The sequence below is a fragment of the Hyphomicrobiales bacterium genome, from assembly GCA_039989895.1.
Taxonomy (GTDB): domain Bacteria; phylum Pseudomonadota; class Alphaproteobacteria; order Rhizobiales; family JACESI01; genus JACESI01.
In genome coordinates this window covers 980,417-1,195,933 of record JBDXGY010000006.1, presented here as the reverse complement: position 1 = coordinate 1,195,933, position 215,517 = coordinate 980,417, and the positions used below count along the sequence as shown (strand labels likewise).

Below are 215,517 nucleotides of genomic sequence, written 5' to 3'. Positions count from 1 at the left end.
ACAGCGTCGCTGCCTCCTGTGCCTGTGACATCAAAAGTTACATTTGTTGTACCGTCATTAATTGTAACGGAGGTAGTGCCGGCAGCAAAAGTGAGGTCACCGAATTCCAATGAAGCATCAGTGCCACCAGTTCCAGCACCTGCTTGAGTGTTAAGACCAAGGCTTGCTGCAGCATCACTAAAATCAACGCCTTCAACTGTTAGGCTTGAATCACCACTTTCGTTGAAGATAACTTGAAGACTGTCACCTTCGAGAAGGTTTGTACCGTTAAATGATGCATCGCCAGCCAAGTCTTCGATCTGACCAACAATTTCATCAAAAGCAGCAGCGGCTTCTGCACGTGCTGTAGGATCTTCAGATTGAAGAGCGGCGGTTGCCTGTGCACGTGCACTGTCAACAAGATCTTCAATAGCTGAAATACCTTGGTCAGCGGCTTCAACTGTACGAATAGCCTGCTGCTGAGCATCGAGAAGAGTTCCCAAGTCAGAAGCGCGGTTGTTCAATGCAGACGCTGTAAAGAAAGCTGTTGGATCATCAAGAGCAGAATTTACGCGGTTACCCGTCGCAAGACGTTCTTGAGTTGATGAAAGTAGGTCAGCTGTACCTTGCAGTGAGCTCAGTGATGAACGAACTGCGGATGAGAGATTAATTTCAGACATTATGTCTTCCTTTTCTAGGTTAAAAATTGTCGCCATTCTTGGCAACAGCCGCATCATGGCCGGAAGCATTAAATTGGACCTTAAAAAACTTGATTAACAGATTGATAATGCGTCTTTTTTTGGGATTTATTTATGCTTTGGTTAATGGCTGGTTTCTTGAATTGGTAAACGGATTATTGATAGCGCGATGAGCTCGCATTCTGGCTATGGCGAATTTTTTTCTGGAGACTTTGATGAAACCCACTGCCAACTCATAGCCATCTCATAGAATGCCTTATGGCTTTCTCTATGGTTCTGACCGGTCGCTTAAGGCTGTAGTCGTTGAGAGCTATATTATCTGAGAACTTTATCAATATAGGCGCTTAGATTCAGGCGCGATTCTCCAGGGTATTGGCGCACAACATCACCTGTTGTGATATCAATAGCGCGAAAGATCAATGCAGAGGTTTCGCGGTCAACTTCGATCTCTTTGCGTACTTCTCTATCTCTAAGAGTTTCACCTTGTTGCTGTGCGGCTGTGTCTTCTGTAGTGCGCACAGGCTCTTTTGCAGCATTATTATTTGCGTTATTTGCAAGGGGAACTTCGCGAAATGTAAGCGGGATAGATTCCGACCGTCCTGTCTGCGGTACCGTTTGGTACTGAGGCAGTATCGTTTGCACCGCTTGCACATTGTTACCAACAGTTTCGTTGGTCGTTGCACCGGGTGCGATAGCCGGAGTTCTTCCGATTTCCATCTCACCAATCTCACTGTTATGATACGTTCTGAATTTTGGACGCATCTATGATTTATGGCTTTGATACTAGCGCACAAACCTTAAATAGAGATTTTCAGAGATGGTTAAATTTTGATGGGAAGAGTGTTTAAAGTCACTCGTAATGTATCAATAAAGCATAAGCCTTGCTGATTGGTTAATCGCCGTTTTAATCTGATGATTAAGTGCCTTAAAATGACTTATCAGTTGTCAAACCAGGCATTGCCTTTGGCGTCATGTTATTCATGGTTCCTTGTGCGCCGTAGGTGGTTGGGATTTGTTGCTGGTTCATTTGGTTGGCAACACCTGTGATTAAACCTTGGGTGACACTGCGTGCTGTTGATAGCGTTGACATGTTGAATTTGAGAAGTGATTTGAACTCGTCATGGCGCAGGCGCAGTTTTTCAGTACTGTCTGGAAGCATCGTTTTAATCGTCTGCTCTTGTGCAACAGCGCTTGCCATGATTTCTACATAGGCCTTTGCATATTCAGTTTTTTTGTTTTCAAGCTCTGCCGCCGCAAAAAGTTTGCCCTCGCGCACCAATTTGGTTTCCGCCTCAATCAGTTCAATTAAACCTTCCATTGATGCCTCAAGCCGCGCAAGCAAGACGCGTGCGTCATCTTGGTTGTCTACCGGTAAGGGTGTTTTGATCGCTGGTGAGGCGTATGTCATTTGTACTACTCCGCTTTGAACGTATTGGTCGTGTCAGTCGTATTGGCGTTTGATGTGCCAGTGGTGCTTGGGTTTTCTTGTAATTTCACAAGCTGCTCATAAACTTGATCTGCAATGCCAAGGTTCGCATTGCCAGCAATGCCTTTGGCGTACTCTTGAGTAAGGAGTCCGGTAAATGCCTCTTCACCAAAGCCACCACCAAAGGTTCGGTCTTTGGCGAGACCTTCAAAAACAGGCTGTAAGAGGGAAGCAAGGAACGTTGCCTCGAATTCATTTGCTTGTGCACGCGCTGCTTCATTTGAAACTGAGCCAGAGTCTGTCGCGGTTGATCGTTGCGCGTTAAGACTATTGCTGTTTTGAAGATTTGAAAGTGGCGGGAAAGCCGCTGTCAGGCGCGTGTCTGTCATTACAAGACCTCTATCTCTGCTTGCAGCGCTCCAGCTGCTTTGATTGATTGTAAAATCGTAATCATGTCGCGTGGACCAATGCCCAGCGCGTTTAATCCGTCAACCAGATCTTTAAGTGTGACGCCTTCATTAATGATACCAAGTTTTGCATCTGATGAATCGTCTACTTGAATTTCTGTGCGCGGTACAACAACTGTTTCACCTTCGGCTAATGCATTAGGCTGGCTGACCAGCGGGGCTTCGGTGACCAGAAGAGTCAAATTACCTTGTGCAACGGCGACTTGTGAAACTTTAACATTGCGGCCCATGACTATGGTACCTGTCTGTTCATCAATAACTACCCGCGCGATTTGATCTGGTTCTACGATCAACTGCTCAATATCGGTTAGTAGATCGACAATATTGCCATCAAACCCACTGGTTAGACGGATCATGATGGTTGCAGGATCAAGGGGTTCTGCCGTACCGCGACCGATGAAGGCGTTGATGGTTTTTGCAACACGGCGTGATGTTGTGAGATCAGGATTGCGCAGGGCGAGGCGGAGTTGACGCAGGCTAGCCAGTTGAAACGGTATCTCGCGCTCAACAATGGCACCATTGGTTATGCGGCCTGATGTTGGAACACCTTGTACGATACTGGCTGCCTCGCCTTGGGCTGCAAAGCCTGCGATGGCAACAGGGCCTTGGGCGAGGGCAAAAACATCACCGCCAGCACCCAGAAGTTGAGTTACTAAAAGCGTGCCGCCACGAAGGCTGCTTGCATCACCTAATGCGCTGACGTTGATATCAATGCGAGAGCCTGCTGTTGAAAAAGGCGGCAGATTAGCCGTCACCATTACTGCAGCAACATTGGCTGTGCTGAAATCAGCGTCACCAACACCGGCGCCAAGCCGATTGAGCATCACCCGTAGGCTTTGTTCGGTAAAGGGGGCGTTGTTCAGGCTGTCGCCTGTGCCATTAAGGCCAACCACTAAGCCATAACCGACGAGCTGGTTTTCTCTGATGCCTTCGAAGTCGGCAATATCTTTGATTCTGGATTTAGCAAAGGCTGGTGAGAGCATCAATGCCATAAGAGCAAGAATGCTCGCCAATAAAATGAACGTTCGAACGAAATATGAAAACGAATCACTGGTTGTTTTCGCGGTATCTACGACGACTGAAAAGGCAATATTTTTGAACATGGACTAAACTACGCACTCTGGTGTTATTATCATCATGTATGAATATGCAGTTGTCGTGCCATTTTTCACGAATCTGTGATATTTCATAAGTCTATGAAAGTATTGATCTTTATGCGTTTTTAAAGACGTTAACTTGTTCATAATGATTAGAGTAGATGGAAAAACTTACCCAGTTGTTAACCGCTGATTAACTCTGTGGGCAAAACCTACCAAAATTAAACGAACTCAAGGTCATTATAATGCGCATTGAAAATACAAGTTCAGCGGCACAAGTTCGCGGCAATAAAAAAGCAGGAAAATCGTCTGGTTCTTCAGCAACATTCAGTCTTTCAGATGATGCTGCTGAAACAGCGGAGGTGAATACATCTGCGCCTGTATCGAATGTTGCGCATTTGGACGTGCTTTTGGCTTTGCAGGGGGTTGAAGATTCAACATCTGGTAAAAAGCGCACGGCTGAACAGGGTTTTGATTTGCTTGATCGATTAGAGGAAATGCAGCTAGGTCTGCTGACCGGGCGTCTATCTGCGACTCAAGTGACACGGATATCTCAGAAGATCTCAAACCTTGGGCGAACCGGTGATGAAAAACTTGATTCTATCCTCTCAGATATCGATATGCGAGCCCGTGTGGAGCTTGCCAAACTTGGTGTTTTTGACTTTTAGGCGGTTCTTAATCGAAATTGTTTTGATTAAACTTAATTAAAACAATAGGTTACTATAATTTTTTCTATGAAATAAAAACATAACGAATTTGTCACACTTACCGCATTGTTTGTCAGTGGAACTGCGATTATATTCGGCTCAAATTTGTGACCTACGATTTTGTTATTCACGGAGTTGCTATGAGTTCGGATGTACTAGATGACTACAAGCCAAATGACGATGAGGAGTTTATGAATCCTCGTCATGTGAGCTATTTTCGGAATAAGCTGATTGCTTGGAAAGAAGAACTGCTGGCTGAGTCTCGTGAGACAATTGTCAATCTGCAAAAAGACAGCCAAAACCATCCAGATGTTGCCGATCGTGCTTCTTCGGAAACGGATCGCTCAGTGGAACTTAAAGCGCGGGACCGTCAACGCAAATTGATCGCGAAAATTGAATCAGCTCTTTTGCGCATTCAAGAAGGTTCTTATGGCTATTGTGAAGAGACAGGCGAGCCTATTGGCGTTGGTCGTCTTGAAGCCCGGCCTATTGCAACTCTTTCTGTTGAAGCGCAAGAACGCCATGAAAAGCGCGAAAAAGTTTATCGCGACTAATAATCCTCGCTTAGTTTCTGTGTCACTTCAGGATATTTTTGAAAATTTAGTGATTTGGAAAAGGAAAACGACACCTGCATTTATGGATACAGGTGCCGTTTCACGATCGAGGGTGCCGAGTTTGGGAACATGGCATTCCTCTTTTGCCGTTCAATGGGGAGCGAACGGCTGGGGAGCTGTAAAACTTTGGAATTTACTATTACGTGACTAACAAGTGCTCCGTTTTAATTTGATTATCTGATTGATTTAGAATGGGGCTACAGCGTCAATGAATTGCTGGCCAACACCTGCTTGTTGAACATCAGTAATTTGACCGCGGCCACCATATGAAATTCTGGCCTGTGCAATTTTGGATGAATCAATCGTGTTGTCTGGCTGAATGTCATCTGGTCGAATGATGCCTGCTACGATGAGTTCGCGAACTTCGAAGTTCACACGCACTTCCTGTTTTCCTTCAATCACAAGGTTACCGTTTGGCAATTGTTGTACGATGATGGCGGCAATGTTTGTTGTCAGTTCTTCTGAGCGTTCGATAGAGCCATCGCCGTTTGTGTTTGTATTGGCATTTAAGCTAAGAACTGCGTTGGTATCTCCGATGCCGGGGACTAGATTGAACAAGGAGCCAAGCAAACCGGTGCCCACACCAAGTCCGCGTCCTGCTGTGCGTGTGCGGTCGGTTGTATTTTCAAATTCTGCTTCATCGTCAATCGTCACATTGATGGTCAAAATATCACCAACACGACGTGCACGGCCATCACGGAAGAATGATTGGTCATTGGAGCGCCAAAGAGAATTGGCGGTGAAAACGGCAGGCTCCGGTTCTGGCTCAGGCAGGCGAACAGGCTGGTATCCCGGTTGTGCTGTTGGGTCTTCAATTGATGACAGCGTAGGGGGTTTGTTAATCGCTTTGATTTTATCTGTTGTCCCACAACCAGCAAGCGCCAAACATGCGGTAATAATGAAGCCGATTGTCATCTTGTTTAATTGGCGTAAGATTTTGTTTTCATTAAATATACTGTGCATTACTGGACCCCTTGGTCGGCGATTGGATTTGTTTGAGCAAAGAGTGGTTTTCTAATATCGACAATGACTTCGCCCTTGTCTGTTATGCGGCCACGGATTGTGCGGTTTGATTGAAGGTTTCGAACTGAAATCACGGCGCCTTTTGGTCCGGAATCAAGGGCTCTGCCTTGAGACGTTAACAAAAGGCCTGGAATGGCATAGGTGATTGATACAAGGTCATTAGATCGCACAATGAGTGGTTCAATCACGTCTTGTTCGCGCAATGTGGCGCCTGCTTGTAAATTGCGGGTAAGCGCCTTACCAACCAAGCCTGCCAGCGACCTAATTGTGCCAGCGCGCATCCGCGATTTCAAAATTCGTTCGTTGACAACATCGCCAGGGAGAAGCACTTCGTCGCGGGCAATTTCACGGGTAAGAACAACGACGGTTGCCATTTCGACAACGGCGCCCCGTACAGGCAGATTTTTGGCGCCGCCATAGGTCTGGTACTCGAGTGTTGCCTGAAATCTCTTGCCATTTTCCAACAGTAGAAAATCTTCGATTGTCATACTCATCTCAGCCCGTGGGTCAGCATGGATGATCTGCGGTATATTGGTTGTTACGATCTCGAAATCAATGCCGTTGTTAAGTGCTTTGCCAACCGCCTCTTTTAATTCAAGCTCAGCATCTTGGCGGGTCACTTTGCGGCTTGGTCGTCGTACTGTGACCGTATCAATGCCATTCAATCGAATGTCATATAGGCCAATGTCATGTGCTTCAGAGGCGATGCGATGGGCGCTGATCTTGCCTGAACTACCAATATCTGGAGCAAGAAATAGTGGTTCATTCGCATATTCGCCTGCGTCATCGAAAAGATCCTTGGCGGTCACAACGTTGGAATAGACAGTGACGTCACTTTTTAATGTGGCGGCATGGACTACCCCTGAAAGAAACGTAGCAATCAAGACTGCCAAGAGTATCACTTTATGGTTTGCATATTTCATCGTCATGGCCTCCTAAAGATCACGGGTTTGGGTTAGGTGAAAATTATCTCAAAATCTGACCGGCAGACTGCATCATTTCATCAGCAGCAGAGATCACACGTGAGTTAAGTTCATAAGCGCGCTGTGCGGAAATCAGATCGGAAATCTCGCGCACGGCCTCAACGTTCGAACCCTCGAGAAAGCCTTGCAGTAGATTGCCAACACCATCTTCACCAGGGGTGCCTGTTTGTGGGTCGCCACTGGCAGCGGTTTCAACAAATAAATTGTCACCGATAGCCTCAAGGCCGCCTGGATTGATGAAGGTAATAACATCGATTTGCCCAACGTTGCTTGGGTTTGCATCATCGCCGTTGACGACTTCGACTTGCCCGTCGGTGCTGATGTTTATGGATCGTGCATCCTGCGGAATAGTGATGCCGCTGCCCACTTGATAGCCATCAAGGGTAACAATCTCGCCATCTTGGTTGCGTTCAAACGAGCCGTCTCGTGTATAGGCGGTTCGCCCGTCCGGCAGTTCCACTTCAAAGTAACCGTCGCCTCTGATGGCCAGATTCAATGGTTGTTGTGTTTCTTCAAGTGAACCTTGCGTCATAATGCGGCTTGTTGCGGCAAATTTGACACCGGAACCAATTTGAATGCCAGTTGGCACAACGGTGCCGCTGCTAGATGAGGTTGAACCAACACGGCGCAGGTCCGTATAGAGGAGATCCTGAAATTCGGCGTTTTGTTTTTTGTAGCCAGTGGTTCGGATGTTGGCGATGTTATTCGCGACTGTTTGAACGTTGAGTTCTTGAGCGCGCATCCCTGTTGCTGCTGTGTGGAGTGCTTGCATTGTCTATCTCCTTACGCGTTTACTTGGACGCGGCCGAGCCGCTGGATTGCTGTTTCACGCAAGTCATTTTGCTCGCGCATGATATTGGCAAGTTCGTCGTAAGCGCGTTGCACTTCGATCATTTGTGAAATTTGCGAAATAGCATCGACATTCGCGTTTTCAAGGGTGAACTGGACAACCTTTGTGTTCCCGGCTGCGATTTGCTGGGCGTCTTCGGCGCTGAATAAAGTGCTGCCTACGCGGTTTAATTGTTGTGGGTCTTCAAAGTTGACAACACGCAGTCGTCCGATCTCGCCATTGGCGCCTGTGATTGTGCCATCACTGGCTATGGTGACTTGTGTGTCGGCTGCGTCGAATAAAATCGGGCCGCCTTCACCCAAAACCGGATTGCCGTCATGTGTTGTAAGTTGGCCTGTTGAATCGAGAGTAAAGGAGCCGGCGCGGGTGTAGCGCTCGCCTGCAGGCGTTTGTACGGCGAAGAAGCCATCGCCTTGGATCGCAACGTCAAGCTGGCTGCCTGTTGTCTCTAAAGTGCCGGTTGCAAAATTGCCAACAGTGCGATCATCAAGCACGAAGCTTAGGTCACGATCGCCTGTTTTAAAAGCTTCGGCGCTACCTTCAGGGCTGATATATTCTTCAAAGAGCAGATTTTCGCTCTTGTAGCCTGTGGTATTCACATTGGCCACATTATTGGCCACTATGTTCATTTGCCTGTTCAGCGCTGTAGCGCGTGACAGGGTAATCAGCTGTGCGTTCTCCATAACGAACCACCTCTATATATTTCCCAATGTAACTGAACTCCCCAGTCCAGCCATGTCCAACACTCCCCAGTGCGGAACATGCCAACTTACTTGCACAAGCCATGCCAAACAATTAAGCCATTGATTTTAAATGTTATTTTATTTTTTTGATGTAACTTTAGCTAGGTAAGAACTACCACTAGGCAGGCTTGGGCGGCATTTTTTGCCGGCTTGATTAGGTTTTGTTAACTAATTGCAAGATTTCATTAACCATTAAGGGAATAAGGTTGGTCAGTGAAAAGAATCTGTGATTTGCACAGGGTTAAACAATCAATAGATTGATGCTCTGCCGGCAAGCCAGACTTGTGATAATGGGTGATGATATGTCCGACCAAGCTGTTGGTGCAGATGAAGCGATAGACGACGAAGACGCACCAAAGTCAGGTAAAAAGAAGATCATTATGATCGCGCTGGCGGCCTTGCTTCTTATTGGAGGAGGGGGCGGTGCTTACTTCTTTTTATCGGGGCCTGATGAGGCGGCTGTAGAGAGCGTTGAAGATGCGCCTGCTGCGCCTGAAAAAGTGGTTTTCTTTCCAATGCCCGAGATTACGGTCAATCTGGAAAATGTGGCAGGTCGCCAACAGTATTTGAAATTAAAGGCGACACTAGAATTGAGTAGCGATGAGGATGTTGCCGCGATCGAGCCTTTTATGCCGCGCGTGCTAGATGCCTTTCAAGTGTATTTGAGAGAACTACGGACCACTGACCTTGAGGGATCAGCCGGGATGTTTCGTTTGAAGGAAGAACTTCAGCGACGCATCAACACGGCGGTTTATCCGGTTGAGGTGCGTAAAGTTCTTTTTGAAGAAATCCTCATTCAATAGGCTGAGATTATGGCTGAAGAAGAAGAATTTGAAGAAGAAGACTTAGCTGCCGCCTGGGGCGAAGCTATGGAAGAGCAGGGTGTGGAGGATGCCGGGACCCTGACGGCTCAGTGGGCCAACATGATGGATGCTGGCGATGAAGAGTCTAGTCAGCAAAATTCTGACCGGCTTATGTCGCAAGCTGAAATTGATAGTTTGATGGGCTTTAAGCCTGACGAAATATTGTCTTCTGATCAAAGTGGCGTGCGCGCTCTTATAAACTCGGCTCTTGTGTCTTATGAGCGTCTTCCGATGTTGGAGGTTGTGTTCAACCGTCTCGTACGGCTATCTACAACTTCGCTGCGCAACATGACATCTGATAATGTCGAGATATCGCTTGATTCAATTTCTTCTGTGCGGTTTGGGGACTATCTTAACTCAATACCATTGCCTGCTATTTTGTCCGTGTTTCGGGCAGAGGAGTGGGATAATTTTGGTCTGGTTACGATTGATTCCCCACTCATCTATACAATTGTTGATGTTCTTCTTGGTGGTGGACGAGGAATGAGCGCTGCGCGTGTTGAAGGGCGCCCTTATACGGCAATTGAATTGAGCTTGGTTCAACAGTTAGTCGAGCGTCTTTTAGGTGATGCTGAGCAAGCATTTGAGGCGGTTTCACCCGTTCATTTTAAGCTTGATCGTATGGAGACAAACCCCAGATTTGCTACACTTATCAGGCCGTCTAATGCTGCTATTTTAATTCGCCTTCGTATTGATATGGAAGACCGAGGGGGGGATGTTGAGTTTCTTTTGCCCTATGAAACTATTGAGCCGATCAGACATTTGTTGTTGCAGATGTTTGTTGGTGACAAGTTTGGTCGTGACATTGAATGGGAACAACATCTCGCCACGCAGACTAATGCAACAGAGGTCATGCTCGATGCTGTGTTGTTTGAACAAGATATTCCACTTGAAGAGGTTATGGATTTTTCAGTTGGTCAGACTTTACTTTTGCGCAAAAAAACAAGCGACCCGATTGAGCTACGTGTAGGCGATGTGACACTGAGCGAGGGGCAGATTGGACATATTAATGATCGCATTTCGGTTCAGGTGACCACTGACCTCAAGAAACAAAAAATGACCATGGATGGTTATGAAAAAGCAATTACAGACATGGAGGCCGACAAAACATGACCCCAGGCTTATTAATTGAAGGGCTTGTGATTGTTCTCTTGATTGCAACAATTTCTTATTGTGCACTTTTAAGTGGCCGATTGAAGCGCCTTAAATCTGAAGAATCGGCTCTTCGTTCAACCATTGCTGAATTGCTAACCGCGACTGAATTGGCGGAACGAGCGATACGCGGGTTAAAGGTGACTGCAACGGAGCATCAAAAAACACTGGGATTGCGCGTGCGCGATGGTGAACGTGTGAATGTTGAGCTGCACGAAAAACTTGAGCAGGGTGAGGAGCTTGTCAAGCGCCTGACGGCGATCACAAATGCAGGTGCACCGTTGCCGCCGATGCGTCGTTCTACGAAGCGTCCAACGGCATCAAATCCTCGAACTGTAAGTGAAATGGCAATACAAGCAACAGAACGCATTAATGCTATTCGGAACGGCGGAGCGTAGCATGAGGCTTTTCCAACTTGTTGCTCTTGCTTCACTTGCACTCGTTATTTTTAAGCTTATTGGTCTTGCTGCCGATGGGGCTTTTGAAGGACTTGGTGCTCAACAGGCGATTGCGCAAGAGCAAGAAAACAAACAAGCGACAGACGATAAAGATAAGGCCAGCGATGAAAAGGCCGTCCGAGAACTTCCTACATCTAACGATAGTCAAATTGGTGAACCTGGCAATGCGCGCGAAAGTATATTGAATCGTCTCGGTGACCGGCGTGACGCGCTTGATAAGCGGGAAGAGGATTTGAAGCTACGTGAGGAACTATTGAAGGCTGCTGAAAAGCGTCTCAAAGCGAAACTTGCAAAAATTCAAAAAAATGAAAAGGATGGTAACGGTTCGTCTGGTGGTAAAAAAGGCGAGGAACGCCTCAAAGACTTGGTTGTTATTTATGAATCAATGAAGCCTAAAGATGCGGCGCGAATCTTTAATTCATTATCTCTTAACATCATGTATCAATTGGCGTCTTCGATTAACCCTCGCAAGATGTCAGGCATTTTAGCCGAGATGGAAGTCAAGGCTGCTGAACGACTAACCGTTGAAATTGCCGCAAGAGCACTTGGAAAATCAAGTGACAAGAAAAAACGCGCATTATCTAAAATTGGCGGGTAATCGACCATTAATACTAGGCTGTTACTCTGTGACTCTTAGTATTGAAATATGGCGTCATTATAGTGTGTTTTCAGTTTAATAAAAACGTGATCAAAAGCATTAGTGCAGGCATGAGTATGGCATGGATGGCCATCGCTATTTTTATGCTTTCTATTGTGTTTTCCCCAATCTCGGCCTCGGCGCAAGAGGTTGTGGCAGCCGACATTAAGACAGAAGTAAAGCGTGGCTTTGGGCGTTTTTCTATTACGTTGCCTAAGCGTACCCGCTTTATTGATTATGACGTCTCCACTGAAGATAATATAATCGTTCTTCGCTTGTCAAAAGCGATTACCGTTGATTTGAATCGCGCGGTTCTTCCTCTTTCTGATTATGTGTTGATCGCGCGAAAAGACCCTGAGGGCAGCGTTTTGAGGTTTGCGTTGGCGCCAGGTGTACGGGTTAATACTCAGGCTGCAGGTGAGCACTTGTATCTCGATTTCTTGCCTGGCAACTGGCGTGGTGAACACCCTGGAATCCCGGAAAAAGTCGTTCGTAAACTTGAAAGAAGAGCCGAAGCGGCACTGGCTTTAGCAGAACAGAAACTGCTGTTAAGCAATGAAATTGCTGAAAAAGCTAAAATGGATGTTCGAGTTGGCCGCCATCCGACTTTTACAAGGTTTGTGTTCTCTTGGAATGTGCCTTACTCCACATCATTCAAACGAGAAGATAATACTGCTATTTTGGTGTTTGATAAACTGAGCGCGTTTGATTTCTCCTCTATTAATGCGGACTTGCCGCAGCTTGTTAGCCGTGTTGAACATGAACTTGGGGCAGATACAACCACGGTCACTTTGGGGCTAGAAGAAGCCGCCGAACTGCGTTCCTATGTGGATGGTAATGAATATATCGTTGATGTTACGAATAACAAACTCCGCAAGGATGCTGAAGACCAAAACAGCCAAATTGAGGTGCCGTTTGTTCTTGGTGGACTGCCTCAATTGCCGAAAACCGCAAAAAATGTTTCCCAAATAGTATTTCCAGAAAATAATGAGCGCACAGTTGCAGAGCTTCCAACCGCGCCTATCAAAATTGAGGAAAAACTGGTTGAGCCAAGTGGTGCAGATGTTGATAAAGAAAAAACGGAACAGTCACAAAAGAAACCCTTGGATGTAAAGCGTGACGATAAACCAGCCAATGATGCTGGCCAAAAAAATGAGAACGGAACGGGTGACGTAACACGGTCTAATCCTGAGCGTGTTGACGAAATAATAAAAAAAGTGAATGGCTTGAGCGTTGTAGAGGCCAGCGTTAATGAAAGTCAGGATGCATTACGTCTTGTTTTTCCATTTGATAAAGTTACTGGATCATCAGTATTTAGGCGTGGCAAATCCATTTGGATGGTGTTTAAGACGGATGATGTGATCGATGTCTCTGCCATTGATGCCTTGCGCGGCGAATTTGTTCGTAGTGTCGATATTATAGAAAATGGTGAATATAAAGCGGTGAAGATAAACTTGCCGAGTGCACAACTCGCATCCGCTGCCATTGATAACCACAATTGGACTGTGTCTATAGGTAATGCGGTAATTCGTCCTACAAAGCCTCTGACAGCGAGCCGCCGACTGGCTGATAAAGGGATTTTCTTGAGTGTTCCGCTCGAGGGTGCTGTTGGCAATGTTTTGTTTGAAGACCCTGATGTTGGCGATCATATCCATGTTGTCGTGGCTGAGGCCCCAGCGCGAGGGCTTATCCGGCAGCAACAGTTTGTAATGGTAACGATTTTACCTTCGACGCATGCGCTTGCGTTTATTCCTAAGAATGATTCGATCAAGGTGCATATCGAAGAGGATGGGGTTGCTATCGTGAGTGAGAAATCTCTCAACCTGTCTGCCATTGAAGGATTGCGGGCATCAGCCAGTGGTAAACTGATAACCGATGAATGGTTTGATAAAGCTCTAGAGATTAAGGATAGGGATGTTGCGCCTGATGGTCAATTCGGTAAATGGGAAAGCCGTCTGATTAAAGATATTGTTGATGCTAAAGAGACAGAGCGCCCCCAGTATCACGTCAAACTTGCTGAATTTTATACTGCAAACGGCTATGGCCCGGAAGCTCTTGCGAGTTTGGGGCGTGCGCTTCACGCTCAGCCTCTATTACAAAATAAACGTGCTTATATTTTGCCGAAGGCTGCAGCTGAATTGACGATGGCACGGTATAAAGATGCATTAAAGACATTATCGAATGAGAGCTATCAAAAAGACCCTGATGCAGCCATTTGGCGCACGATTGCCGCGGCTGGCGATGGGAAATGGAAACTGGCACTCAAGAATGCTACTTTGGGCCGCACACGGCTTTCTTCCTATGATACCAAGACGCAGCAAGATTTTTTCCTTTCGGCTGCCGATGCTGCTTTGCAGGTAAAAGATCTCGATAATGCTAAAGGCTTTTTAGGTGCTCTTATTCTTCGCAATGCAAGCCAATATCACTTGGGCCGTTATGAAATTTTGCAAGGGATACTTGCAATCGAAGAAGGGCGGACAGAGGATGCTAGGTTCTTTTATGAGCGTGCTCTCAATATTGATGATAGACGTATCCAAGCTAGAGCTAAGTTACATTTAATTGGATTGGATTACGATACTAAAGCCGTTGATAATGCCGCGACAATTGAGGCATACGAGAAGTTTGTTGCTGTTTGGCGCAATGATGACCTCGAACTAAAAGGCCTTCGCGGGCTTGGCAAAGCTTTGGCTGATGAAGAGGAATACCGGCGTGCTTTTCAATTGGTGCAGACGGCGGTTATCTCCGATAATGATTCACTAATTACACATGCATTGCAAGATGACATGAAAGAGGTTTTTGTTAGGTTGTTTCACGGTGGCAAAGCTGATGATCTCCCACCCGTTGAGGTGCTTAGCCTTTATTATGATTTTAAACATTTAACACCAATAGGCCGCGTTGGTGATGAAATTGTTCGTTATCTTTCTCGTCGATTGATTGATATTGATTTATTGCCGCAGGCGTCTGAGCTGTTGACCCATCAGGTTGATAAGCGCTTGAAAGGTCCAGCGCGTGCGCGTGTGGCTGCTGATCTGGCAGTTGTTGAATTGCTTGATAATAAACCCCATCGCGCGATCACAACCTTACATAAATCGCGCACAGCTGGCTTGTCAGTTTCGCTTGAGCGCCAGCGCCGCCTTGTGGAGGCTTATGCTCATTCAGAAGTGGGTAAATATGATATAGCCTTGGAGCTTCTTGATAGTTTGGACGGTGAGGATGTTGATCGCTTGAAAGCCAATATAAACTGGGATGCGAGGCGCTGGAGCGCTGCTGGTGAATTGCTTGAGAAAACCCATAGTGGCCGTTGGTCAGATTTGGAACCGTTGAGTGCGCATGTGCGCCTTGATATCATGCGTGCCGCAATCGCCTTTTCTCTCGGCCAAGATGATTTCGCTTTGAACCGACTTAATCGGAAATTTGGACAGAAAATGTCTGAAAGTGCAGATGCTGGGGTGTTTCAGGTGCTTACCCAACCACTCAATGAGCAAAGTTTTGATCGTGATGTTGCCGTTGATAGTATTTTGAATATCAGTACGGCTGACTCATTTCTGCGCGATTATAGGCATCGCTATTTGAGCGATGGTGTTCGTTCTTCAAACACCTAATGCCCTTGTCTCAAGGTAGTGTTTGAGCATGTCTTATCTATCTGAGTAATAGAGTGTCTAACTGCCACCAAAACTTCGGACAAGACTACCAGCCACCATATGCCAGCCATCCACGAGCACAAAGAAAATCAGCTTGAAGGGCAGTGATATAACAATTGGTGGTAGCATCATCATACCCATGGACATCAGGATCGATGCGATTACAAGGTCGATGATGACAAAAGGCAGATAGAGCAGGAAGCCAATTTCAAAGGCGCGTCTTAATTCGCTAATCATGAAGGCTGGTACGAGAACACGCATTTCAAGTTTTTCGGGCGTGTCGGGTAAGGCTGTACCGCTTAACTCTTGAAAAAGCGATAGATCCTTTTCTCGGACATGGGAACGCATGAAGGTGTGGAAAGGTTTTGAGGTTCTATCAAAGGCTTCGGATAGCTCGATCTCTTCTTTGATAAGAGGGTCAATGCCGGTGTCATAGGCTACCTGTAAGGTGGGCATCATGATGAAGGTGGTGAGGAAGAGCGCCAGACCAATCATCACTGAATTTGGTGGTGCGGTTTGCAGACCAATGGCTGAGCGCAAAAGTGATAGAACAACCACGATACGAGTGAAGGATGTGACCATCACCAAAATGGAGGGCGCAAGGCTGAGAACCGTTACAAGGGCGACCAGTTGTATCGCGCGTTCTGTGACGGAAGTGCCTTCGGCAAAATCAATGGAAATGCCCTGTGCAAGAGCTGCTACTGGCAAGAGGGCGAGGACACCAGCTAAGGCCACTGCTTGTGCTTTTCGATAACGAAAAAATACAGTGGAAAAACAAAAAAGCAACGACTGGTAAGTGGTCAGTCGCTTATTTAAATTCTCTTTTGACTGGGGCCACCGCGTGTTTTCACACTGCGGTGTGGGCATTATGTCTTAATCTCCAGCTAATTGACCAAGTAATTGTTCCATTTCTTTGATCTTAGCTGAGTCGTTAGGTTTTGGGGGGCTTTGGACGGGCTTTGCAGAACTATCTGCCGGTTTAGCTGTCGCTGCGGCTTGTACTGGTGCTTTGGTAGCTGCGCTGGCTTGGGCCGTTGGTTGAGGAGCGGGCTTGGGCGCAGTTTGAGGCTGTAATGCTGGTTGCTGAGCCGCTGGTTGTTGGGCTGCTGGTTGCTGCATAGGCTTAGGGGGGCTTTGGGGTGGTATAGTTTTTTGTTGTTCAGGCTTTGGCGTGTTTTGTGGCACCGTCGTTTTTTGTGCTGCTGGTGACGCCGTCTTTGTGGCTCTTGCCATAGCTGCTGATTGTGCAGCTTGTCTTTGAATGCCTTGTTCAATAACAAGGTCATTCTCGCCACCGATTAGCAATAAATGCTCAACATTGTCACGGCGTACGATGACAAGGCGGCGTTTCCCCTCAAGGGCCATTCCCTCGATAATGCCCAAGCGGTTTTGGTGGACTTTCCCGAATTTTCCACTAGTGAAAGCTTTTAAAATACGAAATAAAATTGCAATCAAAATCAAAACTATAATCAGTGCAATGGCGAAGGTTACATAGGGTACAACCGCTTCTCCAACAATTCCATTAAGCCATTCTGTCATTTTGTCGCCGCCCTTTATTTCGGTATTCTGTTGTTCATAAAGCAAATTACCGTGATTGATCATCTTACTAATCAGAAAGCCCATATTCGCGCAATAGTTGTCTTGTTGATGAATGTGTTTCTACTTAGAGGTGTTGCTTATATGTCGAGTTGTGAGCTCTGAAGCCTGGTTTTATCCTCGGTTTTAAGGGTTTATTAACCATAAGGAGGCAAAAATTGCCTAGTTGGTGGTGTGTCATTGGAGCTTGATACGCAGAACCAAATACCGAAGCGAATTGCTGGGGAGCATCGCCGATGGACTTTATGGGATTGCCGGTTTTCACGGCATTGAAAAACAAAATGCAATGGCACCAAGCGCGCCAGGGTGTTTTGGCGCAAAATATAGCCAATGCTACAACGCCTGGCTATACGGCCATGGATATGAAAGCGCCGAACGCGGGTGAATTGAAGCCTTTGAAAATGGCATCAACGTCAAGCTTTGCTGCCATGGTGACCAACTCCAAACACATTGCGGCTGCGATTGCGCCCAGTGGGATTGGTGGTGGAGCTCGGCCTAGTAGCACATTTGAAATTACGCCGGATGGAAATTCCGTGGTGTTGGAAGATCAAATGTCAAAAATTGCCAGCAATCAAATGGATTATGAGGCAGCAACATCACTTTACACCTCAAACCTAGGCCTTTTGCGAACTGCAATGGGTAATGGACAATAGCGATAGATAGGAACTCGATATGGATTTTATGAAATCACTATTTGTCGCGGCGTCTGGCTTAAAAGCTCAGTCGGGACGTATGCGTGTGATCGCTGAGAATATTGCAAATGCCGATTCGACAGCAAGAACACCGAATGCAGACCCATACCGACGTAAGATACCTACATTTGAAGCTATTTACGACAGTAAAATGCAGGCAAACCGTGTGGAAATTGGACGGATCGAGACAGATCGCTCTGAATTCAATTTGCGGTTTAATCCATCGCATCCAGCCGCCAATGCGGATGGCTTTGTGAAAATGCCAAATGTAGACCGTCTCGTGGAGGCAGTGGATATGCGTGAAGCGCAGCGCAGTTATGAAGCCAATCTCAATGTGATTTCCTCAACCCGCACAATGCTCGCGCGGACGCTTGAGATTCTTCGGGCTTAAAAGCCTATTTTTCAGCTCAAAGCTGTAAATACCTAAAGGAATAAACCCATGACCGTGCCGACATCTGCTGCAACTTCCGCTTATCAGGCAACTTCTCAACTAATAGACTCTATCGCACAGGGCGGGAATCAGTCACCATCTGGTTCGGTCGCTGAGGCTGGCAATAGCTTTAAGGAACTTTTGGGTCAGGCTGTTGGTAGTGTCAGTGAAGCTGGCAGCAATGTAGAAGCGCAAACCATGGCTGCGGTTCAAGGTAAAGGTGATATGATCGATGTTGTAACGGCTGTTGCAGAAACCGAAGTGGCGCTTCAGTCTATGGTTTCGATGCGTGATCGTGTCATCTCATCTTATGAAGAAATCATGCGGATGCCAATCTAGGCAATTAGAGTCTAACTGTATTCGCTTAAGTTGAGGATTAAAACGATGAGCGGTGCAGAGGTTCTTGATATAGCGCGTGATAGCATCTGGACGCTTTTGTATGCTGGCCTACCGGTTATGCTTACTGGTCTGTTTGTCGGTCTGATTGTAGCCCTATTGCAGGCTTTGACGCAGGTTCAGGAATTGACGCTGGTTTTCATTCCTAAAATTATTGCTATGTTCCTTGCTGGTCTTTTTACGCTCCCTTTTGTTGGGAGTGTGTTGGGCGCTTTCGCGGAACGTATTTTCGAAAAGATAGTTTCGGGTGGCTGACGGCCTATGACCCTTGATTTTTTGCCACAGCTTGCCTTTGTCTTCATGTTGATTTTTGCACGTGTTGCGATGATTATCACCTTGATGCCTGGCGTCGGTGCACAAAGTATTCCGCAGCGCATCCGGCTGTCAGTCGCACTTTTGCTGACAGTCATCTTGGTGCCAGTGGTTGGTGATATTTTACCTCAAATGCCTACAGGTATTTTTGCCTTGGTCTTTCTCATAATCTCAGAAATTATCGTCGGTCTTTTTATTGGTATGACAGGCAGTATTCTTACATCTGCTTTGCAGACTGCTGGTGCATCAATTGCTTTTCAAACAAGTTTGTCTTCTGCGCAAAATACGGACCTTTCAACGGCAGTGCAGGGTACCCTTATTGCGAGTTTTTTGTCGATCATCAGCCTAACTTTGATCTTTACCATGAATATCCATCATCTCGTGATCGCGGCTATCCACGATAGCTACCAACTCTTCAAACCGGGAGAGCTTATGCCGGTGGGGGATGTGGTTGAGGCGGCGATTGGTGTTTTTTCTAAGGCGTTTGTGATTGGTGTTCAGCTTTCGTCCCCCTTCATTGTTATCGGGTTTGTGTTCAACGTTGGCGTTGGCATTCTGTCACGCTTGATGCCGCAGTTTCAGGTGTTTTTGGTGCTGCTTCCAGCCAATATTATGCTTGGCTTCTTCTTTATGTTCGCGCTCATTGGCACGATGATGATGTGGTATATTGAGCATCTTCGGGCCGGTATTTCCGTCTTCTTGGTACAATAGGAGTGATGCATGGCGCAAGAAGATGAAGATGGCACGGAGAAAACCGAAGACCCCACCGAAAAGAAGCTGCGCGACGCGCAAGAGAAGGGTGATGTTGCCAAAAGTCAGGAAGTGAACACTTGGTTCATTATGGCGGCCTCGCTCGTTGTTATCATCGGCTTTTCAGGCAGTACGGCCGAGCACTTGATGGTCTCTTTTGCTGGAATAGTGGAACATTCCTATTCTTTGCCTGTTGATGATGGGGGCTTGAAAAAGCTTTGGTATTTGATTGGTCAAATGTTGATTATGCCCTTGCTACTTCCGCTGGGCGTTTTGGCGATTGCGGGATTGGTTGGAAATATCATTCAGCATGCTCCGGTTTTATCACTAGAACCGTTGACGCCTAAGCTGTCGAAGATTTCGCCTGTTGCAGGTTTGGGGCGGTTGTTTTCGAGCCAAAGTCTTTTGAACTTTGGCAAGGGGCTCGTGAAAATTACGATGGTTACTCTGTTGCTAGTTGCTGTCATCTGGCCAGAGCGCGATAGCCTTGATCTGCTGGTGAGCACAGATATTTCTCAAGTGCTACCGGTTGTGCTGTCGCTTACAATCAAACTGGTAGGGGCGACCTTCGCGCTTTTCACGGTTATTGCTATTGTCGATTATGCCTATGAAAAATGGAAATGGATGGAAAAGCAGAAAATGACCTTGAAAGAGGTCAAGGACGAGCACAAGGCACAAGAAGGCGACCCGCAGATTAAAGGTCGCATTCGTCAGATCCGTCAAGAGCGTGCTCGTAAACGCATGATGGCAGCTGTGCCTGAAGCGAGCGTTATTGTTACCAACCCGACGCACTATTCCATTGCGCTGAAATATGAAAAAGGCATGAATGCACCTTTGCTTCTCGCTAAAGGTATTGATGATGTGGCCTTCAGAATTCGTGATGTAGCGAAGGAGCACGATATACCAATTGTCGAAAGTCCACCGCTTGCTCGCGCGCTTTATGCAACCGTTGAGATTGATGAAGAAGTGCCAAGCGAACATTATCGCGCTGTTGCAGATGTTATCGGCTATGTCATGAAGTTGAATGCAAGACGTGGTTGGCGTTCAAAAAGCCCTTAGAACCTGATCAAAAATGAATTGGTTACCATCAAGCAAGCATATTGTAGATGAGTTTTGAAATAATAATGGTGCCAACAATAATCAAAAGGATGGCTACAATCAAACGTAATGTTGGACGCGGCAAACGATGCGCAAAGTTGCTTCCTCCCCACGCTCCAAGAGAAATGCCAACTCCTAGTGCGCAACCCAAGACAATATCAAGCGTACCCGCATATGCATTTCCTGCCGTGGCCAATATGGCGATAGGAAGTTGTATGGCCTGAGCTAAACCTATCGCCATTAGAACCGGTAATTGGATCCACATTAAAATCGGAATAAGGACCAGCGGACCGCCCGTCCCGGTGAGGGCGGATAAAAATCCTGTAGTGGCTCCTATGCTGACAAGCTTCTTTTTACCGAGAGCAACGTCAATAGTTTCATTGTTCGCTACTTTGGTAATCAGCGTTTGGATGCCAGAAGCGATGGCTAATATACCGATACATGCTTCCAAAAAAACGCCGGGTGATATGTTAACAGTGAATGCTCCAGCCAGTGCCGCAGGCATAGCTCCAACGGACATCCAGATCACCAAATCCCAACGGATTGACTTATGACGCGCGTAGATAATCGTGCCTACCGTCCCAGAAATTAAATAAGCAAACATCGCTGCTGCAATGGCGGTGCGAATATCAATTCCGCCAAGATAGGTAAGCAGCGGTATTAAAATAACACCACCAATACCCACGCACCCGATAAGCAGGCCTGCAATCAGACTGTATAGGATAAACGGTAAAAATTCTGAAAGGATCATTAGATACGCACGATTCTAATTTGGATCAGCATACTTATATGTAAGTTATTAGGAGTGCTGGTGTCGATGGTAAAATTTAATTTTGCGAAAGCCTATGTTTCTCAAACACTTAAGGCTTTGAAATATATCTTTTAAAAACATGTAATTATTTGGCGTTGTGTTTTTTATAGAGGTTTTTGCAAAGGTTAACAGATTAACCTTTATAAATTGCTAAACTAATATAGTGCAGGTCTTTTTTATCTATATATTTCAATGAGTATTTCATTTTAACCTTCTGTATTTACTGTGAAAAGTACTTTCAATTGCATTAAGATATATTAATTTCGTATAAATACTCATGGATGGTGGTGTTCCAATTTATCGTGAGGCTAAGATGCGGAAATTAGTGAATACAAATTTTAAAAAATTTAAAAGTGACCTAAAAGGCAGCTTTGCAATTATGACAGCTATCGTTGGTGCTGTTACGGTTTTCGCTGTTGGATCAGCGGTAGATTATACCAACTTTTTGACGGCTCAGCGTGTGGTAAGAAGCGCCATTGATTCTGCAAGTATTGCAGCGGCTATTGAGCTTGATGAAGGCGGAAGCTTTTCAGGTTCGAATGGTGCTGAAGAACAAGCACAACAAATATTTGCAATTAATGTTCAAGATTCTGGTTTGATTGATGTTAGCGCTGTAACTGGCAGCTTGCGCGTGGTGCAAGCACCTGGCACTCGTGAGGTCGTTGCAACTGCTGATCTCGTGGTTCCAACGTATTTCGCAGGCATTTTTGGTTTTGACCAACTAAGCACAACGGTTTCATCGACAGCAGGTTTTGAAGAAGAAATAACCGAATTTGTCTTTGTTCTGGATAATACAGGTTCTATGAGCAGAAGCATCAATGGTAGCGCCAACAATAATGAGCGGATCAGTGCTTTAAGGACGGCGATGCTTGATACGATTGATCTGGTATTACCGGCATCAGGCGTGAATGATGATCTAGTGCGTGTCGGTATTGTTCCTTATGCTACATCGGTTAATTTGGGTAGTTTTTATGAAGCAGCGGTCAGCCCGTTTAGTGATAGTTTTAGCGATTCTATTCATACGTGTGTGACAGAGCGTGAAGGCTCTAATCAACGTGAAGATGTTCAGCCTATTTTGAATGTACAAAGTCAGCAAACTTTTAATCAGCAATCTGTCCGCGAAACATATTATGAGACGGATGTGCGCATTCGCACGACTGACGTTACCCAATTTCTCAATAATGATGGTGACTTAGTTGACACTAGTGAAGATTCTTGTCCCGATACTGCGGTCCGTCCTTTGACAAATGATCGTCAGGCTTTGATCGATGATATCAATAGTTTTAATCCGAGCGGCTTTACCTCTGGTCATATAGGTGTTGAGTGGGGGCTTAATCTTTTGTCAGAAAATTGGCAGGGATTTTGGTCTAGTGTAGATGCTGATTCTAGTCCAGCCGATTACAACACACCAAATGTTCGCAAGGTTTTGGTTGTGATGACGGATGGTGAATTCAATACGCAATATTTGGATAACCCTGCAAGAAATCCTTCTCAAGGCCGGATTCAGTCGGAGGCTGCGACCCGTGCATTTTGTGATTTAGGAAAATCGGCTCAACGTGGAATTGAGATTTATGCGATTTCTCTAGGCCGTCAAGTTGAGGCTAACAACCCAGATACGCCTGCTAATATTTTACTGCAAGATTGTGCTTCTGATGATGCGCCTGGTGATCTGGTCAGTCATTTTCAAACAGCGGGTAGTCTGAATGATTTAAGAAATGCCTTTACGTCTATTGTTGAGCAGAGCGTGAGTCCGCGCCTGACACAATAAACACCGAATAGAACAGAAAAGACCGTACCGATAAAATCATCGGTACGGTCTTTTTGTGTTTATTTTAAACGTCGCCTGTATATTCGCCGCGTGCGGGATAATTGTTTGGGATCGCAAAATCAAGCGCACCAACAAGTTCAGAGAAGTGAGGACGCACAAACGGCATAGTTTGTGTTGAGCCGTAATAAAGCGTTTGTTGTGCGGTGACCATAAACAAGCCAGGCTCGGAGAAGAGGGCCGGTTCGTCAATGCCGATGGAGGTTTTGCCGCGTGATGTCGAAATATAAAGGCCCCATTCTTTTGCTTTTGAAAGGCTAAGATCATATCCAAACCGCAGAGCTTTTGCCTCTATCTTGTCAGCCATGGCGCGGGTGCGTTCTTCCCCATCTGAACTGACGGCAATGCATGAAACACCGCGTTCAGCAAAATCAGCAACACGTTTTTCAAGTTCCGTTAGATAGTTAGCGCAGATCGGGCAATGTAGTCCGCGGTAAAAACATACAATGGTGCCACGCTCCTGGCTGTCTGTTGTAAGATCAAATGCACCGTGGTCGAGCGTTTGCAGTTTTAGGTCAGGGGTTTTTTGACGAGGAATTAACATGATAACTTTCTAACGTTGTTGGGAGGAGTATCAAAAGCATAATTCTATTTTTTGGTAGTGAGAATTATTGGATCAGTTGATTTTTAACATAGTGGCTCTGTAATTTAACGCGACTTAAGTATTTTTAATCGATAAGTTGCGCATAGTGAATTTTGATTCGAGCAGATGCTCATTATCCTAATTATAACGCGAAGGACGGGCTGTTGTGAGCTCAGCTGATGATAGTAAAAAAAATGCTGATAAGCGCGCATCGCGTGATCTAGGCAGTGTGGCCCGCCAGTCGGTTTCTGAGACAGGGTATATTTTCAATCAAGGGCAAACATCTGCCCCAGGTAAGTTCGCGCGTTATGGTGTCGGTTTGCTGGTTTTGATTGGCTTGATTGTCGCCGGCCTTATCGGCACATTTCTTTATCTTGGTGAAGAGGCAGCTGAACCGTTTCTTTTGTTTTTATTGGGTGCGCTTGCTGTTGTTGGGATTTTTACACTTTTTGCAGCAGCTGTTGGTCTTTTGAGCTTTGGGACTGGTGGGAATAGTTCTCCGGTAGATTATAACGCCCTGGAAGCGCTTGATGATGCGCATGTGCTGAGCGGGCGTGACGGTCGCATTTTATTTGCTGATGCGACCTACGCCAAGCTAATTGGAGCGGTGAGCGCCCATGATATCCGTTCGGTTGAACGCGTGTTCGGTGTTGAAGAAGGCTTGAACGAACCTTTGTTTCGATTGTCTGTTGCCGCAGCCGAACGTCGCGTTTTGAGCGAAGAAATTAGACTTGAAAAGCCTCTTGGAATTAAGGGTGATAAGCCAAACGGTCCGTTTTGGTATCGACTTTCTACATATCCAGTTGCTGATAAGAACGAAGAACAACAAACAACACTTTGGCGCGTTGCTGACATTACGCGGGAACGCACTGAACAGGAATTTGCTTTTCAAGAACTTCAAAATGTCATCAACTATCTTGATCATGCACCGGTTGGGTTTTTCTCAGCTGAGGCGGACGGCAAGATTTCCTATATCAATGCAACTCTGGCAGGTTGGTTGGGTCTTGATCTGACCGAGTTTGAGGTGGGTCGTATACATCTTTATGAGGTTGTGCGCGGCGATGGCGCGGCACTACTCAACACAACCAAGGGTGAGGCCGGTACGACACACACTGAGGTCATTGATATTGATTTTGTAAAGGACAATGGACAAAGCTTGCCTGTTCGATTGTTGCATTTGACACCCTTTATGGACAACGGTGTTCCTGGCCCCACACGTACGGTTGTTCTCAACCGTTCAGGTGGTGATGCTGATGATGTCGACGCCATGGATAGCAATGCTCAATTCTCTCGTTTCTTCAATTCGGCACCGATTGCGATCGCAACCCTTAATGATAAGGGTGAGCTGGCTCGCGCTAACGCATCCTTCGTGAGTTTGTTTAAAACAGGTAAAACGGATACGTGTGATATTGCTCTGTTTGATTTGATCTCAGACAATGACCGTGAAAAATTGCTTCAAGGCATCAAAGCTGCGCGCGATGGGCAAAGCGAAATTTTGCCCGTTGATGTTGCCCTTAAGGGTGAACTTGAATCATGCGCTAGATTGTTTATTAGCACTGTTGAGTCATCAGACACTGAGAGCGAGGATGGCGAAGGTGCGGAGCAGGAGATAGCAGTGCTTTATGCTATCGATACCACCCAGCAGCGCGTTCTTGAATTGCAGTTTGCCCAAAGTCAAAAAATGCAGGGGATCGGGCAGCTTGCAGGCGGCATTGCGCATGATTTCAATAATATGCTGACGGCGATACTCGGATTTTCTGATTTACTTCTGCAAAAGCATAGTCAGACGGATCCTTCCTTCCAAGATATTATGAACATCAAGAATAGCGCGAGCAAGGCTGCTGGCCTTGTTCGACAACTGCTAGCCTTTTCACGGCGTCAAACCTTGCGACCGACGATCATTGACCTTCGCGATGTGATCGAAGACAGCGTTAATCTGCTTGAACGTCTGCTGGAAGATAAGGTCAAGCTCGAGGTTACTCATAGTCGTGACTTATGGCCGGTGAAGGCGGATGTGAACCAGCTTGAGCAGGTGATCATGAATCTTACGGTCAATGCGCGTGATGCTATGTCGAAGGGCGGTAAGCTCACGATCGAGACCTCTAATCTCGCCAGCGACCAATGCGATACGGAATCGATGAAAGGCCTTGTACCGGCTGAATATGTTTTGATTAAAGTTGCTGACAACGGTACCGGCATGTCACCAGAAACCATGGAGAAAATTTTTGAGCCGTTCTTCTCGACCAAAGATGTGGGTGAGGGTACCGGACTTGGGCTTGCGACGGTCTATGGCATTATCAAACAGACGGGTGGTTATATTTATCCGGTCAGCGAAGTGGGCATAGGAACCACGTTCAATATCCTGCTGCCGCGCCATATTGTTATTGAGGGCGAAGAAGCCAAAACTAAAACCCTTGAGAAGCCGGTTGATCTGTCAGGTGAGGGCAACATTCTACTTGTGGAAGATGAAGAGGCAGTGCGTGCGTTTTCTTCTCGTGCGCTACAGGCCAGAGGCTACACTGTCCATGAGGCATCCAGCGGCATTGATGCGCTTGAGAAGATGAAAGAGGTCGGCCATGAGATTGACTTGGTGGTGTCTGATGTTGTGATGCCTGAAATGGATGGCCCAACGCTTCTGGGCGAGCTACGCAAAGACTATCCGAACCTGAAATTCATTTTCGTCTCGGGCTATGCGGAAGAGGCTTTTGAAAAGCATCTGACCGAGGGCGTTAAATTTGCCTTCCTGCCTAAACCTTTCTCACTTAAACAGCTGAGCACAAAGGTGAAAGAGGTGATGGGGATGGACGCAGAGCAAGATGGGGAGTAATTCTCAACTATCATTGATATCGATGAGAACGTTGAATGTGATTTCCAACTCTTCATTCTGGCGAGGGCCGCGTAGCGTTTGTTTTAAGTTCCCACGACCATCGAACAAGAGCAAAGTGACATGCGGCACACCGTAGCGGGAAGCAAAACGGCGACCTTCTTGTGTGCGTATATTAGCAACGCGATAATTAAGGGCGCTGTCATCCACCGCTTTTAGCGCTTGGCGCACTTCTTTTTGAAGCGCCGTACAAAGCGAGCAACCGGGATCATGAATTTGCACCACCATCGGCGTTCCGTTTCCAAGTTCTGTGAGATCCTGCTCTAGGCGTGATGCGAGAACTGAGCGATACATATAAGCACCTGCTCCCCCCAAGAGGAGGACGCCTATCACGGTGTTTCTAAGTGTCTTTAGGGTCTTACGCTTTTTTAAATCCCGCGCTTGCGTCGCATCCAGCGGAGCAGCACTCTTTTTTCCTCGTTTATTATTAGGCTTTTGCGATTTACGCTTCTTGCTCATTTTAATCCTTGATAATTTGCTCTCATAAATTGGATGGATAGAATAGGTGTGTCTTCTTGATGTTCAGTTTTCGTATTTAACATTTTATTCAAACCAGTTACAAAGAATTGTGCGGCTTGTTCTTTTGCTGCTAATTTTCGGTCGTGCTCTCCTACTCGTGCAATCTGTTTAGAGATTGAATTTACCGTTCACAGTGTACCTCGCTATCCCATCTTTAAATTATGCTTCTTCACTATTGTGGATCAGTTGATAAATTGAACTAGTCTAATTAGCTATTTATTCTTTATATGAGTGCGAGATAAGGAAATTTAGAAAAATGAAATTACGACGCCGCATTTACATGCAGTTAGATCCAAAAGTTTGGACTGAAGAAGGAATGTCACCACTCAATGTGGGCATACTTATTGCTGTTTTAGTGAGTATTATCGTTGTGATATTACAGTCAGAGCCAGAAATTTTTTCGGCTTATCCATCAGTTTTTATTAGTTTAAATTGGGTTTTTGGGGTTTTTTGTTCTATCGAATATATCGTGCGTCTATGGGCGATGGGTGAAGCGCATGAATATAGCGGTTTCAAAGGGCGGTTACGTTATGCGGGTACTTTCGCCAGTGTGCTGGATCTCGTAGCAACTATATCAATATGGATCGATTTACTCTTCGGGATACCTGGTGTTTATGGCTTGATCTGTAGAATGGCTCGGGCATTACGCGTTTTGACGTTATCTAGAAACAGCAAAGCGGGGGTCGCCTTACGGTTGCTCTTAGTCGCTGTTGTCGATCGATCAACTGAATTAATGTTAAGTTTTATGCTGACACTTACAGTGATGCTTGTTACCGCGACAGCCTTATTTATTATCGAGGGACAAGCTCAACCCGATGCTTTTGGTTCTATTCCGAGATCGATGTGGTGGGCATTAGCAACTTTGACCACAGTTGGTTATGGGGACACCTATCCGATTACAGCTGCGGGCAAGGTATTTGCTGGTATTGCCACTCTTACCTCTATTGCTATCGTTGCAATGCCAACAGGAATTTTAGCAGCAGCATTTTCTGACGCGTTTCAGAAACTACGCAAACCATGATTACTATTCATGGCTTTGTTATCTATTTACACTTACGAAGTCACTATCTGAATGGCCGCTTTCCGTAACATTAGATAACACAGATTGCAGGGTAATAAATGGCGCCCACCCCTAATAAAAAACGCCGAAAAACCATAAAACTCTTCCGCTCGCGGGGTTGCTCAACTCACAAAGCCAGTGGGATGCATCTGAGTTTCTTGTTTCAGTCACCTATTGAAGCGGCAAGCCTTTGGCGATCCAACCGGGGCCCTCTTTCGATCCCAGCATACCCTCTTTCACATTATAGACGTTTGAATAGCCATTTTTTTCCAGAATGCGGATCATGTGAGTTGAACGAATTCCATGCGCACAAATGAGTGCCACGGGAGCCGTTTTGTTACCCTTTGTATGTCGTGCGATATGATCAAGAAAGCCTTTTTGATGCATAGAGATTTTTGCTGCGTTTTTCGCAACACCTGTTTGCTTCCATTCAGACGGTCGACGGATATCGACAAGAAGAAGGTTGCCCGATTTTGATTGCTGATTAGCCTTTGTGACGGACATGAATTCAGCGGCAAAAACACTGCTTATGGAGCTTGTAGATATGATAAAAATCGTGAGTAGATTCAATAATAACTTCATGGACTTTCCTTAAACATCTTTCATCCATTGTCCATCCAGCGGAGTAACGCGTTTCTTGGGCATATCAATGCTCCACTAGCTTTGTTCCTGATTATCAAAAATGGAGAGTTGGTAGCTTACTCCAAAATCGCTGGGAATTCAAAGGGATGGGGTCTTTGCGATGCCTTACCTCTTGTCTGCTTACTGTCGTGCACTTAGTGACTAATCTTCGATGATTTATGGCCAGCTAGAGTCATGCTGTTAACGAACTTACTTTAATCTTGTGAGTATCTCGCAGGGAATTTTTAGAAATGTATCGATTATTGCATCGTTACACAGGCATATATTTAGTTTAAATTAGGGTAATTATTATGAAGTCATCTAAGAGCAGTTTATTTGAAAATTTAAAAATTCGCACACTCGCACTTTTAGTCATCAGTCTTGTGTTGGTTACAGGTGTGATTTTCGTTGGTAGTTCCGTTGTGAACTCATTTAATATCCGCGAAGCCCAGCATGTCTGGAACAAATACAAAACTGATACTTCTCCAAAATCACAGGCCCTTAACTCTATTGTCCAGCATCTTGGTTATGGTGGTATGATCCACCACTTCAAAAATTATGTTCTTCGTAAAGACACACCACGAATTGCAAAGTTTCAGGTCTCTGCGGGGGCTGCTATGGCGGCACTCGATCAATATGGAAATACAGACCCAAGCGCTGAAGAAGCGGCAGCACTCGATGCACTTCGCAACACTGTTGCTGATTATAGCCAGAAAATATTGGCCGTAAGCAGTCTGGCAGCAGAAGGCAAGACCGCACGAGAAATAGATCAAACAGTCAAAGTCTCTGATAAAGCAGCGCTTGATGGATTGGCAGTGCTGAATAAAGTAGTTCAAAGTGCGCACGCCGGTGGTGAAGGCAATACTAAGACAGAACTGGTCGGAAGCATGCGCGCTGGATTTGGTTACGGCGGTATGATTCATCAGTTCAAAAACTATGTCATAAGGCAGGATGCACCTCGCATTGAAAAAGTGCAAAAGACGATGAGTAATGTCCTCGTCGTGATTGAGAAATATCGCGCTTTGAAAATCAACGACCAGGAGAAACAGGCTCTCGCAGATATCACAGGTGTTATTGAGACCTACAAAGCAGGTTTAGTAAAGGCGACAAAGCTCGCCAGTTCTGGCCAAACACCCGAGCAGATAGATAAACAGGTAAAAGTGAGCGATGGACCAGCCATCAAAGGTCTAGCAACTTTAGTGAACTTAGCTGGACGCGAAATGGCGGCTGATGGTGCATTGCTGTCGAAGGATCTAGCAGTAACGACAATGATTACCAATCTGGTCCAGATCATTGCACTCGTATCTTCGCTTTTGCTTGTCGCCCTTGTTTATGTGGTTCTTTTTCAAAGAATTTTGCATCCCGTCAACGGGATTACCAAAGCGATGACCTCGCTTGCTAATGGTGATGATGGAGCAGACGTCTCCAAGTTTAGTCAGAATAATGAGATCGGTGAGATGGCGAGCGCTGTTCAGATTTTCAAAGATCATGCGATTGACCGAGCCCGCCTTGAAGAGAAGGCATCCGGAGATGATGTAGCCCGGGAAAAACGGCAACAAGCTGTCGATAATCTAATTGTTGAATTTCGCACGGCTGTCGATAAAAGCCTTTCTGCTGTTACCGCTAATGCGGAGACGATGACGTCAACCGCAAAGGCATTAACGGAGACGGCCGTAGCCACAGGTGAGCGGGCATCTAATTCAGTTGAAGCATCTTCCAATGCCCTTTCTAATGTTCAGACTGTTTCTGCTGCAGCTGAGGAACTTTCTGTTTCAATCAGTGAAATTTCCCAACAGGTTGTTGAAACTGAAGAGATGGTTAGTAATGCGACAAGCACTTCGCAAGATGCCAATTCAAAGGTGGCGGGTCTTGCAGATGCTGCTGTAAAAATAGGAGATGTCGTATCGCTCATTTCCGATATTGCAGAACAAACCAATCTTCTGGCATTGAATGCAACAATTGAGGCTGCGCGTGCCGGGGATGCTGGTAAAGGTTTCGCCGTGGTTGCCTCAGAAGTTAAGGCACTTGCAAGCCAAACGGCAAAAGCCACAGAAGAAATTTCACAGCAGATAAGCACCATTCAAGGGTCAACGAATGATACTGTTGGTGCGATCAATGCGATTTCAAAGAAGATGGACGATGTTAATGAGAGTATCGGATCGATTTCGTCTTCTGTAGGACAACAAGGTCTTGCTACTGGAGAAATTAGCCAGAACGTTAGTCAAGCAACCGATGGTACAAGCCAGGTCGTTAAGAATATCGAAGGTGTGAACACAGCGGTAGACAACATCACGGATTCAGCCACTCAAGTAACCTCTGCAGCCATTAAGGTTGATGAAGAGGCCCAATATTTGAACAAAATAGTAGGTAACTTCCTCAAGGAAGTCGCTGCGGCCTGATGCTCGGTCCATTTATCGAGAATTGAATAAGTCCTGTGACGATATAATATCTTATCGTCACAGGGATGTAGCCTTTAGAGGTGAATGACTATTATCTGAAAGTTGCTGGGTAACAAGTTGTGCTGAACCAATAGTCCGCCTACTTTTTAGTGAGCTTTCAAATAGCACCGTGGCAAATATCTTCTTGCGCACCAAAAAAGCATTCCAAACATCTTAAACGCCAGCAGCTTTAAAACTTTTCAGCTCGCGGGCTTCTTCGTCCCATAAGGCGAGCGGGATGCATTTGAAGCTTTCAAAAAATGTGAGGCGGTTTACGTCGCGCAGGGCCGGGTAGTCTTTCATGACCTTTGGCAGCTGGTAATAAGGTATGCGGCTGGAGAGGTGGTGGATGTGGTGTAGGCCGATATTGGCTGTGAACCAGCGGAACGGCTGGGGAATGTCATAATGCGAGCTGCCGTAAAGCGCCGCCTCATGCCAGTTCCATTCGTCGTCATGGTCCCAGCTCATATCTTCAAACTGGTGTTGAACGAAGAACAGCCATATGCCGATCGTGGGAGCTATGACCGCGATGGGAATATGGATCATCAGAAAGATTTTCCAGCCCACAAGCCAGATGAGCCCCGCAAACAAAAGAGCAAGTGATAGATTGGTGCCCATGGTGCTAACCCAAGGACGAAGGCCGTTGCGGGTTTGGCCGAGCGGCAATCTTTGATCAAACAAAAAGATGAACCACGGTCCAATGCCAAACATCACATAGGGGTTTCGGTACATGCGGTAGCAAAACTTTTTCCACGGCGTGGAGGCATTGTATTCGTTGACTGTCAGCGTGCTGATGTCACCAAAGCCACGGCGTGCTAAATTGCCAGCGCCAGCGTGGTGTATGTTGTGAGCGTATTTCCAGAAGAAATAGGGTGTAAAGGTGAGAACACCGATTAAGCGTCCCGTCCAATCATTTGCCGTTCTGCTGTTGAAGAACGCGCCGTGACCACAGTCATGCTGGATCAGGAAGAGGCGGAGGAGAAAACCGGCTGTTGGTATGATCAGTAAAAGACCTGCCCAATAGCCTAAGTGCAGTGCATAGGCTGTTGCGGCCCAAAAACCGAAAAACGGCAACACTGTAATAAATATTTCAATTAGCGCTCTTTTATCATTAGGTGCGCCATAAGGCGCTAGCAACTTAGCCCAGTCACGTGCCGTTGGCTCGTTTGGCGTAGAGGTACTTGATTCGGCGCTAATGTCTGTAATGACGTTCAATTTTTTACACTTTTGATTTTGCGAGGAAACTATATCGTCGCTCAAAAGCTAGATTGAACGTCATCTTGTAAAACTGCTATGCAGCTTCAATTTTGTCCACAGAAGTCTTGCCGCTGCGCTGATCGATGGCTGTGTCAAAAAGAACAACTTGGCCTTCGCTCAATGGTGACATTCCAGAACGCTCTAGAGCAGTTGCATGGACGAATACGTCCTTTGAACCATCTTCAGGTTGGATAAAACCAAAACCTTTTTGATCGTTATAGAATTTCACTGTACCTTTAATCATAAAAACGTCCTTCATATGCCGCGAGTTTCACGGCGTTTTTTTTAAAATGTCGATTTTGAAAAAAACTGATAAGGGCGCTTTCCGTCGGTAACGGTGCTACTTAGGCAGTGATCGGCAAATATCGATGGGTTACCCTTACCGATCAAATGCGTTAATTTCAAGCTCGATTACGCAGAACTAAAAAAAATTAATGTTGGCTGGTTTTACTTATTCATCTAGTCGTCATTTTTGACGCTACAGGCTCCGCCACCTAAAACGCAGAATTTTGAGCAAAAGGGATGATTGAGCTGAACCCGCTTTGCGCTCTCAGCCAGTGTTGAATCAAATTCGAATTCATCCTCATAAGGCAGCAGAGTACAGGCTATGACTGCCGGTTTTTCTGCGCCTTTACGCTTCACCACCATGCGCGAAGAGGCGCACATCATATCATTGGGATTAACGCTCAAAATATCCCAGCACTCGTTGGTGATTTCAGGCACGCTGGTCTCTGGCGCCATCTCGGGGAAAAGAACCAGTTGTTTATGGCTCGAGGCATCTACAGCAATGTTGTTTTCAACAAAAAACTTGGCATAGCCTTCGCGCAGTTTTCCTTCATTCTCGCCCCAGCGGGTGCGTCCGGCAATGTCGAGGGTGAAGGCGTGATCAGAAAGCCATTTTAGGCCCTCAAGCATGGGCTGCCACGTGCGGGGCCCGCGTTCTTCTTCATGAAACATTTTGGAATAATGATCGATGGAGACACGCAGCGTCAGTTGACTGTTATAGCGTTCATTCAGAGCCAGTAATTCTTTCTTGAAGCGCATCATAGGACGCATGGCATTTGTGAGCACGATCAGCTGAAAGCCACGGCTCAAGCATTCTTCCATGATGGCTATAATTTCGCGATTCATGAAAGGCTCACCGCCTGTGATGCCAATTTCACGGGTGCCCATGGCCTCATGCTTAATCTCATCAAGATAAGCGATAACCTCATCGTGGGTGATATATACAAGGCGGTCGTTTTTTGGAGATGATTCGATATAGCAATTGGTGCATTCTATATTGCACAAGGTGCCAGTGTTGATCCAAAGCGTCTCTAACTTCACCAAATCCACATAGCCCCGCACCTCGCCATTGGCGGTTGTTATCGGGTCATTAAATTTTGGGGCGGTTTTGGGTTCGTTCTTGTCTGGCGCTTGTGTTTTGTCTCGCGAAAGATCATGCGAAGAGCGCGTCAGGTTTTCCATTAAAGTCTCACTTGCGACGTATTATTGAATTTGGCGATAATCTCGCAGGTAATTGATTTTTTTTCAATCTACAAATGAAGTCCTAGCAAAAACGTGAAGCAATATGCACGGCTCGCTCTCCTTGCTCTATGACGAGAACTCCTGATTCGTCTTTGGTGTGTTTTGTGGTGTTTTGAGTGGCGCAGGTTTTGTTTTGTCCTATATCAACTCAGCGTTGCTCGTTATCACGGCTGATTTAGCTGGAAGCGCTTTAAATGGAATGAGTTAGAATATAAAAAGAACACTCTACTGATTTCTTATTATATTCAATTAGTTATAGGGGTCTTGCATTATGAGAACAAATAGGGTACATTAGGGATAGATGGGCATAGCTCAAATTTTATTCGCGTTGAACTTGCGCAGACAACAAAGGGGATTATCGTGGCTCAAAATGGATTACGTTTGGTAGAAGGTTCTAGCATGGATAAAACGAAGGCGCTTGATGCGGCCTTAAGTCAGATTGAACGGTCTTTTGGTAAAGGCTCGATAATGAAACTCGGTACGACCAGTACGGCACTAGACATTGAAACGGTGTCTACTGGTTCAATCGGGTTGGATATTGCGCTTGGTATTGGTGGCCTGCCGCGTGGTCGTATTGTTGAGGTATATGGTCCTGAATCATCAGGTAAAACCACGCTTGCGCTTCATACGGTTGCTGAGGCTCAAAAAACCGGCGGTATTTGTGCCTTTGTCGATGCCGAACATGCGCTTGATCCCATTTATGCCCGCAAGCTTGGTGTTAATCTGGATGAACTTTTGATTTCTCAACCGGATACGGGCGAACAGGCCCTTGAAATTACCGATACATTGGTACGCTCTGGTGCGGTGGATGTTCTGGTGATCGATTCGGTTGCAGCGCTCACACCGCGTGCGGAGATCGAAGGCGAGATGGGTGATTCATTGCCTGGTCTTCAGGCTCGTTTGATGAGTCAGGCTTTGCGGAAACTGACAGCATCGATTTCGCGCTCGCGCACGATGGTGATTTTCATCAATCAAATTCGTATGAAAATCGGCGTGATGTTCGGTAGCCCAGAAACCACTACGGGTGGTAACGCGCTAAAATTCTATTCCTCGGTACGCCTTGATATTCGCCGCATTGGCGCCATCAAAGAGCGTGATGAGGTGACGGGTAATCAGACCCGGGTCAAAGTTGTTAAAAATAAAGTGGCGCCGCCTTTCAAACAAGTCGAATTTGACATCATGTATGGGCAGGGTGTTTCTAAGACTGGAGAAATTCTTGATCTTGGCGTGAAGGCCGGTCTTGTTGAAAAATCAGGCTCTTGGTTTTCCTATGATAGCGAGAGGTTGGGGCAGGGGCGTGAGAACTCTAAACAGTTCCTCGCGGACCATCCCGAAATCGCTGATAAAATAGAACTGTCTATCCGACAAAACGCAGGCCTTATTGGAGAAAAACTTCTGGAAGAAGGGGAGCCTGAACCGGAAGTTACAAGCCCTGATGAATAGATGGGCAGATAGATTAAGTCGAATGAATATTCGCGGTTGACAGCGAGTAAATGATAGACTGAATAGAATATTATAAAGGTGCTCAGTTTTCTGGGCACCTTTTGTGTTTTATGTGAATGGTTTTATGATTGAATCAAGGCTTGACGTGGACAAGGCTTTCCCCGATCACTAAGAAGAAATCACGATCTATATTGGGCATACAAAATGCGTGATATAGAAAATGCCTACGCCTTGTTGATTGGAACCTATGTATGAGCAGTGTCAACGATATTAGAAAAGCTTTTCTTAGCTATTTTGGTGATGAAGAGCATGAAATTGTGACATCCGGTCCGCTTGTCCCGCGTAATGACCCAACATTGATGTTTACCAATGCTGGAATGGTGCCTTTTAAAAACTATTTCACAGGTCTTGAAAAGCCACCTTATCCGCGTGCTGTGACCTCACAAAAATGCGTGCGTGCAGGTGGTAAGCATAATGATCTCGATAATGTCGGTTATACGGCTCGACATCATACGTTTTTTGAAATGTTGGGTAACTTTTCATTTGGTGATTATTTCAAAGAGCAAGCGATAGAACATGCATGGACTTTGATCACCCGCGATTTTGAAATTAACAAAGACCGTTTACTGGTGACCATTTATTCGGAAGATGAGGAAGCTGGTGAGTTATGGAAAAAAATTGCGGGTCTCCCCGAAGACCGCATTATAAAAATATCAACATCAGATAATTTTTGGTCAATGGGCGACACGGGACCTTGTGGGCCTTGCTCAGAAATATTCTATGATCATGGCGACCATATTTGGGGCGGACCTCCCGGCAGTGCAGATGAAGATGGTGACAGATTTATTGAAATTTGGAATCTTGTTTTCATGCAGTATGAGCAGCTCTCAAAAGAAGAGCGGATTGATCTGCCAAAGCCGTCCATTGATACAGGTATGGGATTGGAGCGCATTGCGGCACTCCTCCAAGGTCAGCATGATAATTATGAAATCGACCTGTTTAAATCTTTGATCGCGGCTTCGGTAGATGCAACCGGTGTCAAGGCAGAAGGCGATAACCGCGCAAGCCATCGTGTCATTGCCGACCATTTGCGTGCGACCAGTTTTCTCATCGCGGATGGTGTTTTGCCATCGAATGAAGGTCGGGGATATGTGTTGCGTCGTATTATGCGCCGCGCCATGCGTCATGCTCATCTTTTGGGTGCTAAAGATCCGCTGATTTGTCGCCTTGTGCCAACTCTTATTACCGAAATGGGACAGGCATTCCCAGAGCTTGTTCGTGGCGAAGGCTTAATCACAGAGACATTGCGCTTGGAAGAAGAACGTTTCCATAAAACATTAGATCGTGGTTTGAGTATTCTTGATGATGCAACGAGGAGCTTCAAAGAAGGCGATGTGCTCGATGGTGAGACAGCATTTAAACTGTATGACACTTATGGGTTTCCACTTGATCTGACGCAAGATGCATTACGTCCCCGTAAAATTGAGGTGGGTGTTGATGATTTCAAAGCTGCAATGGAGCGACAAAAAGCCGAGGCCCGTGCCTCATGGTCGGGTTCAGGGGATGCCGCAGATGATACGATTTGGCTGACTTTGCGTGAGCGTGTAGGTGTTAGTGAGTTTCTTGGTTATGAGATGGAACAAGCTGAGGCTGTCATCGTGGCACTTGTGAAAGAGGGAGCGGAAACGACCACGCTTCAAAGTGGCGACAAAGGCGCTATTATCTGTAACCAGACTCCCTTTTACGGTGAATCAGGTGGTCAGGTTGGTGACAAGGGCACCATCCGTTTAGGGGATGCGACATTTCAGGTCACTGATACGAAAAAGAAAGCCGACGGTTTGTTTGTCCATCATGGGGTTGTCAAAAAGGGCAGCTTTAATGTGAATGATGCGATTGAACTTAATGTCGATGGTGAGCGCCGCTCCGCTATTCGTGCCAATCATTCCGCGACACATTTGATCCATGAGGCCTTGCGCGAAGTGCTTGGCTCCCATGTTGCACAAAAGGGATCGCTGGTTTCTGATGAACGTCTTCGATTTGATTTTTCACATACAAAGCCGATTGACGACGATGAACTGACACGTATTGAAAATATTGCTAATGCGATTGTGCTTCAAAATGCTGATGTTTCTACACGTGTGATGGCGGTGGATGATGCAATTGAAGCCGGCGCTATGGCGCTTTTTGGTGAAAAATATGGCGATGAAGTGCGTGTTGTTTCAATGGGTGTCGCAATTGAGGGTGAGAAGGTGGGTGAAACCTATTCACTTGAATTATGTGGTGGCACGCATGTGAAGCGCACTGGCGATATTGGATTTATTAAACTGGTTCAAGAATCAGCAAGTGCGGCAGGTGTGCGACGGATTGAAGCTTTAACAGCAGATAAGGCGCGCCAAGCTTTTGACGCGCAAGATAAACAAATGCGGGCTTTGGCTGGACTTTTGAAAGTTGGTGTGGGCGATGTCACTGGACGAGTTGAAACACTGGTCGATGAGCGTCGTCGTCTTGAAAAAGAACTCAATGAAGCCAAAAAGCAACTTGCACTTTCTGGCGGCGGGCAAAGTGAAGACAAGCCAGTTGATGTGAACGGCACTCAATATCTTGGCCGTATTGTAAATGGGATTGCGCCAAAAGAACTTAAAGGCATCGTGGATGATGCAAAGCAATCACTTGGTTCGGGTGTGGTCGCGCTTATTGGCATCAGTGACGATGGCAAAGCTGGTATCGTTGTTGGTGTGACCAGTGATTTGACGGATAAAATCAGCGCTGTTGATCTTGTGCGCGTCGGCTCAGCAGCGCTGGGTGGCAAAGGTGGCGGCGGGCGCCCCGATATGGCGCAAGCTGGCGGTCCAGATGCAGAGCAAGCGGAAAAAGCGCTGGCTGGCATTAAAGATATGCTTGGTTCTGTTTCTTAAGGTATCATTTAATCAAAAAAAGGCCCGGATACTTCCGGGCCTTTTTGTTTATCCAACAGCTTTTTGAAGGTTTTCATCAACCTTATCAAGGAAGCCGATTGTTGAGAGCCATGGTTGATCTGGCCCAATGAGCAGCGCCAAGTCTTTTGTCATAAACCCTGTTTCAACAGTGTCGATGCAGACCTGCTCGAGCTTGGTGGCAAAGTCTGCGAGCTTTTTATTGTCATCCAGTTTCGCACGGTGTGCGAGGCCGCGGGTCCATGCGAAAATTGAGGCGATTGAGTTGGTTGACGTTTGTTCGCCTTTTTGGTGTTGGCGATAGTGACGGGTCACTGTGCCGTGGGCGGCTTCTGATTCAACGGTTTTGCCATCTGGTGTCATAAGAACAGATGTCATCAGACCAAGCGAGCCGAACCCTTGGGCCACAATGTCGGACTGCACATCGCCATCGTAGTTTTTACAAGCCCATACATATCCGCCGGACCATTTTAGGGCTGAGGCAACCATATCATCGATTAGACGGTGTTCGTACCAAATTTTAGCTTCTTCAAATTGCTCTTTGAATTCAGTTTCAAAGATTTCTTCAAAAATATCTTTGAAGCGACCATCGTAGACTTTCAAAATGGTGTTTTTGGTTGAAAGATAAACCGGTACTTTACGTTGCAGGCCATAGTTGAGAGAAGCGCGGGCAAAATCACGGATTGAATCGTCACGGTTATACATGCCCATGGCAACACCAGCAGAAGGTGCATCATAGATTTCATGTTCAATCTCGGTGCCATCCTCACCGACAAATTTCATTGAAATTGTGCCTTTGCCGGGGAATTTAAAATCTGTGGCGCGGTATTGGTCACCAAAAGCATGACGGCCAACGATGATCGGCTGGGTCCAGCCTGGGACGAGACGCGGTACGTTTTTACAGATAATTGGTTCGCGGAAAATCACGCCACCCAAAATATTGCGGATCGTGCCATTTGGTGAGCGCCACATTTTTTTGAGGTTAAACTCTTCAACGCGACCCTCATCAGGCGTGATCGTTGCGCATTTGATGCCAACACCATGCTTTTTGATGGCTTCAGCCGAATCAATTGTGATTTGATCGTCTGTGCGATCGCGCTCTTCAACACCTAGATCATAGTAATGTAAATCAACATCTAAGTAAGGGTGGATAAGCTTATCTTTGATAAAGGCCCAGATGATCCGTGTCATCTCATCGCCATCGAGCTCAACAACTGGGTTTGCGACTTTAATTTTGTCCATAATAATCCTCATGCCTAATTGCACGCATGGCGCGCGCGTTTTTCTTTATCAGGTCTATACCAAAGGGTTGGGCGGGCTGAAAGGGGCCTTTTGACTAATTTTTGGTTGGTGATGTCATTGTGATTTGTTAAACGGGCATATTAATCATGAAAGATGAGAAAAATGTCGGGTACGGACAAGAGTCGCACGCTTATTACGGGAGGACCGGTTGTGATTCTTGTGGAGCCGCAGCTGGGCGAAAATATCGGCACGGCTGCACGTGCTATGGCGAATTTTGGCCTGTCTGAATTGAGACTTGTTAATCCGCGAGATGGCTGGCCATCTGAACCTGCGCGGGCAGCTTCTAGCGGTGCGGATCATGTGATCGATGGTGTGGCAGTATTTGATACATTGGAAGAGGCAATCGCTGATCTGCATTTTGTCTATGCCACCACGGCTAGAGAACGAGATATGAATAAGCCTGTAGCAGAGCCTATCGAGGCCATGGGTTCGTTGTTTGCCAAAGAAAAAGCAGGTGAACGCACGGGAGTACTGTTTGGCCGAGAGCGCTGGGGGTTGAAAAACTGGGAAGTTGGTCTTGCCAATGAGATCGTGACTTTTCCGGTTAATCCGGCCTTTTCATCGCTGAACATTGCTCAAGCTGTGTTATTGATCGCCTATGAATGGATGAATGCTATGCAGCGTGGCCATGGATTGGTGGTCGAGACGGGCTTTGAGGCGCCAGAATTTCCACCAGCCACGCGAGCTGATATTGTCGGGGTGGTCGATCATCTCGTGGAAGCGCTCGATAAGGTGGACTATTTTTATCCTGAAGGGCGGCGTGAGCACCTTATCCAAAATCTGCGCCTTACCATGTCAAACGCGAATTTTACACAGTTGGAAGCGCGAAATTTTCGCGGTGTGATTGCAGCTCTTGATCGGCGTAAAACCCGTGGACAACTCGCTGACCTTGCAGCCATGCGTGATGATGATGAATGAGATGATGCGACCAGTTTTGACATTTGATTCAGGGCTTGGTGGCCTGTCCGTGTTTCGTCATCTGGTTGCAGCTGCGCCCAAGCTTGATCATATTTATGTTGCGGATGATTTGAGTTTTCCCGTTGGTGATTGGGAAGAAGGTGCTTTGATTGAGCATTGTATTAAAACTATTGGTGGGCTTATTTCTCAATATAATCCGTGCCTTGTGGTGATTGCTTGCAATACTGAATCAACTCTTATTATGGCTGCGTTGAGGGAAAATTTTGATATTCCCTTTGTTGGAACTGTACCGGCTGTGAAGCCTGCAGCCTCACAGACACAAACGGGCCTTGTGAGTGTTTTGGCAACGCCGGGCACTGTGAAACGTGATTATACACGCGCTTTGATGGATGCTTATGCCAGCCATTGCCGTGTGACCCTTGTGGGTGCAGGTCAGCTTGCCATGCTGGCGGAGGCTTACATGATTGAGGGATTTATTGACGAGAATGCTGTCTTAGCAGAAATCGAGCCTTGTTTTGTGGAGGATGGCGATAAAAAAACGGATGTTGTGGTTTTGGCTTGCACCCATTATCCGCTTCTTTTGCCGGTCTTTGAAAAACTTGCCCCGTGGCCTGTTCTATGGCTCGATCCAGCACCCGCAATTGCGCGGCAAGCTTTAGTGGTTTTAGATAGCAATATTGAAGGCGGAGGGCAGCGCCATTATCTTATGACATCGGGAGCCGCATTTCCAATGTCAGCGGTTGATCAATGCCTGCTGTGATCTATGCGATTTTCTAAGGTTAGACCTTAGGATCTGGTTGACATCAAGGGCTATGTGCCATACATCTCCGCCACCTATTCAAAAGAGTGAATTGGTACACCCGTGAAAACGCGGCGTCGCACGCTAAGTTTTCTGTCGTTCAAGGTTTCATATCTTGGAAAAGGAGGGCGTGTTTTCAAAAATAAAACAAGGAAACCACGATGGCAAAGCGTGAACAAGCTAAGTATAAAATTGATCGCCGTATGGGCGAAAATATCTGGGGCCGCCCTAAAAGTCCTGTTAATAGACGTGATTATGGCCCAGGCCAACATGGTCAGCGTCGTGCTAGCAAACTCTCAGATTTCGGTATCCAGCTGCGCGCAAAGCAAAAGCTAAAAGGGTACTATGGCAATATCTCTGAAAAACAGTTCCGCCGTATTTATGGTGAAGCTGTACGCCTGAAAGGCGATACATCAGAGAACCTTATTGGTCTTCTTGAGCGCCGTCTTGATGCGCTTGTTTATCGAGCGAAATTTGTGCCGACTGTTTTTGCGGCTCGTCAGTTCGTGAACCACGGCCATGTTAAAGTAAACGGCAAACGTGTGAACATTCCTTCCTACCGTTGCAAAATTGGCGATGTGGTTGAAGTGAAAGAAAGCTCAAAGCAGCTCATCATGGTGATTGAGGCTACTGGTTTGGCAGAACGCGATGTTCCTGAATATGTAGAAGTAGACCATAATAAATTGTCTGCCTCATTGGTGCGCATTCCAACATTAAGTGATGTGCCTTATCCAGTAATCATGGAACCAAACCTCGTCGTCGAGTTTTACTCACGCTAAACGAGAGTTCATAGAATTCAAAAAGCCGCCTTTATGGCGGCTTTTTTATTGCTTGCTCTCAGGCCTTTGTCATAAAAAGTCATAAAAAAAGCCATCCTGGAGTGGATGGCTTTTCTCAGTCTTAATTAAGAACGCTACTGAGCGTTATTTAATTTTTGCTGTACCCAGAATTACAGTGAATTTTTCACAATAGATGTAAACTTCATTGTATTTATCTGTGTCGATACCGGCTGGTACTGGGAATGTTGCTGCGCCTTTTTTGTGCGATAGCTTGTTGTGAATTTTTGTACCTTTGGCGTATTTTCCGCCATTACCGAAACCGATTTTGATGTCAGGCGGGGTACCCTTGAATAGGAAATCATCGCCTAGGACTACTGATGTCTTGCCACCATCTTTTTTGATTTTGACGGTGCCTTTTGCTGTGTAGCCTTTGTGTCCGGTAAATGTGCCTTTACGCGCACTGCCGGCTGACGCTGTTGACGTACCCATTGCTGCAACTGCTGCTGCAGAAAGAGCAAGAGTGGCGAATTGACGACGTGATATAGACATGGTGTTTCCCCTTTATTATCTATTGATATCTAATACATAGGCAATAAAGGGCACTGAAATAAGGCACGTATTTTGACATTCGCTCACGTTCTCTTGAGTTTTGTGTGAACAATGCACTGATTAGGTAGATATCTTGACCTTGTTGGCTGTGCCTGACACAACGCTTTTATGAGCATTAAATTAGATACCATAGAGCATGATAACGCTACTGTTTCGCAGGATAGTTGCCATCCTTTGTTTCTTGATGCGCCGTCCAGTGTTTCCTTTAAAAAGATCCGTAAGCGCCTGTTACGCCAAATGCGCGAAGCAATGGATGATTTTTCTATGATTGAGCCGGGGCAAAAGTGGCTCGTGTGCCTTTCGGGGGGAAAAGATTCCTATGCCCTCTTGTCATTGCTGCTTGATTTGAAGTGGCGCGGGGTTTTGCCGGTGGAGCTTTTGGCTTGCAATCTGGATCAGGCGCAACCGGGGTTTCCAGCTCATATTTTACCTGAATTTTTTGAGAAATACAGTATCCCTAATCGTATTGAGCGCAAAGACACCTATTCAATCGTCACCGATAAAGTACCGGAAGGCGCAACTTATTGTGCGCTTTGCTCGCGGTTGAGGCGTGGCAATCTTTATCGCATTGCGCGCGAAGAGGGATGCTCAGCGGTCATTCTCGGCCATCACCGTGATGATATTTTAGAGACATTTTTTCTGAATTTCTTTCATGCAGGACGGTTGGCTTCCATGCCACCGAAGCTTCTTAATGATGAGGGCGATCTCATGCTGATGCGTCCGCTTGCGTATTGCGGTGAAGAGGACATCGAGAAGTTTTCTAATGCTATGGAATTCCCAATTATTCCATGTGACTTATGCGGATCGCAAGACGGGCTTCAGCGCAATGTTATGAAACAGATGTTGAATGATATTGAGAGCAAAATGCCAGGCCGTAAGGATGTAATGTTGCGTGCACTCACCAATGTTCGACCGTCGCATCTATTGGACCGAGAACTCTTTGATTTTGCTGGGTTGATGCAAAATCAAGATACAAAAAAGCCCCTGATATAACTATAGATGATATAACCATAGATAACTGGGGCTTTTGAAATATTATAGTTGTGAATCCTTAGGCCGTTGCCTGACCGTTCATTGGAACGCCTTTTTCTTCCAGATATGTTTGAAGCTCACCGGCTTGAAACATTTCGCGGATGATATCGCAGCCACCAACAAATTCACCTTTGACATATAGTTGCGGCACGGTTGGCCAGTTTGAATAATCTTTCACGCCCTGACGAAGGTCATCATCTTCTAAAACATTGATGCCCTTAAAGTCTGTGCCGAGATAGTTCAAAATTTGAATGACTTGCCCCGAAAACCCGCACTGCGGAAAATTAGGTGTGCCTTTCATGAATAGCACCATGTCGGAGTCTTTCACTTGGCTGTCTATAAAGTCTTTCATATCGCTCATTATATTCTCCTTAAACCAGCGGGTTTTCCCGTCAGTTCAATTGGGGTTCGCTCTGATATCTTATTTGGGTGCACTTGTCTGTAATGCAAGGGCGTGCAAGACGCCACCCATATTTCCTTTCAACGCATCATAGACGAGTTGATGCTGCTGCACGCGGGTTTTGCCGCGAAAGGTTTCTGAAATAACATTGGCGCGATAATGGTCACCGTCACCGGCAAGATCCTCAATGACGATCTCGGCATCGGGCAGGGCTTCTTTGATCATGCTTTCAATCTCAGCCGCTGTCATAGGCATGGATGTTTCTCCGTTTCATCTTAATCTTCAAGCCATATAGGCTGGGAACCAATCTTCATATGCTTTGGTAAGGCTTTCAAGTGATATCTTTGCGCCTATATCCAATACAGTGCCACCGGTTTTGCCAATTGTTTCAACTTCAACGCCAGCTTTTTGGGCGGCGGATAAGATGTGTTCGCGATCGGCTGATTTGCAGCTTACCACATAACGCGCCTGATCTTCTGCAAAAAGCGCAGTGGCGGCATTCACGGGCAGAGTGAGGCTTGCGCCGATTTTTCCTTTGATGGCCATTTCAGCCAAGGCAATTGCTAAGCCGCCTGATGAAATATCATGACAAGCGGTGACAGCGCTGTCGCGGATAAGGCTGCGAACAAAGTCGCCGTTTTTCTTTTCTAATGCTAGATCAACGGGCGGTGGCGGGCCATAATCACCACCAGTGATAGCGTTAAGCGCCAACGTTTGCCCCATATGCGCACCAAAGCCGCCGATGAGAATGATATGCTCGCCCACGTCTTTAAAAGCAATCGTCGCCATCTTGTCGATATCGGGCAAAAGACCTACACCGGCCATGGTGGGGGTTGGCAAAATGCCGACACCATTGGTCTCGTTATAAAGCGATACATTGCCAGAGACGATAGGGAAGGCGAGAGCTTCACAGGCGGCACCAATACCTTTGATGGCCTGTACGAGCTGACCCATGATTTCAGGGCGCTCTGGATTGCCGAAATTGAGATTATCACTTGCGGCAAGAGGTTCTGCACCAACGGCGGTCAAATTGCGCCAAAGCTCGGCCACCGCTTGTTTGCCACCCTCAAAAGGATCGGCTTCGCAATAGGTAGGATTGACGTCAGATGAAAAGGCGAGGCCTTTTTTGGTGTCTTCGCCGCTTGAAGAGGGCACCCGCACAACACCCGCATCGCCACCGGGGCGTTGTGCAGAGTTACCCTGAATATAGGTGTCATATTGCTCATAAACCCAGCGTTTTGAGGCAGCATTGGGTGAGCCGATCAGGCTTAATAGGAGATCGCCGATTGCTTCACCCTCGGGCAATGTATGCGCGGGGATAGGGGCAGGCGCTGCTGGTTTTACCCATGGTCGGTCATATTCGGGAGCTTCGTCGCCTAATTCCTTGATGGGAAGATTGGCGACCTCGGTGCCTTGAAACATAACGCGGAATCTCTGGTCATCGGTTGTGACGCCCACAATCGCGAAATCGAGGCCCCATTTTTCGAATATTTTCGCGGCAACCTCTTCTTTTGATGGTTCTAACACCATCAACATGCGTTCCTGACTTTCAGAGAGCATCATTTCATAAGCGCTCATGTGGGTTTCACGAATGGGCACCTTGTCGAGGTCAAGCTCAACACCAAGATTGCCCTTGGCACCCATTTCAACGGCAGAACAGGTCAGGCCAGCGGCTCCCATGTCTTGGATTGCGATCACAGCGCCGGTTTTCATCAGCTCTAAACAGGCTTCAAGTAGGCATTTTTCGGTGAAAGGGTCACCTACTTGGACGGTTGGGCGTTTTTCCTCAATATCGTCGTCGAATTCAGCTGAAGCCATGGTGGCTCCACCAACGCCGTCGCGTCCGGTTTTAGCACCCAGATAAACAACGGGCAGGCCAACGCCTTTGGCTTCTGAGAGAAAAATTTTGTCAGCATCTGCGAGGCCAGCTGCAAAGGCATTGACCAAAATATTGCCGTTATAGCGAGCGTTAAACTCCACTTCACCACCAACAGTTGGCACGCCAAAGGAGTTGCCATAGCCACCAACGCCGGCCACAACGCCGGACACGAGGTGTTTTGTCTTTGGATGGTCGGGTTCGCCGAACCGAAGCGCGTTCATGGCAGCAACTGGTCGCGCACCCATGGTAAAGACATCACGCAATATGCCACCGACACCCGTAGCGGCCCCTTGATAGGGCTCAATATAAGAGGGGTGATTGTGGCTTTCCATTTTGAAAACAACAACTTGTCCGTCATCAATATCAACAACACCAGCGTTTTCACCCGGGCCTTGCAGCACGCGAGGGCCTTTTGTAGGCAAGGTTTTTAGCCATAATTTTGAGGACTTATAAGAGCAATGCTCATTCCACATGGCAGAAAATATGCCAAGTTCGGTGATGGTCGGCTCACGGCCAATCAGGTCTAAAATACGCTGATATTCATCAGGCTTTAGGCCGTGATTTGCAATCAGTTCATCTGTAATCGGGGTGTCGTTTGCAATCATTAGGCAACTTTACTTAAAGCGCTTTCAAACAGGCCGCGACCATCGTCGCCGCCATGGAAAGCTTCAATCAGGTTTTCAGGATGTGGCATCATGCCCAAAACATTGCCGCGCTCATTTGAAATGCCGGCGATGTCATTGAGTGAACCGTTCGGATTTGTGCCCTCAGCATAGCGGAAGACCACACGGTTTTCAGCTTCAAGAGCGTTTAATGTTGCGTTGTCTGCAAAATAATTGCCGTCATGATGGGCCACAGGACAGCGTAGAATTTGGTCTTGTTTATAGTGATGAGAAAACATGGTGTCGGCATTGGTGACTTGCAGTTTGACTTCACGGCTGACAAAACGCAGCGATGCATTGCGCATAAGCGCACCGGGCAGGAGAGCCGCTTCGCATAGGGTTTGAAAGCCATTGCAAACGCCGAGCACTTTTACGCCTTGGTTGGCTGCTTTGCGCACCGCACCCATGATGGGGGAACGCGCAGCGATGGCGCCGGAACGCAGATAATCACCATAAGAAAAGCCGCCGGGGATGACGATGAGATCACAAGCTGGGATTTCAGTTTCTGTGTGCCAGATTTTAGCGGGTTCTAGGCCAGAAACTTTGGTGAGCGCCGCAATCATATCGCGGTCGCGGTTTGAACCGGGAAACAGGATGACAGCTGACTTCATGCTTGAACCCAATCAAATTCATAGTCCTCAATTACCATATTCGCTAGCAGTGCCTCACACATGGCTTTCATCTGAGTGGTTGCATCAGCCTCATTGGCCGCATCCACTTCAATATCGAAAACCTTGCCTTGGCGCACTTCATTGACGCCGGAAAAATTGAGGGAAGCGAGGGCGCCTTCAATAGCTTTGCCCTGCGGGTCCAGAACACCGTTTTTCAAGGTTACGGTTACGCGCGCTTTCATATTTTTCTCTTCTAAATCAATTATCTATATTTGGTTTATCAAGGGCAAAATTTCTACCCTTGATTTATTTGAGTAATCTATTTCACCAATCTGGGGCCTGTGCCTTTGATGGGTTCATTCTCAATCAAAATTCCAAGCCTTTGGGCGACATCGCGGTAGGCCTCCAATAAGCCACCAAGGTCACGCCGGAAGCGGTCTTTATCGAGTTTTTCTTTTGTCTCGACGTCCCACAGACGACAGCTATCGGGTGAAATTTCATCAGCGATGATAATACGCATTACATCGTTATCCCAATGACGACCACATTCTATCTTGAAGTCGATAAGTTGGATGCCAACGCCCAAAAACATGCCGGTGAGGAAATCGTTGACGCGGATGGCAAGCGCCATCATGTCGTCTATTTCTTGTGGGGTTGCCCAACCAAATGCAGTGATGTGCTCTTCTGACACCAGCGGGTCGTTCAAATCATCGTTTTTATAATAAAACTCGATAATAGAACGGGGGAGAACGGTGCCTTCCTCGATGCCAAGATGTTTTGCTAGCGACCCTGCCGCCACATTTCTAACGACGACTTCCAGCGGCACGATTTCAACTTCTTTAATCAGCTGCTCACGCATGTTCAGCCGTTTAATGAAGTGGGTTGGGATACCGATATTATTCAAATGACCGTATATGAATTCGGAAATTCGATTGTTCAGCACACCTTTGCCATCAATGATTTCGTGTTTCTTATTATTAAAGGCGGTAGCATCGTCTTTGAAGAATTGGACCAGTGTTCCTGGTTCAGGTCCTTCATAGAGAATTTTTGCCTTGCCTTCGTAAATGCGCCGGCGGCTTTTCATTAGATTATCACCCTCGTGGATGTTGCGGTTTGGAGTCCTTGATTTATCACAAGAGTTACTGCATGTGCTGCGCCGTTACAATCATGAAAAGAGGGCGCAGTAGCATTTGATGCGATTTGTGGTCAGTTTTTTAACGTTGAATTGTGTTTAACTCTTAAACTTCCTTCTAATGGACGCTTTGTGTGCCTATATATAGGGTGAATTTTAATGATACTGACGGGATTTTTAAGCAAATGAGTGGTTTTGATGATCGCGGAGACGCATTTGAGAATAAGTTTGCCCATGATGAGCAATTGCAATTTAAGGCGATGGCACGGCGCAACAAGTTACTTGGGTTATGGGTGGCTGAAAAACTCAGCCTGAGTGGTGATGAGGCGAGTGAATATGCAAAAGCTGTGGTGCGCTCGGATTTTGAAGAAGCGGGTGACGAAGATGTCTATCGCAAAATCAAAGCTGATGTTGATGAAGCAGGGATTGACCTGTCAGAAGCTGATATTCGCAAAGCGATGAGTGATATTCTGATCACGGCGCAGGAGCAAATCCTTAGCGAGTGATAGGCTTTATCGTTTTAAATTTGAGACAATAAAAAACCCGGCTCTTAAGCCGGGTTCTTTTTTAAATTCCTACTTCCAGCTTCTTGCCGGTTAATCTTTCGATGATACCGGTTCCAGGAGGAATGTCAGGATCTGTTAGGACTAAAGGATCTTCTTCTACAACTTGCAGACTAGCGCATGCTGATAAAAACAGAAGCCCAATTAATGACAGCGCTCTAAAGAGCGCTGTCAAATTATTATTCTTCGTGAATATCACGATAGATTTCTCCACTTAAGTGAGATTAGAACTTGATACGACCACCAACAGTGATTGTGTTGACATCGTCAAAACCTTGTCCCTCAATGTCGTCAAGGCTAAAGTTGCGGTATGCAACGAATGCTTCCAAAGCCAAGGCATCAATTTGCTGAACATATGCAACGCCCAATACAGTTGCTTCAGATTCGAAAGCTTGGTCGATCAAGAAATCGACATTCCCGCCAGGCTGAATACCATCTGTGTCCGGATCCGTATCCGTGATAGCAGCACTAGTTGCATCGTCGGCTAGGATTGCTTCAGCATTGGCTGCATTTTGATTTTCAAAGAAACCAGCTTCAAATACGAAGTTTGAGCTACCCAGTGATGTTAGCTTCTTCTTCCAACCAAGTTTACCATAGTAAGCTGTGTTGTCTTGATTATCATCACCGTATGAGAATGTTGCATTCAAACCAGTTGCATTATGTACAGCTGAGGCAGAACCACTTACCAAATCGCGAGTTGAGTTACCAAAGTTAGTGTAAGCAATGTTAGCTGCAACTGAGAAGCCAGCTAGATCTTTGCTTCTGTAACCCAAGTCAAAGGCATATTCATCACCATTTGTGAATGAAGCTTTACCTTTGAAGCCACCGAATGATGCTGTGTCATAACGAATAACATCATCACGTGAACCACCATCAAAACCAGCACCTGTTGTAACATCAGAAATGTTGATTGTTGTAAGGTTGTTGTCACCATCATCAAGGCGGAATACTGTGCCGCCACCGATTAGGTGAACTTCAGAGTAACCTGAGATAAATGTACCTGAAAGGTCATTGTGGAAACTGAAGTCAGACGCTGTTTGGAACTGACCGATAAGCAATTGACCTAATGTTTTGTGCTTTACGAAAAGAGCCGCACGACGAACGTCAAGTAGTGAGTCGCCAGAAAGTGCATTTGGATTTGCTACTTGGTCTTGTAACGTTTGAAGAGAGTTTTCTGCAGTGACCTCAATTTCAAAGTTTGTACCAGCTGACCAATTGTCATCTAGTTTTGCAGCACCGAGTAGGCGGAAGCGTGTACTTGATGTTGTGTTGTCAGCATTGCGAACTTCAAAGCTATCGCCATCGCCGAAGCCAACTGCCAAGCGGTTTACTTGACCACTGAGTGTAAGGCGAACTTTGTCGTTGCCGTTGCGAACTGCATTGTTTTCACCTGGGCCAATGATTTTTTCGAGGCGCTCAATGCGTTTTAGCAGATCATCATCTGAAAGATTGTCGAGGTCAGCTGCATTTGCCATGCCTGCTGTGCCTAACAATGCAAAAGATACTGCAGTACCTAGCAGTGCTTTTGTTGTTGCTTTAATTGTCATAAGTTTGTCTCCGGACAAATTAATTATTAAGACTGAATTATCTCGTATGGAACGCAAGTGCTTTCCTCACACTCGCAATTCGCCATATTTATTGCGCCGTGTAAACCACCTGAAACAGCTTCAATGGAAAGTGTGACAACTATGCATCAGCATATTGAGGGACGACTTTCGTCTAAGTTGACGCGGAAAAGTCGATAGAAAAGGCATTTTGTGAGCTTTTTCGACGGAAATAGGCTGTTTATTGGCCTGAATTCAGGCGCTATCAGTCATATTCTCAACTATTGAGACTCTTAATTGCATCTCTTTTACTAATAATTTTTTTTCATTTTCTGATATTTTCTAGCCTTGTGTTGCAAAAACAACACGCAATTTTGTGGGCAATTCTAGCAAGAATCGAAAAAAGGCATCAGTGGATACGTTTTTAAATATCAGTTTAGGCAATTTGGAAGACATGATTCTATATTTTTGTGTGTTTTGATATGCATCTAGAGTCGCGCCATAAAGGTGGCGAAACTCATCAAACCTTCTGGCCACGGTCCTTGGCCACTATCAGCATTGATATGGCCGCTGTCGCCTGCGTTCTCAAACTTTGATCCCCACGCAAAAGACATGTCCTCTGCTTTTTTAAATGCGCAATAGGGGTCATTGCTGCTGGCGACGAGTATGGAGGGGAAGCTGAGAGGGGCTGTTGGAACGTCGCTAAAGGGTTTGATCACAGGCATCTGCGCCGTGATGGCATCAATATCTGGCGGGGCGACAAAATAGCCGCCGGTTACTTTTTGGTGCGGAAAGCGCGCGGCTGCGTGAACGGCCGCAACTACACCAAGAGAGTGGGCAATAAGCACAACTGGTTGAGTTGCTTGTTCAACGGCTGCGACTATGCGGTTTTGCCAGTCGTCAAAGTCTGGGTCGTTCCAGCTCTTTTGTTCCACACGTTTGGATGTGCGCAGTTTTTGTCCCCAGCGTTCATACCAATAACCTGGCCCGCCGCCGCCAAGACCAGGTAATATTAGTATGTCTGCTTGAGATGTCTTCATGAATTAGCCAAAGACACGATTGAAAATCGTATCAACATGTTTGGTGTGATAGGCGAGATCGAATTTCTCTTCGATTTCTTCTTGGCTCAAGGCAGCGCGCACTTCTTCGTCGGCGAGCAGTTCTTCAAGAAAATCCTTGCCTTGCTCCCAAACCTTCATGGCGTTGCGTTGCACGAGGCGATAAGAATCTTCGCGACTAACACCTGCTTGGGTGAGAGCTAGTAAAACGCGCTGTGAATGGATCAAACCTTTGAATTTGTTCATATTATCCATCATGTTCTCAGGATAAACGAGTAGTTTATCAATCACACCTGTGAGACGAACAAGCGCAAAATCGAGCGTCACCGTCGCATCTGGGCCGATCATGCGCTCAACCGATGAATGCGAAATATCACGTTCGTGCCAAAGGGCGACATTTTCCATGGCGGGCAGAGCCATACCGCGCACAAGACGGGCAAGGCCAGTGAGGTTTTCAGTCAAAATAGGATTGCGTTTGTGCGGCATTGCCGATGAACCCTTTTGACCTTTGGAAAAGAATTCTTCGGCTTCAAGCACTTCTGTACGTTGCAAATGGCGTACTTCGGTGGCCAGACGCTCGATTGATGAGGCGACAACACCCAAAGCTGCAAAAAACATAGCGTGGCGGTCGCGCGGGATCACTTGTGTTGAGATCGGCTCGGCTTCAAGACCCATTGCTTGGGCGACATGTTCCTCAATCGCTGGATCAATATTGGCGAATGTGCCCACAGCGCCAGAAATGGCACAGGTTGCGATTTCCTTGCGGGCTACTTTCAAGCGCTCAAGATTGCGATCAAACTCAGCATAGGCTTGCGCCATTTTCAGGCCAAAGGTCACCGGCTCGGCGTGGATGCCATGCGAGCGGCCAATGGTGACTGTATCTTTATGTTCATAGGCTCGGCGCTTTAGGGCTTCGAGAAGTTTTTCGACATCTGCGATTAAAAGATCGGCCGCGCGGGTGAGTTGCACATTAAAGCAAGTGTCCAAGACATCAGATGATGTCATGCCTTGGTGCACAAAACGGGCGTCATCGCCGACGATTTCTGCCAGATGCGTGAGAAAGGCAATCACATCATGTTTTGTTTCACGCTCAATCGCATCAATACGGTCGATGTCAAAGGTAGCATTGCCGCCTTTATCCCAGATGGTTTTGGCGGCACTTTCAGGAATAACACCAGCTTTGGCCAAAGCATCACAAGCGTGCGCTTCAATTTCAAACCAGATGCGAAATTTGGTTTCAGGTGTCCAAATAGACACCATTTCGTCACGCGAATAGCGTGGGATCATGAGCTTATTCCTTATTTAAAGGGTATAGGGCCACACGTGGGTGGCTGTTTGATTTGTTGGAAGGGACTTAGCAAAGCTCCGTACAAGGTTCAATACTGCTTACAAACTCTCTTCGGATGATTGACATAAAATACAATAGAAAATGCAGGCCAAGATAAGAGAGAAGAAGCCGAGAGGCAAAAACAGGCGTGCGGTGGAAACGGCAAATGAATATCCGTGGCTTAAAAAGAAATATAGAAGGTCTTCAAGTCCGGCCAAACTTGTTATTGGGTTCATGTTGTCGATAAAGAAGGCAATCGTATAAAGCGCACTGCACAGATAGGTGGCGCCAATTGTGCCTACGGCCAACAAAATGAACATGGTGGAAAAGCGTGCCGTTGCCGGTCTTTTTCGGGTTATCATCTGCTCTAGATACCATGCGATATAAGCTGTTATCATCGACGCGATGGTGCCAAAGCTGATTAAAAGCACTTGCCGTTCATCCAGCACCTTGTTCCATAATAGAGCATCGACCAGCAGAGAGATGGAAGTCAGAATTGTCCAGAATAGGCAAAATGTTAGTATATAACTTGTTTTTCTGGTTTTACTGGTTTTGCTTTTGTTATGATCATAATATGCGACTGTGGTCATTGTTTTGAGCCTATCTGGGTTTTAAACCTATCTTGAGACTGTGGCTTGTTCTGCCGCTTCTCGTATGGCTTTTATATTGGCCGCATAGGCTTGTTTGTTATCCCCTTTAAAAATGGCCGACCCTGCAACAAGCACATTGGCTCCCGCTTTGGCACAAATTGGGGCCGTTTCCACAGTGATACCACCGTCAACCTCAAGATCAATGTGGCGGTCACCTATCATTTCTCGCAGTTTAGCGATTTTTGGTGCCATTGAGTGAATGAATTTTTGTCCACCAAAGCCAGGGTTCACGGTCATGACAAGGATGATATCGATATCATCCAGCATGTCATCTACCACATGGGCTGGTGTGCCAGGATTTAAAACAATGCCGGCCTTTTTACCTAGACCCTTGATGGCTTGAATACTGCGATGGATATGAGGGCCGGCTTCTGCGTGTACTGTGATGGTATCAGCGCCAGCTTTGGCAAAGCCTTCAAGATAAAGATCAACCGGTGAAATCATCAGATGAACATCCATCAGTTTATCTGTGACTGGACGAATGGCGTTTAAGACGACAGGACCGAAAGAAATATTGGGCACAAAATGCCCGTCCATGACATCGACATGAATCCAATCTGCACCGCCCTCAGCAACGGCGCGCACTTCATCGCCGAGTTTCGCAAAATCGGCTGCGAGAATGGATGGAGCGATAAGAATTGGTGATGGCATGGTTTAATCCCTCATCTTTTGATGATGTCGCTATAGCCTTAACGGGATTGTGGGGGAAGAGGGAAGTTGCGGTTTGAACAGAATTGGTTTGATTAAATGAACTGAGCGATGAAAAACACTCACTCACTCCGTGAAGAGGGTGGGTGTTTTGCTGTTTTAAGAAATCGAGGGCTAAGGCAGCGCTATTCAACGAGTGTGAGTGTATCCCAGTGGGCCTGCGCTTTTTTAATCATGCTGTCAGGGTCTTTGTCGAAAAAAACACCACCACGGGCGGCAAAAAAGACATGTAAATTACCATTGTGTATGCGCCATACTTGGGGATCGCCGGGTACTTCTTTCTTGAGCGACATTGCGCGGGTGCAATAACCACCAAATTGTGGGGCGTAGGCCGATGGATTAGCTTTAAACAGGTCGGCGTCTTTTGCCTCAGCAAATCGCCACGTTGCGCCTTTCCATTTAACAATGGTTGCGTCATTTCCTTTTGTAGGTTTGCCTGCTTTGAAATAGGCGGTGGTATCATATCCTTTCAAAGCCATGCCGCTTTTACCTGTGAGGCTGAAACGGCTTATTGTTTTTGCAAAAGCTGAAAGTGGAAATGTTGATAAAAGGGCAAGAGTGATGCCTGCTTTGTAGAAATTACGACGGCTTAGTGTTCTATTGTTCATCGCTCTTCATCCTTTTTCCTAATGTTTGGATGCTTTAATTCACAGCATCAATAGTATTATCCCGCCATTGATGTATCACATAATCTACCAGATCGGCGTCACCTTTGTCGTTGAAGGTAATTGTGCCGATGGGGGTTTGAAATGATTGTTCGTTCAAAACCTTATTCAAACTTTCAAAATCACTTGTTGTCGCACGGCTGATTGCTGCCTCAAGAATTTTCATAGCTGAATAACCGCGAAGGGCAAGGCCTGCTGGGTTTTGTTCGCCCGCTTTGAAGCGTTCTATTGCTGTTTTTGCTGAGGGTAGTTTTCGCGGGTCAAGCGGGAAGCTAGAGAAAATATTATCGAGATTGTCACGGTTTGTATTGTCTTCCAGCACCAGTTTTGGAAAATCTGTATGGACAAGACCATCGCCGCCAATAACAGTGATTTTATCGGATAGTCTGTCGATGTCACGGATGAGAGTTGCAGCATCGAGATGAACGCCGCCGATGAAGAGGAGCGTTGCGCCCGAATCCACAATGCGGCCCGATAGTCTACGATAGCGCTCTTCACCACTTTCAAAATTAGCCGAAAAGACCGGCGTGATTCCTTCGGACTTTAAACCTTCAATAATCGCATCGGCCAATCCTTTGCCATAGACTGAACCATCGTTGACGATAGCGATATTTTTGCTCGTGCTGTGTTTCACCATAAAGGTCGTCAATGCTTCGCTCTGTTGTGTATTTCGTGCGGCGAGGCGGTATGTGCCCCCGTTTGACAGTGGCCGATTTTCTGTGAAAGCCGGATTTTGGCTTGTGGGCGATAGTTGGACAATCTTGTTTGCGCTATAGACGGGGGAAGCCTCTATGGATGGGCGGTCACATAGATGGCCGATAACCGCGATAACGCCTTTGCCGACGAATTGATTGGCAATGCCTTGGGCGGCTTCTGGCTCGCATTTGTCGTCGACTGTCTCAATCGTGATGAGCTCGCCTTTAATGCCGCCACTCTTGTTGATTTCATCGACCGCGAATTTGACGCCAGTGATAATTTGTCCGCTAAGGCCCGCGTAAATGCCCGTGAGTGGAGCCGCGATGCCAATTTTGATCTCGGCGCTGGCTGTGGCGACAGACAAAGCAAGGGTACATAAAGCAAGGGCGGTACGTTTCATCATACGATACATGGTCTTGTCTCTATTCACTTCTAGGCTCAGTGTGTGTTGATTTTTTTGACGATTGCTCATGCAGCTGTTTTTTTATTGTCAGCAAATCCTGCCATGCTCGTCGTTTCTGGCTAGGTTGGCTTAAAATGTAGTCTGGGTGGAGTGTTGGTATGGCGATAATTTCACGATTTTTCAAACTATAAGGCTTAATTCGGCCTCGTAGCTTCATAATGCCGTCAGTTGTGTTCAAAAGTTGGCGTGCGGTTGCGGCGCCGAGAGGAACCAAGACATCTGGGTTGATCAGCTCTATCTGTCTCTCGACGAAGGGACGGCAAAGTTCGGCTTCTTGGAGGGTGGGATTGCGGCTTCCCGGCGGCCGCCATGGTACGATATTGGCAATATAAACATCGTCTTCGCGGTTTAAATCAATCGCGGCCATCATTTTATTTAACAGTTCACCAGCGCGCCCGACAAAAGGAATGCCGTTGATATCTTCATCTCGACCGGGTGCTTCACCGACAAACATCACCCGAGCATTTGGGTTGCCATCACCAAAAACCAAATTTTTTGCGGTGCGCTTTAAGTTGCAACCATCAAAAGTTTCAAGGATAGCGCGAAGCGCCTCAAGACTGTCGGCTTTGCCTGCTACTTCGCGGGCATTTCCAAGCACTACAGCGTCAGGTACGGTCTGTATTGCTGGTGGTGCAACGATTGGTTGATGTGGCTTGGTGCCTTGTAAATGTTGGTTTTTTTGATCTTGTGGCATTGTTTGAACGGATGCGTTGGGAGCTTGGCTCGTTGCGCGATTCATGCGTTCTGCGCGTGCTGCTTCCATCTCTGAAAAACGGTCATGCGGCGTCTCATCTAGTGCGCAATCGACACCGTTTGACGCATAAAACTCTAAAAGAGCTTCGAGTTCTTTCACATTTTCCATCTTTGTATTCACACAGACCATAGGTATCGTTCAGCAGATGCTATGTATATGTTGTAATAGCAAGCACCACATTTGATTTGTTATTAGGCTATACGTTAAATAAAGCACTAGCAAAAGATGTCTCTGTTACAAGTATCAATAACTTGGGCAGATTTAAGCAGGAGATGCCGATATGGCTGACGATACTATGAGTGATATGCCTGAACGCGAAAGCATGGATTTTGATGTTGTGATTGTTGGTGCAGGGCCGGCGGGCTTGGCGGCTGCTATTCGATTAAAACAACTCGATGCTGATTTATCTGTTGTTGTGCTTGAAAAAGGCTCTGAGGTGGGCGCGCATATTTTATCTGGTGCGGTGGTTGATCCAATCGCGATTGACCAGCTTTTGCCTAAATGGCGCGATGAGAGCGATACGCCTTTTAAGACACCAGTGAAAACCGACAAGTTTCTTTTCCTCAGTGAGAAGGGCGGCATTCGCTTACCTAATTTCATGATGCCACGGTTGATGAACAATCATGGCAATTATGTCGTCTCACTCGGCAATGTTTGCCGCTGGTTGGCTGAAAAAGCCGAAGCGCTTGGGGTTGAAGTCTTCCCTGGCTTTGCGGCTGCAGAAGTCTTGTTCGATGACAATAATAATGTTGTGGGCGTTGCCACGGGTGACATGGGTATTGGCCGCGATGGTAAGCCAAAGCCGGGCTTTGAGCGCGGTATGGAACTGCGTGGCAAATATACATTCTTTGGCGAAGGTGTGCGCGGATCGCTTTCCAAACAATTGATTGCCAAATATGGTCTTGATGAAGACCGTGAGCCGGGGAAATATGGCATTGGCATTAAAGAACTTTGGGAAGTCTCTCCTGAAAAACATCAACCCGGTCTTGTGCAACACTCCTTTGGCTGGCCGCTTGGTAAAAATGCTGGTGGTGGTTCTTTCCTTTATCACCTTGAAAATAATCAGGTGGCTGTCGGCTTTGTCACACACCTTAATTATGAAAATCCGTGGTTGTCGCCGTTTGAAGAATTCCAACGCTTCAAAACGCACCCCTCAATCCGCGATGTATTTGAGGACGGCAAGCGCATTTCTTATGGCGCGCGGGCGATTACGGAGGGCGGATATCAATCTGTCCCCAAACTCGTCTTTCCGGGGGGCGCTTTGATTGGTTGTTCTGCGGGCTTCGTTAATGTGCCGCGCATCAAAGGCTCTCATAACGCTATGTTATCTGGCATGATGGCAGCTGAAAAAGCGGTTGATGCAATCAAGGCTGGGCGCGCGCAAGATGCGCTTGATGGCTATGAGAATGAATGGCGCGAGAGCGACATTGGCAAAGACCTTTATAAAGTGCGCAACGCCAAGCCGCTTTGGACCAAATATGGCCTGCTTGGTGGCATCGCTCTTGGTGGCCTTGATATGTGGACGAATGAACTGTTCGGCTTTTCGTTCTTCGGCACGATGAAGCACGGCAAGGCGGACCATGAGAGCTTGAAGCCGGCTGCAGAGTGCAGCGAGATTACATATCCAAAACCGGATAACAAAATCTCGTTCGATCGTCTATCCTCTGTTTTCGTGTCATCGACCAACCATGAGGAAGACCAGCCGATCCACTTGAAACTCAAGGATGAAGACGTTCAGTTTAATTCTGAGTGGAAGACTTTTCAGGGACCATCAAACCGTTATTGCCCAGCCGGTGTTTATGAGTGGGTGATGCCAGATGCTGGCGGTGATCCGAGTTTTGTCATCAATGCGCAAAACTGTGTTCATTGTAAAACCTGTGACATCAAAGACCCGAACCAGAACATCAACTGGACGACACCTGAAGGGGCAGGCGGACCAAATTATCCAAATATGTAGGGTGCGTTTAAAGCTGTCGCGGCCCTTACCACAGCCCTTAAAAATAAAAACCCTGCATTGGTATTTCACCAACACAGGGTTTCGATGTTTCGTTATAAATAATGAGATATCAGGCAGCAGCAACTTTTGTGAGGAACTGCCCGACAATGTTATTGAGATGTTGAGCTTCTTCGTCGACCATGGTTGCTGCGGATGTGACTTGAGTGGCTGAATTTGTGATGTCATCCACGGCCGAATTAACACCTCCGATGTTTTTAACCACCTTGCTAGTGCCGCCTGCTGCTTGATTGACACTCTGGCTAATTTCTCCAGTCGCAAGCCCCTGTTGTTCTACAGAAGATGAAATTGAGCTGATACTAAGATTTACATCTGCCATCTTCTTAGCAATGACGTTGATTGCACCAACCGTATCATTCGTGGACCCTTGAATGGTGTTGATCTGTTGTGAAATTTCTTCTGTCGCGTTCGCTGTTTGACTTGCTAGTGCCTTAACTTCTGATGCAACGACAGCGAAACCTTTGCCAGCATCTCCAGCCCGCGCTGCTTCAATTGTTGCATTCAATGCCAGAAGATTGGTTTGTTCTGCAATATCGGATATGAGCGATACCACATCTCCTATTTTTAAAGCGGAATCTGAGAGATCTGCTACTTTTACAGTTGTATCTTGTGAGGCGTTTGTTGCCTCATTCACCATCTTTTCAGTTTCAACAACCTGTCGGGAAATCTCGCTGATTGAAACAGAAAGTTGCTCTGCTGCGGCAGAAACTGTTTGGACATTGGAAAGGGATTCGTTCGATGATTCAACAGCACTCGATGCTCTCTCACCCGTGTCTATGGCAGTATCGGTCAATGCTTTTGCAGTTGACGTCATCGTCTGAGTATTGGCCGTTACAGATGAAAGGCTTTTATCGACGGCAGTGCGGAATTCAACAATTAAATTGTCGACGGTTTGCTGCCGTTGTTCGCGACCTGCAACATCTCCTGATGCTTGAATTTCAAGACGGACCCGTTCAATTGCATTATCTTTAAAAATCTGAACAGCACTTGCCATTTTACCGACTTCGTCGCTTTGTCCGATAGCTGGCACTTCAATCTCAGTATTGCCATTAGCCAGTGTTTGCATAGCTTTTGTCAATTTGGTGATAGGGTTGGTAATGCTCTTTCCGATAATCAAAGCGAGAGCTATGGCAACAATAAGAGTGAGAATGCCGGATACTAAAAATAGTGTTCTCGTGTTCTTTTTAGCTTGAGTTAAGCTCGTTTTGGCATTGCTCAGTTCAGTTTGTGCTGTTTCAGAAATTGCTAAGAAATCAGGCAGCATTTCAGCGAAAATTGAGCTCAATTTTTTGGTCTCAGGCTTAAGCAGTAAAGCCGTCTCCGCAAAGGCCTTGAACTTTGTTTGGTAACTATCCATCAAAGTGCCAAGCTCTACTTGTGTTTGATTAGGCAGAGCAAATTCTTTAAGCAGTAAATTGAATTCCTCCCGGCGCTCATCAATGCGGCCTATATATTTGTCTTGTCCTCTCAGCATGAAGTCTTTCTCATGGCGGCGCATCATCAGCATCTTCACCATTAAGGAATCAAGCTTTTGCTCTTTGAGTTTGCTCTCCACTCCATGGACCGCTTGCCTGAGCTCGCCTTGAAGTCCTGATTTTTCATCCAATCCGAGTGTTTGATGCAATTGTACTACTTTATGAAACTGTTTGTTGTGCAATTCAGCGCCAGCTCTAAGGCGTTTCACATTGTTCTCAACGGATTCTGTGGTTGCAATCTTGGCTATTTGTGACAATGCAGAATCGACAGATTGGATCGCTGTATTATATTTTTTAATGTATTTCTCATCACGCCGCAGAAGGAAATCTTTTTCGCTCCTGCGCATTTGTAGTGTTCCAATTTCCATTTTTTGGACCAAATGAGAGACTTCTGTATTTTGAGATTGACTTGAAAGGGCGCGGTTCGTTTTCTGTTCGCCAATAAAATAAACGACACTAAGAAATGCTACGGCAGCTATAGTGACAAACAACATCAGGTTGATGCGCATACCAATTCGCAATTTAGATAAGGTAGAGCCACTAGATGTGACTGTGTCGATAGATTTTAATTTTTGGGAGATATGCATTAAGGCCACCTTTGACGAAACCCGTTGGTCATTGAATGACCAAGAGTCAAAGGAGACAGATGTGGCCATTTTAAAGAACAAGTATTGATAAAATATTTTGCATATTGTGATGTTTTAGGTGAATAAATGCTTAATGTTCTGAGGAAATGTACAGAAACAATTATGAGCGGCCAAACGGTCCACTAGGACATTACATTCGATCTGGAGTTTAAGGTTTGGTGGTATTTTAAATAAACCGCAGAGCCTTCAAACTCGTGTGTCCCTCTTTGCCAATGATGATGTGATCGTGAACGGCAATGCCAAGCGGTTTGGCGACCTCGATTATTTTTTGGGTCATCAAAATATCGGCTTGTGACGGGGTTGGATCGCCTGAGGGATGGTTGTGGAGAAGAATGACAGCGGTGGCCGAGAGTTCAAGCGCGCGTTTAACCACTTCGCGGGGGTAGACAGGCGTATGATCTACGGTTCCAACCTGCTGTATTTCATCTGCGATCAATTGATTTTTCTTATCAAGAAACAAAATACGGAATTGCTCTTTGGTCTCATAGGCCATGGCGGTGTGGCAATAGGCGAGCAGTTCTGACCATGAGGAGAGGATGGTTTTTGTTTTGATTGAATCTTTCGCGAGTTGCTGGCCGGCTGCTTGTATTATTTTGAGATCCAAAGCGACCGAGCGACCAATGCCGTCGATTTCTGTGATGCGTTCAACTGGAGCAGAGAGGGCTTCAGCGACAGTGCCAAAGCGTGCCAGAAGTGCTTTGGCTATCGGTTTTGTATCGCGTCTTGGAATAGAGCGGAACAAGATGAGTTCTAAGAGTTCATAGTCAGCCAGTGCTTTTGCACCGTTTTCCGCGAAGCGCGCGCGCAGCCTGTCGCGGTGTCCTGCATAATGGGGTTTTGCAGTGGATGTCTGCGGTCTTGCTTCTTCAAAACCGGGCAAAGATTTGTCAGGATCATCATCACCCATTCACGTGCACGCCTTAAAGATCAAATGGTGGCTTGTGATAGCCTTTGGGGGACTCAGTAAAAATACGGCATCCATCGCTTGTTACACCGATGGAATGTTCGAATTGGGCGGATAGGGAGCGGTCACGGGTAACGGCCGTCCAGCCATCCGGTAATACCTTCACATGGGGGCGCCCGATGTTAATCATTGGCTCGATGGTGAAGATCATGCCTTCGCGCAGCTCAATGCCTTCGCCCGCCTTGCCATAATGTAGGATATTGGGCGTGTCATGAAAAAGCCGCCCAAGCCCGTGGCCGCAAAAATCACGCACAACGCTGCATCTTTGGCTTTCAGCATATTCTTGTATTACAGCGCCAATGTCGCCGGTGGTGGCACCAGGTTTGACGATGGCAATACTGCGCATTAGACATTCATACGTGATGTCAATCAGTCGTTCTGCTGCGCGTTTTAATTTGCCCACAGCATACATGCGACTTGAATCGCCATGCCAGCCATTCAGCACATAGGTGATGTCCACATTGATGATGTCTCCCTCACGCAGGGCTTTCTCGTTTGGAATGCCGTGGCAGACAACGTGATTGATGGATGTACAAGATGATTTGGTGTAGCCGCGATAATTGAGGGTTGCGGGCGCGGCGTTATTGTCGAGGCCAAATTGGAAGACGAAATCGTCAATTTCCTTCGTTGTAACACCCGGTTTCACCATTTCTGCTACATGATCGAGCGCACGGGCTGCCAGTTGTCCCGCTTCATGCATCGCGTCAAAGTCGTCGGAATGATAAAGACGCACTTGGCCTGTGTTGTGCAAAGGGGCAGTTGCTGCATCAATATAAGTGACCATGGTATTTAGCTTTGTGAGAATATTAGTGTTTGTTTATATTTATACTCACACAGCCAGCTATGCCAGCCAAATTTAAGAGAAATTAGCTCGATGAATCAGGAAAAAGGATAGGAACGCTTTTTGTGACGGTAATTTCATCAAGGGTGATGTGGCATTCATAGGCGATGGCTTCAACGCCGCGTGCTTTTGCTTCAACAAAGGTTTTTGCATAAGTAGGGTCTAAATCTTGCGCAAGAGCGAAGGCGTCTCCGTCCTCGCGCTGGATGAGATAAACCATCACCGCGCGATGGCCTTTATCCACCATATCACCTAATTCCACGAGATGCTTGGCGCCGCGTGTTGTGACACTGTCAGGAAATTCCATAAGGCCGGATTTGCGCGATAAATGGACGTTTTTGACTTCCACGTAGCAGTCAGGTTTTGCTTCATCTGTGAGAAGCATATCAATGCGGCTGTTGACCCCGTATTTCACTTCCCGCTTTAAATTTGCATAGCCTGATAGTTCAGTGATGGTGTCGGCTAGGATCGCTTCTTCAACGAGTTTGTTTGGGTTGTTGGTGTTGATTGCGACCAGAGTATTGTCAGCCTCAATGATTTGAAAATCATATTTCAGCTTGCGTTTTGGATTATTCGCCTCTGACAGCCAGACGGTTGAGCCGGGCTCTTTCAAGCCCAGCATTGAGCCAGGATTAGCGCAATGAGCGGTAACTGCTGTGCCATCATCAAGGACGACATCAGCAAGAAACCGCTTATAGCGCTGCACCAGTTTTCCGCGTTTTAAAGGTGTCGGAAACTTCATGAAAAATCACAATGTTCACAACAACAGTGTTCACGACATAAGAACGCCAATTGCTTGAGCCTTGTTATTGGCCGATTTTTATCAGCTCAATATCAAATTTCAATGTTGCATCAGGACCAATGTCTTCACCTGCGCCATTCGGGCCATAAGCGAGATTTGAAGGGATAGAGACTTCCCACTTGTCACCAACACTCATCAATTGAACCACTTCAGTCCAGCCGGGAATGACGCCAGAGAGTGGGAAAGTTGCAGGCTCACCCCTTGCGTAGGAGCTGTCAAACTCTTTGCCATTAATAAGCGTGCCTTTGTAATGCACGGTCACCGTGTCGGTTGCTTTTGGTTTTGGGCCATCTTTACCAGCTGTGATAACTTTATATTGCAAGCCGCTGTCCAAAGTGGTCACGCCTTCTTTGGCACCATTTTCTTTTAGATAAGCTTCGCCTTCTTTTTTATTGGCAGCGGAGATGCCTGCTTGAGCGGCAGCCTGTTCAGCGGCGACTTTCTTTTGCAGTTCGGCGATTGTTGCTTGAACTTCTTCAGGGCTTAAACGGCTTTCCGTACCGGATTGAACATCTTCAATCGCAAGCAAAAAGGTTTTTGGATCGATCTCGATACCATCTCTTTTAAGTTGCTCAGCGGTGTTTCGACCAATGATGTAGCTGATTTTTTCTTCAGGTGTTTCCAATTTACCGGCAGTGCTTTCTTGTGCGTGCGTGCTTCCGCCTGTGTATCCAGTAAAGAGGATGGCTGCAGCAGCAACAGTTGTGATAAGTCCAAACTTCATGAATTGAATTCCTTTGTTGAGCATCATGTGTGCTAAGGTCAAGCCCCTAGTCTTCTTACGCTAGTGTTATTCTACTTTTAAAAAAAAATCTATTTCCTCACCAAGGATTTATCTGTCTTTCACGTCTAACTTTTATAATGCATATGAAATCGAGCGATGAAATACTGGTAGAACGAGCAAAAGCGGGGGATCGCACCGCTTTTGGCGAGCTTGTTGCGACCCATTACGATTTGATTTTCAGATTGTCATTTCGCCTGCTTGGGAGCCAAGCTGAGGCCGAAGATTTGGCGCAAGATGTCTGTATTGAACTTCCCGTTAAATTACAAAGCTTTAGAGGGGAATCAAAATTCACCACATGGCTCCATCGTGTGGTGATTAATAAAGGGCGTGATGTGATGCGGCGCAAGGCCACACATGCTCGCGCGGCAGTCGGATGGGGTGATGTTGAAGTGTTGCGCCATGCGGCGGATGCCGAAACAAAGGCGGATATACACTGGCTTCAAGAGGCAATAGGGCACTTGCCGCAAGAATTACAGGAAACACTTGCTTTGGTTTTAGGGGAAGAAATGACCCATGCCGAGGCAGGCGCGTGTCTTTCTGTCAGTGAAGGCACAATAAGTTGGCGCATGAGTGAAGTGCGCAAAGCATTAAAAAAACAAGCACGGTCAGAGGAGAAGCTTCAATGAGTAATGAATTTGAAACACTGAAGCACAGGCTTGATAAAGCCACGCCTGCGCCATCCAGTGAGGCGCGGGAGAGGGCGCTTTTGCTCGCGATGGAAAATTTTGATGAGGTTCACCAAGGATCGAAGTTTGAGGCACGTCTGAATGATAAGCAGCCCACAAAAGCGGCTGATATCACAAAAGGATTTTTTGCCATGCTTCAAAATTTAAACTCGCGCCAGTTTTACCTAGGAACCGCCTCCCTCGCTGCCATTATTGTAGCCGTAGGTGTGACACAAAATTTGACTAGTTTTTTACCGCTGCAAAGTGTCTCACAGGAGCAAATTGATCACACTGTTGAAGCGGATGTATCTGACTCTGCCGATTTATCGCTGGATGAGGTGCAAATTGCGCAACAAGCGCCAATTGCACAAGAAGCGCCAATTGCGATCTCTCCTCCCGTCAGCAGAAAAGCCAAATCTTTGCCCTCACAAAACAGAGCCAAAGCTGTTAAGCGGAGCGGACAAGCTCCAAGCATTGTCTCTTCTAAAATTCAATCTAAAGCTCGAAGTTCTGAGGCGTTTGTTTCGTCTCCAGATGTGTCACTTGTACGGCCTGCACCCCAACCAGCGCCATTTACTGATGCACGGGTTGATCGTGAGCAGTTTCCCGATAGCGCCCCTAATCCTTTGAAGACGGTTGCTGACGCGCCAGTTTCAACCTTCTCGATTGATGTGGATACGGCGTCTTATTCCTATATGCGCTCTGCTATCGAGCTGGGGCAATTGCCAGACCCGCAATCGGTTCGTGTGGAAGAGCTGATTAATTATTTCGATTATGCCTATAAGGCGCCGGATAGTGCGAATGTACCGTTTTCAACCAGTGTTTCGGTGATGGAAACGCCGTGGAACACGGGCACAAAACTCATGCAAGTTGGCATTAAGGGGTTCACGCCGCCTGCTATTGATGTGCCACAGCATAATCTAGTTTTTCTGATCGACACATCAGGATCTATGAATCAATCCAACAAGTTACCGCTTTTAGTTCAATCATTTCGTTTGCTGCTTTCAACCCTTCGTCCTGACGATAAGGTTGCTATTGTCACCTATGCGGGCAGTGCTGGTTTGGCGCTTGAGCCGACGGCGGCGAGGGAGAGCGACAAGATATTGGCAAGCTTGAAAAACCTCACAGCTGGTGGTTCTACGGCTGGGCAAGCGGGTTTGCAACAGGCCTATGCGATTGCAGAAAAAATGGCCGCAGATGAGGGTAAGGCCCGCGTTATTTTGGCGACCGATGGCGACTTTAATGTTGGCCTTTCCGATGTTGAAAAGCTGAAGAAATATATCAGCGAGAAGCGCGAAAGCGGCACGCATCTCTCGGTGCTTGGTTTTGGACGGGGCAATTATAATGATGCCTTGATGCAAAGCTTGGCGCAAAACGGCAATGGTTTTGCTGCCTATATCGATACTCTATCGGAAGCCCGCAAGGTGTTGGTCGATCAGGTGGCTGGGTCTCTGACCTCGATTGCTAATGATGTGAAAATTCAAGTGGAGTTTAATCCGCAAACGGTCTCCGAATATCGATTGATTGGCTATGAAACCCGCGCGTTAAAGCGCGAAGATTTCAACAATGATAAAGTTGATGCTGGAGACATCGGTGCGGGTCATACGGTGACGGCGATTTATGAGGTAACGCCGGTTGGCTCTAAGTCCCAGCTTGTAGATCCATTACGTTATGGCGAGAAGGCAGAAAGCACCAAAGCGAAACCAGCTCAATCGTCTGATGAATTAGCATTCGTGAAGCTACGCTATAAGTTGCCGGGCGAGGCGGTGAGCAAGCTTATCACCACGCCGGTGACTCGGGATCGTCAAGATATTCCTGAAAGTGAAGCCAATTTTGCAGCGGCTGTTGCGGGTTATGGTCAGATTTTACAGGGGAGCGATTTTTTGGGCGAATGGAGCTTTAAAGATGCTGAAGCGCTAGCACAAGCGGGCAGAAGTGATGATCGTTTTGGCTATCGTTCCGAGTTTTTGTCGCTTTTGCGATTGGCCACTTCTATCAAAGAGTAATATTGAGCACCGTTTTTGAAGCTGTCTGGACAACTTGTTTGTTCAGACAGCTTTTGATTTAGCTCAAGCTTTGATAGATATGTGGGAGTTCAACTCTATTTGAGGACTACCTATGGCCGACAATACAATCATTACTGCTGCTGTTCTCGTCATCGGTGATGAAATTTTGTCAGGTCGCACGAAAGATACGAATTCAGGGTATATCGCGGAATTTCTAACCAATATCGGCATTGATTTGAAAGAAATTCGTGTTGTATCCGACGATATGGACGTCATCGTTGACGCTGTGCGGGCACTCTCAAGCCAATATACTTATGTCTTCTCAACTGGGGGCATTGGCCCGACTCATGATGACATCACCGCTGATGCGATGGCGACTGCCTTTGAAGTTGGTATTGAACACAATAAAGATGCCATTGCGATTATGCTGGCGAAATATCCTGAAGGTGTTGAACTGAACGAAGCGCGTATGCGCATGGCCCGCATTCCTCTTGGGGCATCGTTGATTTTGAATAAAGTATCAGCACCGCCCGGATTTAATATTGGCAATGTGTATGTCATGGCCGGTGTTCCAAGTGTCATGCGGGCGATGTTGGATGAAGTGGGACCAACCTTATCAGTGGGCGAGGTGGTCCATTCGCGCACGCTGCCTTTTTATAAGGGCGAGGGCACGATTGCTGCTGGTCTTGGCGCGCTGCAGGCACGCTATGACGATATTTCCATTGGCTCTTATCCGATGAAACGCGATGGACGGTTTATGACAAATATTGTGATGCGCGGACGCGATGAAGCGCGCTTGGCTGATGCAGAAAAATCAGTTGCCATCCTGATTGAAGAGCTAGGTGGAAAAACGCCCTGATGAGTGATGCTAAGGCCGATCAAAGGTATCATGTTACTTGGGAGCAATTCCATAGTGACACCTGTTTATTAGCTGAGAGTTTAAGTAGTTTGCGATCATGGGACGTGATTGTTGCCATCACGCGAGGAGGTCTTGTGCCGGCCGCGATTGTGGCCTTTGAACTGAACATATGCCATATCGAGACGATCTCTATCGCGTCTTATGATGATGAGAATAAACAAGGTGATATTGCGCTTTTGAAACCGGTGAGCGATCAAGTTCTTGAGGCCGGTCGTAGTGGTTCAGGTGTTTTGATTATTGATGATTTGGTGGATACGGGAAAAACAGCGCGGGCTGTGCGTGAGATGATGCCAAAAGCATATTTTGCAACGGTTTATGCCAAGCCAGATGGTAGACCACTAGTAGACAGATTTACCCGCGAAGTAAGCCAGAACACTTGGGTCTATTTTCCATGGGATAAGGTCACTCCTTAAAGATACCTCCTGTGTGATAAGGGGATAAAATTACTTTCCCCTCTTGCACTTAGCGCAATGGCTGATAAACATGCGATCGGTCCGCCCCCTTGGTGAAATTGGTAAACACAGCGGACTTAAAATCCGTAGCCTTCGGGCTTGCCAGTTCAAGTCTGGCAGGGGGCACCATTTTCTGTCTTACGACAGCTTCGCATCGCTCAACGCCTCCAACGGGAGGGATGTTCGTCCGACTCGCTTTTTCGCGTGCGGTACAGTTCGGTATTTCTCTGTGGGGCGCGTCATTTTTGATTTAATGCTAAAGTTTTCGTTTTCTTTGGCAAGCGTCGAAAAACCAATGACTAAATCAGAGGTAGCCTGCCACCGTATAAGTCCACATAGCCTACCATATATTGACGCTGCTAACCCATTAAGTTTATATCTTAATAAGATAGTATAATTCTGCATCATTGCGGTTTTCTACGAGAACAAAAATGAAAAATAAGATACTCAGATTACGCCCTTCCGGTATGTTTTCCAACGTCAACGAAGTTGTGCAGCAAATATTTCTTGCCAATAAATTTAAATACCGATTCACCATTGATTGGTCGAAGTCATGCTACCGTGATAAAGCGCGTAAGGAAGACCCCTGGCTATATTATTTCGAGCCAATTTGGCGAGATGGTTATTTTGGCAAAATTAAAAAAAAAATTTGGAGTGAAGCACCTAAAATCGAGAAATTGTTGGGTGGTACGCAGGTTATACGCACCAAAGACAATATTATTACACCCAGAGAGTATGATGGGGCCCTCAAGGTATTACTTCCGCGCAATCGTATAGTGCCTTACGCTATTATACAAAAGCATATTCGATTGAACCAAAAGACTTCGCAGACAATTCAATCCTTTAGTGAGCAGTTTTTGGAACAACCATATATAGGTCTGCATATTCGAGGGCCAGGCGCATTCGATGGACGATCAGACGCATTACAAGCTGGTCAGGGTTCATTCGCAAAACTACCGTTGCAACACTACTTTAATGCCCTTGATGCTGCTTTGATAAAAACTCCGAACGCCAAGATATTAACATGCTCAGACTCGTCTTATGTCATAGAAAAAGTAAAAAGTAGGTATGGTGATCAAGTGGTTACATACAATGCGACAAGAAGCGACTTTGGCGAAATGCACGCCAGCCACGAAGCAAATAATGGGCAAATTTATGATAATTTTAATCTCGGCCTAGACGTGGTTGTAGAAGCGCATCTTCTGGCTAAGAGTGCCCTCTTGATTCACGGAACTAGCAACCTAACAAACTTTGTATTAAGTAAGTCTCCTGATCTTCCTCACATATATATATAAGGCTAGAGTTATTCTCCAACTATGTGGATGAGCGTGCGATTGCCCAAATCATCTACGCACTTACAAGCTTTAATTTATTGAAATCGCTCCATTATCCGTCCAAAATGAGCCGTGGAGTTCTTAAAGCATGGGCTTTGCGCCGAATTAATGGCGATTTCAGTGAAATACCTTCCTGCTATCGCCCCTCTTTAAGAGCAAAAAATTTCTTCTCATTGGCATTTTGATAGTGATATTTGCTCATTGTCTTTGGTCGCTGTTTCAGCATTTTTCAATATATCTAGCCAGTGTGACATTAATTGGTGTGATTTCATCGGCATTGAGAAAAATATTCTGCTGATGAAGCGCTTGTGCGTATATTTTTTTGTTTTAAATTGTGCGCTGCAAAAACTTGACATATGTCAATGAAAACATACATCTAACCTGTAATACCCTCAGCTGAATAAACCTCCCAAGGAAGCTAGAAATGTTGAATGTAGCCCTCAAAGACGAGATCGTTGAGCCACTCACCCACGGGTTTGAAGTGCCAAAAGGTGTTTATGATTTGCCTGTTATGGAAGTCAAACATTATACAGATCGTCTGTTTTCATTCCGTCTTGCGCGCCCTGATGCTTTTCGTTTTCGTTCGGGTGAGTTTGTGATGATTGGTCTGCCGGGTCAAAAACCGGTTTGGCGTGCTTATTCTGTCGCATCACCTAATTGGGAAGGTCATATTGAATTCTTTTCAATCAAGGTGCCGGATGGCCCGCTGACAACCGAGCTTCAAAAAATTCAACCTGGTGATTCTGTTTGGATGCGTCAAAAGTCAACTGGTACGCTGGTTCATGATGCGCTCATCCCCGGTAAGCGTCTGTTTTTGATGTCCACAGGTACAGGCGTTGCGCCTTTTGCCTCTATCATCCGCGACCCAGAGACCTATGATAAATTCGAACAGGTAGTTCTGGTTCACACAGCACGCGAAAAAGGTGAGCTTGAGTATGGCTATGACCTAATCCGTGAAATTGAGGAAAGCGAACTGCTTTCTGAATTGGTTGGAGACAAGCTGGTTCACTATGCAACCACCACACAAGAGAAATCTGACCACATGGGCCGGATCACGGATCTTATTCGTTCAGGCAAGTTCTTTGAGGACATCGGTGGCGCACCACTGAACCCAGAAGAAGACCGCATCATGATTTGTGGCTCTATGGATATGCTGAAAGAGCTTGCTGAAATTGCAGAAGATGCTGGCTTTGAAGAAGGCTCTAATGCCAAGCCGGGTGCTTATGTGATTGAAAAAGCTTTTGTTGGCTAGAAGCCAGTAAAAGCAGCGCTGCTTGCGACCTTATAGAAACTGACTCGTTATATTTCCCCTGTATGGTCTTTCGATCATGCGGGGGATGTGCTTTATAGCGCTTTGACTTTAAAGAAACGGGGAATGGTGATGAGTGGATGGCCAAGCGAGCTGCGTGTTTCAAAAGATAAGCGCACTATAACGATCGTGTTCGATGATGGCGTGTCATATACACATTCTGCCGAATATTTGCGTGTTGTCAGTCCCTCTGCCGAAGTTCAAGGACATTCGCCTTCACAGCGCAAGACGGTTTGGGGTAAACGTGATGTTGAGATTATGAAGCTCGACCCTATTGGCAATTATGCGGTGCGCATTACTTTCACTGATCTGCATGACACGGGTATTTTCTCTTGGGCTTATCTTCGTGAGCTTGGTGAAGAATATGAAGAGCGTTGGAATAGCTATCTCGATGAACTCGATGACAAAGGTTACGACCGCTGATTGACGCTTCTCTATGCTAAGTTTCTGCTTTTGCGAGGGCGACCAGCATTCCTCTAATTTTATTTGCGCTTTTGAGTTGCTGAGGAAAGGGGATACGCATGATTGTATCGCCTGATATCAAGTCCATTCCATCAGGATCTACACCGCAAAGGCGCCAATCTTCTCCTTTTTTCATTCCCAAGGTTGCTACATAATGAGCGATGGAGCTGAGATGGTCTTCATTCATGTGCTCAATTACGCCTTGTTCCATGGCATAGAACTCACTGAGTGCTTTATGACCTGATATCGTCACGTCTGATGCTGTAAGGGCATAGGCCTTGCCAAAGCCGCCGTTCAAGCTGATGCGCCCAATCGTGAGGCGGAAAAAATGGAAATCACCGAAATCTACATAAAGTGCTGCTTTCGGGTGGCGGTTTAAGAAGCGGGTGCGTGCGCGGGTATACTCATTTGAACCGCGCTCAAGCAATTCAGCCTCACAGAACACAGTCATGCGGGCATGGGCGAGGGGGTCGCCTTTTCCTAACTCGCCAATAAGAAGCGAGCATCTTTGATCTTCACGAAGCGCTGGTGTGTGGCTTGATAGGTCGGAGACAAGAATAATAGGTGTGCCATCCATCTCTTGCGCCATTGTGACGCGGCTTGCCTGCGGGTGGCCTGAACCTGCCTCTAAGGTTGCAAGAGAGGCGTGGCGTGCCTCGCGCAGCAGGCGGGTTGCCAGCGCTCTTGCTTCATCATCTGTTTCACGCAGCACATCTTTTTTGGCTTCTTGGCTCATTTTATCTTCCACATGATAGTTTATGATCAGGTAATCGATCTTAGCTTAAATATTCTCGTCCTATATTTTTTTTAGATGAGGCGTCCACTTTCTATATCTTGAAAAAAGTGGTGCATTGATAGACATCTAGCCTCTCGCTCGATACTAAAAATCGTACAATAAACGCCGGAAAACAGCGTTAATTTTACCTCAAAAAACATGTTTAACCTGATGTTAATAGCGAACCGTCACACTTAGCCTAGTCGGGAGTGAGCCTATTTGGTTGCTCCTTGTTGTTGTAGTTGTGTGTGCGCTTTTGTTTTTTGACGCATTCATTTTGTAGCGTAGGTGAGTTATGAGTAATACGAGTCCTAAGTCGGTAGCATTGCCTGAAGTCAAAGCTTTCAGCCCGATAAGTGAAGCACCAAGCCTTTCTTCTCCAAAAATTGCCGAAGTTAAACCTCCAGTTAGTTTAGCGCCCGCTGCTGAAGTTCAATCGATTTTGACACAGCCAAGTGTTGAGCCATCACCTGTCATCAATAGAGGTGGTTGTATTCTTGCTTTGCCAGGCGCAGAAGATATGCAAGCCCCTTATGTTGAAAGTATCGTGAGCAGCCAAGGGCGTGTCGCGTCAGGGCCGCTTGTGGATCATATCGACGGTGGATCGCACAGCAAATCAAAAAATTTCAACAAATCAGTTGTAGGGCTTTCATTGGTTGCTGCCGTTTTTGTGCTGTCTGCAAGTGTCTACATGATTGGTTTCGATGCTCAAAGTGGCAAGCATAATCAAGTGGCATCAAGTGAATCCGCAGCTGGGCGTGTGGGACCACCACAAGCTGTTGCTGGTAATTCACTCGTCGATCATTTCCAAGGCCGCGCGCCTGTTGAGGCTATTGAAGGCTTGAAGCCACGGCGTGTTAAAATTGAAACATTCCGTATTTCAAAACCACTCGTCGATAATGTTGATGTTGCAACAACAGGTTCAATTCGTAAAATTACTCTTGGCTCGCCAACACGTGGAGCCAGTAATGCAAACCCACTATCAGCAGTTGTGACACCACGAGCAAGACCTGAATTGCCTACGAGTTTGAACACCAGTCATTTAAGCGGCAGTACAATTGGAAAAAAGCTGCAAGCATTGCGCGATGGTAGCCGCACAACTCCGCTAACAATTGTGCATATTGGTGGCAGTCATATTTCCTCTGACTCATTATCGCGCGGTATTCGTGATGGCCTTCAATCTACATATGGTGATGCAGGGCGGGGCGCGGTTATTCCTGCGAATGCATATCGTTATGCCCATGCTGATGGTGTGCGGATGGTCACAAGTGGTAGTTGGTCATCGGCTGATAGCGTTAAAGTTAAATCAGGGCCTTATGGCCTTTCCGGCGTTCGGGTTGCGTCGTCTTCGCCAACGGCAACAATGACACTATCAACCAAAGGTGCTGCTTTTGATTGGGCCGAAGTAACCGTTTTGACTGGGCCAAGACAAGGCACCGTCAAGCTTTTTGCTGGTGGTCAAATCAAGACATTTAACGCTAAGGCAGCAACTGTCAGTTCGAAAGTTGTACGCATTGAAGCTAAAGGCGAAGAAGTTGTTGTCAGCCCTGCAGGTGGTAAAACCACGGTGCTAAACTGGGCGACCGGTCGCGAGAATGCTGGTGTGCGCTATGTGAATTTTGGTATTACGAGTGCTACGGCTTATTTACTAAACCGTTGGGACCCAAAACTGGTTGCCAACGACATGCGTCATCTTAAGCCAGACCTTATTGTTTGGGGGTATGGCACGAATGAAGGGTTCAACGGTAATTTGAACATGAATTCTTATCGCAATCAGGTTCAGAAAGTTTACACTAATTTGAGTGCCGCTGCGCCACAAGCAGATTGGCTATTTATGGGACCAGCATCGGGTCTTGCGCGGTCGGGCAAAGCTGCTGGTTATTGCGGTGCATATCGTATTCCTGTGAAGCTTGGCGCTGTGAGAACGGCATTGAAAGATTTTGCAAATGCCAATGGTCGTCACTTCTGGGATTGGAGTGAGGAGATGGGCGGTGCATGCGGGATTGATCAGTGGGCAAAGGCATCACCGAGGCTTGCCGCTGGTGATCGTGTTCATTTAACCCCTAAAGGTTACCGCAAGAGTGCGGAGTCATTCGTAAATTACATCAATACACTGGTTGAACAGCCACAAGTTGTTGCGGCTGTGAGTACATCAGCTCTGTAATTTATTGACGAAGCTAAGCGCTGCTTCCCAAATAGCTATAAAATGGAATGAGGCGATGTGGGATCTTGGACCGGCGCAGGTGACTGAAGTTCTGTGTGGGTGGCTTCAAGGTATCATAGGCGTTGCTGATTAATTAAAGGCTGCTGATCAATTGGATAGATCGCTGGCCGGCCCAGATGCTTGCAATTATAATACAAGGCATTGCTAAAAATAAACGTAGTTTATCCGCATAGCTTGGGAACTTTCGGATCAAGTAATATAAAGGCAGACCACTGATTAAGACGATTGCGACCTGACCGATTTCGACGCCAATATTAAAGGCCAATAAGCTTTGCCATAAATTGCTGGAATCGACTTGCAATATTTTGCTTAGAACGAATGAAAATCCAAGGCCATGCAAAATACCGATTGCCGTGGTGATCGATAAGCTATGCTTTTTAGAGGTCTTCGATATGGCGATCACGGCAGCATAAATGATTGATAAAGCGATGGTCGTTTCCACAAAGGGCACAAACCATGCTCCCTTGGGTATGAAGCCGAAAAAGCCTAATGAGAGTGTAATGCTGTGCCCAATTGTAAAGCCGGTGACACGCCATAAAAGCGTGCTTATTTGTGTTGCGCCCAATACCAGGCAGAAGACAAAAAGAACGTGATCTAAGCCTTCAAAAATATGCCGCATTCCTTCCCAGATAAACGTGCTGACTGCTTTAAAAACAGAGCGTGAAATGGAAGTCGGTTCGCTTAAAAGACCACGAATTCTGAATGTTAAAACATCCTCACCCTGATGGTCGAGAATTAAATTTGCCGTCTCGTTTTGACGTTCTAATCCGGGGTTGAGTGTGCTTTTTAGCTTGTAGCGCGTGATCTTTTGTTTTGAAGGATAGAAAATCTCGGCATCGATAATTGTGTCACCGACATATGTCACCTCAAAGTCTTTATGATACACATCGCCCTTGAGTGCCCGGCGTGCTTCTTCTAGCTGTGCGAAGGGAGCTTGTTGGAGGGCAGGGTATGCTCTGAGCTTGACGAGTTCACCCGCCAGAGTATTGCCATCTATCAAAATTTGATGGCCATTAAGAACGAATTGACCAAGACCAAGCGGGTCACGTTCTAAAGCGTTTTTATCCAGATAGTGCACCAGCACATCATCTTCCAAGCTATTTGTTGTGAAGGGTGCGGCTTTGCGGTTTCCATTGCCATCCTCTGGTCCAAGCTTGTCGGCGACGAGATAGGCCATGGGCAGGCGAATGAACGCGCGAAGGCCGTCTGTCTCATGGCTGATATGGATGACGCGGATATTAACGTTGAGATTGAAATGAGCGTGGGACTGTTGAACCGCAAGGAACGAAATTGATCCAATGGCAAGTAAATTGATTATGTAAAAAAATAAGACGGCGCGTAGATCGCACCGCCTCATTCGATAAAACTTAGATAACTCCATCGCTCTTTATTGAGTTACCATATTGTTGGAGCCGAAATACATGACGTGGTTTTTCTTTGATTTTATATCGCTTGCTTCCATTTCAATTGATGCTGATTCCAACAATGTATGTTCGTGGGTTTTTACCCATTCGAGTGCTGGTTCAAGAGTTGACGTGTAAAAGGTTGTCTCTGGCACCAAATAATGGTGTGGGATTGCGACCTTCGCGCCGGTTTTAGCAAATACTGAATCAGCCTGTTTGTAATCTAAAATATGTCTTGAGCCGTCGACTGGTAAAAACACAACGTCAACTTCGCCAATTTTGTCCCAGACTTCTTGTGGTGGTGTGGGTCGGTTGTCGCCCCACATCAAAAATTTCAGTCCACCTGTTTCAATGATAAACATGGTATTGTCGAAATGGCGGGCGTTGGTTGGGGCGCAAATTTCTTCGCGGCCTTCAAACTGCTTTACGGCCTCTGTCCAAGCAACAGTTCCCGGTGCGACGCATTGGTGCTTGTCTGCGATGCCTGTGATTTTTACATCGCCCAGCTGGAAAGTTCCGGCCATACGATCAAGGAGCATATTGGCGTCTACCTTATCGATCGCATCATGATCGAAATGGGCATGGGTTGACATGCCTATATCAACATCAATCTTTGGAAAATCCATTCGGTACCATAGTCCCCAAGCACCTGAGGGGTCATTGCGCCACGGATCAACAATAACGGTCAGGCCGCGCGGTGATGTGATTTTGAAGGATGAGTTGCTATAAAATGAAACGCCCACCTTTCCTGTATCTTCTGTGATGCCGCCATTATTTTGAACATCAATAATACGATTGTGGTTCTTGCCCGACTTCCAAGTATCTAACCCTGTACTTATTGCTTCACTTGCCGCGCCACCAATTACACCAACGGAAACGAGGGCTGCGAGAACTAGTTTTTGATGATTTTTCATAGCCAAAACACTCTCTGTAAATATCACTAATCATTATTACCCGCACAAGAAGCTGAATGATTATAAGGCTTAGTAAAGCGGATTTCTTAATGCTAGCACGGCCAGTTGTGACAATCTAGTTTCCATAGAATATTATGGTCACGGATTTTGATGGTATCTTGAATGGTTGTAAAATTTTGTTCCAAGCCATGTTATCAAGGCAGGACAATTCGCACTTTCATTCTTAGCGCGACTTAGCTGATCGCTCTTCAATTTGTTTAATAATTAAGTTGAATAAGAATGATGTGGTACGCCCTAGGGGAATTGAACCCCTCTTTCCAGGTTGAAAACCTGGCGTCCTAACCGATAGACGAAGGGCGCACGGTGAGGGTGTGTATAATAATTTCATCGGCAGGACACAAGAGCGAAAATGCACTTTTTATCGCCGCTAAGGCAACTTGGTTTATATTGAGGGGGAAACTCCTGTTTTTCTTATCGAAAAGTGTCATAAAAATATTGGTTTTATTATGGTTTTAGACGATTTGGATGAGTGTCGAGCGGCTTTAAAAAAATTTATGGAAAGTGCTGCGCCGGTCTGTTTTTTCACAGGGGCAGGCATTAGCACGCAATCCGGCATCCCTGATTTTAGAAGCCCAGGCGGTATTTGGTCGCAATATAGGATCATTGAATATGGCGAATTTTTGGACAGCGAAGACGCGCGACTGGAAGATTGGGACCGACGTTTTCATATGTATGAGCTTTTCAGGCAAGCCAAACCAAATGCGGCTCATGCGTTGATTGCCCATATGATGGAGGCGGGGCGCGCAGTTGGCGTGATCACTCAAAATATTGATGGGTTGCATCATCGCGCAGCGGGTGGAACTCGTAATAATGATAAATTGAATGATAGAATCGTCGAATTTCATGGCACTGGAGCCCATGCTCATTGTTTGTCTTGTGCGCAGCAGTTCCAAATATTGGACATGAAACGTCATGTGGAAGAAGAGGGCACAGCGCCGCGATGCTCTTGTGGTGGGTTGATTAAAGCAGCCGTGGTCTCTTTTGGTGAGAATGTGCCTGAGACCTATCTGGAGCGTGCTGTAGCCATGGTTGATTCGGCAAAAAATATGGTGGTAATAGGGTCTTCTTTACAGGTTTGGCCAGCCAGTGGTTTGCTGGAGCGTGCATTAAGCTGCGGTGCTTCATTGTGCATCATAAACCGTGAAAAAACTTCTTTTGATTCGAAAGCAGAACTGGTGTTGAGGGGGGATTCCACAGAAATAACTGATAATATTGGTTTTTACTGGGGGGTGTTTTCTTAAAATTGCAGCCTTACAACCTTGATAACCCTAGGTTGCAGTGAATTTATCCCCACAATCATGGGATAGTTTAAAAAAAGGGGCTAGCGGTATGCCCTCTTGATGCTATCCTTTAGAGAGAATCGTTTTGGGTATCGCAAAATTGTATTTTGATGCGGGTTTAGAGGCGTTGCGATGGAAATCAAATTTAATAATGACACAGCTGTTGGTGAAAAGCCTGAGGCAAATGATGAGGCAAATGTAAACCTGAGAGAAATTTCCGGCTACATCAAGTGGTTCGATGTTTCTAAGGGGTTTGGTTTTATAGTCCCTGATGATGGTTCACAAGATGTACTGTTGCATGTGACTTGCTTACGGCGCGACGGATATCAGACAGCTTATGAGGGTGCACGTGTTGTTTGCGAGATTGCTGAGCGCACGCGAGGCTATCAAGCGTTTCGTATCATAAGTATGGATGAATCAACTGCTTTGCATCCATCGCAGATAGAGCCATCAGCTTCCTATACACCTGTTGAAGCAACTAGCGGCTTTGTTCCGGCAACCGTTAAATGGTTTAATCGGATCAAAGGCTATGGGTTTTTGATGTTGCAAGATACGGAAGAAGACCTGTTTATCCATATGGAGACTTTGCGTCGTTATGGTATTGCGGAGCTTCGCCCGGGACAGATTATGACTGTTCGTTATGGTAATGGTGCCAAAGGATTGATGGTTGCGGAAATTCGTCCATCTGACTTTAGTGGTTTGCCTGCTTCTCACTAAATACTGATCGCAGACCTTTTGGTTTTAATCGACAAACGCGTGGTGATTTTATATAAATGATCATGCGTTATTTTTTTGCCTGTCTGTTTTCCTGTCTTTTATTCATAACTGCTGTCTTTGCACAAGAACCAGTTGAACTGCGTCTTGAACAAACCGTTGAGATCAGCGGCAAGGGCAAGGCAACACGATTTTGTGCTCATGCGGCTGATGACCCTGAATCACGTACCATTGGGTTGATGTTTCAAGAAAATTTGCCGGAATTGGGCGGTATGATTTTCGATTTTCAGGAAACAGACATCGTGCATATGTGGATGCGTAATACAATTTTGTCGCTTGATATGGTTTTTATCAGCGATACGGGAAAAATTGTAAAAATTGCCAAGAACACAAAACCTTTTTCGCTGGAAATTATTTCATCCGATGTGCCCGCGCGCAGCGTTTTGGAAATTAATGCAGGCATTGCGGACAAATATGGCCTCCAAGTTGGTGATAGCGTGGTGGTTAGCGCAACAAAATGCATACTTCCATAAATCTTCTGCACCTTTCCTCTTGAATTGAAAACAAGCCCCGTGTAGGGAGTGGGCGTCGACAAAAATAATCAATGAATTTTTGACCATTCTTTGATGAAATTTGCGACACAGACCTTTGATTATATTATGACAGGGTTTATCGGAGCGTAGCGCAGCCTGGTAGCGCATCTGGTTTGGGACCAGAGGGTCGGAGGTTCGAATCCTCTCGCTCCGACCATTTTTGTGAGTTCGACTGCCGGTTGAGCAGCAACGAGAAAAAGGACACAAAATGGTTGCACGTATTTATAAGCCGACGAAATCTGCGATGCAGTCCGGACGGGGTAAAACCAATGGCTGGATGCTGGATTATGATGCAGAGCAGCCCCGCCAGCGTGATCCGTTGATGGGCTATACATCTTCAAGCGATATGAAAAGCCAAATCAGTTTATCCTTTGATACGCTGGAAGAGGCTGAGACCTATGCCAAACATAATTCTATCGACTATGTGGTTGTGAAGCCAAAAGAGCGCAAAATCACGCGCGTTGCTTACGCTGATAATTTCAAATATGGACGACTATTGCCTTGGACTCACTAAGGTAATCGTTTTCATGGGGTCCCGTAGCTCAACTGGATAGAGCACCTGCCTTCTAAGCAGGATGTTGCAGGTTCGAGTCCTGCCGGGATCGCCATTTTTTAAAAGTGATTGATATTCAAGGATTAATTTAAATTTATCCCTAGCCCTAAATATAAGAATTATGTGCAATGATCATCATTAGTAGTTTTCCTCGAAGCGGCAATCATCTTACTAGATTTTTGATAGAATATTTAACTGGAAGATCGACAATGGGTTGTATGGATAATCCACGAGATATTCCAATTTTTAGAACTGAATTTTCTGAAAATCCATCTGTATTATCGCATGTTAGCGGACCTCGAATTGGATTTAAGTCGCATAAAGTATATGATAATGGAGTGCTGATTAATCTCGAACTTTGTGAACGTTTAATACTAATACAAAGAGAACCTGCCGAGGCAATTTTAGCACATCATGTGAAAACTGGTAAATTAGGTCGTCTTTTGAAGCAAAAAAAGAAAATTAAAAGAAGTATCAAGAACTACTTTGCCCTTGAAAAATATTATGAAGAATTTTCTCAGAAGAAATCTAAAATTGTTTATGAGAATTTGATATCTCCAAACAAGTCGGACTATCTGCCAGAACTCCAAAAACTTGCGGACATTTGTTCACCGCATGTTGATAGTCAACGCTTTTCAGAGCTGTGTGAAGATTTTACAAAATTTAGGACAATTTCTAGCCAAGGAAAATTTGGCGACTGGGGAGGGTACAATAGTCAAGGGAAAAGCGATTACTACCAATCAAAGATGCATCCTGTGACGAAAAGATTATTTGATTATTGGATGAAAAAATATTCTGTTTGAGGCGTTTTCATGCAGGCTTTAATTTCAATTGATAACAAGAGTTGCATCACACACATTTGCGATATTTGAAGTAATTATAAACTTAGGTGAAGCGTTATAAATGATTGTTTTTGCAAGGATTCTGTGAATTAAATTCCTAAATTGGCACAATGCGTTCAAATAAGTAAGTGAGGAACGTTAGGCTATTAATTTTAAAAAGATTTATTACACCTGCCGAGATTACTACCCGAATTACTAGTATTTTCTTTATACATGCCGTAGCGCGTTATGAGCGCAAACACGCTTCAAAGCGTGGCGGCGAATTTGGCGATGGATTTTTGATAAACCGTGGCCGCGTTCCATGTCTTCAGCACGTTATAGTTATGGCTGCCGGGTTGGTAGCTACCACCTGCTTTCCAGCCTTTCCTCTTGAGAAAATTGGCCGTAGAAGCAAGGACGTCAGGCACTGAACTTACAAGGTTGCGGCGACCATCACCGTCGAAATCTACACTAAAGGCGACATAGTTTCCGGGTAGAAACTGGGTTTGTCCGATTTCGCCGTGGCGCGCGCCGCGCATTTGGGAGCGTGGCATCCAACCGTTGTCGAGGATTTGTAAAGCGCCCAGTAAATGAGGGCGGAAGAAATCGGAGCGGCGGCAATCGTGGGTGAGGGTGGCGAGCGAGGTGATCACATCATGTTTGCCGGAAAAGCGTCCAAAAGCGGTTTCCATACCCCAAATGGTTACAAGAACCTCTTTGGGTACGCCAAATCGTTTTTCAACACTGGCAAAGACGCCAGCGTGTTTTTTCAGTTTAGCTAATGAAGGTCTTTTGAGCCCGGTTGTGCGTAGTTTATAAAAGGCATCGAAGCCTTTCTTGAAAGATTTGCGCTGAACGCGATCAAATTTTATCGTCGCTGAGGAATATTGGGTTCCTTGAAGGGCAGCAATACCGCGTTTGCCAACACCTTTCTTTTGGGCGTAGGCTGAGAAATCTTTTTTGAATGCATTGAATCCGTTGGCATTTTTCCCACATTGTGCGGCAACTGCTGCGCTCGACATAAGTGTGAGTGCTACTGTGCCCACGACGATCAATGTTCTTTTCATCATAATTCAATCCAAATGTTGTTATTAGATGGCTCACTTTATTATAAGCGAAAAATGAAGAGTATTTCTAGTGTTAAGGGGTTTAGTGCTTAATTTGAGCCAAATTCGCTGCGCAATTTAGCGCCATGCTCATTCAATTTCGGTACGGGACCGTATGTTTCGCTTCTGCCGGCCACAACAGCGGCGGGGGCTAAAAGTTCAGCTTCTCCGTTTTCAGTCTCAACCCGTATAAACCGGTTTTGGGGGTGTGCCATCAAATCATCCAAATCCGAGAGACGGCCATAGGCAATGTCGGCTTTCTTTAGAAGGGCGATATTTTCTTCGCGCTCATGCTTTTTGAAAAAATTATCAAAAATGCCGTCAACAATTGTGCGGTTGGCGACGCGGTCAGAATTATTGGCGAAGCCTTCTTCTCGACTCAGCTCTGGCCTGCCTAAGACAATGGTGCAAAGATTTTGCCATTCTCGTTCGTTTTGAATTGAAATCAAAACCACTTTGCCATCACGACAGGTATAAGCGCCGTAAGGGGCGATGGAGGGGTGTTTGAGACCTACGCGTTTTGGGGTGGCTTTGCCGTAGCGATGTTGGAGATAGGGGACATTCATCCAATCGGAGAGGGCGTGAAATAAGGAAATATTGATTTGGCGACCCTGGCCAGTGCGTTCGCGGGCATAAAGAGCTTGGAGGATGGATTGATGCGCTGTCATGCCGGCTGCGATATCGCACACAGAGATTCCGACTCGTGCGGGGGCATCCTCAGTGCCGTTGATCGCACATAATCCGCTTTCGGCCTGTATCAGCAAATCATAAGCTTTTTGATCTCGCCACGGGCCTTCATGCCCATATCCGGAGATCGAGCAGATGATAAGACGCGGGTTTTTGTCACGCAGTTTGGCCGGATCAAAGCCAATGCGCTCAATCGCACCAGGCGCAAGATTTTGAATGAAGATGTCTGCTTGGGTTAGCATACGGTTGAGGATCGCGTGATCTTCAGGCTTTTTTAGATCAAGGCAGATTGATTGTTTGCCACGGTTGAGCCAGACAAAATATGAGCTGTTGCCGTTGACGTGTTTATCGTATCCACGCGCGAAATCCCCCTCGGGGCGTTCGATTTTTAAAACACGCGCGCCTGCATCGGCCAATTTGCCAGAAGCATAGGGTGCCGCGACCGCTTGTTCTACCGAGACGACGAGCAATCCTTCGAGGTCTTTCATTAATCCGCTCATCCTAAAAAATAATCTATTGATAGGATGCTATCAGGAAACGGCGGTCCATGATAGCAATTGGCAGTCTATAGCTTCAAAATCTTAGTATGTGTCAAATTGGCCTTTGCCAGCAGAAATGTCATTCATAGCACGCGCTAAATCGACATCCAGTTGTGTGATTCCGTTATTGTCATGGGTGCAAAGTGTCACATCCACACAGCCGTAAACATTTGTCCATTCAGGGTGATGATCTATCTTATTAATAACAGTGGATACACGTGTCATCCAACCGAATGCCTCGATGAAATCTTTAAATTTAAAGCATTTAGTTAGGCATTTCCCTTCGCTTGAAACTATCCATCCAGACAATGTTTCGATGGCAGCGCTGAGCTCTTCTTTATTTAAAGTTTCGGCCATTATCTGTTCCTATCTGCTTTGTTGTCGATAAAATATAAACTGTGAATCAAGATTCGTCGATGATATTGTACCTTTCTATAAATGGACTTTTGTCTATAAAATTAAATGGCACGTTCATTGTGTATTACAGGAGAATATAACACATGGCTGATATTACAGAAGATGATTTTGTTGAGAGCGTTTTTGATGCGCTTCAGTATGTGTCTTATTTTCATCCGCCGGATTTTCTTCAACATATGACGGCGGCTTATGAGCGGGAGGAAAGTCCGGCTGCGAAGTCTGCCATGGGGCAAATCTTGGTCAATTCTCGGATGTGTGCACTAGGACGGCGACCAATTTGTCAAGATACAGGCACGGCCCATGTTTTCGTGCGCTTTGGTATGGGCGCGAAGCTTTTGAGCAATAAGTCTTTGCAGGAATTGGCCGATGCGGCTGTGCGGCGTGCATATCTGCATGACACCAACCCGCTGCGAGCCTCGATTGTCACTGAGCCTTTTGGCAAGCGTAAGAATTCTGGCGATAATACGCCGTGCATTGTGCATGTTGAAATGGTGGAAGGAGACACCATAAAAGTGGATGTTTCTGCCAAGGGGGGTGGATCTGAGAATAAGGCGAAATTTACCGTTTTGGAGCCGTCTGAATCTGTTGTTGATTGGGTTGTGAACACGGTGGAAAAGCTGGGCGCAGGCTGGTGCCCGCCCGGTGTGCTTGGCATAGGGGTTGGTGGTAGCGCTGAAAAAGCCATGATTATGGCGAAGCAAAGCCTTAATGAGCATATGGATATGAGCGAGTTGCTGCGTCGTGGTCCTTCGTCATTGATAGAAGAAACCCGTATTGAGATTTTCAATCGTGTGAATGGGCTTGGTATTGGTGCGCAGGGGCTAGGTGGCAACACGACCGTGCTTGATGTGCGGATAAAAACATTTCCAGTTCATGCAGCATCACTGCCGGTGGCGCTAATCCCCAATTGTGCAGCAACGCGCCATGTGAGTTTTGAGCTGGATGGCACGGGACCGGCTGATTTGACGCCTCCTGATATTTCGGACTGGCCTGAGATCGTGATTGATCAGACAGATGGCAGCTCGCGGCGTGTGGATCTTGATCAATTGACGGACGCGGAGGTTGAAAGCTGGAGGCCGGGTGAAACTATTTTGCTTTCAGGCAAGCTTTTAACCGGTCGTGATGCAGCCCATAAGCGGATGATTGAGACGATCAACAAGGGCGAGCAGATGCCCGTCGACCTCAAAGGTCGCGCGATTTATTATGTGGGTCCAGTTGATGCGGTGGGCGATGAGGTTATTGGTCCAGCAGGGCCGACCACATCCACCCGTATGGATCGTTTCACGCCACAACTGTTGGCGGCCACTGGCCTTAAGGTGATGATTGGTAAGGCTGAGCGTGGGCCGGAAGCAATAGAGGCGATTAAAAAGCATAAGGCTGCTTATTTGATAGCTGTTGGTGGCTCGGCTTATTTGGTTTCAAAGGCTGTAAAGTCAGCGCAGATGGTGGCCTATGAAGATCTTGGAATGGAAGCCATACGCGAGCTTGTTATCAAGGACATGCCTGTGACGGTTGCCGTTGATGCCAATGGAACGTCTGTTCACCAGACAGGACCACGCCAGTATCGCCGCGCAGTCGAGTGAAGCGCTAAGCGGAAGGCTCACGATGGCGGTTGCCATTCATAAATCCAGTTATAGCGTTGTTGCAGACGCTTGCCGCCTAATGCTTTCAAGCCAAGGTCGCGGGTACGCGCCATCATGCTAGACCAGTGATAGCGCTCGCCGTTCGCTTTTGCCTCGTTCCACACGCGGGTGACGCGTTCTTTTCGTAATGACTGGTATACGGCAAAGGCATCATTTATATTTGTTTTGTTGGCGATGACATGGGCGAGCGTTGCAGCATCTTCTATGGCCATGGCCCCGCCTTGTGCCAAAAAAGGCACCATGGCATGGGCTGCATCTCCAATCAGGACCTTGTTATCGCGTGACCATGATTGTTTGGGTTCAACAGTATAAAGCGGCCAGCGCTGCCAGTTTTCGCCTTTTTGCACAAGGCTGATGATTTCATCATTCCAATCTTTGAGATGGTGTAAAATATCACTCGGTGCAGCGGGGGTGGACCAGCGTTTTTCTGGTTGTTTATCTTTCACGACACAAACGAGATTAAGCGTGCCCTTCTCATCAACTGGATAGGCTACAAAGTGTGCATTGCCGCCAAGCCACATGGCAAGGTCATTGGTTGCGGTCCATTTTGGTGCCTGATTTGCGGCAATCATGCAGCGAAAGGCTGTGCGACCAGAAAAGCTGGCCTCTACAGAGTTTACTTGTTGGCGTAGCGATGACCACACGCCATCAGCGCCGATGATGATCCCATCTTTCTGCGCGAATTTTGTGTTGAATTGAATGTCGATGTCTTGTGCTACGGCCTGTTCATAAAGGGCGCCGATTAAGGCCTGACGCTTTAAAACCAGATAAGGAGCATCATGGGTGCGCTCGAAATCTGTTCCAAGCGGCATGCGTGTGATCATTGTGTTTGATCGGCCCGTGCAGACGCTGAGATGGTTCACCGCATGGCCGGATGTTTTAATGCGTTCACCAAGGCCCAACCCATCAAGGACTCTGAAAGCATTTGGCGTTATTTGAATACCAGCACCAGCCGTGGTGATATTGGCGCGTTTTTCAATGATTTTTACTGGTATAGAGTGTTGTTTCAGGCATAAAGCGGCTGTTATTCCAGCAATGCCTGCGCCTACAATCGTTACAGATTTTTCGGCGGATGCAGCCAAGTTTTATGCTGCATCTTCTGTATAGAGATTACCCTCAGGGCGTGTTTCATGCGATTTGAGAGTGGGATTATACTTATAAAGAGTTGAACAATAGGGGCATACTTTCACATCTTCTACTCCCATGTCGATGAAGACATGAGGGTGATCAAAAGGAGCTTTTGCGCCAACGCACATGAATTCCTTGACGCCTATTTCGATCTGTTCCACACCGGAATCGTTAGAGAAGTGTGGAATATGTGTATCGGCCATGCTCGAATACCCTTTTATTATTCTGTATCAAACCCTATGACGGTGCGCAGGATATGCCTAGTAGATATTTGGTCGAATCTAATACACTTTAGACATTATCGTAAAGCATGAAATGCGCTTTTAGAATAACTGTGAGGCACAAATATGTTGAATAAATTCAATTCTAATGGCGTCGAGCTAGCCTATCGTGATGTGGGTGAGGGTGAGCCAATTTTTCTGGTGCATGGTTTTGCGTCTAATTCCTATACGAACTGGGTTTCTCCGGGTTGGTTCGATACGCTAACTGGTGCTGGATACCGCGTGATCGCACATGATAATCGTGGTCATGGGGAGAGCGAGAAACTCTATGATCCTGCGCTTTATGATGCTCCGCTGATGGCTGAGGATGTGCGCAGCCTCATGGATCATCTTGAAATTGAGTCGGCCTATGTGATGGGTTATTCTATGGGTACGCGTATTTCTGCATTTCTTTGTCTCAATCATCCTGATCGCGTTAAATCTGCTATTTTTGGGGGGCTTGGTATGGGGCTCATTAATGGCGTGCCGGGCACAATGGAAATTGCGCATGGTCTGGAAGTGGATGATCCATCCACTTTAACGGACCGGGGCGCTATTGCCTTTAGAGCCTTTGCGGATCAAACAAACAGCGATCGGCTAGCGCTTGCTGCGTGTATTCGAGAATCACGCACTAAAATTAAGTCCGATGACATTCGTCGAATTCAACAACCAGTTTTAGCAGCTGTTGGAACACAAGATGACGTGGCCGGTGACCTTGAGGGGCTGGTTGATTTATTACCAAAGGGGGAAGGGCTGCCTATTCCAAGGCGTGATCACATGCGAGCCGTGGGTGATAAAATCTATAAAGCAGGAGTTGTTGAGTTCTTATCGCGTCAACTTTGATTGTTATTTTTCATGAAAAGCGTTAGTCTTGTTATGTGATAGTTCAAGAAAATTGCTTGAATCCATTCCTCTAACACCGATATTCCCTTATAATAACACCAGTGTTTAGTTCGGCGTTGCCGTCTCTATCAGTGCGAGGAGCACAACAGTGAGTATTCAATCTTCTAAGTCACATCTTAAAACAGTTGACCCTGTTTGGAATGAAATAAGACGTGAGGCGGAGTCTGCGGTTCATCGTGAGCCAACTGTTTCCAGCATGATGTATTCTGCGATTTTGAATCATGAAACACTCGAAGAAGTAATTGCCGCGCGCATTGCTGACCGCCTAGAGAACCGCGATTTGCGCTCGTCTGTTTTTGTTGAGGCCTATCGTGATGCGATAGCTGATCAACCATCAATTGGCGAGATGATGCGTGCGGATATTACGGCTGTTTATGAACGCGATCCGGCTTGTGAACGGTTTATTGAGCCGGTGCTCTATTTCAAAGGATTTCAAACGCTCCAAGCCCACCGTCTTGCGCATTGGCTTTTGGCGCGCGGGCATCGTGATCTCGCGCTGATCATTCAGTCATCAATTTCCATGCGTTTTCAAGTAGATATCAATCCTGCCGTGAAGCTGGGCCAAGGTATATTTTTGGATCATGCAACTGGTGTTGTCATTGGCGAGACGGCTGTTATTGGCGATAATGTTTCTATTTTGCAAAATGTGACATTGGGTGGCACTGGCAAATCTGGTGGTGACCGTCATCCTAAAATTGGTGATGGCGTCTTAATTGGTGCAGGTGCCAAGGTTCTTGGTAATATCAGGGTTGGCCATTGTTCGCGCATTGCCTCCGGTTCTGTTGTCTTAAAAGAAGTGCCGCCTGAAACAACCGTTGCTGGTGTGCCAGCCAAGGTTGTGGGCAAAGGTGGTTGTTCGGAACCATCGCGCTCTATGGATCAGATTTTGGCTGAAAAAGAAGATTTATTCATTGGCCAAGGTATTTAGGCTGAAGGTTGAATGAAACCTCGCGAAAATGAACCGAGCGGGGAAAAGGGTGTTTGTTGCTCTTTTCACTTTTGCTTTCACATGTCATAGAGATTTCAAGATAAAATTTAGCCCGACTTTGAAAGCTGGGACCATGCAATTTGGAGATTGATGTGGACAAGACAGAAATCCTGCGCCTTGAGACCTATCTCAAAAAACGCTTTAATTCGACTGCTCTTGAAGTACGTGGTCGCCCGACAAAAAAGGATTCTGCTGAAGTTTATATAGCGGATGAATTTGTTGGCGTTATCTATGTTGATGAGGAAGATGGCGAACGTTCTTATGATTTGAATATCGCTATTCTTGATATTGATTTGGACGAAGCCTAAGTCGAAGAAACTATTTTGATTGATGCGCTTATTGCACACGCATCGATATCAATTGTCGCTTTATGCTACTGTCGATTTGGCGCCATACAGGTAATAAATTACGGTGATAACGTATATTGACCGTAATATTCTTTTCAAATTGGAAATCATAAAGACACGTTGGTAAGATATTGTTTTCGCCGAGTTTTTCTTCCTGCAGGCAACGCGTCACAAATAATTCAGAGTTATTTCTAGCATAAAACACATCCTCGGATTTATAACCGGAGGCGGGGTCTAGTGTTTGGCCTATCAGGCCATCTGGACCTCTCCATGCTTTACCAGTGAAAAAACGTCGATAAATACCTTCCAGACGCTGCTCGGGAGAATTCGGTGGCTCAGTTTCAATCAATGATACAAAAATCAATGATTCAAGTTGGGCCGTACTTTCATAAATAGCAGCATCTTCCTGATTGTATCCTTTGAGCGATGGCCATTGAAAATATAGGTCAATAAATTGTTGGCGACCCGATATTCTTTGCCTGCCTCGACGAATGATGTTTTGCGGAATCTGCAATGAGGTTTTGGATATCAAAACATCAACTGGTTCTGTGCTGATTGAGTGATCGCCGAGAACAGCAGGATTGGTATAATGACGCAAGGCGAAGTGGATAGCTGCTGTGGCGATGACAAGCACAAATATGCCCGATAATATCTTAGTTGTTAGGCTCATAATTCCTCGACACCGTGATTCCTTTATCCTCTATGCCATGATTCACGCGCAGTTTCATATCTCGCGATGAGATAGGCACCGTATTTTGGCATAGGGTTTGCGATGATTAGGTAAGCGCTGCGTTATTGTTACGTATTGATACATAAACAAGGCTGAAGAGCGCTATATTTAAAAGGTGCGATTTAAAATGATACAGACTGAATTATTGATAACGATGTATATTGTGTGCGCTGGTTTTGCATCTGCCGGCCTTCTTGGTTCTTTTGTTCAGCTTTGGAAGACAGAACCAGTTGGATTTTCAATTAATTATGATAGTTTTATCAATGGTTTAGTTGGTGTATTCGTTTGTATTTTTGCAGGCCCGTTTATTATCATGCGTAATACACTGCGCGGACGGCGTATTGAGGGGCGGCCATTGGGCTGGGTTATTATGGCCAGTGGTATCGCTTCATTATGGAGCTTTTGTACCGGCTTAGTGATTATGCATTTTGCTCTTTCCATTCGGACGAGTATTTTTTTGGCTTGAGACTAATAACATCATCGTTCGATTCCAAAAATATGAAAGCAAGCCATGAGTCTTTATAGCCTTGATGATCGCATGCCTCAGTTGCCAGAGGCTGGAAAATACTGGATTGCTGATAATGCTAGTATCATAGGTAATATTGTCATTAGTGAAGATGTTGGGATTTGGTTTGGCGCTGTGCTGCGGGGCGACAACGAACAGATATACATTGGTGAGGGCAGCAATATTCAAGACCAATGCATGTTGCATACGGATATGGGATTTCCGATGACCATTGGTAAGGGGTGCACGATAGGTCATCGCGCTATTCTTCATGGATGCACAATTGAAGATAATAGCTTGATTGGTATGGGGGCAACGGTTTTGAATGGTGCGCGCATCGGCAAAAATTGTTTGATTGGTGCCAATGCCTTGGTGCCAGAGAATAAAATAATTCCTGATAACTCGCTGGTTGTTGGTATGCCAGCCAAAGTGGTGCGCTCACTTGATGACGCAGCTGTCGAGAGTTTGCGCTTATCATCCCATGATTATGTTCGAAACTGGAAGCGCTTCGCGGCTGGTTTAAAGGCAATATAAAAAACCATAAAAGAAGCCGACCCCTGGGGAAGGGTCGGCTCCTGTAGCTCGGTCACTTAGGTGGGATGGGGTGTGGGACGCGACCGAGAACTTGTTTTCTGGCGTGCTTTTAAAAAGCGATGCCGGAATTCGTTTTACTGGCTGATACTTGCTACTGATCCGACACGAATGTCTTTAATCAGTTCCCACTTACCAGTGTGATTCTTAGACTGACGCTTGATGTAAGTGTACGGCGTTTCGCTCCACAGCATCACACGATCATCAAGGTTATCAAGAACGAGGTCACCTCGGTCTGTGCGTACGGTCAAAACAGCATGGCCTTCACCGTTTGGTTGCAAAACAACCGTGATTAGCAAAGCTGAAGGCGGCCAACCCTGCGCCATTAAGGCTTTACGTTTTTCTAAAACATAATCTTCGCAATCACCTGCATGAGTTGGGTATGTCCAATATTCTTCTGTGCCATAAAGATCAGCGTCTGTGACAGCTTCGATTGATTGGTTTGCTTGATAATTGACATTGAGAACTGTTTCCCAATTCTTCTTTGTCAATTTAACGCGCACATCACCTTTTGTTTTTGTCCGACATTCTGAAGGGTTCTGATTGCAGAACTCATAGTGTCCAATAGGTATACTGGTTATTTTTCCAGTATCCATAAACGGTATACTTTTGGCTTCTGCGTTGTTTGCTATAAAAGTCACTGCGCTAACAATAATCGCAGTCTTTAATATGAATTTTGTTGTAGTCCCTAGCATTTTATTGCTCCCATTTCCTATGGGATGGACATTACAAAATAGTTTTTTACTTTCAGAAAATTTCGATTACTGCATTTTATTCAAATGAATACATAGTTTTAGTAAAATGTAGCGAGAATTATATTTGATTTTAAATCGATTTTGAGGAGATATTTATCTGTCTTTGAGGCAAATTTGCATAAAATTTTATGTAATTTTGAAACAGTGACATTGTGGCGCGCTGAAATATGGCGCGTTTTTTATTGCTTATTATAAGGGATTTTTTCTCCCTAAGCGGGAATATCCTGTAAAGTGCAATAATATCAGTAGCTTATATGATTTATAATTGATTATTCGCGCATGAGTTCATGCCGTATAGCAGTGCTTAATATACACTGTTATTGAAGTGAGTCTCGTGATGTAATTTGTAGGGGCTGTCGTTTTGCTCGTTCAAATTGAGCACTACCTGTAGGCTACTTCAGGGCAAATTATTCGAAGAAACATGAATCTGAACGTCAGAAAGCGTCATTTCACAAGGCAATTATGCCGTGAAATAAAATTAGATGCATAATTAGTTGGTTAAAAATTGATTGCTAAATCGCAAGGAAAGCTCGACTTTACGCAATATGTCAGCTCTTAGCCGAAATCAGTGTTTTGTATTTTTGAAAACTCTACCGCAATACCTTCTTCGAAAACGCGTACAACACGTGATCTGATTTTTCCAACCAAGAGTGGTGCGCCAATTTGAATAGGCCGTTCAAGCATTAAAGCTGCACCAGATAGCGACATATCGAGGATTTTGGCTTTAACTTCGGTTCCATCATGCAATGTGATGCTTGCATAAGGTGTTTCAGGAGCTTCGCGTAAATGGCGACGATCTTCTGGTAGATTGAGTTCATGGCGATTGGCAAGCCAAGTAAGCTGAGTGGATAATTTGTCACGTTTGCGCAGTGGCGCATTAACAGACATTGCAAAACCACTATCAAAAACTCTGGTTATGAGGCCTTCAATGCGGCCAACATGATCAACATAAGCGACCACTTTTTCACCTATTTCACCTGAAATAGGTCCGCTAATTCCAAGGTTTCCGGGTGACATATCGCGAATATGGCACGGGTATTCCTGTTGATTTTCCAACATAAATCGACCCAAGACATTGATTTTTACGCGCTGATAATTACGACGGTCTAATTTCGGCATGTCAGCACGTTGGCGTTTTGATTTCATAAAAGCAGTCATGAAAACTCTATCTTGGAGTTGCGATGTAATGATCCAAATAATAGTCGCGGTTGGTTAACAAGTAGTATTTATGCGCCATAAAAAAATTTAGAACGTAATGCTTTATCGAAATCAGTCAGTGTAATTGTTTCGGGGAGGTCTAGTGTACGCCGCCATCAAGCACAGTCAGGTGGCCGACTTTACGAGATCCAGAAAATTTTATGCTTTGCTCTTCAGCCTCAATGTCTGCTTGCAATGGGCGTGCGATTTCTACTTTATGTTGATGCGGCATAATCATCCGAAGGCTGGAAAGCTGAAGTTGTTTAATTGGCTCCATACCGGCCCAATAAGGCATTTGTAGTGGCGCTAAGCATCCCATAATGCGGGCATCTGTTCGGCCATTCAATTTTAAAGGCAGAAAGATTGCTTCAAGTGGTATTGTAAGTCCTTGTCTGTTCTTGCCAACAAGGCCAAGAATATTCACTGATGCATCTTCGCACGTCGTATGCAGAAGTGTTTGGATGGCGTCTTTGCTATCGCCATCTAATAGATCCATGAAATTGCTGTTTTTCACTTCGCGGCCAAAAAGACTGCATGTGCGGGTTCCTGCTAACCGGAAAGTATAGTCGTCGCTCCCGCCAACATGCAGGATAAATGTATCTTTTAAAACATTTCGAATATCTGCGGGCTCTAATGCTGAGCGATCCGGCGCAATACGGGCGCCTCTAATGCGATTCCAGTATATGTAAAGTTCATTCGTATGAGTATGTTTCATTTTGTACCAGTCTAGCCCCTGAATTCATTTTTTTCGTACAATGATGTACTCGTAGTGTTCGATTTTCGGACACGAGACGTATTTCTTTTGTGTCTGCCTGTTGTATCGCAGGAGACATGCCAACATCAGGGGTGTGGGCTGTCTTCAACGGCTTTACTGATCGTTAAGGTTAATGAGGAGTAAAGATTGATGAGGGCACTTAAATGGTCCATTTATGTCTCAACACGAGGGAAGCTCCACGGGTTAAACAAAAAAATTTGGTTGTGGGATTCGACCTAACCGTTCAACGTTAAATCGTTGGACGGTTTCTTTTTGTTTAGATTTATGTCCATGTCACTTCATTGAACGACATCAACGACATGAGAGAATAACTTTGGCACATAATGGTAATGGTGAATTTGATGGAAAATCGGAGTCCAGTGAGGACTCGGTGACAGATCATGAGCGCAGGCAGCCAGCCTTTAATGTGCCAATGGTCATTCTTGTCTCAATTGTACTACTTGCAGCGGTTCATCTTTATCGCTTTTACATTCTTGATGCTGATGGTGATCAACAGTTTTTGCTTGCCTTTGCTTTTTTCCCGGTACGTTTTAACGCTGAAGCTATGGTGGGTTTAGAGCATTTTTTCCCAGGCGGACAGGCGGGTGCTTTGGCCAGTTTTGTGACCTATGGGTTCATTCACGGCGACTGGCTGCATATTATTGTGAATGTGTTTTGGTTGCTGGTTTTTGGCAGTGCGCTTGCGCGACGGTTTGGTGTGGTACGATTTATACTTATGTCGCTGATTGGCTCAGTGGCTGGTGCGTTATTACATTTAGCAACAAATTGGGGCTCGCCTATTCCTGTGGTAGGGGCTTCGGCAGCTATTTCAGCACATATGGCCTGTGCAGCGCGGTTTGCTTTTGTACCCTATGGTCCGCTCGGTCGACCACGATCAGATCATCCCGGTGCGTTCTTCCTACCGTCTCTATCTATTTTTGAAATGGCGCGAAATGTTCAAGTTGTTAGTTTTCTTGGTATTTGGTTCGCCATTAACCTGATATTTGGCCTTGGAAGTGGCGTTATTGACGGTGAGACCTCTATTGCATGGCAGGCCCATATTGGTGGTTTTTTGGCGGGCCTAATCCTATTTCCATTGTTCGATCCTGTTGAACGTGCAGAATGAGCGCAGAGTTTTTGATTGTGAATCTTCTTGCCTTCTCTCTTCACTATACTAAACTTGCCTTCAGCTCATAAGTTAAATTTGAGACGTAAAATCAGGGAAATATACAGAAAACATACAGTTTTCTAAGCTGGAGGGTTACGGTTTTAGATATTTTTTGGTCGATTAAAAGGAGGCATACTTATGAAATTATCACAGTTATTGGATAAAAAAGGACGTAAAACGCTTACTGTTGATGCGAATGAGACACTTTCATCGGTTTTTTCGGTCTTGGCGCAGAATAAGATTGGCGCGCTTGTCGTGTGTAATGCAAAAGAAGAGGTCGTCGGGATTATTTCTGAGCGTGATCTGGTGAAAGCTATTGCTAAAGACGGCGAGCGAACGCTGTCATGGCCAGTGGAATCTTGCATGACCACGGATGTCATTACTTGCTCAGAAAACGATACGGTGAATGACGTTATGGAAAAGATGACCGCAGGACGGTTTCGTCATATGCCGGTTGTTGAAAATAACAAGCTTAGCGGCGTGATCTCAATCGGTGATGTTGTTAAAAATCGAATAGAAGAAGTCGAACGGGAAGCGGCTGATATTCGTGCTTATATCCACGCTAGTTAATTTTAAACTGCGATTGATTGCTTTTCTGATTTGGCGCTATTTTGAGAAAATTGCGGTGCGAGCATTGCAATAATTGGTTTTGCTGCTGCATAGCCTGCATCAATCGCTTCGCTTGCGCGATGAAAATCAAATAGGCCGATATCACCTATTTGGGGTGATACTAATGTATCGGGCGGATCACCAGCCAGACGTGAGCGTGCAATACGGTCTTGGATGATGTTAAAGGATTGCATCATCACAGACGAGATACCTGGCGGTCCGTCTTTACGGCCCAATATCTGGCGGCGAACAAGGCGTTTTGCATCGGTATTTTGCTCTATTCCAGATGCGGTTTTATCCACTATATCCAAGCCATTAATGTCGTCTTCATTTAAAGAGGTGGCTAGCATTGTATTAGCCATGACTGTGCCTTTGCCAACGCCACTTGATGTCAGGCTGATGCCGATGACATAGTTCGCGTTCATTGCGCGACAGGTTGTGACCGGTACGGGATTGACGAGCGCTCCGTCTACGAGCCAGCGGTTTTCTACCTTAACTGGTTTGAACACGCCGGGCAGGGCATAAGATGCTTGAAGAGCGGATGCCAGATGGCCTTTGGTGAGCCAAATTTCATTGCCGTTAGAAAGCTCTGTGGCGATGCAGGCGAAGGGTATCTTGAGATCTTGAATTTCAATGTCATTGAGGTTTTGGGTCAAAATTTTGCCTAGACGCGATCCATTGATCAGACCACTGCCAGAGAGACTGACGTCCATGAGAGCAAAGACGCGGCGTTGTGTGAGTGAGCGGGCAAATTTCTCGAGCTCGTCAAGGTGGCCTGCGGCCCAACATCCGCCAACCACGGCACCTATTGATGTGCCGCTGATAATATCGGGCTTGATGCCAGCTTCATCGAGTGCGCGCATAAACCCTATATGCGACCAACCTTTTGCTGCACCTCCACCTAACGCCAGACCTAAACGTGGTTTCACCATTCGTCCCATTCCTAACAGTTACCATCAGTATAGGGTATATTTCTAACCATAAGGTGAATAATGAAAAATTGATTGGTAACAATAGGTTACATTTATTTCATCGTGAATTGATTCAAGAGATTCTATTTTAAGAAATTGATTCAAGTCCTTCAAGTTATGAATCTGATTCAAGCTGACTATCGGCGGGATTGCTCGTGTTTGGCTTCATCTTTCGATAGAAGCAAGACTTTACGCCACGGTGACAATTAGACCCGTTTCCAGCTGTATTGACCTTGATAAGAACGACGTCCTGATCGCAGTCTGTGCGTATTTCAACCACTGTTTGAATGGAGCCCGAAGTATCACCCTTGTGCCAAAGTTGACTACGCGAGCGTGACCAATACCAAGCTTCTCCGGTCTCGATTGTTTTAGTCAATGATTGTTCATTCATGAAAGCAAACATGACAATCTCGCCGCTTACTGCATCTTGTGCAATGCAGGGGATGAGGCCATTTGCATCGAATTTGGGGGTGAAATCTGTACCTTCTTCAAGGCTTGATTTATCATCGCGCGATTTGAAAAGTGTCATTGTTCATACACCCATTGTGTTCACTGTATCGTTTATGAAGAACCTATATCATGACCTTCTATCATACTATTATTCTTCATGTTGAACATGAACGATATTGAGGTTGGAGTGGGCGATTCAGTGCTTACCCTGCCGGCTTCTAAGTGTTGGCTTATTTTCCAAAGCCGCGTACGAGCTGCATGAAGCGGACTTGCTCTTCGGTCTCTTCTTGAAACACGCCGGTGAACTGTGTTGTCACTGTTGAGGCGCCAGCTTTTTGGACACCGCGTAAAGACATGCACATATGTTCTGCTTCCATGAGAACCGCAACGCCACGCGGGGTGAGGGCATCATCAATAGCATTGGCAATCTGGATAGTCAGATTTTCTTGTGTTTGAAGGCGGCGCGAGAAAGTATCGACAACGCGCGCAAGTTTTGACAGGCCAACAACGCCGCTTGTTGGGTAATAGGCTACATGCGCTTTGCCAATAAAAGGCACCATGTGGTGTTCGCAATGCGAGTAAAACGGAATATCACGCACCAAGACGATATCGCCATATCCGCCGACTTCATCGAAGGTGGTTTTTAGGACATCAGCGGGGTTCTCATCATAGCCTTTGAAAAACTCACCATAGGCTTTGGCAACGCGTTTTGGTGTGTCTTCCAGTCCTTCACGGGTGATGTCTTCACCAGCCCAAGCAAGCAGCGTTTTAACAGCAGCTTCAGCTTCGGCACGCGTTGGCTTTTGAGTAGGTGTGTTTTTCTCTAGAGTTTTTTTGACGATTGCATCCATGGCGCTCGCTCCTTTGTTCTAACGTTTATCCGGTTTCCCAGAACTGTTTCCAAACATGTATAAGCGGATACTGATGACGTACTTTATGTGTCCGTTATTATCAGTCGCACCATGCTAAGGTCAGCTATTGTGCTTGACCCATGTCTTATTATATGGAGTTTATTGGCCCAATAGCAATGAATTTTGCATTATATTTTGCGAGACCGTTATGATTAATGATGTTTACAACGCGAAAATCCTTGAATTTGCAGGGAATATTCCTCGCATTGGACGCCTTGATTCTCCTATGGCGAGTGCGAAAGCTCATTCAAAACTATGCGGTTCTACGGTTATCGTTGATCTTGTTGTGACCGATGGCGTTGTCAGTGATTTTGCTCATGAAGTTAAAGCCTGCGCCTTGGGGCAGGCAGCGTCTTCGATTATGGCGCATCATATTATTGGTGCCTCAATTGAGGAACTGAAAGAGGTGCGTGAATGCGCGCGCTCCATGTTGAAAGAGGAGGGTGAGCCCCCTTTGGGTCGGTTTGAAGATGTGAAATACCTCACACCTGTGCGCGAGTATAAAGCGCGTCATGCTTCAACCCTTTTGACATTTGATGCGGTTGTTGATGCCCTTAATCAAATTGAGCACAACAATCTATCTCAAGAAATGGCATAAAATTATGGTCCGTATTGTGCGCGGAATCATTCGGTTTTATCAGCTGGCATTGTCTGCGCTTCTTGGTCAAAATTGCCGCCATCAACCCACTTGCTCGTCTTATGCTGATGAAGCGCTGTCACGCTTTGGGGCTTGGGCCGGACTTTGGATGCTTATTGCACGCTTTGTGCGGTGTGGACCTTTTGGGACATCAGGCTATGATCCTGTGCCAGAACAGTTGCCTGACGATGCGCGTTGGTATATGCCGTGGCGCTATGGGTTTTGGACGGGAAAACATATCGACCCCGACACGCGACTCGATTAGAATTAAATAAGATGAAGAACAGGCTTACCCGCATTCGTGCGCGGCGACTGAGCAGGAGACAATTTAGATGATTACCCTCACATTTCCCGATGGCAATACACGTGACTTCGATGCTGGCGTGACCGGCAAGCAAGTTGCGGAGAGCATTGCTAAATCTTTAGCTAAAAAATCTGTGGCGATGGTCTTGGATGGCGAGCTTTCTGACCTTTCTGACCCAATAGAAAAAAATAGCGCAATTGAATTTGTGAAACGTGAGGATGAGGCAGCGCTTGAGCTAATCCGTCATGATTGTGCTCATGTGTTGGCTGAGGCAGTGCAAGAGCTTTTTCCTGGTACACAGGTGACAATTGGTCCTGTGATTGAGAACGGCTTTTACTATGACTTTGCGCGTGAAACGCCCTTTACGGTTGATGATCTTCCGGTAATTGAGAAGAAGATGCGTGAGATTATTCAGCGCAATCAGCCTTTCACTAAAGAGTTTTGGAGCAGAGATAAGGCTAAGGAGTTTTTTAAAGCTAAGGGCGAAGATTATAAAATCGAACTTGTTGATGCGATCCCTGAGGGTGAAGACTTGAAGATGTATGCTCAAGGCGACTGGATCGATCTTTGTCGTGGGCCTCATATGTCATCAACCGGTCCTGTGGGCACAGCTTTCAAGCTAATGAAGGTGGCAGGCGCTTATTGGCGTGGGGATGCAGACAATGAAATGCTGACCCGTATTTATGGTACTGCTTGGGCGAATGAGAAAGACTTGAAAGCCTATCTTCATATGCTTGAAGAGGCCGAGAAACGCGACCACCGCAAACTTGGTCAGGAAATGGACCTATTCCATTTTCAAGCTGAAGGACCAGGCGTTGTCTTTTGGCACGCTAAAGGTTGGACGCTTTTTCAGAATCTTGTCAACTACATGCGCCGACGTCTTGAAGATGAATATGATGAAGTGAATGCGCCGCAAATTCTGGATAAAGGATTGTGGGAGACATCAGGTCACTGGGAATGGTACCGGGAGAATATGTTTGTCACTCACAGTGAGGATGATCGGGTTTTTGCGATCAAGCCGATGAACTGTCCTGGTCATGTGCAGATTTTCAAGCATGGGCTGAAATCTTACCGTGATTTACCGCTTCGCATGGCAGAATTTGGCGCTGTGTCACGCTATGAACCATCAGGTGCGCTGCATGGCTTGATGCGGGTGCGGGCGTTTACGCAGGATGATGCTCATGTCTTTTGTACTGATGAGCAGATGGCCGAAGAATGTCTTAAAATCAATGATTTGATCCTTTCAACTTATGCCGATTTTGGCTTTGATGAGGTGGTTGTTAAACTTTCAACCCGTCCAGAAAAGCGTGTTGGTTCTGATGAGTTGTGGGATCGCGCTGAAAGTGTGATGGCGGATGTGCTGAAAACCATTGAAGCGCAATCAGGTGGTAAGATAACAACCGATATTTTGCCGGGTGAAGGTGCCTTTTACGGGCCAAAATTTGAATATACTTTGCGCGATGCAATTGGCCGCGAATGGCAATGTGGCACGACACAAGTGGACTTTAACTTACCTGAACGCTTTGGTGCCTTCTATATTGATGCGGATGGTGAGAAGAAACATCCCGTTATGATCCACCGCGCTATTTGTGGTTCGATGGAACGCTTCCTTGGCATTTTGATTGAAAACTTTGCCGGCCATTTTCCGCTTTGGATGGCGCCGGTGCAGGCTGTTGTGACCACCATCACATCAGATGCGGATGACTATGGTCATGAGGTTGCGGCCACTTTGAAAAAGGCTGGTTTGAAAGTCATCACTGATTTCAGAAATGAGAAGATCAATTACAAGGTGCGGGAGCATTCGCTTGCTAAAGTGCCGGCCATTATTGTGTGTGGCATGCGCGAGGCTGAGGAGCGCTCTGTTAATATTCGCAGGCTCGGCTCAAAACATCAAACAGCGATGTCACTTGATGAGGCTGTGAGCTCTCTTGTCAAAGAGGCAACACCACCGGATATGGCTTGTGCTGAGTGAATATGATTGCTGAGTGAATATGATGTATTTAATTTTATTATGAATTAAATCTAAAAATTTTTTGTAAACTTTTGATTGTTAAAATGTCCTGAAACGGTTTTTCAGGTTTTATTATGAGTGTTGCAAATACAGTAAAAAAACGTCTGACAATGATGAATTTTGTCATTGCGATCACCAGTGTGATCGGGGTGATTTCCATTTGGGAATTGAGTAATGGCATGCATTTGCACGAGCTTAATTTTGCTCATTATGATTATAGTGCCAAGTTGGCAACGCGTCTTGAGACGGCCGACTTAGAAGCGTCTGTTGACCGTCAGGATCTTAAAGCACTTGTCAGTGATATTCGGGATCAGCCAATCGCATGTCTTAAACAGCATGATATGCTAACAGCGTTGTCTACAAAATTTTTAGGCACCTACCAAGCTTTTATTGTGTGTCAGGAAGACTTGGTTATTGCTGATCGTGCCTTGGAAATTCTGAATTCGCTCGATAATGGCCATCCAAGCTTAGAAGCCGCGCGTCTTGAATTACATCAAATTTCTCAACAATTTGTGGACCACTCCCATCAGTTTTCTCCTTTGGTGTCGAAAACGGTTAGCGCACTACTGATCTTTTCCCTATTTGTTATGTTTATTAAGGGCGGATTGGTTGTCGTCGTTTCTTTGGTTTCTTCGCGTTCTATTTTGAAGCAGTTTGCCCGATCGCAAAAAATGGAAGAAAGGCTTTGTGCCAAGAATGCGGAGTTGGGAAATTCTATTTCTGTGCTTGAGAAACAGAAACTTGAAATTAACACAGCCAAGCAAATGGCAGAGCACCATTCGCTGCATGATCCGCTTACCAATCTGCCCAATCGTCGCTTTCTTGATCGTAAAATGAAACAATTTGACGATCGCAATAAAAAAGTGGCCCTGCTCCATATTGATATCGACCATTTCAAGCAGATCAATGACACGAAAGGCCATGACGCTGGCGATTATATTTTAGTACATGTTGCTAATATGCTGCAAGAATTGGTCAGGGGTAGAGATTTCGTTGCCCGTGTCGGTGGTGATGAATTTGTTGTCCTTGCAAATTTGACAGAAAGAGAAGACCCAAGAGTACAAGCTGTGACACTAGCTGAGCGTATTAACAAAATCATGAGTCAGCCAGTTAGTTATGAAAACGAACCTTGCCGTTTGAGCGTTAGTATTGGAGTTGCCAATAAGCTGGATGATACGGTGGATATGAAAACACTGTTTGTAAATGCGGATACGGCTCTCTACCGCGCTAAACTTGAAGGGCGTAACCGGTTTGATATCTATGACGAAACGCTTAAAAATGATGTGATGCAGCGTAAATCATTGGCCGATGAACTGATAATCGCGGTTGAGCGGCAGCAGATTATTCCTTTCTATCAATTGCAGTTTGAAACTCAGACCTTGGCTGTGTCAGGCATGGAGGCACTCGCGCGTTGGGAGCATCCGTCAAAAGGTGTGGTTTCTCCGGCTGAGTTTCTACCTATTGCGCAAGAGCTTGGTATTCTTGGCGAGATTGATCAACTAATCATGAATAGGGCTGTGAAGGATTTGAATGGACTTGATGTGGCTGGTTTGCAGGTGCCGAGAGTGTCTATAAATATTTCAGCACAACGCCTGAATGAGCAGAATTTCCTTGAAGACATTAAAGCGCTTAATTTGCCGGCAGATAGAATTTCGTTTGAACTTTTAGAGAGTATCTTCCTAGATAACGCCGAAGATAAATTGCGCTGGACTATAGATGGAATACATGATCTTGGGATTGATCTTGAGATAGATGATTTTGGTTCAGGTCATGCTTCGATTTTGGCTCTGTTAGATGTCAAGCCAAGACGATTTAAAATCGACCGCCAAGTCATTCGTAATATTCATGAATCTAGAAGCACACGCTCACTGGTGCGATCAATTGTCGGTATTGGTAACTCTCTAGATATGGAAGTGGTTGCAGAAGGTATCGAAACTGTTCAACATGTTGCTGAAATTCAAAAAACTGAATGTGCGCATCTGCAAGGTTATGCTTTGGCTATGCCAATGTCGATAGAGAATCTACACGGATTTTTGCGTGAAAAAAGCTGGCTTAATATCGCAGCTTAATTGATGTCGCCCAAGATCACCTCGACATCGCGGTGGATGCCACTTTCAACGGTAAAGCTTGTCGAGTAATTTTTCCCCTCGTTCCTTGCAAAGGCGACATAGTCTCCAGCGGCAAGGATCAGTCTTGGAAACGCACTTTTAACTGTATTCACCACAGGATCTCCCCCCGGTGTTAAAACTGTCCATGAGGTGTCAGCAAGGGCCTCACCACCGGTTTCACTGACAAGCTTCAAGGTGATTTCAGCGCCTCTTTGATAGAGTGTCAGTTCTGTCAGTTCGCCCGATTTGATTTGCACCGTGGCCGTGACTTCTGAATTTATATCGCCGTATTTACTTGTGACATTATAGTCACCTGTCGCGAGCCTTACGATTTCATCTGTGGCAAGGTCGGTGATAATTGTTTTTAATTCGCCACCTTCTTGTCGGGCTATTTCAAACCTGACATCCTTCGTGGGGATGATGTAATTTTCATTGAACGCTGCATTCAGTCGTAGGCCGCCAGCGGCAATGTTGAACGATGCTTCTGTCAGGGGTGGTGTTAGGCGAACGCGTTTGATGTGCTCTGCATAACCAAAGGAAGCATGCACATTATAATATCCAGCAGGTAGGTCAAAGATGGCACTACCCTTTGTCGATGTGCTCAGTAAAGCAAGTTTACCTTCGGGTGTTTCCTTGTCGGAGAATATGCGCCAGATCAGACCCGATTGCACCGGCGCTTTGGTGCCATCAATAATAGCATTCACTTTTAAAATGGCATTTTGATTTGGGAATTCAGTCGCAGCCCTTGGTGCAGGGGTGAACGATGGCAACCCTGATGTGCCACCTGTCGGCCTTGATGTGGGTACTGGAATAATACGTGTACTATCATAGATAAATGCTGCATGGCTTACTTGCATAGAAAAAGCACATGCCATCAAAACAATAAAAACCGTGAAAAAGGTGAGAATTGACGCGTTTATTGCTGATATAATATTTTCCGAAAAATATCGCACAGTTGAACGATCCATTATTTGTACTGAATTTACTCTATTGCTTTTGTTAGCGAATTTTGAGAACAGGTTCAATCATGAATGTGTTATTTCATTGGGGAGAAAAAATGGCAGGACCAAATGATAACGCGTCTCTTGCTGCTTATTTATCAACAAGGCGCACTGTGCCATCATTAAATCTCGGTGGGCCTAAACCAGATGAAGATGTCGTTTCCAAGATACTCGAGATTGCTGTGCGGGTGCCAGATCATGGGAAATTGGCTCCTTGGCGCTTTATTCGATATCCGGCGGAAAATTGTGTTGATATTGGGAGGTATCTCTCGGATCTTTGGGGTCGTGAAAATTCTGACGCCTCTTTAGAGAGATTGGCACTGGAAAAGACACGATTTATGCGGGCGCCTATGGTTATTGGTGTTGTAAGCAATCCTATTGCGCCTCATAAGGTTCCTGTTTGGGAGCAGCAGCTATCATCTGGTGCGGTCTGCCTCAATCTTATTCATGCAGCCAATGCTTATGGGTTTGCCGCGCAGTGGTTGACCGAATGGTATAGTTATCATGATGAAGCCATGCGGTACCTGGGTGTGCAAGAGGGTGAACGACTTTCAGGGTTTATCCATATTGGTACTCCCAAGGTCGAACCAAGCGAACGTACGCGGCCTACAGTTGATACAATTACGAGCGTTTGGGCGCCCGAATTAAAATAGAGGAATTTAGATGTTTTATGAGCCTGCTAAGGCAAACCACGGCTTACCGCATGACCCTTTTAAAGCGCTTGTGGTGCCGCGACCTATTGGCTGGATCGGTTCATATAGTATTGACCGCCAGTCCAACCTTGCACCTTACAGCTTCTTCAATGCCGTTTCATCGAGCCCACCTATTATCTGTTTCTCATCTCAAAATTATAAAGATAGTGTCACGAATATCGACCAAACGGGCGCTTTTTCTCATAATGTGACAACTTGGGATTTGCTGGATGCAATGAATGCTTCCTCTGCGGGTGTGGCCAGTGATGTGAATGAGTTTGAGCTTGCCAAGCTTACAGAAAAAAAATGCGAACTTGTGGATGCTCCTTGTGTGGGCGAGGCGCCTGTTGTTATGGAATGCGTTCATCTGGAGACGAAAAAATTAACGGATAGGCATGGCAACCAAACAGATTGTTATCTCGTCTTTGGTGAGGTTGTCGGCATTCGGATCGATGAAAGTGTCATCCGCGATGGTATGGTTGATCCGCGTCTTTTGCGACCGATTGCTCGTATGGGATATATAGATTATTCGCTTGAGGATGATCCATTCACGTTAAAGCGGCCTTAATCCTTCTTAACAAACAATTAACCATGTTTGACGCAAGTTTGACTGGAAAATTTGAGAGGATTATCGAGTCGTTATGACTTCTGCGATTGATGGTTTAACTGGGGGTGCAACAGGTATTGGCAGCAGTGGCTCGCTAGACCAAGTGTTGCGCCGTGCGTCGGCCCAAACAGGGGTCGATTTTGAGTATCTTCTGCAAACAGCCCAGCGGGAGAGTTCGCTTAATCCCAATCTCAAAGCTACAACATCATCAGCAACAGGTTTATTTCAATTTATCGAACAGACATGGCTTTCCACTATCAAAAGCGATGGTGCACGCTTTGGGCTGACAAAGCAGGCTCAACAAATTGAGCAAAATCCTGATGGTCGTTTTTTTGTGCGTGATAGCGTGCAAAGACAAGCAATTCTGGATCTTCGTAAAGACCCAGATGTATCCTCAAAACTTGCTGGAGCGCTGACCCAAAGAAATGCTTTTTCTCTTTCTCAGGCAATTGGGCGAGAACCAAGCGGGGGAGAGCTTTATATTGCGCATTTTCTGGGTGCCAAAGGTGCGATAAATCTGATTAATGCCAATGCGCGTCAGCCCAATCAAAGTGCGGTTGAATTGTTTCCAAGTGCAGCCAAGGCGAATAGACCTATATTTTATGAAAAAAACGGCGAAGAGCGTAGTGTAGGCGAAGTATATAGTCGATTGACCAGCCGTCATGAAAGCGGTGGTGGGCAAAGGTTGACACCGCCTGATCCAGCGCAAACACTTGCAAGTCATGCATCCGGCAATGATGTCTCATCTGGAAAATTGGCAAGCGGACCAGAAGCGGCTTTTCTTGCTGGTCATTTTAGTGGCGGGGTGAATGCATTTGCGCCGCAAAATGCAATAGGCCAAGGTGTTTTTGGAGCTGTTTTGGGGGAATCAAATACACACTCCCAAAAAACATTCTTTGCACCTAATTATAATTCTAGCCCAAATAATCTTGGGCCAACTCGCGAGAATACTGGGGTCATACCCAGCCGTTACGCACGGGTGAATGACGTGGGTGAGGGGTCCTCCGATGTTAAAGCGAACTCTGTTCAAGTTATTGATATAAAAGTTGATTCAGCAGCTAATACAGCAGGCGTGCAGGACGTAACGCTCTATCCTTCGATCTTTAATGAGCAAGAGGCGGTGGTCATAAAAAGTTCAGAATTTGGTAAAACAGACTTGCCACTGGATTTATCGCATTATCTGAAGAAGCAGCTTCCCAAATAGGGTGCTAGGATTAAAATTAAACTGAGCAAACATTAAAAACATGGTGAACTAAACATTAAGGCTTTTGCTGTTATTGTTGGATGAAAGTAAATTCCTCACAGTATTTTAGTAGCAAATGATTGTTGAACAATTCATCCAATGGGTAATAACTGCGACGCCTGAAAAGCGTTCGAAAGCAACGCATGCTTTAGCGCGGGCTTATTTACAATCGGATTTTGCAGCCGAAGATATGGACGCTGCAGAGGCAGCGATGACATTCCTTTTGGATGATCCGGATCAAAGTGTGCGTATGGCGCTTGTTGATGTTTTGGGGGGCGCTGAAAATGCACCACGCCACATCATACTTGGTTTGCTGGATGACGTAGAAGAAATTGCAGCGCTGATTGCAGCACGTTCTCCTAAATTAATTGATTCTGAACTCGTTGATATCATCGCGACTCGTGAGCTATCTTTGCAGCGTGCTGTTGCAGGACGCAGGCCACTATCCGTTGGCGTTGCAGCGGCAATTATCGAGGTATGCTCATTTGAAGTATGTCTTTTGGTGATGGAAAATTCTGATGCCGATATTTTGCCAAGTACGCTGTTGCGTCTGACTGAAAGATTTGGCCATGAATATGACATGCAACAGCTTTTACTGCATGATGATAGACTGCCAATCGCAGCACGCCAGATTATTGTCACCAATTTGAGTGATGAGCTTTGTGAGCATGCCGTGATAGAATCGCGCATGGATAGTGCACGGGCTGAAGATGTTGCTCGTGAGGCACGAGATAGGGCGACGCTTACTCTTGCGCGTGATATTGATGATAGCGAATTGCCTGTTTTGCTTTTGCATCTGCGCGATAGTGAACAGCTGACCACAGTTTTAATGCTTCGAGCAATTTGTGCTGGTCAAGTCATGTTTTTCGTAGAAGCGTTGGCGCTTTTGTCCGGTGTGGATAATTCGCGTGTGATGGCTTTGCTGAAAGATAACTCTGATAAGGCGCTTTATACGCTCTATATGAAAGCAGGGTTGCCTGAAGAGGCTTATCCGGCTTTTTCAATTGCTTTCGATGTTTATGTGGAAGAAGGCGCTGTTTTGGATCCGACGGATCAATATCGTTTCACGCGCATTATGATCGAACGTGTTCTTGACCGCTATCGTGGACAGCACTTTGATGGTGTGGGCGAACTATTGACGATGCTGCGTCGCTACGCTTCTGAGACAGCCCGTGATGCTGCGCGTAACTATGTGAACCTGCAAATCAGTGCTGCATAGCGTCTAATATATTCATATATAAAACTACTGCAAATCAGCTGGTAATTTGATGGGAAATACCTTGAAGGTTATTGGCAATGCAAGTGGGCTATAATTCTGAAGCGGTATTCAGTCATGCTTTCGATAAATTTTATCATCGAGCACCTGCGAGTTATAGGCGTAGCAAAGAGATGCCACAGTTGGATTGAGATATGCTCTTATAATAGTGAGCGAACGCGAATACCTGCTTTGATGAAACGACCCGGATTGACGGCTTTTTTGCCCAGTCGTGTTTCATAGTGCAGGTGAGGGCCGGTGCTGCGCCCTGTGCTACCGACACGGCCTATCACTTTGCCAGAAGTTACATTGTCACCTACTTTTACATCAATGCGGCTTAAGTGAGCATAGCGGGTGGTGATATTGCCTGCGTGCTGTATTTCAACCAGTCGACCATAACCACCGTTCCAGCTTGCTTTCACTACTTTGCCGGGGCCTGTTGCATAAACAGGTGTGCCGATTGGTGCTTTGAAATCCATGCCTGAATGAAGGGCATAACGTTTCATAAAAGGGTCCAGTCTTCGACCGAACTGGCTTGTGATTTTGCCTGTTTTGAGGGGGCGTCTGATAGGTATCAGATCCACCTTCTTTTTTAATTTATTGAGATGGGTGAGATTTTCTTGGAAAGCCAAGATTGAATGATCAAAAGCAAGCGGATCAAAGCTGGCAGCATCTTGAAAAGGTCCACCGATAGCGTCTGCTGGATGAGGCGGCCCTGAAGGTGCCTTGAACCCTAGTGAGCGTATAAGCGTTGCAATGTTGCGTGATGAATCAGCGGTCTTTTTTGCCATCAAAAGCAACTGCTGCGCTTGTGCACGTTCTTCTTCGTGGAGATTTTTCTCTATCAGGTTTAAATCAAGAGTTTCGGCACCTGATGCCGTTCTAATATGACTTGAGATATCTCTCTTGTTTGCCAATTTGAAAGATGTGGAATTAGTTCCACTGAGATTTGCAAGCGAACTTGTGGTTGTTGGATCAATTAGGGCGGCGGCCTGTTTATGGGTAGCAACTCTTTTAGGATGTGGCCTTGGACTTGGTGCTGCCAATGGTATTGAAATGCCCGCCGCCGAAGCAGATTGAGCAAGACTCACAACAGTGCGTTGGCGTTCATCCAGTGAGGTACGTAGCCCCAACAAGCGATCGATTTTATTTTCGACTGATTTTTGATCAAGCAATTGCCGGCTGGCGATGCGATCAATTTCAATGCGTAAGGTCGCCAGCTGATCCTCATAAGCATTTTGAACATTGACTTGGCGAATACGTGATGAATTCAGCAAGTCATCGCGGAACATCAAATAGCCCGTTGCGAATAAATAGCCAACGGCAAAAACGACGACCACAAAAGCGCCGCCAAATGCAAGGAATGGATGGATATTTAGACTGGTTACTTGATCGCCTTTTGCGAATATAATGCGATGGATGTCTTTTCTACGGCCAAATTGTTTATTTCGATTTGGAGTAGAGTTTGTACTTACCATAGAATCACCAGACATTTTTCACAAATTTGCACTTATTTATTAGCGTTTAGAGTAGCTTTTTATGGTTAATAAAGGGTTGATTTCTGGTCTCGCATGCGTTGAAAATTGGTCGCAACTCAAGCTGTGAATGGACTAATTCACTGCTGTTATTCCGGCCAATGGTTTATAAAATCCTGGCGTTAATCCAGCCTGCGATCTTGCCTTGTCATTAAAGGGCGGACGCAAGCCGCCGCGAAAATGTTTTTGCACCATTTCGTGAAAAGTTTGTTCCGGTTTGAGGCCATGACGTGCGCAGGCGAACAAAAACCATTTTGTGCCAAAGGCAACATGGCGTTTTTCGTCACGGTAGATAATTTCTAAAATTGCCGCCGTTTTATCATCTTTTTGGGTGCGCATTTTATCTAACATGGGTGGGGTGATGTCCAAGCCACGTGCTTCTAAAACCAAGGGGATAATGGCCAGTCTGGCAATTAGGTTATGCCCTGTTTCTTCTGCGGCTTGCCATAAACCATCATGAGCAGGTAATGCGCCATAGAAACTATCCATTTGCAGCAAGCGGTCACGCAAAAGCCCAAAGTGTTTAGCTTCTTCTAGCCCTACCTGCACCCAGTTATCAAAAAAGGCGCGAGGCATGGGTAGGCGTGCACAGCGGGCAATGAGATCCCATGCCAGATCAATTGCATTGAGTTCAATATGAGCAAGGGAATGGACAAGCGCCAAGCGGCCTTTCTCGCCACTGATTGAACGCTTTGGCATTTCGCGGGGTGATATGAGTTCCGGTTTTCCCGGTCTGCCAGGGCGCTTGGGCAAATGTGGTTGTACACCGCTAGTCAAAGATAATGTTCTTGAAAACCAAGCTTTTGCTGTTGCGTGCGCCAAGTCAACTTTTATAGCAAGGTCGCTTTGTGCAACAATCGCAATCGCCGCGCGTTCAAGGCAGGGTTGTTTACTGGCCGATGTTTCCATGAAAACTTAAAGTGCCTTGAGTGTTTCTAAGACCGCGTCAACATGGCCTGATACTTTAACTTTACGCCAGATTTTGGCGATTTTACCATTCTCGTTGATTAAAAAAGTTGATCGCTCAACGCCCATGTATTTTTTTCCGTACATGCTTTTTTCAACCCATACGCCATAGGCTTCCAGCGTGGTTTTTTCTTCGTCAGCTGCAAGTGTTACGGTGAGATCGTGCTTGGCTTTGAATTTATCATGCTTTGTGGCGCTGTCTGGCGACATCCCAATGATCTTGGTGCCAGTGGCTTTAAAAGCATCGAGATTTTCACTAAACCCAATAGCTTCTTTCGTGCAGCCCGGTGTGTTGTCTTTTGGATAGAAGAATAAGACAATTTTTTGTCCCTTTAGTGCGCTTAATGTCACTGTTTGGCCACTATCACCGGGCAATGTAAAGTCTGGCGCATTGTCGCCTTCATTTATGTTAAAATTGTCTGCTTTGGTCATGAAATATAGGCGCCTTTTAATTGATCTTTGGGGCTTTTAAGAGCTAAATTCTATTAATTTATCATCACAATTTCAAATACATGATTGCGAATTGATTGTTAGGCTTTAGGATATCTTCTTAAGACGATTCTATTCTATCACCTTAATCTTGTAATAATGAAATACCTAGTAATGGAATCACCGAAAAAGAACATAAAAATCAAAAAGATACCAAAGCGACGTCGGCGATATGGTATTGGTTTTTTCAATTTCTTTTTTCTAATTGCTATTGCTGCTTTCTTATTCATTTCTGCGTTTGCGTTTTATGTTGTCAATCGTGATGAGGATATCGAGTGGCTACGTGCTCGTATTGAAAGCACCTTTAATGAACGAGCCGATGGCGCATTTGCTGTAACACTTGAGAGCGCCCGGATTGCTGTTCGTGATGAAGCTGGTGCGACTTTACATCTTGGTGGACTTAATATTGAGGGGAAAAATAAGAAGTTTTCCCTCCAAGGTCGTTCTCTTGCTATTCGGCCTCATTGGTTTTCACTTTTAGCGGGCAATCTAAAAATTAATTCGGTCAAATTTGATGATTCTCGCGCCACAGTGCGTATGCAGCGTGCTGAACCAAAGGTCGAGGGTGATTTCTTCGCTGGGGAAAAATTATTATCTGAGCTGGAAAATAATGATACAGGGCGATTTTCCTTTGAGGACTTACTTCGTTTTGATGAGATAGCAGAACAGGCTGAAGCTGAACATATTGAAGATGAGCAGAAGGACGAAGCGCCTGATAAAGTACCTGAAATTCTTCAGTTAGCGGGGCAAGGCCTTTTAAAGGCAGGGCAGGTGTTTGAACAAATGCGAAGCCTTGAACTTGGTGATGTGGCGCTCACAAATGTCTCAGTTGATGTGACCGATGAAAATGATGCTCCTCTTCATGGAATTATTATCACATCAGCAACATTAAATGAAAGCGATGGCGAACTTGGTGCTCAACAAAATATCGAGATTACAACAAAACAGCGTGGAGAAAATGGCGTAGGCTTAAAGATTACTCATCTAAAGCATACTGACAGTTCGAAGCAGGCGACTTTTTTTGAGATATCAAATTTTATAGCTCGGAATTTTATTGAAAGGCTGAATTTACCTGATTACCCCATAGATGTCGCCGTTCCGTTCTCTTCTAAAGGGCAAGTTGTGATCGATGATACAGCTACGGTTAGTAAATTCAATATGTCCGTTTTTGTAGGCGATGGTTTTGTTCGAACGTCGCCAACCGCTGTTTTCAATGTCGACAGTGGAGAATTGAATTTATCTCTTAATAGTCGTGAGCAAAGTATAATAATTGAGCCTTCCCCGTTCGTCTTTGGAAAGAATGAAGTTATTGCTACAGGTAACATTGAATTGCCGGCATATTTGGGCGATCCATATCGCTATGAATTCACGGCCCTAGATAGTTACTTTGATAGTCCCGACGTTAACAGTGAACCTGTTGTCGTTGAGCGCATGGTTGCGCGCGGAGCGCTGCAGCCGAAACAAAAATTGCTCTCGATAAGCAGCTTTGAACTAAATGCGGGGGAGGTTGATTTTACTGCCGCACTTTCATTTGGCTTTGAAAAGAGAACACCTTCAATGGCATTGGCTGCTCAAACAACGGCGATACCCATCGGTGTTTTGAAACAGCTTTGGCCGGTTTTCATTGCTACGTCTGCGCGCGGATGGACGGTGAAAAATATTCATAGCGGTATTGTCTCTGAAGGCAGCATCAAGTCCGCAGTCCCTGGCGGTGTGCTGGGTCGCCTGCGGAAGGGTGAGACCATGAGGGCTGATGAGATGCAGGTCGATTTTAAACTGACCGATGGCTCGTTCAACACATTTGGAGATTTTCCAAATGTTGATAATGCGGATGTCACGGGAAAAGTGCGCGGCGTGTCTTTTACAGCAGATTTGAAAAGCGGGAGCGCACGCTCGACCTTTGGCAAATCAGTTGCGATGAAAAACGCTAAATTCCACATTCCAGATTTTAGATTTCCTGGACCTACTGCAAATATTACTTTGGAAGTTGATGGTGATGCTCGCGACCTAGGCGAGATTGTCAATCGTAATCCTGTGCGTGCCCTTCAATATGTAAAAATAGAACCGAAAGCTATTAGCGGTACAGCGACGGCTGATGTTGATGTCACAGTTCCCTTGAGAGCTAAACTTAAGCCAGGTGAGGTGGTTTGGCGCGCTGGCTTGAACTTGGTCGATTTTACAAGCACAGAATCGATCGATGGGCGATCGATTAAACGAGCAAAAGCAAAAGTAGAGATCAATCCAAAACGTATGACCATCACAGGCAAGGGAAATATTGATGGCATCGACGCTGACATTGACCTTATTCGCCCGTTCGATGGCAAAGAATCTACCGGCAGTCTTGCGGTTAAATTGATATTGAATGACAAAGATCGCAAAAAAATTGGCCTCGACTTAGAAGACTATCTTAGTGGTCCAATCTCTGTGGCCATAGAGCAAAAAGGGAGCTCAAAAGGCGAGCTTTACAAGATCGATTTATCGCGCGCTGAAATTAAGTTGGATTTTGTTGGCTGGCGCAAAGCGAAGGGCATTCCTGCTAGAGCTGAAATGCGCTTTACGACAGATAAGAACGGCACAAAGGTCCGCGACTTTGTTCTTAAAGGAGATGGGTTTGGCGCGTCTGGTGATATTGATCTTACGAAGAGCGGAGAAATTCAAAAATTATCGCTTCGTAAGGTAGCCTTGAAAAACGGTGATAATCTTCGGATGTCAGCGAGATTGAGATCAGAACGTACCTATGAAATTGAGATTGATGGAAGCTCTTTTGACGCGCGTTCCCTTATCAAGGTAATTACCAGCATACCTAGTGACTCTCCAAATAAAGAGGAACAGTATCGTTATAAAATACGTGCTGATATAGACCGGGTCACCGGATACCTGAATGAAGTTATAAGCAAGTTGTCATTGGATGTAACAATGCGCTCTGCAACGCCTTTACGGCTTGAGGCCAGCGGCTTGACCAAGGGGGCTAAAAAACCTTTTTCAATCAGCTATGGTTCCGTTAATAAGCGTGGCGATGTTCTCAAGGCTAGAGGTTCAAATGGCGGCGCATTAGCTCGGTTTGGCAATGTTTATTATCGCGCATTTGGAGGTCGTTTTCAGTTGTCGGCCGCTCGCCCCCCTGGTGCTAAAGCGATGGTGGGCAATTTCAGGATGAGGCGGTTTAAGCTGGTTGAAGAACCTGCTTTAAAAGGGCTTTCGGCTGCAAAAAATAATCGAGGCCAATCCTCGGTGAAATTTGATGTGCTTGATGTTAATTTTATTGAGAAAAATCAACGCTTGACCTTGAAGAAAGGGCTCTTGACTGGTGAAAATGTTGGCGGGACTTATGAAGGTGTCTTGAACCGGAAAACAAAAGCTATTGATTTTACGGGAACCTATGTTCCAGCCTATGTGATTAATAATTTCATTTCGAAAATTCCCATTGTCGGGCTTGCGCTTGGTAATGGCCAGCGTGAAGGTTTGATAGGTGTGACTTTTAAAGTGGCTGGCACATTGGGCAAACCACAGGTGACGGTCAATCCCTTGTCCGCGCTTGCGCCCGGTTTTTTAAGGCAGCTCTTCCGGTTTAAGAAAGCTCAGGAAAATACCAATTAAACCGGCTTGACTAACACATGCCTTTTCTTGCCCAGAGATAGCTTAATGACGCCGTCTTTCATGTCTGCGCTTGTGATGGCGCGGCCTTCGTCTTTAGTGGCCACATCATTGATGCGCACTGCGCCGCCTTTGACTTGTCGGCGCGCATCGCTATTGGAACTGCAAAGTCCTGATTGTACATAAAGCCCCAGCATTCCAAGGCCTTCATCAAGCTCGCTACTTGCCACTTCAATCGTTGGTAAATTAGTGGCAATTGCCCCTTGTTCAAATGTTTTTTCTGCTGTTTCTTGTGCGAGTTTTGCTGCCTCTTGCCCGCGCATAATGCGGGTCGCTTCAAAGGCGAGTATCTTTTTCGCTTCATTAATTTCAGCACCTTGAAGTGCACTAAGGCGTTTGATCTCGCTCATAGGTAACAGTGTAAAGCGCATGAGGAAGCGTTCCACGTCTGCGTCTTCTGTGTTGCGCCAGAACTGCCAGTAATCATAGGCGGAGAGACGGTTTTTATTGAGCCAAATGGCGCCATCGGCTGTCTTACCCATTTTGGCGCCGGATGATGTGGTGAGTAGCGGTGTGGTGAGGGCATAGAGTTCTGCGCCTGCGATACGACGACCTAGATCAACGCCAGAGACAATATTGCCCCATTGGTCAGAACCACCCATTTGTAGGCGGCAATCATAGCGTTTGTTCAGCTCAACAAAGTCATAGGCCTGAAGGCACATATAGTTGAATTCGAGGAAAGAGAGGTGTTGCTCGCGATCGAGACGCATTTTTACGCTGTCGCGTTGTAGCATTTGATTGACGGAGAGATGGCGTCCCACATCACGCAGAAAATCTATGTATTTAAGATCAAGCAACCAATCAGTGTTGTCGGCCATAATCGCATCTTTTGGCTCATCGCCAAAAGTAAGAAGCTGATCGAAAGCCTGCTTGATGCCCTGTTTGTTTGATTCAATGATTTCCGGCGTCAAAAGCTGGCGCGATTCATCTTTGCCGGATGGATCACCCACCCGCGTGGTGCCGCCGCCCATGAGCGCGATGGGTTTGTGACCTGTGGCCTGAAACCAATGCAGCATCATGATAGAAATAAGATTGCCCACATGAAGACTGTCTGCCGTACAATCAAATCCCACATAGGCGGTTGTGGTCTCTTTAGCGAGCAGGGCGTCTAGGCCGTCTGCATCCGAGCATTGATGAATGAATCCACGTTCTTCTAGAACGCTGAGAAATTCTGATTGATAAGAGGCCATTTTCAATTTTCCCGACGCAGACGACTCTTTTAAGTGCCGTTTTACAAAACTATTGCGCGGTGCATAGCGTCTTTGGTTCTTATTTGCAAAACCGATTGTTTAAAAAGTGATCCTTTGTCTGTTCGTGATGTCATAAAGAAGATATTGCTAATTGGTAAGAACGGTTTGGAGATAACAATGGCAAAGCAGATAATCGGCACTATGAGTGGCACATCCATGGATGGCATCGACGCGGCTTTTTTAAGCACGGATGGAATAAATGTCGTCAAGATGGGTGCGTCTCATTTTCAGGCCTACTCAAAGGCTGAACGCTCTATGATTGTTGCTGCTATTGAAGCTTGCAAAGGTGCTGAAGGTTGCGCTGCGCAGGCTGTTATTGAAGCTGAAACGATGATTACGAATGCTCATGCTAAAGCCATCAAAACACTGATTGATGAGGTTGACCTGAGCGCTGGTGATATTGCTCTTGTAGGCTTTCACGGCCATACAATTCTCCATGCTCCGCATAAAGGCACCACGGTGCAAATCGGCGATGGCGAGGGGCTTGCTAATCAATTGGGCATTCCGGTTTCCTATGATTTTAGATCAAATGACGTGGCTGCTGGTGGCCAAGGTGCACCGCTTGTGCCTGTTTTTCACAAAACCTTATTAGGAAATGCCAAGGCTGAATTGCCTGCGGCTATCGTCAATATTGGCGGGGTTGCTAATGTAACTATTGTGACAAGTGATGGCTTGATCGCCTTTGACACGGGGCCAGGCAATGCGATGATTGATGACTGGATGAAAAGCCGGACGTCAAAAACCTATGACCAATGGGGGCGTATTGCGGGCGAAGGGCGTGTGAATGAAATCATTGTTGGCCAATGGTTGGAGAATTCATATTTTAGCACTCAACCACCCAAGTCACTGGATCGGAATGCTTTTGACATGATGGCAATTGATCGAGCGTCGCTTGCGGATGGCACGGCAACTTTGACGGCATTTACTGCCCGTTCCATTGCCCAAGCTCTCGCGCCTTATGACTTGAAGACACTGTATGTTTCTGGCGGTGGTGCTCATAACCGCACGATGATGCGTATGCTGAAAGAGGCGAGCGGCCTTGAGCCTTTGATGATGGATGCTCTCGGCTTTGATGGTGATTTTCTTGAAGCCCAAGCCTTTGCTTATCTGGCCGCACGAGTTGAGGCAGACTTGCCGTTGACCTATCCCACGACGACCGGTGTTAAAGAGCCAACAAAGGGCGGCAAAATAGCGCGCCCTACATGATAGTGCTTAGTTGGTCTTAGCCCATTTCGTCGTCAAAACCTTCAAGAGGTGGAATCGGCGGTGGCGGCAGCATTTCAATGCGTTCTGCAAGACCAAGTTTAGAATCGACATAATTTGTACAATTGTCGATCAGCTCATCCATGTGATCTTCAAAGAAATGGTTTGCACCAGGCAGGACCGTATGATCGATGACTATACCTTTTTGAGTAGCTAGTTTGTCGATCAGTGCCTGTGTGTCTTTCATTGGCACTACTTTGTCGTGGTCACCATGAATGATGAGACCATCTGACGGGCAGGGTGCGAGAAACGAGAAATCATGCAGATTAGTTGGTGGTGCGATGGAGATGAAACTTTCCACCTCAGGACGGCGCATTAGAAGCTGCATTCCGATCCATGCGCCAAAAGAAAAGCCTGTAATCCATACACCGCGCGCGTCGGGGTGTATGGTTTGTGCCCAGTCAAGGGCTGCTGCCGCATCGGATAATTCGCCGGCACCATGATCGAAATGACCTTGTGAGCGACCAACACCGCGAAAATTAAAGCGCAAAGCGGCAAAGCCACGATCTACATACATATAGAACAACTCATAAATGATCTTGTTGTTCATGTTGCCACCAAAGCGCGGATGCGGATGAAGCAGCAGCGCGAGCGGGGCATTTTTCTCTTTAGAAGGCTGGTAACGAGCTTCGAGTCGACCGGCGGGACCGTTAAAAATAATTTCTGGCATTAGGCACCTTTGAACACGGCATTGAATACTGTTTGAACGGCTTAGCACGAAGTGGGGGGCAAATTTCAAGCTTTTCGTGCATCTAGCTTAATATTTCTTCGCTTTCGGCTTGAAAAGCGCGTTGCAGGCGGGTTCATGAGGTATTAAAGGGATGCATATGCGCATTTATCTTGATCATAACGCAACATCGCCTCTTCGTCCCGCTGCGCGTGAGGTAATGCTTGCCCATATGGATGAGCCGCTTAATCCTTCATCTGTTCACGGTGAGGGGCGAGCAGGTCGCAAGGTGATCGAAATAGCACGCGAGCAAGTGGCTGAGCTTGTGGGTGGTGATCCTAAAGCCGTTACTTTTACTGGTGGCGGGACCGAAGCCAATAATACGGTGCTCTCCCCACAAGTGCAATTTGGCTCGACAAAGCGCACATTTGACGCGTTGCTGGTCTCTGCGGTTGAACATCCTTGTGTTTTGGCTGGTGGGAGATTTAGCCGTGAGGCGTTGCACCTTTTACCTGTCGATCAAAAGGGTGTGGTTGATTTGGCAGCTCTTGAAACGACCCTCAAGCAGCATGAAGCCCCTTTTGTGAGCGTGATGTTTGCTAATAATGAGACGGGTGTTCTTCAGCCAATAGATGAAATTGCAGGCCTTGTTCATGCGCATGATGGCTTTTTGCACGTTGATGCGGTTCAAGCGGCGGGTAAGGTTTTGATTGACATTTATGAACTGGATGTTGATGCGATGACCTTGTCAGCTCACAAAATTGGCGGTCCTCAAGGGGTTGGCGCGATTGTGCGATTGAGTGCAGGAACTGGGGTTCCTTCTCTTTTGAGTGGCGGCGGGCAAGAGCTTGGCTATCGCGGAGGCACCGAAAATGTTGCAGGTATTGCGGGTTTTGGCGCGGCTGCGCATGAGGCTTTGAGCGGAATGAATGGAGATCAAAGGCTGCAGGAGGCACTAGAATCAGGGCTCAAAGCTCTCTCCAATGATATTATCATCTTTGGGGATGGCGTAGCGCGATTGCCTAACACAACCTGCTTTTCATTGCCTGACAAGCGAGCAGAAACAGCCGTGATTTTTTATGATATGGCTGGTATTGCAATTTCTAGCGGCTCGGCCTGTTCATCTGGCAAGGTTGGTGCTTCTCATGTTTTGAAGGCGATGGGGGTGGATGATGAGCGAGCGGCTGGTGCTATTCGTGTCTCAACCGGTTGGAATACCAGAGAGACGGATATTGCATCTTTTCTCAATGCGACGCAAAAGCTACTGAGCGCATGAAGTTTATTGGCTGTTTGATATAACTCACATCAAATTTACAAAGCTGAGTCTTGAAATCATAAATAAATCTGCCGTACCCCCTTTTAAATTTGGTGCAGTAGTTTATATCAATTCTAAATTAGAAATAATCTAAACTGAAGCGCCAGTGTGGCGCAATTTCACGGAGTTCATTGATGCCAGCGGTTCAAGAAACCATCGATCAGGTCAAAGAAATAGACGTTGATCAGTATAAATATGGGTTTGTGACAGATGTTGAGAGCGAAAAGGCTCCAATTGGTCTGAGCGAAAATATTGTTCGCTATATTTCCGCACAAAACAAAGAGCCAGAATGGATGCTGGAATGGCGCCTTGATGCTTATAAGCGCTGGTTGACAATGGTTGAGCCGGAATGGGCGCGGGTTGATTATCCGAAGATCGACTTTGACGATATTTATTATTACTCCCGTCCAAAATCGACAGAAGGCCCGAAAACGCTCGATGATGTCGATCCGGAATTGCTGGAGACATATAAAAAGCTTGGTATTCCACTGGGTGAACAAGAAATTCTAGCCGGTGTGCAAGAGCGTCGTGTCGCTGTTGATGCGGTTTTTGATTCAGTGTCTGTGGTAACAACTTTTCAAGAAGAGCTGAAAGCGAAGGGCGTGATCTTCATGCCAATCTCAGAGGCTGTTCATGAACATCCTGAGCTTGTTAAAAAATATCTCGGTTCTGTGGTGCCAGTGACAGACAACTTTTACGCAACGCTTAATTCGGCAGTCTTCTCTGACGGGTCTTTTGTCTATATTCCAAAGGGCACACGCTGCCCGATGGAGCTATCCACTTATTTCCGTATCAATGAACAAAATACAGGCCAGTTCGAGCGCACGCTCATCATCTGCGAAGAGGGTGGCTATGTGTCTTACCTTGAGGGCTGTACAGCGCCGCAGCGCGATGAAAACCAGCTTCACGCGGCGGTGGTTGAGCTTGTCACTATGGATGACGCGGAGATTAAATATTCTACGGTTCAAAACTGGTATCCGGGCGATAAAGACGGCAAGGGCGGAATTTATAACTTCGTGACCAAGCGTGGCGATTGCCGTGGCAAGAACTCGAAAATCTCATGGACACAAGTTGAAACCGGTTCCGCGATTACGTGGAAATACCCAAGCTGCATTTTGCGCGGCGATGGGTCACAGGGCGAGTTTTACTCAATCGCTGTGTCCAATGGCCGCCAGCAGGTGGATAGCGGCACGAAGATGATCCATCTGGGTAAAAATACAACAAGCCGCATTATCTCTAAAGGTATTTCGGCGGGTAACAGCCAAAACACTTATCGCGGTCAGGTATCGGCCCACCGTAAGGCAGAAAATGCGCGTAATTTCACACAGTGTGATTCACTGTTGATCGGTGATCAATGCGGCGCGCATACGGTTCCTTATATTGAGGCGAAAAACTCCTCTGCTCAATTTGAGCATGAGGCGACGACATCGAAAATTTCGGAAGATCAATTGTTTTACTGCATGCAGCGTGGCGTCGACGAAGAAGAGGCAACAGCGCTCATCGTCAACGGCTTTGTGCGTGATGTAATCCAAGAACTGCCAATGGAATTTGCGGTTGAAGCACAAAAGCTGATTTCGATTAGCTTGGAAGGCTCAGTCGGGTAATAAACGCGTGGTTGTTGTCGGTCATAATCCGGCAATCTACGGAGCGAATTTGAAAATTAAATTTGGGTTGTAAGGGCAAGCCTTGCAATGACGAAGGAACTGAAAATGCTAGAAATTAAAAATCTCCACGCGCGTATTGCGGAAGATGGAACAGAAATTATTCGTGGTCTTGATCTTAAAATTGATCAAGGCGAAGTGGCAGCGATTATGGGTCCTAACGGCTCTGGTAAATCGACGCTTTCTTATGTTCTTGCAGGGCGCGACGATTATGAGGTGACCGAGGGCGAAATTCTTTTCAATGGCGAGAGCATTTTGGAAATGGACCCAGCTGAACGCGCTGCAACTGGCGTATTTTTGGCGTTTCAATATCCAGTAGAAATTCCCGGTGTGCCAACCATGACATTCCTTAAAACGGCGATGAATGCCCAGCGCAAAGCGCGCGGTGAAGATGAATTGCCAACGCCTGATTTTATCAAACTGGTGAAAGAAGCTGCCGGTAAATTATCTATTGATATGAACATGTTGAAGCGTCCTTTGAATGTTGGTTTTTCTGGCGGCGAAAAGAAACGCGCAGAGATTTTGCAAATGGCACTTCTCGCGCCGCAGCTTTGTGTTCTTGATGAAACCGATTCTGGTCTTGATATTGATGCGTTGAAAATCGTCTCTGAGGGCGTGAATGCGCTTCGTGCTGAAAACCGTGGTTTCCTCGTGATCACGCACTATCAGCGCTTGTTAGAACACATCGTGCCAGACACTGTGCATGTGCTCTACAAAGGTCAAATCATCCAGTCTGGTGACAAGTCACTGGCGCTGGAACTCGAAGCAAATGGTTACGCTGATATCATCGGCAAAGCGGCATAGGAAACGTTATGTTGAATGTTTTTCCAACAATTAAACGCACAGCTGCTGAAGAAGCGCTTTTTGATGCTTATGAGTCTTTTGATGGCAAGAGCAGCACGTCAGAGACGGCGATTGTAGCATTAAAAGAGCATGGTTTGCCAAGCCGCCGTGTTGAGGCGTGGCATTACACAGATTTGCGTGCTTTGCTCAAAGACGTGCCAGCTCTTGCAGCAAGACTTGATGACGCCAAAGCTGCCAAAGATGCGGCTGCTTATGATGCTATTGTTGATACAATTCGTCTTCCGATTTTTGACGGTCATGCTTATGCTGATTTATGCGAAAAGACGCCTGATGGTGTTTCAATCACTGTCAATGAAAACGCGCTTGAGGCTGAAGTCCGTAAAGATAATACCATTGGCTTGATGACACAGGCTTTCGCGGGCGATTGTGTCAATGTTGTTGTTGATGCCGGTGCCACAATTGATAAGCCGATTGGGCTTGCTCATGTAGCTGGTGATACGTCGGCTCTGGCGGTCAATCAGCAGTCGATTGAATTTGGTGCTGGTGCTAAAGCTACCGTGGTTGAGCGTTATCTCCAAAAAGGCAATGAGGCTTATCAAAATTCAGCTGTGACCAATTTGGTTGTCGGCGACAATGCCAATGCTACCTATGTGATTGTGCAGCAAATGGGCGCGGCGGCAACGCATCTTGGTCAAATTAACATCACGCTTGGCACCGATGCTAACTTGATGCTGTTTGTTTTGAATGCAGGCGGTAAATTGACACGACAAGAAGTGAATGTGGATGTTGCGGGTGAAAATTCGGACTTCCAACTTCGCGGTGTGAACCTCATTGGTGACAGTCAGCACATCGATGTGACGATGGACCTTCGTCACAATGTGCCAAATACAACGTCAGAAGAGATTATCCGTAATGTTGTGACTGGCAAGGGTAAAGGCGTTTTTCAAGGCCGTATTGCGGTGGCGCAGATTGCCCAGAAGACCGACGCGAAAATGGCATGTAACACATTGCTTTTGTCAGATGATGGCGATTTTTCTACCAAGCCTGAGCTTGAAATTTTTGCGGATGATGTTTTGTGCGGCCATGGTGCGACCTTTACCGATCTTGAGCCAAGCTATCTTTTCTATCTGATGTCACGTGGCATCCCTGAGAAAGAGGCGCGGGCGCTTCTGATCAAAGGCTTTGTTGATGAAATCGTTGAAGACCTCAATAATGAACCGCTGGAAGCTGCTTTTGTCAGTGTGATCGATGGCTGGTTAGATACAAATGGCTGATTATGATGTGAATGCTATTCGCGCAGATTTTCCCATTCTCTCACGGGAAGTCTATGGCAAGCCACTGATTTATCTTGATAATGGTGCTTCATCGCAAAAGCCGAAGGCTGTGATTGATGCGGTGAATAATGTTTATTCCAATGAATATTCTAATGTTCACCGCGGCCTGCATTATCTATCAAATGCAACGACAGATGCCTATGAAGCGGCACGCGAGAAAGTGCGCCGTTTTCTCAATGCGCCAAGTATTGATGAAATTATTTTTACGCGCTCTTCAACCGAGGCCTTAAATCTTGTTGCCCATTCTTATGGTGGTGCGAACATAGGCGAGGGCGATGAAATCATCCTCTCTATCATGGAGCATCATTCCAATATTGTGCCGTGGCATTATCTGCGTGAGCACAAGGGCGCTGTCATCAAATGGGCGCCGATTGATGAAGATGGCAATTTCTTGATGGATGAATTCAAGGCGCTTTTTTCTGAGCGCACAAAGATTGTTGCCATCACCCAGATGTCGAATGTGCTGGGCACTGTGGTGCCGATTAAAGAAGTTTGCGCCTTTGCTCACTCTAAGGGCGTGCCAGTGATGGTAGATGGCTCACAGGGCGCGGTTCACATGCCGGTGGATGTGCAGGACCTTGATGCGGATTTTTATTGTGTCACAGGCCATAAGCTTTATGGCCCGTCGGGTATTGGCGTTTTATACGGCAAGATGGATCTGTTGAAAGAAATGCCGCCTTATATGGGCGGGGGTGAGATGATTAAAGACGTGATGCTTGATGGTGTTACATATAATGATCCGCCGCATCGCTTTGAGGCTGGCACACCGCCGATTGCACAGGCGATAGGGCTTGGCGCGGCGCTTGACTATATGGATGGCATTGGACGCGCTCAAATTGCCGCTCATGAGGCCGATATTGGCGATTATGCTATGGAGCAGTTATCCGCAATTGAAGGTGTTAAGATCTTTGGTAAGGCCAAAGGAAAAGGCGCGATTGCCTCATTTGAGCTTGAAGGTATTCATGCACATGACGTCTCCATGGTGATTGATCGTGCCGGTATTGCGGTGAGAGCAGGAACACATTGTGCGCAGCCGCTATTGCAAAGATATGGTGTAACCTCCACATGTAGGGCATCTTTTGGTATGTATAATACCCGCGATGAGGTGGATGCCCTTGTGGGTGCCTTGAATAAGGCGATCGACTTTTTTGCGTAAAACTGGAGTTTTATGATGGACGATGCAGTAAAATCAGATGAAACAACAAGCCCGCGTGTAGAGCTTGCCTCAAACGATGAGCTGGCTAAATCTACGATCCCACAAGAAGAGCTGGAGCGACTGACAACAGATATCATTGCATCGTTAAAAACGGTTTATGACCCTGAAATTCCAGTGGATGTTTATGAGCTTGGCTTGATCTACAAGGTAGATATTTCTGATGACCGCAATGTGGAAGTTGATATGACATTGACAGCGCCGGGTTGTCCTGTGGCTGGCGAAATGCCTATTTGGGTAGAAAATGCGGTGGCTTCTGTCGATGGTGTCGGGATTGTTAACGTCAATATGGTATTCGATCCACCATGGGACATGAGCCGCATGTCCGAAGAGGCGCAAGTCGCGCTTGGCTGGTATTAGGAGTAAGCAAAATGTTTGGCGGAATGGGTATAGAACTCGTCACGGCAACAGATGCCGCACGCACGCGCATTGCTGAAATCATGGAAAACGCTGAAGACGCTGATGGTATTCGCATTGGTGTTAAGAACGGCGGCTGTGCCGGTATGGAATACACTGTCGATCTGACAAAAGGCGGCGAGCAGGGCGATGATGTCGTTACCTTCGATGAAGGCAAGGTTTATATCGATTCCAAGGCAATTTTGTTCTTGCTTGGCACCGAAGTGGATTATGAAGTGACAAAATTCCGCACAGGATTTGTTTTCAATAATCCAAACCAAACATCTGCCTGCGGCTGTGGTGAATCGGTTGAGCTGAAAGCAGCCACCTTGCCAGAAGGTATGACATTAGGCGGTCAATAAAAGTCTATTTTTTGATTAGGCTACTTTGTTTGCAGCAGTGTCATTCTCAGTTATGACCTGATTGCGCCCTGCGTCTTTAGCATTGTATAGGCTGCGATCAGCGCGGTTAATCAAACTTTCTGGCGTGTCTCCAGGCCGCAAAAGTGCGACACCAGCTGAAATTGTGATTTTTCCAAGATTTTCGCTCGTTGAACGTTTAACCACATCGCGTTTGGCAACGGCCATACGTATGCGGTTTGCAACCGTTCTACCCTGTTCAAGGGTTGTGTTTGGAAGGATCATTGCAAATTCTTCCCCACCATACCGGCAAGGAACATCTATGACTTTCACATTGCCTTTGATTGCCATAGCAACGAGTTTTAAGACTTGGTCACCTGTTTGATGGCCCCATTTGTCATTAAATGATTTAAAATGATCAATGTCTGCTATGACAAGGCAAAGAGGTTCTATGGACATCTGGTATTTTTTGACACTGGATGCCAGAGAGCGATCAAAATGACGGCGATTTCCTATCATTGTTAGCTGATCCATCAATGATTCTTCGCGTACTTCAGCTAAGCTCTTATGCAGTTTCTTGATGCCGATTTGAGCAGTATTCAGTTGTTCTAACAATTTTTGATTTTGGTTCTTGACGGTTAATGTTTCCATAGAAACCCGTTTAATCAGTTTTTGCAAAGTTTCCTGATCAAGATCAATTTCAAGGTCACTCGCGGCCTGGCTTAACGTTTCGCCGAATCCTTGACTTAGGCCATGGGATTTATTGATAGTACTTTCGAGGAATGATGCCTCATGGGTTATCTGTTCGCCGATGTCATCGACTTTGTCGCCCAAACTATTATTGGCAATATATGTCTCGTGTAGATGAAGTATTTGGCCAGGAGAGACACGACCATATTTCTCGTTCATCTCTTCAATTGCTGCAGATAGCTCTTTATTCGCACCACTTAAATGCGTATAAATAACCTCGTAAGTTTTCGGATGCGCGGGAATCTGGTTGTCACGTATCCGATTTAAGGTTTCTTCCGCTCGATCAATCGTAAGGTCAAATTCGCTATTATCACTCATTTTCAAGAATACCCAAACGCCACTAATGCGTTAGATATTAGATAATTGCTGTTAATTAGATGTTAATTTGGAATAACTTGAGTGTGATTACTATGTTGTAGTGATTATAAAAAAATATTTTTATAGTAATTATGTTTGTCTGCCATGTTCTTGAGCAAAAATATGATCAATAAATACGAGAATTCGCCTGTATAGTGTCAGCGACGCTTATGCGCTTTTGCGGCCTTTGATCGGGCGCATTAAAAAATCAGGAACATGATCACCTAAACCGATAATTGGCTTTTCTGCTTTGCCTTGGTTTGGTTCTTTTGGATTGTTAGCACGCTTTGCTGAAGCTTCTTTTCTTGGTTTAGATTCTTCAACGTTAGGTTTGCGTTTTGCACTTGGTTTTTTGGGCGCGTCTTCATTTTTAGCTGCATCTGTCTTTGCAGGCGTTTTGCTATTTTGCGATTTACTTGTGGAAGCATTGCGGCCTCGACCACCACCGCGTTTGCGTGGGCGCTTCTCACGTTCGGCTTCAAAATCAACAGCATCGCCCAGCCATTCGATGTCTTGCTTAATGAGTGAAACAATGTCGCTTACATTGCGCTCGTCATCTTGGGAAACCAGTGTATAGGCAGTCCCTAAACGTCCTGCACGCCCTGTTCGGCCAATGCGGTGGACATAATCTTCGGCATTAAAGGGGACGTCGAAATTGAAGACGTGGCTTACATCTGGAATATCGAGACCGCGGGCGGCGACATCACTTGCCACGAGAATGGGAAGTTTACCGGCGCGGAAATTCTCCAAAATGGTGGTTCTTGCAAATTGATCCATATCGCCATGCAATGCACCAGCCTGAAAGCCATGCTTGTCTAGTGAGCGGAAAAGTTCGGAGACATCTTTTTTGCGATTGCAGAAGATGATTGCATTTTTAAGATCTTTAGCGCCGTTGATAAGTTCACGCAGTTTTGCGCGTTTGTCCCAAGGTTCGCCTGTAGCAGCAACAAGCCGCTGGGTCACAGTTTTGGCTGTCGTTGCGGCACGGGCGACCTCAACACGAACAGGATTGCTTAGGAACTTATCAGCCAAGCCTTGAATTTCTTTTGGCATAGTGGCCGAGAAGAATAACGTTTGACGTGTGAAGGGGATGAGCGATGAAATGCGTTCCATGTCAGGAATGAATCCCATATCCAACATACGGTCTGCTTCATCAATCACAAAGATTTCGACACCGGTTAAAAGCAATTTGCCACGCTCGAAATGGTCGAGGAGGCGACCCGGTGTGGCGATGAGAACATCCGCACCACGGTCAAGCTTGCGCAACTGTTCTTCGAAGGAAACACCACCAATTAAAAGCGCGACTGTGAGCTTGGTGTTCTTGCCGTATTTGATAAAATTTTCCTCAATTTGCGCTGCGAGTTCGCGCGTCGGTGTGAGGATGAGTGTGCGCGGCATACGCGCCCGTGCACGGCCTTTTTCGAGTAGGGTAAGCATTGGTAGCACAAAAGAGGCTGTTTTGCCGGTTCCAGTTTGGGCGATGCCGAGAATATCACGACGCTCTAAAGCTGAAGGTATGGACCCTGCTTGAATAGGCGTTGGCGTCGTGTAGCCAGCCTCTTCTACTGCGGAGAGAATTTTGGAGCTAAGGCCGAGTTCGGCAAATGTGGTTTCATTGTCAGAAGACAGTGTTTTATCCAATACGATTTTAGTGAAAGTTAACTTGGCGCGACCATATGGATATTTGAGTTAAAGTCAATCATAGATCACTCCAAAACCCTTGGAATGGTTGACAAATAAGGTTATTGAACGGACACAATGAAGTGGATGTGAAACATGGCGGGTGAGAATGGTGTGCGTAATTGACCGATGATGTAAATATTCAGAGCCAAATAAAGCATCCGGTTGTCTTTGCACCGCGTGATGAAGATGGGTCGCTTTCTACGTCCTATGTGTTGCGCATTGCGCAGGCAGTGGATGAAGGTGATATTGCATCTGCTATATTGGAAACACGATCGTTACATGAAGCCGATCTTGCTGATCTCCTAGAAGCATTACCAAACCCGCGCCGCCTCCAGATTATCGACCAGCTTGGTGCCGATTTTGATTTTACCACGCTGACTGAACTCGATGAGGGTGATCGACGTGAAATCTTGGATGGGATGACATCAGAGCAAGTGGCTCAGGGTGTGTGTTCTATTGATAGTGATGATGCGGTTTATATCCTTGAGGATATGGATGCTGCTGAACAGAGTGAGGTACTTGCACAAATCCCGTCCATTGAGCGTGCTGTTATTGCTAAGGCACTGGATTATCCAGACGATTCTGCTGGTCGTCGTATGCAGACAGATTTCATTGCTGTGCCGCCGTTTTGGACAGTAGGCCAAACGATTGATTATATGCGGGTATCTCAGGATTTACCTGATTATTTCTATGAAATATTTGTAGTTGATCCAGCTTATCGATTGGTGGGAACTGTAGGGCTTGACCGAATTTTGCGCACTCAGCGCAGTATTCTTATTCAAGATATTATGGCTGACTGCCCGGTATCTATTCACGCGATAAAAGACCAAGAAGAGGCTTCGCGTTTGTTCGAGCGCTATGACCTTTTGTCGGCAGCAGTTGTTGATGACAGTGAGCGGTTGGTGGGCGTCTTGACGATTGATGATATCGTTGATGTGATCCACGAAGAAGCCGACGAAGACATCAAGCGGTTGGCGGGTATTGGTGATGAAACTCTGTCGGATAAGGTTTTTACAGCTTTTCGAAGCCGTTTTACATGGCTTGGGGTTAATCTTATTACAGCTGTGTTTGCGTCCCTTGTTATCAATCTTTTTGATGCAACGATTGAACAGATGGTGGCCTTGGCTATCTTAATGCCGATTGTTGCGTCGATGGGCGGTAATGCTGGTACTCAAACAATGACAGTTGCTGTGCGCGCGCTTGCTGGCAACGAGATCGATAATTTTAATGTGCGACGCATTATCCTGCGTGAATTGATGGTTGGTCTGATCAATGGCGCTGTTTTTGCTATTATTATTGCCGCAGTCACCATTGTTTGGTTTGGTAATTACCCATTGGGCGGTGTTATTGCTGTAGCTATGATTATCAATATGATTTTTGCAGCACTTGCCGGCATACTTATACCCATTGGATTTGATAAAGTAGGTATAGACCCAGCTATCGCATCATCGGCTTTTGTAACAACAGTAACCGATGTGGTTGGCTTCTTTGCGTTTTTGGCATTGGCAGCGTGGTGGTTCGGTCTTTTATAAAACCAAAGATCTTAAAATAAGCAAGACGTGAAACATGGCCAGATTTTTCATATCAGATAAAATCTCACTCGCGCTCGATGAGCTTGAAGAAAACTTCATCCGTTCAAGTGGGCCAGGTGGGCAGAATGTTAATAAGGTGTCGAGTGCCGTTCAATTGCGGTTTAATGTGCGTCAGTCCACCAATTTACCAGATCGCGTGAAGTATAAAATGCTCGCCAGTGGAGACAGTCGGTTGACCAAAAATGGTGTCTTGGTGATCAATGCTGAGCGTCACCGTACACAAGAATTAAACCGACAAGATGCACGGGAGCGATTGAAAGAGATTATTCTTAAAGCATCGCATGTGCCAAAGCGCAGAATCGCGACAAAACCAACGCGAAATTCACAAAAGCGTCGCGTGGATTCTAAAACTAAGCGCGGTTTGTTGAAAAAAGGACGAGGAAGAAAAGTAGACTTTGATTGAGGGTATAAAGCTTCTGTCATGCTTTGTTAGATAACAAATTAACCGCATCGCTTGAAAATCTTATGATTATGAGGTCGTGATCTAGTATTTATATAATAACAAGGTTATCTGGTTATATGAGTTTTCACATTCGATTCTGATAACACATTCAATTTTGAACATATGAGAGACATTGCATGACGCACTTTGCGACTTCGACCGTAAAACCGGCCCATCTCGATGATGATAGTGATAAAGATGATAAAAAAGAGACGTCGCCGGGCGTCGATAAACACCTTTTTGATAGTCGCACTGTTCTTATTACGGGACAGATTACTCAAGATCTTGCGCGCGACACATCAGCCCGCCTTCTTGCGCTGGCACAGGCGTCTGATGATCCTATCACTGTGATTGTATCATCTCCCGGTGGCCATGTTGAATCCGGAGATATGATCCATGACATGATCAACTTCATCAAACCGACGGTGAACATCGTTGGAACCGGTTGGGTGGCGAGTGCTGGTGCATTGATTTATGTCGCTGTACCGAAAGAAAACCGATTTTGTACGCCTAATACACGCTTTTTACTGCATCAACCAAGCGGTGGTGCGGGTGGTTCTGCTTCTGATATTGAAATTCAGGCAAGTGAAATTATCAAAATGCGTCTGCGTTTGAATGAAATATTTGCAGCCGCTACAGGCCAGAAACTTAAGAAGATTGAGAACGATACGGATCGCGATTATTGGATGTCGCCTGCGGAGGCGATCAAATATGGTCTTGCGGGTAAAATTGTGAAATCGGTGGATGAGGTTTCTTAGAAGCTTAAACCTGATTTGAAATTATTTAAAAAGTCGGCGCGCAATTGCCGGCTTTTTTTATGGCTTTATCTGATCATTAATCCGATGGTTGCGCCAAGGCGATGCGATAAATGCCCTTAAAATCATCAGGGTCAACGGGCTTGCCTTTACGCGTGATGACCAAGGTGCCGCTTTTAGTAAGGTTCACAGCCACAGTGCGAACAGGCTTCATGAGCAATCGCCATTTTTTCTCGTCTTTGCCAGCAATGGCACGGGCCACCTCGGATGGACATATGGTTTTCCCTGTACCGCGTGAGACCAGAAGTTCGCGGATTGTTGTCTCGATAAGGCTTGAATTGGTGGTCATTTCACAGAGGAATCTTTTTTAGCAATCGGATTCATTTCAGCCGCTTTTGCCGATGCGGAGAAGAATTGTCGACGCATAAGAACGAGAATGATCCATGTTGTCGTAATCATAAAGACGACCGGGCCAATGAACCATCCTATGATGCACGTTGATAGGAAAAATGTTCTCAAGCCGCGATTGAAATGTTTGCCCGCAAGGATGTTCATGGCAAGAGCGCTTTGCAGTGCTGCCTCCGCTTTTTCTTCATCGGGGTCGTTAAACATCGGCAAAGCACCTACGAGTATCGATGTATAATTCCATAACCGGTGTGACCAACCAAATTTGAAAAACGCATAGGAAAACAACAACAATAAGGTAAAAACCTTGACTTCCCATTCTATTCTAGTGTCGGAAGGTGAGATTGATAGGTCTTCCATTATGCTGAAAATTTCATTGGTTGAACGCAGTAACCCGAAGCAGGCGCCGATACCTAACAGGGACGCTGAGGCGAAAAAGGCTGTACCATTTTGAAGGCCTGTTACGATGGTTGTATCAACGATACGTAATTCACGTTGCAGCGCCACACGTAACCATGCTTCACGTTGCTTATTCATATGGGCGCTTAGTGAGCGGTGTTGCAGTGGCCCATGCTCAGCAAACCATGAATAGGCGGATACACTTACCACGAACCATGTGATTGCAATGAAATCGAGCTGAGTGAAGAAAGTCATTGGGGCCATTATTTTCGTTAGCGATGCGGTATTGCTAATACTTTCGAATTAAAATGCAATTTTTTTGTGAATTTGATGTGATTATGCTTGCACTAATTTTAACATATTATTAAGCATGGTGCACCGTAATAGAGCGCGCTGGGCAGTTCTAATCGGTTTGTAATAGGTAATAAGAGATATATGGACGATCATGAAGTTCAAAAGTCTTGTTGGGGTGTTACTACTTGGGCAGTGGCTATATTTTTAGGTGTTTTTGCGGTGATTTCATTTTTTAATCATGCTGAGCAAAAACCAGAAAACCTTGTTTCTGTTGAAACCAATTAATCTATACGATGATTGGGCCTGAGCGAACGTCAGTAAAGGCGCTAGTGCTTGAGGCAAACAAGGTAATCAAAACATTCTCACAAAGCGAAGCACTCGATCTACTCGGGCGTGAAGATGTTGTCTTTGTTGATATTCGTGATGTGCGCGAATTGAAGCGTGAGGGCATGATTGATGGTGCGCTTCATGTGCCGCGCGGTATGGTTGAGTTTTGGGTAGATCCCGAAAGCCCGTACCACAAACCCCTTTTTGCTGAAGATAAAACATTCATCTTTTATTGTGCCAGCGCGTGGCGTTCGGCTTTAGCAACAAAAGCGGCGCAGGATGTGGGGCTTATCAATTGCGGCCATCTTGAGGGTGGTTTCACGAGCTGGTTGAAAGCCGGAAATCAGATTGTGGAAAAAACTGATTAGATTTGGTGTCCACGCTTAGGCACTCTATCCTAGGTTTTATGGTAATGCATCTTCAAAAATTATGTGTCGGCGTAGAAAATGTCGAAAGCCTGCAAGCATGGATTGATTTTCGTGCTGATCAGGCTCGTTTAATGGGGCGGGTGCCTGAACAATTTCATACGACACGGGCAACACCCAAACAACGTGACGCGATATTGCAAGGCGGGTCGCTTTACTGGGTGATTAAGGGCGTGATGCAGGCCCGTCAGCACATCATTGATCTGCGGCCCAATGTTGGCGAAGACGGGATTAGCCGCTGTGATATTGTGCTGGAGCCTCTTATCATTGCAACACAAATGCGTCCGCGTCGTCCGTTTCAAGGATGGCGGTATTTAAAGCCGGAAGATGCGCCGAGCGATTTGAGTAATTTGGCTGAAGGTGAGGGGGATTTGCCGCCTGAAATGCGTTCAGAATTAGCTGAGCTTGGTCTTCTTTAGAGCTAAAGTTGGCCTATCCTTGGCCGGAAGTTGGCTTAACGAATATAACGCCTTGTTGGGATCTAGCATTTTGCGTTGATGGCTGGTGGCTTCCACAAAGCCATTTTCAAACGGCGATATTGTCGATAAGGCGCGGTTTGCCGAGCTTTGCTGCTGCTAAAAGCCTGAGCGGTTCGCTGGCAATGTCAGTAATTTTCTTCAAATTTTCTGCGTTACGTAATTCAACATAATCAACTTTAAACCCGTGACCAGTAAGTGCTGCGATGGCTTTGGATAGGGCTTCATCAGAAGAGTGGCCTTCGCGTATTTGCGCGGCACAGTCTTGGAGTGCTTTGTGTAATTCAGCGGCTAATGGTCGCTCAGTTTCACTCAAATAGATATTGCGTGATGACATCGCCAAACCATCCGGCTCTCGTAAGGTGGGGGCGCCTTCAATTTGGCAGGGAATTTGAAGGTCACGGACCATTTGTTTGATAACCAGCAATTGCTGATAGTCTTTTTCTCCAAACACCGCGATATCAGGCAAGACGCCAAGCAGGAGTTTAGCGACCACGATGGCAACGCCGCCAAAGAAATGAGGGCGGTATGTGGTTTCTAACTCCAAGGCGGGGCCTTGAACGTTGATCTGTGTTGCAAAACCATTTGGGTACATGATGCCGGCGGTTGGGGCATAGACGGCTTCAACGCCCTTTGAGGCAAGGGCTGATATGTCGCTTTCCCACGTGCGAGGATAATCTTCAAAGTCCTCGCCTTCGCCAAACTGTGTGGGATTGACAAAAATGGAGGCAAAAACCCGTTCAGCCTTTGTTTTAGCATAATCGATTAAAGACAAGTGGCCTTCATGAAGCGCGCCCATGGTTGGAACCAGAGCGACGCGTTCACCCTTGGCGTGCGCTTTCAAGACGAGCGCGCGGATCTCTTCAGGTGTTTGGGTGATGATTGGTGTTTCGGTCATGGTGCCTCATCATGGTGGAATGGTGTCATATTCCATGGCTTATGATTTGTTGCAAGCACGTCATTGATGCTCATACCTTTGTTTAGGGCGCGTGTTTGCTTGTCATGAGGGATGAAACGCCCCATATTCTTATGAGGGAGACATTAGCAGTGATAAAAGACGATAAGACCAAAAATACGTCAGATAGGGGCATGCGTACAAAGACATCGCCGTCCAGTGATGTTTCGGCCTTTGTTGAGCGTGTTCAATCGCTTGCGCATCTGCGTGTTAAATCTGAGCCAAAGGGTCGGTTGATTTTTTCTCTTGATGCCACATTAAGCCGTCAGCCGATGTGGGATATGGCGTGCCATTTACAGGCAGAAATGTTTGATGTCGTGGGAAGTAGCGGTGATCTGGAAGTTCAATTGAATTATTATCGGGGCTTTGGTGAATGCAAATCGTCTAAATGGGTGAGTGATGCCACGAAGTTGCGTGATTTTATGGGCCGTATCCGTTGCCAGGGTGGGCGCACGCAGATTAAAAAAATATTTGCCAATGCGCGCCGTGAGCATAAACAGCAGGCCGTTGATGCGCTTGTGTTCATTGGCGATGCGATGGAAGAGGATGTTGATGATCTTTGTTCCAAGGCTGGTGAGCTGGGGCTTTTAGGGGTGCCGATGTTTGTTTTTCAAGAAGGCAATAATGCGATGGTGGAGCGCGCTTTTCGTGAATTTGCAAGGCTTACAAAAGGGGCTTATGCGCGGTTTGATCAATCGAGCGCTGATGAATTGGCTTCACTCCTGCGTTCAGTCGCGGTTTATGCGACTGGTGGATTGAAAGCATTGGAAGAGAGCGGCGAACGATTGTTGCTGCCGCAGATGTCGGGGCGATAAAGCATATGCCACAATTTCTATTTGCCGTTTTTATTATGGTGCTCATTTATGTCGCGGCGAAATTCTTTGTGAGGGCAAACCCTAGCTCTTTGGCAAAAACACTACGCCAACTTATTGGCGCATTGCTTTTTGCTGTTGGGATTGCGCTCGTTTTTAGCTTGCGTTTTGCTTTGTTTGCATTGCCGGTTCTGCTTGCGGGTGCAGCAGTATTCTTTGGCAGCAAAAGGCCGTTTAAATCCAGAGGCGGTTCGGCTCGTTCAAATGGCGCTGGCCCTCAAGGAGCGAAGGGAAAGGCGTCTAATGTTAAAACAGCTTTTTTCGATATGGAACTCGACCATGCATCCGGCGAGATGGATGGTCTTATTTGCGCAGGCGCCTTTGATGGCGCGCGACTATCGGACCTTGAACAAAGCGATTTGAAAGCGCTTTACAATGAAATTTCAGGCCACACGTCTATCGATGGAGATAGTTTAAGTCTTCTTGAAACTTATTTGGACAGCGTGTTGCCCGGCTGGCGTGAAGACTTCCATGTTGACAGTGGTACGGGGCAGGGAAGCACGGCGAGCGCGGGCACCATAACCGAGGAGGAGGCCTACGAGATCCTTGGGCTTGGGCGGGATGCTGACGTCGCCGAAATCAGAGCGGCCCATCGGCGCCTTATGCTTAAGTTTCATCCCGACCGAGGAGGCTCTACTGTTCTTGCCGCTAAAATCAACGAGGCGAAAGACATTCTTTTGAGAAATCATTCTTCTAATTCCTGATACAAATTACTTTTCAGGGTGACATATTGATGCCATGCGCAAGCACATGACGCTAGTTAAGGTAGATACAATTGTATTTCTTGGTCTTCATGAATTTGCAGGCACGGCGGGCAGTGTTTTTATCTCTAAAGCCAGCAAACCGAACTCGGTAAAAGGTGCTTGAACCTTTAGTGACGCTTTCAGTGTAAGGTGTTTTCTTCGATAGAACCGATGCGCCTTTTAATGATGCTTCTTCAAGCAGTTCTTTTGCTTCACTAAGGTTTGGTGTCGCCGACAACTGTATTTTCCAGCCGACCTTCTTAGATGGCTCTGCTGTTTGGTTTGTGACTGTTTTGATCACTTTAGCTTCGCTCAAACCTTGTTCGGCAGGTCTGTTGGTGCGTAAGTTTGTTGCCACCACAACTGGTGATTTTGTTTGCGGGCGGAGCGTTGGCAGTGGAGCCTTGCTTGCTAATACTGTTTTTGATTTGGAAGACTTGCTTACGAGCAGCGGAGACACTTTGTTTCTGCGATTTTTTCTCGATGCTTTTTTGAGGTGCCTTTTAATCAGTGTTGCCATATGAGCATTGCGGGAACGACCTGATTTGCCTCCCATAACAACGCCGACCACGTGGCGGCCATTTTTCTCGACATTTGTTACAAGATTAAACCCAGAAGCGCGGATATAGCCGGTTTTGATGCCGTTAACGCCGCCCACACGACCAAGTAGTCGGTTGTGGTTTCTATAGGTTTTGCCTTTGTATTTGAAGCTGCGGGTTGCAAAATAGCGGAAAGACTTTGGATGCGATTGACGTAATGACAACCCAAGGCGTGCCATGTCTCGCGCTGTTGTGCGCTGTCTTCTGTTTGGTAAACCTGACGCATTTGCAAATGTGGTGCGTTTCATGCCGATAGAGCGGGCTTTGCGGGTCATCATTCTTGCAAAGTTGGATTCTGTTCCACCCAAATGTTCGGCAATAACAATAGCCACGTCATTGGCTGACTTTGTTACAAGAGCAAGGATTGCATCTTTTACACGGATGCTAGAGCCTTTTTTGAGATAGAGCTTTGACGGCACAGCTCGCGTAGCTCTTGCCGACACTCTCATACGTGTTGAAAGGCTGATTTTGCCAGCATCAATCGCATCGAAGACCATATATAAAGTCATCATTTTGGTGAGAGACGCAGGATAGCGATATGCATCGGCATTTCTAGCAAAGAGGACTTTGCCTTTGTTGGCATCATAGATAAAAGCCGCATATTTGCTATTCGCAAAGGCATTTTGCGAACCAAGCATCATGGCTATTGTTATGATAAAAACAGTGAAAAGTAATTTACATCTAGATAAACCAGATAATACTGCACCATAAAACACGGCGAACTCCAATACAAACGACCTTCTAGTCGCTACACAACATTTAATGAGGCTGAGGGGGTGCTGAAAAGCTTGGCCAAAGTACTCATTCTTTCCACACAAGATAACGGTAGGGAGTTACCAATCAGTAAAGGTCTTGTTTACGATAAACACCAAGCCATCACGAAATTAGTCTTTTCGGTAACATTTTGTTTTGTCATGAAATTTTTGAGGTGAAGCGCGTGAAAAAAACAAATTCATGCTGCGATGCAAAAAAGTGCTTGATATTTATGCTGCAATGCAATATATATAAATTCAAGAGAGAGGCAGTGAAGAGCATCTCAACTTTAAACTGATCTTATAAAGGTAGCGGATAATGACAAATTTTTCAGAAGACTTCCAAAAATTGGGCAAAGAAAACATGGATGTTGCAATGGCTAACATCAACGTTGTTTCAACAACACTTCAAACAATAGCAACAGAAACTGCTGATTATTCAAAAAAATCCTTTGAAGAATCATCTGCTGCTGTTGAGAAAATCATGGCTGTTAAGTCACTTGATAAAGCAATCGAAGTTCAGTCAGATTTCGCAAAATCTGCTTACGAAGATTTTGTAGGTCAGGCGACAAAAATTGGCGAAATGTACACAGCTATGGCCAAAGAAGTTTACAAACCAATTGAAGCTGCCGTTACAAAAGCAACTAAGTAAGTTTCTTTTCGGACATTAATATCTGCTGTATTCCTCCCAAGACAGTCTGATTATTGATCCTTAGGTCATTGAAAGCCCTACCTATTTGGTAGGGCTTTTTTTGTTTATGCGATCAATTCAGCCACATTTGTCTTGTTATTTGTTTTTCACACCTCATTTCTAGGTAGTAGTGATAACATTGGTTGCGTACGTTTATATTCTGGCTTATTTTTTGCCTTGCCATCCGTTCTATTAGCGGCAAAGTGGTGCAATGAATGATTAGCTTGAGATGAACGAATAGCTTGAAAACAAGGATCGTGTTTCAACACATGAAGATCTATCTATCGACAAATGATAATGATGAGGGTGATGACGATAATGGCGATTTGGATGCCAGCGTCATCACACGGACCAAAACAAAGGTCAAAAAACCGAGTCTATATCGTGTTTTAATTTTGAATGACGATTACACGCCAATGGAATTCGTTGTGATTGTGCTTGAGCGCTACTTCCAAAAAAATGAGGAAGAGGCAACACAGATCATGCTTCATGTTCATAACACAGGTGTGGGGCAGTGTGGTGTCTTCACTTATGAGGTTGCTGAGACAAAAGTTACTCAGGTTATGGACTTTGCTCGAAAAAACCAGCACCCTCTACAATGCGTAATGGAAAAAAACTGAATATGAGGTCTATGTAGTGCCATCCTTCTCTCGGAGCCTAGAAAAAGCCCTTCATCAGGCACTGACTTATGCGAATGAGCGTAGTCAGGAATATGCAACGTTAGAGCATCTTTTGCTTGCCTTGATTGATGACAAGGATGCTTCTGCCGTTATGCAAGCATCGAACGTTAATCTTGAAAAACTTCGCCTTGATCTCATTGAATATGTGGATACGGAGTTATCTAATTTAGTTGCGGGTTTTGATGATGATTCAAAGCCAACAGCAGGTTTTCAACGAGTTATTCAGCGTGCGGTCATTCATGTTCAATCTTCTGGGCGTGATGAGGTGACGGGCGCGAATGTTTTGGTTGCTATATTTGCCGAACGTGAAAGCCATGCTGCTTATTTTCTCCAAGAGCAGAATATGACTCGCTATGATGCGGTGAACTATATCAGCCATGGGATAGCGAAGCGCTCTGGCATGAGCGAAGCAAAGCCCGTGAGTGGCGTGGAAGATGATGAGGCTGGCCTTGAGACAGAGGCTGAAGAAAATGGCAAAAAGACAGACGCGCTGGAAGCTTATTGCGTTAATTTGAATGACAAGGCTTTAGATGGAAAAGTTGACCCGCTGATCGGTCGAGAGAATGAAATCATTCGCACGATCCAAGTGCTTTGCCGTCGCCAGAAAAACAATCCACTTTTCGTCGGAGATCCCGGTGTTGGTAAAACCGCTATTGCTGAAGGTTTAGCCAAGCGTATTATCGATGCTGAAGTGCCCGATGTTTTAAAAGACGCGACGATCTTTTCTCTCGATATGGGTACTTTGCTTGCTGGTACGCGTTATCGCGGTGACTTTGAAGAGCGCTTGAAGCAAGTTGTCAAAGAAATCGAAGAATACCCGGGCGCTGTGATGTTCATTGATGAAATTCATACGGTTATTGGTGCAGGAGCCACCTCTGGCGGTGCGATGGATGCATCTAATTTGTTAAAACCTGCGCTGGCATCAGGTGCAATCCGTTGTATGGGGTCGACGACTTATAAAGAATATCGTCAGTTTTTTGAAAAAGACCGTGCGCTTGTGCGCCGTTTCCAAAAAATTGATGTGGCCGAGCCAAGCATTCCTGATGCCATTGATATTTTGAAGGGCTTGCGTCCTTATTATGAAGAATTTCACGATGTGAAATATACCAATGATGCGATTAAATCAGCGGTCGAGCTTTCGGCGAAATATATCGGTGATCGCAAACTGCCGGATAAAGCAATTGACGTGATTGACGAGAGCGGTGCGAGCCAAAAACTGATTGTGAAATCTAAGCGTAAGAAGACAATCAGTGTGAAGGATATTGAAGCAACCATTGCGACAATGGCACGCATTCCACCCAAAACCGTCTCCAAAGATGATGCCGAAGTGCTTTCAAACTTGCAAAGCAACCTCAAGCGCGTGGTCTATGGTCAAGATGATGCCATCACCGCTTTGACCTCTGCCATTAAACTGGCGCGGGCAGGGCTACGAGAGCCAGAAAAACCGATTGGTAATTACCTTTTCTCTGGCCCGACTGGTGTTGGTAAAACCGAAGTTGCAAAACAGCTTGCCAGTGTTTTGGGTGTTGAGCTTATTCGCTTTGATATGTCGGAATATATGGAACGCCACACGATCTCACGTTTGATCGGTGCCCCTCCAGGCTATGTTGGTTTCGATCAAGGTGGCCTGCTGACAGATGGTGTGGATCAACACCCGCATTGTGTGTTGCTGCTTGATGAGATTGAAAAAGCACATCCTGACTTGTTCAACATTTTGTTGCAGGTGATGGACCACGGTAAGCTGACCGACCACAACGGCAAAGCTGTTGATTTCCGCAATGTGATCTTGATTATGACCACCAATGCAGGTGCTGCTGAGATGCATAAAGAAGCTATCGGTTTTGGTAGCACGAAGCGTACAGGCGATGATGAAGAGGCGATCAATAAGCTCTTTACGCCTGAATTCCGTAATCGTCTTGATGCCATCATTCCATTCGGCTCATTGCCGAAAGAGGTGGTCTATGAGGTTGTGCGTAAATTTGTGATCCAGCTTGAGGCGCAGCTCTCCGAGCGCGGTGTAACCTTTGAATTGACCGATGAGGCCATCGAGTGGCTTGCGGATAAGGGCTATGACGAACGCATGGGTGCCCGTCCTTTGTCTCGTGTTATCCAAGAGCACATTAAGAAACCACTCGCAGACGAAGTATTATTCGGCAAATTGAAGAGCGGCGGTATTGTGAAGGTTTCTGTTGAACATACGGAAGAGGGCGGCTCTGGCTTGATGTTGGAATCGCTTGAAGATGTTGCCGTGAAACCTAAAAAAGAACCGGTTACACCAAGAAAACGCAAAGCGGCTGCTAAAAAACCTGTCGCGAGAGCAAAAAAACGGACCACGTCGAAAAGTAAAAAAAGTGATGGTGGCAGTGCTGTGCCAAGGGTTCCGCTCAAAACCGATTAAATACTCAAATCATTGATACCGCCTATCCTTATAGGCGGTATTTTTATATGGAATACCCTATGGCTGAAACACCGCAAACAGATGGTCCAGATGGCCAAGCTGCCTCTTTGACTTCTTTTCAATGGTTTATGAAAGGCACGAGTGTTTTAGTATCCATTCCCGCCTTTATTTTGATGATGTCTTTTGTTGGTTTTGGCGGCTTGGCTGCCGAGGCAGGTTTGACCGCGGGGCAGGCGATGTTGCTTGCTTTTACAACATGGGCTTTGCCCAGCGCGGTTGTTATCGCAGGCGCGGTTATCAATGAAGTGCCCTTTTATGCAACTGTTTTTGCTATTGTTTTAGCGTCTGTCCGTCTCATGCCGATGACGATGTCACTGATGCCATTCTTACGCACAGAAAATACGAAGACATGGCACCTTGTTTTGGCGTCAAACTTTGTGGCTGTTACGGCGTGGGTCTATGCCATGGGCAAATTACCGAGCATGCCCCGCGAGGGACGGTTGCCGTTTTTTCTGGGGCTTGGAAGTAGTCTTGCTTTTGTGAACATGCTGATTACAGGCATATCGCATTCGCTCAGCAGTACTTTGCCGGCAGTTGTTGCTGCTGCACTTTTATTCCTGACGCCGATTTATTTTCTTGTCTCCATGTCACAAGCAGCCCGCCTTAAAGCTGAATATTTAGCGATTATACTTGGTTTGGTTCTCGGTCCTTTATTCCATATGGTTGTGCCGGATACGGACCTTCTATGGTGCGGTCTGATTGGGGGAACCATTGCTTATTTTTCTGGTAGATACATTGATAAACCAAAGGCTAGCGAAGAATGAGCTGGCTCAATGCGCCCTTTAATGAATGGTCACCGTTTCTTTTCATTTTGTTGGCAGGTGCGATACCAACTCAGATATGGCGATGGGCTGGCGCACTTTTATCGCGTTCGATACGTGAAGACAGCGAAGTCTTAAAATGGGTGAAGGCTGTCGCAACAGCTCTTGTTGCTGGGCTGATTTCAAAGCTTGTGGTGTTCCCATCAGGCGCACTGGCTGACATACCAGTTTGGGCACGTGTTGGAGCTATGGTTGTGGGTTATGGCGTGTTTTTTCTAACTGGTCCACGGATTATCTTTGGTATCATTGCAGCAGAATTGCTGCTGGTCATTGCGGGCGTAATCTATATTTAGAGCAGATTATTCAATCGCGTCCCCTATTTGTTTTGCAAGGGCTGCCAGTTCCTCATGGTTAGGTTCTGAGCCATCATGTGCGCGCAAAGTGTCCCCAAGATAACGTGGCATAATGTGAAAATGGGTGTGAAATACCTCTTGTCCCCCAGCGGCTTCGTTGTTCTGACGGATAGTGACACCGTCCGCATTGAGAGACTTGATGACCGCTTTGGCAACCTTTTGGACTGTCATCATTGTGGCGTTTAATGCGGTTTCATCAATATCCAATAGATTGCGGGAAGGGGCTTTAGGTAAGACCAGACAGTGGCCTCGACTTGCGGGTAATATATCCATGAAAACCAGTGTCTCTGCATCTTCATAGACTTTGTGACACGGGATATCGCCTGCCATGATTTTGGCAAATATATTGTCGGCTTGATAGCTTTCAGTGGCCACGGTTTCAGCTCCTTATGTGATAGGAATCAGTTTTTACTGCCATCATTCTTAAATGGTGCGCGCTCAGAAAGCATTTCTTTTTCATAAGCGACTTGCTTGCGTTCGCGTTCAAGAAAATTTTCAATCGCATCGCGAAAACTGGGATTGGCTATCCAGTGGGCTGAATAGGTTGTGACGGGCTTATAGCCGCGTACTAATTTATGTCCGCCTTGCGCACCAGCTTCTACACGGCTGAGGCCATGGGCGAGCGCATAATCAATTGCCTGATAGTAGCAAACCTCGAAATGGAGAAAGGGATGATCTTCAATACAGCCCCAATAACGGCCGTAAAGCGTGTCACCGCCGATCATGTTCAAAGCGCCGGCAATGATGTTGTCATCGCGCTTTGCAAAGATGAACAGCACTTTATCGGCCATGCGCTCAATCAACAGCGAGAAAAAGGAGCGCGTGAGGTAAGGCGTGCCCCATTTTCGTGAGCCAGTATCCATGTAGAAGGTGTAAAATCGTTCCAGATGCGCCTCGGTGATGTCATCGCCTGAGACCCATTCAATGGTGATGCCATTGCTCAGTGCTTCGCGTCGCTCGCGTTTGAGCTGCTTACGTTTGCGCGAAGTGAGGGCGTCAAGAAAACCATTGAAATCACCGTATCCCTCATCTTCGAAATGAAACTGTTGGTCGGTACGTTGGAGATAACCAAGCGCGCCCAGTTCATTCCATTCTTGTTTCTTTAAAAATGTCGCGTGTATGGACGAGGCTTGCATTGATTGAGCGCGTTGTGCGGCAGCACTTGCCAGTATAGCTCGGGTCTCCGCTCCATCTTTTTCATCACGCACCAAAAAGCGCGGGCCGGTGACTGGCGTAAAAGGTACAGAGATTTGAAGTTTAGGATAATAGCGCCCGCCTGCTCGTTCAAAGGCGTCGGCCCAGCCATGGTCAAACACATATTCGCCTTGGCTGTCGGATTTCAAATAGCAGGGTAGAATGCCGCGCACGCCATCATTCTTGTCTTTTAAAACCATGTGCTGGCCATACCATCCCGCCTCATAGACGGCTGAACCTGATTGCTCCATTACATCCAGAAAATCATAGCTGACAAAGGGATTATAGGCTTGGTCTGACGGATTGGCACAGCTGTCCCAAGCGTCTTTGTCTATGTCAGACAAAGACGTGATAAGGGAGACAACATGTTCTTCTTCGGGCATATGGGTTTTATCTAAAGCCTATGATTTTAATTGGAAAATGGCTTCGACCTCTACGACGACATTAAAGGGCAGTGCAGCCATGCCAACCGCAGAACGGGCATGGCGTCCTCGATCACCTAGCGCTTCAACAAAAAGATTGGATGCGCCGTTCACAACAACTGGGTGTGCTTCGAAATCTGCGGTTGATGCGACAAAGCCAGTGATCTTGGACAAGCCTTCTACTTTATCAAAATCACCGATTGCTGCTTTGACCTGTGCAAGGATGTTGACGGCTGAACGCTCTGCCGCATGAGCGGCGGCTTCGGTTTCGATATTGTTACCACATGTTCCTTTGATCAGATTGCCATCCGGCGCTGTTGGGAGTTGGCCTGAAATATAAAGCACGTTGCCTGCAATCTTGAAGGGTACATAATTAGCAGCTGGCGCCATCGCTTCTGGTAGTGTGATACCCAATGCTTTAAGGCGTTGTTCTACTTCTGCATGGTATGTACTTGTCATAATTTTTTCCTATTTATTTTGTGTGCGATCAAAATTTGACGTGATCTTTTTCTTACGATCATTCTTCTGCCATAGTTTTTACTGACGCAAGGCGTTAATAAGTGTAATTCTACACAATAAGAACTCTTCTCAAACAAAGGCGTGTGAATTTATGTTGTTCTCGAAAGCTCTCCCTCTTTCTATCGTTCTTTTATCTGCTACGACGCTTTCTGCTTTTTCTGCGAGTATGGCGCCACATCGTGCGGTTTATGACATCAAGTTTCAATCAGCGCAGGCAGATTCTAAAATCATTGGTGGCAGCGGTAAATGGGTTTTGGAATTGAATGGTGCTGCTTGTACTGGATATAATGTTTCCTATCGTTTTGTTACACAACTTGAAGATAATGACGGTATAAATTTTTTACTCGATACGCGTGGGAAGAATTTCGAAAGCGGAGAGGGCAATGCTTTCGATTTTTCTAACTCAACCTATCAAGACAATAGAATTATTGAAGATGTTAAAGGTGTCGCTTCGCGCAAAGACGGTTCAATTGGAGTGAGATTATCGCGACCTGAGGCTGTGGATACAGTGTTGTCTGAAGATGTGCAGTTTCCAGTGCAACATTTCATTAAATTGATTGAGAAGGCAAAAGCTGGCGAAAAACTTGTCTCAAGTACTGTTTATGAAGGTGTGGAGGGCGGCATGGCTGCTTTTGATGTAACAGCGGCTATTGCCAAAGAAGGCGAAGTGGAAAAAGGAAAATCTCTTCCTTATCAGGCGTTAGAAGATAAAAAGCTGCGCCGTTGGCCAGTTTCACTTTCTTATTATAGAATAACAGATGAGCAAGACACGACCCCTGAGTGGGCTAATTCATTTGTACTTTATGAAAATGGCGTGACTCGGCAGTTCGTTTTTGATTATGGCCAGTTCGCACTTACTGGCACAATGAGAGAGCTTGAATTCCTGCCGGAAGAAGATTGCTCTTAACGGACTCCTATCAGCCGTCGCGTTGTGGCTTTGTGGCGTCATTCATCAATATGCCGAGATTGACGGCCTTTTGGCCGAATTTATCACGAACATCATCCATAGCGCGCTCGGCCTGCGCTCTTTTCATTGACTGTAGATCAATCAGATCATCGGGATCAGCTGCTTCTGCGGGATAAAGATCGCTAACTCCAATGCCGAGAAGGCGGAATTTTGTTCCGTCAGTTTCGCGTTTTAAAAGATCGAGACCCGTTCTGAAAATGCGGTCTGCTAGCTGCGTGGGATCGTGAATTTTGCGATTCCTTGTTCTCGTCTTGAAGTCAGCGGTTTTTAATTTCAGTACAATGGTATGACCACTATATTCTTTGGTTTTAAGTTGCTTTGATACTTTATCGCTTAAGGCTCTGAGTTTTTTTGTTAAAAGAGTGAGGTCTGCAATATCGCTATCAAAGGTGGTCTCTGAGGAGATGCTTTTGGTCTTGCTGTCGGTTGAGACTATACGGGTGTCATGGGCGCGTGCGAGACATGCGAGCTTAATACCCATAGCACCATAATTGCGAGCAAGGTCGGCTTCATTCATGGTTTGTAATTGGCCAATGGTCGCGATACCGTCGCTCGCTAGTTTCGCTTTCATGGCCTTGCCCACCCCCCAAATCATGCCAACTGGTTTGTCTTTTAAAAAGCTGAGTGCTTCTTCACGTCCGATGACAGAAAAACCACGCGGTTTTTCAAGGTCGGAAGCAATTTTCGCGAGAAATTTATTGAAGGATAGTCCGATTGAGATGCTGATCCCTATGGTATCTTCAATATGACGACAGAATTGTACGAGTGTTTCGGCCGGTGAGTGACCATGCAGGCGTTGGGTGCCAGAGAGATCAAGAAAGGCTTCATCGATGGATATCGGTTCTACAAGCGGGGTAAGGGTCATCATTTGTTCGCGAATTTGGCGGCCCACGCGGACATACTTTTCCATATTTGGCCTGATAACCACAGCATTGGGGCATGCGTCCAAGGCTTTGAACATGGGTTGAGCTGAGTGTACGCCATGTATGCGGGCAATATAGCAAGCGGTGGACACCACGCCGCGTCGTCCACCACCAATAATGACGGGTTTGTCTATTAAGTCTGGATTATCGCGTTTTTCGACTGCGGCATAAAATGAATCGCAATCGATATGGGCAATGGTCAGCTCTTGCAATTCTTTATGAGCGAGCAGGCGGGGGCTGGCACATGACCGGCATCTTCGCCGTTTTAGGTTGATTGGTGGTGCTTGCCAGCTTTGACAGTCACGACAAATGCAGAGACCGTGGTTTACTGCATTCTTTGTCATTTGCCCTGCTTTTTAAGCCTTAATTTAGTTGCCCAAGATGTTATTAAGTGGTTTGGAGGCTGCGTTGAATATTTGCTGTAGGAAAGTGATTTCCGAACCGCCTGTTGGTGTTGTTCTGGTCAGGAAGTCAAACACTTTACCATCTTTGAGGCCAAAATCACCAATCTGTTCAACGGTTCCTTCCTCATCAAAATAAACAGCAATAACGCGCTGATTTACAATTTTTCCTTTGCTAAATGCAGCTCTCTTTTGTGCCGTTTGGCTGATATAATAAAACCCTTGACGATCGAATTTTTCGACGGTTGAGGGGGTGCCTAGGGCCAGCAATACCTGATCTTGACTCGCGCCAACCGGGACTTGTCGTAAGGCTTCCGGTGAAACCACATAGCCATGCTGTAACGTTTGAGAAACAGCACATCCTGACAAGCCGAGGACTATTCCAAGCGCTGCAGTTGAAATAAGAGTTTTCAATTGCTTGTTCTTGCTATTACGAGAGTTCATATTGACTTTGACCTTGAAAAAATAACGATATTTGACATCTATATACACCAATAAGGCAAATTTAGCACCAAAGTGTATTGTGCTATTGCACATCTGTTGAATAGTCGTAAAGAGTGCCTGTTTGATCAATATGTATCAGATATGTGTTTTGTCGATCAAGTAAGAGATTTTGATGGTTTTCGGTTTGGGGTTTTTAAAGCGTAGTACTAAGGGCCGTGATTTGCGGATTCGTAAGGTTTATGACCATTTGGTCTTACAGGCGCGATTGCCAGATTTTTATCAATCCTATCAGGTGGCTGATACTGTTTCAGGCCGATTTGATATGATTGTTCTTCACGCATTTTTGTTTTTTCAGCGGCTAAAAGGTGAAGGTAGCATTGCGAAAGAGTTTGGACAGGAAGTCTTTGATATATTTTTTGAGGATATGGATAGGTCCTTGCGTGAGCTTGGGGTGGGATATCAGGCTGTGCCAAAACGCATTAAAAAGATGGGTGAGGCATTTTATGGCCGCGTATCGGCCTATGATGCAGCCCTTGATTTAGCTGTGAGTAGCGGCGATATATCGTCGCTTAGCGATGCATTGCACAGGAATATATTTCCTGACGTGGATGAGGCCCCAGAAGCCGCTGCCAGCCTTGCAAACTATATGATAGAAAGCGTAAAACTTCTTGGTGAGTGTGACCTGCAAGCCCTATATGAAGCTGATTTTACATTACCAAATCCTGATCAATTTTTGCTCGATTCAACTTTGAAAAAGGGAAATCATGCCTGAAGATCCTTTGCTCGAAAATTCATCTGATAGCTCTGGCGAGGAAGTTTTGCTGCCGCGCCCGATTCATACTCCCGGTGTGCCTAAAAAAGGACAAAGGACAACCATATCTTTATCTGATGGTGAAAGGCAGGCGATATGTGCTTTTTATGATCTTCAAGAGATTAAATATTTTGAGGCGAGGACTTTTCTTGAAAAGAAGACAACAACAAAGTTCCGCCTGACCGGTATAATGAAAGCTGATGTTGTGCAGACCTGCGTTTTATCTCTCAAAGCGGTTAAAAAGGTTATTGAGGAAGAGATCGACTTAACCCTTGTTCCGACTGGTGAGTTTGAAAAATATATGGAGCGTACCGCTGATGGAGGCCTTTTAGAATTAGGTCTTGATACGACTGTGCCTGACACTTACGATCATGAGATAATTCAACTTGGCAGCTTTGTATTAGAGTATTTTGCGCTGGGTCTCGACCCTTATCCTCGGGCAGAAAATGCCGAGATTGATCAAAGCGCTGTTAAGAGTGATCGTGAAGCGTCAGCTTTTGCTAGTCTTGCGGCACTTAAGGATAAAATGAAGTGAAGTGAAGTTAGAGTGAATAATGGCGTGTTAATAATGTTAACACTTGTGTAATGTGGTAAAATTGGCTTTTTAACGGCTTAATCAAATAGAGCGTGCGGAATTCATTTCTAACAATGTTTCATACTAATAATAAAGAAAAGCAGTGAATATGTCGGTTCCCATAACAATATCTATCGATGCCATGGGGGGTGATGAAGGTCCATCTATGGTCATTCCTGGCTTGGATATTTTATTGCTGCGCCAGCCTGATGTCCGATTTCTGCTTTTTGGCGAAGTAGACAAAATTGAACCTGTTCTTGCGGATTATCCTCGTGTTAGCGATGCGAGCAGTGTTATTCACTGTGATGTAACTGTGGCTATGGATGAAAAACCAAGTCAGGCTTTGCGGTCTGGTCGTGGTAAATCCAGTATGTGGAAAGCCATTGAAGCCGTCAAAGGGGGCGATGCTTCGTTTTGTATTTCTGCGGGTAACACAGGCGCCTTAATGGCGATGTCGAAGTTTTGTCTACGCACGATGGCCAATATCGAGCGGCCTGCTATTGCGGCTATCTGGCCAACACTCAGGGGCGAAAGCATTGTCCTTGATATGGGGGCAACGATTGGGGCGGATGCGCAACAGCTTGTTGATTTTGCAATGATGGGCGGTGCGATGGCTCGTGCTCTTTTTGATCTTAAAAAACCGACAGTCGGGCTTTTGAATGTGGGCGTTGAAGAAGTTAAAGGGCTAGAAGAAATTAGAACTGCTGGTCGCATTTTACGCGAAGCAGATGAGAATCATTTTGAGTACTTCGGCTTTGTTGAAGGCAATGATCTGGGTCAAGGTACTGTTGATGTCGTCGTGACCGAAGGCTTCACGGGGAATATTGCGTTAAAGACAGCTGAGGGCACCGCAAAACAGATTTCTGGTTATTTGCGTGATGCCATGACGCGCACGTGGCGCGCACGTTTGGGCTATCTTCTAGCAAAAAGTGCATTTGACCGTTTACGCGAAAAAATGGATCCAGGCCGTGTGAACGGCGGTGTATTTCTGGGCTTAAACGGTATTGTTATTAAAAGCCACGGCGGCGCAGACCCTGCAGGATTTGCCAGCGCAACCGAACTTGGCTTTAATATTGTTAAAAATGGTTTGTTGGAAAAAATAAGTAGCGACATGACATCGGGTGATGCTTCGTCTAAAGAAGACCAATTATCCAGTTGAAAAAGGACTTCATTGGTGGCGATTATCCGTTCTGTAGCGATTGGTTGTGGTCGATATCTTCCAGAGAAAATTCTAACGAATGAAGAACTGGCAGAAAAAGTGGACACCTCTGACGAGTGGATTGTCCAGCGGACTGGAATCCGTCAAAGGCACATCGCAGCTGAAGGCGAGACCACGTCTGATCTTGGCACTAAAGCGGCGCTGAGCGCTCTTAAAAATGCTGGTGTTGATGCCTCAAGCATAGATATGATTATTCTGGCAACCTCGACGCCGGATTACACCTTTCCTGCGAGTGCTGTTCAAATTCAGCATAACCTTGGCATTACAACAGGGGCTGCCTTTGATATGCAGGCTGTTTGCTCCGGTTTTGTTTTCGCACTGACAACAGCGGACATGTATATACGCGCCGGACAGGCCAAGCGCATATTGGTTATTGGCGCGGAAACATTTTCTAGGATTCTTGATTGGAATGATCGCACGACCTGCGTTCTTTTTGGCGATGGAGCGGGTGCTGTGATTTTGGATGCACAAGAGGGTGATGGAACAGTCAAAGATCGAGGTATTTTAACCTCGCACCTTCGTTCGGACGGTTCTCACCGCGAAAAACTCTATGTTGATGGGGGTCCATCCAAAACTCAAAGCACCGGATTTTTGCGTATGGAAGGCAAAGATGTCTTCAAACATGCCGTTGGAATGATTACTGACGTGGTTTATGATGCTTTTGATGCAACAGGTTTAAGCGCCGATGACTTGGACTGGTTTGTTCCTCATCAAGCCAATGAGCGCATTATTGATGCAAGTGCCCGAAAATTAGGGATTCCAGCCGATAAAATCGTAAAAACCGTTTCTAAACATGGCAATACGTCTGCGGCCTCAATTCCTATGGCTCTCTATGAAGGCGTGCAAGATGGGCGTATTCAGCGTGGTGATACGGTGATGTTTGAGGCTATGGGGGGTGGTTTTACTTGGGGCTCCGTTTTGCTCAATTGGTAAAATGATAGATTTCTATAGCCTTATCTTGTTGACCTTGTTCAATAAAATTGCTTCAGTATTTGTGTGATTAGGCAGGCAGGCATAAAATGGGGTCACAACCATGGGTGGTAAAACTATAACACGGGCAGATCTTTGCGAGAGTGTTTATCGTAAAGTTGGACTTTCACGTAGCGAATCAGCAGAACTTGTGGAATCTTTTCTTCATGAAATATCAGAGAGTCTCGTCAAGGGTGATTCTGTGAAATTATCTTCTTTTGGGTCTTTTATGGTTCGTTCTAAAAATGAGCGCATCGGACGAAACCCTAAGACGGGCGAAGAGGTTCCTATTTCACCACGACGCGTATTGGTTTTTAAACCAAGCAATGTGATTAAAGATAAAATTAACAAGTAATAGCCGGCGCATTCTCTCAATGAACCGTCTTTTATAGGAGAGTTCATTTTGAAAAAAGCACCTGAGGCTTTTCGGACAATAAGTGAAGTTGCAGAAGAATTAAATCTTCCGCAGCACGTTCTGCGTTTTTGGGAAACGCGATTTTCTCAAATTAAGCCAATGAAACGCGGCGGTGGCAGGCGGTATTATCGCCCCGGTGACATAAGCCTTTTGCGGGGTATACAGCATCTCCTGTATGGAGAAGGGTATACGATCAAAGGCGTTCAACGCATTTTGAAAGAACAGGGTGTTCAGTTTATCACAGAGGGTGTTGAGGGAGCAGGCGCGGTGAAAATATCACCGACTGCGCCAGTAGAAGCAGCACCACAAACCGATCCCGCACCTGCTGCTACGGTTAGCGCAGTGAGTAATACTGTTGCTGACAAAGAGAGTGCGATTGAGCCGATTGCTGGAATGAGTGTATCGCCAGCAACAACTAAAGAGACGATCGAAACACCTCCTGTCGCCAATTTGGTAGAAGATACGGCCAATATAGACAGCGGCCAACTTGCAAATACTGATAACAACCCTGCTGCTGCACTGGCTGCCAGTGACAGTGCGCCTTTTGCTGTGACCCATAATGTCCCAACCCATTTAGTTGATGCGATTACAACACAGCAGTCAGTTCTGGAAGCCGCGCCACTGTCTGACCAAGAGGCTGAAACGCCTGAAGAATGGCCATATGATGTTTTGCCCGAACCACATGAGCAAGAGAGTAACGGAACATCGCGTGCGCGAAGTCTTTTGAAGCGGGTTAAGTTTGGCTCGACACAAGCTGATAAAGAAGAAGTCGGGGAGGGTAATATCTTATCTCACAGCCATACGAATAGACTTCAGGAAACATTGGTCGATCTTTTGGAATGCAAGCGGTTGCTCGATCAAATCCGTTAGTTCTTGTTTTATGTGATGATGGTCGGAGTGGCGGGACTTGAACCCACGACCTTTCGTCCCCCAGACGAACGCGCTACCAGGCTGCGCCACACTCCGAACTTATCAGTGGTTTTAACCTGCTACTATAAGTATTTGCAAGATAAGAAAAACGGCCCAAGCAGGCTTTAATGAGTCTTTTGGTGCTCCATTTTACGACTCTGTAAAATGGTATAGGCAGCAATCATACCCCAAGCTATCCCATAGATGAGGTAGAGGTGGCGCCAACGATCAATATCAACGACGAGGCCAACGATGGCGTGGCCGAAAATGACGACATAACAGCACTGGAAATATCCTTGCCATGGCGTGGTTTTGAATAGGTGCTTGAAACCCACGAGAAGAGTGGACAGCACCAGTGCTAAATAGGAAATGCCACCAAGCCAGCCATATACAAGGAAGGCTTTGATATAGACGTTGTGCGTGTCTTCGCCAAATGCCTCGCGAGATTTACCAAAGCCATAACCAAGCGGTCCTTCCATGATCCATTGCAGAGCAAAGCCATAGCGTGCGAAGCGACCAAAGCGGGCGCTGTCATAACTTTGCACAAGCCGTGCGCGTTCTTCGAAGAGTGAGGAGATGGCATCTACTGATAGAGCAATTAGAAAAAATACAACCATGAGCGCACCCATAAAGATGGATGCCAGTATAATTTTACTGCGTAGACGTTGATCAGGAGCGGTGATGAATAAGATCATGGTCATCATAACGCATGCAACTAATGTCAGCCCCCACGCGGCGCGTGAGAAGGCGAGAAAGATGGCTGACATGATAATCAAAAGACCTATAATGTTTCCTAAGCTTTTTCCTGTTGAGTTGACCAATATGTTTCTCAGGAGAAAAACAGCGGGCAAAACGAGGAAAGGGCCAAAGACATTTGGATCTTGGAAGGGGCCGCGCGCGCGACCACCAAATAGATAGCTTTCCGAGTTTGGCAATAGGTGGAAATAGGCCAAAATACCAATCAAAGAGCCGATAATAGCCGTGAAGCAATAGGCTTTGAAAATAATGCGTAATCTTTCTTGCGGATTGTTTGCAACCACGGCAGCAAAGAATATGGAAGTTGTTACAAGGAAGCCGGTGACGATAATGTAAAAGAACCCAGCAGCGATATCCGCCTTTTGTGTGACCGCAATCGCCCCACCGCAAATAAAGCACAGCATTAAGAAGGTGAGGGGCAGGAAGGCGCGGTGTAATGTCAGACCAAAGGCAAACCAGATAATCAGAAGCGGTACCAGTAATAGCTCATAGGGAGCTGGCTCGAAAAACACAAAACCACCTAGAAAAACAATCAAGCCCAGCGCTGAGTTGCCGAGGCTTCTGGTCGAAAGTATCCACTTTTTGGCGGGCTGTTCGACTGGATGATGTATGTCTTGGGCGATACTCACGTTATTTTCCGTCTACAAACTTGTGACTTAATAGGCATTTTTTGTGTTCAAAAGTTTGAACGGTGTCATCGCCAAAATGTAGAAATCAAAGGCGAGGGACCAGTTTTCTATGTAATAAAGGTCATAATCTGTCCGTTTTTTGATTTTTGTAACATCATCAACTTCGCCACGCCAGCCGTTGATTTGTGCCCAGCCAGTCACGCCGGGTTTGACACGGTGGCGCGCATAATATCCATCAACCACATCATTCCACTTCTCATTGTCTATATGAGCGGATACGGCGTGAGGGCGGGGGCCAACGAGGGATAACTCGCCCTTGAGGACATTCCAAAGTTGAGGCAGTTCATCAATTGATGTTTTACGAATGAAGGCGCCGACTTTTGTCACGCGTGGGTCGTCTTTCGTAACAACGACTTTTGCTTCTTGGTCGCATTTATCGGTGTACATGGAACGAAATTTCCAAACGTCGATGACTTCATTGTTAAAGCCATGTCGTTTTTGACGGAAGAAAACCGGTCCTTTGCTGTCGCGTTTAATGGCAATTGCCGTCACCAGCATGAGGGGTGATAAAATAACCAACAATATGGCTGACAATACAAAGTCGAATATCTGTTTTCTGATTGAACGCCAGCCGGTGATTGGACGCTCGGTTAAATTTACAAATGCCATTGAGCCAATGTAGGAATATTTGCGTGCCTTGAAGGCGAGCTTATTGCTGTGGGCTGAAAGATGAATATCAAGCGGTAAGACCCATAGTTTTTTCAGCATTTCACGCACTCGGCCACCAGCGGTGAGGGGGAGAGCAACAATGAGCATGTCGAGACGCGTATCGCGGGCAAATTCTACAAGTTCTGGGATGGTCCCAAGTTTTGGATAGCCTGCAATGAGTTCTGGTGATCGCGTGTTACCACGGTCATCAAAGATGCCGCAGATACGGATATCGTTGTTTGGTTGGCGTTCAAGGTTGAGGATAAGCTCTTCAGCTTCCTTGCCACCCCCAACAATAATTGCACGGCGCTCCAATATGCCATCTTTGGTCCAAAGATTGATTATGGATGATAAGAATACTCGTAAAATTGCAATGGTAGTCAAGCTGGTAAAAAACCACGGTGTCATCCAAGTTGGTTGAAATAAATCAATTTGAAAAAACAATCTTGGGATCAGAATGAAAAAACTGAAACTCATGAGCAAAGCGCATGTGAAACGCAGCAATTGCTGAGCTATATCGCGCATGATAAATAATTTATAAAGATGCAATGCCTGTGTCAGAATAATGAACATCCCGACAATAGAGAAAATCACGGCAAACGATCTGAAAGTGATGCTTTGTGTGTCGGCAGTAAATACAAACAAGCATAAAACGCCGATGATCAACATCAGGAATATTTCAGATAAGCAAATGACGTTGCTGATCAGTGATGGTGATATTGTTTTTTCTGCAAGTATTTTCGCTACTTCTTTGCGATCCATTGTCGCGGGGTCAACGAACATTTCGTGTGGACGTGTGGAACGGCCGCTTTCATCGCGAGGCGTCCATTTCCGTTCACCATCTCCTGTATTGACTGCTTGCGCGTCAATATCATTAGATTCCTCATGTATCCCCATAACTCAAAACTCACCACGTTACATTTATTCTCTCAATAAGATAACGTAATTTCATAAAGAAATAGTATGAGGGTATATGGGATTTGTATTATTTGTTTAGGGAAGCGCTAACCTTAATTGAGGCCATAAAAAAGCCCGCACATTGTCGTGCGGGCTTTTTATTTCGATGCGGGTACTCCAGGCTTTTATCCCGCAACTCGGAGCGGCTCACTCTTTAGGGTTTGTGCCGCAATTTCTATATATTTACGATTTAGAAAAGCCTTTCCTTAATCGTCAAGGTATCTCCGGGACGAATAGGAGTGTTCAAATCAACTTTGGCATGTTGGATCTCGCCATTAATTTGACGGGTAATTACGGCTACTTGTTTGTTGGCTCTAGCCGAGAAACCACCAGCGATTGCAATCGCTGTTTGAACGGTTAATCCATTCACATATTCATATTGACCAGCATTATTGATTTCACCGTGGATGAAAAATGGGCGGAAGGTTTGTACTTCTATGGCAACGTCTGGATCCCGCACGAACCCTTTCTTTAAACGTGCTGCAATGTCACTCGACAACTGCTTGGTCGTGCGACCGCGCGCCGCCACTGACCCGATAAGAGGGAGTGTCACAAAACCGGCTTGATCGACAGTATAATTGGTCGAAAGGTTGGCTTGTTCAAAAACAGTCACCCTTAATTCATCTCCGCTATCGAGTTGATATGGCTGAGTTAGAATTTTAAAAGATGCGTCTTGTGGAACTTTATGACTAGCGCAGCCCGTTAAGATAATGGCTAAGATCATAAGGACTGAAGCATAGATGATACGCATGGACTTGACCGTAAATATTACAACTACCCTGTTATGAACAATCATAGTTAATCGAAAGTAAAACTAATGTAGTTTCTGCGTAATTTTATATTAACAAAGTATAAATGTCGCGGTGCCCTAAATCAGGCCTAATATATAAAAATTAACCAAACAGTTACCATAATTGTGATGAATAGTAGTGATGCTATGAAATGGAATGGTGGCGATGAGTCTATATACTGAAAACCAAAACCAAGACACAGAAATTGATGTCGGATCGCTCATGCTTGTTTTGTGGCGCAAGAAAGGGTGGATTATTTTTTGGACGCTTGTTGGTCTAGTCTTAGCTATTGCCTTTCTTTTTGTTGTTGATCCCGTATTTAAAACTGATGCGCGCCTTTTGATTGAGAAGCGTGAGACGGTTTTCACACGCCCTAATGATGAGCAAAATATTGCAGCAAGCCAGGACTTCGATGTTTTGACAGTGGCAAGCCAGGTTGAAGTATTGCAGTCACGTAGTATTTTGGGTGAAGTGGCAAAGAAGCTGAAACTTGATGAGAATCCTGAATTTAATTCATTGCTAAACGGTGGCGAAAATCCGATTTCTAGTTTTCTGTCTTTATTAGGTCTTGGATCAGATAGTTTGAATGACACGCGCGAGAGGCGCGTTCTGTCGAAGCTCGCGGATAAGCTTTCTGTTTATCCCGTAGGGGATTCTCGTGTCGTCTCTGTTGAGGTCATAACACAAGATCCTGTTCTATCGGCTGATATAGCCAATGCTATTTCCACCGAATATATTCAAACACAGCGTCTCGATGGTGGTAACCGTGCAAAAGATGCGTCGCAGTTTTTGGAAAAAGAGATTGATGATCTGCGGGCGAAGGTTTCAGTCGCTGAGCAGGAAGTTGAAGAGTTTCGTTCTAGTGCCGATTTGATTGGTGCCGATGATGATTCTACTATTACAAAACAACAGTTGAGCGAGACGTTGACTCTAATGAGTGATGTGAGTGCGCAACGGGCAGAAGCAGAGGCGAAATCCGATCAAATCCGCCGCCTTATTCGTTCAGGTGCGGCATTGGATATATCTTCTGATGTTCAAGGCTCGCCGCTTATTCAGCGATTGCGTGAGCAACAAGTTACCTTGAGGGCGCGGATTGTTGACCTTCAAACATCATTGCTACCAAGTCACCCTCAGGTGCAAGCTGCTCGTTCGCAGCTAAGTGACCTTGAGAGAGAGATTGCTAGTCAGGCTTTGCTGATCGCACGTGCTTTGGAAGGAGACGCAGAGGTTGCGAAAGTCCGCCAACAGGAACTTGAGGAAGAAGTCGCTCGTTTGAAGGTCGCTACAGGCCGCGCCAATGAGCAAGAGATTAAGCTGCGTGCTTTAGAGCGTGATGCTCGCTCACAGCGTGAATTGCTCGAGACATATTTGAATAGATTTCGTGAGTCTACTGCTCGTCAAAACTCAGACCTTTTGCCGGTTAATGCTCGTGTAATTTCTAAAGCAAGTGTTCCAGTTAAAACGCATTTTCCAAAAACTGTTCCAACTCTTGCGGTTGCGGGATTTGCGGGTGGGTTCCTTGCAAGTTTGTTTGTTTTGATGGGCGAATTGTTGTCTGGTCGTGGTATTACTGCTGGCACCAATAGACCTTATCGCGATGAAGAGCGTATTGATCATGAAATACTAGCTGACGCTGATAAAAAAGACGCCAATAATAAATCATATGGTGATGATGATCATGCTAATAACGCGCCTTTAGCTGCGACCTTATCGGAGCGCGCTTCGCGCCACCAAGCTTCTCAAGGTGTTGCTGATGAACCTGCAGCAATGATTGCATCAGAGACTCAAATTGAAACGCAATCTGATCTTGATGTTCCAATTGCTCAAGAAACCCACAGTGCGCCTGAAATGAGTTCTTCTGAGAGGATAGCTAGCCGGTTAAAGCATAGCAATAAAGTTGATCTCGCTTCTGACACTCCTGAAGCAATGTCTTTGAGTGAAGACCAGAGTGAAACATCTGTTGAACCAACTCATTTGACAATGAAAACAGCACACAAGTCTAAAGAAACAGATCTATATAATTTTGAGGATGCAATTTCAGCTATTGATCGTTATCAGCTTGAACAAATTGTGGTTTTGCCAGTTTTCAATGAGTTTAGCTGTGCAGATATGGCTCTTGAGCTTGCCCGTTCAATAGGAAAGCAGGACAAGAGAGTCGTTTTTGTTGATACCACGAATGTAGATTTTGATGATGAACCACCCTTGGCAGGTATTACCGATGTTATGGCAGGGCAGGTGCCACTGAATGAGGTTGTTTTTTCCGATCCAGCGTCTTCTGTTGACTTGATCGCTAAGGGAACAATGGAGCTTGATTCTGACGACTTAAATTTACAGCATCTTGAAGATATTTTGGATGTTTTATTGCAAAATTACGATGTCACCGTTTTGCACATGGAAGAGGGAATATCTTCGGCTTATTTCGAAGATATGAAGAACCGTTCTGATATGTTGTTATTTGCCGTTGGCGTGCCGCTTTCGCGCCGTCATATTGCTGATTTGCTCAGTGAGCAAATAGGTGATGTACCTGCACATTCAATGTTCGTCTATTTTGACGATAAAGATATTGTTAGTGCTGCCTAAGGGGCAGACTTTTCTTTGAATATTTTTGCACTATGTTTGATGTATGAATACTTCAGATCAAACGACTGTTTATTTTGACGGTTCCTGTCCGCTTTGCGTACGGGAGATTGCTATTTATAAAAATAGTAAGTCGACAGATGTGGCTTTTATTGATGTGTCTACTGTTGACTATGCAGATGATGATCTCGATCAATCAAGAGCAATGGCACGCTTCCACGTTCGTCAAGCTGACGGTACGTTGATTGACGGTGGTGAGGCTTTTATTGCGCTTTGGGAAAAAACACCCGGATTTAAATGGTTGGCTTGGTTATTTAAACCGCCATTTATGGTCAAAATTGCCAATGTTGGATACGATAAGTTTTTGACAATACGACCAGCTATTCAGTGGCTATTTGGAAAGCGTAAGCATGATGGAATTAAATGACGCTTGATTTGTCTTCCTTTGGGCGTGAATTAAATGTGGTCGTTTTTGGCGCAAGCGGTGGAATTGGTACGTCAATCGTTCAGCTGTTTGCGGACTGTGAGAACGTCACAAATATCACGGCATTTTCTCGCTCTCAGCCTCAAACAATAATTGATGATGTCATATATGAAAGCTTCGACCTTCTCGATGAGGATAGTATCGAACGCGCGGCGGATATCGTTAGTGATCCTGTCAATATTGTATTTATCGCAACAGGGCTTTTGCATGACACCGCAGATAATGGCGCTTTAATAAAACCTGAAAAAAGTTGGCGGGCTTTTGATCCACAAGCAGCACAATTGATTTATCGCATCAACGCAATTGGCCCGATGCTCATTGCTAAGCATTTTTTACACAAGCTTGCGGGTGATAAGAAAAGCGCCTTTGCGGTGATCTCTGCGCGCGTTGGCTCTATCACAGATAATAAAATAGGGGGCTGGTATTCATATCGCTCGTCAAAAGCAGCCCTTAATCAAATGATCCGCACCGCTTCCATTGAACTGAAAAGAAAGAAACCGCAAGCGCTTTGTGTTAGCCTTCATCCCGGCACGGTCAACACAGGATTATCAAAGCCATTTCAAGGGAATGTGCCCAATGGCAAATTGTTTGAGCCGCAAAAATCCGCGCTTTCCATGCTTAATGTTTTGAATGGATTAGAGGCAGAAAGCAGTGGCCATCAATTCGCTTGGGATGGCCATTTGATTGCTCCATAAGTTGTTCTTGTTTTGGGTTGCTATAAAATATTGGCGCTTAGCTGACTAAATTTAAGATTAATATGATGATCTTTTTGCAATGGGTTACAACTTGATCTATTAATTGAAGATAAGTAGGTCAGTATTGCTGACTAAAAATATTTTAATTTTCAAATTGCTATACTGCTTTGAGAGTGAGTTTTTGTGAAACACGAACTTGTAAATGCTGATGTTACATTAGACGATAAATATGCAGCTGAATCTGGCCAGGTTTTCATGAGCGGCTTGCAGGCGCTTACTCGGCTACCTATGACGCAAATTAAACGTGATCGAGCTGCAGGTTTGAAAACCGCTGGGTTTATTTCTGGCTATCGTGGGTCACCACTTGGGGCTTATGATCAGCAATTGGTGCAGGCCTCGAGCTGGCTTAAAAAGGCTGACATAAAGTTTCAACCCGGTGTGAATGAAGAATTGGCTGCGGCTGCTATTTGGGGCACGCAGCAGTTGCATTTGTCGGCTGGCGCTAAGCGTGATGGCGTTTTTGGTATCTGGTATGGCAAAGGGCCAGGCGTTGACCGCTGTGGTGATGTTTTTAAACATGCTAATGCGGCAGGTACTGCAAAGCATGGTGGTGTTTTGGCGTTGGCTGGTGATGATCATGGCGCTAAATCTTCGACATTGCCGCATCAATCAGACCATGCGTTTATGAACGCTATCATGCCGTTGCTATACCCTTCGACCACCAGCGAATTTCTTGAGCTTGGCCTCGCAGGGATTGCGATGTCTCGTTATTCTGGTTGCTGGTCTGCTATGAAAGTTCTTGCCGATACCGTTGAAACAACGGGCGTCATTGACCTTGCTGGCGAAAAGCGGATCTTTGTGAAGCCTGACGATTTTGAGATGCCTGAGGGCGGATTAAATATACGCTGGCCCGATGACCGTTGGTCGCAAGATAGCAGATTGCAAGAGTATAAAGCCAGCGCGGCTATTGCATGGGCGAGGGCGAATAAGCTTGATCGTGTGACCATGGACTCGAAGAAAGCGCGCCTTGGTATCATTGCATCGGGTAAATCCTACGAAGATGTGCGCCAAGCCTTACGTGAGTTGGAAATTGATGACGCAACGGCAGAACAGATTGGGCTGCGGGTTTATAAAGTCAGTATGCCGTGGCCACTAGAGCCTGAAGGTGTTCGACATTTCTCAGATGGTCTTGATACAATCTTGGTCGTGGAAGAGCGTCGTGAGATTATTGAAAATCAGATAAAGCAACAACTTTTCAACTGGCGGGCAGATGTACGCCCTCGTATTATCGGTAAACTTGATGAGAAGGATAAGCCGGTACTGCCACTGGATCAGGTGCTGAGCATTGGCAATATTGCCCGTGCCATTTGCGACCGGCTGATGGAATATGATCTGGATGATGATTTCAAAAATCACATTGAGCGCCGTCTCGATTGGTTTGAACACAGGCGTCTTATGCGCGAGAAGCATGTGCCTGCAGCGCAGCGCACGCCTTATTTTTGCGCTGGCTGCCCCCATAATACATCGACAAAAGTACCAGATGGTAGCCGTGCGCTTGCGGGGATCGGATGCCATTTCATGACCCTTTGGATGGATCGCAATACCGATACTTTTAGCCATATGGGGGGTGAGGGTGTTGCGTGGACGGGGACTGCTCCCTTCACTGAGGAAAATCATGTTTTCGCTAATTTGGGCGATGGAACATATTTTCATTCGGGCTCTCTTGCTATCCGTCAAGCGGTCGCCAGTGGCGCTAATATTACATATAAACTGCTTTATAATGATGCGGTTGCTATGACCGGTGGTCAGTCAGTTGATGGCAATCTGTCGCCTGAAAAAATTACACATCTAATGTACCAAGAGGGCGTCAAAAAAATCTACCTCATCACGGATGAGCCTGAGCGTTATAAGAAAGGTGATTTAGCACCTGATGTTATCATTGGGCATCGAGATACGCTGGATGCTGCGATGAAGGATTTAAGCGGTGTTTCTGGTTGTACGGTGATTGTTTACGATCAAACCTGTGCTGCTGAAAAACGCCGCCGCAGAAAGCGCGGGCTTATGCAAGACCCCGCACGGCGCGTTTTCATCAACCAAGCTGTTTGTGAGGGGTGTGGCGATTGTTCGACCCAGTCCAATTGTGTGGCAATAGAGCCATTGGAAACGGCCTTTGGGCGCAAGCGAAAAATTAATCAATCTGTCTGTAATAAAGATTTCTCTTGCTTAAATGGCTTTTGCCCTTCGTTTGTAACCGTTGAGGGTGGCGAGCTGAAAAAACAGCAAGCTATTTCCAATGTCGATTTTTCATTTGTTCCTGAGGTTAAAAAATCACCAGTACTGAATAAACCCTATAATATTGCCGTGACAGGTGTTGGCGGTACGGGTGTTTTGACTGTCGGTGCGATCTTGGGGATGGCGGCGCACCTTGATGGTAAAGCATCAAATGTCTTGGACATAGCTGGTCTCGCTCAAAAGGGCGGTGCAGTTGTCAGTCATATCAGGCTTGCAGAGTCGCCAGACGAGATTAGGGCTGCGCGATTAACAACTGGCTCTGCTGATTTGTTGATTGCGGCCGATAATGTCGTTGCCGGTACATTGGATGGTGTGGTGCTTTGTGAGAAAGACGTCACGTCAGGTATCATCAATACGCATATGACGCCAACACAAGAGTTTGTTCGTGATCGCGATTTTGATTTTCGCGAATGGGAGGTGATGGAGAAAATACGCGATGCCGTTGGTGCTCGTATTTCTACACATAACTTTACCCAAATTGCTGAAGCTGCTTGTGGCGATCTTATTGCGACTAATATCTTGATGCTCGGTTATGCGTATCAACAAGGTCAATTGCCGCTCAGTTTAGCTGCGATTGAACGGGCTATCGAATTGAATGGTGTTGCTGTCGATGCCAATAAGACAGCGCTTCAGTGGGGGCGTCTTCTTGCGCATGATACGGAGAAATTGAAAATTTTGCTGAGCAAAATGCTGCCGCAAGAAGTGGTCATACCAGAAACGCTAGATGAGATAATCGAGCACCGTGCCCAGCATTTGGCCGATTATCAAAACAGCACTTTGGCAAAACGGTATCGCACCTTTATTGCTAAGGTGCGTGATGGAGCACTCAATGCAGGGGTGAGTGATAAGCTCACGGTCACTGTCGCTAAAAACTACGCTAAGCTATTGTCATATAAAGATGAATACGAAGTCGCACGCCTTTACACAACGCCAGAATTTACCAGCCAGATTGAAGAGACTTTTGCTCAAGGAGGAAAATTGAATTTTCACTTTGCGCCACCAATTTTCAATAAAATAGATAAAAACACAGGCCGTCCCACCAAAAAAGCTTACGGTCCGTCGATGTTGAGATGGTTGAAAATTATAAAACGATTCAAAGGGCTGCGGGGTACTTTCTTGGACCCATTTGGATATTCAGAAGAGCGCAAATTGGAAAGGCATCTTATTCGTGACTATGAAAAGACGATTAAAACCCTGCTCGTTAATATCCGTCGTGCGAATGAGATGATTGGTGTTGAGATTGCTGATTTACCTGATCAGATTCGCGGTTTTGGCCCTGTGAAAGAAAAAGCAGCCTACGAATCGCTGGCACGCGGGAAGCTCCTGTTGGAGCAGCTTAAAAACCCTGCCATTAAAAATTCAAAACCACGTGAATCAGTTAAAAATTCAAAAACTCGTGAGCCAGCCATCTAAAGCGCTATTATTATACTAAATTTTCAAATGATTATTGAAACATCAGTTGACGATAATCATTCTTTGGTCAAAACTCTCTATTAAGAATGATGATTGTATGTGAGCTATTGATTTTGTTTTGTGATTAATCAATTTTGTCTATTTGATAATAGATTGTTTGCACGCATTTAAATCAAATATTGGATTAATGAAGGAGGGCAGAAATGAAGTTTTTGAAGACGACAGCAGCGATAGCAGCACTACTGTTAAGCGGGCTTACAGCACAAGCCGCGCAGGATCCGCAACGGGTCACTGTAACAGGCGAAATAATGGATACATGGTGTTATTATTCCGGTGTCATGGGTAGTCCTGAATCAACCACTGGTTCTGCACACCACACCTGCGCTGTATGGTGCGCGGCTGGTGGCATACCGGTTGGTCTTCTAACGGAAGAGGGCGAGGTTTATCTTGTTCTTGAAGTTGAAGGTGCAGGTACTGCAGATGGCTCAGAAACAGTTCTTGATATCCAAAGTGATGTCATCACAGCAGATGCTTTGTTGTATGAGCGTGATGGATTTAAATACCTTGTTGTTGAAAAGGTTGTTTCAAACGCAGGCATTACTAATCTATCGCATGACGAGTTTGGTGTTATTCCAGGCTTTGCCATTCCTAAATCAGCACGTGGAGGTTAATTATGAAAAAGTATCTTTTGGCCCTTGCGGTCGCTTCACTTCCATTTCATGCCCCCGTTACTGTGATGGCCGATGATGGTGCTAGCCAAGCAAAGTCTTGGAAATTAACCGGTGAAGAAAAAGCACGGTTTTCAGCTAAAGTTGTTGATGTGCTTTGTGAAGTCGCAGGTAAATGCGCTGATAATTGCGGTGCTGGTAGTTACCAAATAGGCTTGCTTACCACTGACGGTAAACTTATCCCGATTAATAAAAATGGCCAGGGTTCGTTTAATGGTGGCGTTGACGATTTGCTCCCTTTTTGTGGGAAAAATGTTGAAGTTGACGGTCTTTTGGTCGGTGAGAATGTTCCCTCAAAATATTATCAGGTTCAATTGATTAAACCTGAAGGTGGCGAGTGGGCAAAAGCTAATCTCCACACCAAAAAGTGGAAAGAAAAATATCCTGATGCTGGTGGCAAGGGTCCATGGTTCCGTCGTGATCCACGTGTCTTGTCTCAACTTGAAAAAGATGGCTATCTAGGGCTTGGCGCTGACGCTGATAAAGCGTTTATTAAAGAAAACTACTAAGCTGTATGAAACCTAAAGGAATCGTTCTTTGAGATCACTTCTTCTAGGGGGCGTTATGATTGGACTTGCCGCGCTGAGCTTCAGCGCGGTTATTTCGCTTGATCCGAGTGAAAACCTTACTGTTGCACAATCCAAATCACTTGAAACTGTGGCCGTGGTTGAGCCTGAAGAGCAATCAGTGGAATCTAAGCCTGCCAATGTGGAATCCAGTGTGGAATCACAATTGGCCAAGGTTGACTCTCAATTGCCACAAGGTTTTTCACCCTTTGGTGAAAATATTGGTGGTACTTTCGATCTGATCGATCACTTTGGTGATCCAAAGCAGCTTGAAGATTATCGCGGCAAGCATGTGATGATATTCTTTGGCTATGCCAATTGCCTTGCAATTTGTTCTGCGGCTTTGCCTCTCATGGCAGATACGATTGATCTATTGGGGGATGTGGGTAAAGAAAAACTGGTGCCACTAATGATTACGGTGGACCCTAAAAACGATACACCGAGCTTCATGCGCGAAAAGCTGGCCGAATATCATGCCTCACTTATTGGTATGACTGGCTCTGATGGCGCGCTTGCGGATGTTCGTAAAAAGTTTCAGGTGCGCACAGAATATGTGGGTGAAGATATTGATGGTAATGCGATTTATAATCACGGCAGCTTCATCTATCTTTTGGGGCCGGATGGAAAATTCCAAACCTTGGTTCCGCCCATTCTTGGTCCGCCTCAAATGGCTGAAATTATCAATAAATACCTGACAAAAACGGATGGTTGATCCGGCTTTGATGTGAGCTTACTGCTCGTTTAAAGCAGCGCAGCTTATGCATAAAGTGGCCATAGGATCGATTTGTAGGCGTTTATCAGCAATATCCTCTCCGCATTCTAGACAATAGCCATATTCATCGTCGTCAATTCTGCGAAATGCAGCCTCGATACGCACGAGGTCATAGTGACGGCGGCGTTGTTGTTCTTGGGCCATGGCTTGTCCCTGCATAGCGTCCATGCGAGAAAGGCGTCCAACAGACTGCTGATCGAGCTCAATCGGTTTGCTATCTTGCTCGGAGATTTTTTGTAAATCCATCAGCTCTTTCTGCTTTTGTTCAAGCTGCTTGCGTGCTGTTTTCAAGTCGGCAGCCATTTTATTGGTTCCTTATTTATGTCTCGCCCTTTAAAAGGGTGACTTAATCATTGTGACACCTAGGAAACGCACATGTCTACTCAAACCCAAATCCGCCGTCGCGCTGCAATTGATATCTCAAAGATGAAAGGCAATAAGAAGATTGTCTCTTTGACTGCTTATCATGCCCACACTGCGACGATTATCGATCCTCATGTTGATTTTATTCTGGTTGGGGATTCGCTTGGTATGGTGATGCATGGGCTGGAGACAACCATTCCTGTGACCGTGGATATGATGATCCTGCAGGGTCACGCGGTGATGCGCGGCTCAAAACATGCATTGATTGTGGTTGATATGCCGTTTGGCTCTTATGAAGAAAGCCCTCAAGTTGCCTTTCGAAATGCGGCACGTATCATGAAAGAGACTGGATGCGGAGCCATTAAGCTTGAGGGCGGGGCATTGATGGCTGATACCATCCGCTTTCTGGTCGATCGCGGTATTCCGGTCATGGCGCATGTGGGCTTAACCCCTCAAAGTTTCAATACAATGGGCGGTTTTAAGGTGCAGGGCCGTGAGGAAGATGAATGGGCGCTGCTTGAGGCCGATGCGAAAGCTGTCGCGGATGCAGGTGCTTTTTCAGTTGTGGTTGAAGGAGTTGCGGCGCCGCTTGCAAAACGGATGACAAACGCGGTTGATATTCCTACAATAGGCATTGGGGCATCATCTGATTGTGATGGCCAGATACTGGTGCTTGAGGATATGCTGGGTCTTTCTGACTGGGTGCCTAAATTTGTGAAGAAATTCGGCTCATTGCGCGAGCATATTGAGGAAAGCGTGTCTTCTTTCGCGGATGCTGTGCGGGATGAAAGTTTTCCTGCCGAAGAGCACACATATGCGATGAAACAAGACAAGAGCAATAAAGGCTCATAAAATAGAAGCTGCGTTTGCTTTTTGAGTGCACAATGAATAGTGTCGCGCAGCATTTTAGATAACAGACCGACTAGGTGAAGCAATGAGTGATTTTTTTCGTGAAGTGGACGAAGAACTGCGCAACGACCGGATGCACAACATCTGGAAGAATTATGGCAAGTTGTTTATTGGCGGTATTGTGCTGGTCGTTTTGGCTACAGCGGCATATCGCTATTATATTTACTGGGTTGATAGCCAAGCTGGGATATCCGGCGATAAATATCTTCAAGCCCTGCAATTGATAGAAGATGGTGATCGCGATGGTGGTCAGAAGCTTTTGTCAGAGCTAGAAGCGGATGGCTTTGGTGGTTATCCTATTTTGGCTAGGTTTAAGGCGGCCGCAGCTGTTTTGGGGGGCGGTGACAAGCCGACTGCCATCAAGGCGTTCGATGCTCTGGCTGATGAGGGTTCAATACCAGAAGAATTGCGTGATTATGCGCGGTTGCAAGCAGCCATTGCGACTGTTGATATTGGATCTTATGATGATGTCAAAAAGCGCACAGAAACATTGCTTGGTGATGACAATCCGTGGCGCCATTTGGCCCGTGAAGCTTTGGCACTTTCTGCATGGAAAGGTGGGCGTGTGGATGAGGCAGCCAAATGGGTATATGAGTTGAAGCGTGCGGTTGATATTCCACAAGGCTTGCGCCAGCGTGTGCAATTGCTTGAAGAATTGGTTGTCGGCGCAGGTGGTAAGATTCAAGCTGCAGGTTAAGCGGACGCATTTTGCGTCGCTATTCAGGATTTAACAATGTCATTCAGTATTGCGATTGTCGGTAGACCCAATGTGGGTAAATCTACCCTTTTCAATCGTCTAGTTGGGCGAAAACTTGCGCTTGTGGATGACACGCCTGGTGTTACCCGTGATCGGCGCGAGGGTGAGGGAACTCTTGGCGATTTAGTTTTCACCATCATTGATACAGCCGGACTTGAAGATGCGGCTGAGGATAGCCTTGAAGCCCGTATGAGGCTGCAGACTGAGGCCGCGATTGAAGAGGCGGATGTGTGTTTGTTTATGATTGATGTGCGCGCAGGTGTGACACCGGTGGATGAACATTTTGCGCAACTTCTGCGTCGCTCGTCAAAGCCCGTTATCATTCTTGCCAATAAATCAGAAGGCCGCGCAGAGCTTGGGGCTTATGAAGCCTTTTCTCTCGGCTATGGTGACCCTGTTGCTATTTCGGCAGAACACGGAGAAGGTCTTGGTTCACTCTATGATGCGTTACAGCCTTTTTCTGATGCAGCGCAGCTTGTGGTCGATGAAGAAGAAGACTTCGATGATCCAAATAAGCCACTTAAAATTGCCGTCATCGGGCGACCTAATGCTGGTAAATCAACCCTCATCAACACACTTTTGGGCAAAGAGCGCCTTTTAACCGGTCCGGAAGCGGGCATTACGCGCGATTCCATTTCGATCGACTGGGAATGGAACGACCGGCGCATTAAGCTTTTTGATACAGCCGGCATTCGTAAAAAAGCCAAGGTGAATGAGAAGCTTGAAAAACTCTCAGTCGCAGATGGTTTGCGCGCTATTCGCTTTGCCGAGGTGGTGGTTGTTACCTTTGATGCGACCATTCCTTTTGAAAAGCAGGATTTGCAGCTTGCCGATCTTGTGGTGCGGGAAGGACGCTCGCTGGTGATTGCCTTGAATAAATGGGACCTGATTGAAGACCGGCAGGAAACAATGGAAATGCTGCGCGAGAAATGTGAGCGGCTTTTGCCACAGGTGCGCGGTGTGTCGATGATCCCTATATCCGGTATCACAGGTCATAATCTGGAAAAACTCTTGAAAGCCGTGGTCGCAACCTATGATGTTTGGAATACTCGCCTTTCTACGTCACAGCTGAATCGTTGGTTTGATGATATTACCCAATATCACCCACCGCCTGCGGTTGCTGGCAGGCGCTTGAAGCTTCGGTATATAACACAAGCCAAATCGCGACCGCCGACCTTTGTGATTTTTTGTACTCGTGCGGATGCCTTTCCAGAATCCTATAAGCGTTATTTGCTGAATGCTATCCGCGAAGATTTTAAATTGCCCGGTATTCCTTTGCGGCTGATCTTGCGTGAAGGCGATAATCCTTACGCAGATCGCAAATAACCCCGTAATAAATCGATTTTGCGCAAAATCATTTTGCAATGCCATCTACGACAATGGTCTATTGTGATTATGGCGTCACGCCTTTAGTCAGGATAGTCTGTTGTGTTCGGGGAGGGCATTTTAATGCGTGATATTTTGAGCGAATTGGAAGAACGTCGCGAGACTGCACTGTTAGGTGGTGGCGAAAAACGCATTGCCAGACAACATGAGCGCGGCAAGCTGACTGCCCGCGAGCGTATTGATCTTTTGCTCGATGAAGGCTCTTTCGAAGAATTTGGCATGTTTGTGCAGCACCGCTCTGCGGATTTTGGCATGGAGAATAAAAAAATTCCCGGAGATGGCGTTGTCACCGGTTGGGGTACGGTCAATGGCCGTAAGATTTTTGTTTTTGCCAAGGATTTTACCGTTTTCGGTGGATCGCTCTCTGAGGCCCACGCAGAGAAAATATGTAAACTGCAAGATATGGCGCTGCGCAACCGTGCGCCGATTATTGGATTGATGGATGCGGGTGGCGCGCGCATACAAGAAGGCGTTGCAGCCCTTGGCGGCTATGCTGAAGTGTTTCAGCGCAATGTGCTGGCATCAGGCGTGATACCGCAGATATCGCTTATCATGGGCCCTTGTGCTGGCGGTGATGTTTATTCGCCCGCAATGACTGATTTCATCTTCATGGTGCGTGATACGAGTTATATGTATGTGACCGGTCCTGATGTGGTCAAAACAGTGACCAATGAAACCGTCACCCACGAAGAGCTGGGTGGTGCATCTATTCATACGACAAAATCATCTATTTCGGATGGGGCGTTTGATAATGACGTTGACGCGCTGATTGAAATGCGGCGGTTGATTGATTTTCTCCCACTTTCAAACACAGATGAAGTACCACAACTTGATGTGGTCGACAGTCCCGACCGTCTTCATATGGCGCTCGATACATTGATCCCTGATAGCGCGAATAAGCCCTATGATATCAAAGAACTGATCTTGAAGGTGGTCGATGAAGAGGATTTCTTCGAAATACAAGAAAAATTCGCAGGCAATATCGTCACAGGTTTTGGTCGCATAGAGGGCAAGACCGTTGGTTTTGTTGCCAACCAGCCAATGGTGCTGGCCGGTGTGTTAGATAGTGATGCAAGCCGCAAGGCGGCGCGGTTTGTGCGCTTTTGCGATTGCTTTGGTATTCCTATCGTCACCTTCGTCGATGTGCCGGGCTTTTTGCCGGGCACCGCACAGGAATATGGCGGCTTGATCAAACATGGTGCGAAATTGCTGTTTGCCTATAGTGAGGCCACGGTTCCCAAGGTTACCGTTATCACACGCAAGGCCTTCGGCGGTGCTTATGACGTGATGGCATCGAAACATTTGCGCGGTGATATCAACTACGCTTGGCCATCGGCGCAGATTGCTGTGATGGGCGCGAAGGGTGCGGTTGAGATTATTCATCGTGAACATATTGCTGATGAAGACAAAATTGAGGAACTAACCGCTGAATATGAAGAGCGTTTCTTGTCTCCTTTTGTTGCGGCTGAGCGTGGTTATGTGGATGAGGTGATCTTTCCTCATTCAACCCGCAAGCGCATATCAAGAGCGCTCCAGATGCTGCGGGATAAAGACTTGCAGAATCCTTGGAAAAAACACGACAATATTCCGCTCTAAGAGTTTGTTTCCAAGCATTGAAACCAACGTCCAAAAATTAAGGAGGGTGTATCATGATTGTATCAACGACTAATAGTGTACCAAACCGCGAGACGGTTGAGATTATCGGCATTGTTGGCGGAGAAGCGGTTTTGGGCGCTAATCTGTTTCGCGACTTTTTTGCCAATATCCGCGATATCGTCGGTGGTCGAGCGGGCTCCTATCAAAAGGTGCTGAAAGACGCGCGCCAATTCGCGCTGGACGATATGATTACTGAGGCACATGAGCTTGGAGCCGATGCGGTCATTGGTGTTGATCTTGATTATGAAGTGATTGGCGAGAAGGGCTCCATCTTGATGGTGTCGGCGAATGGAACGGCGGTAAAACTGCGTTGAGGTCTTCTTTGGAAGGGATTGTAATGTTTAGCAAAATACTGATTGCAAACAGAGGTGAAATTGCCTGTCGTGTTATCAAAACGGCAACGGCAATGGGCATTAAAACTGTGGCGGTTTATTCTGAAGCTGATGCGCGGGCGCCACATGTTTTAATGGCTGACGAGGCGGTTTTAATTGGCCCATCTGTAGCCGCTGAATCCTATCTTGTGATTGAAAAAATCATTGATGCTTGCAAACAAACGGGTGCAGAGGCTGTTCATCCGGGGTATGGGTTTTTGTCGGAAAACCCGCTCTTTGCAAAGGCGCTGGCTGCTGAAAAAATTGCATTCATTGGCCCCAACGTCAAAGCCATCGAGGTGATGGGTGACAAGATTGAATCCAAGAAATTTGCCAATCAAGCTAAGGTCAGCACCGTGCCGGGGTATCTTGGTGAAATTGGTGATGCGGATGAAGCACTGAAAATAGCCAAAGAGATTGGTTTTCCAGTGATGATAAAGGCGTCTGCTGGCGGGGGCGGAAAAGGCATGCGCATTGCGCGTTCTGCTGGTGAGGTGAGTGAAGGATTTCAACTTGCCAAATCAGAAGCTAAATCATCCTTTGCTGATGATCGTGTTTTCATTGAGAAATATATCGAACAGCCGCGCCATATTGAAATTCAAGTGCTGGGCGATAAGCACGGCAATGTGATTTATCTGGGTGAGCGTGAATGTTCCATTCAGCGCCGTAACCAAAAGGTCATTGAAGAAGCGCCCTCAGCTTTTTTGAATGAAGAAACCCGCAAGGCTATGGGCGAACAATCGGTCTCCCTTGCAAAAGCCGTTGATTATGAAAGCGCGGGCACCGTTGAATTCATCGTCGATCAAGATCGTAATTTCTATTTTTTAGAAATGAATACCCGCTTGCAGGTGGAGCATCCAGTCACAGAATTGATCACCGGTGTTGATTTGGTCGAACATATGATCCGTGTGGCCTATGGCGAAACGCTGGCTATCAAGCAAGAGGACGTAACGCTTAAAGGCTGGGCGATTGAAAGCCGTATCTATGCCGAAGACCCTTTCCGCAACTTTCTTCCTTCTATCGGGCGCCTGAGCGCTTATCAGCCACCAGAAGAGGGTGAGGAGGATGGGATTGTCATTCGCAATGATACTGGTGTCACGGAGGGGTCTGAGATTTCGATGTTTTATGATCCGATGATCGCGAAACTTTGCACCCATGCCGAAACACGAAATGAAGCAACGCTTGCTATGAGTGCCGCGCTTGATCAATTCGTTGTGGAGGGTATTCAGCACAATGTGCCGTTCCTCTCAGCCTTGATGGCACATCCGCGATGGATGAGTGGTGATATTTCAACGGCCTTCATTGCTGAAGAATTTCCCGATGGCTTCAGCGGTGTTGCGGTTGATGACGTGACAACGGAGACTTTTATCGCTGCCACACTGGCAATCGGTCTGATTGAACGCACGCGCCGCGATGCTTTCAAAAGCCGTTTGCGGGAGCATCATGGCTCTTTATCTCCAAATTGGGTTGCTATGTTAGAGCGTGAGGGGCATCCAATTGTATTGGAAAGCCTTGAGTTTGAAGAGGATTTTTTCATTGAAGCTCAGTTATCTGGTGAAGATGAAATTTCGACCATTGTGACGAACTGGGTGCCGGGTGAAAAAGTTTTATCATTGCAAGTTGATGGGCGCTTGAGTCATCTTCAGGTGCGGCGTGAAGGTTCGGCTTTTCATCTCAGTCATCAAGGCGTTATGAAATCGGTACGCCTCATGCGTCCTAACGAGGCTGCTATGATGGCTCATATGCCGGTCAAGTTACCACCAGATACTTCTAAAATGCTTTTATGCCCTATGCCTGGACTTGTTGTTTCCATTGCTGTGCAAGAAGGGCAAAAGGTCCAAGCAGGTGAGGTGCTAGCAAGCGTTGAAGCCATGAAAATGGAAAATGTTTTGCGAGCAGAACAAGATGTCACTGTTAGTTCGATTAAAGCAGAAGTTGGCGAAAGCCTTGCTGTTGATGCGGTGATTATGGAGTTTGAATAGGAGTGGCATCGATCGTTGGACCAAATATTTCTTCAAATGAAGCCCTTAGCGCTATATCCACCTCTGGCTGAGACACAAGAAGTCCAAGATCTTCAAAACTTGTAATGCCATGATCTTCAATGCCGCAGGCGATGATGCCCTCAAAGTGTTTGAGGTCAGGTGCTACATTGATGCTTACACCATGAAAACTCACCCACTTACGTAGTCGGATGCCAAGGGCTGCGATTTTGTCTTCGGCCACGGACCCATTGGCCGTGCGTGGTTTTTCTGGCCGTTGAACCCACACGCCTACGCGCTCCTCACGTCGTTCACCCGTAATGTTAAATTGCTCCAGCGTGTTGATAAGCCATTGTTCCAAAGCTGAGACATAAAGACGAACGTCTGGCTGCCTTTTTTGTAAATTCAACAAAACATAGGCAACCCTTTGTCCTGGTCCGTGATAGGTATATTGACCACCGCGACCTGTTTTAAAAACTGGAAAGCTATCTTGATCGACCAGATCAGCCTGATTGGCGCTGGTGCCAGCGGTGTAAAGGGGCGGGTGTTCTAAAAGCCAAACACACTCAGGCGCACTGCCAGCGGCAATATCTGCTGCACGCTTTTCCATTGCCACCACGGTTGCTTCATAGGACGCTAAACCATCAAAAATGGACCATTCAACAGGCGGCATATCGCTCTGCTGAGGAAAATATACGTTTTTTATTGTCGAAGCAGCTCTGGGATTCACAATTGAGTAACCATAAACAGGCAATGTTGTATCTAGTAGTGGTGTATTCTTGAAACTTATAAAGAGTACACGGATGTGAATGTAAAGGGATTGTTTAGTGGTTGATGAGTTAGATTTTGACACAGTTGATGTTGATACTGATGAAGATAATGCTGATTTAGACAAAATAACTCCAATTAAGGAAATTGGTCTTACACTCGATGTTGTTCTGGGTGAGACTTCAATGCCAATTCATGAATTGTTGAGATTGGGACGTGGTGCAGTCATCTCTTTGAACCGGGATGAAGACGACGACATTAGTATATATGCTGGGGATCAAGAGGTTGCCTGTGGTCAGCTGCGCTTGAACGGCGAGCGTATCGAGGTCGTTGTGACTGATACAAAATTACGCGGTCCAGAGCACCGTGTGCCTTCTGATCCTTTCAAGAAAATTGCTTAAAACAATATATTTTCAATAGATTTGCGAATAATGTTATGAATGCGCAGAAAGCGGCTTGTCGTTATGAAATGCATTTGCTAAGCCAGCGCTCTCATCTAATGGATGAGGTTTTGGTTGCGGCCGTGGCGGAATTGGTAGACGCGCAGCGTTGAGGTCGCTGTGGGGTAAAACCCGTGGAAGTTCGAGTCTTCTCGGCCGCACCATTTTTTGATCTTATAATTTTAATTTCACGATAATTTACTTCGTAAATGCCGCTGCTGGGGCGGACTTTGTCCGGCTAGCTCTTTGCTCGCGGGTGAAGTGGCTTGGTACTTTGATCTTGCGATAAATGGTTGTCCTTAAAACCTTATTTGCGGATCAATGCGATCATCTGATCGGCCGCGATTTGAATATCGGAGGGTCTTTTGTTGATGCGGGCAAGCATCATGGCGCCCTCAAGGGTTGCAAGATAAGTCTTGGCAAAGTCTGTCGCATCAAGACTCGTATGAATTTCACCCTCAGATTGACCCTTTAAGATGATAGCCGTTAAGACATCATGCTGATCGCTGAAGAATGCACTTATGGCAGAATGAAGCTCTGGTTCGACACTGTTAATTTCGCAGGCAAGCATGCCGCATAAACAGAGTTTGTTTTCTTGTTCTAGCGTTGTTTTAAACAGTCCAGCATATGCGGCTAATATAGCAGGGGCTGTTTTGAGACTTGTGACCAACTTATCTGTGAGGTCTACAAAGTCTGACCTATATTGCGTCGCGACGGCAACGGCGAGGCCGGTTTTGTCGGGATAATGATAATGAATACTGGAGCTCTTAACTCCAACTTTGTTCGCAATGTCGCGGAAACTGAAGCCATTATAGCCTCGTATTTGTATGAGCCTTTGTGCGCAATCCAATATTTGATCACGTGTATTTAATGTACTGGCCATGGCACTGAATCTCTTTTTTAAATAATTCACCTAAACATCTATCTATCTAGTGATAGTCTATTGACACGTGGATATCAATAGTATTTAAGGCGTCTATCTAGTGGTAGATAGATAAGGGAGCCAATGATGGTTTTTTGGAAAAGAAATAAAAAGGCTGATCACGCAAGCAAAAGCGCTGTGGTCAACAATTCTAATGAAGCACGAAAGGATAATAAAATGAGATTTGAAAACAAAGTAGCAATCATCACGGGTGGTGGATCTGGTATTGGAGCAGAGGCAGCAAGACAATTTGTTGCGCAAGGCGGCAAAGTTGTAATTAACGGACGTACACAGTCTAAACTTGATGCTGTTGCGAATGAGATTGACCCGAGTGGAGCGTCAGTTGCAACATTTGCGGGTAATATTGGTATAGCAGCGACAGGACAAGGCCTCGTTGATACAGCTACTGAACGCTTTGGGGGGGTCGATGTTCTGTTCAACAATGCGGGTATCTTCACACCTAAGCCTTTCGTAGACGCAACTGAAGAAGAGTATGACAACTTTGTTGATACCATCCTCAAAGGTAAATTCTTTGCGGCCCAAGCAGCAGCTAAAGCGATGAAAAAAAGAGGTGGCGGCGCTATTGTACAAACAGGGTCAATGTGGGGCTTGCAAGCGATGGGCGTGACGCCATCTGCTGCTTATTCTGCTGCAAATGGTGGTGTTCACCAGTTGACGAAAAATCTGGCGCTAGAGTTGGCTAATGACAATATTCGTGTCAATTCGGTTGCGCTTGGTGCTGTTGTAACGCCTGTGTATTCAACATTCATGTCAGATGCTGAAATTGAAGCTGCATTGCCAACTTTCCATGCAATTCACCCTCTTGGCCGTATGGGCACGCCAAGCGATGTTGTTAACGCGTTGCTATTCTTTGCATCTGAAGATGCAGGGTGGATCACAGGAACGATACTACCCGTAGACGGCGGCATTATGGCTGGGCGTAACTAGTCTTTGAGAATCGCACATAAATAGTGTTGCCTTTAGAGGTATTACAAGGCTGATCGGGGAATCCTGATCAGTCTATTTTTTTGTGGGTCTTTTATATAAATAATCGCGGGTTAGTGGCACACCGTCGGCTTCGCGACCAAGTTGAATTTGCACGACATTGGCTGAGCCATGCATAAAGACACCTTCACAGGCAGCCAGATAAAACTCCCACATGCGGGCAAATCTCTCGTCGTACATTGCGACAGCTTCTTCACGGCGTGCCGCAAATCTGTTGCGCCATTCGTGCAGGGTGTGCCCATAGTGATGACGCAGTACTTCGACATCCAAGACCCACAAGCCAGAAAGCTCCACGGCGTTTACAATTTCTGACATGGCTGGACTATAGCCATTGGGAAATATGTATTTTCGAATGAAGGGACCGGTAATGCCGGGCGGAGATTTTGTGCTGATTGAATGGATCAAGGCCACCCCGTCGGGTCCCAAGAGATTGCGCACTGTTCTGAAATATTCTTTCAGGTGATAGGCGCCCACATGCTCAAGCATGCCAACGGAGACAACGCGGTCGAATTTTTCCGTTATATGGCGATAATCACAAATATCGAAAGACACGCGTGAGGAAAGACCAGCGTCGCTGGCGTTTTGCCGCGCAATTCGCGCTTGGTTTTCTGACAAGGTGATACCTTTGACGTTGACGTCATAACGCTTGGCAATTTCTATCGCCATCCCGCCCCAACCACACCCAATATCCAAGACGGTTTGACCGGGTTTGATGTTGAGCTTGTTGATTATATGGTTCTTTTTTTCACGTTGGGCTTGTTCTAATGTTTCTTTCCCTGTTGGGAAATAAGCACAAGAATATTGCTTGTCTTCATCCAGAAACAAGTCAAATAATTCGTCTTTCAGATCATAGTGATGTTTGACGTGAGCGCGCGATTGAGTGACGGGGTTATGCTGCTGCAGGCGCCTCAGTTTTCGCGATAAGGTGCCCCAAAATACTTGGCCAGGTGATCGATCAAACTGTCGCCGATTTCGATAAAACAATAATAGAAAATCATAAACATCACCCTCCAGAATTTCTAAAGTACCGTCCATATAGGCTTCTGCGGCTTTTAGTTCTGGATTGAAGGGAATTTTCCAATCGAGGGATTTGTCGTTGATGCGAATGACCACGGGTGTGCTGTCATCTTCCGTGCCAAATATCTCGCTTGAACCATCAGGGCTTATGAGCGTCAATTGACCTTTAATTATGGATTTTCTAAACAGCGTAGGTAAAAATCTCACAAATAATAACTCCGAAGGATGAAAGAAGGTGCTCAGGATGGTGGCTGAGTGCGGCAAAAAAAATGAACACATTGGATATATCGCTCAACCATCATATCACGCATGATTTCGGGCAATGTCAAGATCGCTATCTTATGAGAAAAAAGGCAATGGTTATGCTTTGCACAGCATAATAAACTCAAAGCGGTTTCTGAAAAAGTAGGTCTATTCTAAAAGGAATGAAAGGGAAAGTTAATGCTTAATGATGGTTGGTAGTAGATTACAAGATTTTGATTGGTATCTTATTATAAATATCTGTAACCCATTAAGCTAATCACTAAGCTAAGCATTAATGTGCATCACATGAAACAATGGATATCATCTTCAAAACCGCTTAAAGCACTTATCAGGCCACTTCTAAAAAACCCATTGGAACATGATCTGATGGAGTTAAAATATGGTCTTTGGTCAGGTGTTTCCTCTCTTTTCGATGAGGATGAACGACAACTGGGTGAGGGCAATGTGAGCCCTATGATTTTTAATCATGATATCCCGACGGACGTCCATTCTTGTAAATTTAGTGGCTCGCGCGACGGCAAGTTGATTAATATGTCGTCCTTGCGCTCTACCATGAAATATTTTTACGAAGCATCGGCGATTACAGTTGCTATTCGTGATTTCCACATGGAGAAAATCAACAAGCCAATAACCGAAAACCCAAATATATGGGATTTATACGTGATTGCTCGTGCCTCTCTTGCCTTGATTGCGTATCGCTATCGTTCAGAAAACCGCCCTATAACTGATAGGATGCCGAATGATTTGGGTAGCCAATATAAGATGGTCACTGGCATTTATGTGATCTGTCGTGAAATGGTGAGTGCTGCTCACCCAGCGATTAAAAACAACGATTCCATTTCAGCGCAAGAACTTTATGATTATGCTGACAAGCATAACCTTTTTGAGTCAGATACTGGCATGGTGTGTGCCGGTAGTGCCCGTAAAATTGTTGAATTTCTGGAGCTTGCAATTCAAGGCCGCAACCACCCGGAGGGCGCCAAATTGAAGTTGGAAAAACAAGGCGACCATCTGGATGTTTTGGGTCGATATGCTCCTGATATCAAGGGCTGGTATAGCTATGCTATGCTTACTATTGAGCTGGATAGTTTTATCTTAATGGAAGTTTTAGAACGTAAATTGGAGGCTAACCCCTCGGGCAAAGAGCGTATTCAGGCCGTTATTGACATAACCCGTGCGCAGCACAGCTATTGGTTGGAACTGCTTGAGCGTAGTGATGAACCTAATACAGCGGACTTTAAACAGGGGGCGTTAGAGCGACAGAACGCGATTCTAACTCACTTAAAAAAACCACCAGTTAAAGCCATTTCTAACAAGGTGTTCAATGCACGCCTTCATGATAAAAACCAGACGGAAATAGCGCAATAATGCCACCGAAAAAGCAGAGAATAAGAAAGATGATTTACAATAGGCAAGCCGCTTTACGCTCTACATGTGCCGTAATCGCGACACTTCTTCTTTCAGCATGTTCGCAAGAACCCGCTGATGTTAAAGCGAAAGGTGAAGCATCTCCGCATTTGTTGATATTTGCTGGTGACGACAATGAACAAGATTCAGATTTTATGGTCACTTTCGATGTTGACCCCAAGAGTAAAACTTTTGGCGAGCCGGTTTTATCGCAGCCTGTTGCTCACAAAAATTCGATGCCCCATCACATGGAATATGTGGCGCCGCCCAAAGGCGAACCTATTTTCATGAATAGTCATCACCCTGAAGTCAGTTACATTGTTGATGTTTCTGACGAGGGGGCGGCGTCCGTTAACATGACATTTAAGCCGCCAGCCCCTTTTCGCTATCCGCATGATTATACACGCACACCATCAGGTACGCGATTGGTGGGTTTTTTACGCAGTGAGGGGCCAAGCCCTGATCCAACAGAAGAGCTGATCCCTGCTGGTCATGGGGGTGTCGCTGAATACAACACAAATGGTGATCTTCTTCGTTCGGTGTCGGCTGGGGTGCCAGACATGAAAAAAGCCGTTCGCCCCTATGCTTTTGCCTTGCTGCCGGAAAAGGATCGTTTTTTGGTCACAAGTGCCCCCATGCATGAAAGCTCATGGGCTGATGTGGTTCAGATTTATAGCTATTCAGATTTTTCACTGCTGCATACACTGGACTTGCCGGTAGGAAAATTAGAAGACGGTACAGTGATGGAAGGCTCGCAAAGAGCTGGTTTTGGCCCGCGCGTTTTGGATGATGGATCTATATTCTTAAACTCTTACGGTTGCGCTTTTTATCACATAACGGATGTGGAGACGGACAAGCCAAATTTATCGATGGTCTATGCTTTAGACACAAAGCGTGTATGGCGGAAAAGCCATATTCGTGGCGCTTGTGGTATTCCGGTACGTGTTGGCAACTATTGGATACAGCCGGTTGGAACATCAAGGGCTGTTGTTGTGTTGGATATTTCAAACCCTGATAAACCGCGCGAAGTTTATCGTTTAAAGACACCAAGATTTTTTAAGCCTCATTGGCTAGCCAAAGACCCGCAAAGCAATCGTTTTGTGCTTGGTGCAGAGTTGGGCGGTGAGCAGGGGTTCTTCATGTTACGTTTTAATGAAGAAAATGGAGAGCTCGGTTTTGATAACGATTTTAATGGCGTCAAAGATGGTGTGATCTACGACACCACATACAAAGGATATCTGTCGCTAGAGAGACCTTCCTGGCCGCATGGTGAAACCGGAACCGCATGGGGACATGCAGCACTGTTTTTGGGAAAATAATCGAAACAGTAATTAATCGTATCGGGATTGTTTAGGCTTTGAGGGCAAGGCTTATTCTAATTTTGCCTTATCAAGGTGGTGTTCATTTTGAAAAAAATGGCTCCCCGAGCAGGACTCGAACCTGCGACCCAATGATTAACAGTCATTTGCTCTACCAACTGAGCTATCGGGGATTAGCCGTCTCGACGCGAACGTGAGACCGCTCCTATAACAAAGGTTTTTCTCACTTGCAAAGCCTAAAATCCAAAAAACCTAGGGAAATTTAAAAATGAGGTTTTTCTGGGCATTTTTACTTATATATCAAGCCCATCAGCAAACTCGGCATTTTCTTGAATGAATTGAAAACGCGCTTCGGGTTTGTTGCCCATCAGGCGAGTCACTGTGTCAGCAGTGATGCCATCGGCTTCATCGATGATTTCAACTCGCAAGAGCGTGCGCTTTGTGGGGTCCATGGTGGTTTCTTTCAACTGCTTTGGCAGCATTTCACCAAGACCTTTGAAGCGCCCTATATCGATCTTGCCGCGCCCGTTGAATTCTTCTTCCAGAAGTTGATCTTTATGAGCGTCATCACGGGCATAAAGTGTTTTTCCGCCCTGAGAGATGCGATAAAGTGGAGGAACGGCCATGAAGAGGTGCCCGTCGCGGACTAGTTGTGGCAGTTCACGGAAAAAGAAGGTGATGAGTAGGGCGGCGATATGCGCGCCGTCCACATCCGCATCTGTCATGATGATAACCCGCTCATAGCGCAAATCTTCGTCGCGATAGCGTGAGCCAGTGCCGCAGCCAAGCGCTTGAATAAGATCAGCAAGCTGTTGATTGCTGGCGAGCTTATCGCGTCCAGCATTGGCCACATTCAAAATTTTACCGCGCAGGGGAAGAATGGCTTGATTTTTGCGGTTACGGCCTTGTTTGGCTGATCCGCCCGCGCTGTCTCCTTCGACGATGAAAATTTCAGACCCAGCAGCGGAATTTTGACTGCAATCAGCGAGTTTTCCGGGCAGGCGTAGTTTGCGCACAGCGCTCTTGCGGTTAATGTCGCGTTCTTGACGGCGGCGAAGGCGCTCATCAGCGCGGTCTATCACCCATTCTAAGAGCTTGTTGGCTTGGTTTGGGGAGCCGGTGAGCCAATGATCAAATTGGTCGCGCACCGCATTTTCAACAATGCGAATGGCTTCTGTCGTGGCGAGTTTATCTTTGGTTTGGCCAACAAACTCTGGCTCGCGGACAAAAACGGAAAGCATGGCCGCACAAGACGTCATGATGTCGTCACTGGTGATAACCGCGCCTTTTTTGTTGCCGGTCAATTCTGCGTAGTTTTTTAAACCGCGTAAGAGCGTGGTGCGAAAGCCGGCTTCATGTGTGCCGCCCTCGGCAGTGGGGATGGTATTGCAATAAGAATTGACATAGCCGTCACCCGCAAACCATGCCACGGCCCATTCAACAGCGCCATGACCACCGGGGCGGTCGGTTTTCCCTGCAAAGAGTTCATCAACGACTTTTTTCTCTGCACCCAAACGCTCATTGAGAAAATCTTTTAAGCCGCCGGGAAAATGAAAGGTGGCTTTCGGTGGTGTTTGATCTTTTTCACTCAAAAGTTCAGGAGAGCAGGTCCAGCGAATTTCAACGCCGCCAAAAAGATAGGCTTTTGAGCGGGCCATTTTCATCAGGCGGGCAGGAGAGAATTTTAGGCGGGGGCCAAATATCTGGGCATCTGGATGAAAACTGACACGGGTGCCGCGACGATTGTGAACAGGGCCGAGGTTTTCAAGGCCGCCTTGTGCAATGCCGCGTGAGAACGATTGACGATAGAGGGTTTTGTTGCGTGCAACCTCAACCTCAAGGCGATCAGAAAGCGCGTTGACCACGGATATGCCGACACCATGAAGGCCACCGGATGTTTCATAAACATCTGAGTCAAATTTTCCGCCTGCATGCAACGTCGTCATAATGACTTCTAGGGCAGATTTATCTTTGAATTTTGGATGGGGGTCGACGGGAATACCACGACCATTGTCAGTGATAACGAGCGACCCATCAGCTTCAAGACAGACGTCAATCCATGTGGCGTGACCTGCCACGGCTTCATCCATGGAGTTGTCAATGACCTCAGCGAAGAGGTGGTGCAAGGCTTTTTCATCGGTGCCGCCGATATACATACCCGGGCGCCGGCGTACGGGCTCCAGCCCTTCCAAAACTTCGATATCTGCTGCCGTGTAACCGGCTTCTTGCGGTGTCGTAGATTGGGATGCTTTTTTGGCTGATGGAAGCGATTTTTTCGGCTGAGCCGATGATGGCTTTTGCGTCATTTCAGATGCCGCAGGCGCTTGCGGCGCTGTCGATAGTTCGGCCGCCGGCGTAACGTTGGAAAAAAGATCGTCTGGGTTGTTAATACTCATGAATTTCCTGCTGAAGAAGTACTAAGAAATAGTAACTGACTCGTAAGAACCCATACACTGGTGGCATAAAACTTTTGCACGTCTACTCTTTGTTCTGGTTTATGCCCTTGATTTTCCATGACTTATCCACAAAAAAGAACAAAAGTAGAACTAATAATGGCGCTTATTTGTCATCATAATGGTCGTGTTCTTATCAAAAACCTTGATAGATTCGTTCGATGGCGTCCATCATCTCATTAAAGTGCGTTACAATTTTGTCTGGTTGCAGGCTTTCAATTGTCACATCGCTATAGCCGAATGTAACACCGATTGAGGGGATGTTAGCCGCTTTTGCGGTGTTGATGTCTGTGGCGCTGTCCCCGATCATAATGGCCTTCGATCGGTTCGCTTTTGCAGCCTCTATTGTGCCGAACAAATGAGCAGGGTCAGGTTTGCGAACAGGGAAAGTATCTGATCCGCAGATTGCTGCAAAATAATGATCAAGTTTTAGCTGAGAGAGAAGCTTGCGCGACATGCCTTCATATTTGTTGGTGCACACGGCCAATGTCCAACCTTGAGCCTTGAGTGTATCGAGCACATCCACCACACCCTCAAAGGGGCGGGTCTCATCTGCCAGATGGTCCACATAAATATCCAGAAAGTCTTTATGAAGCCGGCCGCGTACTGCCTCATCCAGAGTTTTGTCATAATAGAGATATGCTTTATCAAGCATTTTTAATGCACCTTGACCAACAAGGTGGCCAACTTGATCGTATGGGATAGGCGGCAAGCCTTCTTTTGCGATCACTTTGTTCAGTGTTCCAATGAGATCGGGCGCACTATCGACAAGTGTGCCATCAAGATCAAAGACAACGATGGAGCCTGATGTGGCTTTGAGTTGATTGGGCATGATAGGCTTTCCGTGGAAGATATGAGTTGTCTTGCGCTATCTGATCCGCGCGTAGATCGCAAGATGGCAACAAAATCAGCCCCATTTTTCTTGGCGCGGGTGTATTGGCGTGATAGGCACAGTCTTAGGGATATTATTACGCGCATTAAAGTGAGCTATGCGCGATAGTTTATTAGGGAGAACAACTTGCAGCTTAAAGATCAGGGTCTTTTTCAAGAGCAATGCTATGTCAACGGCATCTGGGTGGGTGATAGTGTTTCTGAAGTAACAAACCCGGCAACGGGCGAGGTGCTTGGTCGGGTTCCCAATTTAGGGGCTGCGGAGACCCGTTTTGCGATTGAGCAAGCTGATGCCGCTTTTAAACCTTGGGCAAAAATGCTTGCAAAGGAGCGGACAGCCATTCTTCGTAAGTGGCATGATTTAATCGTTGAAAACGCTGATGATCTGGCGATGATTATGACTCTGGAACAAGGTAAGTCGCTGGTGGAAGCCAAGGGTGAAGTGCTTTATGGCGCGGGTTTCGTTGAGTTTTATGCCGATGAAGCACGTCGTGTTTATGGCGAGACAATACCAACATTTCGTGCTGACAGTCGCGTGGTTGTTGTCAAGCAGCCGATTGGTGTCACGGCTGCTATCACGCCGTGGAATTTCCCCTCAGCCATGATCACTCGAAAAGTTTCGCCGGCTTTGGCTGTGGGCTGCACGGCTGTCATTAAACCGGCACCTGACACGCCGTTCAGCGCTTTTGCGCTTGCAGTGCTTGCCGAACGGGCAGGCATTCCTGCTGGGGTTCTCAATATTATCACTGGTGATGCACCTGCAATTGGGCAGGAAATGTGCAGCAATCCGACTGTTCGTTTTATGGGCTTTACGGGTTCTACGGCTGTGGGCAAGCTTTTGATGAAACAATCTGCTGATACGGTGAAGCGGGTTGGTATGGAGTTGGGTGGAAACGCACCCTTTATCGTCTTTGATGATGCTGACCTTGATGCTGCCGTTGAGGGGCTGATGATGTCCAAATATCGCAACAGTGGGCAAACCTGTGTCTGTGCAAACCGTATCTATGTGCAAGACGGTGTCTTTGATGCTTTCTCTGCCAAATTCGTTGAGGCTGTATCAAAATTGAAGGTCGGCCCGGGCATAGAGGAGGGCACCACGCAAGGCCCGCTGATTAATATGGCGGCTGTTGAAAAAGTTGAAGATCATGTGAAAGATGCTGTTGCTCATGGTGGAAAAGTGCTGATTGGTGGCAAACGCCATGAACTGGGTGGTACTTTCTTTGAACCAACGGTTGTGACCGGTGCAACATTGGATATGAAAGTGAGCCGCGAAGAAACATTTGGCCCGCTTGCACCTCTTTACCGCTTTAAGGATGAAGATGACGTCGTGAAGCTGGCCAATGACGTACCGGCTGGCTTGGCGGCTTATTTCTATTCCCGCGATATCGGGCGCGTGTGGCGTGTTGCTGAAGAGTTGGAATATGGCATGGTTGGCATTAATGTTGGTATTCTAGCATCATCTGAAACTCCCTTTGGTGGCGTGAAAGAATCTGGCATCGGCCGTGAAGGCTCGCATCATGGTGTCGAAGAATTTTTGGAAATGAAATATATGCTGATGTCAGGTATTTAGCGGTAAGAATTGATGGCTATTAATTTGAAAAAAGCAGCCGCTGAGGCTGCTATGGAATGGATTAAACCCGGTATGAAGCTAGGGCTGGGTACGGGTTCTACTGCAAACGAGTTGGTGCATTTGATTGGTGATGCAGTAGAGCAAGGCTTGGATATTACCTGTGTGCCAACCTCAAAGGCCACCCATGCGCTTGCAACCACGAGAGGCATCAAGCTTGCAACTCTTGATGAGTTGCCAGAGCTTGATTTGACGATTGATGGTGCCGATGAGATTGGTCCTGGATTGTCGCTTATCAAAGGCGGCGGTGGGGCGCATTTGCGCGAGAAGGTTGTCGCGCAGTCATCTAAGCAAATGCTGGTCATTGCTGATAGCTCTAAGGTTGTTGATGCGCTTGGCATTTTTCCGCTACCGCTAGAAGTTTTGCAATTTGGCTTTGAGGCAACCAAAATAGCTCTAGAAGATGCCTTTGCCGCTGAGGGGCTGTCAGGCTCTTTGTCTTTGCGCATGAACGATGGCGATCCTTTCGTCACGGACAATGCAAATTATGTGCTGGATGCTTCTTTTGGGTTGATTGAGAATCCAACCTCGCTTGTTGCTCGGTTTGCTAATGTGCCAGGTCTCGTTGAGCATGGATTTTTCTTAGGCATTGCAACAGCTGCTGTTGTTGCAAGTAGCGAGGGCGTCTCTACACTCTACCCTTAGGAGGGGATGATCATTGGATCTGAAAACCATCTTTTACGGAGGACTGCTGGTTTTGATGGCAATCGTGGGGGGCGCAGATCAAGTGCGCGCGCAGGGGTCTCAGCCAATCGAAACAGATGAAATCACGCAGGAGCATTTGAATTTGGCTTATGAAGCGGTTTTCATCACGCGTTCAAGCCGTGCATATAATGAAATAGTACCCAATTTAGCGCGCCGAGCAAAAGCAGAACTTAGTGAAAAATACCCAGACTTGAAAAATGATATTCATCGGGCTGTTGATGAGACAGCTATCAAACTTGCTAAGCGACAAGGAGAATTGGATCTTGCAATTTCACGTCGCTGGGCGAAACGTTTTTCTAAAAGTGAATTAAGAGAGATATCGGCGTTTTATGCAACGCCAGCAGGCACAAAATTGGCCAAGAAAAATACAGAATTGATTGCCTCAGGGTTGGATGAAGCACGCAAATGGGGGGCTGAAATAGGAGGCCATTTGATTGCTGAGGTTCAATTAAAACTAAAAGCATCTGGACATAAGCTTTGATATTCAAACGATAATAGTTATATAGCAATGACTTATGCTTAAACCCTTCCAGAAATGATTGTTCGATAAAGGATATATAATGACGCAATACGATTACGATCTGTTTGTTATTGGAGCGGGTTCTGGGGGTGTTCGTGCATCGCGCATTGCTGCGAGTTATGGTGCAAATGTTGCTATTGCGGAAGAATATCGTGTCGGCGGAACATGTGTCATTAGGGGGTGTGTTCCGAAGAAGTTGCTTGTCTATGCCTCACATTTTCCTGAATATTTTGAGGATGCGGAAGGCTATGGCTGGTCGAAACCAGAAAGCACCTTTGAGTGGTCTAAATTGATTGCCAATAAAGACGCCGAGATTGATCGGTTGAATAGTATCTATATCAAAAATATTAAAAGTTCTGGTGTTGAGATATTTCAATCTCGCGCTGAGTTGGTAGATAAACATACAATCAAATTGGTAGGACTTGATAAAACCGTTACCGCTGAACGGATTTTGATTGCCACAGGCGGCACGCCTCATGTTGATGATGAAATGCCGGGCGTTGAGCATACGATCACCTCAAATGAAGCGTTCCATCTGGAAGAATTTCCAAAGCGCGTGATTGTTACTGGTGGTGGTTATATTGCGGTTGAATTTGCGTGTATTTTTAATGGGCTGGGTGCTGAGACACACCTGATGTATCGCGGTGATCAAATTTTACGCGGGTTCGATAATGAAGTGCGTCAATTCCTGTTTGATGAAATGACAAAAAAGGGCATCAAGATTCATCTCAATGATGTCTTTACAAAGGTCGACAAAGCGGCTGATGGGCTGCATGTGCATACCAAACAAGGCAAAGAGATAACCGTTGACGAAGTTATGTTTGCGATAGGGCGCAAGCCAGCCATTCAAGGGCTTGGGCTTGAAAATGCTGGTGTGAAGCTGAACAAAAAAGGGGCGATTGAGGTTGATGAATTGTCTCAAACTAATGTTGAGAACATCTATGCTGTAGGCGATGTTACTGATCGCGTTAACCTGACCCCTGTTGCTATTCGCGAGGGCCATGCCTTCGCTGATACGGTCTATGGAGGCAAGGAAGTGATTGTTGATCATTCATGCATTGCTACGGCCGTTTTCTCGCAACCTGAAATTGGTACTGTGGGGCTTGGCGAAGAAGAGGCGGTTGAGCTTTATGGTGACATTGATGTTTATCGCTCGTCGTTCCGCCCTATGAAGAATATTTTGCCAGGGCGTGATGAGAAAATGCTGTTGAAGATTCTTGTGGATGCAAAAACTGACCGCGTGGTTGGATGTCATATTATTGGGCCGGAATCAGGCGAAATGTCTCAGCTCGTAGGGGTAGCCATGAAAATGGGCGCGACCAAAGCTGATTTTGACCAGACAGTCGCAGTTCATCCAACGGCTTCCGAAGAATTGGTGACTATGCGGACTGTCTCTGAAAAAATTAGAAAATAGGCTATAGTGGTTATTGGTACCTATTGAGAGGCTGTTATGAGTTTAATGTTGAAATCAATGGCCGCTGTTGTAAGCGCGGTTTTGCTGGTTGGTTGTGGTCCTTTGGCAGGTGAGGGAAAGCCAGAATTGGCGGTTGCCCCAACTGATAGCACGACAAGTGGCTCGGCTCTCGCAGCGCTTCAGCCGGGAACAACGTGGGTTGCCTATGAGATCCGAAAAGCAAAGATTACTCTTGTTCCATCATATTGTGCTGCTGAGCCTTTTCTCATTTATACGGCACCCACAGTGGCCGAGCAAAATGGGGTTTGTGTTTATACGGATGAACTGAATGATGGCACATCACGCCCTAAACGCTCGGGCGAAATAATGGGCTTTAATCCGCCAGGATCATCAGGTCGTATATCGCAAGGCAAGCGCTTGAAAATTCAAGATAATAGCGTTGAGGCGAGAGTGTTTCAGTTGTTTTCCGTGGCGCCCGGACGCTATTTTCACGGGCTTGTTGGTTTCCAAAACACGCTTAGGCCGCTTGATGGGACCACGCCTTATTTCGATATACAAGCTGGCAAAATCAATTATGTGGGCTCTTACAATGTGCCTTTGGGCGCAGATTTAAAATGGGAACCCGATGCGCTTTTGCAGGCATTGGCTTCAAACGGGCCATCTTTCGATTTAAGTGCGGTGAATACGCAAGTGCCCAGACGCGGGGAGATAAAGTGTCTCGAGCCTGAAAAACCTAGATTTATAGTAGATATAAACCCCCTGAAGAGAACTAAGTGTTTTCTCACGTTGAGAGACGAATCCTATATTCGATAAGCTAGTATATGTTGTTTGCATGCCATGATTTAATTGTTGCTTGGAAAGTCAAACGATCTCGGTGTATACCCGTAGTTAAAGATGACTAATATGGCGCGACGAGAATGAAAGTTGATAATAGTATGAGTACGAATTGGACCCCAACGTCTTGGAGAAACAAGCCTATCCTTCAAGTTCCGGATTATCCGGATCAGGCACGACTTGAGGAATATGAGGCACGCTTGGCTGGCTATCCACCATTGGTGTTTGCCGGTGAAGCCAGGGCTTTAAAGGCTGAACTAGGCAAAGTTGCGAATGGCGAAGCCTTTTTATTGCAAGGCGGCGACTGTGCTGAAGCCTTTGCGGAGCATAATCCTGACAACATTCGCGACTTCTTCCGTGTCTTCCTGCAAATGGCGGTTGTTCTGACTTATGGAGCTGGTAAACCTGTTGTGAAAGTAGGGCGTATTGCGGGCCAATTTGCAAAACCACGCTCAGCGCCAACTGAAACGTCAGATGGCGTGGAGCTGCCCAGTTACCGTGGTGACATTATCAATGGTATTGATTTTAACGAAGCATCGCGTGTACCGGATCCTGAGCGTTTGATTATGGCTTACCGCCAATCCGCTGCGACCTTGAACCTGCTGCGTGCTTTTTCTCAAGGTGGCTATGCCAATCTTGAGCATATCCATGGTTGGATGTTGAATTTTGTTGAAGGCGAACAATCAGATCGTTACCGCGCTCTTGCAGATAAGATCAGCGAAGCGCTCGAGTTTATGAAGGCTGTTGGGATTACCTCGGAAAGCGCCCCTCAGTTGCGCTCGACTGATTTCTTCACAAGTCATGAGGCATTGCTGCTTGGCTATGAAGAGGCATTCACTCGGGTGGATTCAACCACTGGTGATCACTATGCAACAAGTGGTCATATGCTGTGGATTGGTGACAGAACTCGACAGCCAGATCATGCCCATGTGGAATATTTCCGTGGCATTAAAAACCCGATTGGCATTAAGTGCGGTCCATCCCTTGATCCCGATGAGTTGGTGCGGCTTCTAGAGGTTTTGAATCCTGAAGATGAGGCAGGGCGTATTACTCTGATTGCTCGATTTGGTGCAAACAAGGTGGGCGACCATTTGCCGGCTCTTGTCCGCGCGGTTAAAAAATCTGGCCGCACAGTTGTTTGGTCTTGTGACCCGATGCACGGCAATACAATCAAGGCAACGTCGGGTTTTAAAACCCGCCCGTTCGACAGCATTTTGTCTGAGGTTAAAGACTTCTTTGCGGTGCACCGTGCAGAGGGAACACACCCAGGTGGCATTCATGTTGAAATGACAGGCAAGAATGTGACTGAATGCACAGGCGGTGCGCGGGCGATCTCAGATGCTGATCTATCAGACCGCTATCACACCCATTGTGATCCGCGTCTCAATGCCCATCAGGCGTTAGAACTTGCGTTTTTGGTTGCTGAATTGATTAAAGAGCAACGGGATGAAAGCGCAATTAAATTAGCGGTTTAAACGCTTTTGTCGCTATCTATTGGAAGCCCCTGAACTGATACTCGAAAGTATCGATCAGGGGCTTTCTTTTTTAGAAATTGGTGCTGAGAAATTGTTCCACAGCTGCCCAGTATTCGGCTGCGTTGGATGAGCGGCCTTCAATCAAGGCAGATGATCCATGTTTGCCACCGCCTTTGGGTTTAAATCCAACAGCTTTGATATCCGCTGGTATAGCTTTGTGAATAGCTCTCCATTGACCGGTTTCTGATTTGGCGGAGCTTATAAAAGTTGGGACAGCGATGCCTTTGGCTGCACCTTGAACAGAAATGCCTTTCAAATATTCCCCCGGTGAGAAGGATAAAACGCCATCAACCTTTGCGCTTTTTTCGCCTGCGATAACTAAAACCAGAGATGAAGAGTAGGAAGAGCCCCAGATCACAACTTTTTTTACACCTTCGAGGCCGTTAGCATAGGCAATGGCAGCCTCTAGGTCTGGTCTTGCGGCGGCAAAGTTGGTTCGTTTAGAAGCTTTCGTAGCGCGCTGTGCTGTTTCGTTCTTGATACCAGCAAAAGCGCCGCCGGAGCGTTGATCGATGGCTAAGGTTGTATAGCCGAGTTTATTGAGGCGAGGAGCGATGGTTTTATATTCGCCCCGGCTTGAGCCTGCTTGATGGAACAAAACAATGGCTGTTGATGAGGACCCTTTGTTTAAATCCCCAGAAACAAGCAGACCGTCGGCTGCTTTGAAGCTGACAGACTCAGCAAAAGCATTAAAACTGAATAGGACAGCAATAAATGCGATGAAAAATTTGGCTAAATTGCGCATAATAATCTCCCTTTTTGTCTAGTCTTGCCGAATGAACATCACTGTCGTCAAATCAAGTTCAAGTGTGAGAGCCGTTTATATTTTGCCTTTGCATTAGACTAACGCATATTTCAGCATGGACATTTTATGAAAACGAGGGTAACCGATTGCCATGACAACAGTACGCTTCGCGCCATCCCCAACGGGAAAAATTCACATCGGCAACGCCCGCACCGCACTCTTGAACTGGCTTTATGCCAAGAAGCGGGGAGGTTCGTTTATCTTGCGCTTTGATGATACGGATCAAGAACGCTCCAAACAGGAGTATGCTGATACTATTTCTGCAGACCTTGACTGGATGGGCATTACGCCGGACCGGGTAGAAAAACAATCAGAGCGTTTTGCGCTTTATGATGAAGCTGCAAAAAAACTCAAAGAAGCCGGTCTACTTTATGCATGCTATGAGACGCCAGATGAGTTGGATCGTCAGCGAAAACGGCGTTTGGCGCGTGGACTCCCACCTGTTTATGATCGTTCTGCGCTCAAGCTAACAGAAGAAGATCACGCAAAATTTGCAGAGGAGGGCCGTAAGCCCCATTGGCGGTTTTTGCTTAAAAATTATGCTGATGATCCATTCGTCACGACCCGCACTGATAGTCGTTGGGATGATCTTATCAGGGGGCCTCAAACGGCTGATCTAGCCTCATTATCTGATCCAGTTCTCATTCGAGGGGATGGCACCTATCTCTATACATTGCCGTCTTGTGTTGATGATCTTGATATGGGTGTGACACACGTTATGCGTGGTGACGACCATGTCACCAATACTGCCGTTCAACTGATGGTTTTCAGTGCGTTAGGTGCAGAGAAACTGCCGACATTTGGACATCATAATCTATTGCAGGATAAATCAGGCGGAGGTCTGTCTAAGAGATTGGGATCACTGTCGATCGAAAACTTGCGATTAGACGGTTATGAACCTGGGGCGATTACGTCACTGGCAACATTGATTGGCACATCATTGCCCGTTGAGCCTAAGGCATCACTTGATGATCTTGTGGAGCTTTTTGAACCTGAAGTGGTGACGAAAAATTCTGCTAAGTTTGATCCTGATGACTTGAAAGCGTTGAATATGCGGCTGCTTCATTCAATGGATTATGGAAATGCTAAGCCACGCCTGGATGCGCTTGATATTGGCGGTGGTGAAGCATTTTGGGATGCGATCAAAGCCAATCTTGAGATGTTTGGCGACATTTCTGACTGGTGGAGTGCTGTGAGCGCCCCGCAAAGTGTTGAATTTAGCGAGGAAGACACAGAATTCTTGAAGGTTGCCAAACAGCGTCTACCCGAGGAGCCATGGGGTCAAGCAACATGGGGTGAGTGGACGAGTGTTTTAAAACAGGAGACGGGAAGAAAAGGTAAAGCTCTTTTCATGCCATTACGTCGTGCGCTCACTGGACTTGAATCTGGTCCGGAGCTAGGAGTAATTTTACAGATTGTTGGTCGTCAAGAAACGTTGGCCCGATTACCCTGACGCCTGTGTCGGCAATTTTTGATGGGTCATAGGTTGTAATAACATTGGTTGCTATAATTTCTTCTTTCACTTCTTTGATCGATTTGAGATGAAATCTTCCGATCTGCGCCATATGGGTATCAGCATCGATGAAGAGATCTGGCTTTGGTGAGGGTTGATCGAGTGCATTGTCAAATTGACCTGCAGCATTAACTAAGCGGGATTGCTTTTCAGCCAAGACTTCGCCTAGCGCCGCGCCTGCGACTTGTTTGAAGGCGCTTTGTGTTGGGCGGCGTGGGCATATTTGATTGCTAACAACCTCACGACGATGGCGGAATGCATTCGGCAACTCTGCATAAAGTCGTCCCGCTAGGTCTTTCATATCCTCAGTACTTTCGCTTGGATTATGATGGAAAAAGAGCCGCATTTCTGTGCTTGGATTGCTGGCTTCACAAAATGCTCTGTCATTATCGAAATTTTTTCTGACCGTCGCAAAATTGATGGGGAAGTAGTAGCCGTCGCATACGCGTACACACATAGTTCTGTAGACTCTACCTAAAGAGGGTTTTGAATTCTGCGGTGCGGCTTTTCTTTGTTGTTCTTGCAATCGAAGTCTTTGCTGTTGCCTAAATCTTTCTTCGCGTGCGCGGCGTTTGCGCCTTTGGCCGCCAAACAGACGTTCTAAAAGTCCAGCTTTTTTTATGCTACCTCTTTGTTCTCTAGGGTCGCTATTATTTGCCTGTCGAGTGATTGAACCACAGCGCAATTTTTGTATTTTTCTTCTAACCTTTTGTTTTTCTTTGCGAACCTGTGCAGCTGTTTTAGTTTTTGCAGGTTGTGCTCTATCGCGCTTTAAACCCAGCTTTTTGAGGTTGTTTTGCATTTTGCCAATTTTGTTGAGCAGCGAAGGGCAAGAGGCGGCACCTTTGCCGGTCCTTTTGCCTGAACGTGAGATGCATTGTAATCCAACAGCATCACGTTTCGCATGTTTTAGCGCCTTAGCTTGGCGTTTAAATAGCGAGTCAAAGTGTTTGAAATTAGCGCTTTTAGGAGAAGAACTTGTGCTTAAAACATTGAGCTTTGTCAGCTGACCACGCAATGCACGGCATTGCTGGCTTTCTGCATAGGCGCTTTGTGAGGAAAGGGAAGCAAGAAAGAATGCACTAAAAAAACAAGGCAGCACTGAAATGGCAAATTTGCGTTGCTTGGATCGATTATTCAATGTGTTTACTCTCATCAAAATCTGCCTTGCGCTATGAAATATGCAACCCGCAGTGATATCTGTGGATTATGTCATAGCCTTTATGAACGCTAACAAAACACAAAAAGCTTTTATTAACGTAAATGCGAGTCAGGATTTAATCAGAATTTTGTAATAGCCAAATGAGAGCGATGGCTTTTTATGATTTTGCTTTTCTTTCTTGAGCTTCAACAGCGGCGATAGCGGTCATATTGACGATGCCGCGTGATGTAACTGATGGGGTGATAATATGTGCAGTTTCCTTTGCGCCCAACATAATTGGCCCAACATGTAAGGCATCGGTCATCGATTTCACCATATTCATCGTGATATTTGCCGAATTCAGGTCAGGGAAGACAAATAGGTTCGCTGGCTGGTCTCCTAAAGGTGAATTCTCAACGATACGATTTCTTTGGAACGGGCTAAGGGCAGCATCGGCGTGGATTGGGCCGTCAACAATGAGGTCAGGCGCTTTTTCTCCTAAAATTTCCAAAGCGCGGGTCATTTTTTGTGAGGATTTTGTCTCTCTAGATCCAAAATTTGAAAAAGATAAAAGGGCGGCGCGTGGTTGCAATCCGAATCGTTCGATCTCCGCAGATGCTTTGATCGTCATCTCGGCAATCTCTTCTGCTGAAGGATCTTCGGTTACATATGTATCCGTAAAGAAGAAAGCGCCTTGCTGGTTGAGTAACAGGCTAAGAGCTGAAAAATCACTGACATCGTTCTCTAAACCTAAAACCCAATGGAACACACGTAAATGGCGAGAAAAACGACCTTCAAGACCACAAATCAAAGCATCGGCATCGTTGCGTTTCACGGCGAGGGCGCCGATCACACTGGTGTTTGTACGCACTAGGTTTTTTGCGGCTGCTGGCGTGATGCCTTTTCTGCCAGCTAATTCATGCATCAGATCAACATAGTCGCGATAGCGTGGATCATCTTCTGGATTAATAACGTCAAAATCGGTCCCGATTTTCATCTTTAAACCATAGCGCTCCATTCGCTGATTTATAACGGCAGGGCGGCCAATTAAAATCGGTTTTGCAAGCTTATCCTCGATCACTGCTTGTGTGGCACGCAACACACGCTCATCTTCGCCGTCACTATAGATAACGCGCATCAATTCAGTTTTTGCTTGCTCAATCACTGGTTTCATAATGAGGCCAGAGCGGAACACGAAACGATTTAGTTTTTCATTGTAAGCATCAAAATCTGTAATTGGGCGTGTTGCTACACCTGAATCCATGGCAGCCTTTGCAACAGCAGGTGCGATGCGTAAAATTAGGCGTTGATCGAAGGGTGAAGGAATAAGGTAGCCAGGGCCAAAACTTGGCAACTCACCGCCAATTGCTTTTGCGCTTGCATCATCTACAGCCTCACGCGCTAATTCAGCGATGGCTCGTGTTGCGGCCATTTTCATTTCTTCGTTGATCGTGGTGGCCCCAACATCAAGCGCGCCACGGAATATGAATGGAAAACACAAAACATTGTTCACTTGATTGGGAAAGTCTGACCGTCCCGTACAAATCATTGCATCAGGGCGAGCTGCTAATGCTTCATCGGGCATGATTTCTGGAGATGGATTGGCAAGAGCTAGAATAAGCGGCTTGTCAGCCATCTTTTTCACCATCTCTGGCTTTAAAACACCACCAGCAGAAAGCCCCATGAAAACATCCGCGTCTTCAATCACATCATCTAGGGTGCGCGCATCCGTATCTTTTACATAAACGTCTTTCCATTGGTTCATTTCTTCTTCGCGGCCCTTATAGGCAACGCCGTACCGGTCGGTTACCCAGATGTTTTCGACTTTCACACCGATTGTGACCAGTAAATTCAAACAGGCGAGGGCAGCAGCGCCTGCACCAGAAGTGACAACTTTAACATTGCTAAAATCTTTGTTGGCAAAATGAAGACCATTGGTGATCGCGGCTGCCGCAATAATGGCGGTGCCATGCTGATCATCATGAAAAACAGGAATGTTCATCCGCTCGCGCAATTGATCTTCAATGATGAAACATTCAGGTGATTTGATGTCTTCCAGATTAATGCCGCCAAATGTCGGCTCGAGCGCAGCAACAACGTCTGAGAATTTATCAATATCCGTCTCGTCAACTTCGATATCAAAGACATCTATGCCGGCAAATTTTTTGAAAAGAACTGCTTTGCCTTCCATCACTGGTTTGGAAGCCAGTGCGCCGATATCCCCAAGACCGAGAACGGCGGTGCCATTTGAAACCACACCCACTAGATTGCCGCGTGCTGTGTAATTGAAAGAAAGGGAAGGGTCGCGTTTTATCTCAAGACAAGGAGCGGCAACACCGGGAGAATAGGCAAGGGCGAGATCACGCTGGTTGCCGAGAGGCTTGGTTGCCTGTATTTCAAGCTTTCCAGGCTTAGGATTTTCGTGATAAAATAGAGCGTTCTGGTCGAGTTCACTCATCGTTGGTTTTGATTCAGACATAACCCATTACTCCCATTGTCGCTTTCAGATTGGAAGTTTGAATTTAGAATCAAACTGGAATCTTTCAGACGGTCCGCCCTAAAAGACATATAGGAGGCTGTAGCTTGCCTCAAGAAGAAAGACAGGAAGGTTTGGAATATATGGCTAAGGGTTATCCTTAGCTACTACTTGCATCAACGATATATGCAGTGGGTTCTGGAAGTTTGGCGAAATCAGGGCTTGTATCACTAACGACATGAACAAGGCCAACCATGAATATTCCTATGGTGGCAATGAAAAATGTAATCATAAAAAACGAACGAAATAAATGTACCATAAGATGTACCCCAGCTTTTCTATCTTTAGTTGTGATTAAGAATTATCACAACCGCTCTGAATGTTTTGTGAGATCTTCATTCAGGTTATATTCATAAAACTTGGCCCTTTAAGCGGGGTGATTTAGTTGACGTTTCAATTTTGATGGAGCACAACTGGTCTATGATAGAAGTTACCGCGATCCAATGTACGAGAGTTATCGACATTATTATCGGTTAGTTTGTAAAAACTGACCGTGCGTTCTCCTATTTTCTCATTGTAAAAAAACAAGAACAAACCGGTCAGGTCTATACGCGGCATTTGGCTTGTGGTTGAAAGAGAAACGACGAATATCTGAAGGGTTTATCAATGGCCGCCAAGGCAACTCCACAGCTTTACAATACGCTGACACGCAATAAGGCAGCATTTTCTCCGATTGATCCGGAAAATGTGCGCCTCTATGTGTGTGGCCCAACGGTTTATGATTTCGCCCATATTGGTAATGCCAGACCTGTGATTGTGTTTGATGTGCTGTTTCGATTGCTGCGCGATCTTTATGGTGCTGACAAGGTGACCTATGTGCGAAATATCACGGACGTTGACGACAAGATAAACGCGCGCGCGCTAGAGATGCATGGTGAGGCGATAAAAGCGGGCACAATGAGCCTGAATGATGCCATTCGTGAAGTGACAGAGAAAACAGCTAATCAGTTCCAAAGCGATATGGCGGCGCTTGGGTGTCTTGATCCTTCACATCAGCCCCGCGCGACTGAAAACATTGCTGAGATGATTTCGATCATTCAAACGCTGATTAACAAGGGCCATGCTTATGTTGCGTCAGGTTCTGAGGGGCGTGAAGTACTCTTTCGTGTTGGTTCAATGGGCGCTTATGGGGAGTTGTCAAAACGCAAGCTTGAAGATCAGCAAGCAGGTGCACGTATTGCCGTAGAGGATCACAAGGAAAACGCGGGTGACTTCGTACTTTGGAAGGCATCAGATGAGAACACACCGGGCTGGGATGCCGCTTTTGATCTATCTGGCGAAAGTGTTGCGATTTATGGTCGTCCGGGTTGGCACATTGAATGTTCAGCGATGAGCGAGCGCTATTTGGGCAAGACCTTTGATATTCATGGTGGTGGGATTGATCTGGTTTTTCCGCACCATGAAAATGAAATCGCTCAATCCTGCTGTGCTTTTGGTGTTGAGCATATGGCCAAGGTATGGATGCATAATGGATTTTTGCGGGTTGAAGGCGAGAAGATGTCAAAGTCGCTTGGCAATTTCATTACCGTTTATGATCTGTTGCATACGGAAAATGTAGGTGGGCGCAAATGGCCGGGAGAGGTGATCCGTTTTGCAATGTTGATGACCCATTACCGGGAGCCGATTGACTTTAGTGTGAAGCGTTTGCAGGAGGCTGAAAACACGCTTCGGCGCTTGCAGCGTCGCGCAAAAGAGGGTGATGATTTTGGCGAAGATAGCGGCTTCTATGATGCTCTTTTTGATGATGTGAATACATCTATGGCTCTGCATTCTCTTGCTGATATGTCAGGCAAGGTGTTGATGAATGCGCTGACATTTCTCAGCTTGTCAGTGGAATCAGATATGAGTGGCGTGGATGAGGCAGCGATAGAGGAACAAATTTCAGCGCGTCTTGCTTTGTTGAAGGCCAAAGACTGGGCGGGTGCGGATGAAATTCGCGATGCGCTTCTGGCTGATGGCATACAGTTGAAAGACGGCAAAGACCCTGAGACCGGCGAACGCACCACCAGCTGGGAGGTGAAGCGATGAGTGAGACGAAAGAGCGACTTTATATTTTTGACACCACATTGCGCGATGGGCAGCAAACGCCCGGTGTTGACTTCTCGCTGGCTGATAAAATTCAGATCGCAGAGATGCTCGATGAGCTTGGCATTGATTTCATTGAGGGCGGATATCCGGGAGCAAATCCGACAGACACAGCTTTTTTTGAAGAAAAGCGCACCAAGGATGCGATCTTTACTGCTTTTGGTATGACCAAGCGGGTTGGCGTCTCGGCTTCCAACGACCCTGGCCTTGCCACACTTTTGGCCGCAAAAGCAGATGCTGTGTGTTTTGTAGCGAAAGCTTGGGACTATCATGTGAAGGTCGCGCTTGGATGCACGAATGAAGAAAACATAACGGCACTCAAAGAAAGCATTGAGACGGCGCGAGATGCCGGTAAACGCGCGCTGCTTGATTGTGAGCATTTCTTTGATGGCTATAAAGCCAACCGTGATTATGCACTTGCTGTTGCGCGTGCTGCCTATGAAGCAGGGGCCGAATGGGTTGTGCTATGTGACACCAATGGTGGCACTTTGCCGCATGAGATTTCCGAAATTGTGGCTGATGTGAGCGCCCATATACCTAACGATAGTTTAGGTATTCATACTCACAATGATACGGGTAATGCAGTTGCTAATACGTTGGCTGCGGTGCGTGCTGGCGTGCGCCATATCCAAGGCACATTAAACGGCATTGGCGAGCGATGCGGCAATGCAAATTTGGTATCACTCTTACCAACGCTGCTATTAAAAGATGAGTTTTCTTCGAATTTTGAGCTTAATGTATCGATTCAGCAAATAGAAAAAATAACAGCAATATCAAGAAGTTTCGATGAGATTCTAAATCAATCTTCGAGCAAGCAAGCGCCCTATGTTGGCTCGTCTGCCTTTGCGACAAAAGCAGGTATTCATGCCTCTGCAATTGTCAAAGAGCCAGAGACATATGAGCACATACCGCCGGAAAGCGTTGGCAATAAGCGCAATGTTATGGTGTCTGATCAGGCTGGTAAATCTAATCTGATTTCTGAGTTGACGCGTATGGGTATTGATGTGGAAAAAGGTGACAAGCGGCTTGATGGCTTGTTGCAGGAAATTAAGCAGCGCGAAGCTAACGGCTATTCTTATGAGGCGGCGGGGGCGTCGCTTGAAATTCTTGCGCGTAGTCGTCTTGGTGGGGCCGCGCGTTTTTTCGAGGTTGAAGGTTTTCGCGTAGCGGTTGAACGTCGCTTTAATGCTTTGGGTGAGGTGACCACCTATTCAGAGGCCATTGTTAGAGTGAGTGTTGACGGCAAGGAGTGTCATTCGGTTGCTGAAGGTAATGGTCCAGTCAATGCGCTTGATGTGGCTCTTCGAAAAGATCTTGGAAAATATCAACATCTGATCGATGATTTGGAACTTGTTGATTTCAAGGTACGTATATTGAACGGGGGCACAGAGGCGATTACCCGAGTTCTTATTGAAAGTAGGGACAGTAAGGGTAATCAATGGTTCACTGTTGGGGTGTCTGAGAACATTATAGATGCCTCTTTCGCAGCGTTGGTGGATTCTGTGCGGTACAAATTACTCAAAGAAAATGTCAACGCTTAGTGGGCGACGTCAGATTAATTTGCTGATGAGATCATCGTTTAGTGGTTCAGTTTTTTGCAAAGCTTCAGTTAGCATGGGAATAATTTCATCGGCTGATTTTGCTCTCAGTGGGTCGATATCAGGCTCACGGTAGATGAACGACTGAGCTTTCATATGTGATATTAATTCGATAAATGGCTGCCAGAAATTATCAAAGTCAGCGAGTACAATCGGTTTTTTGTGCTGTCCGAGTTGTTCCCATGTGAGCTGCTCAACAAGTTCTTCAAGTGTGCCAATGCCACCTGGTAAGGCAACAAAGGCATCGGCGCTTTCAAACATATGCATTTTCCGTTCATGCATATTCTTGGTTATTATTAAGGTATCTAGTTTTTCAGAAAATTCAGCTACCCCACTGATCTTATATAAAAATTCAGGAATAATTCCTGTTACTTTGCCGCCGTTATCTAGTGCACCATTTGCTACCGCGCCCATTAGACCTAAGTGACCGCCGCCATAGATCAAGCGTATATTGTTATCAGCTAATTGCTTGCCCAAGGCGTAAGTTTGCTCCTCATAAAGTGGATTTGAACCGCTACGTGAACCGCAAAACACGCATATGCTTTTTAGTTGATTCATCTGTGATTTCCCCATTTGATGATGCTTGTGTATTATAAACTAATGATCACGGCTATTTTCTATTTTAACAGGGGTGATCAAATATTTGATTTCGTTTGAGAATATTACAAACGCGACTAAAAACTTCTTAGGTATGAACTTGGGTGGAGTAAAGTCAGGTTATCGACATGAAAAATTATCGTGTACATTTATCAGTATTGGCGGCTTTTTCTGTAGCGTTATTTGGTTATTTTTATTTTGGTGGTTTTGGATTACAAAACTCATCTGTTGAGACCTCATCATTGGTTGATCCTGTAACGAAGCGAAGCGGAGATTCCAGTACTGATACGACGCAAAGAGGCGCATCACAAAAAGCTTCTAGGCCTAATGTTGAACGAGAACGTACTTCACCTGATACTGCAGCACAAAGGGAGCCAGCGCCGAAAGATGTTGCCGCGCTAGAGGGGCTTGGAGGGATTGAAGATAATTCAGATAGCCCTAGTTTCGATGTTGTTCGAGTCGAGCAAACAGGCGAGACATTAATCGCAGGGCAGGCCGCGCCAAATTCAAAAGTTCTTATTGAGAAAAATGGCGAAGTCATTGCTGAAACAACGGCCGATGCCGCGGGTGCTTTTGTCGCTTTACCTCTTGATGCGATCAAGGGCGAAAACAATCAAGTTGTTATTCGATCTGTAGATGCGGATGGAACCGAGAATGTTTCTAACCAGAGTGTCGCAATTGGCGTGCCGGAAAAGGGTGAACCATTGGTTGCCTTGGTGGAGCCGGGCAAGGCGATTGAAATTCTTCAAAAACCAAAAGCCCAACAACTGGCAAAAGTTGAGCCACCAAAAGAGGTAATATCAAGGAACACCGAAAGTGATGACGGCAACTTGGTTGAGGAGGCTTCTTCACTGACAGAAAGTAAGAGGGCTAGAGAATTGGCAAAAGAGGCACTTGTGGCCAAATTGGAAACTAATTCTGTCGCCAACGAGGTGCGAGAGAGTGTGAATGTGCCATCACAAACTGCTGAGGAAACCAGGCGTGTGGCCCGACTTTTAAAACCGGATGAGTTCGCGGATGAAGATGTTTCAAGTCCGGCAGATAGCACTGTTCGTTCCGATAGTTCGTCAGAGGATGAGGGCGGGAATAAACAGCCAAAAGATAAGCTCGTGGAAGACACAATCGCGAATGAAAAGCGCGACAACGCAGCCTCCGCACCTAGTGAGGCACTAGATGAAGCAGCTTCAAAAGTAGAAAAAGAAACAGCCCCCAAACCACAAGCACCAACAGTTTCCGTTGAAGCTGTTGAGGTGGATGGTGACAAGGTCTTTATTGCTGGCGAAGGAAAAGCAGGCAGCTCCGTGCGAGTCTATATTGATAGTCTATCTATCGGAGATGTGAAGGTGGGTCAGAATGGTCGCTGGCTATTTGAAGATAAACAGGCTGTAGGGCCTGGTGAACATACAATTCGCGTAGATCAAATAACGACATCAACCGGAAGTGTTAGTGCTCGTGCCGAAGTTCCTTTTGTGGTCGAGGACTTAACATTATCCGACCTTGCTAATGCTGGGAGTAATACGGTCATCATTCGGCGCAACGATAACTTGTGGACGATTGCCCAACGCCTTTATGGGGATGGACTGAAGTTTACAGCGATTTACGAACAAAATCGCAATCAAATTAGAGATCCAAATCTTATATTTCCAGGTCAGACATTTACTTTGCCCGCTGAAGGGAGCAAGGCTGCATCTCAAAACTAAACGTCGCTTTAGCCTATACGTGTGATTGACTAGGCCGCAGTTTCTCTTATCTAGCTAATAAGATGTAAGATCGAACTAAAGTGACTTAGCGCTCATACGGCAGCACGGTGAACCTTTGCAGAAATTTCAGGGATATTCATGAGATCAATCCAGCCTGCAAATGATAAGGCGGATATTAACGCTTCAAAAAACCAAGACCACGCGCCTAAAATTAAGGCCGATGGTAGTGATTATCATACCATAAAGAACCTGTGGCCCTATATCTGGCCGTCAGACAGGAAAGACCTGCAATGGCGTGTGGCTGTTGCGATGGTGTATCTTGTCATCGGCAAGATCATAACGGTTCTGACACCCTATACCTACAAATGGACAACTGATGCGCTGGTGGGTGAGGGTGATCAACCGGATTTTCTGCCAGTTTGGCTGGCCGTTCCGGTTATGCTCGTGGTGGCTTATGGTCTAACGCGCGTCCTTGCGATGGTTTTCAACCAAATCAGAGATGCTTATTTTGCGCGTGTTGGGCAACATGCCGTGCGGCGGTTATCTCAAAGAACATTCAGACATATGCACAAGCTGTCGCTGCGCTTTCATTTGCAAAGACGCACTGGTGGCTTATCCAGAATTATTGAACGTGGCGTCAAAGGCATCGAGTCTATTGTTCGGTTCAGCATTCTATCTGGCTTCCCTACGCTCCTTGAGTTTGCTTTTATGGCTGCCGTTTTCGCGTGGCAATTCGGTTTTTCTTATGTGGCAATTCTTGGCCTCATGGTTTGGTGCTACACGTGGTTTACTGTGCGCGCTAGCAATTGGCGTATCAATATTCGCCGTGAAATGAACAACTCTGATACAGATGCCAACACCAAAGCGATTGATTCATTGTTGAATTTCGAGACGGTGAAATATTTTGGCAATGAAGATATGGAGGCAGAGCGCTTTGATCGCTCTATGGCTCAATATGAGAGCGCTGCCGTGCGCGTTTGGACATCACTCGCGTGGTTGAATATCGGCCAGACGGTCATTTTGTCCATCGGAATGGCGGCTTGCATGATTTTATCAGCATTGGCCGTGCAAAATGGGACGCAGACGATTGGTGACTTTGTCATGATCAATGCGCTGCTTATTCAACTTGCTATACCGCTTAATTTCATAGGATTTGTCTATCGCGAAATCAAACAGGGGTTGACCGATATAGAAGAAATGTTCGCGCTTTTGGAAGTTGATGCAGAAATCAAAGATGATCCGGACGCCAAAAAATTGGAAGTGACTGATGGGGCCATTCGATTTGAAAATGTTGTCTTTTCCTATGATCCTGATCGCCCAATTCTGAAGGGTATCGATTTTGACGTGCCTGCTGGTCATACGGTCGCGATTGTTGGCCCTTCTGGTGCAGGAAAATCAACCATCTCTCGGCTTTTATTTAGGTTTTATGATGTCACCAGCGGGCGCGTCATGATTGACGGGCAAGATGTGCGTGATGTGACACAAAAATCCTTGCGCGCGACTATTGGTATGGTGCCGCAGGATACCGTGCTTTTCAATGATACAATAGCTTACAATATCCGTTACGGGCGCATTGATGCGAGTGAAGAAGAGGTTGTTGAGGCGGGGCGCATGGCGCAGATCTCTGATTTTATCGAGGCACTGCCTCAAGGTTTTGCAACAGAAGTGGGGGAGCGTGGGTTGAAGCTTTCTGGCGGTGAGAAACAGCGTGTTGCAATCGCTCGAACGATCTTGAAGGCGCCACCTATTTTGCTGCTTGATGAGGCCACATCCGCGCTTGATACGCACACAGAGCGAGAAATACAATCAGCCCTTGATGTGGTTTCCCAAAACCGCACAACGCTTGTTATTGCCCACAGGCTGTCAACAGTGATTGAGGCCGATGAGATTATTGTTTTGAAAGAAGGTGAAATCGCTGAGCGCGGCAAACATAGCGAGCTTTTGGATAATGGCGGCCTTTATGCTTCTATGTGGGATCGACAGCGAGAAGCGTCTGAGGCTGAAGAGCGTTTGCGGGCCGTGCATGAAAATGACGCAGGCTTTGTGACGCGAGGTACAAAGGCTGACGAATTGATTAAGCGATAGTCTTCGCGGATGAAAGCATCTTCGCTCTTTTCATTTGAGGCATTTGGTGTCAGAACACTTTAAAAGCCATAGCATAAAGTCATTCCATGTCAGTTATAGATTCTGTTCGCTCCGCTCTCGTTCCTATACATAAAGAGGGATATAAATTCATAGCCATTGCAGCCATTGCTTCTTTTGCTTTGAGCTTCTTTTGGGAGCCGTTGCTTTGGGTCGGTTTAATTATAACCGCATGGGTTGCCTATTTCTTCCGTGATCCACCAAGAGTAACACCGCTAGACAGTTCGCTTGTTGTTAGTCCTGCGGATGGGCGCATCAGTCTCATTGGTTATGCTGTGCCTCCTGTTGAGCTAGGTCTTGGGGACGCACAGATGATGCGAGTGTGTGTATTTATGAATGTTTTTAACTGCCATGTGAACCGCGCACCGATTACGGGAACAATAAAGAAAATAGCCTATAAAAAAGGTCTGTTCCTCAATGCTGACCTGGACAAAGCCAGTGAAGACAATGAGCGCAATGGTTTGGTGATTGAAGGGGAGCATGGCACAATTGGGGTGGTTCAGATCGCAGGTCTCGTGGCGCGGCGCATTGTTTGCTGGGCGAATGAGGATGCGTCAATTTCAGCGGGCGAACGTTTTGGCCTGATTAGATTTGGATCGAGATTGGATGTATATCTTCCCGAAGGAGCGCATCCGGATGTTTATATTGGTCAAATCATGACAGCGGGCGAGAGTGTTGTGGCACGGTTTGGCGAGAAGCCAGAAGCCCGCACAGTTCGTGTAGATTAAGGGACTTTCCGTATGGAAACCGGTTTTCAGCCTTTAGACCCAACCAATGATAAGCGGCAGCGTAAGCGTCGCCAAATTCCTTATCGCGTGATCGCGCCAAATCTGGTGACCTTGTTAGGACTTTGTGCAGGTCTAACGGCCATTCGCATGGCGATTGAGGGGCGTATGGAGCTTGCGGTGAGCTTACTTGTGGTTGCTGCTGCTCTTGATGGCATTGATGGTCGGCTGGCGCGTTTTCTTAAAGGGTCGTCGAAATTTGGAGCTGAACTGGATTCGCTGACTGATTTTGTCAGTTTTGGTGTGGCGCCCGCTATTTTGCTCTTTATGTGGGGGTTGCAAGATTTCAGATCAATTGGTTGGATCGCTAGTTTGATTTTTGCCATTTGCGCAGCTTTGCGCCTAGCACGATTTAATGCTGCTATGGAAAAAACCAGCCAGCCGGCATGGCACGCACGCTTTTTTACTGGCGTGCCAGCTCCCTCCGGTGCTCTCATTGGTATGCTGCCGATTTACTTGTCGTTTCTTGGGTTTCCAGCGAATGACATCATACAGGGTCCTGTGATCTTATATGTCATTACGATTGGATTACTGATGGTCAGTAGTGTTCCAACCTATTCAGGCAAGACCTTTGGTCGCGGTGTGCCATCTGAATGGGTGGTTCCGATGATTATCGGTGTTGTCATGTTGGTCGCGCTTCTTGTCACCTATACTTGGTGGTTCTTGACGATAGGTACAGTGCTCTATCTCATCTTTATACCCATCAGCTGGCGATCATATCGACGGCTGGCAAAAGCACGCGGCTTGGGCGCATCTGAGGACTGATTTTAGATCAGGGGAATAAAGGGCACGCCGCAGGCACTTAGTAAAAAAGGCAAGCTCAATAGTATTCCGGTTTTTATGAATATCATCATGTTAGACGTTCCCACATTGTGATCGTTAAGAGCAAAATGGAGTGGTCTGAGTGATTCTACAACCATATTATTATTCTGCGGCATCTGACATTGATTGAGGGAAGGCGGTTATTTTTGCTGGTTGCCGTTCTTGTTGTGTCTCATCTACATCAGCCTTGGTATCAACTTTGGATGGGTGAGCCGTAAAAGAACGAAAAAAGTTTTTTACACTACTGATAATATTCGCAAAATTCAGAGGCACCGCCAGCATCGTTGGAATAAGAATGAGAGTGAGCAAGGTTGAAAAAGCTAATCCGAAGATAATGGCGGTAGAGAGTTGAACCCACCAGATTGATGTGATGCCGCCGATTGAGATCACTTGTTGGAAGAAGTTCAAATTGATCTGCGTCGCCATGGGTATCAAACCAGCAATGGTGGTGATTGTAGTCAGCAGGATAGGGCGCAGTCTCTGGGCTGCGGTTTTGACGATTGCATCATGAACATCAACGCCATCAGCCCGCATGCGGTTATAAGTATCCAGTAGAACGATGGCATTATTCACAACAATACCAGCCAATGCGATGATGCCTGTGCCGCTCATGATGATCGAAAATTTTTGGCCGGTTATCATCATGCCAATCAAGGCACCAAACACGGCTAGAATGACAGTCATGAGCGTCAAAATGGTTTGATAAAAGCTGTTAAACTGGGTGAGCAAAATAAGGAACATCAAGAACAGCGAACCGATCATTGCCTTGACTAGGAATTCACCAGATTCTTTTTGCTCTTCATCTGCACCACGAAAACGAAATTGAATAGCTTCATCCCATGTTTGGTCTTTGAGCCAGCTGTCGACTTCTTTTACCATGTCGTCTGGCACCATGGCGCGTCCGTCAAATTGTGCGCCGTTTACCAAATTGGCTTTCAGGTCCATGGCATAAAGGCCGTCACGTCGGGTGATCGAGGAGACTTTTGGTTTTGCCTCGCGCTTGATAAAATTGGAGATAGGCACGAGGCCGCTTGGGGTGCGCAGCTTTAGTTCATCAAGTTTGGAGAGCGTGCGTTGACGTTCTGGAAGCCGCACACGAATATCCACCTCTTCATCACTATCATCAGGTCTGTAGGTGCCGATGAGAACACCATTTGTCACCAATTGAACCATGCTGCCAATGGCCGCAACGGTTGCATTGTGGCGGGCTGCTTGTTCCCGATCAATCGTCAATTCCCATGTAGTGCCGGGTAGAGGGCGGCTATCTTCTGTGTCTTGCAGCTCATTACGGCTATCAAGATAGGTGCGTATTGTACTGACGGCGTCGACCATCTTGCCGTAGTCTGTGGATTTGACCTCAAGGCGTAAATCTTTGCCTGTTGGTGGGCCACCTTCGATTTTCTTTGGCTCCACTTTAATGCCTGGCAATTGCCGTGTTTTTTCACGAATTTGAGATTCTATCCAGATCCATGTGGGGCGCACTTTGTAGTCATCCAGCTCAAGCGATATTTCGCCTATAGCATCATTGGGCTTGTCTTGGATTTCAGCAACGCCGCTGCCGGAACCTGAGCCGTTGGTGCCCGTAGGTGAGGTGGCTGTGGTTACCGCGCTACGGATGCCGGGGATGTCGAGAATGATTGTTTCAACTTCACCCACAATATCACTGGCCTCTTTAGCAGAAAGGTTGCCACGGGCTGAGACAAAAACAATCGTGTTGTCCGGCTCTTCGTCAACGAAGAACTGAACACCACTAAAATGGGTCTGAAGGAAAAATATGGTCGCGCCACACAGTCCGATGGTGATGAGGATAACAAAAATATTGCCTATTAAATTGTTAGCAAGCCTATTGATGGTGCGAGCATAAAGACCGGTGAACCCTCGCAGTTGCCTGACGTCAAGTGGTGTATCGCCTGAAAGTAGAGTGGCATTGTGATCTATTTTAGGTTTGGTGTCGGTTCGATTGTTTGACCAGCGTGCAAAAGGAAACACTAGAGCGCCGACAAGAATGCCAACCATCGCGCTGATAACAATTTGCGCAATATTGATGAACTGTGCATCAAAATAGCCACTCAGCAATTGCGCACTCACCGTATAAAACAGTGCACCAGTAACAAAAGCTGCAATGGCAGATATGATTATAACTGCATTACGCCCAACAATACTGAAGATCTCGCCAAGTAGGGCACCTGACGCTGGTAGGAAAACCATGGCTGTGAGAAGAGAGGCCGATAACACAATGATGACCATGACCGGCAGATAGCTCATAAATTCGCCGGTAACATCAGGCCAAAATAAAAGCGGCAGGAAGGCTGCAAGTGTTGTCGCTGTCGAAGATACGATCGGCCAGAACATGAGTTTTGCCGCACGAATGTAAGCGTCATTATGGCTCATGCCTTCCGACATTTTGCGATCGGCATATTCTGTCATCACAATGGCGCCGTCCACAAGAAGGCCGACGGTTAGCACAAGGCCGAACATCACCATTATATTGACCGTGTAGCCAATCAGACCAAGAATAAGAAAGCCGACCATGAAGGACAGTGGAATTGAAAAGCCGACCAAGAGTGAGGATTTAACACCCAAGGTTAGCACAACCACGATCATGACAAGAAAAATCGCGGTCAGAATTGAGGCTTCAAGAGAGCCAAGTACTTCATAGATGAAACCTGACTTATCGAGAACAAAATCGACTTCAATCGATTCCGGCCAGTCTTTTGTGAAATTTTCAACAACCGCGCGGACTTCTTTGTTGTTGGCGATGATGTTTTGGCCAATACGTTTGACCACTGCGATCGCGATGGCAGGCTTGCCGTTCACCCGTGTTACGCTGCTTGCGTCTTTGAATGTTCGGCGCAGTTCTGCCACATCGCCCAATGTGATGACTGCTTCACCAACCTGACGGATAGGGATTTGGTTGACATTGGCCACATCTTCGACAAGCCCTGGTACTTTGAGAGCAAAACGGCCACCGTCGCTATCAAGAAAACCACCTTCTACCAGCTGATTGTTGGCGGTAACAGCGATGAGGAGTTCAGATTGATTGATCGAATAAGATTCTAATTTTTCAAGATCAATGACAACCTCAAGCAGTTCTTCACGTTCCCCTAAAAGATTAGCCTCGCGCACAGTGTTGATTGCTTCAATCTCATCTTGCAGGCGATTGGCGAGGCGGTGCAGCGTTCGCTCAGGCACATTGCCAGAAAGAGTGACAAAGATTGTTGGTTGAAGAGAGAAATTAGTTTCTGTGATGAGCGGTTCTTCCGCATTGGGTGGAAAGTCTGCCTGTGCCTGATCAACCTTATCGCGAACGTCGGCAAGGGCCTTGTCTTTGTCGAAGTCGACATTAAATTCCATTGTGACTGATGCGCCGCCTTCAAAGGCAACAGCGATGATTTCTTCAAGTCCATCAACACCGCGCAGTTCTGTCTCTAAGGGGCGAACCAGCAGGCGCTCTGCATCTTGCGGTGAGATGCCTTGTTGGACCACTTGAATGGTAAATATGGGAACATCGATGTCAGGGTTGGCTTCTTTGGGAATTGATTTGTAGACCAATATGCCAGCGATAAGCATCGCCAGCATCATTGTTATAACGGTTTTTGGACGCCGAAGAATAGCTTCCAGTGCATCAATCATTGTGAGACCTTTGCGGTTTTAAGCACGGCTTCCACCTTTTGACCTGTCGCGACATATTCTTGGCCTCGGGTAATGATTTTGGCGGTGTCGGGAAGGCCCGCAACCCACATGCCATCACGCGTGTCATTTAAAATTGTTACGGGTATAAAACTCACTATACCATCGGTGCCTACCGTTCGGGCACCCAATTGACCGGCATCATTCAAGGTCAAGGCGGACGCAGGAATGAGATGAGCGGTGTCACCTGGCAAATCGATCTTGGCTACGGCTGTCACTCCGTCACGTATTTTACTATCGCTGTTTGGGACTGCAATTTCGATGCGAAATGTTCTTGTTTCAATATTGGCGGAAGGGGAGATAAAGATAATTTCTCCTGTAACAGCTTCACCAGTGACCGTGTGCACATGGGCTTCATCACCTACATGAATGCGACCAATGAAGCGCTCGGAAACTTCAGCAATCATGTTCATTGTATCGGGTCGCATAATATTAGCGCAAATATCACCGACCTGCAGCATATCACCTACATTAGCAAAAGGGTCTTGGATAACGCCGTCGATTGGTGCTCTGATTTGGGTATGCTCAAGTTCAATTTCTGCCGCTTTCATTGCCGCTGTTGCAGCATCGACCAATGCTTTATCCTGTATGACACGTGATTTTGTCGCAAAGCCACCTTTGATCAATTTTTGGGCTGAGGTATAATCGATCTTGGCTTTTTCTAGTTCTGCCGTTCTTTGGTGCACCATCGCTTCACGGGCACCAACATTAAGCGTACAAATAAGATCGCCTTGCGCAACGCTATCACCTTTTTTGACATGGCGCGTGTTCAGGAGGCCGGTCATTTCAGAGCGAATGGCCACTTTGTCTCTAGCTTCCGTGCTGCCCCGCACTTCGATGGTGCTGATATGTTGAGTAGCGTTGAATATTTCGGCCTGTACGCGAAACAGCTTTGTTTCTTTTTTATCAAGACGCTCTGTGATGGTTGCTGGCCGCGCATCACTGCGTCCGCCTTCAATGATATCACCGGATAACATCCATCCGGCGACACCTGCTGTTAAGCCTGCTGCTATGAGATAGGATATTGGTATTGGCATTGTTCTTTTCTCTGCTTCGTGATTAGGAGGAATTATTCGGCAGCTTGTATTGTTGGTGTATTGGTTCCCGCGTGCGCTTCAAGCTCGTCACGGGTTTTGGATAAATGCCTGAGAGAATTTTCCATGCAATCCATGCCATAGCTTGTGGCCCAACGAATGCCTGCGGTGCTGTGCTTATTTTCCACGAATCCCTTGAGAAGGTCTATTTCACCTTCAAGATGTTTAACCCGTGTTTCAATGGCTTTTGTAACAACCTCTTTAGGTAAAAATTCGGCACACATTGCTACCATTAAAAATTCTGAACGGTAAACATCTTTTGCCGGTGTCTCATAGAGGCTTTCAAGAAAGTGGCTGCGACCGGCATCTGTAATGGAATAAACCTTCCTATTGGGTTTGCCAGTGATCGTCTCTTCGCGAAATGTTACAAGTCCGTCTGTTTCAAGCCGGGTGAGGGCGGGATAAATCGAGCCAAAGCTAGCATCGACAAAATGACTGTAGCGGCCCTCCGTTGACATTTTACGGATTTCATAACCAGTTGCTTCTTCGAAATAGAGAATAGCAAGACAAAGAGTTTTTACATTCATGGTGTTCCAGCTTTCATTGTATGTCGTATGCCAGCTTTTATTGTTGGTTCTAGAGTAAGTGCCGACCAGCGGTATGCTCAATAGGTATATATTGTTTATATATATATCGATTAGATACATACAAGTGGCGCTCGGTATTTTGTTTATTTTTAGGCCCCTGGTATATGAATGATGTTGTATAAATAAATTATATCAGTCTCCCATATTGGAATTACAAATAACCGCTTGAGGATTTGTGGTATTTATCGCTAGATTGTGATGAGTAGGTGAGGAAATAGTAGCGTTATATTGTAATTAAGCGTTGCATTTCTACGTTCTTTGGGGGGCGTTCTTGTTGCGTGCGATAGCTATTTGCTGCATATTTGTTGCATCCTTCGTTGTGCCCTCCAATACTCATGCTTCATCGGATTGCACGCGCTACGGGCTTGGTTTTAAGGGGCTATTGGATACCAGCACTTGCTTTGATATCAGCAGTTACATTCGTGGCGAATTGGTTATTAATGATCCTGACAATCCTGATTCAGTCCCAGATGGCGCTGAGTTCAATGCTCGAGTGCGATCGGAGGTGAAGATCCTGCGTGAGACAGAGATTGGAACGCTGGGCGCTTTTATACGTTTTCAGGCGGATTACGATCCAGAAATTTTTGATGACTTACTGGCTGGAGTAACAAGCGAAGATTTCGCTGTTGGTCTTGATGCGTTTGAGATTAGTCTTCATCGCAAGAATAGTGACTGGCAAGTTGGAGAGATCGAAAACGCCGGTGCGGTTTTCTTATCAGATGGATTTACTGATAGAGGAACTGAAAGTCTTGATGCACGCACTGGACTTGGTGGCAGTTATCAGCGGGTAATTTGGGATACTAAGGTTCGCTTTTCCATCAATGACCCTCGTGAAAGCACGGATGCAATACCGGTCAGTCCGAATTTTGGCATTGGGGCCTCACGTAAAGTAGGTCCGTTGGTTTTGGGTGCGGGTGCGGCCTTAATCAACGTCGACGATGTGTCATCTATATCAACGTCATTTGGAACACCACGCTTAAGCGGGCCGGTCATTTTAAGCTCGCGCGCTACATTTGGTTTCGGTCTTGGCTTCGATGTAAAATATGAGGGAGAAGCTTTAAAAACTTTCGCAGGCATAACCTATACGAAAAATGCTGCGAATGATGTTATTTTTTCGTTTTCAGACGGTTTTGACGCTGTATCTTTTTACGCAGGATTGAGTAAGAAAATTTCTCAGAATTTAACATTCAACACTGATGTTTCTTATGTAACTGCAGTTGAAGATGGGTTGCGAGATTTAAATGGATTTGAGGCTGCTATTAACTTGACTTGGCAACCGATTGCTAATTGGTTCTTGCTGGGTGAAATTGGCCTCGATAGTGTTGATGATTTTGGTGCAGGGGAAGATTTCTTTTTTAACAATGATAAGAATAACACTGTTGATTTTCTATTTCAGGTGAGGCGAGATTTTTAAGTTGAACTTTCAAGCCGTGTGACAATTTAGGGTTGCATTATGGTTGTGCTCGCATTAACAGTTAGTTAAGGGTATGGCGAATGTTGTTTGCACCGTCCTTTGAAGAAGAATTGGAATTTGTGCAGTATTAGTTAGGGGAATTAGGTTAAATGTGGAATTATCGTCCTTCGGCTTGGGTATGGCCAGGTATTTTTGTTGTTGGTTTGTTGACCGTGGTTGCAATGCTCTTCAAGGCTGGACCGATAGAACGTGATCTAACTGAAAGAGCGTTAAACAATCTTTCTAACCAGCATTCATGGGCTAAGGTTGAGCTTGATGGCCGTAACCTTGAACTTTCTGGACTTGCTCCAAGTAAAGCCGATCAAGATAGCGCTGTAGCAGCTGCTGATGGTGCTTTTTTTAATCGCGAAAGTGGTACGTGGGGCGTTCGGGTCGTGGATGGCACTGGTGTTAAACAGTTGTCGGTTCAATCACCTTATGCCTTTAATGCAGAGCGTAAAGACAATGTCGTGCGTTTATCAGGAAGCATTCCAGCAGAAAGCATGCGCTCGGGATTGGTCGAGAAAGCATTGTCCACTGTTCCTGGAGCAACCGTAAAAGATGATTTGACTCTTGCGTCTGGCGCACCTGAAAAATTTGGCGATAAAGCAAATTTTGCAATTGGTCTCCTTAAGGACACGAGTGAAGGCAAAGCTTCAATAAGTGATTCAAATTTAGATCTTACGGCTCGAGTGGAAGATGCGCAGATTTCTAAAGCACTGCAATTGAAATTAAATCCGACGATTTCCAATGGCTTGATTGCTCGCAACATAAAAATCGATGCTCCAGAGCCTAAGGTTGCTGTGGTTGCACCACCTGCTGCCAAGGTTATTCCAGCGCCGCCAGTTCCTGTTGACTATGCAATTAGTATGGAAAAGACATCTTCTGGCGTGCATTTGGGTGGTTTTGCGTTATCTGAAGAAATGCGCAAGAATTTGGTTGATAGCGCAAATAAACTCGATGCTGGTACGGTTACCGAAGACCTGAAAATCAGTGATTCCGCGCCGCAAGAATACTCAGCGCTAGGGGGTTATGGAATTGGTCTCTTGTCACAGCTGAATAGCGGCTCTGTTAAAGCGGATGGAAAACAAGTTTCCATCACAGGAGTTGCTCCAAACCCTACGGTCTTGGATAAAGTTAAAAGTGATATTCAGGATTTGCCGGGTGGTTTGTCGCTGAAGTCTGCTGATCTGTCTGTGGTGAATGTAACGCCTTACATATTCTCAGCGATCAAGAATAGTTCTCAAGTTATACTGAACGGCAATGTGCCTTCGCAAACCGCTAGAGATGGATTGTTGGCACAAGCAAAAAACCAAGGCTTTGATGATGTGGTTGACAAGATGAAAATCTCAGCTGGTGCACCAGCAGGGTTTGAAGGGTCTTCGAATTATGCTGTTAAGATGCTATCACATTTTAGCGACGGATCAGCATTGGTTTCTGATGATAGGATTGTCGTAGATGGTTCTGCAGCAACACTTGATTCTTATGATGCCGCTAATATCGCATTAAAGACGCCGCCTGAAGGATTCAATATTATCTCTAGTAATTTGGATTTGCCGGTTGTTTCACCTTATACATGGAGAGCATCGTTGAAAGATGATGTGGTCACAGCATCTGGTCTTATGCCCGATGCAGAAAGCCAAGCGGCTGTTAAACCTGCTTTGGATTCTTTAGCTCTCGGTGGACCAGTAGTCGACAATACGCGTCTCGCAGATGGTAATCCTGAAGGGCTTGTTTGGTCCGATGGTGCACAATTTGGTACTCGCATATTGCGGGATCTAAAGTCTGGTACAGCATCCATCAGTGACGGGGTTTTATCAGTATACGGTAAAGCAGCGACACCAGCTAGTTATGAAGCTGCTATAGCGTCGACTAAAGGTACGTTGCCTGCAGGCTTAGTACTAGGTGATGTTGAGATAGATTTACCGGTTGTTTCGCCTTATGTCTGGAGAGCATCGTTGAAAGATGATGTGGTAACAGCGTCTGGGTTTATGCCTGATGCTGATAGTCAAGCAGCGGTTAGATCTGCTTTGGATTCTTTGGCTCTCGGTGGACCAGTAGTCGACAAAACGCGTCTCGCAGATGGTAATCCTGGAGGGCTTGTTTGGTCCGATGGTGCACAATTTGGTACTCGCATATTGCGGGATCTAAAGTCTGGTACAGCATCCATCAATGAAGGGGTTTTATCGGTATACGGTAAAGCAGCGACACCAGCCAGTTATGATGCTGCTATAGCGTCGACTAAAGGTACGTTGCCTGCGGGCTTAGTACTAGGTGATGTTGATATAGAACGACCTACTGCTTCTCCTTTCAAAATTGCCGGACGTCAGAACGGTGAGACAGTTTGGATCAAGGGTTATGTTCCTAGCGCAGCAAGCGGTCAAAAGATTGTCGACAATGCTAAAGGTAACTTTGGTGGAGCGCTCGGTGGCGCTGATTTGACAATTGCAAATGGTGCACCTGGTGGTTTTGATGATGCAGCCAAGGTTGCTGTGCTATCTTTGAGTAAATTATCCAAAGGATCATTTGAGATAGTCGATAAACAAGCAACATTATGGGGTATTGTGCCTGTTGAAGGTTCGCTTGAGGGAGTTCAGTCGCAGTTTGAAAAAGGTATGCCTGCAGGATTCAGTGCTGAGGCAATCTTGACGCAAACACTGCCACCTCCACCAGTGGAACCTGAACCAGCACCTGCACCTGTTGCAAAAAAGCCAGAAGCATGTAGCGCCAGCGTTATTTCTGCCGTGACAAACAATACCATCAATTTCCAGTCCGGTCGGGCAACGATTTTGTCGGAAAGCTTTGGATTGCTTGATAATATTGCAGAACTAGTGATTAGTTGTCCTACTGCACGCTTTGAAGTGGCTGGTCATACAGATTCAGACGGTTCAGATGCATCCAATCAAAGATTGAGTGTTGCGCGTGCAGAAGCGGTTGCTGAGTACCTAACGCGTGCAGGGGTGGACACTAGTCGTCTAGTCGCTGTAGGCTTCGGTGAAAGTAAGCCGATTGCTGGTAATGATACAAAAGAAAATAAAGCGCTTAATCGGCGCATAGAATTTAATCTTATTGCAGAATAAGTAGGGGGAACTATGGACTATTTAATTTCACAATTGTGGTTGTTTTTATTGCTGGCTTTCATCGCAGGTTTGGTGGTTGGCTGGTACACATGCAAACCAAAAGCGGTATAAGGAGTACATTTAATGTTCATGTTAGTAATACAATCACTTCTTCTCATTGCTTTGGCATATTTGATCGGCTGCCTGTTGGGTTGTCTTTTAAAACGGATTTTCGGCAGCACACCGGAACCACGTTATGTACCGGCAGCTAAACCAGTGGCCAAAACGAATATGGCTCCAGCAGCCGCAGCAGCAACAGCAGTTGCAGCAACAGCAGCTGTTGCTACAAGGGCGCCAGCTTCTAAACCAAAGGCTGCACCGAAGCCTAAACCAAAAGCTGCACCGAAGCCTAAACCAAAAGCTAAGCCAGTTAAGCTGACAGCAGCTCAATTGAAAAAAGAAGAAGCTGAAGCAAATGCAAAACTTGCAGCTCTACCAAAAGGCGCAAGCGCAGCTGACAAAGCGAATGCGGTTGGTAAGAAGCCACGTGGTTTGCCTAGTGCACGCGCGGGCGGGGCGGATGACTTGAAGCTTATCAAAGGTGTCGGCAAGGTTATTGAGGGTAAGCTCAATGCAGAAGGCATTTGGCATTTTGATCAGATATCAAAATGGGGCCGTCCTGAGATTCAATGGTTTGATGCATTCTTATCTTTTAAAGGCCGGATTGACCGCGATGAGTGGATCAAACAGGCTGGCATTTTGGCCAAAGGTGGCACGACCGAGTTTTCTAAACGCGCAGCAAAAGGCGAGGTTGCCTCTTCTGCCGGTGGCGCATCGAAGAAAAAGAAAAAATAAAAGACGCTCTCAAAGTGGATATTGGAAGCCCGGCTTAACAGCCGGGCTTTT

203 protein-coding genes, 7 tRNA genes and 1 pseudogene are annotated in these 215,517 nt (G+C 46.1%); 121 read left to right on the top strand and 90 right to left on the bottom strand.

What is annotated here, in order from left to right; genetic code table 11:
- The 5 genes from ABJ081_12185 to ABJ081_12165 form a co-directional block, all read right to left on the bottom strand.
- On the bottom strand, nucleotides 1-659 hold a 659-nt coding region (locus ABJ081_12185; GenBank protein ID MEP6357426.1), incomplete at its 3' end, for a hypothetical protein.
- Nucleotides 660-992: 333 nt separating this feature from the next.
- Complete coding sequence (locus tag ABJ081_12180) at nucleotides 993-1,394, bottom strand: hypothetical protein (GenBank protein MEP6357425.1); 402 nt, start codon at nucleotides 1,392-1,394, stop codon at nucleotides 993-995.
- A gap of 208 nt (nucleotides 1,395-1,602) precedes the next feature.
- Nucleotides 1,603-2,085 (bottom strand): hypothetical protein, encoded by a 483-nt coding sequence (locus tag ABJ081_12175; GenBank protein ID MEP6357424.1) that lies wholly within the window; start codon nucleotides 2,083-2,085, stop codon nucleotides 1,603-1,605.
- Nucleotides 2,086-2,090: 5 nt separating this feature from the next.
- Nucleotides 2,091-2,492 carry a rod-binding protein gene (locus tag ABJ081_12170; GenBank protein MEP6357423.1) on the bottom strand — a complete coding sequence of 134 codons (402 nt, stop codon included), beginning with the start codon at nucleotides 2,490-2,492 and terminating at the stop codon, nucleotides 2,091-2,093.
- Nucleotides 2,492-3,562: a flagellar basal body P-ring protein FlgI gene (locus tag ABJ081_12165; protein MEP6357422.1), complete on the bottom strand. Its 1,071-nt coding sequence runs from the start codon at nucleotides 3,560-3,562 to the stop codon at nucleotides 2,492-2,494. The genes ABJ081_12170 and ABJ081_12165 overlap by 1 nt, the downstream gene beginning before the upstream one ends.
- 350 nt (nucleotides 3,563-3,912) lie before the next feature.
- On the opposite strand from ABJ081_12165, the gene ABJ081_12160 reads away from it, so the two are divergent.
- The 3 genes from ABJ081_12160 (at nucleotide 3,913) to ABJ081_12150 (ending at nucleotide 5,139) form a co-directional block, all read left to right on the top strand.
- Nucleotides 3,913-4,335, top strand: a complete 423-nt coding sequence (locus tag ABJ081_12160; GenBank protein MEP6357421.1) for a flagellar assembly protein FliX — start codon at nucleotides 3,913-3,915, stop codon at nucleotides 4,333-4,335.
- Nucleotides 4,336-4,514: 179 nt separating this feature from the next.
- Complete coding sequence (gene dksA / locus ABJ081_12155; GenBank protein MEP6357420.1) at nucleotides 4,515-4,928, top strand: RNA polymerase-binding protein DksA; 414 nt, start codon at nucleotides 4,515-4,517, stop codon at nucleotides 4,926-4,928.
- Complete coding sequence (locus ABJ081_12150) at nucleotides 4,897-5,139, top strand: hypothetical protein (GenBank protein ID MEP6357419.1); 243 nt, start codon at nucleotides 4,897-4,899, stop codon at nucleotides 5,137-5,139. Before dksA ends, ABJ081_12150 begins: the two co-directional genes overlap by 32 nt.
- Nucleotides 5,140-5,174: 35 nt before the next feature.
- On the opposite strand, the gene flgH is transcribed toward ABJ081_12150, so the two are convergent.
- The 4 genes from flgH to flgF are packed head-to-tail and all read right to left on the bottom strand — an operon-like array spanning nucleotide 5,175 to nucleotide 8,527.
- Nucleotides 5,175-5,951: a flagellar basal body L-ring protein FlgH gene (gene flgH, locus ABJ081_12145; protein MEP6357418.1), complete on the bottom strand. Its 777-nt coding sequence runs from the start codon at nucleotides 5,949-5,951 to the stop codon at nucleotides 5,175-5,177.
- Nucleotides 5,951-6,934: a flagellar basal body P-ring formation chaperone FlgA gene (flgA, locus tag ABJ081_12140; GenBank protein MEP6357417.1), complete on the bottom strand. Its 984-nt coding sequence runs from the start codon at nucleotides 6,932-6,934 to the stop codon at nucleotides 5,951-5,953. Before flgA ends, flgH begins: the two co-directional genes overlap by 1 nt.
- A gap of 43 nt (nucleotides 6,935-6,977) precedes the next feature.
- The gene (gene flgG / locus ABJ081_12135; protein ID MEP6357416.1) at nucleotides 6,978-7,766 is read right to left on the bottom strand and encodes a flagellar basal-body rod protein FlgG; all 789 of its coding nucleotides are present in this window, start codon (nucleotides 7,764-7,766) and stop codon (nucleotides 6,978-6,980) included.
- An 11-nt stretch (nucleotides 7,767-7,777) separates the two neighbouring features.
- A complete protein-coding gene (gene flgF / locus ABJ081_12130) occupies nucleotides 7,778-8,527 on the bottom strand; it encodes a flagellar basal-body rod protein FlgF (protein MEP6357415.1) in 750 nt (249 codons plus the stop codon).
- Between the two features lie 350 nt (nucleotides 8,528-8,877).
- Here flgF and ABJ081_12125 point away from each other — a divergent pair, with 350 nt between their 5' ends.
- The 5 genes from ABJ081_12125 to ABJ081_12105 all read left to right on the top strand — a co-directional run bounded on the left by ABJ081_12125 (nucleotide 8,878) and on the right by ABJ081_12105 (nucleotide 15,299).
- The gene (locus tag ABJ081_12125) at nucleotides 8,878-9,390 is read left to right on the top strand and encodes a flagellar basal body-associated FliL family protein (GenBank protein ID MEP6357414.1); all 513 of its coding nucleotides are present in this window, start codon (nucleotides 8,878-8,880) and stop codon (nucleotides 9,388-9,390) included.
- A 66-nt stretch (nucleotides 9,391-9,456) separates the two neighbouring features.
- A complete protein-coding gene (fliM, locus tag ABJ081_12120) occupies nucleotides 9,457-10,563 on the top strand; it encodes a flagellar motor switch protein FliM (protein ID MEP6357413.1) in 1,107 nt (368 codons plus the stop codon).
- On the top strand, nucleotides 10,560-11,000 hold the full coding sequence (locus ABJ081_12115) for a DUF6468 domain-containing protein (protein ID MEP6357412.1): 441 nt from the start codon (nucleotides 10,560-10,562) through the stop codon (nucleotides 10,998-11,000). Before fliM ends, ABJ081_12115 begins: the two co-directional genes overlap by 4 nt.
- A gap of 1 nt (nucleotide 11,001) precedes the next feature.
- Nucleotides 11,002-11,658: a hypothetical protein gene (locus tag ABJ081_12110; GenBank protein ID MEP6357411.1), complete on the top strand. Its 657-nt coding sequence runs from the start codon at nucleotides 11,002-11,004 to the stop codon at nucleotides 11,656-11,658.
- 116 nt (nucleotides 11,659-11,774) lie between these two features.
- On the top strand, nucleotides 11,775-15,299 hold the full coding sequence (locus ABJ081_12105) for a tetratricopeptide repeat protein (GenBank protein ID MEP6357410.1): 3,525 nt from the start codon (nucleotides 11,775-11,777) through the stop codon (nucleotides 15,297-15,299).
- Between the two features lie 57 nt (nucleotides 15,300-15,356).
- Here the strand turns inward: ABJ081_12105 and fliP are convergent, their stop codons facing one another.
- Both fliP and ABJ081_12095 read right to left on the bottom strand, forming a co-directional pair.
- Complete coding sequence (gene fliP / locus ABJ081_12100) at nucleotides 15,357-16,073, bottom strand: flagellar type III secretion system pore protein FliP (GenBank protein ID MEP6357409.1); 717 nt, start codon at nucleotides 16,071-16,073, stop codon at nucleotides 15,357-15,359.
- Between the two features lie 138 nt (nucleotides 16,074-16,211).
- Entirely contained in the window at nucleotides 16,212-16,877 is a 666-nt protein-coding gene (locus tag ABJ081_12095) for a hypothetical protein (GenBank protein MEP6357408.1), read from the bottom strand.
- Between the two features lie 293 nt (nucleotides 16,878-17,170).
- On the opposite strand from ABJ081_12095, the gene flgB reads away from it, so the two are divergent.
- The 6 genes from flgB to flhB are packed head-to-tail and all read left to right on the top strand — an operon-like array spanning nucleotide 17,171 to nucleotide 20,573.
- Nucleotides 17,171-17,587: a flagellar basal body rod protein FlgB gene (gene flgB / locus ABJ081_12090; GenBank protein ID MEP6357407.1), complete on the top strand. Its 417-nt coding sequence runs from the start codon at nucleotides 17,171-17,173 to the stop codon at nucleotides 17,585-17,587.
- 19 nt (nucleotides 17,588-17,606) lie between these two features.
- Nucleotides 17,607-18,017 carry a flagellar basal body rod protein FlgC gene (gene flgC / locus ABJ081_12085; GenBank protein ID MEP6357406.1) on the top strand — a complete coding sequence of 137 codons (411 nt, stop codon included), beginning with the start codon at nucleotides 17,607-17,609 and terminating at the stop codon, nucleotides 18,015-18,017.
- A gap of 48 nt (nucleotides 18,018-18,065) precedes the next feature.
- Nucleotides 18,066-18,395, top strand: coding sequence for a flagellar hook-basal body complex protein FliE (gene fliE, locus ABJ081_12080; GenBank protein ID MEP6357405.1), 330 nt, complete (start codon nucleotides 18,066-18,068; stop codon nucleotides 18,393-18,395).
- Nucleotides 18,396-18,440: 45 nt separating this feature from the next.
- Nucleotides 18,441-18,707, top strand: a complete 267-nt coding sequence (gene fliQ, locus ABJ081_12075; protein MEP6357404.1) for a flagellar biosynthesis protein FliQ — start codon at nucleotides 18,441-18,443, stop codon at nucleotides 18,705-18,707.
- Between the two features lie 6 nt (nucleotides 18,708-18,713).
- A complete protein-coding gene (fliR, locus tag ABJ081_12070; GenBank protein MEP6357403.1) occupies nucleotides 18,714-19,475 on the top strand; it encodes a flagellar biosynthetic protein FliR in 762 nt (253 codons plus the stop codon).
- Nucleotides 19,476-19,484: 9 nt separating this feature from the next.
- Nucleotides 19,485-20,573, top strand: a complete 1,089-nt coding sequence (flhB, locus tag ABJ081_12065; protein MEP6357402.1) for a flagellar biosynthesis protein FlhB — start codon at nucleotides 19,485-19,487, stop codon at nucleotides 20,571-20,573.
- A gap of 28 nt (nucleotides 20,574-20,601) precedes the next feature.
- On the opposite strand, the gene ABJ081_12060 is transcribed toward flhB, so the two are convergent.
- A complete protein-coding gene (locus tag ABJ081_12060) occupies nucleotides 20,602-21,363 on the bottom strand; it encodes a sulfite exporter TauE/SafE family protein (protein MEP6357401.1) in 762 nt (253 codons plus the stop codon).
- A 439-nt stretch (nucleotides 21,364-21,802) separates the two neighbouring features.
- On the opposite strand from ABJ081_12060, the gene ABJ081_12055 reads away from it, so the two are divergent.
- Nucleotides 21,803-23,191 (top strand): hypothetical protein, encoded by a 1,389-nt coding sequence (locus tag ABJ081_12055; protein ID MEP6357400.1) that lies wholly within the window; start codon nucleotides 21,803-21,805, stop codon nucleotides 23,189-23,191.
- 64 nt (nucleotides 23,192-23,255) lie between these two features.
- Here ABJ081_12055 and ABJ081_12050 read toward each other — a convergent pair whose 3' ends face one another.
- Complete coding sequence (locus ABJ081_12050; GenBank protein MEP6357399.1) at nucleotides 23,256-23,792, bottom strand: peroxiredoxin-like family protein; 537 nt, start codon at nucleotides 23,790-23,792, stop codon at nucleotides 23,256-23,258.
- A gap of 205 nt (nucleotides 23,793-23,997) precedes the next feature.
- On the opposite strand from ABJ081_12050, the gene ABJ081_12045 reads away from it, so the two are divergent.
- On the top strand, nucleotides 23,998-26,658 hold the full coding sequence (locus ABJ081_12045; protein ID MEP6357398.1) for a response regulator: 2,661 nt from the start codon (nucleotides 23,998-24,000) through the stop codon (nucleotides 26,656-26,658).
- Nucleotides 26,659-26,661: 3 nt separating this feature from the next.
- Here ABJ081_12045 and ABJ081_12040 read toward each other — a convergent pair whose 3' ends face one another.
- The gene (locus ABJ081_12040) at nucleotides 26,662-27,174 is read right to left on the bottom strand and encodes a hypothetical protein (protein ID MEP6357397.1); all 513 of its coding nucleotides are present in this window, start codon (nucleotides 27,172-27,174) and stop codon (nucleotides 26,662-26,664) included.
- 316 nt (nucleotides 27,175-27,490) lie between these two features.
- On the opposite strand from ABJ081_12040, the gene ABJ081_12035 reads away from it, so the two are divergent.
- Nucleotides 27,491-28,255: an ion transporter gene (locus ABJ081_12035; protein MEP6357396.1), complete on the top strand. Its 765-nt coding sequence runs from the start codon at nucleotides 27,491-27,493 to the stop codon at nucleotides 28,253-28,255.
- 210 nt (nucleotides 28,256-28,465) lie between these two features.
- On the opposite strand, the gene ABJ081_12030 is transcribed toward ABJ081_12035, so the two are convergent.
- The gene (locus ABJ081_12030; GenBank protein ID MEP6357395.1) at nucleotides 28,466-28,876 is read right to left on the bottom strand and encodes a rhodanese-like domain-containing protein; all 411 of its coding nucleotides are present in this window, start codon (nucleotides 28,874-28,876) and stop codon (nucleotides 28,466-28,468) included.
- Nucleotides 28,877-29,226: 350 nt separating this feature from the next.
- On the opposite strand from ABJ081_12030, the gene ABJ081_12025 reads away from it, so the two are divergent.
- Nucleotides 29,227-31,314 (top strand): methyl-accepting chemotaxis protein, encoded by a 2,088-nt coding sequence (locus ABJ081_12025; GenBank protein MEP6357394.1) that lies wholly within the window; start codon nucleotides 29,227-29,229, stop codon nucleotides 31,312-31,314.
- Nucleotides 31,315-31,527: 213 nt separating this feature from the next.
- On the opposite strand, the gene ABJ081_12020 is transcribed toward ABJ081_12025, so the two are convergent.
- The 3 genes from ABJ081_12020 to ABJ081_12010 form a co-directional block, all read right to left on the bottom strand.
- On the bottom strand, nucleotides 31,528-32,568 hold the full coding sequence (locus ABJ081_12020; GenBank protein ID MEP6357393.1) for a fatty acid desaturase: 1,041 nt from the start codon (nucleotides 32,566-32,568) through the stop codon (nucleotides 31,528-31,530).
- Between the two features lie 76 nt (nucleotides 32,569-32,644).
- Nucleotides 32,645-32,854, bottom strand: a complete 210-nt coding sequence (locus ABJ081_12015) for a cold-shock protein (GenBank protein MEP6357392.1) — start codon at nucleotides 32,852-32,854, stop codon at nucleotides 32,645-32,647.
- 215 nt (nucleotides 32,855-33,069) lie between these two features.
- Nucleotides 33,070-34,077: a radical SAM protein gene (locus tag ABJ081_12010; GenBank protein MEP6357391.1), complete on the bottom strand. Its 1,008-nt coding sequence runs from the start codon at nucleotides 34,075-34,077 to the stop codon at nucleotides 33,070-33,072.
- A 420-nt stretch (nucleotides 34,078-34,497) separates the two neighbouring features.
- Here ABJ081_12010 and recA point away from each other — a divergent pair, with 420 nt between their 5' ends.
- Nucleotides 34,498-35,580 carry a recombinase RecA gene (gene recA, locus ABJ081_12005; GenBank protein ID MEP6357390.1) on the top strand — a complete coding sequence of 361 codons (1,083 nt, stop codon included), beginning with the start codon at nucleotides 34,498-34,500 and terminating at the stop codon, nucleotides 35,578-35,580.
- 251 nt (nucleotides 35,581-35,831) lie between these two features.
- Nucleotides 35,832-38,495, top strand: coding sequence for an alanine--tRNA ligase (alaS, locus tag ABJ081_12000; GenBank protein ID MEP6357389.1), 2,664 nt, complete (start codon nucleotides 35,832-35,834; stop codon nucleotides 38,493-38,495).
- 48 nt (nucleotides 38,496-38,543) lie between these two features.
- Here alaS and ABJ081_11995 read toward each other — a convergent pair whose 3' ends face one another.
- Nucleotides 38,544-39,755, bottom strand: a complete 1,212-nt coding sequence (locus ABJ081_11995; protein MEP6357388.1) for an NADP-dependent isocitrate dehydrogenase — start codon at nucleotides 39,753-39,755, stop codon at nucleotides 38,544-38,546.
- Nucleotides 39,756-39,917: 162 nt separating this feature from the next.
- On the opposite strand from ABJ081_11995, the gene ABJ081_11990 reads away from it, so the two are divergent.
- The 3 genes from ABJ081_11990 (at nucleotide 39,918) to rpsD (ending at nucleotide 42,311) form a co-directional block, all read left to right on the top strand.
- Complete coding sequence (locus ABJ081_11990) at nucleotides 39,918-40,733, top strand: RNA methyltransferase (GenBank protein MEP6357387.1); 816 nt, start codon at nucleotides 39,918-39,920, stop codon at nucleotides 40,731-40,733.
- Nucleotide 40,734: 1 nt separating this feature from the next.
- On the top strand, nucleotides 40,735-41,493 hold the full coding sequence (murI, locus tag ABJ081_11985) for a glutamate racemase (GenBank protein ID MEP6357386.1): 759 nt from the start codon (nucleotides 40,735-40,737) through the stop codon (nucleotides 41,491-41,493).
- 200 nt (nucleotides 41,494-41,693) lie between these two features.
- Nucleotides 41,694-42,311, top strand: a complete 618-nt coding sequence (rpsD, locus tag ABJ081_11980) for a 30S ribosomal protein S4 (protein ID MEP6357385.1) — start codon at nucleotides 41,694-41,696, stop codon at nucleotides 42,309-42,311.
- 144 nt (nucleotides 42,312-42,455) lie between these two features.
- Here the strand turns inward: rpsD and ABJ081_11975 are convergent, their stop codons facing one another.
- On the bottom strand, nucleotides 42,456-42,860 hold the full coding sequence (locus ABJ081_11975) for a DM13 domain-containing protein (protein MEP6357384.1): 405 nt from the start codon (nucleotides 42,858-42,860) through the stop codon (nucleotides 42,456-42,458).
- A 168-nt stretch (nucleotides 42,861-43,028) separates the two neighbouring features.
- Here ABJ081_11975 and ttcA point away from each other — a divergent pair, with 168 nt between their 5' ends.
- Nucleotides 43,029-43,913 carry a tRNA 2-thiocytidine(32) synthetase TtcA gene (ttcA, locus tag ABJ081_11970; protein MEP6357383.1) on the top strand — a complete coding sequence of 295 codons (885 nt, stop codon included), beginning with the start codon at nucleotides 43,029-43,031 and terminating at the stop codon, nucleotides 43,911-43,913.
- A 58-nt stretch (nucleotides 43,914-43,971) separates the two neighbouring features.
- Here ttcA and grxD read toward each other — a convergent pair whose 3' ends face one another.
- From grxD to purC, 6 genes are all read right to left on the bottom strand, one after another.
- The gene (grxD, locus tag ABJ081_11965) at nucleotides 43,972-44,313 is read right to left on the bottom strand and encodes a Grx4 family monothiol glutaredoxin (protein ID MEP6357382.1); all 342 of its coding nucleotides are present in this window, start codon (nucleotides 44,311-44,313) and stop codon (nucleotides 43,972-43,974) included.
- A 60-nt stretch (nucleotides 44,314-44,373) separates the two neighbouring features.
- Nucleotides 44,374-44,607: a BolA family transcriptional regulator gene (locus tag ABJ081_11960; GenBank protein ID MEP6357381.1), complete on the bottom strand. Its 234-nt coding sequence runs from the start codon at nucleotides 44,605-44,607 to the stop codon at nucleotides 44,374-44,376.
- Between the two features lie 27 nt (nucleotides 44,608-44,634).
- The gene (gene purL / locus ABJ081_11955; protein ID MEP6357380.1) at nucleotides 44,635-46,836 is read right to left on the bottom strand and encodes a phosphoribosylformylglycinamidine synthase subunit PurL; all 2,202 of its coding nucleotides are present in this window, start codon (nucleotides 46,834-46,836) and stop codon (nucleotides 44,635-44,637) included.
- Nucleotides 46,836-47,504 (bottom strand): phosphoribosylformylglycinamidine synthase subunit PurQ, encoded by a 669-nt coding sequence (purQ, locus tag ABJ081_11950; protein ID MEP6357379.1) that lies wholly within the window; start codon nucleotides 47,502-47,504, stop codon nucleotides 46,836-46,838. Before purQ ends, purL begins: the two co-directional genes overlap by 1 nt.
- Nucleotides 47,501-47,746: a phosphoribosylformylglycinamidine synthase subunit PurS gene (purS, locus tag ABJ081_11945; GenBank protein MEP6357378.1), complete on the bottom strand. Its 246-nt coding sequence runs from the start codon at nucleotides 47,744-47,746 to the stop codon at nucleotides 47,501-47,503. The genes purQ and purS overlap by 4 nt, the downstream gene beginning before the upstream one ends.
- Nucleotides 47,747-47,823: 77 nt before the next feature.
- Entirely contained in the window at nucleotides 47,824-48,588 is a 765-nt protein-coding gene (purC, locus tag ABJ081_11940) for a phosphoribosylaminoimidazolesuccinocarboxamide synthase (GenBank protein ID MEP6357377.1), read from the bottom strand.
- Nucleotides 48,589-48,821: 233 nt separating this feature from the next.
- On the opposite strand from purC, the gene ABJ081_11935 reads away from it, so the two are divergent.
- Nucleotides 48,822-49,142 carry a DUF1476 domain-containing protein gene (locus ABJ081_11935; GenBank protein MEP6357376.1) on the top strand — a complete coding sequence of 107 codons (321 nt, stop codon included), beginning with the start codon at nucleotides 48,822-48,824 and terminating at the stop codon, nucleotides 49,140-49,142.
- Between the two features lie 281 nt (nucleotides 49,143-49,423).
- Here the strand turns inward: ABJ081_11935 and ABJ081_11930 are convergent, their stop codons facing one another.
- The 8 genes from ABJ081_11930 to ABJ081_11895 all read right to left on the bottom strand — a co-directional run bounded on the left by ABJ081_11930 (nucleotide 49,424) and on the right by ABJ081_11895 (nucleotide 57,172).
- A complete protein-coding gene (locus tag ABJ081_11930) occupies nucleotides 49,424-50,746 on the bottom strand; it encodes a hypothetical protein (protein ID MEP6357375.1) in 1,323 nt (440 codons plus the stop codon).
- Nucleotides 50,747-51,231: 485 nt separating this feature from the next.
- Nucleotides 51,232-51,783 carry an alpha/beta hydrolase gene (locus tag ABJ081_11925; GenBank protein ID MEP6357374.1) on the bottom strand — a complete coding sequence of 184 codons (552 nt, stop codon included), beginning with the start codon at nucleotides 51,781-51,783 and terminating at the stop codon, nucleotides 51,232-51,234.
- Between the two features lie 3 nt (nucleotides 51,784-51,786).
- Nucleotides 51,787-53,088 carry an adenylosuccinate lyase gene (gene purB / locus ABJ081_11920; protein ID MEP6357373.1) on the bottom strand — a complete coding sequence of 434 codons (1,302 nt, stop codon included), beginning with the start codon at nucleotides 53,086-53,088 and terminating at the stop codon, nucleotides 51,787-51,789.
- A gap of 99 nt (nucleotides 53,089-53,187) precedes the next feature.
- Complete coding sequence (locus ABJ081_11915) at nucleotides 53,188-53,718, bottom strand: hypothetical protein (GenBank protein MEP6357372.1); 531 nt, start codon at nucleotides 53,716-53,718, stop codon at nucleotides 53,188-53,190.
- A gap of 27 nt (nucleotides 53,719-53,745) precedes the next feature.
- On the bottom strand, nucleotides 53,746-54,429 hold the full coding sequence (gene rpe, locus ABJ081_11910) for a ribulose-phosphate 3-epimerase (GenBank protein ID MEP6357371.1): 684 nt from the start codon (nucleotides 54,427-54,429) through the stop codon (nucleotides 53,746-53,748).
- 182 nt (nucleotides 54,430-54,611) lie between these two features.
- Nucleotides 54,612-55,094 (bottom strand): YHS domain-containing (seleno)protein, encoded by a 483-nt coding sequence (locus tag ABJ081_11905; protein MEP6357370.1) that lies wholly within the window; start codon nucleotides 55,092-55,094, stop codon nucleotides 54,612-54,614.
- Between the two features lie 34 nt (nucleotides 55,095-55,128).
- Nucleotides 55,129-56,259 (bottom strand): branched-chain amino acid ABC transporter substrate-binding protein, encoded by a 1,131-nt coding sequence (locus ABJ081_11900; protein MEP6357369.1) that lies wholly within the window; start codon nucleotides 56,257-56,259, stop codon nucleotides 55,129-55,131.
- 10 nt (nucleotides 56,260-56,269) lie between these two features.
- Nucleotides 56,270-57,172, bottom strand: a complete 903-nt coding sequence (locus ABJ081_11895; protein ID MEP6357368.1) for a uracil-DNA glycosylase — start codon at nucleotides 57,170-57,172, stop codon at nucleotides 56,270-56,272.
- Between the two features lie 172 nt (nucleotides 57,173-57,344).
- Between ABJ081_11895 and ABJ081_11890 the strand changes: the two genes are divergently transcribed.
- A complete protein-coding gene (locus ABJ081_11890) occupies nucleotides 57,345-59,021 on the top strand; it encodes an electron transfer flavoprotein-ubiquinone oxidoreductase (GenBank protein MEP6357367.1) in 1,677 nt (558 codons plus the stop codon).
- Between the two features lie 109 nt (nucleotides 59,022-59,130).
- On the opposite strand, the gene ABJ081_11885 is transcribed toward ABJ081_11890, so the two are convergent.
- The 5 genes from ABJ081_11885 to ABJ081_11865 all read right to left on the bottom strand — a co-directional run bounded on the left by ABJ081_11885 (nucleotide 59,131) and on the right by ABJ081_11865 (nucleotide 64,531).
- A complete protein-coding gene (locus tag ABJ081_11885) occupies nucleotides 59,131-61,140 on the bottom strand; it encodes a methyl-accepting chemotaxis protein (GenBank protein MEP6357366.1) in 2,010 nt (669 codons plus the stop codon).
- 226 nt (nucleotides 61,141-61,366) lie between these two features.
- Complete coding sequence (radC, locus tag ABJ081_11880; GenBank protein MEP6357365.1) at nucleotides 61,367-62,107, bottom strand: DNA repair protein RadC; 741 nt, start codon at nucleotides 62,105-62,107, stop codon at nucleotides 61,367-61,369.
- A 13-nt stretch (nucleotides 62,108-62,120) separates the two neighbouring features.
- A complete protein-coding gene (gene map, locus ABJ081_11875; GenBank protein MEP6357364.1) occupies nucleotides 62,121-62,948 on the bottom strand; it encodes a type I methionyl aminopeptidase in 828 nt (275 codons plus the stop codon).
- An 82-nt stretch (nucleotides 62,949-63,030) separates the two neighbouring features.
- Nucleotides 63,031-63,747 (bottom strand): DNA/RNA nuclease SfsA, encoded by a 717-nt coding sequence (gene sfsA, locus ABJ081_11870; protein ID MEP6357363.1) that lies wholly within the window; start codon nucleotides 63,745-63,747, stop codon nucleotides 63,031-63,033.
- 64 nt (nucleotides 63,748-63,811) lie between these two features.
- Nucleotides 63,812-64,531, bottom strand: coding sequence for an FKBP-type peptidyl-prolyl cis-trans isomerase (locus ABJ081_11865; GenBank protein MEP6357362.1), 720 nt, complete (start codon nucleotides 64,529-64,531; stop codon nucleotides 63,812-63,814).
- Nucleotides 64,532-64,668: 137 nt separating this feature from the next.
- Between ABJ081_11865 and ABJ081_11860 the strand changes: the two genes are divergently transcribed.
- From ABJ081_11860 to ABJ081_11825, 8 genes are all read left to right on the top strand, one after another.
- A complete protein-coding gene (locus ABJ081_11860) occupies nucleotides 64,669-65,217 on the top strand; it encodes an RNA polymerase sigma factor (protein MEP6357361.1) in 549 nt (182 codons plus the stop codon).
- Complete coding sequence (locus ABJ081_11855) at nucleotides 65,214-67,262, top strand: VWA domain-containing protein (protein ID MEP6357360.1); 2,049 nt, start codon at nucleotides 65,214-65,216, stop codon at nucleotides 67,260-67,262. Before ABJ081_11860 ends, ABJ081_11855 begins: the two co-directional genes overlap by 4 nt.
- 112 nt (nucleotides 67,263-67,374) lie before the next feature.
- Entirely contained in the window at nucleotides 67,375-68,121 is a 747-nt protein-coding gene (locus ABJ081_11850; GenBank protein ID MEP6357359.1) for a molybdopterin-binding protein, read from the top strand.
- Nucleotides 68,121-68,594 (top strand): xanthine phosphoribosyltransferase, encoded by a 474-nt coding sequence (gene gpt / locus ABJ081_11845; GenBank protein ID MEP6357358.1) that lies wholly within the window; start codon nucleotides 68,121-68,123, stop codon nucleotides 68,592-68,594. The genes ABJ081_11850 and gpt overlap by 1 nt, the downstream gene beginning before the upstream one ends.
- An 83-nt stretch (nucleotides 68,595-68,677) precedes the next feature.
- Nucleotides 68,678-68,762, top strand: a tRNA-Leu gene (locus ABJ081_11840).
- Nucleotides 68,763-69,064: 302 nt separating this feature from the next.
- A complete protein-coding gene (locus ABJ081_11835; GenBank protein ID MEP6357357.1) occupies nucleotides 69,065-69,928 on the top strand; it encodes a hypothetical protein in 864 nt (287 codons plus the stop codon).
- Between the two features lie 463 nt (nucleotides 69,929-70,391).
- Nucleotides 70,392-71,219 (top strand): ferredoxin--NADP reductase, encoded by an 828-nt coding sequence (locus ABJ081_11830; GenBank protein ID MEP6357356.1) that lies wholly within the window; start codon nucleotides 70,392-70,394, stop codon nucleotides 71,217-71,219.
- A gap of 126 nt (nucleotides 71,220-71,345) precedes the next feature.
- Nucleotides 71,346-71,699 (top strand): DUF971 domain-containing protein, encoded by a 354-nt coding sequence (locus ABJ081_11825; GenBank protein ID MEP6357355.1) that lies wholly within the window; start codon nucleotides 71,346-71,348, stop codon nucleotides 71,697-71,699.
- Between the two features lie 16 nt (nucleotides 71,700-71,715).
- Here ABJ081_11825 and ABJ081_11820 read toward each other — a convergent pair whose 3' ends face one another.
- A complete protein-coding gene (locus ABJ081_11820) occupies nucleotides 71,716-72,474 on the bottom strand; it encodes a DUF2470 domain-containing protein (GenBank protein ID MEP6357354.1) in 759 nt (252 codons plus the stop codon).
- 334 nt (nucleotides 72,475-72,808) lie between these two features.
- On the opposite strand from ABJ081_11820, the gene ABJ081_11815 reads away from it, so the two are divergent.
- Nucleotides 72,809-74,677 carry a GDSL-type esterase/lipase family protein gene (locus tag ABJ081_11815; GenBank protein MEP6357353.1) on the top strand — a complete coding sequence of 623 codons (1,869 nt, stop codon included), beginning with the start codon at nucleotides 72,809-72,811 and terminating at the stop codon, nucleotides 74,675-74,677.
- A gap of 133 nt (nucleotides 74,678-74,810) precedes the next feature.
- Here the strand turns inward: ABJ081_11815 and ABJ081_11810 are convergent, their stop codons facing one another.
- The 3 genes from ABJ081_11810 to ABJ081_11800 form a co-directional block, all read right to left on the bottom strand.
- On the bottom strand, nucleotides 74,811-76,094 hold the full coding sequence (locus ABJ081_11810) for a HupE/UreJ family protein (GenBank protein MEP6357352.1): 1,284 nt from the start codon (nucleotides 76,092-76,094) through the stop codon (nucleotides 74,811-74,813).
- Nucleotides 76,095-76,124: 30 nt separating this feature from the next.
- On the bottom strand, nucleotides 76,125-77,054 hold the full coding sequence (locus ABJ081_11805; protein ID MEP6357351.1) for an MBL fold metallo-hydrolase: 930 nt from the start codon (nucleotides 77,052-77,054) through the stop codon (nucleotides 76,125-76,127).
- 285 nt (nucleotides 77,055-77,339) lie between these two features.
- Nucleotides 77,340-77,414: transfer RNA gene (locus ABJ081_11800), tRNA-Glu, on the bottom strand.
- Nucleotides 77,415-77,560: 146 nt separating this feature from the next.
- On the opposite strand from ABJ081_11800, the gene ABJ081_11795 reads away from it, so the two are divergent.
- From ABJ081_11795 to ABJ081_11765, 7 genes are all read left to right on the top strand, one after another.
- Complete coding sequence (locus tag ABJ081_11795; protein MEP6357350.1) at nucleotides 77,561-78,355, top strand: Sir2 family NAD-dependent protein deacetylase; 795 nt, start codon at nucleotides 77,561-77,563, stop codon at nucleotides 78,353-78,355.
- A gap of 171 nt (nucleotides 78,356-78,526) precedes the next feature.
- On the top strand, nucleotides 78,527-79,111 hold the full coding sequence (locus tag ABJ081_11790) for a cold shock domain-containing protein (protein MEP6357349.1): 585 nt from the start codon (nucleotides 78,527-78,529) through the stop codon (nucleotides 79,109-79,111).
- A gap of 56 nt (nucleotides 79,112-79,167) precedes the next feature.
- A complete protein-coding gene (locus ABJ081_11785; GenBank protein MEP6357348.1) occupies nucleotides 79,168-79,641 on the top strand; it encodes a DUF192 domain-containing protein in 474 nt (157 codons plus the stop codon).
- Nucleotides 79,642-79,781: 140 nt separating this feature from the next.
- Nucleotides 79,782-79,858, top strand: a tRNA-Pro gene (locus tag ABJ081_11780).
- Nucleotides 79,859-79,909: 51 nt separating this feature from the next.
- Nucleotides 79,910-80,215 (top strand): ETC complex I subunit, encoded by a 306-nt coding sequence (locus ABJ081_11775; protein MEP6357347.1) that lies wholly within the window; start codon nucleotides 79,910-79,912, stop codon nucleotides 80,213-80,215.
- 17 nt (nucleotides 80,216-80,232) lie between these two features.
- Nucleotides 80,233-80,309 (top strand) — tRNA-Arg (locus ABJ081_11770).
- 163 nt (nucleotides 80,310-80,472) lie between these two features.
- On the top strand, nucleotides 80,473-81,057 hold the full coding sequence (locus ABJ081_11765; protein MEP6357346.1) for a hypothetical protein: 585 nt from the start codon (nucleotides 80,473-80,475) through the stop codon (nucleotides 81,055-81,057).
- 284 nt (nucleotides 81,058-81,341) lie between these two features.
- Here the strand turns inward: ABJ081_11765 and ABJ081_11760 are convergent, their stop codons facing one another.
- The 3 genes from ABJ081_11760 to ABJ081_11750 all read right to left on the bottom strand — a co-directional run bounded on the left by ABJ081_11760 (nucleotide 81,342) and on the right by ABJ081_11750 (nucleotide 83,764).
- Nucleotides 81,342-82,145: a lytic murein transglycosylase gene (locus ABJ081_11760; protein ID MEP6357345.1), complete on the bottom strand. Its 804-nt coding sequence runs from the start codon at nucleotides 82,143-82,145 to the stop codon at nucleotides 81,342-81,344.
- A gap of 86 nt (nucleotides 82,146-82,231) precedes the next feature.
- Nucleotides 82,232-83,356: a CaiB/BaiF CoA-transferase family protein gene (locus ABJ081_11755; protein MEP6357344.1), complete on the bottom strand. Its 1,125-nt coding sequence runs from the start codon at nucleotides 83,354-83,356 to the stop codon at nucleotides 82,232-82,234.
- A 93-nt stretch (nucleotides 83,357-83,449) separates the two neighbouring features.
- The gene (locus ABJ081_11750) at nucleotides 83,450-83,764 is read right to left on the bottom strand and encodes a 4a-hydroxytetrahydrobiopterin dehydratase (GenBank protein ID MEP6357343.1); all 315 of its coding nucleotides are present in this window, start codon (nucleotides 83,762-83,764) and stop codon (nucleotides 83,450-83,452) included.
- Nucleotides 83,765-83,907: 143 nt separating this feature from the next.
- Here ABJ081_11750 and ABJ081_11745 point away from each other — a divergent pair, with 143 nt between their 5' ends.
- Nucleotides 83,908-85,407 (top strand): fumarate hydratase, encoded by a 1,500-nt coding sequence (locus ABJ081_11745; protein ID MEP6357342.1) that lies wholly within the window; start codon nucleotides 83,908-83,910, stop codon nucleotides 85,405-85,407.
- Nucleotides 85,408-85,424: 17 nt separating this feature from the next.
- Here the strand turns inward: ABJ081_11745 and ABJ081_11740 are convergent, their stop codons facing one another.
- Nucleotides 85,425-86,549 carry an FAD-dependent monooxygenase gene (locus tag ABJ081_11740; GenBank protein ID MEP6357341.1) on the bottom strand — a complete coding sequence of 375 codons (1,125 nt, stop codon included), beginning with the start codon at nucleotides 86,547-86,549 and terminating at the stop codon, nucleotides 85,425-85,427.
- Between the two features lie 3 nt (nucleotides 86,550-86,552).
- Complete coding sequence (locus tag ABJ081_11735; protein MEP6357340.1) at nucleotides 86,553-86,798, bottom strand: zinc-finger domain-containing protein; 246 nt, start codon at nucleotides 86,796-86,798, stop codon at nucleotides 86,553-86,555.
- A gap of 144 nt (nucleotides 86,799-86,942) precedes the next feature.
- Between ABJ081_11735 and ABJ081_11730 the strand changes: the two genes are divergently transcribed.
- The 3 genes from ABJ081_11730 (at nucleotide 86,943) to ABJ081_11720 (ending at nucleotide 89,054) form a co-directional block, all read left to right on the top strand.
- Entirely contained in the window at nucleotides 86,943-87,698 is a 756-nt protein-coding gene (locus ABJ081_11730; protein MEP6357339.1) for an alpha/beta hydrolase, read from the top strand.
- A gap of 148 nt (nucleotides 87,699-87,846) precedes the next feature.
- Nucleotides 87,847-88,686, top strand: coding sequence for a serine O-acetyltransferase (gene cysE, locus ABJ081_11725; protein MEP6357338.1), 840 nt, complete (start codon nucleotides 87,847-87,849; stop codon nucleotides 88,684-88,686).
- 152 nt (nucleotides 88,687-88,838) lie between these two features.
- Nucleotides 88,839-89,054: a DUF3126 family protein gene (locus tag ABJ081_11720; protein ID MEP6357337.1), complete on the top strand. Its 216-nt coding sequence runs from the start codon at nucleotides 88,839-88,841 to the stop codon at nucleotides 89,052-89,054.
- Nucleotides 89,055-89,082: 28 nt separating this feature from the next.
- Here ABJ081_11720 and ABJ081_11715 read toward each other — a convergent pair whose 3' ends face one another.
- Entirely contained in the window at nucleotides 89,083-89,763 is a 681-nt protein-coding gene (locus ABJ081_11715; protein MEP6357336.1) for a hypothetical protein, read from the bottom strand.
- Between the two features lie 187 nt (nucleotides 89,764-89,950).
- Here ABJ081_11715 and ABJ081_11710 point away from each other — a divergent pair, with 187 nt between their 5' ends.
- Both ABJ081_11710 and ABJ081_11705 read left to right on the top strand, forming a co-directional pair.
- Entirely contained in the window at nucleotides 89,951-90,289 is a 339-nt protein-coding gene (locus ABJ081_11710; protein MEP6357335.1) for a hypothetical protein, read from the top strand.
- Between the two features lie 45 nt (nucleotides 90,290-90,334).
- The gene (locus ABJ081_11705; GenBank protein ID MEP6357334.1) at nucleotides 90,335-90,862 is read left to right on the top strand and encodes a gamma carbonic anhydrase family protein; all 528 of its coding nucleotides are present in this window, start codon (nucleotides 90,335-90,337) and stop codon (nucleotides 90,860-90,862) included.
- A 134-nt stretch (nucleotides 90,863-90,996) separates the two neighbouring features.
- On the opposite strand, the gene ABJ081_11700 is transcribed toward ABJ081_11705, so the two are convergent.
- The 3 genes from ABJ081_11700 to ABJ081_11690 all read right to left on the bottom strand — a co-directional run bounded on the left by ABJ081_11700 (nucleotide 90,997) and on the right by ABJ081_11690 (nucleotide 93,586).
- Entirely contained in the window at nucleotides 90,997-91,614 is a 618-nt protein-coding gene (locus ABJ081_11700) for a transglutaminase-like cysteine peptidase (GenBank protein ID MEP6357333.1), read from the bottom strand.
- A 615-nt stretch (nucleotides 91,615-92,229) separates the two neighbouring features.
- The gene (locus ABJ081_11695) at nucleotides 92,230-92,832 is read right to left on the bottom strand and encodes a PilZ domain-containing protein (protein MEP6357332.1); all 603 of its coding nucleotides are present in this window, start codon (nucleotides 92,830-92,832) and stop codon (nucleotides 92,230-92,232) included.
- A 139-nt stretch (nucleotides 92,833-92,971) separates the two neighbouring features.
- Nucleotides 92,972-93,586, bottom strand: coding sequence for a PAS domain-containing protein (locus ABJ081_11690; protein MEP6357331.1), 615 nt, complete (start codon nucleotides 93,584-93,586; stop codon nucleotides 92,972-92,974).
- 373 nt (nucleotides 93,587-93,959) lie between these two features.
- Here ABJ081_11690 and ABJ081_11685 point away from each other — a divergent pair, with 373 nt between their 5' ends.
- Nucleotides 93,960-94,751 (top strand): rhomboid family intramembrane serine protease, encoded by a 792-nt coding sequence (locus tag ABJ081_11685; GenBank protein ID MEP6357330.1) that lies wholly within the window; start codon nucleotides 93,960-93,962, stop codon nucleotides 94,749-94,751.
- A gap of 180 nt (nucleotides 94,752-94,931) precedes the next feature.
- The gene (locus ABJ081_11680) at nucleotides 94,932-95,363 is read left to right on the top strand and encodes a CBS domain-containing protein (GenBank protein ID MEP6357329.1); all 432 of its coding nucleotides are present in this window, start codon (nucleotides 94,932-94,934) and stop codon (nucleotides 95,361-95,363) included.
- A gap of 2 nt (nucleotides 95,364-95,365) precedes the next feature.
- On the opposite strand, the gene ABJ081_11675 is transcribed toward ABJ081_11680, so the two are convergent.
- The 3 genes from ABJ081_11675 to folE all read right to left on the bottom strand — a co-directional run bounded on the left by ABJ081_11675 (nucleotide 95,366) and on the right by folE (nucleotide 97,674).
- Nucleotides 95,366-96,334 carry a patatin-like phospholipase family protein gene (locus ABJ081_11675; protein MEP6357328.1) on the bottom strand — a complete coding sequence of 323 codons (969 nt, stop codon included), beginning with the start codon at nucleotides 96,332-96,334 and terminating at the stop codon, nucleotides 95,366-95,368.
- 154 nt (nucleotides 96,335-96,488) lie between these two features.
- The gene (gene hisI / locus ABJ081_11670; GenBank protein MEP6357327.1) at nucleotides 96,489-96,902 is read right to left on the bottom strand and encodes a phosphoribosyl-AMP cyclohydrolase; all 414 of its coding nucleotides are present in this window, start codon (nucleotides 96,900-96,902) and stop codon (nucleotides 96,489-96,491) included.
- A gap of 151 nt (nucleotides 96,903-97,053) precedes the next feature.
- A complete protein-coding gene (folE, locus tag ABJ081_11665) occupies nucleotides 97,054-97,674 on the bottom strand; it encodes a GTP cyclohydrolase I FolE (GenBank protein ID MEP6357326.1) in 621 nt (206 codons plus the stop codon).
- 208 nt (nucleotides 97,675-97,882) lie between these two features.
- Between folE and ABJ081_11660 the strand changes: the two genes are divergently transcribed.
- From ABJ081_11660 to ABJ081_11645, 4 genes are all read left to right on the top strand, one after another.
- Entirely contained in the window at nucleotides 97,883-98,332 is a 450-nt protein-coding gene (locus ABJ081_11660; GenBank protein ID MEP6357325.1) for an iron-sulfur cluster assembly scaffold protein, read from the top strand.
- Nucleotides 98,333-98,336: 4 nt separating this feature from the next.
- The gene (yidD, locus tag ABJ081_11655; GenBank protein ID MEP6357324.1) at nucleotides 98,337-98,636 is read left to right on the top strand and encodes a membrane protein insertion efficiency factor YidD; all 300 of its coding nucleotides are present in this window, start codon (nucleotides 98,337-98,339) and stop codon (nucleotides 98,634-98,636) included.
- 67 nt (nucleotides 98,637-98,703) lie between these two features.
- A complete protein-coding gene (gene thrS / locus ABJ081_11650) occupies nucleotides 98,704-100,647 on the top strand; it encodes a threonine--tRNA ligase (GenBank protein MEP6357323.1) in 1,944 nt (647 codons plus the stop codon).
- Between the two features lie 113 nt (nucleotides 100,648-100,760).
- Nucleotides 100,761-102,755: an EAL domain-containing protein gene (locus ABJ081_11645; GenBank protein ID MEP6357322.1), complete on the top strand. Its 1,995-nt coding sequence runs from the start codon at nucleotides 100,761-100,763 to the stop codon at nucleotides 102,753-102,755.
- Here ABJ081_11645 and ABJ081_11640 read toward each other — a convergent pair.
- Nucleotides 102,752-103,762, bottom strand: coding sequence for a hypothetical protein (locus tag ABJ081_11640; protein ID MEP6357321.1), 1,011 nt, complete (start codon nucleotides 103,760-103,762; stop codon nucleotides 102,752-102,754). The two genes, ABJ081_11645 and ABJ081_11640, sit on opposite strands and share 4 nt — an antisense overlap.
- 89 nt (nucleotides 103,763-103,851) lie before the next feature.
- Here ABJ081_11640 and ABJ081_11635 point away from each other — a divergent pair, with 89 nt between their 5' ends.
- The 4 genes from ABJ081_11635 to ABJ081_11620 all read left to right on the top strand — a co-directional run bounded on the left by ABJ081_11635 (nucleotide 103,852) and on the right by ABJ081_11620 (nucleotide 107,556).
- The gene (locus ABJ081_11635; GenBank protein ID MEP6357320.1) at nucleotides 103,852-104,448 is read left to right on the top strand and encodes a nitroreductase; all 597 of its coding nucleotides are present in this window, start codon (nucleotides 103,852-103,854) and stop codon (nucleotides 104,446-104,448) included.
- 10 nt (nucleotides 104,449-104,458) lie between these two features.
- Nucleotides 104,459-105,055, top strand: a complete 597-nt coding sequence (locus tag ABJ081_11630; protein MEP6357319.1) for a flavin reductase family protein — start codon at nucleotides 104,459-104,461, stop codon at nucleotides 105,053-105,055.
- Between the two features lie 73 nt (nucleotides 105,056-105,128).
- On the top strand, nucleotides 105,129-106,298 hold the full coding sequence (locus tag ABJ081_11625; GenBank protein MEP6357318.1) for a lytic transglycosylase domain-containing protein: 1,170 nt from the start codon (nucleotides 105,129-105,131) through the stop codon (nucleotides 106,296-106,298).
- 115 nt (nucleotides 106,299-106,413) lie between these two features.
- Nucleotides 106,414-107,556: a DUF2336 domain-containing protein gene (locus tag ABJ081_11620; protein ID MEP6357317.1), complete on the top strand. Its 1,143-nt coding sequence runs from the start codon at nucleotides 106,414-106,416 to the stop codon at nucleotides 107,554-107,556.
- 197 nt (nucleotides 107,557-107,753) lie between these two features.
- On the opposite strand, the gene ABJ081_11615 is transcribed toward ABJ081_11620, so the two are convergent.
- From ABJ081_11615 to bcp, 3 genes are all read right to left on the bottom strand, one after another.
- A complete protein-coding gene (locus tag ABJ081_11615; protein MEP6357316.1) occupies nucleotides 107,754-109,070 on the bottom strand; it encodes a M23 family metallopeptidase in 1,317 nt (438 codons plus the stop codon).
- 132 nt (nucleotides 109,071-109,202) lie between these two features.
- Complete coding sequence (locus ABJ081_11610) at nucleotides 109,203-110,036, bottom strand: ferritin-like domain-containing protein (GenBank protein MEP6357315.1); 834 nt, start codon at nucleotides 110,034-110,036, stop codon at nucleotides 109,203-109,205.
- 6 nt (nucleotides 110,037-110,042) lie between these two features.
- Nucleotides 110,043-110,525 carry a thioredoxin-dependent thiol peroxidase gene (gene bcp, locus ABJ081_11605; protein MEP6357314.1) on the bottom strand — a complete coding sequence of 161 codons (483 nt, stop codon included), beginning with the start codon at nucleotides 110,523-110,525 and terminating at the stop codon, nucleotides 110,043-110,045.
- Between the two features lie 171 nt (nucleotides 110,526-110,696).
- On the opposite strand from bcp, the gene ABJ081_11600 reads away from it, so the two are divergent.
- Nucleotides 110,697-114,179, top strand: a complete 3,483-nt coding sequence (locus ABJ081_11600; protein ID MEP6357313.1) for an AsmA-like C-terminal domain-containing protein — start codon at nucleotides 110,697-110,699, stop codon at nucleotides 114,177-114,179.
- Here the strand turns inward: ABJ081_11600 and tyrS are convergent.
- On the bottom strand, nucleotides 114,176-115,426 hold the full coding sequence (tyrS, locus tag ABJ081_11595) for a tyrosine--tRNA ligase (protein MEP6357312.1): 1,251 nt from the start codon (nucleotides 115,424-115,426) through the stop codon (nucleotides 114,176-114,178). The two genes, ABJ081_11600 and tyrS, sit on opposite strands and share 4 nt — an antisense overlap.
- A gap of 177 nt (nucleotides 115,427-115,603) precedes the next feature.
- Here tyrS and ABJ081_11590 point away from each other — a divergent pair, with 177 nt between their 5' ends.
- On the top strand, nucleotides 115,604-116,692 hold the full coding sequence (locus ABJ081_11590; protein MEP6357311.1) for an anhydro-N-acetylmuramic acid kinase: 1,089 nt from the start codon (nucleotides 115,604-115,606) through the stop codon (nucleotides 116,690-116,692).
- Between the two features lie 16 nt (nucleotides 116,693-116,708).
- Here ABJ081_11590 and ABJ081_11585 read toward each other — a convergent pair whose 3' ends face one another.
- On the bottom strand, nucleotides 116,709-117,419 hold the full coding sequence (locus ABJ081_11585) for an alpha/beta hydrolase (protein MEP6357310.1): 711 nt from the start codon (nucleotides 117,417-117,419) through the stop codon (nucleotides 116,709-116,711).
- Between the two features lie 157 nt (nucleotides 117,420-117,576).
- Here ABJ081_11585 and ABJ081_11580 point away from each other — a divergent pair, with 157 nt between their 5' ends.
- The 7 genes from ABJ081_11580 (at nucleotide 117,577) to ABJ081_11550 (ending at nucleotide 124,501) form a co-directional block, all read left to right on the top strand.
- Complete coding sequence (locus ABJ081_11580; protein ID MEP6357309.1) at nucleotides 117,577-118,692, top strand: cysteine desulfurase family protein; 1,116 nt, start codon at nucleotides 117,577-117,579, stop codon at nucleotides 118,690-118,692.
- A 173-nt stretch (nucleotides 118,693-118,865) separates the two neighbouring features.
- The gene (gene sufB, locus ABJ081_11575; GenBank protein MEP6357308.1) at nucleotides 118,866-120,335 is read left to right on the top strand and encodes a Fe-S cluster assembly protein SufB; all 1,470 of its coding nucleotides are present in this window, start codon (nucleotides 118,866-118,868) and stop codon (nucleotides 120,333-120,335) included.
- Between the two features lie 105 nt (nucleotides 120,336-120,440).
- Complete coding sequence (gene sufC, locus ABJ081_11570; protein ID MEP6357307.1) at nucleotides 120,441-121,196, top strand: Fe-S cluster assembly ATPase SufC; 756 nt, start codon at nucleotides 120,441-120,443, stop codon at nucleotides 121,194-121,196.
- Between the two features lie 11 nt (nucleotides 121,197-121,207).
- Nucleotides 121,208-122,470, top strand: a complete 1,263-nt coding sequence (sufD, locus tag ABJ081_11565; GenBank protein ID MEP6357306.1) for a Fe-S cluster assembly protein SufD — start codon at nucleotides 121,208-121,210, stop codon at nucleotides 122,468-122,470.
- Entirely contained in the window at nucleotides 122,463-123,686 is a 1,224-nt protein-coding gene (locus ABJ081_11560) for a cysteine desulfurase (protein ID MEP6357305.1), read from the top strand. The genes sufD and ABJ081_11560 overlap by 8 nt, the downstream gene beginning before the upstream one ends.
- A 12-nt stretch (nucleotides 123,687-123,698) precedes the next feature.
- Nucleotides 123,699-124,103, top strand: a complete 405-nt coding sequence (locus ABJ081_11555) for an SUF system Fe-S cluster assembly protein (protein ID MEP6357304.1) — start codon at nucleotides 123,699-123,701, stop codon at nucleotides 124,101-124,103.
- 23 nt (nucleotides 124,104-124,126) lie between these two features.
- On the top strand, nucleotides 124,127-124,501 hold the full coding sequence (locus ABJ081_11550) for an iron-sulfur cluster assembly accessory protein (GenBank protein MEP6357303.1): 375 nt from the start codon (nucleotides 124,127-124,129) through the stop codon (nucleotides 124,499-124,501).
- A 15-nt stretch (nucleotides 124,502-124,516) separates the two neighbouring features.
- On the opposite strand, the gene ABJ081_11545 is transcribed toward ABJ081_11550, so the two are convergent.
- Together ABJ081_11545 and ABJ081_11540 are read right to left on the bottom strand one after the other, a co-directional pair.
- Nucleotides 124,517-125,566 carry a diguanylate cyclase gene (locus ABJ081_11545; GenBank protein ID MEP6357302.1) on the bottom strand — a complete coding sequence of 350 codons (1,050 nt, stop codon included), beginning with the start codon at nucleotides 125,564-125,566 and terminating at the stop codon, nucleotides 124,517-124,519.
- Nucleotides 125,567-125,773: 207 nt separating this feature from the next.
- Entirely contained in the window at nucleotides 125,774-127,246 is a 1,473-nt protein-coding gene (locus ABJ081_11540; GenBank protein ID MEP6357301.1) for a DEAD/DEAH box helicase, read from the bottom strand.
- A 161-nt stretch (nucleotides 127,247-127,407) separates the two neighbouring features.
- Between ABJ081_11540 and mgtE the strand changes: the two genes are divergently transcribed.
- From mgtE to ABJ081_11525, 3 genes are all read left to right on the top strand, one after another.
- On the top strand, nucleotides 127,408-128,820 hold the full coding sequence (gene mgtE / locus ABJ081_11535; GenBank protein MEP6357300.1) for a magnesium transporter: 1,413 nt from the start codon (nucleotides 127,408-127,410) through the stop codon (nucleotides 128,818-128,820).
- Nucleotides 128,821-128,854: 34 nt separating this feature from the next.
- The gene (gene arfB, locus ABJ081_11530; protein MEP6357299.1) at nucleotides 128,855-129,283 is read left to right on the top strand and encodes an alternative ribosome rescue aminoacyl-tRNA hydrolase ArfB; all 429 of its coding nucleotides are present in this window, start codon (nucleotides 128,855-128,857) and stop codon (nucleotides 129,281-129,283) included.
- Between the two features lie 176 nt (nucleotides 129,284-129,459).
- Nucleotides 129,460-130,080 carry an ATP-dependent Clp protease proteolytic subunit gene (locus ABJ081_11525; GenBank protein ID MEP6357298.1) on the top strand — a complete coding sequence of 207 codons (621 nt, stop codon included), beginning with the start codon at nucleotides 129,460-129,462 and terminating at the stop codon, nucleotides 130,078-130,080.
- Nucleotides 130,081-130,156: 76 nt separating this feature from the next.
- Here ABJ081_11525 and ABJ081_11520 read toward each other — a convergent pair whose 3' ends face one another.
- Together ABJ081_11520 and ABJ081_11515 are read right to left on the bottom strand one after the other, a co-directional pair.
- Nucleotides 130,157-130,426, bottom strand: a complete 270-nt coding sequence (locus ABJ081_11520) for a DUF3253 domain-containing protein (GenBank protein MEP6357297.1) — start codon at nucleotides 130,424-130,426, stop codon at nucleotides 130,157-130,159.
- On the bottom strand, nucleotides 130,423-131,136 hold the full coding sequence (locus tag ABJ081_11515; GenBank protein MEP6357296.1) for a DUF599 family protein: 714 nt from the start codon (nucleotides 131,134-131,136) through the stop codon (nucleotides 130,423-130,425). Before ABJ081_11515 ends, ABJ081_11520 begins: the two co-directional genes overlap by 4 nt.
- Nucleotides 131,137-131,316: 180 nt before the next feature.
- Between ABJ081_11515 and ABJ081_11510 the strand changes: the two genes are divergently transcribed.
- From ABJ081_11510 to ABJ081_11500, 3 genes are read left to right on the top strand one after another with little or no spacing between them, the layout of a single operon-like run.
- Nucleotides 131,317-131,460: a hypothetical protein gene (locus tag ABJ081_11510; protein MEP6357295.1), complete on the top strand. Its 144-nt coding sequence runs from the start codon at nucleotides 131,317-131,319 to the stop codon at nucleotides 131,458-131,460.
- Nucleotides 131,461-131,468: 8 nt separating this feature from the next.
- Nucleotides 131,469-131,870 carry a rhodanese-like domain-containing protein gene (locus ABJ081_11505; protein ID MEP6357294.1) on the top strand — a complete coding sequence of 134 codons (402 nt, stop codon included), beginning with the start codon at nucleotides 131,469-131,471 and terminating at the stop codon, nucleotides 131,868-131,870.
- 38 nt (nucleotides 131,871-131,908) lie between these two features.
- Nucleotides 131,909-132,346, top strand: a complete 438-nt coding sequence (locus ABJ081_11500; protein ID MEP6357293.1) for a DUF1489 family protein — start codon at nucleotides 131,909-131,911, stop codon at nucleotides 132,344-132,346.
- Between the two features lie 106 nt (nucleotides 132,347-132,452).
- Here the strand turns inward: ABJ081_11500 and panC are convergent, their stop codons facing one another.
- A complete protein-coding gene (panC, locus tag ABJ081_11495) occupies nucleotides 132,453-133,301 on the bottom strand; it encodes a pantoate--beta-alanine ligase (GenBank protein ID MEP6357292.1) in 849 nt (282 codons plus the stop codon).
- Nucleotides 133,302-133,450: 149 nt separating this feature from the next.
- Here panC and ABJ081_11490 point away from each other — a divergent pair, with 149 nt between their 5' ends.
- Nucleotides 133,451-134,173 (top strand): VWA domain-containing protein, encoded by a 723-nt coding sequence (locus ABJ081_11490; protein MEP6357291.1) that lies wholly within the window; start codon nucleotides 133,451-133,453, stop codon nucleotides 134,171-134,173.
- Between the two features lie 5 nt (nucleotides 134,174-134,178).
- Nucleotides 134,179-134,934, top strand: coding sequence for a DnaJ domain-containing protein (locus ABJ081_11485; GenBank protein ID MEP6357290.1), 756 nt, complete (start codon nucleotides 134,179-134,181; stop codon nucleotides 134,932-134,934).
- Nucleotides 134,935-134,986: 52 nt separating this feature from the next.
- Here ABJ081_11485 and ABJ081_11480 read toward each other — a convergent pair whose 3' ends face one another.
- Nucleotides 134,987-136,288: a D-alanyl-D-alanine carboxypeptidase gene (locus ABJ081_11480; protein ID MEP6357289.1), complete on the bottom strand. Its 1,302-nt coding sequence runs from the start codon at nucleotides 136,286-136,288 to the stop codon at nucleotides 134,987-134,989.
- A 355-nt stretch (nucleotides 136,289-136,643) separates the two neighbouring features.
- Here ABJ081_11480 and ABJ081_11475 point away from each other — a divergent pair, with 355 nt between their 5' ends.
- The 5 genes from ABJ081_11475 to ABJ081_11455 all read left to right on the top strand — a co-directional run bounded on the left by ABJ081_11475 (nucleotide 136,644) and on the right by ABJ081_11455 (nucleotide 141,267).
- The gene (locus ABJ081_11475) at nucleotides 136,644-136,976 is read left to right on the top strand and encodes a phasin family protein (protein MEP6357288.1); all 333 of its coding nucleotides are present in this window, start codon (nucleotides 136,644-136,646) and stop codon (nucleotides 136,974-136,976) included.
- Between the two features lie 308 nt (nucleotides 136,977-137,284).
- A complete protein-coding gene (clpS, locus tag ABJ081_11470; GenBank protein MEP6357287.1) occupies nucleotides 137,285-137,635 on the top strand; it encodes an ATP-dependent Clp protease adapter ClpS in 351 nt (116 codons plus the stop codon).
- Nucleotides 137,636-137,651: 16 nt separating this feature from the next.
- Complete coding sequence (clpA, locus tag ABJ081_11465) at nucleotides 137,652-140,093, top strand: ATP-dependent Clp protease ATP-binding subunit ClpA (protein ID MEP6357286.1); 2,442 nt, start codon at nucleotides 137,652-137,654, stop codon at nucleotides 140,091-140,093.
- Nucleotides 140,094-140,152: 59 nt separating this feature from the next.
- Nucleotides 140,153-140,917, top strand: coding sequence for an AzlC family ABC transporter permease (locus tag ABJ081_11460; GenBank protein ID MEP6357285.1), 765 nt, complete (start codon nucleotides 140,153-140,155; stop codon nucleotides 140,915-140,917).
- Nucleotides 140,914-141,267 (top strand): AzlD domain-containing protein, encoded by a 354-nt coding sequence (locus ABJ081_11455; protein ID MEP6357284.1) that lies wholly within the window; start codon nucleotides 140,914-140,916, stop codon nucleotides 141,265-141,267. The genes ABJ081_11460 and ABJ081_11455 overlap by 4 nt, the downstream gene beginning before the upstream one ends.
- Before the next feature lie 6 nt (nucleotides 141,268-141,273).
- Here the strand turns inward: ABJ081_11455 and ABJ081_11450 are convergent, their stop codons facing one another.
- Genes ABJ081_11450 through ABJ081_11440 form a run of 3 tightly spaced genes read right to left on the bottom strand, consistent with a single transcriptional unit; the run spans nucleotide 141,274 to nucleotide 143,402 of the window.
- Entirely contained in the window at nucleotides 141,274-141,702 is a 429-nt protein-coding gene (locus tag ABJ081_11450; GenBank protein ID MEP6357283.1) for an HIT family protein, read from the bottom strand.
- Between the two features lie 26 nt (nucleotides 141,703-141,728).
- A complete protein-coding gene (locus ABJ081_11445) occupies nucleotides 141,729-142,904 on the bottom strand; it encodes a GNAT family N-acetyltransferase (protein MEP6357282.1) in 1,176 nt (391 codons plus the stop codon).
- 18 nt (nucleotides 142,905-142,922) lie between these two features.
- Complete coding sequence (locus ABJ081_11440; protein ID MEP6357281.1) at nucleotides 142,923-143,402, bottom strand: RidA family protein; 480 nt, start codon at nucleotides 143,400-143,402, stop codon at nucleotides 142,923-142,925.
- Between the two features lie 151 nt (nucleotides 143,403-143,553).
- On the opposite strand from ABJ081_11440, the gene ABJ081_11435 reads away from it, so the two are divergent.
- A complete protein-coding gene (locus tag ABJ081_11435; protein ID MEP6357280.1) occupies nucleotides 143,554-144,369 on the top strand; it encodes a DUF1849 family protein in 816 nt (271 codons plus the stop codon).
- 10 nt (nucleotides 144,370-144,379) lie between these two features.
- On the opposite strand, the gene ABJ081_11430 is transcribed toward ABJ081_11435, so the two are convergent.
- Together ABJ081_11430 and ABJ081_11425 are read right to left on the bottom strand one after the other, a co-directional pair.
- On the bottom strand, nucleotides 144,380-145,696 hold the full coding sequence (locus tag ABJ081_11430; GenBank protein MEP6357279.1) for a DNA polymerase IV: 1,317 nt from the start codon (nucleotides 145,694-145,696) through the stop codon (nucleotides 144,380-144,382).
- A 24-nt stretch (nucleotides 145,697-145,720) separates the two neighbouring features.
- On the bottom strand, nucleotides 145,721-146,326 hold the full coding sequence (locus tag ABJ081_11425; GenBank protein ID MEP6357278.1) for an outer membrane protein assembly factor BamE: 606 nt from the start codon (nucleotides 146,324-146,326) through the stop codon (nucleotides 145,721-145,723).
- 43 nt (nucleotides 146,327-146,369) lie between these two features.
- On the opposite strand from ABJ081_11425, the gene ABJ081_11420 reads away from it, so the two are divergent.
- The 6 genes and pseudogenes from ABJ081_11420 (at nucleotide 146,370) to ABJ081_11395 (ending at nucleotide 150,425) form a co-directional block, all read left to right on the top strand.
- Nucleotides 146,370-146,969, top strand: a complete 600-nt coding sequence (locus ABJ081_11420) for a ubiquinol-cytochrome C chaperone family protein (GenBank protein MEP6357277.1) — start codon at nucleotides 146,370-146,372, stop codon at nucleotides 146,967-146,969.
- Nucleotides 146,962-147,543, top strand: a complete 582-nt coding sequence (locus tag ABJ081_11415) for a hypothetical protein (GenBank protein MEP6357276.1) — start codon at nucleotides 146,962-146,964, stop codon at nucleotides 147,541-147,543. The genes ABJ081_11420 and ABJ081_11415 overlap by 8 nt, the downstream gene beginning before the upstream one ends.
- Nucleotides 147,544-147,691: 148 nt before the next feature.
- Nucleotides 147,692-148,741, top strand: coding sequence for a phosphate acyltransferase PlsX (gene plsX, locus ABJ081_11410; protein MEP6357275.1), 1,050 nt, complete (start codon nucleotides 147,692-147,694; stop codon nucleotides 148,739-148,741).
- A 15-nt stretch (nucleotides 148,742-148,756) separates the two neighbouring features.
- Nucleotides 148,757-149,734 (top strand): beta-ketoacyl-ACP synthase III, encoded by a 978-nt coding sequence (locus ABJ081_11405; GenBank protein MEP6357274.1) that lies wholly within the window; start codon nucleotides 148,757-148,759, stop codon nucleotides 149,732-149,734.
- Between the two features lie 100 nt (nucleotides 149,735-149,834).
- Nucleotides 149,835-150,125, top strand: coding sequence for an integration host factor subunit alpha (locus ABJ081_11400; protein ID MEP6357273.1), 291 nt, complete (start codon nucleotides 149,835-149,837; stop codon nucleotides 150,123-150,125).
- A gap of 48 nt (nucleotides 150,126-150,173) precedes the next feature.
- Nucleotides 150,174-150,425, top strand: a pseudogene (locus ABJ081_11395) (MerR family transcriptional regulator).
- Nucleotides 150,426-151,074: 649 nt separating this feature from the next.
- Here ABJ081_11395 and ABJ081_11390 read toward each other — a convergent pair.
- The 4 genes from ABJ081_11390 to ABJ081_11375 all read right to left on the bottom strand — a co-directional run bounded on the left by ABJ081_11390 (nucleotide 151,075) and on the right by ABJ081_11375 (nucleotide 154,895).
- A tRNA-Pro gene (locus ABJ081_11390) sits at nucleotides 151,075-151,151 on the bottom strand.
- A gap of 68 nt (nucleotides 151,152-151,219) precedes the next feature.
- Nucleotides 151,220-152,479: an O-antigen ligase family protein gene (locus ABJ081_11385; protein MEP6357272.1), complete on the bottom strand. Its 1,260-nt coding sequence runs from the start codon at nucleotides 152,477-152,479 to the stop codon at nucleotides 151,220-151,222.
- Between the two features lie 27 nt (nucleotides 152,480-152,506).
- A complete protein-coding gene (locus ABJ081_11380) occupies nucleotides 152,507-154,084 on the bottom strand; it encodes an undecaprenyl-phosphate glucose phosphotransferase (GenBank protein ID MEP6357271.1) in 1,578 nt (525 codons plus the stop codon).
- A 250-nt stretch (nucleotides 154,085-154,334) separates the two neighbouring features.
- Nucleotides 154,335-154,895 (bottom strand): polysaccharide biosynthesis/export family protein, encoded by a 561-nt coding sequence (locus tag ABJ081_11375; GenBank protein MEP6357270.1) that lies wholly within the window; start codon nucleotides 154,893-154,895, stop codon nucleotides 154,335-154,337.
- 205 nt (nucleotides 154,896-155,100) lie between these two features.
- On the opposite strand from ABJ081_11375, the gene ABJ081_11370 reads away from it, so the two are divergent.
- From ABJ081_11370 to ABJ081_11340, 7 genes are all read left to right on the top strand, one after another.
- Nucleotides 155,101-157,515, top strand: coding sequence for an exopolysaccharide transport family protein (locus tag ABJ081_11370; GenBank protein ID MEP6357269.1), 2,415 nt, complete (start codon nucleotides 155,101-155,103; stop codon nucleotides 157,513-157,515).
- 43 nt (nucleotides 157,516-157,558) lie between these two features.
- Nucleotides 157,559-157,939 carry a DUF393 domain-containing protein gene (locus tag ABJ081_11365; protein ID MEP6357268.1) on the top strand — a complete coding sequence of 127 codons (381 nt, stop codon included), beginning with the start codon at nucleotides 157,559-157,561 and terminating at the stop codon, nucleotides 157,937-157,939.
- Nucleotides 157,936-158,691, top strand: a complete 756-nt coding sequence (locus tag ABJ081_11360; GenBank protein MEP6357267.1) for an SDR family NAD(P)-dependent oxidoreductase — start codon at nucleotides 157,936-157,938, stop codon at nucleotides 158,689-158,691. Before ABJ081_11365 ends, ABJ081_11360 begins: the two co-directional genes overlap by 4 nt.
- A 183-nt stretch (nucleotides 158,692-158,874) precedes the next feature.
- Nucleotides 158,875-162,396 carry an indolepyruvate ferredoxin oxidoreductase family protein gene (locus tag ABJ081_11355; protein MEP6357266.1) on the top strand — a complete coding sequence of 1,174 codons (3,522 nt, stop codon included), beginning with the start codon at nucleotides 158,875-158,877 and terminating at the stop codon, nucleotides 162,394-162,396.
- Between the two features lie 203 nt (nucleotides 162,397-162,599).
- Entirely contained in the window at nucleotides 162,600-163,067 is a 468-nt protein-coding gene (locus ABJ081_11350) for a hypothetical protein (protein MEP6357265.1), read from the top strand.
- Nucleotides 163,068-163,069: 2 nt separating this feature from the next.
- Nucleotides 163,070-163,633: a hypothetical protein gene (locus ABJ081_11345; protein ID MEP6357264.1), complete on the top strand. Its 564-nt coding sequence runs from the start codon at nucleotides 163,070-163,072 to the stop codon at nucleotides 163,631-163,633.
- A gap of 28 nt (nucleotides 163,634-163,661) precedes the next feature.
- A complete protein-coding gene (locus ABJ081_11340; GenBank protein MEP6357263.1) occupies nucleotides 163,662-164,402 on the top strand; it encodes an SCO family protein in 741 nt (246 codons plus the stop codon).
- 18 nt (nucleotides 164,403-164,420) lie between these two features.
- Here the strand turns inward: ABJ081_11340 and ABJ081_11335 are convergent, their stop codons facing one another.
- On the bottom strand, nucleotides 164,421-164,765 hold the full coding sequence (locus ABJ081_11335; GenBank protein MEP6357262.1) for a TraR/DksA C4-type zinc finger protein: 345 nt from the start codon (nucleotides 164,763-164,765) through the stop codon (nucleotides 164,421-164,423).
- A 72-nt stretch (nucleotides 164,766-164,837) separates the two neighbouring features.
- On the opposite strand from ABJ081_11335, the gene panB reads away from it, so the two are divergent.
- From panB to ABJ081_11305, 6 genes are all read left to right on the top strand, one after another.
- Nucleotides 164,838-165,677, top strand: coding sequence for a 3-methyl-2-oxobutanoate hydroxymethyltransferase (panB, locus tag ABJ081_11330; GenBank protein ID MEP6357261.1), 840 nt, complete (start codon nucleotides 164,838-164,840; stop codon nucleotides 165,675-165,677).
- 82 nt (nucleotides 165,678-165,759) lie between these two features.
- Nucleotides 165,760-166,431, top strand: a complete 672-nt coding sequence (locus tag ABJ081_11325; protein MEP6357260.1) for a tetratricopeptide repeat protein — start codon at nucleotides 165,760-165,762, stop codon at nucleotides 166,429-166,431.
- A gap of 36 nt (nucleotides 166,432-166,467) precedes the next feature.
- Nucleotides 166,468-167,817, top strand: coding sequence for a ribosome biogenesis GTPase Der (der, locus tag ABJ081_11320; GenBank protein MEP6357259.1), 1,350 nt, complete (start codon nucleotides 166,468-166,470; stop codon nucleotides 167,815-167,817).
- Nucleotides 167,818-167,940: 123 nt separating this feature from the next.
- Complete coding sequence (locus ABJ081_11315) at nucleotides 167,941-169,473, top strand: acyl-CoA carboxylase subunit beta (GenBank protein ID MEP6357258.1); 1,533 nt, start codon at nucleotides 167,941-167,943, stop codon at nucleotides 169,471-169,473.
- 53 nt (nucleotides 169,474-169,526) lie between these two features.
- Nucleotides 169,527-169,847, top strand: coding sequence for a heavy metal-binding domain-containing protein (locus ABJ081_11310; GenBank protein MEP6357257.1), 321 nt, complete (start codon nucleotides 169,527-169,529; stop codon nucleotides 169,845-169,847).
- 23 nt (nucleotides 169,848-169,870) lie between these two features.
- Entirely contained in the window at nucleotides 169,871-171,886 is a 2,016-nt protein-coding gene (locus ABJ081_11305) for an acetyl/propionyl/methylcrotonyl-CoA carboxylase subunit alpha (GenBank protein ID MEP6357256.1), read from the top strand.
- Here the strand turns inward: ABJ081_11305 and lipB are convergent.
- Nucleotides 171,870-172,616: a lipoyl(octanoyl) transferase LipB gene (lipB, locus tag ABJ081_11300; GenBank protein MEP6357255.1), complete on the bottom strand. Its 747-nt coding sequence runs from the start codon at nucleotides 172,614-172,616 to the stop codon at nucleotides 171,870-171,872. The genes ABJ081_11305 and lipB overlap by 17 nt on opposite strands.
- Before the next feature lie 94 nt (nucleotides 172,617-172,710).
- Between lipB and ABJ081_11295 the strand changes: the two genes are divergently transcribed.
- Nucleotides 172,711-173,052: a FliM/FliN family flagellar motor switch protein gene (locus ABJ081_11295; protein ID MEP6357254.1), complete on the top strand. Its 342-nt coding sequence runs from the start codon at nucleotides 172,711-172,713 to the stop codon at nucleotides 173,050-173,052.
- A 116-nt stretch (nucleotides 173,053-173,168) separates the two neighbouring features.
- Nucleotides 173,169-173,255: transfer RNA gene (locus ABJ081_11290), tRNA-Leu, on the top strand.
- A 143-nt stretch (nucleotides 173,256-173,398) separates the two neighbouring features.
- Here the strand turns inward: ABJ081_11290 and ABJ081_11285 are convergent.
- Nucleotides 173,399-173,974 (bottom strand): TetR/AcrR family transcriptional regulator, encoded by a 576-nt coding sequence (locus ABJ081_11285; GenBank protein ID MEP6357253.1) that lies wholly within the window; start codon nucleotides 173,972-173,974, stop codon nucleotides 173,399-173,401.
- A gap of 216 nt (nucleotides 173,975-174,190) precedes the next feature.
- Between ABJ081_11285 and ABJ081_11280 the strand changes: the two genes are divergently transcribed.
- Entirely contained in the window at nucleotides 174,191-174,961 is a 771-nt protein-coding gene (locus ABJ081_11280) for a glucose 1-dehydrogenase (GenBank protein MEP6357252.1), read from the top strand.
- A 72-nt stretch (nucleotides 174,962-175,033) separates the two neighbouring features.
- On the opposite strand, the gene ABJ081_11275 is transcribed toward ABJ081_11280, so the two are convergent.
- Nucleotides 175,034-176,242 (bottom strand): cyclopropane-fatty-acyl-phospholipid synthase family protein, encoded by a 1,209-nt coding sequence (locus ABJ081_11275; protein ID MEP6357251.1) that lies wholly within the window; start codon nucleotides 176,240-176,242, stop codon nucleotides 175,034-175,036.
- A 342-nt stretch (nucleotides 176,243-176,584) separates the two neighbouring features.
- Between ABJ081_11275 and ABJ081_11270 the strand changes: the two genes are divergently transcribed.
- Nucleotides 176,585-177,667 carry a hypothetical protein gene (locus ABJ081_11270; protein ID MEP6357250.1) on the top strand — a complete coding sequence of 361 codons (1,083 nt, stop codon included), beginning with the start codon at nucleotides 176,585-176,587 and terminating at the stop codon, nucleotides 177,665-177,667.
- Nucleotides 177,668-177,696: 29 nt separating this feature from the next.
- Entirely contained in the window at nucleotides 177,697-179,025 is a 1,329-nt protein-coding gene (locus tag ABJ081_11265; protein ID MEP6357249.1) for a hypothetical protein, read from the top strand.
- Nucleotides 179,026-179,122: 97 nt separating this feature from the next.
- Here the strand turns inward: ABJ081_11265 and ABJ081_11260 are convergent.
- The 3 genes from ABJ081_11260 to gph all read right to left on the bottom strand — a co-directional run bounded on the left by ABJ081_11260 (nucleotide 179,123) and on the right by gph (nucleotide 182,310).
- A tRNA-Asn gene (locus ABJ081_11260) sits at nucleotides 179,123-179,198 on the bottom strand.
- Between the two features lie 120 nt (nucleotides 179,199-179,318).
- Nucleotides 179,319-181,415, bottom strand: coding sequence for a DNA topoisomerase IV subunit B (parE, locus tag ABJ081_11255; GenBank protein MEP6357248.1), 2,097 nt, complete (start codon nucleotides 181,413-181,415; stop codon nucleotides 179,319-179,321).
- A gap of 199 nt (nucleotides 181,416-181,614) precedes the next feature.
- On the bottom strand, nucleotides 181,615-182,310 hold the full coding sequence (gene gph / locus ABJ081_11250) for a phosphoglycolate phosphatase (GenBank protein MEP6357247.1): 696 nt from the start codon (nucleotides 182,308-182,310) through the stop codon (nucleotides 181,615-181,617).
- 186 nt (nucleotides 182,311-182,496) lie between these two features.
- Here gph and ABJ081_11245 point away from each other — a divergent pair, with 186 nt between their 5' ends.
- From ABJ081_11245 to ABJ081_11220, 6 genes are all read left to right on the top strand, one after another.
- Nucleotides 182,497-183,939 carry an NAD-dependent succinate-semialdehyde dehydrogenase gene (locus ABJ081_11245; GenBank protein MEP6357246.1) on the top strand — a complete coding sequence of 481 codons (1,443 nt, stop codon included), beginning with the start codon at nucleotides 182,497-182,499 and terminating at the stop codon, nucleotides 183,937-183,939.
- 12 nt (nucleotides 183,940-183,951) lie between these two features.
- Complete coding sequence (gene rpiA, locus ABJ081_11240) at nucleotides 183,952-184,641, top strand: ribose-5-phosphate isomerase RpiA (GenBank protein ID MEP6357245.1); 690 nt, start codon at nucleotides 183,952-183,954, stop codon at nucleotides 184,639-184,641.
- A 13-nt stretch (nucleotides 184,642-184,654) separates the two neighbouring features.
- On the top strand, nucleotides 184,655-185,182 hold the full coding sequence (locus ABJ081_11235; GenBank protein MEP6357244.1) for a DUF2059 domain-containing protein: 528 nt from the start codon (nucleotides 184,655-184,657) through the stop codon (nucleotides 185,180-185,182).
- A 79-nt stretch (nucleotides 185,183-185,261) separates the two neighbouring features.
- Complete coding sequence (gor, locus tag ABJ081_11230) at nucleotides 185,262-186,635, top strand: glutathione-disulfide reductase (protein ID MEP6357243.1); 1,374 nt, start codon at nucleotides 185,262-185,264, stop codon at nucleotides 186,633-186,635.
- A 36-nt stretch (nucleotides 186,636-186,671) separates the two neighbouring features.
- On the top strand, nucleotides 186,672-187,448 hold the full coding sequence (locus tag ABJ081_11225) for a hypothetical protein (protein ID MEP6357242.1): 777 nt from the start codon (nucleotides 186,672-186,674) through the stop codon (nucleotides 187,446-187,448).
- A gap of 122 nt (nucleotides 187,449-187,570) precedes the next feature.
- Nucleotides 187,571-188,944, top strand: a complete 1,374-nt coding sequence (locus tag ABJ081_11220) for a 3-deoxy-7-phosphoheptulonate synthase class II (GenBank protein ID MEP6357241.1) — start codon at nucleotides 187,571-187,573, stop codon at nucleotides 188,942-188,944.
- A 70-nt stretch (nucleotides 188,945-189,014) separates the two neighbouring features.
- Here ABJ081_11220 and ABJ081_11215 read toward each other — a convergent pair whose 3' ends face one another.
- Complete coding sequence (locus ABJ081_11215; GenBank protein MEP6357240.1) at nucleotides 189,015-189,749, bottom strand: alpha/beta hydrolase; 735 nt, start codon at nucleotides 189,747-189,749, stop codon at nucleotides 189,015-189,017.
- 151 nt (nucleotides 189,750-189,900) lie between these two features.
- Here ABJ081_11215 and gltX point away from each other — a divergent pair, with 151 nt between their 5' ends.
- A complete protein-coding gene (gene gltX, locus ABJ081_11210) occupies nucleotides 189,901-191,262 on the top strand; it encodes a glutamate--tRNA ligase (protein MEP6357239.1) in 1,362 nt (453 codons plus the stop codon).
- On the opposite strand, the gene ABJ081_11205 is transcribed toward gltX, so the two are convergent.
- Both ABJ081_11205 and ABJ081_11200 read right to left on the bottom strand, forming a co-directional pair.
- Nucleotides 191,180-192,478 carry a DUF2865 domain-containing protein gene (locus tag ABJ081_11205; GenBank protein ID MEP6357238.1) on the bottom strand — a complete coding sequence of 433 codons (1,299 nt, stop codon included), beginning with the start codon at nucleotides 192,476-192,478 and terminating at the stop codon, nucleotides 191,180-191,182. The two genes, gltX and ABJ081_11205, sit on opposite strands and share 83 nt — an antisense overlap.
- A 163-nt stretch (nucleotides 192,479-192,641) precedes the next feature.
- On the bottom strand, nucleotides 192,642-194,942 hold the full coding sequence (locus ABJ081_11200) for an NADP-dependent malic enzyme (protein MEP6357237.1): 2,301 nt from the start codon (nucleotides 194,940-194,942) through the stop codon (nucleotides 192,642-192,644).
- A 663-nt stretch (nucleotides 194,943-195,605) separates the two neighbouring features.
- On the opposite strand from ABJ081_11200, the gene cysS reads away from it, so the two are divergent.
- Both cysS and cimA read left to right on the top strand, forming a co-directional pair.
- A complete protein-coding gene (gene cysS / locus ABJ081_11195; protein ID MEP6357236.1) occupies nucleotides 195,606-197,027 on the top strand; it encodes a cysteine--tRNA ligase in 1,422 nt (473 codons plus the stop codon).
- Complete coding sequence (cimA, locus tag ABJ081_11190) at nucleotides 197,024-198,625, top strand: citramalate synthase (GenBank protein MEP6357235.1); 1,602 nt, start codon at nucleotides 197,024-197,026, stop codon at nucleotides 198,623-198,625. Before cysS ends, cimA begins: the two co-directional genes overlap by 4 nt.
- 9 nt (nucleotides 198,626-198,634) lie before the next feature.
- Here cimA and ABJ081_11185 read toward each other — a convergent pair whose 3' ends face one another.
- Nucleotides 198,635-199,240 (bottom strand): TIGR00730 family Rossman fold protein, encoded by a 606-nt coding sequence (locus ABJ081_11185; protein MEP6357234.1) that lies wholly within the window; start codon nucleotides 199,238-199,240, stop codon nucleotides 198,635-198,637.
- Nucleotides 199,241-199,407: 167 nt separating this feature from the next.
- On the opposite strand from ABJ081_11185, the gene ABJ081_11180 reads away from it, so the two are divergent.
- From ABJ081_11180 to pssA, 4 genes are all read left to right on the top strand, one after another.
- The gene (locus ABJ081_11180; protein ID MEP6357233.1) at nucleotides 199,408-200,979 is read left to right on the top strand and encodes a LysM peptidoglycan-binding domain-containing protein; all 1,572 of its coding nucleotides are present in this window, start codon (nucleotides 199,408-199,410) and stop codon (nucleotides 200,977-200,979) included.
- A gap of 138 nt (nucleotides 200,980-201,117) precedes the next feature.
- Nucleotides 201,118-203,064, top strand: coding sequence for an ABC transporter ATP-binding protein/permease (locus tag ABJ081_11175; protein MEP6357232.1), 1,947 nt, complete (start codon nucleotides 201,118-201,120; stop codon nucleotides 203,062-203,064).
- A gap of 86 nt (nucleotides 203,065-203,150) precedes the next feature.
- Nucleotides 203,151-203,849 (top strand): phosphatidylserine decarboxylase, encoded by a 699-nt coding sequence (locus ABJ081_11170; GenBank protein MEP6357231.1) that lies wholly within the window; start codon nucleotides 203,151-203,153, stop codon nucleotides 203,847-203,849.
- Nucleotides 203,850-203,861: 12 nt separating this feature from the next.
- On the top strand, nucleotides 203,862-204,671 hold the full coding sequence (gene pssA, locus ABJ081_11165; GenBank protein ID MEP6357230.1) for a CDP-diacylglycerol--serine O-phosphatidyltransferase: 810 nt from the start codon (nucleotides 203,862-203,864) through the stop codon (nucleotides 204,669-204,671).
- Nucleotides 204,672-204,830: 159 nt separating this feature from the next.
- On the opposite strand, the gene ABJ081_11160 is transcribed toward pssA, so the two are convergent.
- From ABJ081_11160 to ABJ081_11150, 3 genes are read right to left on the bottom strand one after another with little or no spacing between them, the layout of a single operon-like run.
- On the bottom strand, nucleotides 204,831-208,361 hold the full coding sequence (locus ABJ081_11160; GenBank protein ID MEP6357229.1) for an efflux RND transporter permease subunit: 3,531 nt from the start codon (nucleotides 208,359-208,361) through the stop codon (nucleotides 204,831-204,833).
- The gene (locus tag ABJ081_11155; protein MEP6357228.1) at nucleotides 208,358-209,455 is read right to left on the bottom strand and encodes an efflux RND transporter periplasmic adaptor subunit; all 1,098 of its coding nucleotides are present in this window, start codon (nucleotides 209,453-209,455) and stop codon (nucleotides 208,358-208,360) included. The genes ABJ081_11160 and ABJ081_11155 overlap by 4 nt, the downstream gene beginning before the upstream one ends.
- A gap of 32 nt (nucleotides 209,456-209,487) precedes the next feature.
- Nucleotides 209,488-210,039: a PadR family transcriptional regulator gene (locus ABJ081_11150; protein MEP6357227.1), complete on the bottom strand. Its 552-nt coding sequence runs from the start codon at nucleotides 210,037-210,039 to the stop codon at nucleotides 209,488-209,490.
- A gap of 331 nt (nucleotides 210,040-210,370) precedes the next feature.
- Between ABJ081_11150 and ABJ081_11145 the strand changes: the two genes are divergently transcribed.
- The 3 genes from ABJ081_11145 (at nucleotide 210,371) to ABJ081_11135 (ending at nucleotide 215,466) form a co-directional block, all read left to right on the top strand.
- Nucleotides 210,371-211,513 carry a hypothetical protein gene (locus ABJ081_11145; protein ID MEP6357226.1) on the top strand — a complete coding sequence of 381 codons (1,143 nt, stop codon included), beginning with the start codon at nucleotides 210,371-210,373 and terminating at the stop codon, nucleotides 211,511-211,513.
- Nucleotides 211,514-211,662: 149 nt separating this feature from the next.
- Nucleotides 211,663-214,632 carry an OmpA family protein gene (locus ABJ081_11140; GenBank protein ID MEP6357225.1) on the top strand — a complete coding sequence of 990 codons (2,970 nt, stop codon included), beginning with the start codon at nucleotides 211,663-211,665 and terminating at the stop codon, nucleotides 214,630-214,632.
- A 123-nt stretch (nucleotides 214,633-214,755) separates the two neighbouring features.
- Nucleotides 214,756-215,466, top strand: a complete 711-nt coding sequence (locus ABJ081_11135) for a hypothetical protein (protein ID MEP6357224.1) — start codon at nucleotides 214,756-214,758, stop codon at nucleotides 215,464-215,466.
- Nucleotides 215,467-215,517 lie beyond the last annotated feature (51 nt).

Bases quoted from the DNA above. Each gene is read 5' to 3' on its own strand.
- ABJ081_11640 (MEP6357321.1), bottom strand. From the start codon at position 103,762: ATGGATCGTTCAACTGTGCGATATTTTTCGGAAAATATTATATCAGCA.
- ABJ081_11135 (MEP6357224.1), top strand. From the start codon at position 214,756: ATGTTCATGTTAGTAATACAATCACTTCTTCTCATTGCTTTGGCATAT.
- ABJ081_11835 (MEP6357357.1), top strand. From the start codon at position 69,065: ATGAAAAATAAGATACTCAGATTACGCCCTTCCGGTATGTTTTCCAAC.
- ttcA (MEP6357383.1), top strand. From the start codon at position 43,029: ATGAGCATTAAATTAGATACCATAGAGCATGATAACGCTACTGTTTCG.
- ABJ081_11995 (MEP6357388.1), bottom strand. From the start codon at position 39,755: ATGGACAAAATTAAAGTCGCAAACCCAGTTGTTGAGCTCGATGGCGAT.
- ABJ081_11220 (MEP6357241.1), top strand. From the start codon at position 187,571: ATGAGTACGAATTGGACCCCAACGTCTTGGAGAAACAAGCCTATCCTT.
- ABJ081_11975 (MEP6357384.1), bottom strand. From the start codon at position 42,860: ATGTCTATATCACGTCGTCAATTCGCCACTCTTGCTCTTTCTGCAGCA.
- ABJ081_11815 (MEP6357353.1), top strand. From the start codon at position 72,809: ATGAGTAATACGAGTCCTAAGTCGGTAGCATTGCCTGAAGTCAAAGCT.
- ABJ081_11745 (MEP6357342.1), top strand. From the start codon at position 83,908: ATGGCTGATATTACAGAAGATGATTTTGTTGAGAGCGTTTTTGATGCG.
- ABJ081_11460 (MEP6357285.1), top strand. From the start codon at position 140,153: ATGGCTGAAACACCGCAAACAGATGGTCCAGATGGCCAAGCTGCCTCT.
- ABJ081_11445 (MEP6357282.1), bottom strand. From the start codon at position 142,904: ATGCCCGAAGAAGAACATGTTGTCTCCCTTATCACGTCTTTGTCTGAC.
- ABJ081_11430 (MEP6357279.1), bottom strand. From the start codon at position 145,696: ATGACAAAGAATGCAGTAAACCACGGTCTCTGCATTTGTCGTGACTGT.
- fliQ (MEP6357404.1), top strand. From the start codon at position 18,441: ATGAGCGGTGCAGAGGTTCTTGATATAGCGCGTGATAGCATCTGGACG.
- ABJ081_12025 (MEP6357394.1), top strand. From the start codon at position 29,227: ATGAAGTCATCTAAGAGCAGTTTATTTGAAAATTTAAAAATTCGCACA.
- ABJ081_11660 (MEP6357325.1), top strand. From the start codon at position 97,883: ATGATTAATGATGTTTACAACGCGAAAATCCTTGAATTTGCAGGGAAT.
- radC (MEP6357365.1), bottom strand. From the start codon at position 62,107: ATGGGTGATGATGATCCTGACAAATCTTTGCCCGGTTTTGAAGAAGCA.
- ABJ081_11730 (MEP6357339.1), top strand. From the start codon at position 86,943: ATGTTGAATAAATTCAATTCTAATGGCGTCGAGCTAGCCTATCGTGAT.
- ABJ081_11810 (MEP6357352.1), bottom strand. From the start codon at position 76,094: ATGAGGCGGTGCGATCTACGCGCCGTCTTATTTTTTTACATAATCAAT.
- hisI (MEP6357327.1), bottom strand. From the start codon at position 96,902: ATGACACTTTTCAAATCGCGCGATGATAAATCAAGCCTTGAAGAAGGT.
- ABJ081_11525 (MEP6357298.1), top strand. From the start codon at position 129,460: ATGACGCACTTTGCGACTTCGACCGTAAAACCGGCCCATCTCGATGAT.
- pssA (MEP6357230.1), top strand. From the start codon at position 203,862: ATGGAAACCGGTTTTCAGCCTTTAGACCCAACCAATGATAAGCGGCAG.
- ABJ081_11615 (MEP6357316.1), bottom strand. From the start codon at position 109,070: ATGGTAAGTACAAACTCTACTCCAAATCGAAATAAACAATTTGGCCGT.
- ABJ081_11420 (MEP6357277.1), top strand. From the start codon at position 146,370: ATGGTTTTCGGTTTGGGGTTTTTAAAGCGTAGTACTAAGGGCCGTGAT.
- ABJ081_11280 (MEP6357252.1), top strand. From the start codon at position 174,191: ATGAGATTTGAAAACAAAGTAGCAATCATCACGGGTGGTGGATCTGGT.
- flhB (MEP6357402.1), top strand. From the start codon at position 19,485: ATGGCGCAAGAAGATGAAGATGGCACGGAGAAAACCGAAGACCCCACC.
- flgF (MEP6357415.1), bottom strand. From the start codon at position 8,527: ATGGAGAACGCACAGCTGATTACCCTGTCACGCGCTACAGCGCTGAAC.
- ABJ081_11635 (MEP6357320.1), top strand. From the start codon at position 103,852: ATGGCAGGACCAAATGATAACGCGTCTCTTGCTGCTTATTTATCAACA.
- ABJ081_11160 (MEP6357229.1), bottom strand. From the start codon at position 208,361: ATGATTGATGCACTGGAAGCTATTCTTCGGCGTCCAAAAACCGTTATA.
- ABJ081_11600 (MEP6357313.1), top strand. From the start codon at position 110,697: ATGGAATCACCGAAAAAGAACATAAAAATCAAAAAGATACCAAAGCGA.
- ABJ081_11175 (MEP6357232.1), top strand. From the start codon at position 201,118: ATGAGATCAATCCAGCCTGCAAATGATAAGGCGGATATTAACGCTTCA.
- plsX (MEP6357275.1), top strand. From the start codon at position 147,692: ATGTCGGTTCCCATAACAATATCTATCGATGCCATGGGGGGTGATGAA.
- flgB (MEP6357407.1), top strand. From the start codon at position 17,171: ATGGACTTTATGGGATTGCCGGTTTTCACGGCATTGAAAAACAAAATG.
- ABJ081_11415 (MEP6357276.1), top strand. From the start codon at position 146,962: ATGCCTGAAGATCCTTTGCTCGAAAATTCATCTGATAGCTCTGGCGAG.
- ABJ081_11325 (MEP6357260.1), top strand. From the start codon at position 165,760: ATGAGTGATTTTTTTCGTGAAGTGGACGAAGAACTGCGCAACGACCGG.
- ABJ081_11860 (MEP6357361.1), top strand. From the start codon at position 64,669: ATGCATATGAAATCGAGCGATGAAATACTGGTAGAACGAGCAAAAGCG.
- gltX (MEP6357239.1), top strand. From the start codon at position 189,901: ATGACAACAGTACGCTTCGCGCCATCCCCAACGGGAAAAATTCACATC.
- ABJ081_11435 (MEP6357280.1), top strand. From the start codon at position 143,554: ATGTTGTTCTCGAAAGCTCTCCCTCTTTCTATCGTTCTTTTATCTGCT.
- ABJ081_11365 (MEP6357268.1), top strand. From the start codon at position 157,559: ATGAATACTTCAGATCAAACGACTGTTTATTTTGACGGTTCCTGTCCG.
- ABJ081_11990 (MEP6357387.1), top strand. From the start codon at position 39,918: ATGTCGGGTACGGACAAGAGTCGCACGCTTATTACGGGAGGACCGGTT.
- ABJ081_11315 (MEP6357258.1), top strand. From the start codon at position 167,941: ATGCGTGATATTTTGAGCGAATTGGAAGAACGTCGCGAGACTGCACTG.
- ABJ081_12105 (MEP6357410.1), top strand. From the start codon at position 11,775: ATGGCATGGATGGCCATCGCTATTTTTATGCTTTCTATTGTGTTTTCC.
- ABJ081_12150 (MEP6357419.1), top strand. From the start codon at position 4,897: ATGAAAAGCGCGAAAAAGTTTATCGCGACTAATAATCCTCGCTTAGTT.
- ABJ081_11200 (MEP6357237.1), bottom strand. From the start codon at position 194,942: ATGTCTGAATCAAAACCAACGATGAGTGAACTCGACCAGAACGCTCTA.
- ABJ081_11150 (MEP6357227.1), bottom strand. From the start codon at position 210,039: ATGAATGTAAAAACTCTTTGTCTTGCTATTCTCTATTTCGAAGAAGCA.
- ABJ081_11335 (MEP6357262.1), bottom strand. From the start codon at position 164,765: ATGGCTGCCGACTTGAAAACAGCACGCAAGCAGCTTGAACAAAAGCAG.
- ABJ081_11900 (MEP6357369.1), bottom strand. From the start codon at position 56,259: ATGTATCGTATGATGAAACGTACCGCCCTTGCTTTATGTACCCTTGCT.
- ABJ081_11400 (MEP6357273.1), top strand. From the start codon at position 149,835: ATGGGTGGTAAAACTATAACACGGGCAGATCTTTGCGAGAGTGTTTAT.
- ABJ081_11265 (MEP6357249.1), top strand. From the start codon at position 177,697: ATGATTTACAATAGGCAAGCCGCTTTACGCTCTACATGTGCCGTAATC.
- ABJ081_11375 (MEP6357270.1), bottom strand. From the start codon at position 154,895: ATGCGTATCATCTATGCTTCAGTCCTTATGATCTTAGCCATTATCTTA.
- ABJ081_11550 (MEP6357303.1), top strand. From the start codon at position 124,127: ATGGGTATAGAACTCGTCACGGCAACAGATGCCGCACGCACGCGCATT.
- ABJ081_12010 (MEP6357391.1), bottom strand. From the start codon at position 34,077: ATGGAAAACCTGACGCGCTCTTCGCATGATCTTTCGCGAGACAAAACA.
- ABJ081_12125 (MEP6357414.1), top strand. From the start codon at position 8,878: ATGGGTGATGATATGTCCGACCAAGCTGTTGGTGCAGATGAAGCGATA.
- ABJ081_11935 (MEP6357376.1), top strand. From the start codon at position 48,822: ATGAGTGGTTTTGATGATCGCGGAGACGCATTTGAGAATAAGTTTGCC.
- purS (MEP6357378.1), bottom strand. From the start codon at position 47,746: ATGAAAGCGCGCGTAACCGTAACCTTGAAAAACGGTGTTCTGGACCCG.
- ABJ081_11360 (MEP6357267.1), top strand. From the start codon at position 157,936: ATGACGCTTGATTTGTCTTCCTTTGGGCGTGAATTAAATGTGGTCGTT.
- ABJ081_11750 (MEP6357343.1), bottom strand. From the start codon at position 83,764: ATGGCCGAAACTTTAAATAAAGAAGAGCTCAGCGCTGCCATCGAAACA.
- ABJ081_11380 (MEP6357271.1), bottom strand. From the start codon at position 154,084: ATGGGGATACATGAGGAATCTAATGATATTGACGCGCAAGCAGTCAAT.
- yidD (MEP6357324.1), top strand. From the start codon at position 98,337: ATGGTCCGTATTGTGCGCGGAATCATTCGGTTTTATCAGCTGGCATTG.
- folE (MEP6357326.1), bottom strand. From the start codon at position 97,674: ATGGATGCAATCGTCAAAAAAACTCTAGAGAAAAACACACCTACTCAA.
- ABJ081_11455 (MEP6357284.1), top strand. From the start codon at position 140,914: ATGAGCTGGCTCAATGCGCCCTTTAATGAATGGTCACCGTTTCTTTTC.
- ABJ081_11765 (MEP6357346.1), top strand. From the start codon at position 80,473: ATGGATAATCCACGAGATATTCCAATTTTTAGAACTGAATTTTCTGAA.
- ABJ081_12060 (MEP6357401.1), bottom strand. From the start codon at position 21,363: ATGATCCTTTCAGAATTTTTACCGTTTATCCTATACAGTCTGATTGCA.
- ABJ081_11915 (MEP6357372.1), bottom strand. From the start codon at position 53,718: ATGACCACAGTCGCATATTATGATCATAACAAAAGCAAAACCAGTAAA.
- rpiA (MEP6357245.1), top strand. From the start codon at position 183,952: ATGGCTATTAATTTGAAAAAAGCAGCCGCTGAGGCTGCTATGGAATGG.
- panB (MEP6357261.1), top strand. From the start codon at position 164,838: ATGTCTACTCAAACCCAAATCCGCCGTCGCGCTGCAATTGATATCTCA.
- sufC (MEP6357307.1), top strand. From the start codon at position 120,441: ATGCTAGAAATTAAAAATCTCCACGCGCGTATTGCGGAAGATGGAACA.
- ABJ081_11440 (MEP6357281.1), bottom strand. From the start codon at position 143,402: ATGACAAGTACATACCATGCAGAAGTAGAACAACGCCTTAAAGCATTG.
- ABJ081_11345 (MEP6357264.1), top strand. From the start codon at position 163,070: ATGAAAAAGTATCTTTTGGCCCTTGCGGTCGCTTCACTTCCATTTCAT.
- ABJ081_11560 (MEP6357305.1), top strand. From the start codon at position 122,463: ATGGCTGATTATGATGTGAATGCTATTCGCGCAGATTTTCCCATTCTC.
- cysS (MEP6357236.1), top strand. From the start codon at position 195,606: ATGGCCGCCAAGGCAACTCCACAGCTTTACAATACGCTGACACGCAAT.
- ABJ081_12050 (MEP6357399.1), bottom strand. From the start codon at position 23,792: ATGTTAATTCCTCGTCAAAAAACCCCTGACCTAAAACTGCAAACGCTC.
- ABJ081_11695 (MEP6357332.1), bottom strand. From the start codon at position 92,832: ATGACTGCTTTTATGAAATCAAAACGCCAACGTGCTGACATGCCGAAA.
- ABJ081_11805 (MEP6357351.1), bottom strand. From the start codon at position 77,054: ATGAAAAATCATCAAAAACTAGTTCTCGCAGCCCTCGTTTCCGTTGGT.
- ABJ081_11905 (MEP6357370.1), bottom strand. From the start codon at position 55,094: ATGAACAATAGAACACTAAGCCGTCGTAATTTCTACAAAGCAGGCATC.
- flgH (MEP6357418.1), bottom strand. From the start codon at position 5,951: ATGCACAGTATATTTAATGAAAACAAAATCTTACGCCAATTAAACAAG.
- ABJ081_11785 (MEP6357348.1), top strand. From the start codon at position 79,168: ATGATCATGCGTTATTTTTTTGCCTGTCTGTTTTCCTGTCTTTTATTC.
- clpS (MEP6357287.1), top strand. From the start codon at position 137,285: ATGAAGATCTATCTATCGACAAATGATAATGATGAGGGTGATGACGAT.
- ABJ081_11520 (MEP6357297.1), bottom strand. From the start codon at position 130,426: ATGACCACCAATTCAAGCCTTATCGAGACAACAATCCGCGAACTTCTG.
- ABJ081_11680 (MEP6357329.1), top strand. From the start codon at position 94,932: ATGAAATTATCACAGTTATTGGATAAAAAAGGACGTAAAACGCTTACT.
- ABJ081_12030 (MEP6357395.1), bottom strand. From the start codon at position 28,876: ATGAAGTTATTATTGAATCTACTCACGATTTTTATCATATCTACAAGC.
- thrS (MEP6357323.1), top strand. From the start codon at position 98,704: ATGATTACCCTCACATTTCCCGATGGCAATACACGTGACTTCGATGCT.
- ABJ081_11715 (MEP6357336.1), bottom strand. From the start codon at position 89,763: ATGAGCCTAACAACTAAGATATTATCGGGCATATTTGTGCTTGTCATC.
- der (MEP6357259.1), top strand. From the start codon at position 166,468: ATGTCATTCAGTATTGCGATTGTCGGTAGACCCAATGTGGGTAAATCT.
- ABJ081_11925 (MEP6357374.1), bottom strand. From the start codon at position 51,783: ATGAAGACATCTCAAGCAGACATACTAATATTACCTGGTCTTGGCGGC.
- ABJ081_11310 (MEP6357257.1), top strand. From the start codon at position 169,527: ATGATTGTATCAACGACTAATAGTGTACCAAACCGCGAGACGGTTGAG.
- murI (MEP6357386.1), top strand. From the start codon at position 40,735: ATGATGCGACCAGTTTTGACATTTGATTCAGGGCTTGGTGGCCTGTCC.
- ABJ081_11590 (MEP6357311.1), top strand. From the start codon at position 115,604: ATGGCAAAGCAGATAATCGGCACTATGAGTGGCACATCCATGGATGGC.
- ABJ081_11270 (MEP6357250.1), top strand. From the start codon at position 176,585: ATGAAACAATGGATATCATCTTCAAAACCGCTTAAAGCACTTATCAGG.
- ABJ081_12175 (MEP6357424.1), bottom strand. From the start codon at position 2,085: ATGACATACGCCTCACCAGCGATCAAAACACCCTTACCGGTAGACAAC.
- ABJ081_11155 (MEP6357228.1), bottom strand. From the start codon at position 209,455: ATGCCAATACCAATATCCTATCTCATAGCAGCAGGCTTAACAGCAGGT.
- ABJ081_12095 (MEP6357408.1), bottom strand. From the start codon at position 16,877: ATGACAGAATGGCTTAATGGAATTGTTGGAGAAGCGGTTGTACCCTAT.
- ABJ081_11610 (MEP6357315.1), bottom strand. From the start codon at position 110,036: ATGGAAACATCGGCCAGTAAACAACCCTGCCTTGAACGCGCGGCGATT.
- purL (MEP6357380.1), bottom strand. From the start codon at position 46,836: ATGATTGCAAACGACACCCCGATTACAGATGAACTGATTGCAAATCAC.
- ABJ081_11485 (MEP6357290.1), top strand. From the start codon at position 134,179: ATGCCACAATTTCTATTTGCCGTTTTTATTATGGTGCTCATTTATGTC.
- ABJ081_11180 (MEP6357233.1), top strand. From the start codon at position 199,408: ATGAAAAATTATCGTGTACATTTATCAGTATTGGCGGCTTTTTCTGTA.
- ABJ081_11855 (MEP6357360.1), top strand. From the start codon at position 65,214: ATGAGTAATGAATTTGAAACACTGAAGCACAGGCTTGATAAAGCCACG.
- ABJ081_11710 (MEP6357335.1), top strand. From the start codon at position 89,951: ATGATACAGACTGAATTATTGATAACGATGTATATTGTGTGCGCTGGT.
- ABJ081_11755 (MEP6357344.1), bottom strand. From the start codon at position 83,356: ATGAAAGACCTCGAAGGATTGCTCGTCGTCTCGGTAGAACAAGCGGTC.
- ABJ081_11795 (MEP6357350.1), top strand. From the start codon at position 77,561: ATGGTTTTAGACGATTTGGATGAGTGTCGAGCGGCTTTAAAAAAATTT.
- ABJ081_11675 (MEP6357328.1), bottom strand. From the start codon at position 96,334: ATGGTGAAACCACGTTTAGGTCTGGCGTTAGGTGGAGGTGCAGCAAAA.
- map (MEP6357364.1), bottom strand. From the start codon at position 62,948: ATGGTCACTTATATTGATGCAGCAACTGCCCCTTTGCACAACACAGGC.
- cimA (MEP6357235.1), top strand. From the start codon at position 197,024: ATGAGTGAGACGAAAGAGCGACTTTATATTTTTGACACCACATTGCGC.
- rpe (MEP6357371.1), bottom strand. From the start codon at position 54,429: ATGCCATCACCAATTCTTATCGCTCCATCCATTCTCGCAGCCGATTTT.
- ABJ081_12115 (MEP6357412.1), top strand. From the start codon at position 10,560: ATGACCCCAGGCTTATTAATTGAAGGGCTTGTGATTGTTCTCTTGATT.
- ABJ081_11555 (MEP6357304.1), top strand. From the start codon at position 123,699: ATGATGGACGATGCAGTAAAATCAGATGAAACAACAAGCCCGCGTGTA.
- purC (MEP6357377.1), bottom strand. From the start codon at position 48,588: ATGAAAAGCCGCCGGCGCATTTACGAAGGCAAGGCAAAAATTCTCTAT.
- ABJ081_11630 (MEP6357319.1), top strand. From the start codon at position 104,459: ATGTTTTATGAGCCTGCTAAGGCAAACCACGGCTTACCGCATGACCCT.
- ABJ081_12055 (MEP6357400.1), top strand. From the start codon at position 21,803: ATGACAGCTATCGTTGGTGCTGTTACGGTTTTCGCTGTTGGATCAGCG.
- fliM (MEP6357413.1), top strand. From the start codon at position 9,457: ATGGAAGAGCAGGGTGTGGAGGATGCCGGGACCCTGACGGCTCAGTGG.
- ABJ081_12015 (MEP6357392.1), bottom strand. From the start codon at position 32,854: ATGATTAAAGGTACAGTGAAATTCTATAACGATCAAAAAGGTTTTGGT.
- arfB (MEP6357299.1), top strand. From the start codon at position 128,855: ATGGCCAGATTTTTCATATCAGATAAAATCTCACTCGCGCTCGATGAG.
- ABJ081_11285 (MEP6357253.1), bottom strand. From the start codon at position 173,974: ATGGCCAGTACATTAAATACACGTGATCAAATATTGGATTGCGCACAA.
- ABJ081_11960 (MEP6357381.1), bottom strand. From the start codon at position 44,607: ATGCCTATGACAGCGGCTGAGATTGAAAGCATGATCAAAGAAGCCCTG.
- ABJ081_11170 (MEP6357231.1), top strand. From the start codon at position 203,151: ATGTCAGTTATAGATTCTGTTCGCTCCGCTCTCGTTCCTATACATAAA.
- purQ (MEP6357379.1), bottom strand. From the start codon at position 47,504: ATGAAGTCAGCTGTCATCCTGTTTCCCGGTTCAAACCGCGACCGCGAT.
- ABJ081_11700 (MEP6357333.1), bottom strand. From the start codon at position 91,614: ATGCTAGGGACTACAACAAAATTCATATTAAAGACTGCGATTATTGTT.
- ABJ081_11580 (MEP6357309.1), top strand. From the start codon at position 117,577: ATGCGCATTTATCTTGATCATAACGCAACATCGCCTCTTCGTCCCGCT.
- ABJ081_11515 (MEP6357296.1), bottom strand. From the start codon at position 131,136: ATGACTTTCTTCACTCAGCTCGATTTCATTGCAATCACATGGTTCGTG.
- ABJ081_11625 (MEP6357318.1), top strand. From the start codon at position 105,129: ATGACTTCTGCGATTGATGGTTTAACTGGGGGTGCAACAGGTATTGGC.
- flgA (MEP6357417.1), bottom strand. From the start codon at position 6,934: ATGAAATATGCAAACCATAAAGTGATACTCTTGGCAGTCTTGATTGCT.
- ABJ081_11510 (MEP6357295.1), top strand. From the start codon at position 131,317: ATGGACGATCATGAAGTTCAAAAGTCTTGTTGGGGTGTTACTACTTGG.
- grxD (MEP6357382.1), bottom strand. From the start codon at position 44,313: ATGAGCGATATGAAAGACTTTATAGACAGCCAAGTGAAAGACTCCGAC.
- ABJ081_11305 (MEP6357256.1), top strand. From the start codon at position 169,871: ATGTTTAGCAAAATACTGATTGCAAACAGAGGTGAAATTGCCTGTCGT.
- ABJ081_11185 (MEP6357234.1), bottom strand. From the start codon at position 199,240: ATGAATCAACTAAAAAGCATATGCGTGTTTTGCGGTTCACGTAGCGGT.
- sfsA (MEP6357363.1), bottom strand. From the start codon at position 63,747: ATGAAGTTTCCGACACCTTTAAAACGCGGAAAACTGGTGCAGCGCTAT.
- ABJ081_12170 (MEP6357423.1), bottom strand. From the start codon at position 2,492: ATGACAGACACGCGCCTGACAGCGGCTTTCCCGCCACTTTCAAATCTT.
- ABJ081_12110 (MEP6357411.1), top strand. From the start codon at position 11,002: ATGAGGCTTTTCCAACTTGTTGCTCTTGCTTCACTTGCACTCGTTATT.
- ABJ081_11830 (MEP6357356.1), top strand. From the start codon at position 70,392: ATGTTGAATGTAGCCCTCAAAGACGAGATCGTTGAGCCACTCACCCAC.
- ABJ081_11205 (MEP6357238.1), bottom strand. From the start codon at position 192,478: ATGAGAGTAAACACATTGAATAATCGATCCAAGCAACGCAAATTTGCC.
- ABJ081_11885 (MEP6357366.1), bottom strand. From the start codon at position 61,140: ATGCATATCTCCCAAAAATTAAAATCTATCGACACAGTCACATCTAGT.
- purB (MEP6357373.1), bottom strand. From the start codon at position 53,088: ATGATCCCACGCTATTCGCGTGACGAAATGGTGTCTATTTGGACACCT.
- gpt (MEP6357358.1), top strand. From the start codon at position 68,121: ATGAGTGATGCTAAGGCCGATCAAAGGTATCATGTTACTTGGGAGCAA.
- ABJ081_11225 (MEP6357242.1), top strand. From the start codon at position 186,672: ATGAGTTTAATGTTGAAATCAATGGCCGCTGTTGTAAGCGCGGTTTTG.
- ABJ081_11645 (MEP6357322.1), top strand. From the start codon at position 100,761: ATGAGTGTTGCAAATACAGTAAAAAAACGTCTGACAATGATGAATTTT.
- ABJ081_11475 (MEP6357288.1), top strand. From the start codon at position 136,644: ATGACAAATTTTTCAGAAGACTTCCAAAAATTGGGCAAAGAAAACATG.
- tyrS (MEP6357312.1), bottom strand. From the start codon at position 115,426: ATGGCCTCTTATCAATCAGAATTTCTCAGCGTTCTAGAAGAACGTGGA.
- ABJ081_11690 (MEP6357331.1), bottom strand. From the start codon at position 93,586: ATGAAACATACTCATACGAATGAACTTTACATATACTGGAATCGCATT.
- ABJ081_12035 (MEP6357396.1), top strand. From the start codon at position 27,491: ATGAAATTACGACGCCGCATTTACATGCAGTTAGATCCAAAAGTTTGG.
- bcp (MEP6357314.1), bottom strand. From the start codon at position 110,525: ATGACCAAAGCAGACAATTTTAACATAAATGAAGGCGACAATGCGCCA.
- ABJ081_11850 (MEP6357359.1), top strand. From the start codon at position 67,375: ATGGCCGACAATACAATCATTACTGCTGCTGTTCTCGTCATCGGTGAT.
- ABJ081_11930 (MEP6357375.1), bottom strand. From the start codon at position 50,746: ATGACAATTAAAGCAACAACAAAAGCACTGCTAGGTACTGCAGTATCT.
- ABJ081_12165 (MEP6357422.1), bottom strand. From the start codon at position 3,562: ATGGCATTGATGCTCTCACCAGCCTTTGCTAAATCCAGAATCAAAGAT.
- gph (MEP6357247.1), bottom strand. From the start codon at position 182,310: ATGCCCAATCAACTCAAAGCCACATCAGGCTCCATCGTTGTCTTTGAT.
- ABJ081_11735 (MEP6357340.1), bottom strand. From the start codon at position 86,798: ATGGCCGATACACATATTCCACACTTCTCTAACGATTCCGGTGTGGAA.
- ABJ081_11705 (MEP6357334.1), top strand. From the start codon at position 90,335: ATGAGTCTTTATAGCCTTGATGATCGCATGCCTCAGTTGCCAGAGGCT.
- rpsD (MEP6357385.1), top strand. From the start codon at position 41,694: ATGGCAAAGCGTGAACAAGCTAAGTATAAAATTGATCGCCGTATGGGC.
- ABJ081_12040 (MEP6357397.1), bottom strand. From the start codon at position 27,174: ATGAGCAAGAAGCGTAAATCGCAAAAGCCTAATAATAAACGAGGAAAA.
- ABJ081_11865 (MEP6357362.1), bottom strand. From the start codon at position 64,531: ATGAAGTTTGGACTTATCACAACTGTTGCTGCTGCAGCCATCCTCTTT.
- sufB (MEP6357308.1), top strand. From the start codon at position 118,866: ATGCCAGCGGTTCAAGAAACCATCGATCAGGTCAAAGAAATAGACGTT.
- ABJ081_11350 (MEP6357265.1), top strand. From the start codon at position 162,600: ATGAAGTTTTTGAAGACGACAGCAGCGATAGCAGCACTACTGTTAAGC.
- ABJ081_11760 (MEP6357345.1), bottom strand. From the start codon at position 82,145: ATGATGAAAAGAACATTGATCGTCGTGGGCACAGTAGCACTCACACTT.
- panC (MEP6357292.1), bottom strand. From the start codon at position 133,301: ATGACCGAAACACCAATCATCACCCAAACACCTGAAGAGATCCGCGCG.
- ABJ081_11545 (MEP6357302.1), bottom strand. From the start codon at position 125,566: ATGAGTGATAATAGCGAATTTGACCTTACGATTGATCGAGCGGAAGAA.
- ABJ081_11500 (MEP6357293.1), top strand. From the start codon at position 131,909: ATGGTAATGCATCTTCAAAAATTATGTGTCGGCGTAGAAAATGTCGAA.
- gor (MEP6357243.1), top strand. From the start codon at position 185,262: ATGACGCAATACGATTACGATCTGTTTGTTATTGGAGCGGGTTCTGGG.
- alaS (MEP6357389.1), top strand. From the start codon at position 35,832: ATGAGCAGTGTCAACGATATTAGAAAAGCTTTTCTTAGCTATTTTGGT.
- ABJ081_11505 (MEP6357294.1), top strand. From the start codon at position 131,469: ATGATTGGGCCTGAGCGAACGTCAGTAAAGGCGCTAGTGCTTGAGGCA.
- ABJ081_12180 (MEP6357425.1), bottom strand. From the start codon at position 1,394: ATGGAAATCGGAAGAACTCCGGCTATCGCACCCGGTGCAACGACCAAC.
- ABJ081_11890 (MEP6357367.1), top strand. From the start codon at position 57,345: ATGGCTGACGATACTATGAGTGATATGCCTGAACGCGAAAGCATGGAT.
- ABJ081_11140 (MEP6357225.1), top strand. From the start codon at position 211,663: ATGTGGAATTATCGTCCTTCGGCTTGGGTATGGCCAGGTATTTTTGTT.
- ABJ081_11585 (MEP6357310.1), bottom strand. From the start codon at position 117,419: ATGCCAGAAATTATTTTTAACGGTCCCGCCGGTCGACTCGAAGCTCGT.
- ABJ081_11895 (MEP6357368.1), bottom strand. From the start codon at position 57,172: ATGGAAAATGTGAAAGAACTCGAAGCTCTTTTAGAGTTTTATGCGTCA.
- flgC (MEP6357406.1), top strand. From the start codon at position 17,607: ATGGATTTTATGAAATCACTATTTGTCGCGGCGTCTGGCTTAAAAGCT.
- ABJ081_11370 (MEP6357269.1), top strand. From the start codon at position 155,101: ATGAGTCTATATACTGAAAACCAAAACCAAGACACAGAAATTGATGTC.
- ABJ081_11215 (MEP6357240.1), bottom strand. From the start codon at position 189,749: ATGCGCAATTTAGCCAAATTTTTCATCGCATTTATTGCTGTCCTATTC.
- fliE (MEP6357405.1), top strand. From the start codon at position 18,066: ATGACCGTGCCGACATCTGCTGCAACTTCCGCTTATCAGGCAACTTCT.
- ABJ081_11820 (MEP6357354.1), bottom strand. From the start codon at position 72,474: ATGAGCCAAGAAGCCAAAAAAGATGTGCTGCGTGAAACAGATGATGAA.
- ABJ081_11775 (MEP6357347.1), top strand. From the start codon at position 79,910: ATGGTTGCACGTATTTATAAGCCGACGAAATCTGCGATGCAGTCCGGA.
- ABJ081_12160 (MEP6357421.1), top strand. From the start codon at position 3,913: ATGCGCATTGAAAATACAAGTTCAGCGGCACAAGTTCGCGGCAATAAA.
- flgG (MEP6357416.1), bottom strand. From the start codon at position 7,766: ATGCAAGCACTCCACACAGCAGCAACAGGGATGCGCGCTCAAGAACTC.
- ABJ081_11790 (MEP6357349.1), top strand. From the start codon at position 78,527: ATGGAAATCAAATTTAATAATGACACAGCTGTTGGTGAAAAGCCTGAG.
- ABJ081_11620 (MEP6357317.1), top strand. From the start codon at position 106,414: ATGATTGTTGAACAATTCATCCAATGGGTAATAACTGCGACGCCTGAA.
- fliR (MEP6357403.1), top strand. From the start codon at position 18,714: ATGACCCTTGATTTTTTGCCACAGCTTGCCTTTGTCTTCATGTTGATT.
- dksA (MEP6357420.1), top strand. From the start codon at position 4,515: ATGAGTTCGGATGTACTAGATGACTACAAGCCAAATGACGATGAGGAG.